The organism is Achromobacter sp. Marseille-Q4954, assembly GCF_943737025.1.
GTDB lineage: Bacteria > Pseudomonadota > Gammaproteobacteria > Burkholderiales > Burkholderiaceae_B > Achromobacter > Achromobacter bronchisepticus_A.
The window spans coordinates 56,504-281,652 of record NZ_CALSFQ010000004.1 but is presented as its reverse complement, the minus strand read 5'-3'; the positions used below and the strand labels follow the sequence as shown (position 1 = coordinate 281,652).

207 protein-coding genes, 1 tRNA gene and 1 pseudogene (1 of these 209 cut by a window edge) are annotated in these 225,149 nt (G+C 66.6%); 126 read left to right on the top strand and 83 right to left on the bottom strand.

Annotated features, from left to right (window positions below):
- From xseA to pcaF, 5 genes are all read left to right on the top strand, one after another.
- On the top strand, window positions 1-346 hold the final stretch of the coding sequence (gene xseA, locus NGK62_RS29545; protein ID WP_251881666.1) for an exodeoxyribonuclease VII large subunit. The gene continues 1,022 nt to the left of window position 1, outside the view; the window shows 346 of its 1,368 coding nt (coding positions 1,023-1,368); the start codon falls outside the window, past its left edge; it ends in the stop codon at window positions 344-346.
- Window positions 347-512: 166 nt separating this feature from the next.
- Complete coding sequence (sodB, locus tag NGK62_RS29540) at window positions 513-1,091, top strand: superoxide dismutase [Fe] (RefSeq protein WP_013394768.1); 579 nt, start codon at window positions 513-515, stop codon at window positions 1,089-1,091.
- Between the two features lie 283 nt (window positions 1,092-1,374).
- Window positions 1,375-3,066 (top strand): methyl-accepting chemotaxis protein, encoded by a 1,692-nt coding sequence (locus tag NGK62_RS29535; protein WP_059379880.1) that lies wholly within the window; start codon window positions 1,375-1,377, stop codon window positions 3,064-3,066.
- 71 nt (window positions 3,067-3,137) lie between these two features.
- On the top strand, window positions 3,138-4,532 hold the full coding sequence (locus NGK62_RS29530; RefSeq protein ID WP_059379879.1) for a chloride channel protein: 1,395 nt from the start codon (window positions 3,138-3,140) through the stop codon (window positions 4,530-4,532).
- Between the two features lie 174 nt (window positions 4,533-4,706).
- Window positions 4,707-5,912 (top strand): 3-oxoadipyl-CoA thiolase, encoded by a 1,206-nt coding sequence (gene pcaF, locus NGK62_RS29525; RefSeq protein WP_059379878.1) that lies wholly within the window; start codon window positions 4,707-4,709, stop codon window positions 5,910-5,912.
- A gap of 87 nt (window positions 5,913-5,999) precedes the next feature.
- Here the strand turns inward: pcaF and NGK62_RS29520 are convergent, their stop codons facing one another.
- Complete coding sequence (locus NGK62_RS29520; protein ID WP_059379877.1) at window positions 6,000-6,515, bottom strand: DUF192 domain-containing protein; 516 nt, start codon at window positions 6,513-6,515, stop codon at window positions 6,000-6,002.
- A 92-nt stretch (window positions 6,516-6,607) separates the two neighbouring features.
- Window positions 6,608-6,853 (bottom strand): cold-shock protein, encoded by a 246-nt coding sequence (locus tag NGK62_RS29515; protein ID WP_006220277.1) that lies wholly within the window; start codon window positions 6,851-6,853, stop codon window positions 6,608-6,610.
- 225 nt (window positions 6,854-7,078) lie between these two features.
- Here NGK62_RS29515 and clpS point away from each other — a divergent pair, with 225 nt between their 5' ends.
- The 13 genes from clpS to NGK62_RS29450 all read left to right on the top strand — a co-directional run bounded on the left by clpS (window position 7,079) and on the right by NGK62_RS29450 (window position 30,143).
- Window positions 7,079-7,393: an ATP-dependent Clp protease adapter ClpS gene (gene clpS, locus NGK62_RS29510; RefSeq protein WP_006383989.1), complete on the top strand. Its 315-nt coding sequence runs from the start codon at window positions 7,079-7,081 to the stop codon at window positions 7,391-7,393.
- A gap of 164 nt (window positions 7,394-7,557) precedes the next feature.
- Window positions 7,558-12,753 (top strand): alpha-2-macroglobulin family protein, encoded by a 5,196-nt coding sequence (locus NGK62_RS29505; RefSeq protein WP_118932828.1) that lies wholly within the window; start codon window positions 7,558-7,560, stop codon window positions 12,751-12,753.
- Complete coding sequence (gene pbpC, locus NGK62_RS29500) at window positions 12,750-14,972, top strand: penicillin-binding protein 1C (protein ID WP_251881664.1); 2,223 nt, start codon at window positions 12,750-12,752, stop codon at window positions 14,970-14,972. The genes NGK62_RS29505 and pbpC overlap by 4 nt, the downstream gene beginning before the upstream one ends.
- A 55-nt stretch (window positions 14,973-15,027) precedes the next feature.
- Window positions 15,028-17,340, top strand: a complete 2,313-nt coding sequence (gene clpA / locus NGK62_RS29495; protein ID WP_059379976.1) for an ATP-dependent Clp protease ATP-binding subunit ClpA — start codon at window positions 15,028-15,030, stop codon at window positions 17,338-17,340.
- 8 nt (window positions 17,341-17,348) lie between these two features.
- Window positions 17,349-18,665 (top strand): paraquat-inducible protein A, encoded by a 1,317-nt coding sequence (locus NGK62_RS29490; protein WP_059379875.1) that lies wholly within the window; start codon window positions 17,349-17,351, stop codon window positions 18,663-18,665.
- Window positions 18,666-18,704: 39 nt separating this feature from the next.
- On the top strand, window positions 18,705-20,369 hold the full coding sequence (locus tag NGK62_RS29485) for a PqiB family protein (protein ID WP_059379874.1): 1,665 nt from the start codon (window positions 18,705-18,707) through the stop codon (window positions 20,367-20,369).
- A gap of 5 nt (window positions 20,370-20,374) precedes the next feature.
- Complete coding sequence (locus NGK62_RS29480; protein ID WP_251881662.1) at window positions 20,375-21,082, top strand: PqiC family protein; 708 nt, start codon at window positions 20,375-20,377, stop codon at window positions 21,080-21,082.
- Window positions 21,083-21,238: 156 nt separating this feature from the next.
- Window positions 21,239-25,060 carry a trifunctional transcriptional regulator/proline dehydrogenase/L-glutamate gamma-semialdehyde dehydrogenase gene (gene putA, locus NGK62_RS29475; protein WP_059379872.1) on the top strand — a complete coding sequence of 1,274 codons (3,822 nt, stop codon included), beginning with the start codon at window positions 21,239-21,241 and terminating at the stop codon, window positions 25,058-25,060.
- A gap of 237 nt (window positions 25,061-25,297) precedes the next feature.
- Window positions 25,298-26,443, top strand: a complete 1,146-nt coding sequence (locus tag NGK62_RS29470) for a branched-chain amino acid ABC transporter substrate-binding protein (RefSeq protein ID WP_059379871.1) — start codon at window positions 25,298-25,300, stop codon at window positions 26,441-26,443.
- Window positions 26,444-26,600: 157 nt separating this feature from the next.
- Window positions 26,601-27,530, top strand: a complete 930-nt coding sequence (locus NGK62_RS29465) for a branched-chain amino acid ABC transporter permease (protein WP_059379870.1) — start codon at window positions 26,601-26,603, stop codon at window positions 27,528-27,530.
- The gene (locus NGK62_RS29460) at window positions 27,527-28,615 is read left to right on the top strand and encodes an ABC transporter permease subunit (RefSeq protein ID WP_059379869.1); all 1,089 of its coding nucleotides are present in this window, start codon (window positions 27,527-27,529) and stop codon (window positions 28,613-28,615) included. The genes NGK62_RS29465 and NGK62_RS29460 overlap by 4 nt, the downstream gene beginning before the upstream one ends.
- Window positions 28,612-29,412: an ABC transporter ATP-binding protein gene (locus NGK62_RS29455; protein WP_059379868.1), complete on the top strand. Its 801-nt coding sequence runs from the start codon at window positions 28,612-28,614 to the stop codon at window positions 29,410-29,412. The genes NGK62_RS29460 and NGK62_RS29455 overlap by 4 nt, the downstream gene beginning before the upstream one ends.
- A complete protein-coding gene (locus tag NGK62_RS29450; RefSeq protein WP_059379867.1) occupies window positions 29,409-30,143 on the top strand; it encodes an ABC transporter ATP-binding protein in 735 nt (244 codons plus the stop codon). Before NGK62_RS29455 ends, NGK62_RS29450 begins: the two co-directional genes overlap by 4 nt.
- Window positions 30,144-30,742: 599 nt before the next feature.
- Here the strand turns inward: NGK62_RS29450 and NGK62_RS29445 are convergent.
- The 3 genes from NGK62_RS29445 to NGK62_RS29435 are packed head-to-tail and all read right to left on the bottom strand — an operon-like array spanning window position 30,743 to window position 33,861.
- Window positions 30,743-31,993, bottom strand: a complete 1,251-nt coding sequence (locus tag NGK62_RS29445) for a CaiB/BaiF CoA transferase family protein (RefSeq protein ID WP_059380468.1) — start codon at window positions 31,991-31,993, stop codon at window positions 30,743-30,745.
- Window positions 31,994-32,014: 21 nt separating this feature from the next.
- Entirely contained in the window at window positions 32,015-32,815 is an 801-nt protein-coding gene (locus NGK62_RS29440; protein ID WP_251881660.1) for an enoyl-CoA hydratase/isomerase family protein, read from the bottom strand.
- A gap of 50 nt (window positions 32,816-32,865) precedes the next feature.
- Window positions 32,866-33,861, bottom strand: coding sequence for a Bug family tripartite tricarboxylate transporter substrate binding protein (locus NGK62_RS29435; RefSeq protein WP_059380470.1), 996 nt, complete (start codon window positions 33,859-33,861; stop codon window positions 32,866-32,868).
- A gap of 129 nt (window positions 33,862-33,990) precedes the next feature.
- Between NGK62_RS29435 and NGK62_RS29430 the strand changes: the two genes are divergently transcribed.
- A complete protein-coding gene (locus NGK62_RS29430; protein ID WP_251881658.1) occupies window positions 33,991-34,692 on the top strand; it encodes a GntR family transcriptional regulator in 702 nt (233 codons plus the stop codon).
- A 63-nt stretch (window positions 34,693-34,755) separates the two neighbouring features.
- Here the strand turns inward: NGK62_RS29430 and NGK62_RS29425 are convergent, their stop codons facing one another.
- Complete coding sequence (locus NGK62_RS29425) at window positions 34,756-36,039, bottom strand: MFS transporter (protein ID WP_088159629.1); 1,284 nt, start codon at window positions 36,037-36,039, stop codon at window positions 34,756-34,758.
- A gap of 104 nt (window positions 36,040-36,143) precedes the next feature.
- Between NGK62_RS29425 and NGK62_RS29420 the strand changes: the two genes are divergently transcribed.
- Together NGK62_RS29420 and NGK62_RS29415 are read left to right on the top strand one after the other, a co-directional pair.
- Window positions 36,144-36,752 (top strand): TetR/AcrR family transcriptional regulator, encoded by a 609-nt coding sequence (locus NGK62_RS29420; RefSeq protein WP_059380472.1) that lies wholly within the window; start codon window positions 36,144-36,146, stop codon window positions 36,750-36,752.
- 184 nt (window positions 36,753-36,936) lie between these two features.
- Window positions 36,937-37,158 carry a hypothetical protein gene (locus NGK62_RS29415; RefSeq protein WP_054455972.1) on the top strand — a complete coding sequence of 74 codons (222 nt, stop codon included), beginning with the start codon at window positions 36,937-36,939 and terminating at the stop codon, window positions 37,156-37,158.
- Between the two features lie 69 nt (window positions 37,159-37,227).
- Here NGK62_RS29415 and NGK62_RS29410 read toward each other — a convergent pair whose 3' ends face one another.
- Entirely contained in the window at window positions 37,228-38,517 is a 1,290-nt protein-coding gene (locus tag NGK62_RS29410) for an Nramp family divalent metal transporter (protein WP_251881656.1), read from the bottom strand.
- A 138-nt stretch (window positions 38,518-38,655) separates the two neighbouring features.
- Window positions 38,656-39,081 carry an OsmC family protein gene (locus NGK62_RS29405; protein WP_059380474.1) on the bottom strand — a complete coding sequence of 142 codons (426 nt, stop codon included), beginning with the start codon at window positions 39,079-39,081 and terminating at the stop codon, window positions 38,656-38,658.
- A gap of 263 nt (window positions 39,082-39,344) precedes the next feature.
- Between NGK62_RS29405 and NGK62_RS29400 the strand changes: the two genes are divergently transcribed.
- The 6 genes from NGK62_RS29400 (at window position 39,345) to NGK62_RS29375 (ending at window position 44,903) form a co-directional block, all read left to right on the top strand.
- Entirely contained in the window at window positions 39,345-40,499 is a 1,155-nt protein-coding gene (locus NGK62_RS29400; RefSeq protein WP_118932836.1) for an ABC transporter substrate-binding protein, read from the top strand.
- Window positions 40,500-40,675: 176 nt separating this feature from the next.
- Window positions 40,676-41,584 (top strand): ectoine/hydroxyectoine ABC transporter substrate-binding protein EhuB, encoded by a 909-nt coding sequence (gene ehuB / locus NGK62_RS29395; protein WP_251881654.1) that lies wholly within the window; start codon window positions 40,676-40,678, stop codon window positions 41,582-41,584.
- A 10-nt stretch (window positions 41,585-41,594) separates the two neighbouring features.
- Window positions 41,595-42,248 carry an ectoine/hydroxyectoine ABC transporter permease subunit EhuC gene (ehuC, locus tag NGK62_RS29390; protein ID WP_118932838.1) on the top strand — a complete coding sequence of 218 codons (654 nt, stop codon included), beginning with the start codon at window positions 41,595-41,597 and terminating at the stop codon, window positions 42,246-42,248.
- Window positions 42,245-42,916: an ectoine/hydroxyectoine ABC transporter permease subunit EhuD gene (gene ehuD, locus NGK62_RS29385; RefSeq protein ID WP_251881652.1), complete on the top strand. Its 672-nt coding sequence runs from the start codon at window positions 42,245-42,247 to the stop codon at window positions 42,914-42,916. The genes ehuC and ehuD overlap by 4 nt, the downstream gene beginning before the upstream one ends.
- Entirely contained in the window at window positions 42,913-43,683 is a 771-nt protein-coding gene (gene ehuA / locus NGK62_RS29380) for an ectoine/hydroxyectoine ABC transporter ATP-binding protein EhuA (protein ID WP_059380479.1), read from the top strand. The genes ehuD and ehuA overlap by 4 nt, the downstream gene beginning before the upstream one ends.
- Window positions 43,684-43,790: 107 nt before the next feature.
- A complete protein-coding gene (locus NGK62_RS29375) occupies window positions 43,791-44,903 on the top strand; it encodes an NADH:flavin oxidoreductase/NADH oxidase (protein WP_251881650.1) in 1,113 nt (370 codons plus the stop codon).
- A gap of 66 nt (window positions 44,904-44,969) precedes the next feature.
- On the opposite strand, the gene NGK62_RS29370 is transcribed toward NGK62_RS29375, so the two are convergent.
- Both NGK62_RS29370 and NGK62_RS29365 read right to left on the bottom strand, forming a co-directional pair.
- Window positions 44,970-46,064, bottom strand: a complete 1,095-nt coding sequence (locus NGK62_RS29370) for a maleylacetate reductase (RefSeq protein ID WP_251881648.1) — start codon at window positions 46,062-46,064, stop codon at window positions 44,970-44,972.
- Window positions 46,061-47,050, bottom strand: coding sequence for a tripartite tricarboxylate transporter substrate binding protein (locus tag NGK62_RS29365; RefSeq protein ID WP_118932840.1), 990 nt, complete (start codon window positions 47,048-47,050; stop codon window positions 46,061-46,063). Before NGK62_RS29365 ends, NGK62_RS29370 begins: the two co-directional genes overlap by 4 nt.
- 146 nt (window positions 47,051-47,196) lie before the next feature.
- On the opposite strand from NGK62_RS29365, the gene NGK62_RS29360 reads away from it, so the two are divergent.
- On the top strand, window positions 47,197-48,132 hold the full coding sequence (locus tag NGK62_RS29360; RefSeq protein WP_059380482.1) for a LysR family transcriptional regulator: 936 nt from the start codon (window positions 47,197-47,199) through the stop codon (window positions 48,130-48,132).
- A gap of 12 nt (window positions 48,133-48,144) precedes the next feature.
- Here the strand turns inward: NGK62_RS29360 and NGK62_RS29355 are convergent, their stop codons facing one another.
- The 6 genes from NGK62_RS29355 to NGK62_RS29330 all read right to left on the bottom strand — a co-directional run bounded on the left by NGK62_RS29355 (window position 48,145) and on the right by NGK62_RS29330 (window position 52,432).
- The gene (locus tag NGK62_RS29355; protein WP_251881646.1) at window positions 48,145-48,876 is read right to left on the bottom strand and encodes a 2OG-Fe(II) oxygenase; all 732 of its coding nucleotides are present in this window, start codon (window positions 48,874-48,876) and stop codon (window positions 48,145-48,147) included.
- A 14-nt stretch (window positions 48,877-48,890) separates the two neighbouring features.
- Complete coding sequence (locus tag NGK62_RS29350; protein WP_251881645.1) at window positions 48,891-49,595, bottom strand: 2OG-Fe(II) oxygenase; 705 nt, start codon at window positions 49,593-49,595, stop codon at window positions 48,891-48,893.
- Window positions 49,596-49,645: 50 nt separating this feature from the next.
- Window positions 49,646-50,338, bottom strand: a complete 693-nt coding sequence (locus NGK62_RS29345) for a 2OG-Fe(II) oxygenase (RefSeq protein ID WP_251881643.1) — start codon at window positions 50,336-50,338, stop codon at window positions 49,646-49,648.
- A gap of 173 nt (window positions 50,339-50,511) precedes the next feature.
- Window positions 50,512-51,198: a dUTPase gene (locus tag NGK62_RS29340; RefSeq protein ID WP_187523940.1), complete on the bottom strand. Its 687-nt coding sequence runs from the start codon at window positions 51,196-51,198 to the stop codon at window positions 50,512-50,514.
- Window positions 51,199-51,267: 69 nt separating this feature from the next.
- A complete protein-coding gene (locus tag NGK62_RS29335; RefSeq protein WP_059380485.1) occupies window positions 51,268-51,777 on the bottom strand; it encodes a hypothetical protein in 510 nt (169 codons plus the stop codon).
- Window positions 51,778-51,793: 16 nt separating this feature from the next.
- Entirely contained in the window at window positions 51,794-52,432 is a 639-nt protein-coding gene (locus tag NGK62_RS29330) for a DedA family protein (RefSeq protein ID WP_054455998.1), read from the bottom strand.
- A 106-nt stretch (window positions 52,433-52,538) separates the two neighbouring features.
- Between NGK62_RS29330 and NGK62_RS29325 the strand changes: the two genes are divergently transcribed.
- Window positions 52,539-53,579, top strand: coding sequence for a metal-dependent hydrolase (locus NGK62_RS29325; RefSeq protein WP_251881641.1), 1,041 nt, complete (start codon window positions 52,539-52,541; stop codon window positions 53,577-53,579).
- 9 nt (window positions 53,580-53,588) lie between these two features.
- On the opposite strand, the gene NGK62_RS29320 is transcribed toward NGK62_RS29325, so the two are convergent.
- The gene (locus tag NGK62_RS29320) at window positions 53,589-55,016 is read right to left on the bottom strand and encodes an amidase (protein WP_251881639.1); all 1,428 of its coding nucleotides are present in this window, start codon (window positions 55,014-55,016) and stop codon (window positions 53,589-53,591) included.
- 17 nt (window positions 55,017-55,033) lie between these two features.
- Window positions 55,034-56,026, bottom strand: coding sequence for a Bug family tripartite tricarboxylate transporter substrate binding protein (locus tag NGK62_RS29315; protein WP_118932847.1), 993 nt, complete (start codon window positions 56,024-56,026; stop codon window positions 55,034-55,036).
- 137 nt (window positions 56,027-56,163) lie between these two features.
- Here NGK62_RS29315 and NGK62_RS29310 point away from each other — a divergent pair, with 137 nt between their 5' ends.
- The 7 genes from NGK62_RS29310 to NGK62_RS29280 all read left to right on the top strand — a co-directional run bounded on the left by NGK62_RS29310 (window position 56,164) and on the right by NGK62_RS29280 (window position 62,555).
- Window positions 56,164-57,117, top strand: a complete 954-nt coding sequence (locus tag NGK62_RS29310) for a LysR family transcriptional regulator (RefSeq protein WP_118932848.1) — start codon at window positions 56,164-56,166, stop codon at window positions 57,115-57,117.
- Between the two features lie 160 nt (window positions 57,118-57,277).
- Window positions 57,278-58,045 carry an IclR family transcriptional regulator gene (locus NGK62_RS29305; protein ID WP_118932849.1) on the top strand — a complete coding sequence of 256 codons (768 nt, stop codon included), beginning with the start codon at window positions 57,278-57,280 and terminating at the stop codon, window positions 58,043-58,045.
- A gap of 70 nt (window positions 58,046-58,115) precedes the next feature.
- Entirely contained in the window at window positions 58,116-58,820 is a 705-nt protein-coding gene (pepE, locus tag NGK62_RS29300; RefSeq protein WP_251881637.1) for a dipeptidase PepE, read from the top strand.
- Window positions 58,817-59,746, top strand: a complete 930-nt coding sequence (locus NGK62_RS29295; RefSeq protein ID WP_059380492.1) for a DUF1177 domain-containing protein — start codon at window positions 58,817-58,819, stop codon at window positions 59,744-59,746. Before pepE ends, NGK62_RS29295 begins: the two co-directional genes overlap by 4 nt.
- Complete coding sequence (locus NGK62_RS29290; protein ID WP_118932851.1) at window positions 59,743-60,429, top strand: AroM family protein; 687 nt, start codon at window positions 59,743-59,745, stop codon at window positions 60,427-60,429. Before NGK62_RS29295 ends, NGK62_RS29290 begins: the two co-directional genes overlap by 4 nt.
- A gap of 119 nt (window positions 60,430-60,548) precedes the next feature.
- On the top strand, window positions 60,549-61,538 hold the full coding sequence (locus NGK62_RS29285; protein ID WP_059380503.1) for a Bug family tripartite tricarboxylate transporter substrate binding protein: 990 nt from the start codon (window positions 60,549-60,551) through the stop codon (window positions 61,536-61,538).
- A 123-nt stretch (window positions 61,539-61,661) separates the two neighbouring features.
- Window positions 61,662-62,555, top strand: coding sequence for a cation diffusion facilitator family transporter (locus NGK62_RS29280; protein ID WP_251881927.1), 894 nt, complete (start codon window positions 61,662-61,664; stop codon window positions 62,553-62,555).
- Between the two features lie 95 nt (window positions 62,556-62,650).
- Here the strand turns inward: NGK62_RS29280 and coaBC are convergent, their stop codons facing one another.
- The 4 genes from coaBC to NGK62_RS29260 form a co-directional block, all read right to left on the bottom strand.
- A complete protein-coding gene (gene coaBC / locus NGK62_RS29275; protein ID WP_059380495.1) occupies window positions 62,651-63,847 on the bottom strand; it encodes a bifunctional phosphopantothenoylcysteine decarboxylase/phosphopantothenate--cysteine ligase CoaBC in 1,197 nt (398 codons plus the stop codon).
- Between the two features lie 166 nt (window positions 63,848-64,013).
- Complete coding sequence (lspA, locus tag NGK62_RS29270) at window positions 64,014-64,553, bottom strand: signal peptidase II (RefSeq protein ID WP_059380496.1); 540 nt, start codon at window positions 64,551-64,553, stop codon at window positions 64,014-64,016.
- Between the two features lie 2 nt (window positions 64,554-64,555).
- Window positions 64,556-67,417 (bottom strand): isoleucine--tRNA ligase, encoded by a 2,862-nt coding sequence (ileS, locus tag NGK62_RS29265; RefSeq protein WP_251881635.1) that lies wholly within the window; start codon window positions 67,415-67,417, stop codon window positions 64,556-64,558.
- Window positions 67,407-68,372 carry a bifunctional riboflavin kinase/FAD synthetase gene (locus NGK62_RS29260; protein WP_059380498.1) on the bottom strand — a complete coding sequence of 322 codons (966 nt, stop codon included), beginning with the start codon at window positions 68,370-68,372 and terminating at the stop codon, window positions 67,407-67,409. Before NGK62_RS29260 ends, ileS begins: the two co-directional genes overlap by 11 nt.
- A 134-nt stretch (window positions 68,373-68,506) precedes the next feature.
- Here NGK62_RS29260 and purN point away from each other — a divergent pair, with 134 nt between their 5' ends.
- Both purN and NGK62_RS32395 read left to right on the top strand, forming a co-directional pair.
- Entirely contained in the window at window positions 68,507-69,163 is a 657-nt protein-coding gene (purN, locus tag NGK62_RS29255; protein ID WP_118932857.1) for a phosphoribosylglycinamide formyltransferase, read from the top strand.
- Between the two features lie 1,114 nt (window positions 69,164-70,277).
- Entirely contained in the window at window positions 70,278-71,618 is a 1,341-nt protein-coding gene (locus NGK62_RS32395) for an RsmB/NOP family class I SAM-dependent RNA methyltransferase (protein ID WP_118935084.1), read from the top strand.
- A 14-nt stretch (window positions 71,619-71,632) separates the two neighbouring features.
- Here the strand turns inward: NGK62_RS32395 and NGK62_RS29245 are convergent, their stop codons facing one another.
- On the bottom strand, window positions 71,633-72,028 hold the full coding sequence (locus NGK62_RS29245; RefSeq protein WP_059373634.1) for a hypothetical protein: 396 nt from the start codon (window positions 72,026-72,028) through the stop codon (window positions 71,633-71,635).
- 355 nt (window positions 72,029-72,383) lie between these two features.
- Between NGK62_RS29245 and NGK62_RS29240 the strand changes: the two genes are divergently transcribed.
- The 3 genes from NGK62_RS29240 to NGK62_RS29230 are packed head-to-tail and all read left to right on the top strand — an operon-like array spanning window position 72,384 to window position 76,194.
- On the top strand, window positions 72,384-73,592 hold the full coding sequence (locus NGK62_RS29240) for a DesA family fatty acid desaturase (RefSeq protein WP_054456025.1): 1,209 nt from the start codon (window positions 72,384-72,386) through the stop codon (window positions 73,590-73,592).
- Window positions 73,589-75,883, top strand: a complete 2,295-nt coding sequence (locus NGK62_RS29235; RefSeq protein WP_059373632.1) for a UvrD-helicase domain-containing protein — start codon at window positions 73,589-73,591, stop codon at window positions 75,881-75,883. Before NGK62_RS29240 ends, NGK62_RS29235 begins: the two co-directional genes overlap by 4 nt.
- Window positions 75,884-75,888: 5 nt before the next feature.
- Window positions 75,889-76,194 (top strand): chorismate mutase, encoded by a 306-nt coding sequence (locus tag NGK62_RS29230; protein ID WP_118935078.1) that lies wholly within the window; start codon window positions 75,889-75,891, stop codon window positions 76,192-76,194.
- 63 nt (window positions 76,195-76,257) lie between these two features.
- Here NGK62_RS29230 and NGK62_RS29225 read toward each other — a convergent pair whose 3' ends face one another.
- The 9 genes from NGK62_RS29225 to dapC all read right to left on the bottom strand — a co-directional run bounded on the left by NGK62_RS29225 (window position 76,258) and on the right by dapC (window position 87,717).
- Complete coding sequence (locus NGK62_RS29225; RefSeq protein WP_251881632.1) at window positions 76,258-77,439, bottom strand: cytochrome-c peroxidase; 1,182 nt, start codon at window positions 77,437-77,439, stop codon at window positions 76,258-76,260.
- The gene (locus NGK62_RS29220; protein ID WP_251881630.1) at window positions 77,412-80,045 is read right to left on the bottom strand and encodes a TonB-dependent receptor; all 2,634 of its coding nucleotides are present in this window, start codon (window positions 80,043-80,045) and stop codon (window positions 77,412-77,414) included. The genes NGK62_RS29225 and NGK62_RS29220 overlap by 28 nt, the downstream gene beginning before the upstream one ends.
- Window positions 80,046-80,162: 117 nt before the next feature.
- Window positions 80,163-81,080: a FecR family protein gene (locus NGK62_RS29215; RefSeq protein WP_251881629.1), complete on the bottom strand. Its 918-nt coding sequence runs from the start codon at window positions 81,078-81,080 to the stop codon at window positions 80,163-80,165.
- A gap of 2 nt (window positions 81,081-81,082) precedes the next feature.
- The gene (locus NGK62_RS29210) at window positions 81,083-81,571 is read right to left on the bottom strand and encodes an RNA polymerase sigma factor (RefSeq protein ID WP_118932706.1); all 489 of its coding nucleotides are present in this window, start codon (window positions 81,569-81,571) and stop codon (window positions 81,083-81,085) included.
- Window positions 81,572-81,695: 124 nt separating this feature from the next.
- Window positions 81,696-83,630, bottom strand: coding sequence for an ABC-F family ATP-binding cassette domain-containing protein (locus NGK62_RS29205; RefSeq protein ID WP_251881627.1), 1,935 nt, complete (start codon window positions 83,628-83,630; stop codon window positions 81,696-81,698).
- Window positions 83,627-84,523, bottom strand: a complete 897-nt coding sequence (gene prmB, locus NGK62_RS29200) for a 50S ribosomal protein L3 N(5)-glutamine methyltransferase (RefSeq protein ID WP_059373627.1) — start codon at window positions 84,521-84,523, stop codon at window positions 83,627-83,629. The genes NGK62_RS29205 and prmB overlap by 4 nt, the downstream gene beginning before the upstream one ends.
- A 9-nt stretch (window positions 84,524-84,532) precedes the next feature.
- Window positions 84,533-85,675, bottom strand: coding sequence for a succinyl-diaminopimelate desuccinylase (gene dapE, locus NGK62_RS29195; RefSeq protein ID WP_059373625.1), 1,143 nt, complete (start codon window positions 85,673-85,675; stop codon window positions 84,533-84,535).
- Window positions 85,675-86,496 (bottom strand): 2,3,4,5-tetrahydropyridine-2,6-dicarboxylate N-succinyltransferase, encoded by an 822-nt coding sequence (gene dapD, locus NGK62_RS29190; RefSeq protein ID WP_013394697.1) that lies wholly within the window; start codon window positions 86,494-86,496, stop codon window positions 85,675-85,677. The genes dapE and dapD overlap by 1 nt, the downstream gene beginning before the upstream one ends.
- 24 nt (window positions 86,497-86,520) lie before the next feature.
- Window positions 86,521-87,717, bottom strand: coding sequence for a succinyldiaminopimelate transaminase (gene dapC / locus NGK62_RS29185; protein WP_251881625.1), 1,197 nt, complete (start codon window positions 87,715-87,717; stop codon window positions 86,521-86,523).
- Between the two features lie 47 nt (window positions 87,718-87,764).
- Between dapC and NGK62_RS29180 the strand changes: the two genes are divergently transcribed.
- The 9 genes from NGK62_RS29180 (at window position 87,765) to NGK62_RS29140 (ending at window position 93,006) form a co-directional block, all read left to right on the top strand.
- A tRNA-Leu gene (locus tag NGK62_RS29180) sits at window positions 87,765-87,851 on the top strand.
- A gap of 234 nt (window positions 87,852-88,085) precedes the next feature.
- On the top strand, window positions 88,086-88,418 hold the full coding sequence (locus NGK62_RS29175; protein WP_059373620.1) for an AraC family ligand binding domain-containing protein: 333 nt from the start codon (window positions 88,086-88,088) through the stop codon (window positions 88,416-88,418).
- 43 nt (window positions 88,419-88,461) lie between these two features.
- A complete protein-coding gene (locus NGK62_RS29170) occupies window positions 88,462-88,791 on the top strand; it encodes a hypothetical protein (protein WP_124260363.1) in 330 nt (109 codons plus the stop codon).
- Window positions 88,792-88,933: 142 nt separating this feature from the next.
- The gene (locus tag NGK62_RS29165) at window positions 88,934-89,326 is read left to right on the top strand and encodes a VOC family protein (RefSeq protein ID WP_059373611.1); all 393 of its coding nucleotides are present in this window, start codon (window positions 88,934-88,936) and stop codon (window positions 89,324-89,326) included.
- A gap of 258 nt (window positions 89,327-89,584) precedes the next feature.
- Window positions 89,585-90,298: an aquaporin Z gene (gene aqpZ / locus NGK62_RS29160; protein WP_054456051.1), complete on the top strand. Its 714-nt coding sequence runs from the start codon at window positions 89,585-89,587 to the stop codon at window positions 90,296-90,298.
- A gap of 51 nt (window positions 90,299-90,349) precedes the next feature.
- Entirely contained in the window at window positions 90,350-91,039 is a 690-nt protein-coding gene (locus tag NGK62_RS29155; protein WP_059373609.1) for an MgtC/SapB family protein, read from the top strand.
- 77 nt (window positions 91,040-91,116) lie between these two features.
- Window positions 91,117-91,680, top strand: coding sequence for a cytochrome b (locus NGK62_RS29150; RefSeq protein ID WP_251881623.1), 564 nt, complete (start codon window positions 91,117-91,119; stop codon window positions 91,678-91,680).
- A 93-nt stretch (window positions 91,681-91,773) separates the two neighbouring features.
- Complete coding sequence (gene kdsA, locus NGK62_RS29145; RefSeq protein ID WP_251881622.1) at window positions 91,774-92,631, top strand: 3-deoxy-8-phosphooctulonate synthase; 858 nt, start codon at window positions 91,774-91,776, stop codon at window positions 92,629-92,631.
- Between the two features lie 66 nt (window positions 92,632-92,697).
- Window positions 92,698-93,006: a hypothetical protein gene (locus NGK62_RS29140; protein WP_059373603.1), complete on the top strand. Its 309-nt coding sequence runs from the start codon at window positions 92,698-92,700 to the stop codon at window positions 93,004-93,006.
- Between the two features lie 24 nt (window positions 93,007-93,030).
- Here the strand turns inward: NGK62_RS29140 and NGK62_RS29135 are convergent, their stop codons facing one another.
- Window positions 93,031-93,516, bottom strand: coding sequence for a GNAT family N-acetyltransferase (locus NGK62_RS29135; RefSeq protein ID WP_118932699.1), 486 nt, complete (start codon window positions 93,514-93,516; stop codon window positions 93,031-93,033).
- Between the two features lie 176 nt (window positions 93,517-93,692).
- Here NGK62_RS29135 and NGK62_RS29130 point away from each other — a divergent pair.
- A pseudogene (locus NGK62_RS29130) lies at window positions 93,693-95,342 on the top strand (PqiB family protein).
- Between the two features lies 1 nt (window position 95,343).
- Here the strand turns inward: NGK62_RS29130 and NGK62_RS29125 are convergent.
- The 4 genes from NGK62_RS29125 to NGK62_RS29110 all read right to left on the bottom strand — a co-directional run bounded on the left by NGK62_RS29125 (window position 95,344) and on the right by NGK62_RS29110 (window position 98,438).
- A complete protein-coding gene (locus NGK62_RS29125) occupies window positions 95,344-95,763 on the bottom strand; it encodes a shikimate kinase (protein ID WP_251881620.1) in 420 nt (139 codons plus the stop codon).
- Between the two features lie 126 nt (window positions 95,764-95,889).
- Window positions 95,890-96,198 carry a hypothetical protein gene (locus NGK62_RS29120; RefSeq protein ID WP_059373681.1) on the bottom strand — a complete coding sequence of 103 codons (309 nt, stop codon included), beginning with the start codon at window positions 96,196-96,198 and terminating at the stop codon, window positions 95,890-95,892.
- Window positions 96,199-96,292: 94 nt separating this feature from the next.
- Window positions 96,293-97,735, bottom strand: a complete 1,443-nt coding sequence (locus tag NGK62_RS29115; RefSeq protein WP_251881618.1) for an MFS transporter — start codon at window positions 97,733-97,735, stop codon at window positions 96,293-96,295.
- A 118-nt stretch (window positions 97,736-97,853) separates the two neighbouring features.
- Window positions 97,854-98,438, bottom strand: coding sequence for a TetR/AcrR family transcriptional regulator (locus NGK62_RS29110; RefSeq protein ID WP_118932696.1), 585 nt, complete (start codon window positions 98,436-98,438; stop codon window positions 97,854-97,856).
- Window positions 98,439-98,531: 93 nt separating this feature from the next.
- Between NGK62_RS29110 and NGK62_RS29105 the strand changes: the two genes are divergently transcribed.
- Together NGK62_RS29105 and NGK62_RS29100 are read left to right on the top strand one after the other, a co-directional pair.
- Complete coding sequence (locus tag NGK62_RS29105; RefSeq protein ID WP_251881616.1) at window positions 98,532-99,722, top strand: MFS transporter; 1,191 nt, start codon at window positions 98,532-98,534, stop codon at window positions 99,720-99,722.
- 62 nt (window positions 99,723-99,784) lie between these two features.
- Window positions 99,785-100,183 (top strand): RidA family protein, encoded by a 399-nt coding sequence (locus tag NGK62_RS29100; RefSeq protein WP_251881614.1) that lies wholly within the window; start codon window positions 99,785-99,787, stop codon window positions 100,181-100,183.
- Here NGK62_RS29100 and NGK62_RS29095 read toward each other — a convergent pair.
- Window positions 100,180-101,085 carry a LysR family transcriptional regulator gene (locus tag NGK62_RS29095; protein ID WP_059373583.1) on the bottom strand — a complete coding sequence of 302 codons (906 nt, stop codon included), beginning with the start codon at window positions 101,083-101,085 and terminating at the stop codon, window positions 100,180-100,182. The two genes, NGK62_RS29100 and NGK62_RS29095, sit on opposite strands and share 4 nt — an antisense overlap.
- Before the next feature lie 99 nt (window positions 101,086-101,184).
- Here NGK62_RS29095 and NGK62_RS29090 point away from each other — a divergent pair, with 99 nt between their 5' ends.
- The 3 genes from NGK62_RS29090 to NGK62_RS29080 all read left to right on the top strand — a co-directional run bounded on the left by NGK62_RS29090 (window position 101,185) and on the right by NGK62_RS29080 (window position 103,096).
- Window positions 101,185-102,342 carry a DSD1 family PLP-dependent enzyme gene (locus NGK62_RS29090; RefSeq protein WP_118932694.1) on the top strand — a complete coding sequence of 386 codons (1,158 nt, stop codon included), beginning with the start codon at window positions 101,185-101,187 and terminating at the stop codon, window positions 102,340-102,342.
- 24 nt (window positions 102,343-102,366) lie between these two features.
- Window positions 102,367-102,753 carry a RidA family protein gene (locus tag NGK62_RS29085; RefSeq protein WP_059373578.1) on the top strand — a complete coding sequence of 129 codons (387 nt, stop codon included), beginning with the start codon at window positions 102,367-102,369 and terminating at the stop codon, window positions 102,751-102,753.
- A 70-nt stretch (window positions 102,754-102,823) separates the two neighbouring features.
- A complete protein-coding gene (locus NGK62_RS29080) occupies window positions 102,824-103,096 on the top strand; it encodes a hypothetical protein (RefSeq protein WP_059373576.1) in 273 nt (90 codons plus the stop codon).
- 12 nt (window positions 103,097-103,108) lie between these two features.
- Here the strand turns inward: NGK62_RS29080 and NGK62_RS29075 are convergent, their stop codons facing one another.
- On the bottom strand, window positions 103,109-103,405 hold the full coding sequence (locus tag NGK62_RS29075; RefSeq protein ID WP_059373680.1) for a DUF2513 domain-containing protein: 297 nt from the start codon (window positions 103,403-103,405) through the stop codon (window positions 103,109-103,111).
- A gap of 124 nt (window positions 103,406-103,529) precedes the next feature.
- Between NGK62_RS29075 and NGK62_RS29070 the strand changes: the two genes are divergently transcribed.
- The 5 genes from NGK62_RS29070 to NGK62_RS29050 all read left to right on the top strand — a co-directional run bounded on the left by NGK62_RS29070 (window position 103,530) and on the right by NGK62_RS29050 (window position 106,252).
- Entirely contained in the window at window positions 103,530-103,928 is a 399-nt protein-coding gene (locus tag NGK62_RS29070; protein ID WP_251881612.1) for a hypothetical protein, read from the top strand.
- Window positions 103,929-104,021: 93 nt separating this feature from the next.
- The gene (locus NGK62_RS29065) at window positions 104,022-104,342 is read left to right on the top strand and encodes a hypothetical protein (protein WP_059373572.1); all 321 of its coding nucleotides are present in this window, start codon (window positions 104,022-104,024) and stop codon (window positions 104,340-104,342) included.
- A 375-nt stretch (window positions 104,343-104,717) separates the two neighbouring features.
- Window positions 104,718-104,921 (top strand): cold-shock protein, encoded by a 204-nt coding sequence (locus tag NGK62_RS29060; protein ID WP_006220190.1) that lies wholly within the window; start codon window positions 104,718-104,720, stop codon window positions 104,919-104,921.
- 230 nt (window positions 104,922-105,151) lie between these two features.
- Window positions 105,152-105,715, top strand: coding sequence for a DUF924 family protein (locus tag NGK62_RS29055; RefSeq protein WP_118932692.1), 564 nt, complete (start codon window positions 105,152-105,154; stop codon window positions 105,713-105,715).
- A gap of 330 nt (window positions 105,716-106,045) precedes the next feature.
- The gene (locus tag NGK62_RS29050) at window positions 106,046-106,252 is read left to right on the top strand and encodes a cold-shock protein (protein WP_006225311.1); all 207 of its coding nucleotides are present in this window, start codon (window positions 106,046-106,048) and stop codon (window positions 106,250-106,252) included.
- A 120-nt stretch (window positions 106,253-106,372) separates the two neighbouring features.
- On the opposite strand, the gene NGK62_RS29045 is transcribed toward NGK62_RS29050, so the two are convergent.
- Window positions 106,373-106,924: a TIGR00645 family protein gene (locus NGK62_RS29045; RefSeq protein ID WP_059373569.1), complete on the bottom strand. Its 552-nt coding sequence runs from the start codon at window positions 106,922-106,924 to the stop codon at window positions 106,373-106,375.
- 257 nt (window positions 106,925-107,181) lie between these two features.
- On the opposite strand from NGK62_RS29045, the gene loiP reads away from it, so the two are divergent.
- From loiP to lon, 5 genes are all read left to right on the top strand, one after another.
- Complete coding sequence (gene loiP / locus NGK62_RS29040) at window positions 107,182-107,937, top strand: metalloprotease LoiP (RefSeq protein WP_059373567.1); 756 nt, start codon at window positions 107,182-107,184, stop codon at window positions 107,935-107,937.
- Between the two features lie 169 nt (window positions 107,938-108,106).
- Window positions 108,107-109,417 carry a trigger factor gene (tig, locus tag NGK62_RS29035; RefSeq protein WP_251881611.1) on the top strand — a complete coding sequence of 437 codons (1,311 nt, stop codon included), beginning with the start codon at window positions 108,107-108,109 and terminating at the stop codon, window positions 109,415-109,417.
- A gap of 4 nt (window positions 109,418-109,421) precedes the next feature.
- Entirely contained in the window at window positions 109,422-110,075 is a 654-nt protein-coding gene (gene clpP, locus NGK62_RS29030; protein WP_054456095.1) for an ATP-dependent Clp endopeptidase proteolytic subunit ClpP, read from the top strand.
- Between the two features lie 100 nt (window positions 110,076-110,175).
- Complete coding sequence (gene clpX / locus NGK62_RS29025) at window positions 110,176-111,474, top strand: ATP-dependent Clp protease ATP-binding subunit ClpX (protein ID WP_054456097.1); 1,299 nt, start codon at window positions 110,176-110,178, stop codon at window positions 111,472-111,474.
- Between the two features lie 258 nt (window positions 111,475-111,732).
- Complete coding sequence (lon, locus tag NGK62_RS29020) at window positions 111,733-114,183, top strand: endopeptidase La (RefSeq protein WP_251881608.1); 2,451 nt, start codon at window positions 111,733-111,735, stop codon at window positions 114,181-114,183.
- Window positions 114,184-114,307: 124 nt separating this feature from the next.
- On the opposite strand, the gene lexA is transcribed toward lon, so the two are convergent.
- A complete protein-coding gene (gene lexA / locus NGK62_RS29015) occupies window positions 114,308-114,958 on the bottom strand; it encodes a transcriptional repressor LexA (RefSeq protein WP_118932691.1) in 651 nt (216 codons plus the stop codon).
- A gap of 179 nt (window positions 114,959-115,137) precedes the next feature.
- The gene (locus tag NGK62_RS29010; RefSeq protein WP_251881606.1) at window positions 115,138-116,337 is read right to left on the bottom strand and encodes an amino acid aminotransferase; all 1,200 of its coding nucleotides are present in this window, start codon (window positions 116,335-116,337) and stop codon (window positions 115,138-115,140) included.
- A gap of 75 nt (window positions 116,338-116,412) precedes the next feature.
- On the opposite strand from NGK62_RS29010, the gene uvrB reads away from it, so the two are divergent.
- The 12 genes from uvrB (at window position 116,413) to NGK62_RS28950 (ending at window position 127,369) form a co-directional block, all read left to right on the top strand.
- Window positions 116,413-118,533: an excinuclease ABC subunit UvrB gene (uvrB, locus tag NGK62_RS29005; RefSeq protein WP_223283244.1), complete on the top strand. Its 2,121-nt coding sequence runs from the start codon at window positions 116,413-116,415 to the stop codon at window positions 118,531-118,533.
- Between the two features lie 250 nt (window positions 118,534-118,783).
- A complete protein-coding gene (locus NGK62_RS29000; RefSeq protein WP_006386176.1) occupies window positions 118,784-119,275 on the top strand; it encodes a low molecular weight protein-tyrosine-phosphatase in 492 nt (163 codons plus the stop codon).
- Between the two features lie 194 nt (window positions 119,276-119,469).
- On the top strand, window positions 119,470-120,012 hold the full coding sequence (gene iscR, locus NGK62_RS28995; RefSeq protein ID WP_054456107.1) for a Fe-S cluster assembly transcriptional regulator IscR: 543 nt from the start codon (window positions 119,470-119,472) through the stop codon (window positions 120,010-120,012).
- A gap of 21 nt (window positions 120,013-120,033) precedes the next feature.
- The gene (locus NGK62_RS28990; protein WP_054456109.1) at window positions 120,034-121,245 is read left to right on the top strand and encodes an IscS subfamily cysteine desulfurase; all 1,212 of its coding nucleotides are present in this window, start codon (window positions 120,034-120,036) and stop codon (window positions 121,243-121,245) included.
- Window positions 121,246-121,278: 33 nt separating this feature from the next.
- Entirely contained in the window at window positions 121,279-121,686 is a 408-nt protein-coding gene (gene iscU / locus NGK62_RS28985; RefSeq protein WP_054456111.1) for a Fe-S cluster assembly scaffold IscU, read from the top strand.
- Between the two features lie 2 nt (window positions 121,687-121,688).
- Window positions 121,689-122,012, top strand: a complete 324-nt coding sequence (gene iscA / locus NGK62_RS28980) for an iron-sulfur cluster assembly protein IscA (protein WP_013394595.1) — start codon at window positions 121,689-121,691, stop codon at window positions 122,010-122,012.
- Window positions 122,013-122,015: 3 nt separating this feature from the next.
- Entirely contained in the window at window positions 122,016-122,528 is a 513-nt protein-coding gene (gene hscB, locus NGK62_RS28975) for a Fe-S protein assembly co-chaperone HscB (protein WP_059373542.1), read from the top strand.
- A gap of 72 nt (window positions 122,529-122,600) precedes the next feature.
- Window positions 122,601-124,463, top strand: coding sequence for a Fe-S protein assembly chaperone HscA (gene hscA, locus NGK62_RS28970; protein WP_251881604.1), 1,863 nt, complete (start codon window positions 122,601-122,603; stop codon window positions 124,461-124,463).
- 9 nt (window positions 124,464-124,472) lie between these two features.
- The gene (fdx, locus tag NGK62_RS28965) at window positions 124,473-124,814 is read left to right on the top strand and encodes an ISC system 2Fe-2S type ferredoxin (protein ID WP_006395860.1); all 342 of its coding nucleotides are present in this window, start codon (window positions 124,473-124,475) and stop codon (window positions 124,812-124,814) included.
- Window positions 124,814-125,008 (top strand): Fe-S cluster assembly protein IscX, encoded by a 195-nt coding sequence (gene iscX / locus NGK62_RS28960; RefSeq protein ID WP_251881602.1) that lies wholly within the window; start codon window positions 124,814-124,816, stop codon window positions 125,006-125,008. Before fdx ends, iscX begins: the two co-directional genes overlap by 1 nt.
- Before the next feature lie 270 nt (window positions 125,009-125,278).
- Entirely contained in the window at window positions 125,279-126,373 is a 1,095-nt protein-coding gene (locus NGK62_RS28955) for a PDDEXK nuclease domain-containing protein (RefSeq protein WP_251881925.1), read from the top strand.
- A 111-nt stretch (window positions 126,374-126,484) separates the two neighbouring features.
- A complete protein-coding gene (locus NGK62_RS28950) occupies window positions 126,485-127,369 on the top strand; it encodes a methylglyoxal synthase (RefSeq protein ID WP_251881601.1) in 885 nt (294 codons plus the stop codon).
- On the opposite strand, the gene NGK62_RS28945 is transcribed toward NGK62_RS28950, so the two are convergent.
- Window positions 127,362-128,321 (bottom strand): LysR family transcriptional regulator, encoded by a 960-nt coding sequence (locus NGK62_RS28945; protein WP_059373528.1) that lies wholly within the window; start codon window positions 128,319-128,321, stop codon window positions 127,362-127,364. The two genes, NGK62_RS28950 and NGK62_RS28945, sit on opposite strands and share 8 nt — an antisense overlap.
- A gap of 127 nt (window positions 128,322-128,448) precedes the next feature.
- On the opposite strand from NGK62_RS28945, the gene NGK62_RS28940 reads away from it, so the two are divergent.
- From NGK62_RS28940 to NGK62_RS28930, 3 genes are read left to right on the top strand one after another with little or no spacing between them, the layout of a single operon-like run.
- Window positions 128,449-129,423: a Bug family tripartite tricarboxylate transporter substrate binding protein gene (locus NGK62_RS28940; protein ID WP_118932684.1), complete on the top strand. Its 975-nt coding sequence runs from the start codon at window positions 128,449-128,451 to the stop codon at window positions 129,421-129,423.
- 2 nt (window positions 129,424-129,425) lie between these two features.
- Window positions 129,426-130,637: a CaiB/BaiF CoA transferase family protein gene (locus NGK62_RS28935; RefSeq protein WP_251881599.1), complete on the top strand. Its 1,212-nt coding sequence runs from the start codon at window positions 129,426-129,428 to the stop codon at window positions 130,635-130,637.
- A 14-nt stretch (window positions 130,638-130,651) separates the two neighbouring features.
- On the top strand, window positions 130,652-131,437 hold the full coding sequence (locus tag NGK62_RS28930) for an enoyl-CoA hydratase/isomerase family protein (RefSeq protein ID WP_251881597.1): 786 nt from the start codon (window positions 130,652-130,654) through the stop codon (window positions 131,435-131,437).
- A gap of 26 nt (window positions 131,438-131,463) precedes the next feature.
- Here the strand turns inward: NGK62_RS28930 and NGK62_RS28925 are convergent, their stop codons facing one another.
- Window positions 131,464-132,267 (bottom strand): enoyl-CoA hydratase/isomerase family protein, encoded by an 804-nt coding sequence (locus NGK62_RS28925; RefSeq protein WP_251881595.1) that lies wholly within the window; start codon window positions 132,265-132,267, stop codon window positions 131,464-131,466.
- Between the two features lie 231 nt (window positions 132,268-132,498).
- Here NGK62_RS28925 and NGK62_RS28920 point away from each other — a divergent pair, with 231 nt between their 5' ends.
- Genes NGK62_RS28920 through NGK62_RS28885 form a run of 8 tightly spaced genes read left to right on the top strand, consistent with a single transcriptional unit; the run spans window position 132,499 to window position 140,961 of the window.
- Window positions 132,499-133,323, top strand: a complete 825-nt coding sequence (locus NGK62_RS28920; protein WP_165867837.1) for an ABC transporter ATP-binding protein — start codon at window positions 132,499-132,501, stop codon at window positions 133,321-133,323.
- A complete protein-coding gene (locus NGK62_RS28915; protein ID WP_054456130.1) occupies window positions 133,323-134,201 on the top strand; it encodes a branched-chain amino acid ABC transporter permease in 879 nt (292 codons plus the stop codon). Before NGK62_RS28920 ends, NGK62_RS28915 begins: the two co-directional genes overlap by 1 nt.
- A 3-nt stretch (window positions 134,202-134,204) precedes the next feature.
- Window positions 134,205-135,242, top strand: a complete 1,038-nt coding sequence (locus NGK62_RS28910) for a branched-chain amino acid ABC transporter permease (RefSeq protein ID WP_251881587.1) — start codon at window positions 134,205-134,207, stop codon at window positions 135,240-135,242.
- A 41-nt stretch (window positions 135,243-135,283) separates the two neighbouring features.
- On the top strand, window positions 135,284-136,465 hold the full coding sequence (locus NGK62_RS28905; protein ID WP_054456133.1) for an ABC transporter substrate-binding protein: 1,182 nt from the start codon (window positions 135,284-135,286) through the stop codon (window positions 136,463-136,465).
- Between the two features lie 52 nt (window positions 136,466-136,517).
- Entirely contained in the window at window positions 136,518-137,312 is a 795-nt protein-coding gene (locus NGK62_RS28900) for an ABC transporter ATP-binding protein (protein WP_054456135.1), read from the top strand.
- On the top strand, window positions 137,309-139,168 hold the full coding sequence (locus tag NGK62_RS28895) for an AMP-dependent synthetase/ligase (RefSeq protein WP_251881585.1): 1,860 nt from the start codon (window positions 137,309-137,311) through the stop codon (window positions 139,166-139,168). The genes NGK62_RS28900 and NGK62_RS28895 overlap by 4 nt, the downstream gene beginning before the upstream one ends.
- Window positions 139,165-140,319 (top strand): thiolase family protein, encoded by a 1,155-nt coding sequence (locus NGK62_RS28890; RefSeq protein WP_251881583.1) that lies wholly within the window; start codon window positions 139,165-139,167, stop codon window positions 140,317-140,319. The genes NGK62_RS28895 and NGK62_RS28890 overlap by 4 nt, the downstream gene beginning before the upstream one ends.
- 6 nt (window positions 140,320-140,325) lie before the next feature.
- Entirely contained in the window at window positions 140,326-140,961 is a 636-nt protein-coding gene (locus tag NGK62_RS28885) for a TetR/AcrR family transcriptional regulator (protein WP_502803414.1), read from the top strand.
- Between the two features lie 21 nt (window positions 140,962-140,982).
- On the opposite strand, the gene NGK62_RS28880 is transcribed toward NGK62_RS28885, so the two are convergent.
- The 4 genes from NGK62_RS28880 to prfB all read right to left on the bottom strand — a co-directional run bounded on the left by NGK62_RS28880 (window position 140,983) and on the right by prfB (window position 144,753).
- Window positions 140,983-141,303 (bottom strand): preprotein translocase subunit TatB, encoded by a 321-nt coding sequence (locus NGK62_RS28880; RefSeq protein ID WP_251881581.1) that lies wholly within the window; start codon window positions 141,301-141,303, stop codon window positions 140,983-140,985.
- Between the two features lie 15 nt (window positions 141,304-141,318).
- Window positions 141,319-142,842, bottom strand: a complete 1,524-nt coding sequence (gene lysS, locus NGK62_RS28875; RefSeq protein ID WP_251881579.1) for a lysine--tRNA ligase — start codon at window positions 142,840-142,842, stop codon at window positions 141,319-141,321.
- A 10-nt stretch (window positions 142,843-142,852) separates the two neighbouring features.
- Window positions 142,853-143,608, bottom strand: a complete 756-nt coding sequence (locus tag NGK62_RS28870; RefSeq protein ID WP_251881577.1) for an SDR family oxidoreductase — start codon at window positions 143,606-143,608, stop codon at window positions 142,853-142,855.
- 40 nt (window positions 143,609-143,648) lie between these two features.
- Window positions 143,649-144,753, bottom strand: a protein-coding gene (gene prfB / locus NGK62_RS28865) for a peptide chain release factor 2 (protein WP_118932677.1) whose coding sequence is annotated in 2 segments (ribosomal slippage) — window positions 143,649-144,671 and window positions 144,673-144,753 — 1,104 coding nt in all. Because the reading frame shifts where the segments join, the coding sequence is not laid out codon by codon here.
- A 257-nt stretch (window positions 144,754-145,010) separates the two neighbouring features.
- Here prfB and NGK62_RS28860 point away from each other — a divergent pair.
- Window positions 145,011-146,321, top strand: a complete 1,311-nt coding sequence (locus NGK62_RS28860) for an MFS transporter (protein WP_251881575.1) — start codon at window positions 145,011-145,013, stop codon at window positions 146,319-146,321.
- Window positions 146,322-146,416: 95 nt separating this feature from the next.
- On the opposite strand, the gene recJ is transcribed toward NGK62_RS28860, so the two are convergent.
- Together recJ and NGK62_RS28850 are read right to left on the bottom strand one after the other, a co-directional pair.
- A complete protein-coding gene (gene recJ / locus NGK62_RS28855; protein ID WP_059373498.1) occupies window positions 146,417-148,117 on the bottom strand; it encodes a single-stranded-DNA-specific exonuclease RecJ in 1,701 nt (566 codons plus the stop codon).
- Window positions 148,099-149,043 (bottom strand): hypothetical protein, encoded by a 945-nt coding sequence (locus tag NGK62_RS28850; RefSeq protein ID WP_251881573.1) that lies wholly within the window; start codon window positions 149,041-149,043, stop codon window positions 148,099-148,101. Before NGK62_RS28850 ends, recJ begins: the two co-directional genes overlap by 19 nt.
- Window positions 149,044-149,221: 178 nt before the next feature.
- Here NGK62_RS28850 and NGK62_RS28845 point away from each other — a divergent pair, with 178 nt between their 5' ends.
- Genes NGK62_RS28845 through NGK62_RS28835 form a run of 3 tightly spaced genes read left to right on the top strand, consistent with a single transcriptional unit; the run spans window position 149,222 to window position 151,994 of the window.
- A complete protein-coding gene (locus NGK62_RS28845) occupies window positions 149,222-150,454 on the top strand; it encodes a lipoprotein-releasing ABC transporter permease subunit (RefSeq protein ID WP_240633261.1) in 1,233 nt (410 codons plus the stop codon).
- On the top strand, window positions 150,447-151,136 hold the full coding sequence (locus NGK62_RS28840; RefSeq protein WP_059373492.1) for an ABC transporter ATP-binding protein: 690 nt from the start codon (window positions 150,447-150,449) through the stop codon (window positions 151,134-151,136). The genes NGK62_RS28845 and NGK62_RS28840 overlap by 8 nt, the downstream gene beginning before the upstream one ends.
- A 39-nt stretch (window positions 151,137-151,175) precedes the next feature.
- The gene (locus tag NGK62_RS28835; protein ID WP_251881571.1) at window positions 151,176-151,994 is read left to right on the top strand and encodes a TatD family hydrolase; all 819 of its coding nucleotides are present in this window, start codon (window positions 151,176-151,178) and stop codon (window positions 151,992-151,994) included.
- Window positions 151,995-152,001: 7 nt separating this feature from the next.
- Here NGK62_RS28835 and NGK62_RS28830 read toward each other — a convergent pair whose 3' ends face one another.
- Window positions 152,002-153,393, bottom strand: a complete 1,392-nt coding sequence (locus tag NGK62_RS28830) for a sensor histidine kinase (RefSeq protein WP_251881569.1) — start codon at window positions 153,391-153,393, stop codon at window positions 152,002-152,004.
- Window positions 153,393-154,106 carry a response regulator transcription factor gene (locus NGK62_RS28825; RefSeq protein ID WP_059373486.1) on the bottom strand — a complete coding sequence of 238 codons (714 nt, stop codon included), beginning with the start codon at window positions 154,104-154,106 and terminating at the stop codon, window positions 153,393-153,395. Before NGK62_RS28825 ends, NGK62_RS28830 begins: the two co-directional genes overlap by 1 nt.
- A gap of 212 nt (window positions 154,107-154,318) precedes the next feature.
- On the opposite strand from NGK62_RS28825, the gene NGK62_RS28820 reads away from it, so the two are divergent.
- From NGK62_RS28820 to NGK62_RS28800, 5 genes are read left to right on the top strand one after another with little or no spacing between them, the layout of a single operon-like run.
- Complete coding sequence (locus NGK62_RS28820) at window positions 154,319-156,337, top strand: ligand-gated channel protein (RefSeq protein WP_251881567.1); 2,019 nt, start codon at window positions 154,319-154,321, stop codon at window positions 156,335-156,337.
- A gap of 42 nt (window positions 156,338-156,379) precedes the next feature.
- Window positions 156,380-157,330, top strand: coding sequence for a siderophore ABC transporter substrate-binding protein (locus tag NGK62_RS28815; protein ID WP_251881566.1), 951 nt, complete (start codon window positions 156,380-156,382; stop codon window positions 157,328-157,330).
- A 33-nt stretch (window positions 157,331-157,363) separates the two neighbouring features.
- A complete protein-coding gene (locus NGK62_RS28810; protein WP_118932671.1) occupies window positions 157,364-158,356 on the top strand; it encodes an ABC transporter permease in 993 nt (330 codons plus the stop codon).
- Window positions 158,349-159,335, top strand: coding sequence for an iron chelate uptake ABC transporter family permease subunit (locus NGK62_RS28805; protein ID WP_251881564.1), 987 nt, complete (start codon window positions 158,349-158,351; stop codon window positions 159,333-159,335). Before NGK62_RS28810 ends, NGK62_RS28805 begins: the two co-directional genes overlap by 8 nt.
- Window positions 159,332-160,096: an iron ABC transporter ATP-binding protein gene (locus tag NGK62_RS28800; protein WP_251881562.1), complete on the top strand. Its 765-nt coding sequence runs from the start codon at window positions 159,332-159,334 to the stop codon at window positions 160,094-160,096. Before NGK62_RS28805 ends, NGK62_RS28800 begins: the two co-directional genes overlap by 4 nt.
- On the opposite strand, the gene NGK62_RS28795 is transcribed toward NGK62_RS28800, so the two are convergent.
- The 3 genes from NGK62_RS28795 to NGK62_RS28785 all read right to left on the bottom strand — a co-directional run bounded on the left by NGK62_RS28795 (window position 160,093) and on the right by NGK62_RS28785 (window position 163,866).
- A complete protein-coding gene (locus tag NGK62_RS28795; RefSeq protein WP_251881560.1) occupies window positions 160,093-162,204 on the bottom strand; it encodes a 5'-nucleotidase C-terminal domain-containing protein in 2,112 nt (703 codons plus the stop codon). The two genes, NGK62_RS28800 and NGK62_RS28795, sit on opposite strands and share 4 nt — an antisense overlap.
- 97 nt (window positions 162,205-162,301) lie before the next feature.
- Window positions 162,302-163,120: a hydroxyethylthiazole kinase gene (gene thiM / locus NGK62_RS28790; RefSeq protein WP_059373473.1), complete on the bottom strand. Its 819-nt coding sequence runs from the start codon at window positions 163,118-163,120 to the stop codon at window positions 162,302-162,304.
- Between the two features lie 14 nt (window positions 163,121-163,134).
- Window positions 163,135-163,866 (bottom strand): GntR family transcriptional regulator, encoded by a 732-nt coding sequence (locus tag NGK62_RS28785; protein ID WP_054456177.1) that lies wholly within the window; start codon window positions 163,864-163,866, stop codon window positions 163,135-163,137.
- 216 nt (window positions 163,867-164,082) lie between these two features.
- Here NGK62_RS28785 and NGK62_RS28780 point away from each other — a divergent pair, with 216 nt between their 5' ends.
- The 9 genes from NGK62_RS28780 (at window position 164,083) to NGK62_RS28740 (ending at window position 171,980) form a co-directional block, all read left to right on the top strand.
- A complete protein-coding gene (locus NGK62_RS28780) occupies window positions 164,083-164,952 on the top strand; it encodes a fumarylacetoacetate hydrolase family protein (RefSeq protein ID WP_059373471.1) in 870 nt (289 codons plus the stop codon).
- Complete coding sequence (locus tag NGK62_RS28775; RefSeq protein WP_251881558.1) at window positions 164,945-165,943, top strand: ornithine cyclodeaminase family protein; 999 nt, start codon at window positions 164,945-164,947, stop codon at window positions 165,941-165,943. Before NGK62_RS28780 ends, NGK62_RS28775 begins: the two co-directional genes overlap by 8 nt.
- 58 nt (window positions 165,944-166,001) lie before the next feature.
- Complete coding sequence (locus NGK62_RS28770) at window positions 166,002-167,102, top strand: cupin domain-containing protein (protein ID WP_251881556.1); 1,101 nt, start codon at window positions 166,002-166,004, stop codon at window positions 167,100-167,102.
- A 35-nt stretch (window positions 167,103-167,137) separates the two neighbouring features.
- Window positions 167,138-167,629, top strand: coding sequence for an aromatic-ring-hydroxylating dioxygenase subunit beta (locus NGK62_RS28765; RefSeq protein WP_054456184.1), 492 nt, complete (start codon window positions 167,138-167,140; stop codon window positions 167,627-167,629).
- A 22-nt stretch (window positions 167,630-167,651) separates the two neighbouring features.
- Window positions 167,652-168,920, top strand: a complete 1,269-nt coding sequence (locus tag NGK62_RS28760) for an aromatic ring-hydroxylating dioxygenase subunit alpha (protein ID WP_059373465.1) — start codon at window positions 167,652-167,654, stop codon at window positions 168,918-168,920.
- A gap of 2 nt (window positions 168,921-168,922) precedes the next feature.
- Window positions 168,923-169,243, top strand: a complete 321-nt coding sequence (locus tag NGK62_RS28755) for a non-heme iron oxygenase ferredoxin subunit (protein WP_251881554.1) — start codon at window positions 168,923-168,925, stop codon at window positions 169,241-169,243.
- A complete protein-coding gene (locus tag NGK62_RS28750) occupies window positions 169,240-170,463 on the top strand; it encodes an NAD(P)/FAD-dependent oxidoreductase (RefSeq protein WP_251881552.1) in 1,224 nt (407 codons plus the stop codon). Before NGK62_RS28755 ends, NGK62_RS28750 begins: the two co-directional genes overlap by 4 nt.
- Window positions 170,464-170,471: 8 nt before the next feature.
- Window positions 170,472-170,891, top strand: coding sequence for a nuclear transport factor 2 family protein (locus NGK62_RS28745; RefSeq protein ID WP_059373460.1), 420 nt, complete (start codon window positions 170,472-170,474; stop codon window positions 170,889-170,891).
- A gap of 108 nt (window positions 170,892-170,999) precedes the next feature.
- A complete protein-coding gene (locus NGK62_RS28740) occupies window positions 171,000-171,980 on the top strand; it encodes a Bug family tripartite tricarboxylate transporter substrate binding protein (protein ID WP_223283247.1) in 981 nt (326 codons plus the stop codon).
- A gap of 67 nt (window positions 171,981-172,047) precedes the next feature.
- On the opposite strand, the gene NGK62_RS28735 is transcribed toward NGK62_RS28740, so the two are convergent.
- From NGK62_RS28735 to NGK62_RS28715, 5 genes are all read right to left on the bottom strand, one after another.
- A complete protein-coding gene (locus tag NGK62_RS28735) occupies window positions 172,048-172,914 on the bottom strand; it encodes an ABC transporter ATP-binding protein (RefSeq protein WP_059373457.1) in 867 nt (288 codons plus the stop codon).
- A 15-nt stretch (window positions 172,915-172,929) separates the two neighbouring features.
- Window positions 172,930-173,739, bottom strand: coding sequence for an ABC transporter permease (locus NGK62_RS28730; RefSeq protein ID WP_251881550.1), 810 nt, complete (start codon window positions 173,737-173,739; stop codon window positions 172,930-172,932).
- Window positions 173,736-174,599: an ABC transporter permease gene (locus NGK62_RS28725; RefSeq protein WP_059373453.1), complete on the bottom strand. Its 864-nt coding sequence runs from the start codon at window positions 174,597-174,599 to the stop codon at window positions 173,736-173,738. Before NGK62_RS28725 ends, NGK62_RS28730 begins: the two co-directional genes overlap by 4 nt.
- A gap of 9 nt (window positions 174,600-174,608) precedes the next feature.
- Window positions 174,609-175,715, bottom strand: a complete 1,107-nt coding sequence (locus NGK62_RS28720) for an ABC transporter substrate-binding protein (RefSeq protein WP_251881548.1) — start codon at window positions 175,713-175,715, stop codon at window positions 174,609-174,611.
- A 117-nt stretch (window positions 175,716-175,832) separates the two neighbouring features.
- Entirely contained in the window at window positions 175,833-177,356 is a 1,524-nt protein-coding gene (locus NGK62_RS28715) for an amidohydrolase family protein (protein ID WP_118932661.1), read from the bottom strand.
- 364 nt (window positions 177,357-177,720) lie between these two features.
- Between NGK62_RS28715 and NGK62_RS28710 the strand changes: the two genes are divergently transcribed.
- Window positions 177,721-178,581, top strand: coding sequence for a DUF2272 domain-containing protein (locus NGK62_RS28710; protein ID WP_251881546.1), 861 nt, complete (start codon window positions 177,721-177,723; stop codon window positions 178,579-178,581).
- Between the two features lie 25 nt (window positions 178,582-178,606).
- Here the strand turns inward: NGK62_RS28710 and NGK62_RS28705 are convergent, their stop codons facing one another.
- From NGK62_RS28705 to NGK62_RS28690, 4 genes are all read right to left on the bottom strand, one after another.
- Window positions 178,607-179,821, bottom strand: a complete 1,215-nt coding sequence (locus NGK62_RS28705; RefSeq protein ID WP_059373445.1) for a benzoate/H(+) symporter BenE family transporter — start codon at window positions 179,819-179,821, stop codon at window positions 178,607-178,609.
- Between the two features lie 64 nt (window positions 179,822-179,885).
- On the bottom strand, window positions 179,886-180,629 hold the full coding sequence (locus tag NGK62_RS28700; protein WP_251881544.1) for a TetR/AcrR family transcriptional regulator: 744 nt from the start codon (window positions 180,627-180,629) through the stop codon (window positions 179,886-179,888).
- Window positions 180,630-180,684: 55 nt separating this feature from the next.
- Window positions 180,685-181,848 (bottom strand): thiolase C-terminal domain-containing protein, encoded by a 1,164-nt coding sequence (locus tag NGK62_RS28695; RefSeq protein WP_251881542.1) that lies wholly within the window; start codon window positions 181,846-181,848, stop codon window positions 180,685-180,687.
- Window positions 181,849-181,855: 7 nt separating this feature from the next.
- Entirely contained in the window at window positions 181,856-182,242 is a 387-nt protein-coding gene (locus tag NGK62_RS28690) for a Zn-ribbon domain-containing OB-fold protein (RefSeq protein ID WP_251881540.1), read from the bottom strand.
- Window positions 182,243-182,451: 209 nt separating this feature from the next.
- Here NGK62_RS28690 and NGK62_RS28685 point away from each other — a divergent pair, with 209 nt between their 5' ends.
- The 5 genes from NGK62_RS28685 (at window position 182,452) to NGK62_RS28665 (ending at window position 188,570) form a co-directional block, all read left to right on the top strand.
- The gene (locus tag NGK62_RS28685; RefSeq protein WP_251881538.1) at window positions 182,452-182,898 is read left to right on the top strand and encodes a MaoC family dehydratase N-terminal domain-containing protein; all 447 of its coding nucleotides are present in this window, start codon (window positions 182,452-182,454) and stop codon (window positions 182,896-182,898) included.
- An 11-nt stretch (window positions 182,899-182,909) separates the two neighbouring features.
- A complete protein-coding gene (locus NGK62_RS28680; protein WP_251881921.1) occupies window positions 182,910-183,329 on the top strand; it encodes a MaoC/PaaZ C-terminal domain-containing protein in 420 nt (139 codons plus the stop codon).
- A 188-nt stretch (window positions 183,330-183,517) separates the two neighbouring features.
- Window positions 183,518-185,059, top strand: coding sequence for an AMP-binding protein (locus NGK62_RS28675; RefSeq protein ID WP_251881536.1), 1,542 nt, complete (start codon window positions 183,518-183,520; stop codon window positions 185,057-185,059).
- Between the two features lie 2 nt (window positions 185,060-185,061).
- Window positions 185,062-185,994 (top strand): SDR family NAD(P)-dependent oxidoreductase, encoded by a 933-nt coding sequence (locus NGK62_RS28670; protein WP_251881534.1) that lies wholly within the window; start codon window positions 185,062-185,064, stop codon window positions 185,992-185,994.
- A gap of 236 nt (window positions 185,995-186,230) precedes the next feature.
- Window positions 186,231-188,570 (top strand): DNA internalization-related competence protein ComEC/Rec2, encoded by a 2,340-nt coding sequence (locus tag NGK62_RS28665; RefSeq protein ID WP_502803398.1) that lies wholly within the window; start codon window positions 186,231-186,233, stop codon window positions 188,568-188,570.
- 15 nt (window positions 188,571-188,585) lie between these two features.
- On the opposite strand, the gene NGK62_RS28660 is transcribed toward NGK62_RS28665, so the two are convergent.
- The 5 genes from NGK62_RS28660 to NGK62_RS28640 form a co-directional block, all read right to left on the bottom strand.
- Window positions 188,586-189,569, bottom strand: a complete 984-nt coding sequence (locus tag NGK62_RS28660) for a Bug family tripartite tricarboxylate transporter substrate binding protein (protein WP_059373444.1) — start codon at window positions 189,567-189,569, stop codon at window positions 188,586-188,588.
- Window positions 189,570-189,617: 48 nt separating this feature from the next.
- Window positions 189,618-190,706: an isocitrate/isopropylmalate dehydrogenase family protein gene (locus NGK62_RS28655; RefSeq protein WP_118932658.1), complete on the bottom strand. Its 1,089-nt coding sequence runs from the start codon at window positions 190,704-190,706 to the stop codon at window positions 189,618-189,620.
- Between the two features lie 70 nt (window positions 190,707-190,776).
- A complete protein-coding gene (locus NGK62_RS28650) occupies window positions 190,777-192,225 on the bottom strand; it encodes an NAD-dependent succinate-semialdehyde dehydrogenase (RefSeq protein ID WP_251881530.1) in 1,449 nt (482 codons plus the stop codon).
- 34 nt (window positions 192,226-192,259) lie between these two features.
- On the bottom strand, window positions 192,260-193,483 hold the full coding sequence (locus NGK62_RS28645; RefSeq protein ID WP_251881528.1) for an iron-containing alcohol dehydrogenase: 1,224 nt from the start codon (window positions 193,481-193,483) through the stop codon (window positions 192,260-192,262).
- Window positions 193,484-193,514: 31 nt separating this feature from the next.
- A complete protein-coding gene (locus tag NGK62_RS28640; RefSeq protein ID WP_223283248.1) occupies window positions 193,515-194,528 on the bottom strand; it encodes an Ldh family oxidoreductase in 1,014 nt (337 codons plus the stop codon).
- A gap of 111 nt (window positions 194,529-194,639) precedes the next feature.
- Here NGK62_RS28640 and NGK62_RS28635 point away from each other — a divergent pair, with 111 nt between their 5' ends.
- Window positions 194,640-195,362 (top strand): GntR family transcriptional regulator, encoded by a 723-nt coding sequence (locus NGK62_RS28635; protein ID WP_118934867.1) that lies wholly within the window; start codon window positions 194,640-194,642, stop codon window positions 195,360-195,362.
- On the opposite strand, the gene NGK62_RS28630 is transcribed toward NGK62_RS28635, so the two are convergent.
- The 6 genes from NGK62_RS28630 to NGK62_RS28605 form a co-directional block, all read right to left on the bottom strand.
- Window positions 195,359-196,270: an energy transducer TonB family protein gene (locus tag NGK62_RS28630; RefSeq protein WP_251881526.1), complete on the bottom strand. Its 912-nt coding sequence runs from the start codon at window positions 196,268-196,270 to the stop codon at window positions 195,359-195,361. The genes NGK62_RS28635 and NGK62_RS28630 overlap by 4 nt on opposite strands.
- 74 nt (window positions 196,271-196,344) lie before the next feature.
- Entirely contained in the window at window positions 196,345-197,694 is a 1,350-nt protein-coding gene (locus NGK62_RS28625) for a four-carbon acid sugar kinase family protein (protein ID WP_251881524.1), read from the bottom strand.
- Window positions 197,691-198,968, bottom strand: a complete 1,278-nt coding sequence (locus tag NGK62_RS28620) for a ribulose-bisphosphate carboxylase large subunit family protein (RefSeq protein ID WP_251881522.1) — start codon at window positions 198,966-198,968, stop codon at window positions 197,691-197,693. Before NGK62_RS28620 ends, NGK62_RS28625 begins: the two co-directional genes overlap by 4 nt.
- A gap of 23 nt (window positions 198,969-198,991) precedes the next feature.
- Window positions 198,992-199,531, bottom strand: coding sequence for a VOC family protein (locus tag NGK62_RS28615; RefSeq protein WP_059373431.1), 540 nt, complete (start codon window positions 199,529-199,531; stop codon window positions 198,992-198,994).
- Between the two features lie 66 nt (window positions 199,532-199,597).
- Window positions 199,598-201,478, bottom strand: a complete 1,881-nt coding sequence (locus NGK62_RS28610; RefSeq protein WP_251881520.1) for a TRAP transporter large permease — start codon at window positions 201,476-201,478, stop codon at window positions 199,598-199,600.
- A gap of 9 nt (window positions 201,479-201,487) precedes the next feature.
- On the bottom strand, window positions 201,488-202,507 hold the full coding sequence (locus tag NGK62_RS28605; protein ID WP_054456226.1) for a TRAP transporter substrate-binding protein: 1,020 nt from the start codon (window positions 202,505-202,507) through the stop codon (window positions 201,488-201,490).
- 112 nt (window positions 202,508-202,619) lie between these two features.
- Between NGK62_RS28605 and NGK62_RS28600 the strand changes: the two genes are divergently transcribed.
- The 7 genes from NGK62_RS28600 to NGK62_RS28570 all read left to right on the top strand — a co-directional run bounded on the left by NGK62_RS28600 (window position 202,620) and on the right by NGK62_RS28570 (window position 208,864).
- Window positions 202,620-203,681: a LacI family DNA-binding transcriptional regulator gene (locus NGK62_RS28600; protein WP_059373427.1), complete on the top strand. Its 1,062-nt coding sequence runs from the start codon at window positions 202,620-202,622 to the stop codon at window positions 203,679-203,681.
- Between the two features lie 114 nt (window positions 203,682-203,795).
- Window positions 203,796-204,695, top strand: coding sequence for a LysR family transcriptional regulator (locus NGK62_RS28595; protein ID WP_059373425.1), 900 nt, complete (start codon window positions 203,796-203,798; stop codon window positions 204,693-204,695).
- A gap of 101 nt (window positions 204,696-204,796) precedes the next feature.
- Window positions 204,797-205,705, top strand: a complete 909-nt coding sequence (locus NGK62_RS28590; RefSeq protein ID WP_251881518.1) for a transporter substrate-binding domain-containing protein — start codon at window positions 204,797-204,799, stop codon at window positions 205,703-205,705.
- Between the two features lie 81 nt (window positions 205,706-205,786).
- Window positions 205,787-206,542, top strand: coding sequence for an amino acid ABC transporter permease (locus NGK62_RS28585; protein ID WP_059373422.1), 756 nt, complete (start codon window positions 205,787-205,789; stop codon window positions 206,540-206,542).
- On the top strand, window positions 206,539-207,222 hold the full coding sequence (locus NGK62_RS28580; RefSeq protein WP_251881516.1) for an amino acid ABC transporter permease: 684 nt from the start codon (window positions 206,539-206,541) through the stop codon (window positions 207,220-207,222). The genes NGK62_RS28585 and NGK62_RS28580 overlap by 4 nt, the downstream gene beginning before the upstream one ends.
- 27 nt (window positions 207,223-207,249) lie before the next feature.
- Window positions 207,250-207,978, top strand: a complete 729-nt coding sequence (locus NGK62_RS28575; RefSeq protein ID WP_251881515.1) for an amino acid ABC transporter ATP-binding protein — start codon at window positions 207,250-207,252, stop codon at window positions 207,976-207,978.
- 25 nt (window positions 207,979-208,003) lie between these two features.
- Complete coding sequence (locus tag NGK62_RS28570; protein WP_251881513.1) at window positions 208,004-208,864, top strand: D-amino acid aminotransferase; 861 nt, start codon at window positions 208,004-208,006, stop codon at window positions 208,862-208,864.
- A gap of 219 nt (window positions 208,865-209,083) precedes the next feature.
- Here the strand turns inward: NGK62_RS28570 and NGK62_RS28565 are convergent, their stop codons facing one another.
- Entirely contained in the window at window positions 209,084-209,932 is an 849-nt protein-coding gene (locus NGK62_RS28565; protein WP_118934853.1) for a class I SAM-dependent methyltransferase, read from the bottom strand.
- A 125-nt stretch (window positions 209,933-210,057) separates the two neighbouring features.
- Between NGK62_RS28565 and NGK62_RS28560 the strand changes: the two genes are divergently transcribed.
- Window positions 210,058-212,109: a transcriptional regulator gene (locus NGK62_RS28560; protein ID WP_251881511.1), complete on the top strand. Its 2,052-nt coding sequence runs from the start codon at window positions 210,058-210,060 to the stop codon at window positions 212,107-212,109.
- A gap of 18 nt (window positions 212,110-212,127) precedes the next feature.
- Here the strand turns inward: NGK62_RS28560 and nirD are convergent, their stop codons facing one another.
- The 3 genes from nirD to NGK62_RS28545 all read right to left on the bottom strand — a co-directional run bounded on the left by nirD (window position 212,128) and on the right by NGK62_RS28545 (window position 216,222).
- The gene (gene nirD, locus NGK62_RS28555) at window positions 212,128-212,478 is read right to left on the bottom strand and encodes a nitrite reductase small subunit NirD (protein WP_059373409.1); all 351 of its coding nucleotides are present in this window, start codon (window positions 212,476-212,478) and stop codon (window positions 212,128-212,130) included.
- Entirely contained in the window at window positions 212,478-215,027 is a 2,550-nt protein-coding gene (gene nirB / locus NGK62_RS28550; protein ID WP_251881509.1) for a nitrite reductase large subunit NirB, read from the bottom strand. The genes nirD and nirB overlap by 1 nt, the downstream gene beginning before the upstream one ends.
- Window positions 215,028-215,334: 307 nt before the next feature.
- Window positions 215,335-216,222 (bottom strand): LysR family transcriptional regulator, encoded by an 888-nt coding sequence (locus NGK62_RS28545; protein ID WP_059373670.1) that lies wholly within the window; start codon window positions 216,220-216,222, stop codon window positions 215,335-215,337.
- Between the two features lie 206 nt (window positions 216,223-216,428).
- Between NGK62_RS28545 and NGK62_RS28540 the strand changes: the two genes are divergently transcribed.
- Window positions 216,429-218,033: a GMC family oxidoreductase gene (locus tag NGK62_RS28540; RefSeq protein WP_251881507.1), complete on the top strand. Its 1,605-nt coding sequence runs from the start codon at window positions 216,429-216,431 to the stop codon at window positions 218,031-218,033.
- Between the two features lie 71 nt (window positions 218,034-218,104).
- On the opposite strand, the gene cfa is transcribed toward NGK62_RS28540, so the two are convergent.
- Entirely contained in the window at window positions 218,105-219,289 is a 1,185-nt protein-coding gene (gene cfa, locus NGK62_RS28535) for a cyclopropane fatty acyl phospholipid synthase (protein ID WP_118932097.1), read from the bottom strand.
- 281 nt (window positions 219,290-219,570) lie between these two features.
- Between cfa and NGK62_RS28530 the strand changes: the two genes are divergently transcribed.
- The 3 genes from NGK62_RS28530 (at window position 219,571) to greB (ending at window position 222,040) form a co-directional block, all read left to right on the top strand.
- Window positions 219,571-220,506: an alpha/beta fold hydrolase gene (locus tag NGK62_RS28530; RefSeq protein WP_251881919.1), complete on the top strand. Its 936-nt coding sequence runs from the start codon at window positions 219,571-219,573 to the stop codon at window positions 220,504-220,506.
- A 65-nt stretch (window positions 220,507-220,571) separates the two neighbouring features.
- Window positions 220,572-221,417: a 3',5'-nucleoside bisphosphate phosphatase gene (locus tag NGK62_RS28525; protein WP_059373401.1), complete on the top strand. Its 846-nt coding sequence runs from the start codon at window positions 220,572-220,574 to the stop codon at window positions 221,415-221,417.
- A gap of 71 nt (window positions 221,418-221,488) precedes the next feature.
- Window positions 221,489-222,040, top strand: coding sequence for a transcription elongation factor GreB (greB, locus tag NGK62_RS28520; protein WP_251881504.1), 552 nt, complete (start codon window positions 221,489-221,491; stop codon window positions 222,038-222,040).
- 118 nt (window positions 222,041-222,158) lie between these two features.
- Here greB and NGK62_RS28515 read toward each other — a convergent pair whose 3' ends face one another.
- The 3 genes from NGK62_RS28515 to NGK62_RS28505 all read right to left on the bottom strand — a co-directional run bounded on the left by NGK62_RS28515 (window position 222,159) and on the right by NGK62_RS28505 (window position 225,125).
- Window positions 222,159-223,187 (bottom strand): DctP family TRAP transporter solute-binding subunit, encoded by a 1,029-nt coding sequence (locus tag NGK62_RS28515; protein ID WP_251881502.1) that lies wholly within the window; start codon window positions 223,185-223,187, stop codon window positions 222,159-222,161.
- A gap of 94 nt (window positions 223,188-223,281) precedes the next feature.
- Window positions 223,282-224,580: a TRAP transporter large permease gene (locus NGK62_RS28510; RefSeq protein WP_059373396.1), complete on the bottom strand. Its 1,299-nt coding sequence runs from the start codon at window positions 224,578-224,580 to the stop codon at window positions 223,282-223,284.
- Complete coding sequence (locus tag NGK62_RS28505) at window positions 224,577-225,125, bottom strand: TRAP transporter small permease (protein ID WP_251881500.1); 549 nt, start codon at window positions 225,123-225,125, stop codon at window positions 224,577-224,579. The genes NGK62_RS28510 and NGK62_RS28505 overlap by 4 nt, the downstream gene beginning before the upstream one ends.
- Window positions 225,126-225,149: the final 24 nt, after the last annotated feature.

Sequence of the window (225,149 nt, the reverse complement as noted above, 5' to 3'; positions counted from 1 at the left end):
GCGCGCGGCGCGCGTCAACCTGCTGACGCAGCGCCTGGCGCATCGCGTGCCCGATACCGGCCGCGCCGCCGACCGCCTGGCGGGCGCGGCGCGCCAGCTTGGCCAGGCGCATGCGCGGTTGCTGGTGCAGCGGCGCAACCGGCTGGCGTCTGCCACGGCGCAATTGCGCGCGCTGGATCCGGGCAACACGCTGGCCCGCGGCTACGCCATCGCGCGCGACGAACAAGGCCGCATCGTGCGGGACGGGGCCGCGCTGACGGCGGGGCAGGCGCTGGACCTGAGCTTCGCGCAAGGCGGCGCCGAAGTCGCGGTCACGCGCGGCCGCGAGACGCGCGAGGCTTCCTGAAAGAGGGCGGTCGCGCGCCCTTGAGGCCGCTGCCATGAGCACATGCTTCAGGTAATGAGCAGATGCGTCCCTTAACCCCGCGCGGGCGGGGGGTTAACGCGGTATCCTCAGTAGTTGCCGATACAATTGAACGGCTTGATCGTGCACTCAACAGAAGGAACCTCACATGGCACATACTCTTCCCCCCCTGCCTTACGAACTGGACGCACTGGCTCCGCACATCTCCAAGGAAACGCTGGAGTTCCACTACGGCAAGCATCACCAGACCTACGTCACGAACCTGAACAACCTGATCCCGGGTACGGAATTCGAAACGCTGTCGCTGGAAGACATCGTCAAGAAGTCCTCGGGTGGCATTTTCAACAACGCCGCCCAGATCTGGAACCACACGTTCTACTGGAACAGCCTGGCTCCCAAGGCCGGTGGCGCTCCGACCGGCAAGCTGGCTGACGCCATCAACGCCAAGTGGGGCAGCTTCGACGCTTTCAAGGAAGCCTTCAACAAGTCGGCCGCCGGCAACTTCGGTTCGGGCTGGACCTGGCTGGTCAAGAAGGCCGACGGCTCGGTCGACATCGTCAATACCAGCAACGCCGCCACCCCGCTGACCACGGCCGACAAGCCGCTGCTCACCTGTGATGTGTGGGAACACGCCTACTACATCGACTACCGCAACGCCCGTCCCAAGTACCTGGAAAACTTCTGGGCGCTGGTGAACTGGGAATTCGCGGCCAAGAACTTCGCCTGATAGGCAAAGCCAGGCCCGCCGCGGCGTCAGCGTCGCGGCTCCTGCTGAGCAACCCCTCGCGCAAGCGTGGGGTTTTCTTTTTTTGTTCAGGAAAAATTCAGCCTGCGAAATCCCTGTCGATTGTCGAATTCATTGCGGGGAAATAACGAACAAACCGGCTTTTCTTCCGGGTAATCCCTAGGTTTGCCAACCACTATCGTTGGCCCCGGTCGGCGACTGAACCACGGGGTCCACGGCCGCGGCATGCCCGCGATAAACCGTGGTACTTACAGGGAAGGGAAGCATGTTGCGGTTATTTTCGGGTTTGCGCATCGGCGCGCGCCTGTCGGGCGCGTTTTTGCTGGTGGCGGTGATAGGCGGTGCGATAGGAGGCTTTGGGGTCTGGGGCCTGGCGCGCATCAATGAAATGAATGACCGGCTTTACGACACCGAGCTGCGCGGCATCTCGGACATCAAGGAAGCCAACATCAATCTGATCTACGCTGGCCGCGCCCGCACGGGCTACCTGGCCGCGTCCACGGACCAGGAACGCCAGTCGCTGCGCAAGCAGTTCGACGATGCCGTTGCAACCATGGACGACCTGCGCGAAAAGGCCGCCGCCAACTTCTATTCGGAAGAGGGCAAGCGCCTGCTGGCACAGTTCACCGAGACCGAGCAGGTCTGGAAGCGCGAATCCGCCGCTTTCTTCGCCGCCGCCCAGGCCCGGCCGCTGACCCAGGCCGACCCGCAAGTGGCCGCGATCGAGGCGCGCGTGATCGCCTCGTCGCAAAAGCTGGATGATCTGATGACGACCCTGGCGAAGGCCAAGGAAAACGTCGCGGCGCAAAGCGTGCAGGCGGGCACGGACCTGTATGAAACGCTGCGCGCCGTCATGATCGTCCTCGCCGTGGCCGGCGTCGCGATCGGCATGCTGCTGGGCTGGCTGGTGACGCGCGGCATCGTGCGTCCGCTGGAACAGGCCGTGATGGCCGCGCGCCAGGTCGCGGCCGGCGATCTGACGACCGACATCCAGGTTGCCACGCGCGACGAAACCGGCGACCTGATGGGCGCGCTCAAGACCATGAACGCGAGCCTCGCGCGCATCGTCAAGGACGTGCGCGATGGCTGTGAGAGCATCGCCTCGGCGTCTTCGCAGATCGCCCAGGGCAACGCCGATCTGTCGCAACGCACCGAGGAACAGGCCTCGTCGCTGGAGGAGACCGCGGCCTCGATGGAGCAACTGACGAGCACCGTCCAGCAGAACGCCAACAACGCCAGCGAAGCTGACCGCCTGGTCAACCAGGCTTCCAGCGTGGCCGTGCGCGGCGGCGAAGTGGTGGAGGGCGTGGTCCAGACCATGAGCGCGATTTCCGACAGCTCGCGCCGCATCGCCGACATCACGGGCGTGATCGACGGCATCGCCTTCCAGACCAACATCCTGGCGCTCAACGCCGCCGTGGAAGCGGCGCGCGCGGGCGAGCAGGGCCGCGGCTTCGCGGTGGTCGCGGGCGAGGTGCGCACGCTGGCGCAGCGCTCGGCGGTGGCCGCGAAGGAGATCAAGGCCTTGATCGATGAGTCGGTCACGCGCGTCGAGGGCGGCACGCGCCAGGTCGACGAAGCTGGCCGCACCATGCGCGAAGTGGTGGACAGCGTGCGCCAGGTCGCCACGCTGGTGCGCGAAATCGCCAGCGCTTCGGAAGAGCAATCCGCCGGCATCGGCCAGGTCAACCAGGCCGTGGCGCAGATGGACACCGTGACCCAGCAGAACGCGGCATTGGTGGAAGAGGCGGCCGCCGCGGCGGCCAGCATGCAGGAACAGGCCACCCGCCTGGCCCAGGAAGTGCGCCGCTTCAAGGTCGAAGCAGGCGGCGGATCGGCGCGCGAAGCCCAGGTCCGTCTGGTGCAGGCGGTGCCCGCCGCGCCGCGCAAGACGGCCGCACCCGCGGCGCGTCCCGCGCTGGCGCAGGCCTCGGACGACGACTGGTCGACCTTCTGATCCCGCGCTGTGGGCTGCCGGTCAGGTGGGAGTGGTAAGGTTAGCCACTTTCAACCGCGCCGGCTTCGCCCATGAACCTGCCCGACCCCCTACGCCGGCTGCTGGCCGGCCCGCGCCGATGGGCGCATCGCAAGGTGCGCCAGATCAACCGCCTGTCGCGCAAGAGCGTGCAGATGGGGCTGCTGCTGGGGGGCGCCGGCCTGGTGGCGCTGATGTCGCTGGGCTTCGCCTATCTGGCCGACAAGGCGCTGGAATGGAACCGCGAGTGGGTCGCCTACAACGGCTGGCTGGCCTTGTTGGTCCTGCCGCTGAGCCTGGCGGCCTTGCGCTGGCTGACCCTGCGCTTTGCGCCCAATGCGTCCGGCAGCGGCATTCCCCAGGTCATCGGCGCCTTGTCGCTGCCGCCGGGCGCCAGCCAGAACAGCCTGGTGGCGCTGGGGCAGACCCTCTGGAAAATTCCTCTCGCGTTCGGCGGCATGCTGGCCGGCGCCTCGATCGGCCGCGAAGGGCCGTCGGTCCAGGTTGGCGCCGCGCTGATGCTGGCCTGGGGCGACTTCTGGAAACGGCGCGGCGTGCAGCTGCGCGGCTTTCACGCCAATGAACTGATCGCCGCCGGTGCCGCGGGCGGCCTGGCCGCCGCTTTCAACGCGCCGCTGGCCGGCGTCATTTTCGCCATCGAGGAACTCGGGCGCGGCACCGTGCTGCGCTGGCAACGGCTGGTGCTGATCGGCGTGCTGGCCTCGGGCTTCCTGGTCGTGGCCGTGGTGGGCAACAACCCGTACTTCGGTGTGTTCGGCGGCGCGCCGCTGACCCATGGCATGGTGATGTGGGTGGCCATCTGCGCGGCGCTCAATGGCGCGCTGGGCGGCATATTCGCGCGCCTGCTGGGCAAGGGGGCGGCCGGCAGCGCGCCCCAGTCCTGGCGCGCCTGGATCCGCGCCCATCCGATCTGGACGGCCTTCATCATGGGCCTGATCCTGGCCGTGATCGGGCTGGCTACTGCCGGCAGCGTCTATGGCACGGGGTATGGCGTGGCCGCGGATCTGTTGTCGGGCAAGGACACCGCGCCCGCCAGCTTCGGCCTGGCCAAGCTGGCCGCGACGGTCGCCTCCTATTGGGCGGGCATACCGGGCGGCATCTTCACGCCAGCCCTGACCACCGGGGCGGGCATCGGCCATCACATCTGGCAATTGGCGGGAGAGGGCGTGGATCACCGCGTGCTGGTGCTGATTTCGATGGCCGCCTTCCTGGCCGCCGCGACCCAGGCGCCACTGACCGCCAGCGTGGTGGTCATGGAAATGACGGGCAGCCAGCCCATGCTGTTCTGGCTGCTGGTTGGCTCCCTGCTGGCCTCGGGCGTGTCGCGCCAGTTCTGCCCGCAACCGTTCTATCACATGGCCGCCGGGCGTTTCCGCAGGCAGGCCATCGTCGACGCCGGGCGCGCCGCCAGGCCGCCTGCGGCGTGAGTCCGCAGGCCGGGTCCGCGCCTTGCCGCGGTGCACGCGGCGCGCACCGGCGTGGTGAACAGCCGTTGGACACTGTCCGTGCAGCGGACATCCCGCGTGCGCACCAACTTGGCGCGAAAGCGCTGCGTTAAGATCAGCCGATCCGGATTTTTTCTCACTGACTTCGAGCTTCCCATGACCGTGCATGCTTTCATTTGTGATGCGATCCGCACCCCCTTCGGCCGCTACGGCGGCGCGCTGGCTTCCGTGCGCCCCGATGATCTCGCTGCCGTAGCCATCAAGGCGCTGGTGGCGCGCAATCCCGGCGTGCGCTGGGAAGAACTGGACGACGCCATCATGGGTTGCGCCAACCAGGCGGGCGAAGACAACCGCAACGTGGCCCGCATGGCCACGCTGTTGGCCGGCCTGCCGATCGAAGTCCCCGGCGCCACCGTCAACCGCCTGTGCGGTTCGGGCCTGGACGCCATCGGCGGCGCCGCCCGCGCCATCCGCGCCGGCGAAGCCGGCCTGATGCTGGCCGGCGGCGTGGAAAGCATGAGCCGCGCGCCCTTCGTCATGGGCAAGGCCGACAGCGCGTTTTCGCGCAACGCCGCCATCTATGACACCACCATCGGCTGGCGCTTCATCAACAAGCTGATGAAGGCGCAATACGGCGTGGACTCGATGCCCGAAACGGCCGAGAACGTCGCCGACGATTTCAAGATCAACCGCGAAGACCAGGATCTGTTCGCGCTGGCCAGCCAGCAGAAGACCGCGCGCGCACAGAAGGAAGGCTTCTTCGACGCCGAGATCGTGCCGGTGTCGATTGCCCAGAAAAAGGGCGACCCGATCATCGTCAGCAAGGACGAGCACCCGCGTGAAACCACGCTGGAAGCGCTGGCCAAGCTAAAGGGCGTGGTCCGCGAAGGCGGCACCGTCACCGCCGGCAACGCCTCGGGCGTCAACGACGGCGCCGCAGCGCTGCTGCTGGCCGACGAAAAGGGCGCCGCCCGCCATGGCCTGACCCCGCGCGCCCGCGTGGTCGGCATGGCCACGGCCGGCGTCGCGCCGCGCATCATGGGCATCGGCCCGGCGCCCGCCACGCTGAAGGTGCTGGCCCAGACCGGCCTCACGCTTGCGCAAATGGACGTCATCGAACTGAACGAGGCGTTTGCCGCCCAGGGCCTGGCCGTGCTGCGCCAGCTGGGCATCGCCGACAACGACCCGCGCGTGAACCCCAACGGCGGCGCGATCGCCCTGGGCCACCCGCTGGGCGCCAGCGGCGCACGCCTGGCCACCACCGCAATCAATCAGCTGCACCGCACCGGCGGCCGCTACGCGCTGTGCACCATGTGCATCGGCGTGGGCCAGGGCATCGCGCTGATCATCGAACGCGTGTAATCGCCTGGCGCGCAGCGGCTACGCTGCGCGCTGGAACGAAAAGGGAGCCTGCAAGGCTCCCTTTTCATGTCTGCCGGCAGGCTTGCCTCAGGGCAGGCCGTCCAGTTTCTTGCCGGCCTGGATGCCGTGCCGTTCGAACCAGCCCTGAGCCATCTCCAATGCGTAGCGCACGGGCTTCTTGGCGCAGTGCGGGTCTTCGGTCTGTGGCGCCATGTCCTCAATGTTGACGATCGTGCCATCGTCGGCGATAAAGGCAATCGAGAGCGGCAGGATGGTGTTGCGCATCCAGAAGCACTGCACGTCGGGCTGTTCGAAGACGAACAGCATGCCGTCGTTGCCGGGCAGCTCCTTGCGGAACATCAGGCCGTCGCGGCGGGTCGCTTCCGTGTTCGCGACTTCTGCGCGGATAATATGGATGCCGGCCGAAAGCTGGGTGGTGGGCAGCGGGGCTTGCGGGCCTGTCTGCTGCGCGCCGGCCGCTGCGGGCAACGCCATTGCGATGGCTGCCAGGGCGGGAGCCAGGGCTTTCGGCAGGAGGTTTCTGAAGAACGCTGTCTTGAACAACGTGAGGCTGACAGGATTTAAAACGGCGTTCTTGGGCATGACCTGGCGCAATGAATGAAAAATAACAAGGCGGGGCCCGAAAGCCCCGCCTGAATAATGGCGCAACCTTACCGTTGCGCTTTAAGGGTAACTCAGGCAGCCGTGATATTAAGCGCCTGTTTGCCTTTGGGCCCCTGAATAATCTCGAATGCCACTTTCTGGCCTTCTTTCAGGGTTTTAAAACCATTCATCTGGATGGACGAAAAATGGGCGAACAGATCTTCACCGCCGTCGTCGGGCGTAATGAAGCCGAACCCCTTTGCATCGTTGAACCATTTGACGGTGCCCGTCGATTTGGGATTGTCCCCTTGGACGGCGGTTGCGGTCGTATCAGACATGCGGACTGCCTCATTGAATCGTATGTTGACGAAGGGCATCGCGGCCTAGACCCCTGTCCCCCCTCCGGCTTCCTGGCAGATTTTCGGTGCTTTGAAAACCCCAGAATGCGTGGATAATGCGCCGCTTTTCTTTGCGGCGTCAAGTATGGAAACTACGCATTTCTACGTGTAATTTTCCGTAAGTTACACGCTAGCCGTCCCCCGTTTAAATAGAATAGCGGCCCTATGAGTTCTACCTTGGATACCCAGCATGATTTGGCCGTCGAGAAGGCTCCGGCGCGCGCCGCGCCGCCTCCGATGTACCAGGTCCTGCTGCTGAACGACGACTACACCCCAATGGAGTTCGTCGTGAAAGTACTGCAAAAGTTCTTCAATAAGAATCACGAAGAGGCTACGAGGATCATGTTGCAGGTGCATCACGAAGGGCGTGGTGTATGCGGGGTTTATCCCCGGGACCTCGCCGCCACGCGCATTGCGCAAGTGGCCCAATACGCGCGGGCGCGCCAGCACCCCCTGCAATGCGTGATGGAACCCGTCTGAACCCCAGAATCAATGCGCCGCCTGTCATGGCGGCGTTGTGTTGTCCGGTTATTTTGTTTTGATAGGCAGTATCCGCGTACCCGAGAAGCGCGCGGAATGATCAGGTCGGCAGCTCCGCCGCTTAGGAGCGGTGCGTCTGCATTTGAGTAAGCGGGAGATTTACCGTGAGTGGAAAGATAAGCAAGGCCTGGCTGGCGACAGCCGGGGTCGTTGTATTGGCCGGCGCCATCGGCGTGGGCTGGTGGATGGGCAAGGAGCGTCAGCCCGCCAATCCGGCGCCAGCCGTCGTGTCGCAGCCTGCGGCCACGGCGGGTGGCGGCGATGCCAAGCCGGCATTGCCCGCCAGCGCGGTGGTCGGCGCGGCCGACCCGTTTGCCGCGCTTTCCTGCCAGCCGCGCCAGTACAACGATACGCTGGCGCTGGCGGTGACCTTCACGCAGCCGGTGGACGCCAAGTCCGACCTGGACAGCTATCTGCAAGTGACGGACACGGGCTCGGCTTCCGACAAGGACAGCGAATCGGCCGCCAGCAACGGCGACCAGCCCGCCTCGGTCCGGCCGGGCGACTCGGCGCCCAAGGGCAAGATCTTGAAGGGCAACTGGGTGGTGGGCGACAACCCCCGCATGGTCTATTTCCCCTACGTGCAACCGCAGCGTTCCTACGCGATCTCCGTGCGTGCCGGGCTGCCCGGCGCGGGTGGCATCAAGCTGGCGGAAGCGTCGAATTGCGAGGTGAACACGCAGGCCATGCCGCCGTCGTTCTATTTCGCCAGCCGCGGCGTGGTGCTGCCGGCCGGCCAGAATGGCGGCCTGCCCGTGGCCACGGTGAACGTCTCCGAAGTGGACGTGCAGTTCCTGCGCGTATCGCCTGAGCGGGTGCCTGAACTGTTCGACACCGTGCTGGGCATCGGCCGCAGCACCGGCTCCGGAGAAGAGGAAGACAGCGGCGACGAAGAGGACAACTGGCGCTATTCCGACAACCGCAGCCTGAAGGGCTCGGTCAGCAACTGGGACCTGGACCGCCTGAACTCGCTGACGACCAGCGTCTATCAAGGCCGTTTCGTTACCGACGACAAGCCCAACCGTCGCCATGTCACGTTCCTGCCGGTCGAAGGCATCAAGGAACTCCAGGAGCCCGGCATCTACATCGCGGTGATGAGCCAGCCCGGCCGTTTCCGCTACGAGTACCAGGTGACGTATTTCTACGTCAGCGACATCGGCCTGCACGCGCGCCGCTACAGCGACCGCATCGAAGCCTATTCGGTATCCCTGAAGAGCGGCACCGCCATCTCGGGCGCCGTGTTCGAACTGGTGGACGGCGCAGGCAAGTCGCTGGCCAAGGCCGCGGCCGACGGCCAGGGCCATGTCCGCTTTGACGGCAGTTTCGCCAATGCGCGTGTCATCCGCGCCTCGCGCGACAAGGAAATGACGGTGCTGGCCCTGGGCGAACCCGCCCTGGACCTGTCCGAATTCGACACCGGCGGCCATGTTTCCCGCCCCAACAACCTGTTCGTCTACGCCGGCCGCAACCTGTACCGCCCCGGCGAAACCTTCAACGTCTCGGTTCTGCCGCGCGACCTGGACGGCCGCATGTTGGCGCCGTCGCCCCTGACCGCCACCATCAAGCGCCCCGACGGCCGCACGGTGCTGAGCACCTTGTGGCAACCCCAAAAGGATCTGCCCGGCTATCTCGAGCGCAGCATCGATCTGCCGCTGGACGCGCAGACCGGCACGTGGCTGCTGGAATTGCGCGTGGACCCCGCGTCGCGCGCGCCGGACGCGTCCTGGAAGTTCCAGGTCGAGGAATTCCTGCCCGAGCGCATGAAGATGGCGCTGACCTCCGACCAGGAGGTGCTGTCGCCGGAGGAAACGCTGACCGTGGACGTGCAGGGCGATTATCTCTACGGCGCGCCCGCCGCCGGCAACCGCCTGCTGTCCAGCTTCCAGGTCAAGCGCGACCGTTTTGCGCTGCCCCAGCAATGGCCTGGCTTCATCTTCGGCGACGTTGCCGACGATGCCCGCCGCCATTTCGAGGAACTGCCCGAAACGGCCCTGGACGACAAGGGCCGCGGCCAGCTCGAGGTCGATCCGCGCACCGGCGGCACGCGTTCGCCGATGAAGGTGAGGGTGTCGGCCAGCCTGCTGGAATCCGGCGGCCGTCCGGTGGTGCGTTCGATCGAGCGCAGCGTCTGGCCCGCCGACCGCCTGATCGCCGTGCGTCCGCAATTCGACGGCGACGTGGCCCGCGAAGGCGCGCCCGCCGGTTTTGAAGTGCTGCGCGTCGACGCGCAGGGCAAGATTGCGCCGCTGGCGCAGGCGCAGATGCGTCTGTACCGCGAAGATCGCCAGTACTACTGGCGTTTCGACGACCAGCGCGGCTGGAATAGCGGCTACACCGAAACCGAGGAATTGCTGGATTCGCGCGAGATCGCGCTGAACGACCGCTCCCAGCTGACCGTGCCCGTGAAGTGGGGCCGCTATCGCCTGGAAATCGCCGATCCCGAAACCGGCCAGACCCTGCGCTACCGCTTCTATGCGGGCTGGAACGCGCAGGACTCCGACGCCATGGGCAATCGTCCCGACCGCGTGCAGATGAAGCTCGAAGGCGTGCCGGCCAAGCCGGGCGACACGGTCAAGCTGACCCTGACGCCGCCGCATGACGGCCAGGCGCTCATCACCGTGGAAGGCGACCGCATGCTGTGGTCCACCTGGGTGGCCGTGAAAGCGACCGGCACGCAGGTCGAGATTCCGGTCGACAAGAGCTGGAAGCGCCACGACCTGTACATTGCAGCCGCCGTGTTCCGTCCCGGCAGCGAGGGCGACCGCGTGACGCCGGCGCGCGCGCTGGGCCTGACCTTCCTGCCCATCGCCAGCGCCGACCGCAAGCTGGACGTGAAGCTGACGGCGCCGCCCAAGGCGGTGCCCGAGACCAAGGCGACCGTGCGCGTCAAGGTCGACGGCGCTTCGGGCAAGCAGGCCACCGTGACCCTGTCGGCGGTGGACGTGGGCATCCTCAATATCAATCAGTACAAGACGCCCGACCCGCTGGACTACTTCTTCGGCAAGCACCGCTACGCGCCCGAATTGCTGGACATGTACGGCAAGCTGATCGAGAAAATGGACGGCACCAAGGGCAAGCTGAAGTGGGGCGGCGACGCCGCCATGCGCGGCGACAGCAAGAGCCTGCCCAAGAAGGTCAAGCTGGTGGACCTGTTCTCCGGTCCGGTCAAGCTGAACGAGCAGGGCGAGGCGGACATCCCGCTGGACCTGCCCGACTTCAACGGCACGCTGCGCCTGATGGCGGTGGCCTTCACGCCCGACAACTACGGCAGCACCGACACCGAAATGGTGGTGGCGGCGCCTATCGTGGCCGAGCTGAACACGCCGCGCTTCATTACTCCGGGCGACCAGGCAGCGATCGCGCTGGACGTGACCAACCTGAGCGGCGCCGAACAGAAGGTGACGGTCAAGCTGGAAGCGCTGGACCCGCTGGCCATCGTCGACGGCGTCAAGACCGTGACCTTGAAGGACAAGCAGCGCACCACGTTGCGCTTCACCGCCACCACCACCGGTTCGTACGGCCTGGGCCTGATGCGCCTGACCGTCGACGGGCAGGGCGGCGGCAAGCCCGTGCGCATCGTGCGCGAATCCGTGCTGCAGGTGCAACCGGCCTACGCGGCCGAGCGCCAGGTGCGCCGCCTGCGCCTGAATCCGGGCGAAGCCAACGCGCCGCAGGCGTCGTGGATCGCTTCCTACTATCCGGACTCGACCACGGTCAGCATGACGGTTTCGAACCGTCCGCCGATCAACGTCAACCGCCTGGTCGAAGGGCTGCTCAACTATCCCTACGGCTGCACCGAGCAGACCATCAGCGCGACCCTGCCGTGGGTCATGCTGGATGAGGCCGCGGCCAAGCAGTTCGGCCTCAAGCCGCGTACCAAGGCCGAGCGTGACGCCAAGGTGGCCGGCGCGATCGGCCGCCTGGCGGGCATGCGCAATGCCGTCGGTTCGTACAACCTGTGGAGCAGCTCGTCCTCGCGCGACGTATGGCTGACGGCCTACGCCGTCGGCTTCATGCAGGACGCCCGCGACAACGGTTTCGAAGTGCCCGAGGCCTCGCTGGACCGTTCGCGCCAGTGGCTGCTGGAGCAGGTGCAGCAGAGTTCCGGCGCATTCGGCACCTGGTCGGCCAACCTGAAGCGCGGCGTCGAATCCGGACGCTACGATTCCAGCGACGCCAACATCCTGCGTGAGGACCACCGCCGCTTCGCCGGCCTGGCCACTGCCGCGCTGGCGCTGGCGCGCGACAAGAAGGCGCCGCTGTCCACGGTGCGCCAGCTGTACGACAACTACCAGGAGCGCGCGCGTTCGCCGCTGCCGCTGATCCAGCTGGCGGCTGCGTTCAAGCTCATGGGCGACGAAGGGCGCATGAAGAGCGCGCTCGACCAGGCCGTGGCGCGCGAGTACGGTCTCAACAACCGCCGCAACTCCGGCTATTACGACGAATGGCTGGGCGACTACGGCAGCGGCGTGCGCGACTACGCGCTGGCCTTTGCGATCGCCGACAAGTACGAGCTGCGCCACGAGCGCCTGGACAACCTGCTGACGCAGTTGGCCAGCCGCCTGGGCAACCGTTCGTACCTGTCGACGCAGGAACAGATGTCGCTGTTGCTGGCCGCCCGCGCCCTGGGCGGCGACAAGGCCACGCCCTGGTCCGCCACGCTGACCGTCAACGGTTCCACCAAGGCGCTCGCCGGCGGCACCAGCGACCAGACCGTGTCGCTGTCGGCGGCCGACCTGGCCGGCGCGCAGCTGCTGAACACCGGCAACCAGTCCCTGTTCGTCGAATACGACATCCAGGGCAGCCCGACCACCGCGCCCGCGCCGCGCAACGACGTGATCCAGCTCAAGCGCGGCTGGTACCGTCCGGACGGCCGTCCGTGGGATGGCGGCAGCCTGCAGACCGGCGATATGCTGGTGGTGTGGGTGCAGGCCAGCGCCAACCAGAACATTCCGGATGGCTTGCTGGTGGACCGCGTGCCGGCGGGTTTTGAAGTCGAAAACCTGAACCTGTCGCAAAGCCCCGAGATGCAGGAATGGACGATCGGCGGACGCCGCGTGGCCGAAGCCATGTCCGATCCCAACATCAAGCACCGCGAGTTCCGCGACGACCGCTATGTGGCCGCGGTGTCGCTGGGCCGCGGCAAGGTGGACGTGTTCTATCTGGTGCGCGTCGTGACGCCGGGCCGCTACGCGGTGCCGTCGACGGTGGCCGAAGATATGTACCGGCCTGAAATCCGTGGCGTAGGCGAGCAATGGAGCACGGTAGAGATCCGCGACCGCGGCGCCAAGCGTCCTTGACCCCCGCCGCCACCCCCGTGGCGGGCGCCTCGCGCGCCCGCCGCTGGCGGCGGCGCGGAATCTTCGCGGCCAGCGCGTTGTTTGCGCTGGCCGCGTTGTTATTCACGCTGGACCGCCTCTATCCCTTGCCGCCCGTGGATTCGGGCGGCGCCGCCGTGGTCGTGGCCGCGGACGGCACGCCGCTGCGCAACTATCCCAGCCGCGACGGCATCTGGCGCTATCCGGTCAAACCCGACCAGGTGTCCGAACGCTATCTGGAAACGCTGCTGACCTACGAGGACCGCTGGTTCTACTGGCACCCGGGCGTCAACCCGGTGGCGATGGCGCGCGCCGGCTGGCAGTGGGCCACCAACCGCCGTATCGTGTCGGGCGGCTCCACCCTGACCATGCAGGTTGCGCGGTTGATCGATCCGGAACTGGCCGGCAAGCCCTCGCGCTCGATGTCGGCGAAGCTGCGGCAGGCCTGGCGCGCCATCCAGCTGGAAATGCACTACAGCAAGGACGAGATCCTGTCGCTGTACCTGACCCACGCGCCCATGGGCGGCATCGTCGAAGGCGTGGAGATGGGCTCGCGCCTGTGGCTGGGCAAGCCGGCGCGCGACCTGAGCCCGGCGGAGGCGGCGATGCTGACCGCCTTGCCGCAGGCGCCGTCGCGCCTGCGGCCGGACCGTCATCCCGAGGCCGCGCAGGCCGCGCGCGACAAGGTGCTGGACCGCATGGTCGAACTGGGCCGCTGGACCCCGGCCGAGGTGGCCGACGCCAAGATCGAGAACGTGGTTGCGCCGCCGCTGCGGGCGCGCTGGCTGGCGCCCCTGGCCGCGCAGCGCCTGCTGCAGGAAGCGGGCAGCCACCGCAAGGCCGGCCGGCGCCCGGGCGAGCGGCCCGCCGTGGTCACGTCCACCCTGGACGCGGACATGCAGGCGGCGGTGGAGCGCATGCTGCAGGACCGGGTGGACGGCCTGCCGCCCAAGGTATCGATGGCCGTGTTGGTGATGGACAACGATACGCTGGAGGTCAAGGCCTATGCCGGCTCCGCCGACTTCTCCGACGAAAGCCGGGCCGCCCACGTGGATATGGTGCGCGGCGTGCGTTCGCCGGGCTCCACGCTCAAACCCTTTCTGTACGCGCAGGCGCTGGACGAAGGCCTGATCCACTCCGAAAGCCTGCTGATCGACGCGCCGATGTCGTTCGGCGGCTACGCGCCGGGCAATTTCCAGGCCGCGTTCGCCGGCCCGATCAGCGTGGCGCAGGCCCTGCAGCGTTCGCTCAACGTGCCGGCGGTGGACCTGCTGGATCGCGTCGGGCCCAGCAGTTTTGCCTCGGTCATGCTGGCCGGCGGGGTGCGGTTACGTTTGCCCGCGGGCGCGGAACCGAATTTGAGCTTGATTTTGGGCGGGGGCGGCACCACATTGGAAGAACTGGTGGGCGCTTACCGGGCCCTGGCCCGCGGGGGCGTCTCCGGGCGGCCCCGGCTGCGGCCGGAGCAGCCTCGGGTCGAGTCCCGTATGATGAGCCCTGGGGCGGCCTGGATCGTCCGTGACATTCTGGAGAGCGGCGGCCATCCTGACCGGCCGTTCTACCAGTCGGGCAGCCCGGCGCGGCAACTGGCCTGGAAGACCGGGACCAGTTTCGGATTCCGCGACGCCTGGGCCGTTGGAGTGACCGACAGGTGGACGATGGGCGTCTGGGTCGGCCGTCCGGATGGTACGCCCAACCCCGGATTTTTCGGGGCAAACGTGGCGGCGCCGCTACTGCAGGATATCGTGGCGGCCTTGCCGGAAGGCGCTCAGCAGGTCCGCGTCAGGCCCGAAACGGTGCAGGCCGCGGTGACATGCTGGCCCCTGGGTTACAAGCTCGGCAGCGTGCCGTCCGGCGAATGTCCGGAGCAGCGCGCGGCCTGGGTGCTGAATGAAACGGCGCCGCCGTCCTTTGCCGGCTACGCCGATGCCTCGCGCGGACCGCTGCGTCTGGGCGGCGTGGCCAGCGGCTCGGTGCTGCGGCCCGTGCCGGGCGGGCGCGAAGTGGCGCTGGATGTGGATGTGCAGGGAACAGAAGGCGAAGTATGGTGGATGCTGGACGGGCGCGTGGTTGGCCACGGCGCGTCGGGTCATCCGTTTAAATTAGTGTTGGCCATGGACGGCCGGTATACGCTTACCGTCATGGATGCGCAAGGCCGTCACGACAGAGTGGTTTTTGAAATCTCTGGCGTTACGCCATGATCGGCATAGAATATGAATCGTGTATTTGCCCGCTTCGATGCGTTACGGAGGAAGCGTGATTTCTCAAGAGCTTGAAGTCAGCCTGCATATGGCTTTCGTCGAGGCCCGTTCGGCCCGGCATGAATTTATTACCGTCGAGCATCTGCTGCTGGCGTTGCTCGACAACGCTTCGGCCGTTGAAGTGCTGCGCGCCTGCGCCGCGAACCTGGACGACCTGCGCCGCAATCTGCGCCAGTTCGTCTCGGAGAACACCCCGGTGATCCCGAGCGGCGCCGAGGTCGACACGCAGCCCACGCTGGGATTCCAGCGTGTGATCCAGCGCGCCATCATGCATGTATCCGCGGGAGGCACCGGCAAGAAGCCGGTTACCGGCGCCAATGTGCTCGTGGCCATTTTCGGCGAAAAGGATTCGCACGCCGTGTATTACCTGCAGCAGCAGGGCGTGACGCGGCTGGACGTTGTCAATTTTCTGTCGCATGGCATTACCAAACAGCCCCAGGTGGAGTCCGCCGCCGTGCAGAAAGAGCAGCAGACCAATGGTGAAGAGCAGGGCGAATCGCGTCAGTCGCCGCTGGACCAGTACGCCACCGACCTGAATGCCGCCGCGTTGGCGGGCCGCATCGATCCCCTCATCGGACGCGAGCACGAAGTCGAGCGCGTGATCCAGGTGCTGTGCCGCCGCCGCAAGAACAATCCGCTGCTGGTCGGCGAGGCCGGCGTGGGCAAGACCGCGATCGCCGAAGGCCTGGCCTGGCGCATCACGCGCGGCGAAGTGCCCGAAATCCTGCAGGCCGCCCAGGTCTTTTCGCTGGACATGGGCGCCTTGCTGGCGGGCACCAAGTACCGCGGCGATTTCGAGCAGCGCCTGAAGGGCGTGCTCAAGCAGATCCGCGGCAACCCCGACGCCATCCTGTTCATCGACGAGATCCATACGCTGATCGGCGCCGGCTCGGCATCGGGCGGCACGCTGGACGCGTCCAACCTCTTGAAGCCCGCCTTGTCTTCCGGGCAGCTCAAGTGCATCGGCGCGACCACCTACACCGAATACCGCGGCGTCTTTGAAAAAGACCACGCGCTGTCGCGCCGTTTCCAGAAGATCGACGTGGCCGAACCCAGCGTCGAACAGACCGTGCAGATCCTGCGCGGCCTGAAGAGCCGCTTCGAAGAGCACCACAGCGTGCGCTACTCGTCCGCCGCCCTGTCGGCCGCGGCCGAACTGTCGGCGCGCTTCATCAATGACCGCCATCTGCCGGACAAGGCCATCGACGTGATCGACGAGGCCGGCGCCGCGCAGCGCCTGCTGCCGCGCTCGCGCCAAAAGAAGGTAATCGGCAAGGTGGACATCGAGAACATCGTGTCCAAGATCGCGCGCATTCCGCCGCAGTCCGTCTCCAACGACGACCGCAGCAAGCTCGCGACGCTGGACCGCGACCTGAAGACCGTGGTCTTCGGCCAGGACAACGCCATCGAAGCCCTGTCCGCCGCCATCAAGATGGCGCGCTCGGGCCTGGGCAAGCCGGAAAAGCCGATCGGCGCCTTCCTGTTCTCCGGTCCCACCGGCGTGGGCAAGACCGAAGTCGCGCGCCAGCTGGCTTTCACGCTGGGCGTGGAGCTGCTGCGTTTCGACATGTCGGAATACATGGAGCGGCACGCGGTGTCGCGCCTGATCGGCGCGCCTCCGGGCTACGTCGGTTTCGACCAGGGCGGCCTGCTGACCGAGGCCATCACCAAGCAGCCGCACTGCGTGCTGCTGCTCGATGAAATCGAAAAGGCGCACCCGGATGTGTTCAACATCCTGCTGCAGGTCATGGACCACGGCACGCTGACCGACAACAACGGCCGCAAGGCGGACTTCCGCAACGTCATTCTCATCATGACGACCAACGCGGGCGCCGAAACCTTGAACCGTCCGTCGATCGGCTTCGCGAATTCGCGCGTGGTGGGTGACGAAATGGCGGAAATCCGCCGCATGTTCACCCCCGAGTTCCGCAACCGCCTGGACGCGATCATCCCGTTCGCGCCGCTGGACCGCGAAATCATCCTGCGCGTGGTGGACAAGTTCCTCATGCAGCTGGAAGACCAACTGCACGAGCGTCGCGTGGAAGCCATCTTCACCACGAGTCTGCGCGAGCATCTCGCCAAGGAAGGGTTCGATCCGCTCATGGGCGCACGTCCCATGCAGCGCCTCATCCAGGACACCATCCGGCGTGCGCTGGCCGACGAGCTGCTGTTCGGCAAGCTGGTCGATGGCGGCACGGTCACGGTCGACCTGGACGAGGAAGGCAAGGTCAAGCTGGACTTCGACGAGAACGGCAAGCCGCCCTCGTCGGATGCGCCTGACAAACAGGAAGTCGAACTGGTCGACTAGGCGACTCAATGACCGCGGACCGCCAGCCGCTGATCGAGTGCGAGCACTGCGCAAGCATCTATCGCCGGCATCAGCTTGAACCTGGCGAGACCGCCAATTGCGCCCGCTGCGGCGCCACCTTGTGGCGTTACAGCGGGCTTACTTTGTCCAATTGGCTGGCCCTCGCCATTGCCGCCCTCATCGTGTTCGGGGTGGCCAACGCCTATCCCGTCGCTTCGATGTCCGTGCAGGGCATGGTGCAGCAGGCGTCCTTGCTGGACGCCATTTTCATCACCTGGCGGCAGGACCACTGGGTTGTCGCCATCATGACCGGCATGGCGGGCTTCGCGTTGCCGATGCTGCAGCTTTCCGTGTTGCTGTGGGTGTTGGGGCCGCTTTCGCGCGGCCGCGAGCCCCTGGGCTTCCGTACCGCGATGCGCCTGTTGGGCTTTCTGCGGCCCTGGTGCATGGTCCCGGTGTTCCTCCTGGGCGTGCTGGTGGCTGTGGTGAAGCTGGCGGGCATGGCCGCCGTGACTCCAGGCATCGGGCTGGTCGCGTTCGGCATCCTGACCATCTTGTTGACGATGCTGGGGCGGCTGTCGCCGCATGTGCTGTGGCGCTACGCCGAGAGTGTGGGCGTGGTGCCGGTGCATATACCCCAGACTGCGCCGGACACGGTACTGACCGGATGTCATGTCTGTGGTCAGGTGCAGGCGCTGCCCCGCGCGGCCGACCCGGAAGAACACCACCACTGCGTGCGTTGCGACGCCCTGGTGCATTTCCGCAAGCCCGACCATCTGGCACGCACCTGGGCGCTGTTGCTGGCAGCCGTGGTGTTCTATATCCCCGCCAACGTGCTGCCGGTGATGCAGGTCAGGTCGGTGCTAGGCGACAGCGCCCATACCATCCTGGGCGGCGTGGTTGAACTGTGGGATATGGGCTCCTGGGATATTGCGCTGATCGTCTTCATCGCCAGCGTGGCGGTGCCGCTGACCAAGCTGCTGGCGCTCATGCTGTTGCTGTTGACGGAACAGTGGCGCAGCACCACCAACTTGCGCCCGCGCACGCGCCTGTATCAAATGGTCGAGTTCATCGGCCAATGGTCGATGCTGGATGTTTTTGTCGTTATATTGCTGGCGGCGTTGGCGGATTTCCAGGGCTTGATGGAAATCAGCGCCGGCGCGGGTGCGGCGGCGTTCGGGCTGACAGTGATCCTGACCATGTTGTCTGCCATGAGTTTCGACCTGCGCCGCAGTTGGGATCTGGAAGGACAAAGTGAAATAGAATCGCCGCCAGTGGAAGGCGGGCGCCAGCCGGCGTCTCTTGCCGGCAAGGAAATGGGCTAGGAAGCGCCGCGGCTTCCGTCCACGAACAAGGAAGAGTAGATGTCCGAGCAAGCACCCGGATCCGGTGAAGAGAAGTTCGCGTCACCCGCGATCTCGCGCAAGAAGAAGAGCCGGATTTCATGGATCTGGCTGGTGCCCATCGTGGCGGCCCTGATGGGCCTGTCGCTGGTCGTGCGGACCTGGATGCAGGCGGGGCCCGACATCTCGATTTCGTTCAATACTGCAGAAGGGCTGGAAGTCGGCAAGACCCAGCTGCGCTACAAGGACGTGAACATCGGCGCCGTGAAGTCCATCGGCTTCAACGAAGACCGCACCAAGGTGGTGGTGCGGGCCGAGCTGTCCAAGGATGTTTCCGATCTGGCCCGCGAAGGCACCAACTTCTGGGTGGTGCGCCCGCGTCTGGACGTGAGCGGCGTGTCCGGCCTGGGCACGCTGCTGTCCGGCGCCTATATCGGCGTGGACGCGGCCGAAGGCAAGGACAGTTCCAAGAAGGCTACCAAGCTGCATTTCGAGGGCCTGGAGGTTCCGCCGGCGGTTACGCATGACCGCGCCGGCAAGCGTTTCAAGCTCAGGGCCTCTGATCTGGGCTCGCTCGATATCGGCTCGCCCGTGTACTTCCGCCGCATCAACGTGGGCCGCGTAATCGGCTACGCGCTGGATGAAACCGGCAAGGCCGTGAACGTCGAGGTGTTCGTGGACGCGCCCAACGACAAGTTCGTGACCCAAGGCTCGCGCTTCTGGAACGCCAGCGGCGTCGACTTCAGCGTCAACGCCGACGGACTCAAGGTACGCACGCAATCGCTGGTGTCGATGGCGGTGGGGGGCGTCGCTTTCGAACCGGTCCTGACCACGCGCGATTCGGGCAAGCAGGCGCAGGCCGACGCCCAGTTCGACCTGTACGCGACCGAGGCGGCCGCCAAGGCCAATCCGGACGGCGAGGCCTTCCCGATCCGCATGCGTTTTGACCAGTCGATCCGCGGCCTGACGGTGGGCGCGCCCATCGATTTCAGCGGCATCACGCTGGGCAACGTCACGCAGATCAACATGGATTTCGATCCGATCGCCAAGCGCTTCTACTCGCTGGTGGACGCCACCCTGTATCCGGAACGCCTGGGGCGCGTGTTCGAAGAAGTGCGCGATCGCGCAGCCAAGGATGGCGACCTTGCCGGCAACCGCCTGCTGGGCGGCATGATCAAGCACGGCCTGCGCGCGCAGCTGCGCACCGCCAACCTGCTGACCGGCCAGCTGTACGTGGCGCTGGACGACTTCCCGAACGCCAAGCCGGTTGAGTTCAAGGTCTCGGATCCGGCCATGATTCCGACGGTGCCCGGCAACCTGGACCAATTGCAGCAGCAGATCAGCAACATCGTCGCCAAGATCGAGAAGATTCCGTTCGACAAGATCGGCGAGGACCTGCGCACCACGCTGGCCAGCACCTCCAAGCTGATGAACCGCCTGGACAAGCAGGTCGCGCCTGAAGCGCAGAACATGCTCAAGCAGGCCAAGGAATCCATGGCGCAGGTCAACGCGCTGTTGGCCTCCGATGCGTCCTTGCCGGTCAACACGGAGAAGGCGATGCAGGAACTGGGCCGCGCGGCCCGTTCGCTGCGCGCCCTGGCCGACTTCCTGCAAGCCAACCCCGAGGCCCTGTTGCGCGGCCGCGGCCCAGACCCGATCCCCGGCGCCGGTCCTGTCAGGAACTGAACCCCATGAATAGACGCCCATTCCCCCGCGCCCGCCAGGCGACTCCGAGTTCCGAGCAGCCGCGATCCGCGGCCCCCCGTTTGCGTCCGCTCCTGTCCTTGCTGGCTTTGTCGGCGGCGCTGGCTGGCTGCGGAGCGTCTGCGCCCGTGCACTATCACACCTTGCAGGCGCCAGCGGCCCAGGCGCCGGCCGCCGGCGTGGCGCCCGCCAGCTTCCTGATCGAGGTGCAACCGGTCAACATTTCGACGCAGGCGGACCAGCCGCAGCTGATGGTGCGCAGCGGCGAGGGCAGCTTGGCCGCGCTGTACTCCGAGCGCTGGAGTTCGCCGCTGGGCGACGAGCTGCGCGGCGCACTGTCGGACGCGCTGAAGCGCGAGCTGGGCGCCCTGGACGTGCAACTGGTCAAGCCCGGGCCGGGCGCCGCGGTCTGGCGCGTGCAGACCGACGTGCAGCGGTTCGAGCTGGAGCCAGGCCGCATGGCCCAGCTCGATGCGACCTGGCGCGTGCGGCCGGTCAACATGAAGGGTTCCGGCCTGCTTTGCCGCAGCGTGGTGACGGAACCGGTGACGGAAGAGGGCGTGCCGGCCATGATCGCCGCGCAGCAGCGCGCCGTGGTCAGCCTGGCCGGCGCCATGGCCTCGGCCATACGGGGGCAGACCCCGGCGGGATCGGGCTCGGTGCAGATGCTGGGCTGCGCGGCGCTCAAGGATTGATCGTTCAGCCAAAAATCCCGCCTGATCTCAAATGGTTAACCTAGGGTTAACCATAGTGCAAAGCAAGTTGCAACCTGTCTAGCATACGGTCCTACCCATGCCGGGTCCCGCAAGGACCCGGTACTACCTTTGCCATGCGACAGGAAGCAATCTCTTATGGCCAGCACGACCCTAGGCGTTAAAGTCGACGACGCGCTCCGCGACCGGCTGAAGGCCGCCGCGCAAAAGCTCAACTGCACGCCGCACTGGCTGCACAAGCAGGCGATCCTTTCCTACCTGGACAAGATCGAGCGCGGCCACCTGCCCGCCGAGATGTCGCACCTGGGCATGGACGCGGGCGGCGAGGACGAGGCGGGCGAGGGCCATTCCGCGCCCACGCCGCCGTTCTATGAATTCGGCCAGGACGTGCAGCCGCAGTCGGTGCTGCGCGCGGCCATCACCGCCGCCTACCGGCGTCCCGAGCCCGAGTGCGTGCCGCTGCTGCTGGGCCAGGCCCGCATGCCCAATCTGGAAAAGATCCACGCCATGGCCGCCGATCTGGTCCGGAAGCTGCGCGGCAAGCGCAGCGGCGGCGGGGTGGAAGGGCTGATCCAGGAGTTCTCGCTGTCCAGCCAGGAAGGCGTGGCGCTGATGTGCCTGGCCGAAGCGCTGCTGCGCATTCCCGACCGTGCCACGCGCGATGCGCTGATCCGCGACAAGGTGGCTCGCGGCGACTGGAAGTCGCACATGGGCGGCTCGCAATCCCTGTTCGTCAACGCCGCCACCTGGGGCCTGATGATCACGGGCAAGCTGGTGGCCGTGAGCAGCGAACAGTCGCTGTCCAAGGCGTTGACCCGGCTGATCGGCAAGGGCGGCGAGCCCTTGGTGCGCAAGGGCGTGAACATGGCCATGCGCATGATGGGCGAACAGTTCGTGTCGGGCCAGACCATTTCCGAAGCCCTGGCCAACAACCGCAAGATGGAAGCCCGCGGCTTTCGCTATTCCTACGACATGCTGGGCGAGGCCGCGACCACGGCCGAGGACGCCGACCGCTATTACGCCTCGTACGAGCAAGCCATCCATGCCATCGGCAAGGCCGCGGCCGGCCGCGGCATCTATGAAGGCCCGGGCATCTCGATCAAGCTGTCGGCGCTGCATCCGCGGTATTCGCGCGCCCAGCGCGAACGCGTCATGGCCGAGCTGCTGCCGCGCGTGAAGGCACTGACCGTGTTGGCGCGCAGCTACGACATCGGCCTGAACATCGACGCCGAGGAAGCCGATCGCCTGGAGATCTCGCTGGACCTGCTGGAGGCGCTCTGTTTCGAGCCCGAGCTGGACGGCTGGAACGGCATCGGCTTCGTCATCCAGGCCTACCAGAAGCGCGCGCCCTTCGTGATCGACTACGTGATCGACCTGGCCCGCCGCAGCCGCCATCGCGTGATGGTGCGCCTGGTCAAGGGCGCGTACTGGGACAGCGAGATCAAGCGCGCCCAGGTCGACGGCCTGGAAGGCTATCCGGTCTATACCCGCAAGGTCTACACGGACGTGGCCTACCTGGCCTGCGCCCGCAAGCTGCTGGGCGCGCCGGAAGCGGTGTTCCCGCAGTTCGCCACGCACAATGCCTACACCCTGTCCGCGATCTACCAATTGGCGGGGCAGAACTATTACCCGGGCCAATACGAGTTCCAATGCCTGCACGGCATGGGCGAGCCGCTGTACGACGAAGTCGTGGGCGCGCTGTCGCAGGGCAAGCTCAACCGTCCGTGCCGCATCTACGCGCCGGTCGGCACGCATGAAACGCTGCTGGCCTACCTGGTGCGCCGCCTGCTGGAAAACGGCGCCAACACCTCGTTCGTGAACCTGATCGGCGACGACAGCATTCCGGTCGAGCAACTGGTGGCTGACCCGGTGGAAGCCGCCGCGCGCATCGCGCCGCTGGGCGCGCCGCACGAGAAGATTCCGCTGCCGCGCGAACTCTATGGCGACCCGCAGGAGGGCGCCCGCGCCAACTCGGCGGGCCTGGACCTGAGCAACGAGCATCGGCTGGGTTCGCTGTCCGCGGCCCTGCTGGCCAGCGCCGCCATGCCGTGGCGCGCCGGCCCCATGCTGGGCGAGGGCGAAGGGGCCTGGGATGCCTCGCGCGCCATGGAAGTCCGCAACCCCGCCAATCTGCGCGACGTGGTGGGCCACGTGGTCGAAGCGCAGGCAGACGAGGCCGAGATCGCGCTGCGCGCCGCTGCCAATGCCGCTCCCATCTGGCAATCCACGCCGGTGGCCGAACGCGCCCAGTGCCTGCGCCGCGCCGCGCAATTGCTGGAAGAGCAGATGCAGACCCTGCTGGGCCTGATCGTGCGCGAAGCCGGCAAGTCATTGCCCAACGCCATCGCCGAGGTGCGCGAGGCCGTGGACTTCCTGCGCTATTACGCGGACCAGGCCGAAACGGAATTCAGCAACGACACGCACCGGCCGCTGGGCACGGTGCTGTGCATCAGCCCCTGGAACTTCCCGCTGGCCATCTTCACCGGCCAGGTCGCGGCCGCCCTGGCCGCCGGCAACACGGTGGTGGCCAAGCCCGCCGAACAGACGCCGCTGATCGCCGCGCAAGCCGTGGCCATCCTGCGCGCGGCAGGCGTGCCTGCCGGCGCCGTGCAGCTGCTGCCGGGCCGCGGCGAAACCGTGGGCGCGCAGCTGGTCGCAAGCCCCGGCGTGCGCGGCGTGATGTTCACCGGCTCCACCGATGTGGCGCGCATCATCGCGCGCACGCTGGCGGACCGCCTGGACGATGCCGGCCACACCATTCCGCTGATCGCCGAAACGGGCGGCCAGAACGCCATGGTGGTGGATTCCTCGGCCCTGTCCGAACAGGTCGTGTTCGACGTGTTGACCTCCGCGTTTGATTCGGCGGGGCAGCGCTGTTCGGCGCTGCGCGTGCTGTGCGTGCAGGAAGACAATGCCGACCACGTGCTGACCATGCTGCGCGGCGCGATGCGCGAACTGAGCGTGGGCAACCCCGACCGCCTGTCGGTGGACGTGGGGCCGGTGATCGATACGGAAGCGCGCAACGGCATTCAGCGGCACATCGAAACGATGCGCACCGCGGGCCATCGCGTGGACCAGGTGGAACTCAACGGCGAATGCCGCCACGGCACTTTCGTGCCGCCGACCATCATCGAAATCGACCACGTCAGCGAATTGACGCGCGAAGTGTTCGGGCCCGTGCTACACGTGGTGCGCTACCAGCGCGATGAGCTCGACGCCTTGCTGGATGCCATCAACGGCACCGGCTACGGCCTGACCTTCGGCGTGCACACCCGCATCGACGAGACCATCGCACACGTGACCGGCCAGGTTCATGCGGGCAATGTCTACGTCAACCGCAATATCGTGGGCGCGGTGGTGGGCGTGCAGCCCTTCGGCGGCGAAGGCTTGTCCGGCACCGGCCCCAAGGCCGGCGGTCCGCTCTATATGTACCGTCTGCTGGGTACGCGTCCGGCCGGTCTGCCGCCGGCGCTGGACGCGGCGGCGGCGCTGCCGCAGCGCATTGCGCTGCCGGGGCCGACCGGCGAGACCAATACCTATGTGGTGGAGCCGCGCGGCGCCGTGTATTGCGTGGCCGCCACCGAAGCGGGCGCGCGGGCGCAGTGGTCCGTCGCCAGGTTGACCGGCAACCATGCCTGGTTCGCGGACACGCCCGCGGCGCAGGCGCTGCTGGCGTCGCTGGACGCCGGCCAGCAGGAGCAGGCGGGCATCCTGGCCGACGATGAGGTCGACCAGGCGGATTATCAGGCCGTGCTGTTCGAAGGCGATGGCGACGCGCTGCAGGCGCTGAACCAGCGCATCGCGCAGCGCCCGGGCGCCATCCTGTCGGTCCATGGCCTGACCCCCGACGCGATCGCGGCGGGCGCCGGCTACGTGCCGGAACGCCTGCTGGCGGAGCGCTCCGTCAGCGTCAATACGGCAGCGGCGGGCGGCAACGCCAGCCTCATGACCATAGGTTGAGTCTGATATAGGACAACCCTCAGGCATCCAAGGGTTATCTCCAATATCGGGCGGGGTTGCACTGGAACGAAAATCCGGTCGCACCTTAAATCCGGAAGTCGCAACCCGGCTTCCGGATTTTGCAGAATATGCGTGCGCAAGCTCCCGCTACATCGGGCTTGCCGTAGTGAAAAACCAAAAGCCTGGCTAAAAGCTCAGGTATAACAAGGTCTTAAGTCCGACACTCGGAGGATACCCATGAAGTTCCGCACCACTTTGAAGCTTCTCGCCGCCAGCATCGCCGCCGCCGGCATGGCCGCCTCCGCGCAGGCTGCCGACGTCAAGTTCGGTTTTGCCGCACCGCTCACCGGCCCGCAATCGCACTATGGCGAGGACATGCAGAACGGCCTGAACCTGGCCCTGGAAGAAGCCAACAAGAAGGGCATCAAGGTCGACGGCGAAACCGCCAAGTTCGTGCTGGTGTCGCGCGACGACCAGGCCGATCCGCGCGTGGGCGTGCAGGTTGCCCAGCAGCTGGTCGACCAGGACGTGGTCGGCATCCTGGGCCACTTCAACTCGGGCACCACCATCCCCGCCTCGCGCGTCTACCATGAAGCCGGTCTGCCCCAGATCGCCATGGCGACCTCGCCGGAGTACACCAAGCAAGGCTACGAAACCACCTTCCGCATGATGACCAGCGACACCCAGCAGGGCGCCGCGGTCGGCAAGTTCATGGTGGAAAGCCTGAAGGCCAAGAAGGTCGCCATCATCGACGACCGCACCGCCTACGGCCAGGGCCTGGCCGACGAGGTCGAGAAGGCGGTCAAGGCCGCAGGCGGCCAGGTCGTGCGCCGCGAGTACACCACCGACAAGGCCAACGACTTCACCGCCATCCTGACCAACATCAAGGGCTCGGCGCCCGACGCCATCTTCTACGGCGGCCTGGACGCGCAATCCGGTCCGATGAAGCGCCAGCTGGCCACCCTGGGCCTGAAGGCGCCGCTGGTTTCGGGCGAAATGACCCGCAGCGACACCTTCATCAAGCTGGCCGGCGACGCCGCCGACGGCACCTACGCCTCGCTGGCCGGCGTGCCGCTGGACAAGATGGCCGCCGGCAAGGACTTCGAGCAGCGCTATCAGGCCCGCTTCAAGAAGGCCCCCGGCGTCTATGCTCCCTACGCCTATGACGGCGCCTGGAACATGATCACCGCCATCGAGCAGGCCGGCTCCGCCAAGCCCGAGAAGTACCTGCCGGCGCTGGCCAAGCTGAACCGCAAGGGCGCCACCAGCGAGCACATTTCCTACGACGCCAAGGGCGACCTGAAGGAAATCTCGGTCACCATCTACGAAGTCAAGAACGGCAAGTGGGAGATGGTTGAGACGATGGTCAGCCAGGCCAACTAAGGCGGCTGGACCGGGGCGGGAAGGCGGCTGCGCGCCGCGTCCCGCCCGTATTGCAGCGTGCGCGCCGTCAGGCGCGCGCCACGCGCGGCGCCGTGGCAGGCCTAGGGCCGTCACCGCAAGATACGCGCGATTTTTCCAGGCTTATTCAGCGGCCCCTATGGATATCTTCATTCAACAACTGATTAACGGCGTCACGCTAGGCAGCGTGTACGCCCTGGTCGCCCTGGGCTACACCATGGTGTACGGCATCATCGGGCTGATCAACTTCGCCCATGGCGACGTCGTCATGATAGGCGCGATGGCGGCGACCACCATCGCCATCTCGCTGGTGGGCGGCGATCCTTCCACGTCCGCCTTCGTGGTGCTGGGCGTCGGCCTGCTGGTGTCCGTGCCGCTGTGCATGGCCGTGGGCTGGACCGCCGAGCGCGTGGCCTACCGGCCGCTGCGCCGCGCGCCGCGCCTGGCAGCGCTGATCACCGCCATCGGCGTGTCCATCATCCTGCAGAACGTGGCCATGATGGGCTGGGGCCGCAACTACCTGAACTTCCCGCAGGTGCTGTCGCCGCAGGTGTTCGAGATTGCCGGCGCGCGCATCAGCTCGCTGCAGATCGCCATCGTGGTGATCGCGGCGCTGATCATGGGCGGGCTGCTGGCCGTGGTGCACAAGACCCGCCTGGGCACGGCGATGCGCGCCACCGCGCAGAATCGCGAAGTGGCCGGGCTGATGGGCGTGAACATCAACACCGTGATTTCGGCGGCCTTCCTGATCGGCTCGGCGCTGGCCGCGGTGGCCGGCATGATGGTCGCCACCTATTACGGCGTGTCGCAGTACACCATGGGCTTCATGCTGGGCCTGAAGGCCTTCACGGCCGCGGTGCTGGGCGGTATCGGCAACCTGGTCGGCGCCATGGCGGGCGGCCTGTTGCTGGGCATCATCGAGTCGTTGGGCGCCGGGTACATCGGCGACCTGACCGGGGGCTTCCTCGGCAGTCACTATCAGGACGTGTTCGCGTTCTTCGTGCTGGTGCTGGTGCTGATCTTCCGTCCGTCCGGCCTGCTGGGCGAACGCGTGGGAGACCGGGCATGAACGCAACCCTGAAAAGCAGCGGGTTTTCGACCCGCAACCTGATCGGCATCGCGCTGATCGGCGTGGTGCTGGCGGTGCTGCCCTTCGTGATCGGCATGGCCGGCCAAAGCTGGGTGCGCATCCTGAACTTCGCCCTGCTGTACGTGATGCTGTCGCTGGGCCTGAACATCGTGGTGGGCTTCGCGGGCCTGCTGGACCTGGGCTATATCGCGTTCTACGCGGTGGGCGCCTACACCTGGGCGCTGCTGGCTTCGCCGCATTTCGGCCTGCATCTGCCGTTCTGGGCGATCCTGCCGATCGCGCTGGCGGTGGCTTGCCTGTTCGGCGTGCTGCTGGGCGCGCCCACGCTCAAGCTTCGAGGCGATTACCTGGCCATCGTGACATTGGGCTTCGGCGAGATCATCCGCATCTTCCTGAACAACCTGAATGCGCCGGTCAACATCACCAACGGACCGCAGGGCATCAACCGCATCGACACGTTCAAGGTGGGCGAGTTCGCCTTCGGCCGCACGGAAAGCCTGCTCGGCATCCGCGTGACCGGACCGGAGAAGTACTACTACCTGCTGCTGGCGCTGACGCTGATCATCGTGGTGGTCTGCGTGCGGCTGCAGAATTCGCGCATCGGCCGCGCCTGGGAAGCGATCCGCGAAGACGAGATCGCGGCCAAGGCCATGGGCATCAACACGCGCAACATCAAGCTGCTGGCGTTCGCGATGGGCGCGTCCTTCGGCGGCGTGGCGGGCGCCTTGTTCGCTTCGATGCAGGGCTTCGTCAGCCCCGAGAGCTTCTCGCTGATGGAATCCATCTCCATCCTGTGCATGGTGGTGCTGGGCGGCATGGGCCACATCCCGGGCGTCATCCTGGGCGCCTTGATCCTGGCCGCGCTGCCCGAATTCCTGCGCGCGGTGGTCGAACCGGTGCAACACATGCTGTTCGGCGCCGTGGTGCTGGACCCCGAGGGCATACGCATGCTGCTGTTCGGCCTGGCCATGGTCTGCGTGATGCTGTTCCGTCCGGCCGGCCTGTGGCCGTCGGCGGTGCGCAAGCGTGAACTCGCAACCAAGACCCAGGGAGGCGGAGCATGAGCAAACTGCTGCAAGCCCAGGGACTGGGCAAGCGTTTCGGCGGCCTGCAGGCGCTGTCCGACGTCAGCTTCGACATCGAGCAGGGCGAGATCTACGGCCTGATCGGCCCGAACGGCGCGGGCAAGACCACGCTGTTCAACGTGCTCACCGGCCTGTACATCCCGGAAGAGGGCAGCTGCACCTTCAATGGCGAATCCATGTCCGGCAAGAAGCCGCATGAAGTCGCCTACGCGGGCCTGGCGCGCACCTTCCAGAACATCCGCCTGTTCGCCAACCTGAGCGCGATCGAGAACGTGATGATCGGCCGCCACATGCGCACCAAGTCGGGCGTGTTCGGCGCCGTGCTGCGCACGCGCGGCACGCGGGCCGAAGAGGCCGCCACCGAAGCGCGGGCGCAAGAGCTGCTGGACTATGTCGGCATCGGCCATCGCGCCAACGACGTGGCGCGTTCGTTGCCCTACGGCGACCAGCGGCGCCTGGAGATCGCGCGGGCCTTGGCCACCGATCCCAAGCTGCTGGCGCTGGACGAACCGGCGGCCGGCATGAACGCATCGGAAACCGTGGTGCTGCGCAAGCTGGTCGAGAAGATCCGCGCCGACGGCATCACCGTGCTGCTGATCGAGCACGACATGAAGCTCGTCATGGGCCTGTGCGACCGCGTGCTGGTGCTTGAATACGGCAAGGTGCTGTCCATGGGCAAACCCGCCCAGGTGCAGCGCGATCCCAAGGTCATCGAAGCGTATCTGGGCGCCGGCGCCGCGCAGGATCCGCAGATTCATCAGGAGCGCCCGGCATGACGGCAGCAGCATCCCAACCCCTGCTGGAATTGCGGGGCCTGCAGGTTTCATACGGCGGCATCCGCGCGGTGCGCGGCATCGACCTGCGCGTGGACGAAGGCGAGCTGGTTTGCCTGATCGGCGCCAACGGCGCCGGTAAGAGCACCACGCTGCGCGCCATCTGCGGACTGGTGCCGCTGGCGGGCGGCGAAGTGGTCTACGGCGGCCAGTCCGTCGGCGGCCAGAAGTCGCATGAGCTGGTGCGCCGCGGCCTGGTCATGGTGCCGGAAGGGCGCGGCATCTTCGGCCAGCTCACCATCGAGGAAAACCTGGCGATGGGGGCCTACATCCGTCGCGACGCGGCCCAGATCCGGCAGGACACCGACCGCGTCTTCACGCTGTTCCCGCGCCTGGCCGAGCGCCGCAAGCAGGCGGCCGGCACGCTGTCCGGAGGCGAACAGCAGATGGTGGCGATGGGCCGCGCGATGATTGCGCGCCCCAAGCTGCTGTTGCTGGACGAGCCCTCGATGGGGCTGGCGCCGCTGATGGTGGAGAAGGTCTTCGAGGTGGTGCGCACCATCGCCAGCGAGGGCGTGACCATCCTGCTGATCGAGCAGAACGCGCGCCTGGCGCTGGAAAACAGCCATCGCGGCTACGTGATGGAATCGGGCGAGATCATCCTGTCCGGTCCTGCTGGCGACATGCTGCATGATCCCAAGGTGCGTGCGGCCTATCTGGGCGAGTCCGAGTAGGGCGCGGCCAGGATCCCCGGGGACAGGGCTTCGAGTTTGCGGATGTCAGGGTTCTTTAGCCGCCAAGGCAGCCCTGCGCCATTCCGATGCTCGCCCCAATGGGGCTGCGCTTCGGATGGCTCCGGGCCACCTCGGCTGACAGTCGCCTAGTGCATTGGTTTCAGCCCCGTTCACGGGCAGATGCCGTGAGCCGGTGGCCGGGCGGAGGGATCCGAAGCGCAGCCCCACCGGGGCGAGCATCGGAATCCCGCAGTCCGGACGCCGGCGACTCAAGAACCCCGTCTCACAAAACCGAAGTGACAGGGCATCGAGCTTGTGGATGTCAGGGTTCTCTAACCGCCAAGGCAGCCCTGCGCCATTCCGATGCTCGCCCCAATGGGGCTGCGCTTCGGATGGCTCCGGGCCGCCTCGGCTGACAGTCGCCTAATGCATTGGTTTCAGCCCCCGTTCATGGGCAGATGCCGTAAGCCGGTGGCTGGACGGAGGGATCCGAAGCGCAGCCCCACCGGGGCGAGCATCGGAATCCCGCAGTCCGGATGCCGGCGACTCAAGAACCCCACCTCACAAAACCAAACGCCAGCAATCCAGCCCAAAATGTTCTAAACCGGCGCGCGTTCCCGGTCCACGGCCGTGACCACGCCGGCTTCGATCAAGGCGTCGATTTCTTGCTGGCCATAGCCGAACTCTCCCAGAATCGCGATGGTGTCCTCGCCCAGCCGCGGCGCCGCGCGGTGGTATTGAGCGGGAGTGGCCGACAGCTTCACGGGCATGCCTACGGTGCGCACCTTGCCGGCCACCGGGTGATCCTGTTCCACCACCATGCCGCGCGCCAGCGTCTGCGGATGCGACAGCGCCTGCGCGATCGAATGCACCGGCCCGGCGGGCACGCCGGCCTCGTCGAACACGTCCAGCCATTCCTGCGCGCTGCGAGTCTCCAGGATGGCCGACATGTCCGCCACCAGCTCTTCGCGGTTATTCATGCGGTCGCGGTTGCGGGCGTAGCGCGGATCGTCCGCCCACTCCGGCTTGCCCAGCGCCTGCGCGATGCGCTGCCAGTTCTTCTCGTTGGCGCCGCCGATGATGATCCAGTCGGTGGCGGTGGGAAAAGCCTGGTAGGGCGCGCTCAGCACGTGCGCCGATCCCGTGGGGCCGGGCGACACGCCGCTGCCGAAATAGATGGCGGCATGCCAGTACAGCTGCTGCAGGCTGGCTTCCAGCAATGACGTTTCGACGATCTGGCCTTCGCCGGTGCGCTGCTTGTGCTGATAGGCCGCCAGCACGCCGAAGGCCGCCAGCAGGCCGGCATTGATGTCCGCGACGGAGTTGCCGGTGCGTAGCGGCGGCCCGCCAGGTTCGCCGGTGATCGCCATCAGGCCGGAGAAGCCCTGCGCCACCAGGTCGAAGCCGCCCTTGTCGGCATAGGGGCCGGTGGTGCCGTAGCCCGACACCGCGCAGTAGATCAGGCCCGGGTTCTCCTGGCGCAGCCGGTCGTAGCCCAGGCCCAGTTTTTCCATGGTGCCCTTGCGGAAGTTCTCGGTCACCACGTCGGCGTCGCGGATCATGCGCAGCAGCACCTTTTTGCCCTCGGGGTGCTTCAAGTCCAGCGCGATGGCGCGCTTGTTGCGGTTGAGCATGAGATAGGGCGCCGAGATGCCGTTGATCTGCGGGTCGCGGTACTGGCGCGAGTCGTCGCCGCCGTCGATCTTTTCGACCTTGATGACGTCGGCGCCCATGTCGGCCAGCATCATGCCGCAGGTCGGGCCGGCCATGATCTGCGACAGCTCGATCACGCGCATGCCGGCGAGCGCGCCGGCGGGGCGCGGGGTATCGCCCTGGGTATCGTTATGCATGAGTCCTCCTTGCAATGGGGTTCAGCGGGCGTTGAATTGCGGCTTGGCCTTGGCCAGGAAGGCCTGGTAGCCCGTGCGGAAATCCTCGGTGTCGAAACAGTCGAAGGCCTCGTCGCGATCGGCGTCGGTCAAGGCCTTGCCGTTCACCAGGTTGCGGATGAACTTCTTGTGCCAGCGCGCCACCAGCGGCGCGCCGTCGGCGATGCGGCGGGCGGCGGCCTGGGCTTCGGAGGCGACCTGGCTGTCGGGCGCCACGCGCGTGACCACGCCCAGGCGCAGCGCTTCCTGCGCGTCGAAGATGGTGCCTTCCAGCAGCACCTGCAGCGCGGCGGTCGGACCCACCAGGCGCACCAGCGGCGCCAGTTCCGAGTACGACATCACCAGCCCCAGGTTCTTGATGGGCACGCCGAAGCGCGAGCTCTCGCCGCAGATGCGGATATCGGCCAGGCTGGCGATCTCCAGTCCGCCGCCCACGCAGATGCCGTGTATCTGCGCCACCACCGGATGGCGGCAATTGCCGATGGCTTCTATGGTCCGGCGCATCACGGCGCCGTATTCGATGGCCTGGCGCTTGTTGCTGCGCGCGGTCTGGAATTCGCTGATGTCGTTGCCCGGAGAGAAGGCCTTCTCGCCCGCGCCGCGCAGCAGCACGCAGCGCACGCTGTCGTCGGCGTCCAGCTCCAGGAAGGCGTCGCCCAGCAGCCGCCAGCTGTCTATGGTGAAGGCGTTGAGCTTTTCAGGGCGGTTCAGCACCACGGTCGCGATGTCGCCGTCGCGCTGGCACAGGATGGGGGATGCGTCGGAAGTGGGGGTAGCGCTCATGGTGTTCCTTTGCGTGGGCGGGGGCGCACCCCCGCCGGGTTGCTGCGGGCTTACTGCTTGGTCAGGCCAAGGCTGGCGGTGAGCTTGCCGTACTTGCTCCATTCGTCCTGCACATAGCTGGCAAAGGCCGCGGGGGTGGCCGGGCCGCCGCCCAGTTCCATGCCCTGGTCGGCCAGCTTGGCCTTGATCTCGGGATCGGCCAGCGTCTGGCTTAGCGCCTGGTCGAGCTTGTCCAGCACCGGCTTGGGCAGCTTGGCCGGCGCCAGTACCGCGTACCACTGCACGATGTCCAGGCCCTTGATGCCAGACTCGGCCAGCGTCGGCACGTCGGGCAGGCGCTTGCTGCGTTCGGTGCTGGTCACGGCCAGCGGGCGCAGCTTGCCGGCCTGGATCTGGTTGATGGCGCCGGGCAGGGTATCGAAGTTCATGTCCACGCTGCCGCCCAGCAGATCGGTCATGGCCTGGCCGCTGCCCTTGTACGGCACATGCTCCATGCTGACGCCCGCGATCTGCGAGAAGCGCGCGGCGCTCAGGTGCTGCGGGCTGCCCATGCCGGAAGACGCGTAGGTCAGCTGCTTGGGTTTGGCGCGGGCGTCGTCCACCAGGTTCTGCACGCTGGCGTAGCTGTGCTTGGCCGGATTCACCACCAGCACGTTGGGTACCGATCCGATGTAGCGCACCGGCGTGAAGTCCTTGATCGGGTCGACGTTGGACTGCACCACATAGGGCGCGGCGACGGTCGACTGCATGTTGGCGAGCAGCAGGGTGTAGCCGTCCGGATCGGCCTTGGCCACGAAGTCGGCCGCGATCAGTCCCGAAGCGCCGGGTTTGTTCTCGACCACGACCTGCTGGCCCAGCAACGCCGAAAGGCGGGCGGACAGGATGCGTGCAGACACGTCGGTGCCGCCGCCGGGCACGAAGCCGACGATCAGGCGTACCGGCCGTTCCGGCCATTTGGATGCGTCCTGCGCCAGGGCGGGACTGGCGGCGGCCAGGCCGGCGGTCAGCGCCAGGGCGCCGGCGCAGGCGCGAGCGTGCTTGTGCATGTGGGTCTCCTTTGGTGGTTGTCAGCCTGCCCGCGTGTTGCTTGCTCTATGATGGGGTCAGGTTGGTATGCCTTTGGTGTTTGGTATACCAGATACAAAAATAGTCGAATTAGCGAGTGGCAACAACTCATGGCTAACCCTGAAGTTATGGACCAGTCCGTCCCCGATTTGGCCATCCATCACCCGACGCTGCCGGCCGTGGTGGCGGAAAAACTGCGGCAGCTGATCATTGACGGCACCTTCAAGCCGGGCACCTGGCTGAACGAGCGGGACCTGTGCGATCAGCTCAAGATTTCACGCACGCCGCTGCGCGAGGCCTACCACATGCTGGCTTCCGACGGCCTGGTGACCCTGCAGCCCAAGCGCGGCGCGATGGTGATCGAGCTGTCGACGGACGACGTCGAGAACATCTTCGACGTGCTGTCGGTGCTGGAGGGGCTGGCGGTGCGCAGCGCCGCCGAGCGCGCGACGGACGCGGAACTGGCGCATATCGCGCAACTGCACGCGCAGATGCTGCAAGGGTATGAACAGCGCGACATCCGCGCGTATTTCGCGGCCAGCATGGGCACGCATATCGCCATCAACCGGGCGGCGCACAACCCGGCGCTGACGCATTCCTACGATCGCTTGAACCTGCAGGTGCAGGCGCTGCGCTACAAGTCGAATTTCGATATCGACGAATGGACGGCGGCGGTGGCCGACCACGAGGCCTTTGTGCAGGCGCTGATGCAGCGCGACGGCGAGCTTGCGGAGTCGCTCATCCGCAAGCATGTGGGCAGCAAGAAGACCTACAACTTGCGCGGACGCGCGGGCGGGGCATCCAAGGCTTGAAGAGTTCTGTCATCTGCGCGGACAGCGCGGGCCCAGGGCTCGGCTGTCCGACTGCGGGCGCACTCAGGCTGGCTGCGCCACCACGCGCTTCCTGCCTATCATCAGTGCGATGACGGCGGCGATCAGGCCCGTCATGCCGGAGATGACGAAGGCCATCAGGTAGCTGCCCTGCGCTTCGCGCACGGCGCCCGCCATCCAGGCGGCGCTGGCCGCACCCAACTGGTGGCCGGCGACGATCCAGCCGAACACGATGGAAGCGTCGCGCTCGCCGAAGGCTTCGGTCGTCAGGCGCAGCGTGGGCGGCACCGTGGCGATCCAGTCCAGCCCAAAGAAGATGGCGAAGATCGACAGGCTGTAGAACGAGAAGTCGGAATAGGGCAGGTAGATCAGCGACAGTCCGCGCAGGCCGTAGTAGACGAACAGCAGCTTGCGGGGATCGTAGCGGTCGGTGAGCCAGCCGGACGCCGTGGTGCCGATCAGGTCGAAGATGCCCATCAGCGCCAGAAGACCCGCGGCCTGCACCTCGGGCATGCCGTGGTCGCCGCAAAGCGCGATCAGGTGCGTACCCACCAGGCCGTTGGTGGTGAAACCGCAAACGAAAAAGGTGGCGAACAGGAACCAGAAGGTGCGGGTGCGCGAGGCCCGCGCCAGCGCGCCGAAGGTGGCCGCCAGCATGCCGGTGCGCGGCGCGGCAGGCGCGGGCGGCGCATGCGGATCGCTGCCGAAGGGGACCAGCCCGACGCTGGATGGTCGGTCCGGCACCAGCCACCAGGCCAGCGGCACCAGCGCCGCCGCCGCGGCCGCGACCGTCCACACCACGCGCGTCCAGTCGCCCGACGAGGCCAGCGCCGCCAGCACCGGCAGGAACACCAGCGTGCCGGTGGCGGAACTGGCGGTCAACAGGCCCATCATTACGCCGCGGTGCTTGGTGAACCAGCGGTTGACGACGGTGGCGCCCAGCACCACGGCGACCGCGCCGGACCCCAGGCCCGAGAACACGCCCCAGGTCAGCAGCAGATGCCAGGACTGGGTCATGAAGGCGCTGGCCGCGCTGGATGCGGCCATCAGCATCAGCGCGCCGATCAGCACGCGCCGCAAGCCGAAACGCTCCATCGCGGCGGCCGCGAACGGCCCGACCATGCCATACAGGAAGATGCCGACCGCGGCGGCCAGCGAGATGGTGCTGCGGCTCCAGCCGAAGGTCTCCTCCAGAGGCACCAGCAACACGCTGGGCGAGGAACGCAGGCCGGCTGAAACCAGCAAGGACAGGAAAATGACCGCGACGACGACGAAAGCGTACTTCTGGCCGGCGCGCCGGAAAGGGACGGGAGGGTGGGCTATACTCATGTTACTGACCGGTACGTAATGGAGTTTGCGAATAGTACGTACCGGTCAGTAACATAGTCAAGCAGTTTTTCGCCGTATCCGCCAATCGGAAAAGGAGCCCATTCATGGCCAGCAAAACCTCTGCCGCAGACCGGCCCGCATCCAAGCCGCCGCTGGCGGCCGAGCGCATCCGCAAGACTGCGCGGGAAATGTTCTACCGGGACGGGATACGGGCAGTGGGCGTGGACGCCATCGTCAATGAGGCGGGCGTGACCAAACCCAGCCTGTACCGCAGCTTTTCGTCCAAGGACGAGCTGGCGGCGGCCTATCTGCGCGACTACGACGCGGAGTTCTGGGCGCGTTTCGACGCGGCCTGCGCGGCGCATCCGGGCGACCCGCGGGCCCAGATCCTGGCCTACCTGACCGGTCTGGGCGTGCGCGCGGTGCAGAACGGCTACCGCGGCTGCGGCCTGACGAACGCGGCGGTGGAATACCCCGAAGCCGGCCATCCCGCCCGCGCCGTGGCGGTGGAGCACAAGGCCGAACTGCGGCGGCGCCTGGCCGCCATGGCGGCGGAAATGGGGGCGGCCGATCCCGACGCGCTGGGCGATGGCCTGTTGCTGTTGTTCGAGGGGGCCTTTGTTTCCAGCCAGCTATTTGGCGAAGGCGGGCCTGCCGGCCGGGTCGCGCAGATGGCGGACATGCTGATCCAGGCGCATCTTGCGCAGCGCTGATCGGGTGCCCGGGAAAGGGCGGCACAAGAAAGGTGCGGGCAGCAGTGCACATGTGCACCATTTTTGGTGTTTGTCCCCATTGCGCAACGCACAAAAAAATGCTTAAGAAATTTATTGCGGCGCAGCAAGCACAGGTCTAAGATGGACTCGTGTTGTTCCACATCGCTTTCTCAAGGAGAGAACCATGAGCGATACCGCGCTGAAGAATGCCCGCATGTCGGATGAGCTGGAACGTACCCTGATCCATGACGCGATCATCGCGGAAAGCCTGTCCGGCCACGCTTCCGGTTCGCGCTGGCTGCGCCTGAAAGTGCGCCTGGCCGCCTTCGGCGGCGCCGTCGGCGAGGTGTTGCACGACATGGACGCCGGCCGTCGCCAGCACCCCGTGGTCTCCGCCTACCACTGAGCCCGATAGCGGGTACGAGAAAAACGCCAGCATTGCTGGCGTTTTTTTATGCTTGGCTATCCCTGGGGATCAGACCAGCATGTCAGCCACCAGATAGCCATCCAGCAGCAGGATGCCGACCGTGGCCGCAACCGCCGCCCAGGCCCAGGCGCCGCGCAGCACGTACCTGCCCATCAGGCTCTTGCGGCAGGCCAGCAGCACCAGCGGCCCCAGCGCGAAGGGCAGGGCCAGGCTCAGGATGACCTGGCTCAGCACCAGCAGGCCGTCCGGATCCTGGCCGCCGGTGAACGCCAGCAGGCCAACGGCGGCCGCGCCGGCCACCAGCCGCGTCGCCAGGGCGCGGCGGCGGTCCGACCAGCCGCTACGCACCTGGAAGCCGCGGGACAGGATGCGTCCGGCCAGCACGCCGGTAATGGTGGAGCTTTGTCCCGCGGCATACAGCGCCACGGCGAACACGATGGCCGCGCCGATGCCCAGGGTCTGGGCGATCACGGCATGCGCGTCGTCCAGGCTGGAAACGATGATGCCCGAGCCCGACAGCGAGGCGGCGGCGACGATCATGATGGCGGCGTTGATCAGCATGGCCAGGCCCAGCGACACGATGGTGTCGTTGCGCGCCACGCGCATGGCCAGGTCGCGGGCGGCCGGCGGCAATTGCTGCGCCCGTTGCGCGAGCGAGCCGGAATGCAGGTACAGGTTATGCGGCATCAGGGTCGCGCCCAGGATCCCCAGCGCGATCAGGAAGCCCTGCGGGTCGCGCAGCGCGCGGCCGGTCTGCGTGACCCCGTGCGCCACCTCCGTCCAGGCCGGGTTGGCCTTGAACAGCAGGAACACGAAGGACATCGCCACCACCGACAGCAGCAGCGCGATGAAGCGTTCATGCTTGTCGGCGTTGCCACGTGTCAGCGCCAGCGCGGCGAAAGTACCGACGCCGGTCACCGCGACGCCCGCGATCAGCGGCAGCCCGAAGAGCAGGCGCAGCGCGATCGCGCCGCCGATGAGTTCTGCCAGGGCGGTCGCCAGGATCGCCGCCTCGCCGGCCAGCCAGGCGGCCTTGGCCACCCGCGGCGACAGGTGGCGGGCCGTCAGCGTGGCCAGGTCCTGTCCGGTGGCCAGCGCCAGGCGCGACACCAGGATCTGGAAGCCCAGCGCCAGCAGGGCCGAGCTGACGACGACCAGCAGCAACCCGTAGCCGAAGCCGCTGCCGCCCGCGATGTCGGTGGCCCAGTTGCCCGGATCGATATAGCCCACGGCCACCAGGATGCCGGGGCCGGCGATGCGGCGCAGGCCCGCCGATACCTGGACGTCCTGTGCCAGCGCGGTCCTGCCGCCGGAAATCGCGTAGATGAATTGGCCCATGCTCACTCCTGAGAATGATTCTCATCATCCTCTTGGGGAAAGCGGTCGTCAAATTGATTTTGGGCAAGCAGGGGATAGGGCGGCCCAATGGATCCCGTGGCGCCGCCCTTGGTGAACGGGCCACGGGTCGGGAGGGGATCAGGACTTGAGCTTGGCGTCCATGGAGATCTTGGCGTTCAGCACCTTGGACACGGGGCATCCTTTTTCCGCCTTGCGGGCCGCGTCCTCGAAGGCCTGGGCGCTGGCGCCGGGGATGACGGCTTCCACGGTCAGGTGCACGGCGGTGATGGCAAAGCCGCCGTCCACCTTGTCCAGCGTGACCTCGGCCTTGGTGTCCAGGCTTTGCGCCACCATGCCTGCTTCGGACAGGATGTTGGACAGGGCCATGGTGAAGCAGCCGGCATGCGCCGCGCCCAGCAGTTCCTCGGGATTGGTGCCCGGGGTGTCGCCGAAACGGGTGTTAAAGCCGTAGGCTTGTTCCTTGAGCGCGCCGCTTTGCGTGGAGATCGTGCCCTTGCCGGTCTTCAGATCGCCCGACCAGTGGGCGCTTGCGGTTTTCTTCATGCGTGACTCCTGTAGAAGGGCCGCGCCCGTCGCGTGCGCGGCCGGTGTGGGAGGGCGCGGGCCGCCGGCTGGGGCGGGGCGCTTTGCCTGAGATGGCATGGACGATGATACGGCGGACGCATGCGTCCGGCGCGGAAAGCGTCTGCGCGCAACGGCAAGCCGATGTAACCGCAGGCCCGCTTTATTGATCCGGGTCGCAAGGCGGCGCTCACCCATCAGGCAAAATACAGGCATCTGCTCAAACCTCGCCGAGAACTGCTGTCATGTCTTACAAGCTCGTCCGCTACGCCTGCGCCATCGCGCTGGCCGTCCCCGCCTTGTCCGCCCAGGCTGAAATCGTCATCGGCGTGGACGTGTCCACCACCGGTCCGGCCGCCGCCATCGGCATCCAGACCAATAACGCGATCCGCTTGTGGCCGGCCACGCTGGGCGGCGAGCCGGCCCGCTACGTGGTGTTGGACGACGGCACCGACGTCAGCCGCGCGGTGAAGAACATGCGCAAGCTGACCTCGGAAGACAAGGTCGACGCCATCGTCGGCCCCAACACCACGGCCGCCGCGCTGGCTGGCCTGGACGTGTTGGCCGAAACCGGCACGCCCATGATCGCGCTGGCCGCCTCCAGCGTCATCGTCGAACCGCTGTCGGATCCGAAACGCGCCTGGGCCTTCAAGATGCCGCAGAACGATTCGCTGATGGCTACCGCCCTGGTGGCGGACATGAAGAAGAAGGGCCTGAAGAACGTGGCCTTCATCGGCTTCGCGGATTCCTACGGCGACAGCTGGTGGAAGGAGTTCACGGCGGCTGCCGGGACCGACCTGAAGATCGTGGCGCAGGAACGCTTCCAGCGCACCGACGCCTCCGTGGTCGGCCAGGTGCTGAAGGTCATCGCCGCCAAGCCGGACGCCGTGCTGATCGCCGGCGCCGGCACGCCGTCGGCCCTGCCGCAGAAGACGCTGCTGGAACGCGGCTACACCGGCGCCATCTACCAGACGCACGGCATCGGCACGCTGGAATTCCTGCAGGTCGGCGGCGCGGATGTGGAGGGCACCTTGTTCCCCACCGGCCCCGGCGTGGTGGCGCGCGAACTGCCCGACGACAACCCGGTCAAGAAGGTGGCGGTGGCCTTCGCCGACAAGTACGAAGCGCGCTACGGCGCCAACACGCTGACCCAGTTCGCGGGCGACGCCTATGGCGCCTGGATGCTGCTGGACTCGGCGGTGGCGCGCGCGCTGAAATCCGGCGCCAAGCCCGGCACCCCGGAGTTCCGCGCGGCCTTGCGCGACGCGCTGGAAAACACGCGCGACCTGGTCGTGCCCAATGGTGTGCTCAACATCACCAAGGACAATCACCAGGGCTTCGACGAGCGCGCCCGCGTCATGGGCATCGTCAGGAACGGCCGTTTTTCCTACGCGGAATAAGTAGGGACATATATCTCTGCCATTCGTAACTTGTCCTGACCTCCCATAGGGAGATGGCGCAAAAAGCAGGCTGCGGCCTGCTTTTTTTCGGACACATCATTCGTGTAGAAATCATTTAATAGCGTATCATTTTTAGTGAATCCATATACCTCGAAATAAATACAGGAGAAACTGCCATGAGCCTTATCCGATCCAGACGCATGCTGGCCGCCTTGAGCCTGGGAGTACTGGCGGCATGTTCCGACTCGGGATCCGACAAGGCTGCGCCGGCAGCGAGCGCGCCCGCCGCCGCGTCCACTCTGGAAGCCGCCAAGGCCGCCGGCAAGATACGCATCGGCTACGCCAACGAAGCGCCGTTCGCGTTCATGGACAGCAAGGAGGGCAAGGTCACCGGCGAATCGGTGGAGATCGCGCGGGTGGTGCTCAAGCGCATGGGCATCAACGAAGTGGAGGGCGTGCTGACCGAGTTCGGCTCGCTCATTCCGGGCCTGCAGGCCAAGCGTTTCGACATCATCGCCGCGGGCATGTACGTCACGCCCGAACGTTGCCAGCAGGTGGCGTTCTCGGACCCCACTTATGGCGTGGGCCAGTCCTTCCTGGTCAAGCAGGGCAATCCCAAGAACCTGCACAGCTACGAAGACGTGATGAAGAATCCCGACGCCAAGCTGGGCGTGGTGGTGGGCGCGATCGAAGCGGAATACGCCTCCAAGATCAAGGTGCCGCCCGCCCAGGTGGTGGTGTTCCCGGACGCGGTCAGCGCGCTGTCCGGCGTGCAGGCGGGGCGCGCCGACGCCTATGCGGCCACGGCGCTCACGGTCAACGACCTGATGGGCAAGACCAGCGCGGCCAGCGGCCTGGAGAAGGCCGATCCGTTCAAGGACCCGGTCATCGACGGCAAGGACGTGCGCGGCTACGGCGCCTACGCGTTCCGCAGCGACGACAAGGCGTTTGCCGACGCCTTCAACGCCGAACTGGCCAAGTTCATCGGCACCGAAGAACACCAGAAACTCGTGACGCCTTTCGGCTTCACCGCGCAGGAACTGCCCAAGGGGGGCACGGCCGCCAAGCTGTGCGCCGGCCAGTAAGGGGGCGCGCATGCGGTTGATATCCGAGCATTTCGCCGAACTGGCGCCGCCGCTCCTGCAGGGGCTGGCGGTGACCCTGGAGATCATGGCCGGCGCCGTGGTGCTGGCCGTTCCGCTGGCGCTGGCCGCGGGCATCGGGCGCCTGTCGTCCCTGCGCCCGCTGCGCTGGATCGCGGCGGTCTACGTCGAGGTATTTCGCGGCACCTCGGCCCTGGTGCAGCTGTTCTGGTTCTACTTCGTGCTGCCGCTGTTCGGCGTGCAGCTGCCGGCCATGCTGGTGGGCATCGTGGTGCTGGCCTTGAACGCCGGCGCCTATGGCGCGGAAGTGGTGCGCGGCGCGATCCGAGCGGTGCCGCCAGGGCAGCGCGAAGCCGGCATCGCGCTGAACCTGACGCGCGGCCAGATCATGCGCCGCATCGTGGTGCCGCAGGCCGTGCCGGCCATGCTGCCGCCGGCCGGCAACCTGCTGATCGAGCTACTGAAGAATACCGCGCTGGTGTCCCTCATCACCATCACCGACCTGACCTTCCGCGGCCAGCTGCTGCGCAGCGAGACCCTGCGCACCACCGAGATCTTCACCTTGATGTTGCTGATGTACTTCGCGGTGGCCCTGTTGATCACGGGCGGCGTGCGTCTGCTGGAACGCAAGGTGCGCGTGCGATGAAGCCGGTATTCGATTGGTCCTTCGCTCTGGAGATCCTGCCCACGCTGGGCTCCGCGCTGCTCATCACGATCCAGGCCACGGTGCTGGGCATGCTGGTGGCCGTCATGCTGGGCCTGGCGCTGGCCCTGCTGCGGCGTTCGCGCTTGCGCATCGTGTCCCTGCCCACGGCCTTCGTGATCGAGTTCGTGCGCAGCACGCCCTTGCTGGTGCAGATGTACTTCCTGTTCTACGTGCTGCCGCTGACCGGCGTGCGGATGTCGCCGCTGGCCACCGGCATCACCGCGTTGGGCCTGCACTACGCGACCTATTGCGCCGAGGTCTACCGCGCCGGCATCGAAGCCGTGCCGCGCGGCCAATGGGAGGCCGCCACCGCGCTGAACATGTCGCGCTGGCGCACGGCGGTGGGCGTGGTGCTGCCGCAGGCGATTCCGCCGGTGGTGCCGGCGCTGGGCAATTACCTGGTGGCCATGTTCAAGGACACGCCGCTCTTGTCGGCGATCACCGTGGTGGAACTGCTGCAGCAGAGCAAGATGATCGGCTCTGCCACCTTCCGCTACACCGAGCCCCTGACCCTGGTGGGCCTGCTGTTCCTGGCGCTGAGTCTGGCGGCGGCCTGGGGCGTGCGCGGCCTGGAGGCCCGCCTGCAACGATATGGAGGAAAAAGATGAGCGCCAGCATAAGCATCAAGAACCTGCGCAAGCAGTACGGCGAACTGGAGGTGCTGCGCGGCATCAACCTGGAGATACCGTCGGGCCAGACCGTGGCCGTGATCGGCCCCTCGGGTTCGGGCAAGTCGACGCTGCTGCGCGTGCTGATGACGCTGGACCGGCCCACCAGCGGCGATATCGAGATCGACGGCGTGCCCATGTGGACCGACGCTCAGGGCCGTTCTGTCGGCCCCAACTCGGAGCACCTGCGCAAGGTGCGCGGCAAGATCGGCATGGTGTTCCAGCACTTCAACCTGTTCCCGCACATGACGGCGTTGGCCAATGCCATGGAAGCGCCGCTGCATGTGCGGGGCATGCCTCGCGCCCAGGCGCGCGAACAGGCCGTGGAGTACCTGGAAATGGTCGGCCTGGGCGACAAGCTGGATGTCTATCCGGCGCAGTTGTCGGGCGGGCAGAAGCAGCGCGTGGGCATCGCCCGCGCGCTGGCCATGTGCCCCCACATCATGCTGTTCGACGAGGTGACGTCGGCGCTGGACCCGGAACTGGTCGGCGGCATCCTGCAGATCCTGCGCGACCTGTCGGCCCGGCGCAGCATGACGATGATCATCGTCACCCACCAGATGAAGTTCGCCGAACGCAGCTCGGACCGGACCCTGTTCTTCGACCAGGGCAACATCGTCGAGGACGCCGAATCGTCGGTGCTGTTCAGCCAGCCCAAGGAGCCGCGCACGCGCCAGTTCCTGGACTCGGTGATCGAAGGGCAGTAGCGCATCGCTTGCGGACGCGCCTTGACCCCGCCCGGGGCTGCGGTATTCAGGTTCCCGGACGGGCCGGGGCGCTATGCTGTCGCATCCCACGCCCCGGAGGCTCCAGCATGTCCCTGCTTTTCAGTCCCACGTCCATCGGCCAGCTGGAACTGGCCAACCGCATCGTCATTGCGCCCATGTGCGAGTACTCGGCTGAAGACGGCCTGGCGACCGACTGGCACATGATCCACCTGGGGCACCTGGCCTTGTCCGGCGCCGCGCTGCTGTTCGTGGAGGCCACCGCCGTGGAGCCAGACGGCCGCATCACCCCGGGAGACCTGGGCCTGTGGTCCGACGAAACCGAGGCGGCCATCGGCCGCGTCGTCGCCGCCATCCGCCGCTATGCGCCCATCAAGCTGGGCATACAGCTGGGCCACGCGGGCCGCAAGGCGTCCAGCGAAGCGCCCTGGAACGGCGGCCAACTGGTGCCGCCCGAGTCCGGCGGCTGGCAAGGCTGGGCGCCTTCGGCCGTGCCGCACAACGCGTCGGAACCGCCGCCCCACGCGCTGGACGCGGCGGGCCTGGCGCGCGTGCGCGACGCCTTCGTGGCCAGCGCCCGGCGCGCCGTGCGGCTGGGCTTCGACGCGATCGAGCTGCATGCCGCGCACGGTTATCTGCTGCACCAGTTCCTGTCGCCGCTGTCCAACCGGCGCGACGACGCCTATGGCGGTTCGCTCGAGAACCGCATGCGCTTTCCGCTGGAAGTCTTCCAGGCGCTGCGCGAGGCCATTCCGCCGTCGGTGACGCTGGGTGTGCGCGTGTCGGCCACCGACTGGGTCGAAGGCGGCTGGGACCTGGAACAGACGCTGGTCCTGGCGCAAGCCCTGAAGGAGCGCGGCTGTGAATTCATCGACGTCTCCAGCGGCGGCGTCTCGTCCCAGCAGAAGATACCCGTGGGTCCGAATTACCAGGTGCCGTTCGCAGACGAAATCAAGCGCAAGGTGGGCATGCCGACCATCACGGTAGGCCTGATCACCGAGGCGCAGCAGGCCGAAGACATTCTCCAGGGCGGCCAGGCCGACATGGTCGCGCTGGCGCGCGGCATGCTGTACGACCCGCGCTGGCCCTGGCACGCCGCCGCGCAGCTGGGCGGCCAGGTCTGCGCGCCGCGCCAGTACTGGCGCTCGCAGCCGCGCGAGCAGAAGGCGCTGTTTGGCGAGACGCGCTTCGGACAACGGTGAGCGGGATGGGCGCAGCGCGCCGTCAGCGCCGAAAAGAGGCTGTCATAGGCCGCCGCGCTTGACCCATCACGGCCGTTTTCCTTCGTAGGCGTTTTGCAGCAGCGCCCGCAAGGCCTCGCGTTCCAGCGGGCGCGGATTGGGGTAGGGTGTCTGCATGGCGATGTCGCAGGCGCGGTCCAGGTCTTCCTGGCGCATGCCGATGTCGCGCAATGCCGTGGGCGCGCCCAGCGTGCTGGCCAGATCGAATACGCCCGCCGCGGCAGCCGGCGCGCCCAGCGCCGCCGCGATGCGCTCCATGGCCCGGGGCGCGGCCGCGGTGTTGTAGGCCAGGGCTTGCGGCAGCACCACGGTGTGGACTTCCGCGTGCGGCAGGTTGAAGCTGCCGCCCAGCGTATGGCAGAGCTTGTGATGCAGCGCCATGCCCACGCTGCCCAGCACCGTGCCGCACAGCCAGGCGCCGTAGAGCGCGTCGCTGCGCGCCTGCAGCAGTTCCGCGCCTTGGGAGCCTGCGTGGATGGCGGGCAGCGCCTGCGCCAGCGCGCGTATGCCTTCCTGCGCCATCAGGTCCATGATCGGATTGCCGTCTTGCGCGTAGAGGCCCTCTGCCGCATGGGCGATGGCATTGATGCCGCTGGTCACGCTCATCGATACCGGCAGCGACAGGCTGAGCTCGGGGTCGTACACCACGCTGCGCGGCAGCACCCGGTCATCCTTGCCGGTCTTCTTCAGGCCGCTCTCGGTGAGGCCGTAGATCGGCGTCATCTCCGAGCCCGCATAGGTCGTGGGGACGGCAATGACCGGCAGCCCGGAATCCAGCGCGATGGCCTTGCCCAGGCCGATGGTGGAGCCGCCGCCCACCGCTACCGCGCAATCGGCGCCCAGCTTGCGCGCCGCCTCCCGCGCCTGGCGCGCGATTTCGATCGGCACGTGCATCACGGCCTGGTCGAAGATGCCGGCCACCCGCGCCTCGCCCAGCAGCGCCGCGACCCGTTCGGCCTGCGCGCGTTGCGGCGGCGTGCAGAGTACCAGCGCGCGCCGCAGTCCCAGCGCATCGAGTTCGGCCGCCAGGCCGCCCAGGCTGCCCGGTCCGAATACCACGCGCTGGGCGTGGCTGGCGTAGATGAAGGAGTGCATGGCGTTCCCCGTCTGCATGTCGGTCATTGTGCAACGATTCCGCGGCGCTTGATGAGCTCGCCCCAGCGCTGGGACTCGGCCTGCACCAGCCGGTTCATGTCGTCGCGGCCGCCGGCCACCACTTCGAATCCCGATTCGGTGATGCGTCCTGCCACGGCAGGATCGCGCAGCGCGGCGATGGTGGCGTCGGCCAGCTTGTCCAGCGTCGCCGCCGGCGTCTGCGCGGGCGCCACCATGCCCACCCAGGAATAGATCTCGAAGCCCGGATAGCTTTCGGCGATGGCGGGCACGTCCGGCAGGGCCGCGACGCGCTTGGGCGCGGTCACGGCCAGCGCGCGCAGCTTGCCGCTCTGGATGTGGGGCAGCACCAGCGGCAGGCTGGCGATGATGGACTCCACATGTCCGCCCATCAGGTCCGACACGGCCGGGCCGCCGCCACGGTAGGGCGTATGGATGCCGCTGGTGCCGGCAGCCTGGTGGAACATTTCGGCCGCCAGATGGTTGGAGCTGCCCGCGCCGACCGAGGCGTAGGACACGCTGCCCTTCTTGCCGGCCGCGACATAGTCGGCGAGTGTCTGGTAGGGGCCATTGCCCGTCACGGCCAGCACCATGGGCGAGCGCACCATGTAAGACACGCCGGTCAGGTCGCGCGCCGTGTCGTAGGATAGTTTGGGGTAGATGTGCTGCTCGGTGGCGTAGGAATCGAACACCATTTCCACCGTATAGCCGTCAGGCGCGGACTTGGCCACCAGCGCCGTGCCTATGGTGCCACCGGCGCCGCCGCGGTTGTCGATGACCACCGTCTGGCCCAGTTTGTCCTGCAGCGCCTGCTGCACCTGGCGCGCCACCCGGTCCACGGTACCGCCTGCGGCGAAGGGGACCACCACCGTCACCGGCTTGCTCGGATAGGAATCCGCCAGCGCGGGCAGGGCGGCGGCCCAGGCGCCTGCGGCAAGGGCGGCGCTGGCCAGCAGGGCGCGGTGCGAACGGCGGGGGGCGGTAGTCGGGGGCATGCGTGTCTCCAGGGCTTGTCGTCGTTGTAGTCGGCCGTTTATCTTTGTCAAAATTGCCAAAATGCGGCCATGCACGCTATCGTAATTGCCAAACCTCCCAGGAAAGCTGGCGTCCCACGCCAAAGCCTTTTGCGCTGCACGCACAAATGAAAACCGTCAAATTCGCCGAGAGCCTGTCCATCTTTGTCGACGTCGCCCGCGCCCAGAGCTTTTCCGAGGTGGCCCGCCGCCGCGGCATGGTGGCCTCGTCCGTGGCGCGGCAGATCGGCGCGCTGGAATCCGAGCTCAAGGTGCCGCTGTTCGTGCGCTCGACCCGCGCGCTGATGCCCACCGAGGCCGGCGAGGTGCTGTACGAGCGCGCCGTGAAGATCCTGCACGACATGACCGAGGCGCGCTCCGAAGTCATTTCGCTGGAGCAGACCGTGCAGGGCTTGTTGCGGGTCAGCTGCCTGCCGGCGTTCGCGCGGCGCTACGTGGTGCCCATGCTGCAGCAGCTGGGTGAGCGCCATCCGCAATTGCAGGTGGAGCTGGAACTGACCGAGCGCGTGGTGGATCCGGTGGTCGAACGCATGGACGTGGTGGTGCGGGTGGGGCAGCAGCCCGACAGCAGCCTGATCGGGCAGCGCATCGGCAGCCACCGTTATCTGATCTGCGCCGCGCCCTCATACCTGGAACGCCACGGCGTGCCGCGCACGCTGGCGGACCTGTCGCGCCATCGCCTTATCGACCGGCGCCATAGCACCAGCGTGCGCGGCTGGCGCGAGCTGGGGGATGGCCAATGGGCGCGGGACGCCAGGTTCGTCCTGGAATGCGACGACTGCGACGCGCGCCGGTTCGCGGCGCTGGAAGGGCTGGGCATCGCGCTCATGCCCAACTGGTCCGCGGGGGTGGACCTGGGCGCGGGCCGGCTGGTGCAACTGACGTTGCAGGACGCCAGCCCGCCACCCGAAAGCGGTATCTACCTGTTGCGCGCCATGCCGCGCGCCAACGCGCGCATCCGCGCCTTCACCGAGCAGTTGCGGCGGCAGATCGGCTCGCCTTCCGTCTGGGATGCCGCCATCGAGGCTGCGCGCGCGGCCTAACGATCACGCAGCCTACCTGGCATCGTGGAAGATGATGCCCAGCGTGTGCCGCTCGCCCTTGCGCAGCCGGCTGACTCCGTGCCGCAGATTCGCGCGGTAATAGCCGCGCGCCGACCGCACAGGCCTGTGGTTGACGGCAAGCACCACGGCATCGCCTTGCCGCAAGGGCACCACGTCGGCCCGGCCGGGCTGCTTGGGATTGCTCTCGGCCAGCAGCAGCTCGCCGCCTTCGAAATCGCGTCCCGGCTCGTTGAGCAGGAAGATGGCCTGGAATGGAAAGACGTGGTCGCCGTACAGGTCCTGGTGCAGGCAGCAGTAGTCGCCCGCCTGGTAGCGCAGCAGCAGCGGCGTGGGCCGGCGCTGTCCGGCGGCGTGGCAGATCTCCCGGAATTCGTCATGCGTCGCCGGAAAGCGCGCTTCGAGGCGCATGGCGGCATGCCAGCGGTTGGCGATGGGGGCCAGACGCGGGTAGAGCGACTGCCGCAAGCCCGCGACGATATCGGGCAGCGGATAGCTGAAGTACTTGTACTCGCCGCGGCCGAACGCATGGCGTTCCATCACGATGCGGCTGCGAAAGCGCGCTTGCTCGCCGTAGCCGGCCGCAAGCGCCTCGCACTGGGCCTGCGTCAGCAGCCCCGGCAGCACGGCGTAGCCATCGCGGCCGAGATCGTCTTCGACAGCCTGCCAGTCCGCATCCGCAATCCGGGTTTCAGGCAGGTCGTGCAGCATGGTCGATGTGGGCATGGCTTGGGCTGGCATCAGGGCGAATCGTGGAAAAACAGTTCAAGGCCGATGCGGACTCCTTTGCGCACGCGGCTGACGGCATGCTTGAAGTTGACGCGGTAGTAACCCTTGGAACCGTGAAAGGGGCGTTCCCCCGTGGCGATGATGGCGACATCGCCGCAAGCTAGCGGCGCCACCAGCGGACGCGATTGCATGCGCGGGCGCTGCTCCGTCATCACGAACTCGCCGCCCTGGAATCCGTCTCCCGGTTCGGACAGGAGCGCGACCACCTGCATGGGGAAGACCTGCAAGCCTTCAGTGCGCTGGTGCAGTGCCATGTAGTCTTCGACGCCGAGCCGGTTCAGGTGCGATTGCGCCCGGGCCTGGCCGGCGTCGCGGTTGCGCTGAAGAAAATCGTCCAGCTCATCGGGATAGCGCGATGAAACGTTCAGGAGCTCGTTCCAGCGATTGGCGTGAACGACCAGCCGACGGTACAGCGCCGCGCGCCATTGCTCCAGCGGCGGCGGCATGCCGGCGTCGAAGTAGTAAAGGTCGCCGCGGCCCAGGTCGGCAGATGCCAGGCTCACCCGCCGGGCAGGCGGCGCGTCGGCCTGCCGTGCCAGACTGCGCGCCAGTTCCGCGCCCAGCAATCCTGGCAGCACGGCATAGCCTTCGGCGTCGAGCTGCGATCCGATGTCCGTCCAGTCCAGGCGGTCCAGGCTGGTTTCGGGGGCGTTCATGCCGCTGTCATGCATAGGGTCCTCATCGATGGTCGCAAGCGAACGGGGCATCATGCCGCGTCATGAAAAATAAGGCCCACGGTATGGCGCCGGCCGCTGCGCACGCGGCTCACGCCATGCCGCATGGCGACCTTGCGCGGCCCGCGCGCGCCCGCCGCTGGCCGTTGATTGACGGTGAACACCACCGCGTCGCCCTGGTCCAGCGGCACGACGTCGGCGCGCTGGCTCCGGGCCGCAAGCTCGGTCATGACGAATTCGCCGCCGGTGAAATCCTTGCCCGGCTGCGACAGCAGGATGGCGACCTGCAGCGGAAACACATGCTCGCCATAGAGATCCTGATGCAGGCAGTTGTAGTCGCCCGCGCCGTACTGGAGCATCAATGGCGTGGGACGCGTCTGGCCCGCCCGGTGGCAGCGTTGCAGGTAGGCGTCCAGTTCGGGCGGGTACTGCGTGTCCGCACGCAGCCGCTGATTCCAGCGGTTGGCGATCGGCGCCAGCCGGGCATAGAGCGCGTGGCGCAGCTGATCGAGCAGCGGCGGCAGGGGGTAGGCGAAGTACTTGTATTCGCCGCGGCCGAAGCCATGCCGCGCCATGACGATGCGCGAACGAAAGCGCGCTTCATCCGGATAGAGGGCGGCGAGGGCGCGGCATTGCGCGGGTGTCAGCAGTCCGGGCAGCACGGCGTTGCCGTGGGCATCAAGCGCGTGCTCCACGTTCTGCCAGTCATAGGCTGTTGCTGTCATGTCTTCGTTCCCGCTTGCCGCGGCGCGCATGCCCGGTCCTCCCTGTGATTACAGGCGAGGTCAGTGTAGAAATCCACCGCCCATTTGAAACTCCGTTTGTTGCGCTGGCATCCCCCCAAAACAAAAAACGCCGCGGATGCGGCGTTCTTCGGGCGGGCAGGAACCGTCGCGGCTCAGAGGCGCGAATAAGCCTGCTCCAGTTCGCGATGCAGCTGGTCGGCGAAATCCTCGCGCGCGGGATCCAGCTGCGACAGCAGGCGGGCCAGCACGACGTTGTCTTCCTCGCCGTTCCAGATCTTGATGTAGGTGCCTTCCTTGTAGCCATGTTGCTGGCGGAAGATGTTCAGCACGTTCTTGGACACGTATTGCGTGTAGGCGTCGTTCCAGCTCATCTCGCAGGACGTCATGGTCTGTTCCAGCACCTTGAAGCTGGCGCGTCCGCATACGGCCAGGCCGCCGATCAGTTCCAGCAGCTCGGGCACGTTCAGCTGGTCCAGCGTGTGGGTCTTGCCGTCCAGCGCGACCGAAGCCGGGCCGGACAGGTCGGCGACCAGCGCGCCGGCGGCGGCGGCGATGTCGCCGCGGGACTGGACGATGGTGTGCGACAGATAGAAGTGCAGGATGTCCACCAGCTCCATCTGCACTTGCGGCAGGTCGATGGTCTGCTTCTTCCACCACTTCCAGCCGTAGTGTTCCAGCGCTTCGGCGGATTCGACGAAGGCGGCGCGCAGGAAGCGGGCTCCGCCGTTGACCCAATCCGGATTGATCATGCTGTTCAAGTGGCCCTGCAGCTTCAGCATCGTGGCCGCCTGGGCCTGGTTCAATCCGACTACGTTATTCACTTTCACTCCGTGGTTCATGGGTCTTTCGACAGCGGCGGAAATGTTAGCACCATTGCCCGTCCGCGCCGCGCCGCCGCGACGGCGGAATCAGGCGCCGCCGTCCTTGCGGTACGAGGAGCGCTTGAGCGGCGGCAGCGGCGTCTTGTTGCGCGGATTGCGCGCGTTGCGGGCCGCCTTGAACAGCATCATGGCGAAGAAAAACAGGAAGACGGCGGGCATGGCCTCGTCCAGGTCGAAGCCGGGGCCGCGCAGGGCTTCGAAGATGATGCGCGCGCCTGCCCAGCCGGCCAGGATGCCGCCCACCGTCAGGATGACGCCGATCTTGCGCTGGGTGGCTTGGCGGGCCATCGATACCTCGGCGGCATCCGTCTGGCCCGGGGCTGCGGGCGCTTGCCGCGATTGCAGCGGCGGCGGGGCCGGTTTGCCCCAGGGCGCGCCGGACAGCGTTTCGGATGGCGAGGCAGGAGGCGGGGGCGCTGCCGGGCGGGAGTCCGTCCGCTTGTCGGGAACCTGTCCCGGCGATGCCCCGCCGGCGCGCGTCAGGTTTTCGACGTAGCGCGCGAAATCGCCATTCCTGGGTTCCCCGTCTATGGCCATTGCCCCTCTCTCCGGTTCAGTTGCCGCGGCGTTGGCGCGCCGGGACCCGGCGCTTGCGCAGCATGGCTATCAACAGCCCGCATCCTAGCAGTACCGAGAGTCCCGCGCCGATCATCATGGCAATCTGTTGCGCGTTGTCCGCCGTGCCCAGGCTGCGCGCGGTGATGTAGCCCGGGGCCAGCATCAGCGGCATCCAGAGGATGGCGGAGGCGACGTTGGCCATCTGGAAGCGGCTGTGCCCCATGCCCATGACGCCGGCGACGGTGGGAATGGTGGAGCGGATGGGGCCGAGGAAGCGGCCGATCAGCACGGAGGCGAAGCCGTAGCGGTAGAAGAACAGGCGCGCGCGCGCCACGCCGCTGCGCTGCTGCTTCAGCGGCCAGCGGCGCAGGATGCCGGGGCCGGCCCAGCGGCCCAGCCAGTAGGACAGCGCGTCGCCCACGATGGCGCCGGCGATGCCCCAGGCGATGATGGCCCAGGGATTCAGGGTGCCGGCGCCGATCAGGCCGCCGGTCAGCAGCATCAAGGCCGTGGCCGGGATGAACAGGCCCAGCAGCACCATGGATTCACCCAGCGTGAGCAGAAAGGTGATCGGTCCCGCCCAGGCCTGGTTGGCCTCGATGAACATCGCGATCTGGTCGATGTATTGGTCCATATTTACGAAGTTGAAAATTAGCTGAATGCAATCAGGTATGTTAACGCCTGCGGAACTGTCGGTGCGCCGTATAGTCCGTCTGGATGAAGCTAATTGTTGGAGAGTTATGGATTCGGTTACGCAGGCGGTGCTGGGCGCGGGCATACAGGGCGCCCTGCTGGGGCGGGTGCAGGGACGCCGGGCGCTGATCTATGGCGCGGCGCTGGCCACGGTGCCGGATCTGGACGTCCTGATGCGCTATCCGGACCCGGTGTCGCTCATGACCTACCACCGCGGCTTCTCGCACTCGGTGTTCGTGCTGACCGGGCTGGCTGTTTTCCTGACCTGGCTGATCCGCAAATACTGGCCGCAGGCGCCATACAGCGGACGCCGGCTGTTCCTGACCTTATGGCTGGTGCTGGTGACCCATCCGGTGCTGGACGCCTTCACGGTCTACGGGACGCAGCTGTTCTGGCCGCTGGCGCTCATCCCCGAAAGCTGGGCCGCCGTGTTCATCATTGACCCGGTCTATACCGTGCCGTTGCTGCTGGCGGTGTTGTTCGCCGTCGGCTTCGGCATGACGCTGACGGCGCGCCGGCTGCTGGCCGCGGCGCTGGTGTTCAGCACGGCCTATCTGGGATTCGGGCTGGCCGGACGCATCGCCGCCGAGGACCGCGTGCGCGAGGCGATGCAGGGGCAGGGCATTGCGCTGAGCGAACTGCGCGCGGTGCCCATGCCTTTCAACACGCTGGTGTGGCGCGTCATCGCCAAGACGCCAGATGGCCACTATTACGAATCGGTCAGCAGCCTGTTCGACAGCGATCCGCCGGAATGGCTGCGCCAGCCGCTCAACCTGCATGTGGCGCAGGCGCTGGCGGACGTGCCGCTGCACCAGCGCCTGAGCTGGTTCACCGACGACTGGCTGCGCTACGACGTCATCGGCAATGCGTTGGTGGTCACGGACCTGCGCATGGGCATGGCGGGACATTACACCTTCCGCTTCAAGATGGCCGAACGCGCGGCGGGCGGCAACTGGCAGGCGGTGACGCCGTCCAGCTGGCCCACCGAGCGCGGCGGCTGGGCCGAACTGAAGCTGGTGCTGGGCCGCATCCTGCATGCGCAGCCGCCCTTGCCGCTGGCGCAGTGGTCGGAGCTGTCGACCAGGTAGGGACGCGATCTACGCGATGGCGGGCGGCCGCGGCAGCGGCGCGCGGGCCTGCTCGTAGGCTTCGGCCGCCTGCAGCAGCGGCAGGTCGGCGTGGCAAGGGGCTACCAGCTGCAAGCCTATCGGCATGCCATCCTGGCCCAGGCCGCAAGGCACGCTGATGGCTGGGTGGCCGGTCAGGTTGAACAGCATGGTCCACGGATACCAATGGGCGCGGATGTCGCCGTACGGGCGGCCGTCGATGTCCATGGTGTCGAATATGTCCGTGCCCAGCGGCAACGCGGTGCGCGACATGGTCGGCATGGCCAGCAGGTCGGCCTGGCCGAACAGGGCCTGCACCTTGCGGTAGAGCGCGGTGCGGGCAAACATGGCTTCCTGGTATTGCTGGGCGCTGAACGCCGCGGCGGTGGCGATCTGCCGCCGGAAGGTGGGACTGTAGGCGTCGGGTTCGCGTTCTATCAGCGGCAGAAAGCGGGTGCGCCAGACCGTGTGGTTGATGACGCGCCAGATCGGCTCGACATCGAAGCCCGCGCCGTCGAACGGTTCGACTTCCGCGCCCAGATCGGCCAGGCGCGCCAGCGCGGCCTCGAACGCGCCGCGCACGTCGGCGGCCACGGGGCGGCCGGGCGGGGCGAGGCAATAGCGGACGCGCTTGCCGCGCAGCGTTTCGGGACTGGTCGCGGCGCCGGCGTAGTCGGCCCTGGGTATGCCCAGCGACCATGGATCGCAGTCATGCGGACCGGCCATGGCCGCCATCATCAAGCGGGTATCGGCCACGGTGCGGGTGGTCGGCGTCACGTAGGTCTGGTTGCCGATGGCGTCCTGCGCCTGGCTGTGCGGTATCGCGCCCAGGCTTTGCTTGAATCCCACCACGCCGTTGCACGCGGCGGGGATGCGGGTGGAGCCGCCGCCGTCGCTGGCCACGGCCAGCGCCGTGATGCCGGCCGCCGTCGCCGCCGCTGCGCCGCCGCTGGAACCGCCGCAGGTGCGTTCCAGGTTCCAGGCGTTGCGGGTATGGCCGAACAGCGGCGAATCCGTCATGGACTTGGAGCCGAACTCCGGCGTCGTGGTCTTGCCGATCAGGACGGCGCCTTGCTGGCGCAGCCGCGCGACAGCCACGGCGTCTTCGGCCGGCACGTTCGCGCTGAACGGCAACGCGCCGAAGGTGGTCCGCACGCCCGCGGTATTGACCAGGTCCTTCACCGTGTAGGGCAGGCCATGCAAGAGGCCGGCAGCATCGCCGCGCATCAGCGCGGTTTCGGCAAGCCGGGCTTCGGCCATGGCCTCTTCCGCGCACAGCGTGATGAAACAGTTCAGGACGGGCTGCAGCCGCTCGGCCCGTTCCAGGGAGGCGCGCACCAGCTCGACCGGAGACACCGCCTTGGTTCGGACCAGGCGCGCGGCCTCGACCGCGCTCAAGTCGCAAAGAGAGTCGTTCATCGAAACCACGTTCCGCCTTATTCGTCGAAGGAAATGCCGGCGGCCTTGACGATGGGGGCCCAGTGCGCGCGTTCGACGCCGATGCGGCGCTTGGCGGCCTGCGCGTCCTGGGGTTCGACCAGGAAGCCCGCGGTCTGCAGTTTTTCCACCAGCGCTGGCCGCTTGCCGGCCGCGACAAAAGCCTGTTCCAGCTGGGCGATCGTGGCGTCCGGCGTGGCCGCGGGGGCGTACACGCCATACCAGCTGGCGGCATGCTGGTACTGCGGGTAGCCCTGTTCCAGCAGCGTCGGCACATTGGGTAGCGTGGGTAGGCGGCGGCTGCCTGCCACGCCCAGGAATTTCACCTTGCCGGCGTTGTACAGCGGCAGCATGCTGGCGACGGCATCCCAGCCCATCGACACTTCGCCGCCCGCCACGTCCACCAGCATCGGCGCCGCGCCGCGGTAGAGCACGGGCACGACCTCCAGGCCGTTCTGGCCGCCCATTTCTATCGTTCCCAACTGGCCGGGGCTGCCTTGCGTCGCCAGGCCCAGGGTCGCCTTGGCGCGCGCCTGTTTGGCCCATTGCACGTATTCGGCCATGTTGCCGTAGGGTTGGGCGGCGCCCGTGACGGCGCCGGTGGGCACGTCGGCCACCAGGGCGACGGGGCGCAGGTCATGGTCCGGGTCGTATCCCAGCTTCTTGTAGGTCAGCGGAAAGATCACGAACATCGGCGACGAACCCAGGTACAGGGTGAGCCCGTCCGCCTTGGCGCGTTTCACCACGTCGAAACCCAGGCGTCCCGATGCGCCGGGGCGGTTTTCGACGATGACGTTGGCGTAGCCCGCCGCCTGCAATTGTTCGGCATAGGCGCGAGCCACCGCGTCGGCGGCGCCGCCCGCGGCGTAGCCGACCACCAGGCGCACGAGCTTGTCGCCGCTGGCTGGCTCCTGGGCCATCGCGCTGGGTTGCAGGCCCGCCGCGGTCGCGGCGGCAAGGATAAAGGCAAGAAGGCGGGGTCGGGCTGGCAAGGCGGTCTCCTGTTTGCGCTCTATTGCTCCTGAGGCCTGGCCGGCCGCGGATCGGCTCATGGCCACGCGCTATGCCGCTATCATCGGTCCGCAAGGGTTTACCGTATAGTGAATTATTCGACTAAGGGGTTGAGAAAATGGTCAAGCCGCAGCCTATCGAGTCGCTGGCCTCGCGCCTGAAGCTGCGGCATTTGCAGATTGCGCTGGCGCTGCGCGATGCGCCGTCGGCCAAGGAGGTGGCCGCCGCCGCGAACGTGAGCGAGTCCGCGGTCTCCAAGACCTTGGCCGAGCTGGAATCGCAGCTGGGTTTCAAGTTGTTCGAGCGCATCGGCAATGCCAAGCGTCCGACGAAAATGGGCCGCCAGATTCTGCCCATGATGGAGGCCGTGGTGGCGCAATCCCGCGGACTGGCCCAGGCCGTTACGGATGTGCGCAGCGGCCGTCTGGGCGACTTGCGCATCGGCGTGGCGACCGACATGGGCAAACTGACTCTTGCGCCCTTGATCCATGCCTTCAACCAGGCGCAGCCCGGCGTCGCGCTCGATGTGCAGGCCGGCGGATACCGCGCCATGGCGGACCTGCTGCTGGACGACAAGCTGGACGCGCTGGTGTGTTACGACACGCCCGAGCTGATAGCGCCTGGCCTGGGACGCTTGCGGCTGGTGCCGCCGCAGCCGCTGGTGGTCGTCGCCAACGCCCGGCTGTCGCCGCTGGCCGCCCGCCGCCGCCTTACGCTGCGCGAGTTGCACGCAGAACCCTGGTGCAAGCCGCGTCCGGGCACGATGATGCACGACAAGCTGACCGCGCTGTTCCTGGGATGCGACCTGGAACTGCCGCCGCGCGGCATCCAGGTGAGCGATCTGCTGCTCACCGATGAATTCGTGCGCACCACGGATTACCTGGTCATGCTGCCGCTGGCGGCGGCACTACGTCTGACCGTCGGGGCCGAGGCGGTCATCCTGCCGGTCGAGCTGGGTGTACAGAACCCGCCTACGGTCCTCGCGTGGCAGCGTGCCGCCGAACGGCAGACGCCGCTGCATCGCTTCCTGCAATTCTGCGAGGCGCCGCAGGACGGGCGGCCGATGGTCTGAAGCATTGCGTTGGTCAACGCGGGCGCTCGCAGCTCCCGCGACCAGGCCCCGGGGGCGACCGCCGGGGCTTTTTCATGGTCCTTCCGTATTGACCGCCGACGAGCCCCGCATTATTCTTGTTCAAATTACAGGAACATAAGTTCCGTTTTATGGAACAAGCATGAGTATTCTCGATGGCGTCCAGCGCGTGCTGGGGCTGTATGCGGAAGGCGCGTCGGAGCTGAGCTTCACGGAAGTGGCGGCGCGCCTGTCCATGCCCAAGAGTAGCGCGTCGCGCCTGCTCAACCAGATGCAGCACTACGGCTTGCTCGACCAGGACGCCGCCACGCGCCGTTACCGCGCGGGGACCATGCTGGCCCAGGCGGTGCGCGCGGGCATGGCGGCCACGCCGCTGGACGACGCCTGCCGCGCGGTGCTGGCCCGGCTGTCCGACGACAGCGGCCTGACCGCCTATCTCTCCACCCTGAACCAGCGCGAAACCGTGGTGCTGCAGCGCCTGAACGGTTCGCACCCGGTGCAGGTGCTGTCGCCGCCCGGTTCGCGCCGCGCCGCCTCGGGCACGGCCATGGGCCGGGCGCTGCTGTCGCGCCTGAGCGAAACCGAGTTCCAGGCGCTCTACGGCGCCGACGCCGACCAGCCGCTGCCCACCGAAGGCCGCGACTGTCCCGCCACGGTCGGCGAACTGGCCCGCCTGGTCGCGCAGACCCGCGCCGACCATTGCGGCGTGGCCATCGACCAGGCCATGCCGGGCATAGGCGCGGTGGCAGCCGCCGTGCGCGATCCCGCCACCGGCGAACTGCGCGGCCTGTGCCTGTCCTTCGTTTCCTTCCAGGCCGATGCCGCCCGCGTCGCGCGCTTGCGCGAGTCGGTGCTGCGGCAGGTGGGGGCGCTGGGCCGCGAACTGAACGATCCCTATTGGCTGGCCTGAACGCTTTCAGGCCCACAGATGCGTCCGCGCCGCCGGACACCCAGAAAATCCCCTTACGGAAATCCTCCACATGAACCTACTGCTCCTCAGCAATTCCAGCAGCGACGCCGGCTATCTGGTCCACGCGCTGCCCGACATCCGCGAACTGATCGCGTCGCTGCCGCAAGGCGCGCCGGCCGTCTTCGTGCCGTACGCCGGCGTCACGCGCGACTGGGACGACTACACCGCGCTGGTGGCATCGGCGCTGGCGGATACCGGCCTGGCCATCCAGGGGCTGCATCGCGCCGAGGATCCGGTGGCCGCGCTGGAAGGCGCCGCCATCATCATCGTGGGCGGCGGCAACACCTTCAATCTGCTGGGCCAGCTACGCCGACTAGGCCTGCTGGACGTCGTGGCGCGCCGCGTGCGCGAGGGCGCGGCCTACCTGGGCTGGAGCGCCGGCTCCAACCTGAGCTGCCCCAGCATCTGCACCACCAACGACATGCCCATCACGGACCCGCAAGGCTTCGACGCCCTGGACCTGCTGTCGTTCCAGATCAATCCGCACTACACCAATGCCCATCCTCCCGGACATCGCGGCGAAACCCGCGCCCAGCGCCTGGCCGAGTTCTGCACGCTGAATCCGCAGATGCCCGTGCTGGGCCTGCCGGAAGGCTCCGCGCTGCGCGTGCGCGGCAACCGGATCGACCTGGTCGGCCCGCACGATGCGCCGCTGTTCCTCGGCAACGAAGAGCCGCGCGTGTTCCGTCCGGGCCCCGTGGAGATCCCGGCATGAAGCATGTGATCGACGCCATCGAACTGCTGTCCTCCGCCCACATCACGGGCGAGGCCGTGGCCGAGCAACTGCGCGCGGCGGGCAACTGCGAAGTCGAAGTGACCCGGCTGGAGCGCGACGGCGCGGCCACCGAATTCCTGTCCATCGTCATTCCGGGCCTCGACGAAACCGCGCCGCAACTCGGCATCGTCGGCCGCCTTGGCGGCATCGGCGCGCGTCCGGCGGTCACCGGCCTGGTGTCCGACAGCGATGGCGCGGTGGTCGCGATTGCCGCGGCGTTCAAGCTGATGGCCATGGCGCGCCAAGGCGACGTCATGCCGGGCACGGTGCGCATCCGCACCCACATCTGTCCGCGCGCCGGCACGCGGCCGCATCATCCGGTGCCGATGATGCGTTCGCCGTTCCCGATGCGCGAGATGATGTCGCATGAGGTCGACCCGCGCATGGACGCGATCCTGTCCGTCGACACCACGCGCGGCAACCGCCTGGTCAACAAGCGCGGCGTGGCGCTGACGCCGGTCGCGCGCCAGGGCTATCTGCTGCGCATCCCCGAGACCATGCTGGACGTCATGGGCTGGGTCAGCGGCGAGCTGCCGCTGACCTTGCCGCTGACCACGCAGGACATCACGCCCTACGAAAACGGCCTGCAGCACGTGAACTCGCTGATGCAGCCCACGATCGTCACCGGCGCGCCGGTGGTGGGCGTGGCGCTGACCGCGCAAACCACCGTGCCGGGCTGCGCCACGGGCGTGACCAACGCCGTGGACGCCGACGTCGCCATGCGTTTCTGCATCGAGATCGCCAAGCTCTACGGGCAAGGCGCGATGAGCTTCGTCGACGACAAGGAATGGGCCGCCTTGCAGAGCCGCTACGGTTCGATGGCGCATCTGCAGACCGTGGGCCGCGAAAGCGCGGGCGAGGCATGAGCGCGCAGCCGCGCCGCGTGGCGTTCTTCACCATCGGCCAGTCGCCGCGCAGCGATGTGGTGCCCGAGATGGCGCCGCTCTTGGGCGCGCAGGTGCGCATCGACGAATTCGGCGCGCTCGACGGACTGGATGCCGCCGGCCTGGCCGCGCTCGCGCCCAAGCCGGGCGAATACCGCTTTGCCACCCGCCTGCGAGACGGCTCGCAGATCGAACTGGACGCGGCCGCCGCCGAGGCGCGGCTGGCCGAAGTCATGCGCCAGGCCGACGCCGCGGGCTACGACGTGCTGGTGCCGCTGTGCACCGGCACCGCGATCGCGCCGATGCGCACGCTGGTGGTGGAGCCGCAACAGGTGGTGGACCACCTGGTCGCAGGCCTGGCCGAGCATTGCCGCAAGGTGGGCCTGGTGGTGCCGCTGGAGGCGCAGGTCGACGCCTTCCACATGGTCGTGCCGCTGTCCTGCGAGACCGTGGTCGTGCATGCCTCCCCCTACGAAGCCGACGCGGCCCAAGCCGCGCTCAACTTCGAGCGGGCGGGCCGCGAACTCGCGTCCTGCGACCTGATCGTCATGCATTGCATGGGCTACGCCGAGCGCATGCGCCAGGCCGTGGCGCAGGCCTCCGGCCGGCCGGTGCTGCTGTCCAACCGCATGGTGGCGCAGACGCTGGCGCAAGTATTGGAATAACGCCGCCGAACCCGTCCCGCAACCTTGCCGCGCACACCGATGCGCGGCGCGGCGGGGACAGGCGAGCGGCGAGAGGAGACGAAGCGGGCTTCGTCAATCAATCGTTGGGAGTGTTTTTCATGTTCAGCCGTAATCTGCATCGCGCCGCTGGCGCACTGTTCGCCGTCACAGCCCTGACGGCCGCGCCGGCCTTCGCCGCCGACGCCTGGAAGCCCGTCAAGCCGGTGCGCCTGCTGGTGGGCTTCGCGCCCGGCGGTTCCGCCGACACCTTGGCGCGGCTGTTGGCCGAGCCCCTGTCGCAGCGCCTGGGCCAACCCGTCGTGGTCGAAAACCTGGCCGGCGCCGGCGGCAACATCATGGCCTACCGCCTGGCCCAGTCGCCGGCCGACGGCTACACCATCGGCATCGCCGCCGCCGGGTCCATGGCCATCACCCATGTCCTGAACCCCAAGGGCACGAACTACAAGCCGTCGGACTTCACGCCCATCACGCTGGCCGCGGTGCAGCCCAACGTGGTCATCGTCAACAAGGATGTGCCGGCCAACAACCTGGCCGAACTCAAGGAATACTTCCAGAAGACGCCGACCGCCACCTACGGCACCGCCGGCGTGGGCATTTCCAACCACCTGATCGCCGAGACCATGCTGTACAAGCTGGGCGTGAAGGTGCCGCATGCCGCCTACCGCGGCGCCGCGCCCGTCATCACCGACCTGCTGGGCGGCCACATCGCCATGACGATGGACAACATCTCCACCGCCGCGCCGCTGGCTTCGCAGGGCAAGGTCAAGGCGATCGCGGTGGCCTCGATCAAGCGCGCGCCGCAACTGCCCAACGTGCCGACGCTGGACGAGCAGGGCCTGAAGGGCTTCGACATGCCGACCTGGCAAGGCGTGTTCGCGCCCGCCGGCCTGCCGGCCGACGTGCTGGCCGCCTACTACGCGGCCATGCAGGACGTGCTGAAGCAGCCCGCGCTGGTCGAGAAGATGGCCGGCCTGGGTTCGGAGCCGGTCACCGGCATGACGCCCGAGCAGTTCAGCCAGTTCCTGGAGAAGGACCGCCAGCAATGGGCCGACATCGTCAAGGCGGCCAACATCAGCCTGGAGCAGTAAGCCGGGTTGCCCAACAAAAACCCTCCGGTAACACGGAAGGTTTTTTCATGGCGCGCGCCGCCGTGCTTGACTCTGAAGCCGCTACAGGCTTTGTCATGGAGCCTTTCCATGATCAGGACAGTCATGAGCGACAGCCATCAGCACGGCGACGTCCGCGCCTTGCCCGAATCCCGCCTCTGGATCGCCTTTGGCCTGACCGGCACCTTCATGCTGGTGGAGATCGCGGGCGGCATGATCACGGGCAGCCTGGCATTGATTTCCGATGCCATGCACATGATGACCGACGCCATGGCCTTGCTGCTGGCGCTGGTGGCGATACGCGCGGGCCGCAAGGCGGCTGACTTGATGCGTACGTACGGCTACGCGCGCTTCGAGATCCTGGCCGCGGCGGTCAACGCGCTGGTGCTGCTGGGCGTGGCGTTCTACATCCTGTACGAGGCCTACCAGCGCCTGTCGGCGCCGGCGGACATCCAGTCCCTGGGGATGCTGGCGGTCGCCGTGGTCGGGCTGATCGTCAACCTGATCTCGATGCGCATGCTGGCTGGCGCCAAGGACGAAAGCCTGAACGTGAAGGGCGCCTACCTGGAGGTCTGGGCCGACATGCTGGGTTCGATCGGCTTGATCCTCGGCGCCGTGCTCATCTGGTTCACGGGCTGGCGCTGGGTGGATTCGGCGCTGGCGGTCGGCATAGGCTTCATGGTGTTCCCGCGCACCTGGATGCTGCTGCGCGAATGCGTGAACATCCTGCTGGAGGGCGTGCCGCCGGGCATGAGCCTGCAGGCCGTGCGCGACGCCATCGCCGATACGGCCGGCGTGGTCTCGATTCACGACATACACCTGTGGGCAGTGACGCAGAGCAATCCGATGCTGACGGGCCACGTGGTGCTGGCGGCCGGGGCCGACGGCGAACAGGTGCGCCGCGCCATCGAGGAACGTCTGCAGGCGGATTTCCATCTGCACCATACGACGCTGCAGATGGAGCGCGAGGATCGTTCCTCGCAGGAGCATATCCACTGACGACGGCCGCATGAGCGGCAAGCCCGCGGCAAAGAAAAACCCCTGTCCGGAAACAGGGGTTGGTCAGCAGCCAGGCCGGAACCGCGGCCTGGCTTTTACTTCGGGAAGCGGGCGGCGATCTCGGCGATCAGGCGCCGCGCCGCGTCCAGCTTGTCGGCGGCGGGCAGGGGATGGGTGCCTTGCTCGTCGAACAGCACCAGTTCGGTGGTGTCCGCGTCCATGACCTTGTGCGCCAGGTTGCCCACCAGCAGCGGTATGCCCTTGCGCGTGCGCTTGGCTTCGGCATGCTCGGCCAGCTTCTCGGTTTCGGCCGCGAAGCCTACGCACCAGGGGCCGTTGGGCAGCTTGGCCACTTCGGCCAGGATGTCCGGATTGGGTTCGAATTCCATCACGGGCGCGCCGCCGCCTTCGCTGGTTTTCTTCAGCTTCTGGTTGCTGACGTTCTTCACGCGCCAGTCGGCCACGGCGGCCACGGCGATGAAAATGTCCGCGTCGGCCGCGCTGGCCATCACGGCGTCGTGCATCTGGCGCGCGGTGGTGACTGACAGCGCGGTGACGCCGCGCGGCACCTGCAGGAAGGTGGCGCCGGTGATCAACGTGACGCGGGCGCCGGCTTCGCGGGCGGCGCGCGCCAGCGCGTAGCCGGTCTTGCCCGACGAACGGTTGCTCAGCACGCGCACCGGATCCACGGGTTCGGACGTGGGGCCGGCGGTCAGCAGCACGTGGCGGCCGGCCAGCAGCTTGGGCTGGAAGAAGGCGATCAGGTCGGTCAGCAGTTCATGCGCTTCCAGCATGCGGCCGTCGCCCGTTTCGCCGCAGGCTTGTTCGCCGGCGGACGGACCCAGCACGCTGATGCCGTCGGCGCGCAACTGCGCCACATTGCGCTGCGTGGCCGGGTTGGCCCACATCTCGCGGTTCATGGCGGGCGCGACCAGCAGGGGACAGGCGCGCGCAAGCGCCAGCGTGGACAGCAGGTCGTCGGCCATGCCGTGCGCCAGCTTGGCCATGAAGTCGGCGCTGGCCGGCGCGATCAGCACCGCGTCCGCGCCGCGCGTCAGGTCGATGTGCGCCATGTTGTTGGGCACGCGGGCATCCCAGGCATCCACGAACACAGGACGGCCCGACAGGGCCTGCATCGTGACCGGCGTGATGAAGTGCGTAGCCGCCTCGGTCATCACCACGTCGACGGTGGCGCCTTGTTCGGTCATGCGCCGCACCAGTTCGGCGATTTTGTAGCAGGCGATGCCGCCGGTCAGGCCGAGGACGATGCGTTTGCGGGCGAGGTCGAGCATGAGGGAGGCGGCGGGTTCAGCGCCGTGTAAACGAGGAACGGACAGTGATTTTATTCTGCATTGCGGCATTGCGCCGTTCGCGATGCGTTCAGGGGGCATCAAACAGGACAAAAACCGTGGGAAATGCGGGAGCAAGCCGGGGCATCGCGCCCCGGCCGGGCCGTCTTCAGGCCTGGGTCTTGGCCTTGCGGCCGCGCAGGAGTTCGTCCAGCACCAGCAGCACGGCGCCGCAGGTGATGCCCACGTCCGCCAGATTGAAGGCGGGGAAGTAGGAGTTGTTCCAGTAGAACAGCAGGAAGTCCACCACGTGGCCATAGACCACGCGGTCGATGACGTTGCCGATGGCGCCGCCCAGGATCAGGGTCAGCGCCAGGCTGAAGCGCGGCTGGCCATGGGTGCGGCGCAGGATGATGGTGATGACCACCGCCGCCACGCAGCCCAGGCCGGTGAACAGCCAGCGCTGCCAGCCTTCCTCGGACGCCAGGAAACTGAAGGCGGCGCCGCGGTTGTACATCAGCGTGAAGTCGAAGACCGGCAGCACGTTGACGCGCTCGCCATACTGGAACGAGGTGTTGAAGTAGACCTTGGTCAGCTGGTCCAGCACGATGATGAGCAGTGCCAGCGCCAGCCAGCCGCCCACGCGCGCAGGCGCGGCGCGGGCGGGGGCGGCGGCGCCCGTCACTCCGGGTTCGGAGGGGCGGGCCATGCTCAAGCCTTGTCGCGGGCTTCGCCCGAGCCGAACAGGTTGGACACGCAGCGGCCGCAGATCTCGGGATGGTCCGCGTCCTGGCCCACGTCCAGGCGCCAGTGCCAGCAGCGCTCGCACTTCTTGTGCGTGGACGGCGTGACCTCGATGCGGGTCTCGCCTTGGCCCGCGTGCACCGTGGCGCGCGAGACGATCAGCACGAAGCGCAGGTCGTCGCCCAGGCTGGCCAGCAGTTCCTGGTCGGCGCCGTTGGCGTACAGGTCCACTTCGGCCTGCAGCGAGGAGCCGATGTCGCCGGCCGTGCGCACTTCTTCCAGCTTGCGCTGGACTTCGGCGCGGATGGCGCGCAGGCGCGTCCACTTGGCCGACAGGGCGTCGGCGTCGGCGAACGGCGGCAGGGCGTGGTAGACCTCGGTGAAGATCGTGGTGCGGGCGGCGTCCGCCTGGTTCTTCAAGGCCGAGTTGACCAGTTCCTTCCAGGCTTCTTCGGCAGTGAAGGACAGGATCGGGGCCATCAGCTTGAGCAGCGTTTGCGTGATGTCCAGCAGGGCCGTCTGGGCCGAGCGGCGCGCGCGGCTGTCCACGGCCGAGGTGTACAGGCGGTCCTTCAGGATGTCCAGGTAGAACGCGCCCAGGTCTTCCGAGCAGAACGTCTGCAGGCGCGAGACGGCCGGGTGAAAGTCGTAGCGTTCGTAGTTGGCCTGGACTTCCGCCTGCATCTGCGCGGTCATGGCCAGCGCGTAGCGGTCGATCTCGAAGAGCTCGCCATAGGGCACGGACTGCGTCACGGCGTCGAAATCGGCCAGGTTGGCCAGCAGGAAGCGCAGCGTGTTGCGGATGCGGCGGTAGCCTTCGACCACGCGCTTCAGGATCTCGTCGGAGATGGACAGCTCGCCGGAGTAATCGGTGGAAGCCACCCACAGGCGCAGGATTTCCGCGCCCAGCGAGTCGGACACCTTTTGCGGGGCGATCACGTTGCCCACCGACTTGCTCATCTTGCGGCCCTGGCCGTCCACCACGAAGCCGTGCGTGAGCAGGGCCTTGTAGGGCGGTTGGCCGTAAAGCATGCAGCCGGTCAACAGCGACGAATGGAACCAGCCGCGGTGCTGGTCCGAGCCTTCCAGGTACAGGTCGGCGGGCCAGGCGAGCTCAGCGCCGTGCGAGCCGGCGAAGTCGCCGTCCTTGCCGCCCAGCACCGTGGCGTGCGTGCTGCCAGAGTCGAACCACACGTCCAGCGTGTCGCGGTTCTTTTCGTACTGGTCGGCTTCGTCGCCCAGCAGCTCGCGCGGGTCCAGCGTCTGCCAGGCTTCGATGCCGCCTTGCTCGACGCGCTGCGCCACCTGTTCCAGCAATTCGGCGGTGCGCGGGTGCAGCGCGCCGGTTTCCTTGTGCACGAAGAAGGCCATCGGCGTGCCCCATTGCCGCTGGCGCGACAAGGTCCAGTCGGGGCGGTTGGCGATCATGGCGTGCAGGCGGGCGCGGCCCCAGGCCGGGTAGAAGGCGGTGGCGTCGATGCCGGCCAGCGCCGATTCGCGCAGGGTCGGGCCGCCGTCCTTGGGGGCCACGTCCATGCCGGCGAACCACTGGCTGGTGGCGCGGTAGATGATGGGGGTCTTGTGGCGCCAGCAGTGCATGTAGCTGTGCTTGTGCTTTTCCACGTGCATCAGCGCGCCGGCTTCCGTCAGCGCCTCGACGATCTTGGGGTTGGCGTCCCAGATGGACAGGCCGCCGAACAGCGCCAGGCTGTCCACGTACTTGCCGTCGCCCATGACCGGGCTGATGAAATCGGTGTCCTTCATGCCGTGCTCCTTGCACGAGATGAAGTCTTCGATACCGTAGGCCGGCGCCGAGTGCACCACGCCAGTGCCGGAGTCGGCCGTGACGTAGTCGCCCAGGTAGGCGGGCGACTTGCGGTCGTAGGCGGCATTGAACTGCGCCAGCGGGTGGCGGAATTCGATGCCCGACAGCGCCGCGCCCGGGGCCGTGGCGATCACTTCGCCTTCCAGGTTCCAGGCCTTCAGGCAGGCTTCGACGCGTTCCTTGGCGATCAGCAGGAGCGGACCGAACTTGGGAACCGGCGTCACGCGCACCAGCGCGTATTCGATTTCGGGATGCAGGTTCAGCGCCTGGTTGGACGGGATGGTCCAGGGCGTGGTGGTCCAGATGACGATGGCGCCGTCTTCCACCGAGTCCAGGCCGAAGGCGCTGGCCAGCTTGGCGTGCTCGGCGAACGGGAAGGCCACGTCCACCGCCGGGTCGACGCGGTCGGCGTACTCGACCTCGGCTTCGGCCAGGGCCGAGCCGCAGTCGAAACACCAGTTCACGGGCTTCAGGCCGCGGAACACGTAGCCCTTGTCCAGGATGCGGCCCAGCGCGCGGATTTCGTCGGCTTCATTGCTGAAGTTCATCGTCATGTAGGGACGATCCCACTCGCCCAGCACGCCCAGGCGCTTGAAGTCCTTGCGCTGGCGGTCGATCTGCTCGAGCGCGTAGGCGCGGGCCTTGGACTGCACTTCCGCCACGGGCAGGTGCTTGCCGTACTTCTTTTCGATCTGGATTTCGATCGGCATGCCGTGACAGTCCCAGCCCGGCACGTAATGCGCGTCATAGCCGGCCATGTTGCGGCTCTTGACGATGATGTCCTTCAGGATCTTGTTGACCGCGTGGCCGATGTGGATGTCGCCGTTGGCGTAGGGCGGGCCGTCGTGCAGCACGAAGCGCGGCCGGCCGCGGCTGGCGGCGCGGATCGCCTGGTAGACGTGGTTTTCCTCCCACTGCGAAATCCAGGCGGGCTCGCGCTTGGCAAGGTCGCCCCGCATGGGGAAGGAGGTATCGGGCAGGTTGAGGGTCTTTTTATAGTCCATGAACGGCAAAATAGGCGCGCGCGTTTCGCGCGTCTTCGGCGATGGCGGCAGTCAGGGAAGGGAGGTCAGGAAATTTTTCTTCGTCCCGCAGCTTTTGCAGGAATTCGACGCGTACGAGTTTACCGTAAGCGTCGACAGTCTCGTCGAGCAGGTGCGACTCCAGCAGCACGCGGCCGCGGTCTTCGACCGTGGGGCGCACGCCCAGGCTGGCGACCGCCGGCAGCGGCCGCTCGGCCAGGCCGTAGACCTGCACCACGTAAATGCCCGAGCGCGCGGCGCAGCGCTCCGCCACCCGCAGGTTCATGGTGGGAAAGCCCAGCGTGCGGCCCAGCTTCTGGCCGTGGATCACGTGGCCGCTGATGTGGTACGGGTGGCCCAGCAGGTGGCGGGCGCGTTCCAGGTCGCCCACCGCCAGCGCGGTGCGCACCTCGGAACTGGATATCCGGTGCCCTTGCTGGTCGGTCACGTCCGCCAGCGTCTGCACCTCGAAGCCATGGCGCAGGCCGGCCTCGCGCAGCAGGTCGATGTCGCCGCTGCGCTTGTGGCCGAAGCGGAAGTCTTCGCCCACCAGCAGCCATTTGGCGTGCAGGCCCTGGACCAGCAATTGTTCGATGAAGGCGTTGGCCGACATTTCAGCCAGGCGCGCGTTGAAACGCTCCACCACGACCTGGCTGATGCCGTAACGCGCCAGCGCCGCCAGCTTGTCGCGCAAACCCGAAATCCGGGTGGGCGCGAGCTCAGGGCGTTGGTTGAGGGTGGCGAAATACTCCCGCGGATGCGGCTCGAAGGTCATCACGGCGGGCGTCAGGTTGCGGTCGCGCGCGACTTGGCAGACGCGCGCCAGCATGGCCTGGTGTCCGCGGTGGACGCCGTCGAAATTGCCGATCGTCAGCGCGCAAGGGGCGCGCCGGTCGGGCGGGGGCAGGGATCGGTAGATGCGCAGCGATGGTTTCACGAGCGAGAGTTTACAATTTTGGATTCCGGGTTTGTTCCTGTCCTTACTTGCCGCGCGTCCAGGCTGTCGCCGCGCGCGGGATTGCGTAGGGCGGACGGGCCCGATTTCCCTTGGAATTCCTTATCTTGCCGGAAATATCTACCACCAAGCGCCGCATCGTCATCCTGATCTCGGGACGCGGCAGCAATATGCAGGCGCTGTCCGAGGCCTGCCGCAATGAAGGCTGGCCGGCCGAAGTCGCCGCCGTCATCGCCAGCAAGCCCGACGCCGCCGGCCTGGAGTGGGCGGCCCAGCAGGGCATCCCCACCGGCGCGCTGTACCACAAGGACTACGCCAGCCGCGAAGCCTTCGACGCCGCGCTGGCCGCCGAAATCGACCGCTACGAACCCGATTACGTCATCCTGGCGGGCTTCATGCGCGTGCTGACCCCGGGCTTCGTCAATCACTACGCCGGCCGGCTGGTGAACATCCACCCGTCGCTGCTGCCGGCGTTTCCCGGGCTGCACACGCACGCCCAGGCCCTGGCGACCGGGGTGCGCGTGCACGGTTGCACCGTGCACTTCGTCACGCCGGTGCTGGACCACGGCCCCATCATCGCCCAGGGCTGCGTGCCGGTCCTGGCGGGCGATACGCCCGAATCCCTGGCCGAGCGCGTGCTGGCGGTCGAACACCGGGCTTTTCCGGCGGCGGTGCGCTGGCTTGCCGAAGGCCGGGTTACCCTGACCAGCGACCATCGCGTCAACGTGCAGGGCGATCCCGATCGCCTTTTCGCCTGGTCGCCGGCCGCCTGAGCGGCCCCGAATCGAATTTTTCGGGCGGAAGCCCTCCGCCCCACTGGAATACACCATGACCAAACCCCAATCTCCGCGTTCCCGTCCGGCAGGCGCCGCCAGGGCCGCGTCCGAAGGCCGCGACGGTCGGTCCTTCTTCTCGCGCCCCAAGGGCGACGCGCGCGCGCCGATCGCACGCGACAGCGCCCGTGACGACCGTTCCGGCGGCAGCCGCGACGAGCGCTCGGGCGGTCGCCCGACGCCGCGCCCGTCCTACGACGCGCCGCGCGGCGAAGGCCGTGGCGGCGAACGCGGCTCCTACGGTTCGGACCGCCGCGAAGGCCGTCCGAGCCCGCGTCCGTCCTTCGACCCGGCGCGCGGCGAAGGCCGTGGCGGCGAACGCGCTTCCTATGGTTCGGAACGCCGTGAAGGCCGTCCGGGTCAGCGTCCCTCCTACGACGCCCCGCGCGGCGAAGGCCGTGGCGGCGAGCGCGCGTCCTATGGTTCGGAACGTCGTGAAGGCCGTCCGGGTCAGCGTCCGTCCTACGACGCCCCGCGCGGCGAAGGCCGTGGCGGCGAGCGCGCTTCCTATGGTTCGGAACGTCGTGAAGGCCGTCCGGGTCAGCGTCCGTCGTACGACGCCCCGCGCGGCGAAGGCCGTGGCGGCGAACGCGCTTCCTATGGTTCGGAACGCCGTGAAGGCCGTCCCGGCCCGCGTCCGTCCTATGACGCTCCGCGCGGCGAAGGCCGTGGCGGCGAACGCGCTTCCTATGGTTCGGAACGCCGCGAAGGCCGCCCGGGCCAACGTCCGTCCTACGACGCCCCGCGCGGCGAAGGCCGTGGCGGCGAGCGCGCCTCCTATGGTTCGGAACGCCGTGAAGGCCGCCCGGACTCGCGTCCGTCCTATGACGCTCCGCGCGGCGAAGGCCGTGGCGGCGAGCGCGCCTCCTATGGTTCGGATCGTCGTGATGGCCGCTCGGACTCGCGTCCGTCTTATGGCTCGCCGCGAGGCGATGATCGCGGCGGCGAGCGCGGCCAGTATGGCGGCCCGCGCGGCGGCGGCAGCGACGGCGGCCAGGACCGTCCGCCCAAACCTCAATTCAACCGCCCGCGCCAATCGCACGCGGCGATCCGCATCGACCAGGTCCAGCGCGTCCTGGGCGAAATCCTGCAATGGACCTATCCGGCCGACGCGGCCCTGTCGCACTGGCTGCGCAACCATCCGAATCTGGGCGCGCGCGATCGCTCCGAGGTCGCCGAGGCCGTCTACGACGTGCTGCGCCATCTGCGCCGCTACCGCCAGTTCGGCGAAAGCGGCGTCGGTCCCGCTTCGCGCCGCCTGGCCATCCTGGGACTGGCCGCGACGCTGGGCGCCGAGGCGCTGGCCGAAGGCATGGACGCCGGCGAAGCCGAATGGCTGCAGCGCGTGTCGCAGATCGACCTGGCGACCCTGCCGCGCGCCGTGCGCGGCAGCATCCCTGACTGGCTGGACGAACGCCTGGGCGCCATGGACAGCCCGGAAACGCTGATCGAGGCGTTGAACCGCCAGGCCAGCCTGGACCTGCGCGTCAACCCGCTGAAGGTCGAGCGCGACGCCATGCTGGCCGAATTGCAGCAGGGCGCCGGCCGCTACGAACCTGTCGCCATGCCTTATTCGCCCTGGGGCATCCGCATGGAAGGCCGTCCGGCCATCAACCGCTGGCCGCAGTTCGAGAACGGCAGCATCGAAGTCCAGGACGAGGGCAGCCAGTTGCTGGCGCTGCTGGTGGCGCCGCGCCGCGGCGAAATGATCATCGATTTCTGCGCCGGCGCGGGCGGCAAGACGCTGCTGCTGGGCGCGCTGATGCGCTCCACCGGCCGCCTGTACGCGTTCGACGTGTCCGCGGCCCGCCTGCAGCGCGCCAAGCCGCGCTTTGCGCGCAGCGGCCTGTCCAACGTGGTGCCGGTGGTCATCGACAGCGAAAACGACGCCCGCGTCAAGCGTCTGGCCGGCAAGGCCCAGCGCGTGCTGGTCGACGCCCCTTGCAGCGGCATCGGTACCCTGCGCCGCAATCCGGACCTGAAATGGCGCCAGCACCCCGAGGCGCTGGCCGAACTGGGCCAGCTGCAGGAACGCATTCTCAACAGCGCGGCGCGTTGCGTTGCTCCGGGCGGCCGCCTGGTGTACGCCACCTGCAGCCTGCTGGCCGAGGAAAACGAGGTCCAGGCCGAGCGTTTCCTCGCCAGCCATCCCGATTTCGAGCGCCTGGACGCCGCCGAGATCCTGGCCGCGCGCTGTGAAAACCTGAAGCTGGACGGCCCCTACGTGCAGCTGCGCCCCGACGTGCACGGCACCGACGGTTTTTTCGCCGCGGTATTCGAGCGCAAGAAGAAGGGCGCGGCGACCGCGGCCGAAGTAGCCTCGGAAGCGGATGAGGCTGCGGCTGAAGCAACGTCCGAGGACGACGCGGCCGGTCCGCAGGACCAGCCGGCCTGATCGGGGGCGCCGGGTCAGGGACCCGGCGTCACCACCACCGTGGCGCTGTAGCGCCGCGTGCCCAGGGTCTTGTTCTGGTACTTCACTTCCCAGGCCAGGCTGTCATTGCCCGCCTGGTCAGCCTGGTAGACCACCTGGGACACCGGCACGGTCTGGTAGGCGCAACGCCCGGAATCGCTGGACTGGCCCCGCGTCTGCATGATGTTGGCCTTGCCCAGGCGCGGCGTCATGGTGAGCGACACGCGCGGCGCGCGCAGCGCCAGGCAGTCCGATCCGCGGATCTCGTAGTACGAGGCCAGCACGGCGACGTCGCCCGATTTCAGCGTTTGCGCGGAAACGGCGGCGGGCAGGGCGGTTCCCAGCGCGGCCAGGGCGTAAAAAAATTGGGGACGGATTTTTTTCAGCAACATCAGTGGGACAAAAGAGACAGTTTGGTCGGTAAAGCACCCGCAGTGTGCGCCAGCCGCAAGTCCGCTTCAAGACCGGACGCCAAGCTGACAGGAACTTTAACGGTGAAATCGAGCCCAAACCTTGCGCCTTCGCGTATGCCCCCCACCTACCCTGGGGAGGACGGCCCTAGCGCCGCGTGCCGCAAGGCTCGGCCTCGCAACCTGCGTTTTTGGTTGCGAGAGTGGCTTTTTGCCCTGAAAAACCGGGGCTTAGTCCTTGATTTCGCTCAAAAACTATTTTGAAACTACCTTGTCATAAGTCAGCCAAGGTAAGCTAAACTCCAGGCACTTCTCTAGCGAGGCTCCTTACAGCTTTATGGATTACATCCTTTCCTTCATTGCCGGCGGTCTGACCCAAGCCACTTGGTGGCAGGTTGTCGTGTTCACTCTGGTTGTGACGCACATCACGATTGTGTCGGTCACGGTCTTTCTCCATCGCAGCCAAGCGCACCGTGGTCTGGATCTGCATCCGGCCGTCATGCACTTCTTCCGTTTCTGGCTCTGGATGACGACCGGCATGGTCACCAAGGAATGGGTGGCCATTCACCGCAAGCACCACGCCAAGTGCGAAAAGGAAGGCGATCCCCATTCGCCCATCCTGTTCGGCATCTGGAAGGTGCTGTTCCGCGGCGCGGAACTGTACCGCGAAGAATCGAACAACAAGGAAACCATGGCCAAGTTCGGCCACGGCACGCCTGACGACTGGCTCGAGCGCAACGTCTACAGCAAGCACAGCCTGTGGGGCGTGCTGACCATGCTCGCCATCGACATCGCCCTGTTCGGCGCCATCGGCGTCACCGTGTGGGCCGTGCAGATGGCCTGGATCCCCTTCTGGGCCGCCGGCGTCGTCAACGGCATCGGCCACTACTGGGGCTACCGCAACTACAACAGCCCGGACACCAGCACCAACGTGTTCCCCTGGGGCATCGTGATCGGCGGCGAAGAGCTGCACAACAACCATCACGCCCACGGCACGTCGGCCAAGTTCTCGGCCAAGTGGTACGAGTTCGACATCGGCTGGTGCTACATCAACATCCTGAAGTTCTTCGGCCTGGCCAAGATCAAGAAGGTTGCGCCCAAGCTGAAGCTGGACGACAGCAAGACCGGCATCGACCTGCGCACCCTGCAGGGCGTGATCACGCACCGCTACGAAGTCATGGCCCGCTATGCGGACGTGATCAAGAGCGCCGCCCGTGAAGAGCTGGCCAAGCTGAAGGATTCGCGCAACAAGGACAGCGCCGAGTGCGACTGGACCAAGCTGCACAGCGTGCGCCGCGCCATCCACCGCAACGAGGACATCCTCCAGCCCGAACAGGTTGCCGCCGTGGATCAAGCCATTGCCCGCAACAAGTCGCTGGCCACGCTGGTGCAGATGCGCCGCGAACTCGGCCGCATCTGGGAAAGCTCCAGCGCCAGCAGCGAACAGCTTCTTCATGACCTGCAGGCCTGGTGCCAGCGCGCCCAGCAAAGCGGCATCGCCGGGCTCGAGCAATTCGCTCAACGTCTGCGCCGCTACGCGGCATGATGCTAGAGAAGCTCAATCCTGAACAACGCGCCGCAGTAACGTTAGAACCGCAGCACGCCCTGGTCCTGGCCGGGGCGGGCAGCGGCAAGACCCGGGTGCTCACCACCCGCATGGCCTGGCTGATTCAAACCGGCCAGGCCTCGCCTTTTGGGCTGCTGGCGGTCACGTTCACCAACAAGGCGGCGCGCGAAATGCTTGCGCGCATGTCGGCCATCCTGCCGATCGATACGCGCGGCCTGTGGATCGGCACCTTCCACGGTCTGTGCAATCGCATGCTGCGCGCGCATCACCGCGATGCCGGCCTGCCGCAAAGCTTCCAGATCCTGGACGTCACCGACCAGCTCGCGGCGATCAAGCGCCTGATGAAGGCCAACGGCGTCGACGACGAAAAGTATCCTCCCCGCGATGTGCAGCGCTTCATCAACGGCGCCAAGGAAGAGGGCCTGCGTCCCGCCGACGTGGAAGCCTATGACGCCCATCGCCGCCGCCTGATCGAGATCTACCAGCTCTACGAGGCCCAGTGCCTGCGCGAGGGCGTGGTGGACTTCGCCGAGCTGCTGCTGCGCGCCTACGAACTGCTGTCGCGCAATGCGCCGGTGCGCGAGCACTATCAGCGCCGTTTCCGCCATATCCTGGTCGACGAGTTCCAGGACACCAACACGCTGCAGTACAAGTGGCTGCGCCTGTTGGCTGGCGGCGGCGCCGCGATCTTCGCGGTGGGCGACGACGACCAGTCGATTTATGCCTTCCGCGGCGCCAACGTCGGCAACATGGCCGACTTCGAGCGCGACTATGCGCGCGGCACCGTGATCCGCCTGGAGCAGAACTACCGTTCCTTCGGCCACATCCTGGATTCGGCCAACGCGCTGATCGGCCACAACACCGGCCGCCTGGGCAAGAATCTCTGGACCGAGCAAGGCGACGGCGAGCCGGTGCGCGTCATCGAGCAGCCGTCCGACGGCATGGAAGCGCAGTGGATCGTGGACGAAATCCGTTCGCTGATCCGCGAAGGCAGCCTGCGCCGCGAGATCGCCGTGCTCTACCGCAGCAACGCGCAGTCGCGCGTGCTGGAACACGCCATCTTTTCCGCCGGCATTCCCTATAAGGTGTACGGCGGTTTGCGCTTTTTCGAGCGCCAGGAAATCAAGCACGCGCTGGCCTACCTGCGCCTGATGGCCAACCCGCACGACGACACCTCGTGGATGCGGGTCGTCAACTTTCCCACGCGCGGCATCGGCGCGCGCACGCTGGAGCAATTGGGCGACGCCGCGCGCGCGCACGACACCAGCCTGTACGCGGCCGTGGCCCTGGTGCCCGGCAAGGGCGGCTCCAACCTGGCGCAGTTCGCGCAACTCATCCATCGCCTGATCGAAGAGACCCGCGACCTGCCGTTGCCGGAAATGGTCGAGCACATGCTCGAGGCCAGCGGGCTGAACGCGCATTACAAGGCCGAACGCGAAGGCGCGGAGCGCCTGGAAAACCTGAGCGAACTGGTCACTGCCGCGGCGGTGTTCGCGTCCGAGGAAAACTACGACGGCATGCCTGCCGGCGTGGTGCCCGAACAGGACACGGCCTCCACGCTGAACGCGGGCGTGGTCGACGCGCCGGTCGTGGCGTCCGACGGTCTGACCCCGCTGGCGGCATTCTTGTCGCACGCAGCGCTGGAAGCGGGCGACAACCAGGCCCAGCAAGGCCAGGACGCCGTCCAGCTCATGACCGTGCACGCCGCCAAGGGCCTGGAGTTCGACGCGGTTTTCATCACCGGCCTGGAAGAGGGGCTGTTCCCGCACGAGAACAGCGTCCTGGAAGCTTCCGGACTGGAAGAAGAGCGCCGCCTCATGTACGTGGCCATCACGCGCGCGCGCCAGCGTCTGTACATCAGCCTGGCGCAAAGCCGGATGCTGCACGGCCAGACGCGCTACGCGATGCGTTCGCGCTTCCTGGAAGAAATCCCCGAACAGCACCTGAAGTGGCTGTCGCCCAAGGCCGGCCTGGCCCAGGTCGGCGGCACGGGCGCTGGCTGGGGCGGCGGCAATCGCGGCGACGCTTTCGGCCGCAAGCCCACCAATACCATTGCGCCGCGTCAAGCGCGCAGCGTCACCACCGGCGTCACGGTGGGCGACAAGCAGTATCGTGTAGGTCAGGGCGTGCACCACGCGCGGTTCGGCGAGGGCACGATCATCGGCTTGAGCGGAGCAGGGCAGGACGCCCAGGCTGAAATCCAGTTCCGCGACGTGGGCGCCAAGACCTTGGCGCTGGGCATCGCCAAACTCGACATTGTTCAGGGTTGATACTCATGGCCGACAACGATACTTCCAAAGCCGAGTTGGCGTCGCTGCGCGCCGAGGTCGATGAAATCGACCAGCAGATCATGCTGCTGCTGGGCGTGCGGTTCCGCTGCACGGACATGATCGGCGAGCTCAAGCGCGAGTTGGGCATGGACCTGGTGGATCCCAAGCGCGAGGAGCAGCAGGTCGCGCGCATCCGCCGCCTGGCGCAAGAGGCGGGCGTGCCGCCCGCGCTTGCCGAAACCATCCTGCGCGAAGTGATCGACACCGTGGTCGACCACCACACCCGCCTGCGCGAGCGCCCCTACTCGTAATGCCAGGCCGGCGGCGCGCGGCAGCTTGCATCAGCGAGCCGCCGCGCGCCGCCTCTTCCTTTCCTACAAGACCCGCATGAACGCCAGCAAGGCGTCGATCTCGTCCGCGCTCAACGCAAGCGGCCGGATGTGTTCGGACTTGCGCGGCGCATAGGGGTCGGGCGGATCGCTGGGCTCGGGGTCGCGGCCCATGCCGGCGTTGTACATCCGCAGCAGGCCCTTCAGGTCGGGAAACAGGCCGTTGTGCATCCACGGTCCGGCGCGCGACACATTGCGCAGGCTGGGCGTGCGGAACTTGCCCAGATCGGCGGGATCGCGCGTCGCTTCGTAGCGTCCCAGATCCTGGTTGCGGCGGCCATAGAAGGACAGGCCGATGTTGTGGAACTGGTGGTCGGTCAGCATCGCGCCGCTGTGGCAGTTCATGCAGCGCGCCTGGGTGCGGAACAGGTGCATGCCGATCAGCTCGGCATCGTCCAGCGCGTCGGATTGCCCATCCAGGAATGTGTCGAAGCGCGTGGGCTCGGGCCGCAGCGTCGCGACATAGGCGGCCAGCGCGCGTGCCAGGCGGTCGGCATCCACTGGCGGCCGAGCGGCCGGCGCCGCGCCGAACGCCTGCAGGAACTGCGCCGGGTACGGGGCGGCCGCCAGCAGCCGCGCCACGGCGCCGTCGGCATCATGGTTCATTTCGCGGGGATCGTGGATGGGGCCCAGCACCTGCTCCTTCAGGCTGGCGGCGCGTCCGTCCCAGAACAACCGGGGCGCGAACGGCGCCGCATACAGCGGCGTGGAGCGCCGCCTGCCCATCAGCTTGTCTTCGCCCACGGCCAGCGCCAGGCCGTCGGTGAAGGCGCGCTGCGGCAGATGACAGGAGGCGCAGGACACCTGCCCCTTGCGCGACAGCCGGGTATCGAAGAACAGCATCTGCCCCAGCGTCACCACCGCCGGACGCGCAACGTCTGCGGCAAGTTCTGCCTGGCCGGCATTGGCCGCGGTCCAGGCCAGGGGCGGACTGGAGGCCGGCGGCGCTGGCCCCCATTCGCGCCAGTCCATGCCAGGATCGATCGTGGGCGCAGGCCAGGTCGAGGGCGGCCCAGCGTAGTGCGGGCGCAGGCAGGCGGCGTTCCAGCCCGTGGATGTGCGGCAGGCGGTCTGATCGTCCCGGGCGTCTGCATCGGCGTGGGACGCGGACGCCGCCAGCGCCAGCGCCGCGCCCAGGATCAGAAGCGGTAACCGACTTGCAGCCATAGCTCCCGTCCCGTCTGATAGGTACTGCGGTTGGTCTTGACGTTCGGATTGCTGGCCGTCACGGCGGGCCTGCGGTCCAGCACGTTCAGGACTTCGACCGTGAATTCCAGGCTGCGCGCGAACGTGGGATTCCAGGAAAGCTTGGTGTCCCAGGTCCAATAGGACGGGATCTCGCCGGATTCGAAACGCTCCAGATAATCGGGCCGCGGACCCAGTCCCACGTAGATGGTGGCGTCGCGCTTGCTGCGCCAGTTCACCATGTTGCTCCAGGTCAGGCCTGTGCGCGGCCACGCGCCGGTCAGGCTGAGCGTGGCGATCTGCGGCTGGTAGAAGGAGCTTGGCGGCAGGTCGATGGCGCGCAGGCGCGAGCCGTTGTAGATCACGTATTCGTCGGGGTCGCGCGCGTCGCCGTTGTAGCCTTCGACCAGGTCCGCGTTGGTCTTGCGCTTCTGCCAGCTCCAGCTTGCCTGCATGTTCCAGCGCGTTTCGCCCAGGCGCCAGGGCTCCAGTGTGCGTAGCGACAGGCTGACGCCGTCGGTGGTGGACAGGCCTTCGTTGGTGTAGCGGTAGCCGTCCTTTTCGGTGCCGGTCTTGGTCCACTGGTCGCGGCCGTTGCGGCGCACGTAGCTCAGCACGCCTTCCATGCCCGCCATGCGCTGGCGCAGCGAGATCGCCCATTCGTCGTCATAGGGCATGCGCAGCCCCTTGTACTCCACGTAGTACTCCTTGCCGCCGTCCGCCACGGGGTTGCCGTTCTTGTCCAGCACCTGGCGCCGCAGGCGGCTTCTTTCCGCTTCAAGCGCGGTTTCCAGCACGCTGGAGCCGTAATAGCGCGACCATCCGGCGCTGAGCAGGGTGTCGCCCGATCCGAACATGTCCCAGTCCAGCCGCGTGCGCGGCGACACGTTGTTGCTGCCCAGGAAAGTTTCGCGGTCGTAACGCAGGCCAGCGTCCAAGGCCAGCCGTTCCCATTCGATGCGGTCCGATAGGTACAGGCTGGCCATGTCGTAGTTCACGTCCACGGTGCCGGGCAGGTAACGGACTTTGCTGTAGTCGCGATAGCTGCCATCGCGGTTATAAGCCCGCTGGTAGGAATGGCTTTCCTGGAAACGCTCGAAGTTCGCCTGGACCCGGTTCAGTTCGGCCCCCGCGTACGGAATGTGCGTGAACACGCCCGTCCGCACCGGATCCAGGTCGACGCGGCCCTTCAGCGTCCAGGTGTCCTGCCGCGTCTGTTCCTTGCCGAAGCCGCCGGCCGTGTACTGCGGCAGCCGGTAGGGGCGGAAGGTCACGAGTTCGTCGCCGATGGATTCGCGGTTGCTCAGCGACCGGTCCCAGCCCGCCTGCAATGCCAGGCGTCCCCCCTTGAAATAGTGATCCACGTTGGCGCCGATACCGCGCGCCCCATGGTTGTTGTCCCAGCGCGTGTGCCGGAACAGGTCGCTGGCCAGGGTTTCGCTGCGGTCGCTGTACTTCAGCGTCAGGTCGGCCGTGGTATCGGCGCTGGCGCGCACGCTGAACTTGCCCAGGAAGTTGTCAATGCGGTCGCGGTAGGCATCCTGGCCCGGGGTCGGCTGCCCCTTGTCATCCACGCCCATGTTCCAGCGTGTGATGTCCGATTCGCGCCGCGACATGGCCAGCACCGCGCCCGATTTTTCATTGAAGGCCAGATCACCCACGGCCGAATAGAAACGCTTCTTCCATTCGGGTGAGTAACCCGGTTTCCCTTTGGCCCAATTGTTCTCTTCGCCCTCGGCGACTTGCTGTCGCGTCATCTTGGAGGTGTTCCAGCGGTAGTCGAGGTTAATGCGGTTTTCGCCCGAGAACCGGCGCAATCTCGCGTCCACCACGCCACCGGTGAAGCCACCGTACTCCACCGGCACGAAGCTGTCGTGCACGCGGACTTCCTCCAGCAGGCTCGTGTCCACGAAGTACGACTGTGGGTTGCTGGGCACGTTGCCGACCTGCAGGTTCAGATTCTTGCTGGCCGGATTCACGCGGTTGGTCGCGTCCATGCCGTCGAGCTGGAACAGGTTCTGGTAGGGGCTGGAGCCGTGGAAGGAAATGTCTTCCACGTTGAGTGAGCCGCGGTTCTGCGAGCCGGCCGCGCCCGGATTGGTGCGCACCGCCGGATGCGTCGCCACCAGCGTGCTGAGGTCGCGGTTGGAACTGGGCGTCTCGGCGATGTCCTCGCGGGTATAGATGCGCTCGCGGACCTGTTCGCCGTAGACCCGCACGGCGTCCAGACGCAGGGCGGAAAATTGGTTGGTCTTGTCCACGTAGACGATGTAGCGTCCGGGGCCGTCCGCGCGTAGCGCCAGCCCGGACCCCGCCAGCAGGTGGTTCAGCGCGAGCAGCGGCGAATACTCTCCGTGCAGCGGCGGGGAAGTCTTGCCCGCTACCGCCGCCGGCGGAAACGAGATCTCCAGGCCGGCTTGCCGGCCCAACGCGAGCAAGGCGTCGCCCAGGGGTTGGGCCGGCAGGTCATAGGCAACGGGCGCGGCGGGCTGAGCAGGGGCCGGCGAGGCCGTGAGCAACGCGGCGGCGAGCAGCGCCGCCGTAGCGCCAGACCGGCGCGCGCGTCGGTTGAAGTGGAGAAACAGCATGAATGCGTCCAAGCGGGTGTTGATGTCAGCCGTAGGACGTGTGCAGGTACGGATTACCTCAGTGGATTGCCGATGAATAATTTATATCGATTCTCATTTACTGATTAGCAAACGGCTCTAACGCAAGATCAACAGGCCGGGCAGTTCGGTAATGCCGACCTTGGTCTGCGCCAGCAGCAGTTCCAGCGCACGCTTGGGATCGCCGATGCCGGCTGTGCCCGACACGTGCAAACGCCTGGCGGTGTCGCCCAGCACCAGGATGTGCTTGCCGCCATAGCGGGAGAGCCGCGCCGCAGCCTGGGGCAATGCGACATTGTTGAAAGCCAGCAGGCCCTGGCTCCAGTCCGGCGCCGGTTCCTGCGCGGTGGCGAGGCGGGCGATGCCCGTCGCCGACACGGCGGCTTCCTGGCCCGCGTCCAACACCAAGGCGGCGTCACCCTGGCAGACCAGGCAATGGACTGCGACGCGATGTTCGTACACTGCCACGCGCGTGCCGTCGGCCTCGCGCGCCACGACATAGCGGGTGCCGAGCGCGGCTGCGGACGCGTCCGGCGTCACTACCGTGAAGTCCGGACCGCCGGGCGCGCGCGGCGCGGCCGCGAACAGCGCACGTCCGGCCAGGAGCCGTACTTCGCGCTTGCCTGGCGCGAAATCGATGGCGATGGCCGAGTCCGCGTCCAAGGTGGCGCTGGAGCCGTCGGGCAGGGCCACGCGGCGCACTTCGGTGCCGGTCGTGTAGTCCGCGCCGGGATGGGTGGCGCGCAGCAGTTGCCAGGCCGGCCAGGCCGCCAGCACGGCCAGCGCCGCCGCCGCGCCGCGCTTGCGCGTGCGCCGCGGCGCCAGCTTGCCGCGATCGATTTCGCCCATGCGCCGCCACAGACGCGCCAGCCGTTCATAGGCGTCGGCGTGGCTGGCGTCGGCGCGGTACCAGGCTTCGAACTCCGCCTGAGCTTGCGCATCCATGCCCTGGCCGCTGTGGCGCACGACCCAGCGCGACGCTTCTTCCTCGGCGCTGCCGGTCTTGGGGGCGGCCATGCTCAGGACGCCAGCGCCTGGTCGCAGGCCAGCAGGATACGCATCATGTGCTTTTCCACCGCGCTGACAGAAATCGCAAAACGCTCGGCAATGGCGCGGTAGCTCAGGCCCTCGTGCCGGTGCAGCACGAACACGTCAAGGCTGCGACGCGGCTGGGTCAGCAGCGCGGCTTCCAGCCTGCGCAGCATCTGCCGCGCGGCAGCCACGTCCAGGGTGTCGGGCTCGTGCAGGGTAGGGCGCGAAGCGGCGTAGTCGGCGGTGGCGATCTGTTCGCGGCTGCGGCGCCGGTGCCAGTCGGTAGCGATATTGGCGGCCACGCGGAAGACGTAGGCGCGGTCGTTGTCGGGACGCGTCCTGTCCTTGAATTCCGCCAGTTTGATCCAGGTGTCCTGCGCGCAGTCCTGTGCGACGTCGCGCGAGCCGGTGCGCAGGGAGAGGAAACCCAGCACCTCTCGGTAATGGCGGAGAAATACTTCCGTGAGCGTAGACATGTCGCCGGCGCCGGGCGCCAGATAGAGTCAAATTCGCGGCAAAGTATAAATGATAACGATTTCTATTTCTAGATAAAGAGGGCGTGAAGGAAGCGGCGGCGGGCAGGGCGCCCGCCGCAGGCCGTCAGGCCTCGGACTGTTCGATCTCTTCCAGGGAACCCTGGATTTCCAGCCACTGCTCTTCCAGCTCGTCCATGCGCTTGCCGTGTTCGCCATGCTCGGCCATGACCTTTTGGCGTTCGGCGCGGCGAGCATCCGAGTACAGGTCCGGGTCGGCGATGACGGCGTCCAGCGCATGCAGCTTGGCGCGCAGCTTCTCCATCTCGGTCTCGACCTTGGCGAGCCTGGATTCCAGCGGCTTGCGCAGCGCGGACAGGCGCTGGCGCTGTTCGGCTTCGGCGCGGCGCTGGGCCTTGCGGTCCACCACCGGTTCGTTGCCTGCGGCGTTCTCGCGCGCGGCTTCCGCGCGTTCGCCGGCGTTGCGGGCGGCGAGCCAGTCGCGGTAGTCCTCCAGGTCGCCGTCGAACTCCTGTACCGCGCCGTCGGCCACGATCCAGAAGCTGTCCACGGTGGTGCGCAGCAGATGCCGGTCATGCGACACCAGCAGCATGCTGCCGCCGAAGTCCGCCAGCGCGGCGGCCAGGGCTTCGCGCGTTTCCACGTCCAGGTGGTTGCTGGGTTCGTCCAGCAGAAGCAGGTTGGGCTTTTGCCAGACGATCAGGGACAGCGCCAGGCGCGCCTTTTCGCCGCCGGACATGGGACCGACCTTGCTGGTCACCGTGTCGCCGGAAAAACCGAAGCCGCCCAGATAGTTGCGCAGCTCCTGTTCGCGGGTCTCGGGAGCCAGGCGCGCCAGATGGGCGATGGGCGTGCTGTCCACGTCCAGCATGTCCAGCTGGTGCTGATGGAAATAGCCGATGGCCAACCCGCGCGAGGCGCGGCGCGTGCCGGCCTGCACCGGCAGCTCTTCGGCCAGGGTCTTGATCAGCGTGCTCTTGCCGGCGCCGTTGGCGCCCAGCACGCCGACGCGGCTGCCGGCGCGCACCATCAGCGTCACGTCGCGCAGGATGGGCACCGCGTTGCCGTCGGCGTCCGTGTAGCCGGCCGACAAATGTTCCAGGGTCAGCAGCGGATCCGGTACCTGGTCGGGCGAGGGGATGCGGATGTCGATGCCTGCTTCGGCATGCAAGGGCGCCAGCACCTGCATGCGCGCCAGCGCCTTGACGCGGCTCTGCGCCTGCTTGGCCTTGGACGCCTTGGCCTTGAAGCGGTCGATGAAGCCTTGCAGCCGGGCCGCTTCGCGGGTCTGGCGTTCGTAGGCGATATTGGTCTGGCGCAGGCGCTCGGCGCGCTGCGTCAGGAAGTCGCCATAGCCGCCGCGGTAGCGCACCAGCTTGGCGTGGTCGAAATGCAGGATGGACTTGGCGACCGCGTCCAGGAACTCGGTGTCGTGGGAAATCAGCATGACGGTGCCGGGATAGGCCGCCAGCCATTTCTCCAGCCACAGCATGGCGTCCAGGTCCAAGTGGTTGGTGGGCTCGTCCAGCAGCAGCAATTCGGACGGCGCCATCAGCGCGCGGGCCAGGGCCAGGCGCATGCGCCAGCCGCCGGAAAAGCTCGCCACCGGCTGCATCCATTCGGCGGGCTTGAAGCCCAGGCCGGCCAGCAGCTGCTCGGCGCGCGAGGCCGCGCTCCAGGCGCCGGCTTCCACCAGCGCCGCTTCCACCTCGGCGATCTGCGTGCCTTGCTCGTCCGTCAGCTCGGCGCGGCGCGCCTGCAGCTCGCGCAGATGCGTGTCGCCGTCGATGACGAATTCGCGCGCCGGGCGCTCGTCGGCTTCGATTTCCTGCTTGACGCTGGCTATGCGCCAGCCGGCGGGCATGGCCAGGTTGCCCGCGTCCAGGTCCAGCGTGCCGGTCAAGAGCGCGAACAGCGAGGACTTGCCCGCGCCGTTCTTGCCGACGATACCCACGCGCTCGCCCGGATGCACGACGAATTCAGCGCCGTCCAGCAGCACCTTGGTGCCGCGGCGCAGGGTCAATCCAGTAGCGCGTATCACAGGCTGAGTTGCTCGCGGGTAAGCAGCAGAAGCTGGTCGGAGGCTTCTTCCGTGTCCAGCCAGACGGGCGAGAGTTGCGGGAAGGCGGCTTCGAAGAAGTCGCGTTCGTGGCCGATCTCCAGCACCAGCACGCCTTCCGGCGTGAGAAAGCGCGGCGCCGCTTCCAGGATGCGGCGCACCAGGTCCATGCCGTCGTCGCCGCCGGCCAACGCCAGCTGCGGTTCGTGGCGGTACTCCTGGGGCAGGACGTCCATGGAGCCGCTGTTCACGTAGGGGGGATTGCAGATGATCACGTCGTACAGACGCGGCGGCAGGCTGTCGAACAGATTGCTTTCGTGCAGGTCCAGCCGGTCCGTCAGACCGTAGTCGTCCACGTTGCGGCGCGCCACTTCCAGCGCATCCGGCGACACGTCGACCGCGTCCACGTGGGCATAGGGGAAGGCCAGCGCGGACAGGATCGCCAGGCAGCCGGATCCCGTGCACATGTCCAGCACGTTCTCAACCGCCAGCGCATCCTGCACCCAGGGCGCGAGGCCCTGGTCCAGCAATTCGGCGATGGGCGAGCGCGGCACGATGACGCGCTGGTCCACGTAGAAGCGGTGGCCGCGCAGCCAGGCCTCGTTGGTGAGGTAGGCGGCGGGCAGGCGCTCGGTCACGCGGCGGTCGATCAGGTCGAGCACGCGGTTGCGTTCTTCGCTGAGCACGCGGGCGTCCAGAAAGGGCTCCAGCGTATCCAGCGGCAGATGCAAGGCGTGCAGCGTCAGGTAGACCGCCTCGTCCCAGGCATTGTCGCTGCCATGTCCCAGCGCCACCTGGGCGGCGTTCAGGCGTGACACGCCGTAGCGGATCAGGTCGCGCAGGGTCAGCAGTTCTTGGCGGGCGGATTGATACATGTGAGGCTTTTACTTGGGCGGCAGCAGGAGGTTTTCCAGCGTGCGCCGATAAATGTTCTTCAACGGATCCAGCGAGGCCACTTCGATGCGTTCGTTGACCTTGTGGATCGTGGCGTTGCAGGGACCGAATTCGATGACCTGCGGGCAGATCTTGGCGATGAAACGGCCGTCGGACGTGCCACCGGTGGTGGAGAGCTCTGCCGTCACGCCGGTTTCATCGCGGATGGCCGAGACCAGCGCATCCGTCAACGAACCGCGCGGCGTCAGGAAGGGCTCGCCGCCCAGTTCCCAGTCCAGCGTGTACTCCAGGCCATGGCGGTCCAGCACTTCATGCACCCGCGCCCGCAGGCTTTCCGGCGTGCTGGCGGTGGAGAAGCGGAAGTTGAACAGCGCCACCGCCTCGCCCGGCACCACGTTGGTGGCGCCGGTGCCCGAGTTCAGGTTCGACACCTGGAACGTGGTGGGCGGGAAGTACTCGTTGCCCTGGTCCCATTCGATGCTGACGATGTCGGCCAGGGCCGGCGCCAGCTGGTGCACGGGGTTGCGCGCCAGGTGGGGGTAGGCCACGTGGCCCTGGATGCCCTTGACCGTGAGCTTGCCCGACAGCGAACCGCGGCGGCCGTTCTTGCAGGTGTCGCCCAGCACGTCGCCCGAGGTGGGTTCGCCGACGATGCAATAGTCCATCTGTTCGCCGCGCGCCTTCAGCGCGTCGCAAACGATGGCGGTGCCGTCGATGGACGGGCCTTCTTCGTCGGAGGTGATCAGCAGGGCGATCGAGCCGCCATGCTGCGGGTGGGCCGCCACGAATTCCTCGGCCGCCACCACGAAGGCGGCGATCGAGCTCTTCATGTCGGCCGCCCCGCGACCGTACAGGTAGCCATCGCGCTCGGTGGGAACGAAAGGATCGCTTTCCCACTTTTCGCGCGGACCCGGAGGCACCACGTCCGTGTGACCGGCGAACACGGTCAGCGGCGCCGCGCTGCCGCGGCGCGCCCACAGGTTGGTGACACCGCCCTGGGCGATGGTCTCGCAGGTGAAGCCGATGCGTTCCAGGCGCGCGGCCAGCGTCGCCTGGCAGTCTTCATCGGCCGGCGTGACCGAAGGGCGGGCGATCAGGTCCTTGACCAGATCCAGTACGGCTGAATTGCTCATCAGGCCCTCAGCAGATCGTTGATGCTGGTCTTGGCGCGGGTCTGCGCGTCGACGCGCTTGACGATGACCGCGCAAGCCAGGCTGTGCGAGCCGTCGGCCGACGGCAGCGAACCCGGGACCACGACCGAACCCGACGGCACGCGGCCGTAGGTGATCTTGCCGGTGGCGCGGTCATAGATCTTGGTGCTTTGCGACAGGAACACGCCCATGGCCAGCACCGAGTTCTCTTCGACGATCACGCCTTCCACGACTTCCGAGCGGGCGCCGATGAAGCAGTTGTCTTCGATGATGGTGGGGTTGGCTTGCAGCGGTTCCAGCACGCCGCCGATGCCCACGCCGCCCGACAGGTGCACGTTCTTGCCGATCTGGGCGCAGGAGCCGACGGTGGCCCAGGTGTCGACCATGGTGCCTTCGTCGACGTAGGCGCCGATGTTCACGTAGGAGGGCATCAGCACCACGTTGCGGGCGAGGTAGGCGCCGCGGCGGGCCACGGCCGGCGGCACCACGCGGTAGCCGCCTTGCTTGAAGGCGTTGTCGCCGTATTCCGAGAACTTGAGCGGCACCTTGTCGTAGAACTGCAGGGGGGCCTGGCCCATGATGGCGTTGTCGTTCAGGCGGAACGACAGCAGCACGGCCTTCTTGATCCACTGGTGCACAACCCAGTCGTCGTTGATTTTCTCGGCCACGCGCAGGCGGCCCAGGTCCAGGCCGTCGATGGTGCGCTCGACCGCTTCGCGCACTTCGGCGCTGGCGTCGGTGGGCGACAGGTTGGCCCGGTCGTCCCAGGCTTTTTCGATGGTGGTCTGCAGGTCGAGAGTCATAGCGGCTCAGCTTTTAAAGGTTGATCAAACGGAAGTATGCACAAAATGGGCGATGCGTTCGGCTGCCTGCACGCAGTCAGCCAAGGGCGCCACCAGAGCAATGCGGATGCGGCCCTGGCCGGGATTCACGCCGTGAGCCTCGCGTGCCAGGAAACTGCCCGGCAGCACGGTAACACCGGTACGGCCAAAAAGGTCGCGCACGAACGCGGTATCGGAACCCGGCGTGGCCGCCCACAGATAAAACGAGGCCTGCGGGCGGGACACGTCCAGCACCTTCTGCAGGATGGGCACGACGGCGTCGAATTTCTCGCGGTACAGGCGCCGGTTGTCCTTCACGTGCGCCTCGTCCGTCCAGGCGGCGATGCTGCCTGCGGACACGATGGGGCTCATGGCGCTGCCATGATACGTGCGATACAGCAGGAAGCGGCCGATCAGCGCGGCGTCGCCCGCCACGAAGCCCGAACGCAGGCCCGGCACGTTGGAACGCTTGGACAGGCTGGAGAACGCCACCAGGTTGCGGTAGGTATCGCGGCCCAGGCGGCGCGCGGCCTGCAGGCCGCCCAGCGGCGGGTTGCCTTCGTCCAGATAGATTTCCGAATAGCACTCGTCCGAGACGATCACGAAACCATGGCGGTCGGATAGTTCGAACAGCGTTTCCCATTCGTCCAGCGACATGACGTTGCCTGCCGGGTTGCCCGGCGAGCAGACGAACACCATGCGCGTCTTCTTCCAGATTTCGTCGGGCACCTGGCTCCAGTCGCTGGCGAAATTGCGCACCGGGTCGGCGTTGACGAAGTAGGGCGTGGCGCCAGCCAGGAGCGCCGCGCCTTCGTAGATCTGATAGAAGGGATTGGGGCAGATCACCACCGAGCCTGCGGACGGGTCGATGACGGTCTGCGTGAACGCGAACAGCGCCTCGCGCGAGCCCAGCGCCGGCAGCACCTGCGTTTCCGGATCCGGGGCAGGGATGCTGTAGCGCCGCGCCAGCCACTCCGAGATCGCCCGGCGCAGCGCCGGATCGCCCTTGGTGGACGGGTACACGGACAGGCCCGCGAGGCTGTCGCGGATGGCCTGTTCGACGCGCGCGGGCGCGGCGTGTTTGGGCTCGCCGATCGACAGATTGATGGGCGTCAGACCGTCCGGCTGCTGGCTGGCCGAAGCCAGCAAAGCGCGCAGTTTTTCGAACGGATAGGGGTGTAGGGCATCGAGGCGCGGATTCATGACGCAAGATTTTAACAAGCAAGCTACAATAGCGGGCTTGGCCTATAGCGAAGGTGGCGAAATTGGTAGACGCACCAGGTTTAGGTCCTGACGCCGTAACAGGTGTAGGGGTTCGAGTCCCCTCCTTCGCACCAACCTTATTTAGGCACTGATCGGGCTTCATGGCTACAGTGTCCTGCAAGCCCCAAGGCATTGAATGCCTTGGGGCTTTTCTTTTTTCGGCGCCGGCCCGCGCTTAGGGATAACCTCCCGTGCCTAAAGCGCATTTTTGATATATCTTCGCGCTCTTCGGTGGAGGCTTGCCGCTGTCCGGCATCGCAACAGCCTCTCAAACAGCCCCGTACACAGCACGATAAGGAGAGCCTTCCATGGCGCTCAAGCACGCTGCATTTCTGGATGTCATCGATATACGCACCCCGCATCGCGAACACGGGGAGGCCGTCAGCGTCAGCCTGATGAAGACGGCGCACATGCAACTGCTGCAATTGGCGCTGCCCGCCGGCAAGGGCCTGCCGCAACATGCCGTGGCGGGCGAAATCACCATTCACTGCATCGCCGGAGAGGTCAGCGTGGCATTGCGCGATGGCGTGCGCCAACTGCGCGAGAACCAGCTCGTCGCGCTGCCCGCGCACGAACCGCACGCGCTGCAGGCCGTGCACGACGCGACCGTGCTGGTGACGGTGCTGCACGCCCCCGCCTAGTACTCCTTTTCCTGACGCAGACGTGTTCCCTGAGAGGTGAGCCGTGCATGAGCTATTGGCCGACTGGTGCGAAATCCTGAACCGCTTGCTGCGGGACGTGGCCGATGCCCACGCCACGGCGCAGGCGCGCGACAGCGCGCTGCGCCATGCCCACCGGCATTCCTGCCAGGCGCCGATCTGCTTCCGGATGTCCGGGACCACGGTCGGCCATCTGGCGGAAACGCTGGATTGCGCCATCCGTGCGTCCTGCGCCCGCCACGACAACTCCGCCTGGGTGCAGGCGCTGGATGTGGCTTACACCAAGTTCCTGCTGTATCTGATCCGCGACGTGGACCGGTGGTCCAGCGGCGGGCTGCACCAAGAGGCGGCCTAGGCAGGGATCAGGCTGTCGGCTGGCAAGACTACTAAATACTGGATAAATGAACAGTAATCTGGTTCAATCTCGTCATGCGCCTCCGGCGCGCATATCGGCCACAGCGCGGCCACAGCGCCATTTCCCACGATCAGGACGAACCATGAAATTCGGATACACCATCATCTACGTACCGGACGTCGCCGCATCGCTGTCCTTCTTTGAACAGGCATTCGGTTTCGCCAGGCGTTTTCTGCACGAGTCCCAGACCTACGGCGAACTGGACACCGGCGAAACCACGCTGTCGTTCGCGGCGCATGAACTGGCCGGCTCCAATTTCGGCGGCGGCCATGTAGCGGCTTCGGCGTCGGCCGAGCCGCTGGGCATGGAAGTGGCTTTCGTGACGGACGATGTGGCCGCGGCGCATGCCCGCGCGCTTGCGGCGGGCGCCACGGAAATGAGCGCGCCTGTCTCCAAGCCCTGGGGGCAGGTCGTGTCCTATGTTCGCTGTCCGGACGGAACGTTGGTGGAGCTCTGCACTCCCGTGCACGGCTAGGCGCGCTCGTTCCGGGGCGCGGGCCAAGGCGCCGGATGCGCGGCCCGGCACGGCCTGCATCGTCCGTGCCCGTGCGGCGTGCGCCTTTCCGTCTAGCCGGTCCGGACGATCCCCGAGTCCATCGGACGCCGTTACCGTGGTTGCGGCAGGGGGGGGGCGCGTCTGGCTGCGTTCAAGAATTGTCAAGATTTGCATTGCTTTAAAGTCGTCGTTGCCGCCCCGCGATACCGTGGCATTTTCGTTTTTCGGGGAGTCGACATGTATCCGCTTTCTAAGCGTTGCGGCGCTGAGTTCTTTGGCACGTTCTGGCTGGTTTTGGGGGGCTGCGGCGCCGCGGTGCTGGCCGCCGGTTTCCCGGAACTAGGCATCGGTTTTGCTGGCGTGGCGCTGGCCTTCGGCCTGACCGTGCTGACAATGGCGTTCGCGGTCGGCCATATTTCCGGCGGGCATTTCAACCCGGCCGTCACGGTGGGCCTGGTGGCGGGCGGCCGTTTTCCGGCCAAGGAAATCCTGCCTTACGTCATTGCCCAGGTCCTGGGCGCGATCGTGGCTGCGGCGGTGCTGGCCTGCATCGCCAGCGGCAAGCTGGGTTTCGACCTGAAGGGCAGCCATTTCGCGGCCAACGGCTACGGCGCCTATTCGCCGGGCAAGTACTCGATGGTGTCGGCCCTGGTGACGGAAGTCGTGCTGACGGCGGGCTTCATCTTCGTGATCCTGGGGGCGACCAGCAAGCGCGCGCCAGCCGGCTTCGCGGCGATTCCCATCGGACTGGCGTTGACGCTCATCCACCTGATCAGCATTCCGGTGACGAACACCTCGGTCAATCCGGCCCGTTCCACCGGCCCCGCGCTGTTCGTGGGCGGCTGGGCGTTGGAGCAGCTGTGGCTGTTCTGGGTCGCGCCCATCGTCGGGGCGATCGTCGGCGCCATCGCCTACCGGCTGGTCAGCGATCCCGCCCAGGAGCGTAGCTAGGCCAGGCGTTGCGCCGGGCGATAATGGGGCCAAGTCTCTGATCCTGGTCCCATGAACGAATTTTCAATCGCCATCAATCTTGTGCTGGCCATGCTGCTCGGCGCCGCCATCGGCGCCGAGCGCCAATGGCGGCAGAACTATGCCGGCGTGGTCACGCATGCTCTGGTTTCGCTGGGCGCGGCCGCCTATACCGCCTTGCCCGCGCTGCTGGACGCCGGCAACGACATGCGCCTGGGCAGCCAGGTCGTGACCGGCATCGGCTTCCTGGGCGCGGGCCTGATCATGCGCGACGGCCTGACCATACGCGGCCTGAGCGCGGCCGCCACCATCTGGGCTACCGGCGCCGTAGGGGTGCTTGCCGGCTATGGCTTCCTGGCCGAAGCCAGCGCGGTCACGGCGCTGATCCTGGTCACCAATGTGCTGCTGCGGCGCGGCGCCAGGCTGATGGACCGCTACGTACCCGACGCGGAAACCGAAGAGCGCTACTACAACATCGCCTTGACCTGCGCCTCCACGGACGAAGCCATGGTGCGGGCGGAATTGCTGAATGCCTTGGGCAAGCACAGCCTGCGCCTGCGCGGCGTGGAAAGCCAGCAGCGCGACGGCGGCCGCTCCGAGGTGACGGCGGTGGTCTATTCCATGCGCCAGGAAGACGAGCGGGTGGAACAACTGGTGGGCAGCCTCAGCCTGTTGCCGCAGACCTACTCGGCCAGATGGACCTCCGACACCGGCAACGCCTGAGGCCGGCCGGAATCAGGACGCCGTAAGTCCGATCTCAATACGCTTGCACTCCCATTCCAGGAAGATGAGCGTATTCCGTGACCACAACGATTACCCCCGCCGCGTCCACCGGCCTTGCGCACTATGACCGCGTCACCATCGCGTTCCATTGGCTGACGGCGGCGCTGGTGGTGGGCCTGTTCGCGCTGGCCGAGATCTGGGACTTCCTGCCGCGCGGCACGCCCACGCGGCGTTTGCTGCAGCACCTGCATATATCGTTCGGCCTGGTGTTTGCCGCCGTGTTCGTGCTGCGCGCCATCTGGCGCCTCACGGCGGGCAGGCGCCTGCCGCCGGCCGCCACGGGCTGGCTGCGCGTGGCTAGTACGAGCGTACACGGATTGCTGTACCTGTTGATGGCGACGCAGATCGTGCTGGGCTTTCTTTTCCGCTGGGCGCAGGGCGAGCCGTTCGCTTTCTTTGGCCTGTTCGACGTGCCCACGTTGATCGCCATCGACCACGAGCAGCGCCGCTTCATTGGCGGACTGCACGATACCGTGGCCTGGTGCATCATCGCGCTGGCGCTGCTGCATGCCTTGGCCGGGCTGTTCCACCACTATGTCCTGCGCGATGGCGTGCTGCGCCGCATGCTCTCCAGCCGCTGAGGAGCGCGCGGCAAGGGCGGGTAGTGAAAGCCGGGCCGGGCAGGTTGTACATTACGCACTATCACTGCCTTACTTCCACAGGATGTACCCACCATGACCGCCCCTGAAGTGTTTATCTCCTCCTCGATCAGCTGCGCGAACGATCGCCCCTTCGTGCTGTTCGGCGGCATCAACGTGCTGGAATCGAAGGAACTGGCGCTGCGCGCCTGCGAGGAATACCAGCGCGTCACCCGCAAGCTGGGCATCCCGTACGTCTTCAAGGCCTCCTTCGACAAGGCCAACCGCTCGTCCATCCATTCCTATCGCGGCCCGGGCCTGGAAGAGGGCATGAAGATCTTCGAGGCGGTCAAGAAGGAATTCGGCGTGCCCGTCATCACCGACGTGCATGAGCCCTGGCAGGCCGCGGCCGTGGCCGAGGTCGTCGACATCCTGCAGCTGCCGGCCTTCCTGGCGCGGCAAACGGACCTGGTGGTGGCGCTGGCCAAGACGCAGCGCATCATCAACATCAAGAAGCCGCAGTTCCTCAGCCCGACGCAGATGCTGAACATCGTCGAGAAGTTCACCGAGGCCGGCAACGACAAGCTCATCCTATGCGACCGCGGCACCTGCTTCGGCTATGACAATCTCGTTGTAGACATGCTAGGGTTTGGCGTGATGAAGAAAGTGTCCGGCAACAGGCCGCTCATTTTCGACGTCACGCATGCCTTGCAGCAGCGCTCGGCGCTGGATGCGGCATCAGGCGGCCGCCGCGAGCAGGTGGCCGAACTGGCGCGCGCGGGCATGGCCGTGGGGTTGGCCGGCCTGTTCCTGGAAGCCCACCCCGATCCCAACAACGCGAAGTGCGACGGTCCCAGCGCCTTGCCGCTGGACAAGCTGGAGCCCTTCCTGACCCAGTTGAAGATGCTGGACGACCTGGTGAAGTCCTTTGCCCCTATCGACATCGAACCCTGAATCCCGCGGTCATAACGGCTGCGCAAAGTTGTTATACGATCCGGGCCAACTATTGGGGAGGCCTGGATGTCTTTGTATGTGATCGTCGCCGTCCGAAAGGAACCCGTCAGCGGGCACGTGGCCTATGTGCGTTGGGGCCAGGCCGAACGCGGCATCCCCGGCTGGGTCACCGAGCCGGTGACGGCGGCGGCATCCGAGGTCATCGAGGCCATCAAGGACGGCGTGGAAGTCGAAACCGCCATCAGCCAGGATGGCATGAGCGTGGCGCTGCGGCCGGTGCGCGTGCTGGTGGATGACGACGGACGCGAACATCTCGCGTCCGCGCCGGTTCCCAGCTCGACCCTTTACACGCTTTTCGATCTGCCGGAATTCTGATCCGGCCAGGCCGGCTGGCGGCGCCTAGCGCCGGCCCTGCGCGAAATTGAGCAGGGCGTCTCCGGCCATCCGGTAACGCACCCATTCATCCTGCGGCAACGCGCCGATCGACTTGTAGAAATCGATGGCGGGCGTGTTCCAGTCCAGCACGCTCCATTCCAGCCGGCCGCAGCCGTTGGCCACCGCCTCTTGCGCCAGATGGCGCAACAGGTCGCGGCCCGCGCCGATGCCGCGCTGCTCCGGCGTGACGTACAGGTCTTCCAGATAGATCCCGTTCTTGCCCAGCCAGGTCGAGTAGCTGTAGAAGTAGACGGCGTAGCCGATGGGCTTGCCGTCCAGCAGGCACATCAGGGCCTTGGCCGGCGCGTTCTCGGCGAACAGGGTGCGCTCGACATCCTGGGGGCTGGCGATCACTTCATGGGCGGCGCGTTCGTACACGGCCAGCTCGGTGATGAAGGCATGGATCTGGGCCGCGTCCGAGGCGACGGCGGGACGGATTTCGATGGTCACGGGTACTTCCTGTTGCTGCTTTTGGGGGCCTTATCCTACTCGTGAATCGGGCGGCGCGCATTTCTGCCCGGCGCGTCCATTTCGGGAATACCCTTACTTGCGCGCTGGTCGTGCGGGCGCGATTCTTGAAAGCGTTCTGCCCTCGAGTCCAATGCGTACAACAGGGGACATCTCCCATGCCTGAACCTGGGTCCGCCGTTGCCAGCACGCCTGCCGCAAGCCGTAAAAGGCGTCGCCTGTCCTGGATCTGGCTGGTGCCTCTCATCGCAGCCGTGGGCGGACTGGCGCTGGTAGTGCGCGTCTGGATGCAGGCCGGCCCCACCGCCACCATCAGCTTCCAGACCGCCGAAGGGCTGGAGGCCGGCAAGACCCAGGTCCGCTACAAGGACGTCGTGGTCGGCGTGGTCGAGCGCGTGGCCCTGAACTCGGACCGGTCGGGCATTGTTGCGACCGTGCGCATCAACAAGGACGCCGGCAGCCTGCTGCAGGAAGGGACGATGTTCTGGGTGGTGCGGCCCAGGCTGACCCTGAGCGGCGTGTCCGGCCTGAGCACCCTGTTCTCCGGCGCCTACATCGGCGTGGACCCCTCCGACCGGTTCCGCCAGGAAGGAGAAAGCCGCGCCACCAAGTACAGCTTCGTCGGCCTGGAAACGCCGCCCGAGGTGCAGCAGGACCGGGCCGGCAAGCGCTACACCCTCAAGGCCCGCGACCTGGGCTCGCTGGACATAGGCTCACCCGTCTACTTCCGGCGCATTGCCGTGGGGCAGGTGGTGGCCTATCACCTGGACAGCAGCGGCGAGGGCGTCAACGTGCAGGTGTTCATCGATGCGCCCAATGACGAATACGTCAATAGCGCCACGCGCTTCTGGAACGCCAGCGGCGTGGATTTCAGCGTCGACGCGCGCGGCCTGCAGGTGCGTTCGCAGTCGCTGCTGTCCGTGATCGTGGGGGGCGTCGCATTCGACACCATCGAGCAGCACGCGCACGTGGTGGCCAAGGCCGATGCCGAGTTCACCATCTTCCCGTCGGAAGGGGCGGCCCGCGCGCAACCGGATGGCATGCCGCTGCACATCCGCATGCGTTTTGACCAGTCGGTCCGGGGGCTGGTGGTCGGCGCGCCCATCGACGCGTATGGCGCGGCCATCGGCCAGGTGGACTCGATCCGCCTGGAGTTCGACCCGGCGATCAAGTAGTTCTACGCGCTGGTCGGAGCCACCGTCTATCCCGAGCGCCTGGGCGCGCAGACGGTCGAGGAAATCAAGGAATACTCGGGTTCGACGCTGCAGCATCCCAACGGCAAGCTGCTGGCCGCGTTGATCCAGCACGGCTTGCGCGCGCAGCTGCGCATCGGCAACCTGCTGACGGGCCAGCTGTACGTCGCCTTGGCGGTGTTCCCGGACGCCAAGCCGGTGGCGTTCACGATGGAGGAAGAACCGTTCATTCCCACCGTGCCGAACAACCTGGACCAGTTGCAGCAGCAGATCAACAGCATCCTTACCAAGCTCGACAGGGTGCCGTTCGAAGGCTTGGGCGCCGATCTGGGCCAATTGCTGCGCGCCACTTCCAGCCTGATGAAGCGGCTGGATACGCGCCTGGCGCCCGAGGCGCAAGCCATGCTGCGCCAGGCCAGCAAGTCCTTGGCCGCTGTAGGCGGGGTGCTGAGCCCCGACGCCGGCCTGCCGGTCAATGCCAACGCGGTCTTGCAGGAATTGTCGCGGGCGGCCCGCTCGCTGCGGGAACTGTCGGACTATCTGCAAGCGCATCCGGAGTCGTTGCTGCGTGGCCGCGCGCCGGATGCCCAATACCAGCGCCAGCCGGCGCGCTAGGCTAGCGCGCGAGCCATTGCGCAATCAGGCAGGCGCTGGCTTGCGCGTCCGTGGCCGAGGTGTCCAGCACCAGGTCGCTGAAGGGACGCGCGGCATAGCCTTCGAGGTACATCTGCGCGATGCGCTGCCGCTCCCAATCCGTCAAGACGCGGCCGCCCCTGTCCGATTGGGCGGCCGCGAGCGTGGGGGCCAGGGTCACTACGCGCAAGCGCGCGCCGCGTTGTCGGCACGCCGCCAGGATTTGCTCGTAGCTATCCTGCTCCAAGGGGTAGGCGATGACCAGATAGCGCTCCTGCGCCTGGGCGATCAGCCTGGTGAGGCGGGCCAGCGCCAGCGCCCACTGCTCGGTGTATGGCAGATGGCTGGGGGCGTCGTGATCATCGCCGTCGATGAAGCGCGCAGCGGGCAACAGGGCGGCCAAGGCCGCTCCGACCGTGGACTTGCCGCTGTTGATCGGGCCGTTGATATGGATGACGGTGGTGTCAGGCGTTGATATGGCTGTTCCTTTCAGGGCAGGCCGGTGCGCAAGGCGTCCGCGCCGGCCGAATCAGAACAGGCATTGTCGCAAAGCGAACTTGCGGCCGAAAGCCCTCACTTCGTCGCCGTCCACGGACGCCGCCAGGTCCCAGCGGTCGCCGCGCGTCACCAGGAAGGACCGGCCGGTTGCGGCATGGCGCAAGGCGAATTGCCAGAAGGCTGCCTCGGATCCCACCGGTTCGAGGTCGTGCGGCCCGATCAGCAACCGGCTCGGGCGGGGCGTTGCGCCCAGTGTCCAGCGCAGGGCGATGCCCAGGAACGCGAAACGCGCCGAGAACGACGACGGCTGGACGGTCAGCACGCGGATTCTGTTGATCATTGCCAGGACCCCTTGCAGATAGAGTCCAGCGTAGCAAAAGCGGCCCGGGCCATCCATACCGCCTTTGGTGGGTACGGACCGGCCCGGCTGGCTGCTATTTCTGGATGGCGTCCTGCGCGTGGCCGCGGGTGATCCGCCCGAGCAGCAGCAGGGCGCCGGCTGGCGCCAGCGCGAATGCGGCGAACAGCCATTGCGCGGCATGCTGCGCGCCCGCGACGCCGCCGGGGTCCGCCAGGCCCGCGCTGTTGGTGATGACGCCAGCCAGCGCCGCCGTCAAGGCCGTTGCATAGAGCTGCACCGTGGTGATGGACGAGGAGGTCAAGGTTTCTTCGCCGGCAGGCGCCGCGGTGAAGATGCGTGTCAGCAGGTGCGGCCAGCTCAGGCCGATGCCGAAGCCCACGCCGGCCAATGCCAGCACATAGAGCGCCAACCCCGGATAGGACTGCAGTTGCGCCGTGCGCGGCGTCATATAGGCCAGGGCGGCCAGCGCGGCCAGGATCACGATGGGGCTCAGGCGCACCAGGAAATTCGCGGCCGGGCCGCTGCGGGTGGCGCTGGGCATGGCGGCCAGGGTCCAGCCCGCCGCCATGGCCGCGGTCATGTAGCCGGCCGCCAGCGGCGTCATGCCATGGATGACCTGCAGGAAATACGGCACGAAGATTTCGGTGGTGATGGCGGCCACCACCAGGCACATCACCGCGTACAGCGCGCCCAGCGGCGTGGCGATCGAGTAGGCGCCGGTGGGCAGCAGCCGCTTCGCGGCGCGCCGGTCCACCGCCGCGATCAGCGCGGCGATGGCCAGTCCGGCGGCAATGCCCGCCAGATTCCAGCGCAGGTCGGTCGACAGGCTGGCCAGCGTGATTGCCAGCACGCTGGCCACCAGCAGGCCCAGCGTGGTCACGGGCAGCGGACTCGGGCGGGAGGGCGGAACCGATTCCTTGCCGCCGACCTTGAGGGCCACGATCGCCGCCAGGGCGGCGGCCACGGGCAGCAAGGCCCAGAACGCCAGCCGCCAGTGCCCGGTCTGGGCGAAGACCCCGCCAATGGCGGGGCCGCACAAGGTGGCGACGCCCCACATGCCGGACACCAGGGCCATTGCGCGCGACCAGAGCGGCGCCTCGAAGACCAGGCGGATCAGGGCATAGCTGAGCGCAAACAGGATGCCGCCGCCCAGGCCCTGGATGCTGCGTCCGGCCAGCAGCGCAGGCATGCTCGGCGCCAGCGCGCACACCACGGAACCGGCGGTGAACACCGCGACGGCAAGCAGGTAGGCCGCGCGCGGCCCCAGCGTTTCGATCAGCCTGGCCGACAGCGCCGACCCGACGATGGAGGTCACGACGAACAGCGTGGTGTTCCAGGCGTAGTACTCCAGTCCGCCGATGTCCTTGATGACGCTGGGCAGAATGGTGGTGACGATGTAGACGTTGATGGCGTGCAGCGCCACCCCGCCTGCCAGCGCGATGGAGCGCAGGGCATTGGTCCCGTGCAGCAGATCTGCCCAGGACGCGCTTGAAACATGGGTTGTACCGGTGCTCACGCGGTCTTCCGCCTTCGAGAGAAATTATTTAAACAAGATTTGTATTGGATAATACGCATGCCGGCGCGCAACCGCAAACGCTGTGTGCGAGCGCCGCGGCCCCTTGCCGCGGCGGCAATCAGTGCTTGAGCAATCCGCGCAGCAGCAGGTCCAGCGCCTGCAAGGCCTGCGCCAGGCGCGGGCCGTCCCCGGCGTCCTGCGCGATCCAGAAGGCGCTTTCGACCAGGCTGCCGTTGATCAGCCGCGCCAGCGCCTGCGGCGCGGCGGCTTCGATGAGATCCTGATCCATCATCGTCTGCAATAGCGCGGCGAGCGAAGCAATGCAGTGTTGCTGCGAACCGTCCGTCACCGCGCCCAGCACGGCCCGTGCATCTTGCAGCACGATGCGCCGGATCTCGGGTTCGGCCGCCATCTCCAGATAGGCGCGGCAGCGCCCATGCAAGGCGGCCCAGGCATCGGGCGCCTGCGCGGCGATCGCGGCCAGGCGTTGGTCCATTTCGCCGTCAATCTGTTCGACCACTGCGGCGAGCAGGCCTTTCTTGTCGCCGAAGTGGTGGTACAGGGCGCCCCGCGTCAGTCCTGCCGCCGCGGTGAAATCGTCCATGGACGTGGCCGCATAGCCGGCTTCACGGAAGGCTTGCCGGGCCGTGGCCAGCAGTTTCGCGCGGGTGGCTTCGATCATCTCGGCGCGGGAACGCGTCATGCTCCTCTCCAAAGACATACGACGTGTATGTAAATTGACATACGCATCGTATGTGAATACGATGCCGCTGTCCACAGCAATCAAAGGCTTCCGGTGTCGAATCCGTATCGCGAGTTGTTCCAGGCGCCCGGCGCATTGGGTTTTGTCCTGGCGGGCGCCATCGCCCGCCTGCCATTGCCGATGATCGGCATCGGCATCATCACCATGTTGTCCGAGGTGCGTGGGTCCTATGCACTGGCAGGCGCCGTCGCGGCCACGTTTGCGCTGGCCACGGCCTTGCTGGCGCCGCGGATTTCCCGCCTGGTGGACCGCCATGGCCAGGGCAGGGTGTTGCCCGTGGCCGCGGGCTTGTGCGTCGCGGGGCTGGTCGGCCTGGCAGTCTGCGTGCAATGGAGTGCGCCCGAGTGGACCCTGTTTCTCTTCGCCGCGCTGGCGGGCGCCTTGCCCAGCATGCCGGCGATGATACGCGCGCGCTGGACCGAGATCTTCAGGGACCAGCCGCAGTTGCGCACCGCCTACGCGCTGGAGTCCGTAGCCGACGAGCTGAGCTTCATCGTAGGTCCGCCGCTGGCCGTGGGACTGAGCGCGCTGTTCTTTCCGCAGGCCGGTCCGCTGTTCGCGGCGCTGCTGCTCGCGGTGGGCGTCACCGCCTTCGTGCTGCAGCGGGCCACGGCGCCCGCCGTGCGGTTCAAGCAGGAAGGGCGTCAGGCCTCGGTGTTGCGCATGCCGCCGATGCCCTCCCTGCTGGCGATGATGGCCGCCATGGGCGTCATCGTCGGCACCATCGACGTCCTGAGCGTCGCCTTTGCCCGGCAGCAAGGCATGCCGGCCGGAGCCAGCCTGGTGTTGTCCGCCTATGCCCTGGGCTCCTGCGTGGCCGGTCTGGTGTTTGGCGTACTGAAGTTCCAGATGCCGCTGGCCCGCCTGCTGGTGGTCGCGGCGGCGGTCACGGCGTTCACCACGGTTCCGCTGCTGCTGGTGAACGATCTGCTTACCCTGGTGCTGGGCGTGCTGCTGGCCGGCCTGTCGTTCGCTCCGACCATGATCATCGCGATGGCGCTGGTGGAAAGCAGCGTGCCTGGCCATCGCCTGACGGAAGGGCTGACCTGGCTGGTGACCGGCCTGGGGGCTGGCGTCGCGGCGGGCGCGGCGCTGGCGGGCTGGGTGGTCGACCACCACGGCGTGGGTGCGGGATTCTGGACGGCGGTGGGGGCGGGCGCGATCGTGTTGCTGGCCGCCATACCGGTGGGACGCAGTGCCGCGGCCGGTCGCGCCGACGCCTGACCCGGCCGGCCGATAGAATGGGGAGTCCGGCGCCTGCTCAGGCGCGCCGCAAGGAGAACCGCATGTCCAGAACCGTCGTCAATCCCGACACCGTGTTCAATACCGTCCAATACGGATTCAGCCAGGCCGTCATCGTCACCGGGCAGCGCCGCATGCTGCTGTCCGGCCAGGTCGGGGTCGACATCAACGAGCGTACGGCGGGACCGGGCCTGCGGGAGCAGACCGAAGCCGCGTTGGACAATGTCGAGCGCGTGCTGGCTGCGGCCGGCGGCACCTTGGAGCAGGTGATCATGCTGCGCATCTACATCTGCGAAACGGCCAGGGAGGACCAGGAAGTGATCGCGCAGGCGCTGCGCGACCGTTTCAAGAAGGATCCCCCGCCCTCGTCGTGGATCATCGTCAGCGGCCTGTCATTGCCGGAATGGCTGATCGAGATCGAGGCCGAGGCCATGCTGGACTAGCCGCGCCAGGGCGCCGTTGCAAAGGCGGTGCGCAAATGCGCCAGGAAGCCCGCCGTCCGCGCGGGCAGCTCCTGGCGCGATTTGACCAGGGCCACCACGTCGGCCGACGGCAGGGTCCAGCCGGGCAGCAGCGGCACCAGCGCACGCGCCTGCAGATGCGCCGCGACATCCCACTCCGAGCGCACGATGATGCCGTGCCCGGCCAGGGCCCACTCCACGGCAGTTTCCCCCGCATTGCTGGACAGCACCGGCGCCACGCGCACCCCAACGGCCGGGCCGCGCCCATGCTTGAAGCGCCACAAGGTTACGTCTTCATCGTTCTCGCGCAGCGCGATGCAGTCGTGTCCGCGCAGATCCTCGGGCTTGACAGGGGCGCCGCGGCGCGCCAGGTAGGAGGGCGCCGCGCACAGGATCCGGCGGTTGGGCGCCAGCGGGTAGGCGACCAGCGTCGAATCGCGCAGTTCGCCGATATGCACCATTACATCCCAGTCGTCGGAAGCCAGCCGCGGCGGCCCGTCGGACAGCGTCAGGCTGGCGGTCACGTCCGCGCTCTGGCCGCGGAACTCCGCGACCAGCCCGGCGATGTAGCGCTGCCCGAATCCCAGCGGCGCGACCACGCGCAGATGACCTGCCACCACGCCCCGGCGGCCCGCCAGTTCGTCGGCCAGGTCGCCCAGTTCGCCGCAGATCTGTTCCGCCCGCAACGCCAGCAGCCTGCCTTCGTCGGTCAGCGCGGTGCCGCGTCCGGAGCGGTTGACCAGCCTGACGCCCAGCCGTTTTTCCAGCGTGTGCAGCCTTTGAGTGACGGCGGGCGGCGTGACATCCAGCGCGCGCGCCGCTTCGGCCAGCGAGCGGGTGACTGCCAGGGTCAGGAAAAAACGCAGGTCTTCGGTCGTAATCATGCAGGCACGGATTAATGGATGATTAAGTCCAGATTAAACACGCGGAACCGCCGCCGCGCCATACTTTCAGTCATTCCGATACGCCCTGCCGAGAGCGCCATGAACCAGAACGCCACGCCTTCTTCCCTCGAAACCCTGGATACCCCATGCCTGCTGCTCGATGAGACGCGCATGATGCGCAACATCGAGCGTCTGAACGCGCTGATGGCCGGGCACGGGGTGCAGTTGCGTCCGCACCTGAAGACGCCCAAGTCGATCGACGTGGCGCGCCGGCTCATGTCCACACCCCAGGGCCCGGCCGCCGTGTCCACGCTGCAGGAGGCCGAACAGTTCGCCGCCGCCGGCGTCACCGACCTGCTGTACGCCGTGGGCGTGTCGCCGGCAAAGCTGGACCGCGTGCTGGCGCTGCGCCGCCGCGGCGTGGACCTCACCGTGGTGGTGGACAGCCTGGAAGCGGCGCGCGCCGTCGCCCAGCGGGCGCGGGAGGCGGGCGACGCCATCCCGGCGCTGATCGAGATCGACTGCGACGGCCATCGTGCCGGGGTGCAGCCGGGCAACACGGCCCAGTTGCTGGCGATTGCGCGCGTCCTGCATGAGGACGGCGCATGCCTGCGCGGCGTCATGACGCACGCCGGCGAGTCGTACGGCTGCGATAGCGTCGACGCCATTGCCGACATGGCGGAGCAGGAGCGCGTGGCGGCCGTGAGTTGCGCCGAGGCGATCCGCCAGGCAGGGCTGCCATGTCCGGTGGTCAGCGTGGGATCCACCCCCACCGCGCATTTCGCCCGCAAGCTCGACGGCGTGACCGAAGTCCGCGCGGGCGTTTACGTGTTCTTCGATCTGGTGATGGCCGGGCTGGGCGTGTGTTCGGTCGATGACATCGCCGCCACCGTGTTGACGACCGTGATCGGCCATCAGCCCGACAAGGGCTGGATCCTGGTGGATGCCGGATGGATGGCCATGTCGCGCGACCGGGGTACCGCCAAACAGCGGGTTGATCAACTGTACGGCCTGGTGTGCGATGCGAACGGCACGGTCTATCCCGACCTGCTGCTGGCCGAGACCAACCAGGAGCAGGGCATCATCAAGGTGCGTCCAGGCAGCGGCGCGGCCCTGCCCGATCTGCCGCTGGGAGCGAAGCTGCGCATCGTGCCCAATCACGCCTGCGCCACCTGCGCCCAGCACGATGCCTACGAGGTCGTGCGTCCGGATTCGTCCGGCGTAGTGGCGCATTGGGAACGCTTTCGCGGCTGGTAAGCCGCCTTTCACGAGGAGGCATGCATGGATCTCATCCATACGCATCAGGCCACGCCGCCCGCCGGCCACTATTCGCAGGCGGTCCGCGCCAACGGTTTCATCTTCGTCTCTGGGCAGTTGGGCTTTCTGCCGCCTGCTGCGCCCGGCGCGCGGCCGGCGCTGGCCGACGGCGCCGCGGCCCAGACCCGGGAAGCGCTGCGCAGTGTTCGCGCCATCCTGGAAGCGGCCGGCGCCTCGCTTGCCGCGGTCGCCAGCGTGACGGTGTACATCCCGGACGTGGCGCTCTGGGACGAGGTCAACCGGGTCTACGAGGAGGGCTTCGGCGATCATCGGCCCGCGCGGGCCATCGTGCCCACCCGCGAGCTGCACTACGGCGCCCTGGTGGAGATCAGCGTGGTCGCCGTCGCCTAGCGCGCGGCGGATCGTGCAGGCGGACGCCTATAATGCCTGCGCCTCAATACCTTCGGGGGAGACCGTCCGCATGCAGTACGAATACCTGTTCTGGTCCATGGCCGCGATGGTGGCGGCGGCGCTGGCAGGCGGGTCGCTGTGCGGCCGCCTGGGTTCCGTCAAGCGGGTCCTGCTGGGGGTTGCCGCGCTGGCCGTTGCGGTGGGCGTGGCGGTGTTCCTGCTTTCCCGCCACGGCGGCTTCAGCGAGCTGTCGGCGATGCTGTCGATCGCCGCCTTCATGTTCAGCCTGGTGATCGGCGCCGCCGCGTCGCTGCTTACGCGGCGCATACTCTTGCGCCGCTGAGCGCTGCGCGCCTTATTCTTCGGCGTCGAAATCCTCGTCTTCGTCGTCTTCATCCTGTTCCAGGGCGTCGTAGCCCTTCCAGGTGATGCGCCAGCGCGTCGCGCCCGCGGTGGCAGCCGTTTCGCTGATCTGCTTGACCAGGCCCGCGTCTTCCAGCAGGTCGAGGTGATGCGCAATCAGCTGCAGCCCTTGCTCTTCGGGATGCGGCGCCAGGGCCACGTTCTTGATGTCGTGCGTGCTCAGGTTGGGGCCGGGGGCGTCGCGCAGGGCGCCCAGGATAGTGACGACCAAGTCGAAATCGCGTTGCATGTTGTCCACCATTCGTTGGGGTAAAAGACAAGCCGACGATAGCAGAGATCGATTGCCGCGAAGCGACAGGCGCTGCAGCCGGGTTACAGTCCAGAGTTCTCGATAACCGATACATGCAGATTCCATGAAGAAACCCGCAGAGCGCGATTGCCTCGCGCTGATCCCAGGCTACACGGGCCAGGCCGCCAAGCTCTTTCTCACGCGCAGCGAGGACGGCCGCATCGAAGGCGTGACCGTGTTCGATCTGCTTGGCCATATCAAGCTGCAGGGCGATGCGGATGCGGCGGCGGCGTGGGTCGGCGACTGGCTCGCCCAGGAGGCCGGCAACCGCAAGGCCCGCCGCACGCAGCTGCTGGCCCAGATGTTCGTCTGCAAGCTCGCCGGCGAGGAGAAGGACCGCTTCCTGACGGCGCAGAAGCCGCTGGTCCGGGTCCTGGCCGACGCCGGGGTGCGGACCCGTTCCGTCGCCGCCACTTCCGGCGCCGCGCGGCAGTCGCTTGGTCCTACTGTCAAGAAGCATTAGCCCAAGGCTGTTATAGTCGCGCCTGGGCGTGCGAGTGCACCTGCAAGGTGCGTGCCCAGGCGGGCAACGCCCGCAAGTCAAGGAAGAGTGATCATGGAAATAGTAAGTCGGCAAGTCGCCGACGTAGCGGGCGGCGTCGAGCTGCACACCACGCTGGATGGCGAGAGCATCAGCGTCTACGTCCTGGAAGGCGTGACGGATCTCAATGCGATCGCAGACATCGTGCCGCGTGAAAAAGTCGAAGCAGGGGCTGACATACACGCCTCTAGTGTCGACAATGTTGATAATGCGCAAGAACAGATCGACCAAGTCCTGGAGAATATGAATCCCGGCGACGTGGCGGTTTTCCTTTGCTCGGGCCCCGATGCTTTCGGCGCGGCGCTCGATCTGCTGGGTTTACCTATCGACGAGTAAGCCTGGCGGCAAACCAAAGTGCTAGCCCGAACGGCGTATGAAGAAATCCTCGTACGCGGGCAGGCGGCATTTATATAAGCCTAGATTGTTTTTTTATGATGCGTGGGTGTAAACACCTATGCAGGACTTCTTATTGCCTATGAAAATGTGTGGAATCCGCGTGCAGTTTCTCTTTGTTGCATTATTGGCACGCATTTTTTAGGATTATGTTGACTTGTGAGGGGAACCTAACGATAGTGTCGGCACACGATCACAAGCGTTGCGATTTTCGTTCAGTGCCGTGCCTTTTCCGGCTCAGCGTTATTGTTCTACTGTCCCCTCCTTGATTGATTCGTGACCTCCGGGCATTTGCCCATTATCTCTAGGAAATACAGTATGGAAACCGGCGTCGTTAAGTGGTTCAACTCGGAAAAGGGCTATGGCTTCATCACTCCGGAAGCGGGTGGTAAGGATCTGTTCGCTCACTTCTCCGAAATTCAGGGCTCGGGCTTCAAGTCTCTGGAAGAGAACCAGCGCGTCAGCTTTGTGACGGCCAACGGCCCCAAGGGCCCGCAAGCTACGAAGATCCAGGTCCTGTAAGGGTCTGAGTTTTCGATAGAAGCCCCCTCGTGGGGCTTTTTTGTTTTCTGCCGCAGCATTCCTAAATATGGAAAGTATCGCTGCGCTTGTGTTATCTCAGGGTAATCCCTAGATCGCTTTATTCAGGTTTCCGAATCGCACTCGATTCATCCATTCGGTGTATGGATCCTAATACGGTGCGCGTCTCTGTTATTGTCGGCCTTGCTTTCGACTTCAGGATACGCGCGCTCATGACTTCTTCCCCCGCCTCCCAGATCGTTCCGCAGCCCCACGAGGTGGTCGCGTTCTGGCGCAATGCCGGTCCGCAGCAATGGTTCAGCAAGAGCGCGGACTTCGACGCAGCCTTCCGCACCCGTTTTGAGGCCGCCCACATGGCTGCGGCGGCCCGGCAGCTGGATGCATGGCTGGACGACGCCACCGGCGCCTTGGCGCTGATGGTTCTGTTGGACCAGTTCCCGCGCAACGCCTACCGGGATACCGCGCACATGTTCGCCACCGACCCATTGGCCCAGTACTTCGCCGACCGGGCCATTGCGGCCGGCCATGATCTGGGAGTGGATCCGCAACTGCGCCAGTTTTTCTACCTGCCCTTCGAGCACGCGGAGAACCTTGCCGCGCAAAACCGCGCGGTGGCTTTGATGGAGACATTGGACGCCGACTCGCTGCGCTGGGCGGTCCTGCATCGCGACATCGTCAAGCGCTTTGGGCGCTTTCCCCATCGCAACGCCGCGCTGGGGCGGCAAACCACCCAGGCAGAGCAGGAATTTCTGGATTCCGGCGGGTTCGCAGGGTAGGTGGCTGCCGTGCGGCAGGTGGTTTCGGGCGCCTGCCGGGCGGCAGGTATCCGCATGTGTCCGCACGTTCCAAGTTGAAAATTCCAGGCCCGTCTGGCGGTCCCAACCCCTCGCCAGGCTTGCTTCCGCGGCGCTTTGGAGGCGCTCTCGAATTTGCGGATGTTTGACGTTTTTCGGGGTTCGCCAATACACTGGGTTTAGCGAGATTTTCAAGCGACGCGGTCTGCGTTTCACTTGTCGCCGTCAGTGGTACTGCGGTTGCTTCCTCTCCCATCCTTGATGATCTGGCGCCCCGCGAGCAATCGCTTTTTCTAGGTTCAAGGACACTCCATGGCAACCGGCATCGTTAAGTGGTTCAACGCCGAAAAGGGTTATGGTTTCATCATGCCCGATGATGGCAGCAAGGATCTTTTCGCTCACTACTCGGAAATCCGCAGCGAAGGCTACAAGTCGCTGCAGGAGAACCAGCGCGTCACCTTCGAGGTCGGTACCGGCCCCAAGGGACCCAGCGCAAAGAACATCAAGGTAGCGGCCTGACCTTCGCAGGGCAGCGCCCCGGGCCGGCCCGGCGTTCCGCCCAGAAAAAAGCCCCCGCACGCAATGTGCGGGGGCTTTTTTTGTTGCCGGGCTGGCGCGCCTCGGGGGCGCTTCCCGGCGTCAGTGCTTCGCGTGGTTGGCCGGCGGCGTGGCCAGCTTGTCCACCAGCGCAATTCCCAGCGCCGACAGGATGAACAGGGCGTGGATGATGGTCTGCCACATCACGCCGGCCTCGGAGAAGCGCGCGTTGGGCGTGCCCAACGTGCCGGCCTCGATGAACGTGCGCAGCAGGTGGATCGAGGAGATGCCGATGATGGCCATGGCCAGCTTGACCTTGAGCACGCTGGCGTTCACGTGGCTGAGCCATTCCGGCTGGTCCGGGTGGCCTTGCAGTCGCAGGCGCGACACAAAGGTTTCGTAGCCGCCCACGATCACCATGACCAGCAGGTTCGAGATCATTACCACGTCGATCAGGCCCAGCACCAGCAGCATGATCTCCATTTCGCCGAAGCTGCTGGCGTGCGTCACCAGGTGCCACAGCTCCTTCAGGAACAGCATGACGTAGACGCCTTGCGCGACGATCAGGCCCAGGTACAAGGGCAGTTGCAGCCAGCGCGAGCTGAAGATCAGGCTGGGCAGCAAGCCCAGGCGGGGAGGGGTGTTGGAGATCATTTGGGTGCGAGCCCTATGGTGTGTGCGAAAAATGGCGGGCGCAATTCTATCAACGCCGCGTTGCCGCAGATATCAGTTTCTTTGAGGGGCCTCGTCCGAGGGAATACCCGCTAGCACGATTGCGCAAATTCTGTTCGGGTTTTATGTAAGGAAAACTGGCATTTGCGAAACTGTGTGGCGAAACGCTTGGTGCGCATTGGTCGTATATAGAATTGCGGCCTCGTTCGCATAGAGCCAGTAAAGAGGAGTTTGTTCCCATGAAGATCCGCTACACCGTCGCTGCCCTGAGCGTTGCGCTCGCCCCTTTCTCTGCCTCCCAGGCTTTGGACATCGGCGGCCTGGTCGGCGCCGGCAGCAAGGTCGTTCAGGCCGCCACGCTGAGCGATGCCGAGATCAAGACCCTGTCGGACAAGGCTTGCGCGCAGAGCGATTCCCAGGAAAAGATCGCCGCTCCCGGCAGCAAGTACGACGCCCGTCTGCAGAAGATCGCCAAGCAACTGGGCGGCACGGTCAACGGCCAGAAGGCCAGCTACAAGGTCTACGTCACCAAGGACGTCAACGCCTGGGCCATGGCCAACGGCTGCATCCGCGTCTACAGCGGCCTGATGGACATGATGACCGATGACGAAGTGCTGGGCGTGGTGGGCCACGAAATCGGCCACGTCGCGCTGGGCCACAGCAAGAAGGCGATGCAGACCGCCTACACCGTTTCCGCCGCGCGCGACGCCGCCAATGCCGCGGGCGGCGCCACCGTGGCCGCGTTGAACTCCTCGCAGTTGGGCGACCTGACCGAGAAGTTCATCAACGCGCAGTTCTCGCAGTCGCAGGAAAGCGCCGCCGACGATTACTCGTTCGACCAGCTGCAGGCCAAGGGCCTGAACACCCGCGGCCTGGTGACCGCGTTCCAGAAACTGGCCGAACTGGACGGCGGCAAGAGCGACATGATGAGCTCGCACCCGTCCTCGGCCAAGCGCGCGCAGCACATCGAAGAGCGCATCGCCAAGGCCAAGTAAGGCATACTGGCTGGCGTAAATTCTCCCGTCCCGGGTGGAAAACGGGGCGCGAGTATCCGGACTTATCCGGGTGCTCGCGCCCCTTTGCGTCAGGGCGCCGGAAGTTTCCGGTAAAATGCGCCGTTTATCCGCCCGTCATCTCTTTATCTCTCGGAAAATAGGTCTTTTAATGCAGCCTGTGGTTGAAACCCTCTCCGGCCTGGAGCGCCGTGTTGATCTGGCCGTCTCGGTGGCCGACGTCGAAAAGGAAGTCCAGGCGCAATTGAAGCGCGTGGCCCGGACCGCCAAGGTCCCCGGCTTCCGTCCGGGCAAGGCGCCGCTCGCCATGCTCGAGCGCAGCCATGGCCCCGGCATTCGCTACGACGTGATCAATAGCCAAGTTGGCCGTGCCTTTGAACAAGCTGTCGATGGCGCCAAGCTGCGCGTCGCCGGCGCCCCGAACCTCGAGCCCAAGACTGAAGGCGTTGCCGACGACACGCTGGCGTTCACCGCCACGTTCGAGGTCTATCCCGAAGTCGCCGTGCCGGACCTGTCGGCCCTGGCCGTCACCCGCTACGAAACGGCCGTCACCGACGCCGAAGTGCAGCAGACCCTGGACGTCCTGCGCAAGCAGCGCGCCACGTTCGAAGCCCGTGAAGGCCGCGCCTCGCAAGACGGCGACCGCGTCACGCTGGACTTCGCCGGCACCATCGACGGCGTGCCGTTCGAAGGCGGCAAGGCCGAAGCCTTCCCGTTCGTGCTCGGCCAAGGCCGCATGCTGCCCGAATTCGAAGAAGCCGCCCGCGGCCTGAAGGCTGGCGAAAGCAAGGTCTTCCCGCTCAAGTTCCCCGACGACTATCAGGGCAAGGAAGTTGCCGGCAAGACCGCCGAATTCACCATCACCGTCAAGGAAGTGGCTGAAGGCGTGCTGCCCGAGCTGAACGGCGAATTCGCCAAGTCCCTCGGCCAGGCCGAAGGCGACGTCGAAAAGCTGAAGGCCGACATCCGCAGCAACATCGACCGCGAAGTCAAGGTCCGTTCGGCTGGCCGCACCAAGTCCAGCGTCATGGACGCCCTGGTCGAAGCCGGCAAGTTCGACGTGCCGAAGGCCCTGGTCGACAACGACGTGCAAGGCCGTGTCGCCGCCGCCCGCGAAGAGCTGAAGCAGCGTGGCATCCCCAACGCCGAATCCGTGCCGATCCCGGCCGAAGCCTTCGCCACCGAGTCCGAACGCCGCGTGCGCCTGGGCCTGCTGGTGTCGGAACTGGTCAAGCAAGCCCAGCTGCAAGCCAAGCCCGAACAAGTCCGTGCGCGTATCGAAGAGTTCGCCGAGAACTACGAACAACCCGCACAGGTTGTCAGCTATTACCTGGCCGACCGCCAGCGTCGTGCTGAAATCGAGGCTATCGTGCTGGAAGACAATGTCGTCGCGCACGTGCTTGAAAAGGCCAAGGTCACCGAAGAGAAGGTGCCTTTCGATCAGTTGATGGGGATGGCGTAACACTATGCAGAGATTCACCGATTTCTATGCGGCAATGAATGGCGGGTCTTCGGTGACCCCCACCGGCCTGGGCTACATTCCCATGGTGATCGAGCAGTCGGGGCGCGGCGAACGCGCCTACGACATCTATTCGCGTCTGCTCCGCGAGCGGCTCATTTTCCTGGTGGGTCCGGTCAACGACGCAACGGCCAACCTGGTCGTGGCGCAGTTGCTGTTCCTGGAATCGGAGAATCCTGACAAGGACATTTCCCTGTACATCAACTCGCCCGGCGGGTCGGTGTATGCGGGAATGGCCATCTTTGACACCATGCAATTCGTCAAGCCGGACGTGTCCACCCTTTGCACCGGCCTGGCGGCCAGCATGGGCGCGTTCCTGCTGGCGGCAGGCAAGAAGGGCAAGCGCTTCACGCTGCCCAACTCGCGCATCATGATCCACCAGCCCTCGGGCGGCGCCCAGGGGCAGGCCTCGGACATCCAGATCCAGGCCCGCGAGATCCTGGACCTGCGTGAACGCCTGAACCGCATCCTGGCCGACAATACCGGCCAGACCATGGAACGCATCGGCATAGACACGGAGCGTGACAACTTCATGTCGGCCGAAGATGCGGTATCGTATGGACTGGTGGACAAGGTTATGACCTCCCGCTCGGAAGGCTGACTTCCCGGTTGACCCGAACCCGCTGCCACCACGTTTGAGTAAGCGCATGCGCTAGGCCTTTAGCCGGCCTGGCGCATCTTTACCTGAGATACGAACATATATGCCTGAAAAAAAGGGATCGGCAGACGCAAAAGTGCTGCATTGCTCGTTTTGCAATAAAAGCCAGCATGAAGTCCGCAAGCTGATCGCGGGTCCGTCGGTATTCATCTGCGATGAATGCATAGATCTGTGCAACGACATCATCCGCGAGGAGGCGCAAGCCACCGCGCGCGCGGCGATTCGTTCCGAACTGCCCACTCCGGCTGAAATCAAGACCTTCCTCGACCAGTACGTCATTGGGCAAAACTCGCCCAAGCGCATGCTGGCCGTGGCCGTCTACAACCATTACAAGCGCATCCGTCACGGCGAGATCAAGGGCGACGAGGTCGAGCTCTCCAAGAGCAACATCATGCTGATCGGCCCCACCGGGTCGGGCAAGACGCTGCTGGCCCAGACGCTGGCGCGCATGCTGAACGTGCCCTTCGTCATGGCCGACGCCACCACGCTGACCGAAGCCGGTTACGTGGGTGAAGACGTCGAGAACATCATTCAGAAGTTGCTGCAGAACTGCAACTACGAAGTAGAGAAGGCGCAGCGCGCCATCATCTACATCGACGAAATCGACAAGATCTCCCGCAAGTCCGACAACCCGTCCATCACCCGCGACGTGTCGGGCGAGGGCGTGCAGCAGGCCTTGCTGAAGCTGATCGAAGGCACTGTCGCCTCGGTGCCCCCGCAGGGCGGCCGCAAGCACCCGAACCAGGACTTCGTCCAGGTCGACACGACCAACATCCTGTTCATCGTGGGCGGCGCCTTCGACGGACTGGAAAAGGTCATCCGCGACCGCACCGAGAAATCGGGCATCGGCTTTTCGGCCTCGGTGCGCGCCAAGTCGGAACGCGGCGTGGGCGAGCTGTTCTCGGAAGTCGAACCCGAAGACCTGATCAAGTTCGGCCTGATCCCCGAGCTGGTCGGCCGTCTGCCGGTGGTCGCCACCCTGGATGAACTGGACGAAGCGGCCCTGGTGCAGATCCTGACCGAGCCCAAGAACGCCTTGCTCAAGCAGTTCCAGAAGCTGTTCGCCATGGAAGGCGCCGAGCTCGACGTGCGTCCCGCCGCCCTGAAGGCGATCGCCCGCAAGGCGCTGCGCCGCAAGACGGGCGCGCGCGGCCTGCGCTCCATCATCGAGCAGGCCCTGCTGGATACCATGTATGACCTGCCCTCCCAGGGCAACGTCAAGCGCGTGGTGCTGGACGAGAACGCGATCGAAGGCGAGGGCAAGCCATTGCTCATCTACGCCGACGAGGACGCGGCTTCAGACAAGCCAGAGCGCGGAGAAGTCCGCGACGCCGCAGCCTGATATTTCAGAAAAGCCCGTTCCTGTAACGGGTTTTTTTGCCTAAGGCGCATTCCCGGGTGCAAACACGCTTTTCCTGCAGGCGCGACGCTTGCATACTGAGGGTGCCGCCCGCGGTTTTTTTAAGCCGTTGGGGGATCCAGGCGCCGAGATCTTGAATTTTCGGCTATTGTTCCCATAACAGACGTAACCGACGTGGATTGTCCGGGTATACCCAGGCCTCCCGTCCCCGATACGCCGAGTCATACCGAGGAACCTCCTATGTCTGCCAGCCAGACCCTGCCTTCCGACCCGATCGACCTGCCCCTGCTCCCACTGCGCGATGTCGTGGTGTTTCCGCACATGGTCATCCCGCTGTTCGTCGGCCGCCCGCGCTCTATCCGCGCGCTCGAGGTTGCGATGGAAGCGGGCAAGAGCATCATGCTGGTGGCCCAGAAATCCGCCGGCAAGGATGACCCCACCCCCGAAGACGTCTACGAGATCGGCTGCGTAGCCGGCATCCTGCAGATGCTCAAGCTGCCCGACGGCACCGTCAAGGTGCTGGTCGAGGGCACCCAGCGCGCCCGCATCAACAGCATCGAAGATGCCGATTCGCATTTCACCTGCCAGGTGTCACCGATCGAACCGGACGCCGTGCAAGGCTCCGAAACCGAAGCCCTGCGCCGCGCCATCGTTGCGCAGTTCGAGCAGTACGTAAAACTGAACAAGAAGATCCCCCCGGAGATCCTGACCTCGCTGGCTGGCATCGATGATGCCGGACGCCTGGCCGACACGATCGCCGCGCATCTTCCCTTGAAGCTCGAGCAGAAGCAGAAGATGCTCGAGATCGTCGGCACCTCCGAGCGCCTCGAAGGCCTGCTCACGCAACTCGAAACCGAAATCGACATCCTCCAGGTCGAAAAGCGGATTCGCGGCCGCGTGAAGAAGCAGATGGAAAAGAGCCAGCGCGACTACTACCTGAATGAGCAGGTCAAGGCCATTCAGAAGGAGTTGGGCGAGGGCGAGGAAGGCGCGGACATCGAAGAGCTCGAAAAGAAGATCATCGCTGCCCACATGCCCAAAGAGGCGCGCAAGAAGGCCGATGCCGAGCTCAAGAAGCTCAAGCTCATGTCGCCCATGTCGGCAGAAGCCACCGTGGTGCGCAACTACATCGATACGCTCATCAACCTCCCCTGGAGGAAGAAGAGCAAGATCAACAATTCCATCAGCAACGCGGAAACGGTGCTGGACAACGACCACTACGGTCTGGAAAAGGTCAAGGAACGGATCCTGGAATACCTTGCCGTGCAACAGCGCGTGGACAAGGTGAAGGCGCCGATCCTGTGCCTGGTCGGCCCTCCGGGCGTCGGCAAGACCTCGCTCGGCCAATCCATCGCCAAGGCGACGAACCGCAAGTTCGTGCGCATGGCGCTGGGCGGCGTGCGCGACGAAGCCGAGATCCGCGGCCATCGCCGCACGTACATCGGCTCCATGCCTGGCAAGATCGTCCAGAACATGTCGAAGGTCGGCGTGCGCAATCCCTTGTTCCTGCTCGATGAAATCGACAAGCTGGGCATGGATTTCCGCGGCGATCCCTCGTCGGCGTTGCTCGAAGTACTGGATCCCGAACAGAACCACACGTTCCAGGACCACTACATCGAAGTCGACTTCGACCTGTCCGACGTCATGTTCGTGGCCACCAGCAACACGCTGAATATTCCGCCGGCGCTGCTGGACCGCATGGAAGTGATCCGTCTGTCGGGTTACACCGAGGAAGAGAAGATCCACATCGCCCGCGACCATCTGCTGCCCAAGCTGATGAAGAACAACGGCGTGAAGGATAGCGAACTCACGGTCGACGACAGCGCGCTGCGCGACATCGTGCGCTACTACACCCGCGAAGCCGGTGTGCGTGCGCTCGAACGCGAAGTGGGCAAGATCTGCCGCAAGGTCATCAAGCAGTTGCTGACCCAGAGCGACCGCGCCAAGGCTGAAGGCAAGGCCGCCGAGGTCAAGCCGGTCAACGTCACGGGCGACAACCTGAGTGAATTCCTGGGCGTGCGCCGTTATGCCTTCGGCATGGCCGAAAAGGAAAACCAGATCGGTCAGGTGACGGGTCTGGCCTGGACGGAAGTCGGCGGCGACCTGCTGACGATCGAAGTCGCGGACATGCCCGGCAAGGGCGTCATCCAACGCACCGGCTCGCTGGGCGACGTGATGAAGGAGTCGGTCGAGGCGGCCCGCACGGTAGTGCGTTCCCGCGCCCGCCGCCTGGGCTTTGCCGACAGCGTGTTCGAGAAGCACGACATGCACGTGCACGTGCCGGAAGGCGCGACACCCAAGGACGGTCCGTCCGCGGGTATCGCGATCACCACGGCCATGGTGTCGGCCTTGTCGCGCATTCCGGTGCGCGCCGACGTTGCCATGACCGGCGAGATCACGCTGCGCGGTGAAGTCCTGCCCATCGGCGGCCTGAAGGAAAAGCTGCTGGCAGCTCACCGTGGCGGCATCAAGACGGTCTTGATTCCGGAAGAAAACGTCAAGGATTTGGCGGAGATCCCGGACAACGTCAAGAACCATCTCGAGATCGTGCCGGTGCGCTGGATCGACAAGGTGCTGGAACTGGCGCTGGAGCGCCTGCCGGAGCCCCTGGCCGAGGAAGAAGCGGTCAAGGAACCCCTGGTGGCCAAGCCTGCCGAACCGGGTTCGACCGACCCGGTGCTCAAGCACTGATGGAACCGGGAGCGACGCCGCCAGTAAGCGGCGCTCCTCCTGGATGCGGCTTCCAACAAAAAACCCCCGCCAAGAAATTGGCGGGGGTTTTTTTATGCTGCGCAGGTGCAGGAGCTGTTGGTTCCTAGTGCAGCGCGTGCGTGCGGATCAGGCCCACCGCGATGCCTTCAAGCGCGAAATCCTGGCCAGCTTCGACCACGATGGGTTCGAAATCGGGGTTTTCGGGCAGGAGTTCTATGTGGCCGTTCTGGCGTTGCAGGCGCTTGACGGTGACGTCGTCGCCCAGGCGGGCGACCACGATCTGACCATTGCGGGCTTCCGAGGCTTTCTTTACGGCGAGCAGGTCGCCTTCCAGGATGCCAGCGTCGCGCATGCTCATGCCGCGCACCTTGAGCAGGTAGTCGGGCGTCTGGGCGAACAGGTTGGGATCGACGCCGACTTCGCGTTCCACGTGTTCGGCGGCCAGGATGGGGCTGCCCGCAGCGACGCGGCCGACCAGCGGCAGCAGCAATTGGGCCAGGCCCGGCATGGGCAGCGAGCTTTGCGTGGGGGCAGGGGAGGCGTCCTTCAGGCGGATGCCGCGCGACGCGCCGGCGGTCAGCTCGATGGCGCCCTTGCGGGCAAGCGCCTTGAGGTGATCTTCCGCCGCGTTTGGGGATCGGAAACCCAGGGCCAGGGCAATTTCGGCGCGGGTCGGCGGGAAGCCCGTGCGCGTGACGGTCTGCCTGATGAGATCCAGGATTTGTTGTTGGCGATCAGTGAGTTTGCTGGCCATGGCGATGATCCGGTGCTAGCGGACTGTACATATATACAGCGCCATTCTGGGGGACGCAGCGCAAAAAAGCAAGCTCGGGGCGGACCATAAGAAGAAGCCGGCCCGAGCCAAAAGAAAACGGGACCCGAAGGTCCCGTTCCTGGCGGCAGGCCGCATGGGCCTGTGCGCGGTAAACGGCTTTACAGCACGGCTGCGATGCCCTTGGCGACCTGGTCGATGTTGCCGCTGTTCAGCGCGGCGACGCAGATGCGGCCGCTGGACACGGCGTAGACGCCATGTTCTTCGCGCAGGCGGTCCACTTGCGCGGCGGTCAGGCCCGAGTACGAGAACATGCCGCGCTGCTTCAGCACGAAGCTGAAGTCCTGCTTGCCGCCGTGTTCCTTGATCTTGTCGACCAGTTGCTTGCGCATCAGGCGGATGCGGTCGCGCATGCCGGCGAGTTCCTCTTCCCACATGGCGAAGAGTTCAGGCGTGTTCAGGACCGTCGACACCACCGTGCCGCCGTGGGTGGGCGGGTTGGAGTAGTTGGTGCGGATCACGCGCTTGAGCTGGCTCAGCACGCGGGTGGCTTCGTCCTTGCTGCCGGCGACGACCGTCAGCGCGCCGACTCGCTCGCCGTACAGCGAGAACGACTTCGAGAACGAGGAGCTGATGAACATGGTCAGGTCCAGGTCGGCGAACATGCGCACGACCGAGGCGTCCTCGGTCAGGCCGTCGCCGAAGCCCTGGTAGGCGATGTCCAGGAACGGGACCAGCTTGTTTTCCTTGACGACGGCGGCGATCTGCTTCCACTGGTCGGCGGTGGGGTCCACGCCGGTGGGGTTGTGGCAGCAGGCATGCAGCACGACGACGGTCTTGGCCGGCGCGGCCTTCAGGTCGGCCAGCATGGCGTCGAAGTTCAGGCCGCGGGTAGCGGCGTCGTAGTACGAATAGGTGCCGACTTCGAAACCGGCGCGCTCGAACAGGGCGCGGTGGTTTTCCCAGCTGGGGTCGCTGATCAGGACCTTGGAGGTCGGCAGCAGTTGGCGCAGGAAGTCGGCGCCGATCTTCAGCGCGCCGGTGCCGCCCAGGGCCTGGGTGGTCAGCACGCGGCCGGCGGCGGCCAGTGCGGAATCCTTGCCCAGCAGCAGGGCTTGCGCGCCGTTGTTGTAACCGGCGATGCCTTCGATGGGCAGGTAGCCGCGGGCGGCGGCGGCTTCGATGCGGGCGGCTTCGGCCTTGCGAACCGCGCCCAGCAGGGGGATGCGACCCTGATCGTCGTAGTACACGCCCACGCCCAGATTGACTTTACCGGGACGCGTATCAGCGTTGAATTGTTCGTTCAGGCCAAGAATGGGGTCGCGCGGGGCGAGTTCGACGGAATCGAAAAGGGTGCTCATGGGAGTCTGATGAGGTGGGTGGACGCAGTACGGGCTGCTGTGGATAATGAGGGGTTTACCCTGGAAGAGTCTAGCATGCCTAAGAGCGCAATAGACCCGATTACGGCGGGGGCCGCAGCGAACCTGGCGGCCGATCCCGCGGCGGCATTGGCCGTGGCGGATCCGTCCGCGCCAGGCCCCGGATTCATCGATTTCCCGGGCAGCCCGTTTCACCTGTACCAACCCTATCCGCCGGCCGGCGATCAGCCCACCGCCATCGAGGGGTTGACCCAGGGGGTCGAAGACGGCCTGATGTTTCAGACGCTGCTGGGCGTGACGGGTTCCGGCAAGACCTACACCATGGCCAACGTCATCGCCCGCATGGGGCGCCCGGCGCTGGTTCTGGCCCCCAATAAGACGCTGGCCGCCCAGCTGTACGCCGAAATGCGGGAGTTCTTCCCGAAGAACGCCGTCGAGTACTTCGTTTCGTACTACGACTACTACCAGCCCGAAGCGTACGTGCCGACGCGCGACCTGTTCATTGAAAAGGATTCGTCCATCAATGAGCACATCGAACAGATGCGGCTGTCGGCGACCAAGAGCCTGCTGGAGCGCCGCGACACCATCATCGTGGGCACCGTGTCGTGCATCTACGGTATCGGCAACCCGGGCGACTACCACGCCATGGTGCTGATCCTGCGCGCCGGCGACCAGATCTCGCGCCGCGAGATCCTGGCCCGCCTGGTCGCCATGCAGTACACCCGCAACGACGCCGAGTTCACCCGCGGCGTCTTCCGGGTGCGTGGCGAGACCATCGACATCTTCCCGGCGGAAAGCCCGGAACTGGCGCTGCGCCTGACGCTGTTCGACGACGAGATCGAAAGCCTGGAGCTGTTCGATCCGCTGACCGGCCGCATCCGCCAGAAGCTGCCGCGCTTTACCGTCTATCCCGGTTCGCACTACGTCACGCCGCGCGACACCGTGCTGCGCGCCATTGAAACCATCAAGGAAGAGCTGCGCGAACGGGTCAAGCGCTTCGTCGATGACGGCCATCTGGTCGAGGCGCAGCGGCTGGAGCAGCGCACCCGTTTCGACCTGGAAATGCTGCAGGAGCTGGGCTTCTGCAAAGGCATCGAAAACTACTCTCGCCACCTGTCCGGCGCGGCGCCAGGCGAACCGCCGCCCACCCTCATCGACTACCTGCCGTCCGATGCGCTCATGTTCATTGACGAAAGCCATGTCACCATCGGCCAGTTGGGCGGCATGTACCGGGGCGACCGCGCGCGCAAGGAAACGCTGGTGCAGTACGGTTTTCGCCTGCCGTCGGCGTTGGACAACCGGCCGCTGAAACTCGAGGAATTCGAGGCTCGGATGCGCCAGTGCGTGTTCGTGTCGGCCACGCCGGCCGCCTACGAGAAAGAGCACACCGACAACGTCGTGGAACAAGTGGTGCGGCCTACCGGGCTGGTCGATCCGCTGGTCGAGGTCCTGCCGGCCCGGACCCAGGTCGATGACCTCCTCGGGCAGATCAAGGCGCGCGTGGCGCAAGCGGAGCGCGTGCTGGTCACCACGCTGACCAAGCGCATGGCGGAGGACTTGACGGACTTCCTCAGCGAGCACGGCGTGCGCGTGCGTTATCTGCATTCGGATATCGACACCGTCGAGCGCGTCGAAATCATCCGCGACCTGCGCCTGGGCACCTTTGACGTGCTGGTGGGGATCAACCTGCTGCGCGAAGGGCTGGATATTCCCGAAGTGTCGCTGGTCGCGATCCTGGATGCCGACAAGGAAGGCTTCCTGCGTTCGGAACGCAGCCTGATCCAGACCATCGGGCGTGCGGCGCGCAACCTCAACGGCCACGCCATCCTTTATGCGGACCGCATCACCGATTCGATGCAGCGCGCCATGGAGGAAACCGAAAGGCGGCGGGCCAAGCAGCTGAAGTTCAACGCCGACCACGGCATTACCGCCCGGGGCGTGCAGAAGGCCGTGCGCGAACTGATTGATGGCGTGGTCGCGCCGACGCAGCACGACGCGCTCGAGGCCGCAGTTCCGGCGGAGTTCCTGAAGGACGAAAAGGCCCTGGCCCGCGAGATCAAGCGCCTCGAAAAGCTGATGATGGATCATGCCCGGAACCTCGAGTTCGAACAGGCGGCTGCGGCGCGCGACGCGCTGACCGCGCTGAAGCAGCGCGTGCTGCTGGACGGGGCGGTGTAGCAGCGGATCACGTGTCTAAATGTTTCTTTTCGCTGACTGGCGGCTGAATATTGCCAAAACCTGTTGCGTTGCAATCAGGCTGCCACGATTCGCCCGGATATCTGCATTCAGTGTTCATGAGAGGGATCAGAATTTCTTTATAAGTTATTGATTTTATTGAAAAAATATTGATACCGTATTTGCTGGGCCAGAATCCCGCAGACGCAAAAAAAGCTTGCCTTATCTCGGGTTTTCCCGCACACTTACTCCCATGATGACCAAGGTACTTTTCGTTTGCATGGGCAATATCTGTCGCTCGCCGAGCGCAGAGGGCGTGTTTCGCCATTTGGTGAACGACGCGGGTTTGGGCGATGTGGTTCGCATCGACTCCGCGGGCACGCACGCGTTTCACATCGGCGAGGCGCCTGATGCCCGGGCGCAGGCCGCAGCGCGCAAGCGCGGCTACGAGATCACGCACTGCGAAGCGCGTCAGGTCACCGCGGAAGATTTCCGCGATTTCGACTTGATCCTCGCCATGGATTGGGACAATCTGTCCGCCATGCAGCAGCAGTGCCCCAAGGCCTACCAGCACAAGCTGATGCTGCTGATGCGCTTTGCCAATGAGTTCGAAGAGGCCACCGTGCCCGATCCGTACTATGGCGGCGCCGACGGTTTCGGCAAGGTCCTGGACTACCTGGAAGACGCCTGTCAGGGTGTGCTTGAGCTGGTGCGCAAGCGCGCGACCCAGTACCAGGCGGCGTGATCCGCTTGTTCCGCAGGGCTGCCCGCCGGGCGGTTCTCGGAGGTGCTTGGCAGTGAAAAACCGCGCGAATGCGCGGTTTTTTCTAGCCGGGAGCCATACCAAATTAGTCGGGAATAGGCTATACTTGAGGCAATTACTCGGGTATTGACCGCTGGATTCGCCTGCGGCCATTGCCGAATCACTGGGAACCTACCATGCGGCTAACTACCAAGGGGCGTTTCGCCGTGACTGCCATGATCGATCTGGCTATGCGGCAGCATAGCGGTCCGGTCACTCTTGCGGCCATCAGCCAGCGTCAGAACATCTCGCTGTCCTACCTGGAACAGCTGTTCGGGAAACTGCGTCGCCACGAACTCGTGGACAGCGTGCGCGGCCCTGGGGGCGGCTACTCGCTCGCGCGCCTCGCCCGCAACGTTACCGTTGCCGACATCATTTTCGCCGTCGATGAACCCCTGGACGCCACCAGCTGCGGCGGCAAGCGGGACTGTACGAGCGGCAACGACGGCAAGCCGGGCAAGTGCATGACGCACGAACTCTGGGCTACGTTGAATCGCAAGATGGTGGATTACCTGGATTCGGTGTCCCTGCAGGATCTCGTCGATCAGCAGCGCGTGCGCCAACTGCAGGAAGCCAACAATCAAGCGCAGGCTTGCGCGGTGCGCGTGAACCGGGTGGGGGGCGCCAACAACGCCGCCAACGCCCCGGCCGCGACCGTCGCCGCCAATGCCACCGTATAAGCAGTATCAGGAGTTGTAGAAATGACCACCCGCCCGATCTATCTGGATTATTCCGCCACGACGCCCGTCGACCCCCGCGTCGTGGACAAGATGGTGCCCTGGCTGTACGACAATTTCGGCAACCCGGCATCCCGCAGCCATGCGTTTGGCTGGGAATCCGAAGAAGCCGTCGAGCGCGCCCGTGAAGAAGTCGCCAAGCTGGTGAACGCCGATCCGCGCGAAATCGTCTGGACCTCCGGCGCCACCGAATCCAACAACCTGGCGATCAAAGGCGCCGCCAACTTCTACCAGGAACGCGGCAAGCACATCGTCACCGTCAAGACCGAGCACAAGGCCGTGCTGGACACCTGTCGCGAACTCGAGCGCCAGGGCTTCGAAGTGACCTATCTGGACGTCAAGGACAACGGCCTGATCGATCTGGACACCTTCAAGGCCGCGCTGCGCCCCGATACCGTGCTGGTATCCGTGATGATGGTGAACAACGAAATCGGCGTGATCCAGGACGTTGCAACGCTGGGCGAGATCTGCCGCGAAAAGGGCATCATTTTCCACGTGGACGCCGCCCAGGCGACCGGCAAGGTGGAAATCGACCTGCAAAAGCTCAAGGTCGACCTGATGTCGTTCTCGGCTCACAAGACCTACGGCCCCAAGGGCATCGGCGCCCTGTACGTGCGCCGCAAGCCGCGTATCCGCATCGAAGCGCAGATGCACGGCGGCGGCCACGAGCGCGGTTTCCGCTCGGGCACGCTGGCCACGCACCAGATCGTCGGCATGGGTGAAGCTTTCCGCCTGGCCCGCGAAGAGATGGGCACCGAGAACGAGCGCATCCGCATGCTGCGCGACCGCCTGTGGGCTGGCCTGTCGCAGATCGAAGAGGTCTACCTCAACGGCGACATGGACCAACGCGTCCCGCACAACCTGAATGTCAGCTTCAACTATGTCGAAGGCGAGTCCCTGATCATGGCGATCAAGGAACTGGCCGTCTCCAGCGGCTCGGCCTGCACCTCGGCCAGCCTGGAACCGTCCTACGTGTTGCGCGCCCTGGGCCGCAACGACGAACTGGCGCACAGCTCGATCCGCTTCACGCTGGGCCGTTTCACGACCGAAAAGGAAGTGGACTACGCCATCGAGTTGCTCAAGAGCCGCGTCGGCAAGCTGCGCGACATGTCGCCGCTGTGGGAAATGGCCAAGGAAGGCATCGACTTGAACACCGTGCAGTGGGCTGCGCACTAAGCGCCCGCGCCTAGAAATTCGTGGAGAATTAACATGTCTTACAGCACCAAAGTCCTGGATCACTACGAAAACCCGCGCAACGTCGGTTCGTTCGACAAGTCGGACGAGTCGGTCGGCACCGGCATGGTCGGCGCGCCCGCCTGTGGCGACGTGATGAAGCTGCAGATCAAGGTGAACGAAGCCGGCGTGATCGAAGACGCGCGCTTCAAGACCTACGGCTGCGGTTCGGCCATCGCTTCCAGCTCGCTCGTGACCGAATGGGTCAAGGGCAAGACGCTCGACGAAGCCATGAACATCCGCAACACGCAGATCGCCGAAGAACTGGCCCTGCCGCCCGTGAAGGTGCACTGTTCCATCCTGGCCGAAGACGCGATCAAGGCCGCGGTGCAGAACTACAAAGAAAAGCATTCGGCCCCGGCTGAAGCTGCTGTGGCGGGCTGAACATGTCCGTTACCCTGACCCAACAGGCTGCCACCCATATCGGCCGCTACTTGCAAAAGCGCGGAAAGGGTATCGGCTTGCGGCTCGGCGTTAGGACCACGGGCTGCTCCGGCATGGCCTACAAGCTCGAGTACGTGGACGACGTGGCGCCGGAAGACGTGGTGTTCGAAAGTTTCGGCGTGAAGGTCTTCATCGACCCGAAAAGCCTGTCCTACCTGGACGGCACCGAACTCGATTACGCCCGTGAAGGCCTGAACGAAGGCTTCAAGTTCCGCAACCCCAACGAAAAGGCGACCTGCGGCTGCGGCGAGTCGTTCACGGTGTAAGTCTTGGCTGGTGACGATCACTTCGGCCTGTTCGGCTTGCCGGCGCGTTTCGATCTGGACGCCCAGGCGCTTGAGACTGCGTGGCGTACCGTCGCGGCGCAGGTGCATCCCGACCGCTACGCCACTGCCAGCCCCGCGGAACGCCGCGTGGCCATGCAGTGGGCGGCTCGCGCCAACGAGGCTTACCGCCTGTTGCGCGATCCCTTGCTGCGGGCGCGCTACCTGTGCGAGCAGGCCGGCGTGGACCTGCAGACCGAGAGCAACACGGCCATGGACCCCGAGTTCCTGATGCAGCAGATGACCTGGCGCGAGATGCTGGACGACGCGCGCGACGACGCCGACGCCCTGGCGGCCTTGCAGGCGGAATTGCAGCAGGCGCGCGCCGCCATGCGCGCCACGCTGGCCCGTCTGATCGACCAGGACCGCGACTACGCGGCGGCGGGGCTCAAGGTGCGGGAGTGGATGTTCGTGGAGAAGTTGGCGGAAGAACTGGCGCACGCCCAGCCCGCCGCATAGCCCAGGCCGCGCCGGGGCGTCCGCGACACGGGCGCCGGCACAGCGCCGCCTACTGACCATAAAAACAGAATCATGGCCTTATTGCAGATATCAGAGCCTGGCGAATCGCCCGCGCCTCACCAGCGCAAGCTGGCGGTCGGGATCGACCTGGGCACCACCAATTCCCTGGTCGCGGCCGTGCGCAGCAGCGTCGCCGAAGTGCTGAGGGACGAGCAAGGCCACGCCTTGCTGCCTTCCGCCGTGCGCTATTTCGCCGGCGGCAAGGTCACCACGGGGCGCGAACCGCTCGCGCAGCAGGCCGAGGATCCGCTGAATACCGTTGTGTCGGTCAAGCGTTTCATGGGCCGTTCGCTGGAAGAGGCGCGCGCCAGCCGTGCGCCGTACGAATTCGTGGACGCGCCCGGCATGGTGCGCATCCGCACCGTCCAGGGCGACCTGAGCCCGGTTGAAGTGTCGGCGCAGATCCTGGCCGTTCTGCGCCAACGCGCCGAAGACGTGCTGGGCGATGACCTGGTCGGCGCGGTCATCACGGTGCCCGCCTATTTCGATGACGCCCAGCGCCAGGCGACGCGCGACGCCGCCCGTCTGGCCGGCCTGAACGTGCTGCGCCTGCTGAATGAACCGACCGCAGCGGCCATTGCCTACGGCCTGGATAACGCGGCTGAAGGCGTGTACGCCGTGTACGACCTGGGCGGCGGCACGTTCGATATTTCCATCCTGCGCCTGACCCAGGGCGTGTTCGAGGTCATTGCCACCGGCGGCGATACCGCGCTGGGCGGTGACGACTTCGATGCCTTGATCGTCGATCATGTGGTGGCCGGGCTTGCCGCGGGCGAGTTTTCGCCGGCGGACCGCCGCCGCTTGCTGATGGCGGCGCGCGCCGCGCGCGAGGCCTTGTCGGACGCCGATGCGGCCGGCCTGAAGCTGGAATTGTCCGACGGCAGAACCGTGGATACGAGCCTGACGCGGGCCGCATTCGAAGAACTGGCTCAGCCCCTGATCGTGCGCACGCTGGACTGCGCGCGCCGCGCCTTGCGCGACGCATCGCTGACGCAGGCCGACGTGCGCGGCGTGGTGATGGTCGGCGGCGCCACGCGCATGCCGGTCGTGCGCGCTGCCGTGGGCAAGCTGTTCGGCACGCAACCGCTGACGGACCTGGATCCCGATCAAGTGGTGGCGCTGGGCGCCGCCTTACAGGCCAATCTGCTGGCGGGCAACCGCGCTCCCGGCGAAGACTGGCTGCTGCTGGACGTGATCCCGCTGTCCTTGGGGCTGGAAACCATGGGCGGCCTGGTGGAGCGCATCATCCCGCGCAACAGCACGATTCCGGTGGCGCGCGCCCAGGAATTCACGACCTTCAAGGATGGCCAGACGGCCATGAGCATCCATGTGGTGCAGGGCGAACGCGACCTGGTCTCCGATTCGCGCTCGCTGGCCCGCTTCGAGCTGCGCGGCATTCCGCCCATGGTGGCGGGCGCAGCCCGCATCCGCGTGACCTTCCAGGTGGACGCCGACGGCCTGCTGAGCGTGACCGCGCGCGAGCAGAGCAAGGGCGTCGAGGCCATGGTGTCGGTCAAGCCGTCCTATGGCCTGACCGACGACGAAATCGCGCAGATGTTGGCCGACAGCGTGGCGCAAGCCGACACCGACGCTCGCGCCCGCATGCTGCGCGAGCAACAGGTGGACGCGCGCCAACTGGTCGAGTCGGTGCAGGCCGCGCTGGCCGTCGATGGCGACCTGCTGGATGCCGAAGAACGCAAGCGTGTGGACGCATGCCTGCAGGCTGCCATCGCCGCTCAGGACGCGCAGGACGTGGACACGGTGAAGGACGCGGTCCAGGCCCTGTCGGCCGCGACCGACGATTTCGCTGCGCGCCGGATGGACCGCAGCATCCGCGCCGCGCTGGCGGGCCGCAAACTTGATGAGATTGCCTGATAACACGCTATGCCGAAACTGACCGTATTGCCTCATCCCGACTACTGCCCGGAAGGCGCCGTGATCGAAGACGCGCCCAAGGGCGTGTCGATCTGCCGCGTGCTGCTGGACAACCATATCGACATCGAACACGCGTGTGAACTGTCGTGCGCCTGCACGACCTGTCACGTGGTGGTCAAGCAGGGCTATGCTTCGCTGGAAGACGCCACCGATGACGAAGAGGATCTGCTGGACAAGGCCTGGGGCCTGACCCCGACCTCGCGCCTGTCCTGCCAGGCGCTGGTGACGGACGCCGACCTGACGGTCGAGATCCCCAAGTACACCATCAACCACGCCAAAGAGGGCCATTGATGAAGTGGACCGATACCTACCAGATCGCCGAGGCGCTGCTCGACGCGCATCCCGACGTGGATCCCAAGACGCTGCGCTTCGTGCAGCTGCGCGAGTGGGTCCTGGCCTTGCCGGATTTCAACGACGACCCCGCACATAGCGGCGAGAAGATCCTGGAGGCCATCCAGATGGCCTGGATCGACGAGGCGGACTGATCGCCGTGCCAAAGCGCTCCCTGCAGGGAGCGTTTTTTATTGCGGTTCGGCCATTCAGTTGGCACGACGCCGCTTTGATGCGGGGCATAAAGCTCACAGTGCGGTAGGCGGGACGATATTCAGGCGCTATCTTCCTGTCAAAGATGACACTGTGCGCAACGGCAGCCGACGCGATCGCGAGACGGCGCAAGGCGATTGCAGCTGTGCATCACTGTTCGCAGTGGAGGCAGCGTGGCCAGAAAGAAGCAAGGGGCAGGGCGGCAGACGCCAATTTTGCACGGCGCTTATACGGGCGTTCATGAGGGCATTGTCGAGCTGCTGCGTTCCGCGCGGCTGAATGCGGCGCGCAGCGTCAACGCGTTGATGACTGCCAGTTATTGGGAGATCGGACGCCGGATTGTCAACGCCGAGCAACGCGGCAAACGGCGGGCGGGCTATGGCGAGCAGTTGATCGAGCGACTCGCCAACGATCTCACGCAACAATTCGGCCGTGGGTTCAGTCGCCAGAATTTGCAGCAGATGCGATCGTTCTTTTTGGCCTGGCCGATTCGCCAGACACTGTCTAGCGAATCGGCCACTGAGGCACTACAGACGCGATCATTCCGTTTGGAACAACTGTCCCAAGTTTTCATATTGCCCTGGTCTGGTTACGTCCGGCTGCTTTCGGTCAAGGATCCTCAAGCTCGCCGATTCTACGAGGCTGAGGCGCTGCGAGGCGGTTGGAGCGTACGCCAGCTTGATCGGCAGATCGGTAGTCAATTCTACGAACGCACGGTGCTTTCGAGGAACAGAGCGGCCATGCTGGAGAAAGAAGCCGAGACCAAGCCAGAGGCCGCCGCCTTGCTGGACGACGCGATCAAGGACCCCTATGTGTTGGAGTTCCTGGACCTCAAGGACGAGTATTCGGAGTCAGATCTGGAACAGGGCTTGATCCGGCGGCTGGAGGATTTTCTGCTCGAACTTGGTGACGGTTTTGCTTTCATCGGGCGGCAGCGCCGCTTGCGCATCGACCAGACATGGTACCGGGTCGACCTGTTGTTTCATCGGCGGTTGCGCTGCCTGGTTATCGTCGATCTGAAGCTCGGCTCTCTGACACATGCCGATGTGGGGCAGATGCATATGTACTGCAATTACGCCAAGGAGCATTGGACACTGCCCGACGAAAACCCGCCAGTGGGTTTGATCCTGTGCGCTGACAAGGGCCACGCCCTCGCGAGGTATGCGCTTGAGGGTTTGCCCAGCAAGGTCATGGCCGCGAATTATCGAATGTTGTTGCCGGACGCCGAACTGCTGCAAAGGGAGTTGGCGAACACGCAGCGCATGCTCGAATTTCGCAAAACCATACGTTCGGGGCTCCGCGAATAGTCACGGTTGTCCCAGCCTGCCGTGGGTCCAGGATTGCTTGCGCTTGCGCGCCGTCTCCACCACGGTATCATCGAGGATTCCATGGTCGTCCCTACCTCCCTGAGTCTACCGATGTCCGCTGCCCAATTGCGCTTTGGCCTGGCCGCCAACCGGCTGCACCACGAAACTCCCGATGCCGCGCTGTTTACCTGGCTGCGCGCGTGTTCCGGCACGATGCGCGAGCTGGGCGTGCAGTTGCACACCGTCGGCCGCACCCATGACGCGATCGTGCGCGAGGGCATGCTGCAGGGCTACGGCGGGCTGATCCGCTATCCCTACGGCCGCGAAGGCGGCCTGATGAAGCTGGTGGCCCGGGTGACGGAAGGGCGTGACGGGCAGGCGCCGTTCGACGGCGCGATCTACCTGATCGATCCCGTCGACCCGTCATCGATTTTTCCGGAAGCGCTGGCGCTCAAGCGCCAATGCATCACGCACGGCCGTCCGTTCATCTCGACGCTTGCGGGCGCCATCGAATGGATGGAAGTCGAACGCGTCCATGCCGGCTTGCCGCCGGACGTCTCGGCTTCGCGCCATTTCAACTTCACCGGCCAGACGGTGGCGCTGATCGCCCACGATGCGCTCAAGGACGAAATGGTGGCGTTCGCCAGCGAGCATTTCGACGTGCTGTCGCGATTTGCGCGGCGCGTGGCCACGGGTACCACCGGCGGCCGCTTGAACGAGCTGGCCTGGTCGCGCGGCTGGCCCAAGGATACGCCCTGGGTGCACCGTTATCTCAGCGGGCCGCTGGGCGGCGATGCCCAGATTGCGGAGCTGGTGCTGGAACACCAATGCCAGCGCGTGATCTTTTTCGAGGATCCGCATGTGGCGCGCCAGCACGAGGCCGACATCCAGCTACTGGAACGCGCGGTGCGCGTAGTGACCGAGTCCGCCACCTGCTCCACCTCGCCGACGGTGGCGCGGCGCTGGGCGCAGGCGGTGGAAAAGCGCGTTATCTGAGCTTTGCCCGGGTGGGCGCGGCGCCGGGCCGGGAGTCCGTGATGATGCGGCCGACCCGGTCGGCCACGGCGGACGCGGCCATGGACAAGGGCAGGACGTCCGACCGACACAGGAACACCGGCCGCGTCAGGCGCGGCTTGACGATGCGGTGCAGGATGACCTCGCCGCGCGCGGCTTCCTGGTGCACCGCCGCGTAGGACAGGATGGTGTGCGCGATGCCCGCCTGCGCCAGTTCGATCAGCTGCGGGATGGCGTTGGCCTCGGCAATGACGCGGAACTCGGCGCGTTCCTGCTGCTGATACTGGTCCAGCAACCGGCGCAGGCTGTGTTGACTGCCGGGCAATACCAGCGGCAGTTCGGCGAGCGCGTGCAGATCCATGACCGGCAGCGCATGCAGCGCGGCTGGGGACGGCTTTTTTCGCGGCTTGGCCGAGGGCGGCGAAACCACGACCAGCTCTTCGTCCATCAGGTGCTGGAAGCGCAGATCGACCGAGGCGTCGTCGCTGAAAGTCAGTCCCAGGTCGGCATGGCCGGAACTGACGAAGCCCGGGATGTATCCCGTACTGGATTCGATGATCTTCAGGTAGACGCCGGGCCAGTGCTCCAACGAGAACCGCAGCAACGGCACGGTCACCAGTTTGGCCATGGACATGGACATAGCCAGCGATACCGTGCCCCGGGGAGCGTTCAGGTCTTCGCGCACGTCGGCACGCGCCGTGTCGATGCGCCCCAGGATCTCGCGCGCGTGCGCCAGCATGCGTGATCCCGCCGCTGTCGGCGTGACGCCGCGTGCGCTGCGATGCAACAGCACCACGCCCAGATCTTCTTCCAGATTGCGTATCAGCAGGCTCAACGCGGGTTGCGCCACATGCAGCGCGGCCGCGGCGCGGCTGATCGACCCGGTGGAAACCACGGCGACAAAGCACTGCATCGCGCGGATGGACATGGACATGCGCAGACCTCAGGCGGGCAGGGGAATAATAAGTTTATTATGGCCTGCATATTTAAACGGTATTTCTAATATATCAAGACGCTTCGCATAATGGGCGCCATCCCACCAAGAACATAACGGAGACATCATGGCGTTCCAGAAAATCCTCGCCGCTGGCATGGCTGCGGCGGCGCTGTCCGGGCCGGCGTTGGCCGATACCTGGCCTTCAAAGCCCATTACGCTGGTCGTGCCTTTCTCGGCCGGCGGTCCGACCGACTTCATCGCGCGTCTGGTGGCGGAGCCTCTGGCGCGCGAGCTGGGGCAGCAGGTCATCGTCCAGAACAAGCCGGGCGCCAGCGGCAACGTCGGCTACCAAAGCGTGCTGAATGGCCCGGCGGATGGCTACACGCTGATGCACAACACGGTGGCCATGCAGGCCATCAACCCGCTGATGTACCCGAGCGCGAAGATGCATCCATTGCAGGACTACGTGCCCGTCGGCACGACGGGCGCCATGCCCAATCTGCTGGTGGTCAATCCCGAACGCACGCCGGTCCAGACCTTGGCCGATCTGGTCCAGCGCGGGCGCGGCATGAAGAACGGGCTTAGCTATGCGACCTTCGGGCCGGGCAGTTCGCCGCACGTCTATGGTGCGTCGCTGCAGAAGCTGGCCGGCTTTCAAGCCGTGGGCGTCGCCTACAAAGGCAGCGCGAACGCCGTGACCGACGTGATCGGCGGGCAGGTCGATTTCCTGTTCGACAGCATGTCGACCAGTCTTGGCCAGGTGCAGGCCGGCAGGTTGAAGGCCCTGGCCATTACCTCCGCCGACCGGTCGCCCCTGTTGCCGGACGTGCCCACGCTGAAGGAAGCGGGCTATCCCAGCCTGGACCTCAAATTCTGGTTCTCCCTGCAAACGCCCGCGGGCACGCCGCCGGAAGTGGTGCAGAAGCTGCGCGAGGCGGTAGCGCGTGTCGTCGCGAGCGATGACTACCGCAAGGCGATGCAGGACCGAGGCGCGGAAGCCTTCCAGGTCGCTCCCGCCGAGTTGGACGCGTTCTTCAAGCGTGAAACCGCGCAGTGGACCCAGGCCGCGCAAACCATCGGCCTGAAGAGCGAGCAGTAATCATGTCGATGGATGCGCGCATGACGCCGCTGAAGAACATTACCGTCCTGGATTTGAGCAAGGTGCTGGCCGGGCCGCTATGCGGCCAGTATCTGGGCGAGCTGGGCGCGCGGGTGATCAAGGTCGAACCGGTGGGTTCGGGCGACGATACGCGTGCCTGGCTGCCGCAGGAGGCGGGCCAGTCGGCGACCTTCCTGGCGGTGAACCACAACAAGCGCAGTCTGGCCGTGGACCTGAAAACCGCGGAAGGGCGCGCCGTGGTGCATCGCCTGGCGGAACAGGCGGACGTGGTGCTGCAAGGTTTCGGCGGCAAGACCGCCGCGCGCCTGGGCGTGGATTACGAGACGCTCAGCGGCCTCAACCCGCGATTGGTGTACTGCGAAATCTCGGGCTATGGCCGCGAGGGTCCGATGGGCGAGGAGCCGGGCTACGACGTCATGCTGCAGGCCTTCAGCGGCATGATCAGCACCATGGGCGAACCGGGTGGGAATTTTGCGCGCGCCAGCTTCTCGCCGGTGGACCTGGGCACGGGTTCCTTTGCGCTGAGCGGAATCCTGGCCGCGTTGCTGGAGCGCAGCCAGAGCGGCAAGGGGCAGTACCTGGACGTTTCCTTGCTGGATACGTCGCTCGGCCTGATGTCGTACATGGCGCAGAACTACTGGCGCACTGGCCAGATTCCGCGCCGCATGGGTACGGGCCATCCCGCCATGTGTCCGTATCAGGCGTTCCACGCGGCTGATGGCGACATCATGCTGGGCGTGGGCAACGATGCGCAATGGCAGCGCTTCTGCGCCGTTGCGGGGCTGCAAGACCAGGTCGATGCGCCGCAGTTCGCCACCAACGCCGACCGGGTACGCAATTTTGCCGAGACGGTCGCGCTGGTCCAGTCGCGCATGGAGACGCGCAGCGTGGCGCAATGGCTGGAAGCGCTCAAGCCAGCGGGCATTGCCTGTTCTGCGATTCATACGCTGGACCAGGCCTTGGCGCATCCGCAGGTCGCTGCGCGCGAACTCGTCGTGAAAAGTGAGCACAAGGTCCTGGGGGAAGTCCGCAACATCGGCTTGCCGATACGCTTCGGACGCCAGCCCCGCCAGGCCGCGCTGCCCGCGCCCGTGCTGGGCGAACACACGCGCGAGATCCTGGCCGAACTGGGCTACGCCCCAGCCGACATCCAAGCATTGCTGGCGTCGGGCAGCGTGCAAGCCCACTCCTGAAAACGAGAGCGACGATGACATTCCTGCGCTATGAAGTCCGCGATCAGATTGCGGAAATCCATCTATGCCATGCGCCCGTCAATGCGCTGGACGAAGACATGCTGGACGCGCTGATCGCCGCGCTGGAACGGGCCAATGCCGACTCCGGCGTGCGCGCCGTGCTGCTGGCCAGCGATCTGCCGGGGCGCTTTTGCGCCGGGCTGGATATGAAGAAGCTGCTGGACAGCACGCTGGCGCGGATCCACGCGCTGTTGTCCAAGCTGTACATCAAGCTCTACGACACGCAGTTCAACCTGACCAAGCCGTCGATTTCGGTGGTGTCGGGTGCGGTCCGGGGCGGCGGGATGACGGTGGCCATATCCAGCGACATGGTGGTGGCGGCGGAGACCGCCACGTTCGGTTATCCCGAAATCGATGTGGGTGTATTGCCGGCGATCCATTACGTGCACTTGCCGGGCATCGTTGGCAAGCACCGCGCGTTCGACCTGCTGTTCACCGGGCGCACCTTCAGTGCGCAAGAGGCCCAGGGATTGGGATTGGTGGCGCGCGTCGCGCCCGAAGCGGAGCTGCTGGAGCAGGCCCGCTCGCTGGCGCGGTCATTGGCGGGCAAGCCGCCGCAAGTCCTGGCGATGGGGCGGCGCGCCTTCGTTTACAGCAACGACAACGAGTACCGGCGCCGGGTGGCGACGGCGGTCGAGGTGTTCTGCAATGCAGCCGCCACGCCCGAGGCGCGCGAAGGACTGAGCGCCTTCGTGCAAAAGCGCGCGCCCGACTGGAGCGGGCTGCGGCAAGGCGGCTAGCGCCGCCGCGAGGCGCACCCTGGAACCTATTCGCCCTTGAACTGCGGCGCGCGCTTCTCGCGGAACGCGCGCACGCCTTCGGCGAAGTCCGCGCGCGAGGCGCTGTCCAGGAAGCGCGCGGTCTCTTCGGCCAGCTGGGTTTCCAGCGCGGCGTGTTCGGCCGAGCGCAGCAGATCCTTGGCCCCCGCGATGCCGTGCGGCGCGTGGCGGGCGACCTCAAGCGCGTAGCCTTGCGCGGCTTGCGCGAGTTCTCCGGCAGGGGCGGTGCGCGTGACGATGCCCCAGGCCAACGCGTCGCCGGCGGAGAAGGCGTCGTGCCGCAGCAGCAGGTCCAGCGCGCGGCGGGCGCCCAGCACCCGCGTGAGGCCATGGGTCATGCCGGCGTCGGGCGTCGCTCCAAGCTTCAGGTAGGCCGTCATGAAGCGGGCGTCGGCGTCGGCGATGGCCAGGTCGCAAGCCAAGACCAGCGACAGGCCCGCACCCGCGGCGATGCCGCGGACCTGCGCAATCCAGATCTTGTCCATGCGGGCAATGCGCGCAATGAAGTCGTTCAATGGCGTGAACAGGTCCAGCAGGGTGGCGCGCACCAGGGCGGGCTCGCCCGTGAACATGCTGATGTCGCCGCCGGCGCAAAAGGTCTTGCCGGTGGCGCGCAGCAACACGGCGCGGATGTCGTCGCGCGCTTCCAGCCATTGCGCTGCGCGTTGCAGGTCCTGCGCCATCGCCACGTCGATGGCGTTCAGCGCGTCGGGGCGGTTCAGCGTCACGGTCGCGATCGCGCCGTCGGTTTCCAGGAACAGGGTCTGGAAGGCGGGGTGTTCTTGGGTCATGGCGAGTCTCCGTTATCGGGTAAGTACCAACTGTCGATCCAAAAACCGCGATGCTATGGTCTGAACCGAGCGCTTGCTTGGTTTTCTTTTAAGCACGCTTAGCGTAACGCATAGAACGATTTTCCGGCGCTGTACTGGCGTAGGTAAAGACAGGTTCGTTGCATCTCCTGCCTCGCGGGTTCGCCAGACCGACGTCGATAAAAAACTTCGCATGTAAAGGCGAGGAGACAAATGGTGGATCAGTCCGACAGCCCTCCCTTGCTGGAGGTGGATGGGGTCACGCTGGCGTTCGGCGGGGTCAAGGCGCTTACCGGGGTGGGCTTTCGCGTGGAGCCCGGCTCCATCACCACGGTCATCGGCCCCAACGGCGCGGGCAAGACCTCGCTGTTCAACACCATTTCCGGCTTCTACCGCCCGGCGTCAGGACACATCCGGTTCCAGGGACGCGACATCACGCGCGTGGCCGCGCCCGAACGCGCCAAGCTGGGCCTGGCGCGCAGCTTCCAGAACATTGCGCTGTTCCGCGGCATGACGGTGCTGGACAACATCAAGCTGGGCCGCCACGCCCACCTGCGCACCAACGTGCTGGACGCCTTGCTGTATTTCGGGCGGGCGCGCCGCGAAGAGATGGCGCTGCGCGCCGACATCGAAGAACGCATCATCGACTTCCTGGAGATCGACCACATCCGCCATGCGCCGGTGGCCGCGCTGTCCTATGGCCTGCAAAAGCGGGTGGAGCTGGCGCGAGCGCTGGCCATGAATCCCAAGGTGCTGATGCTGGACGAGCCGGTGGCGGGCATGAACCGCGAAGAAACCGACGACATGGCGCGCTTCATCCTGGACGCGCGCTCCGAATGGGGCGTAACGGTGCTGATGGTGGAGCATGACATGGGCATGGTGATGGACCTGTCGGACCACGTGGTGGTGCTGAACTTCGGCCAGGTGATTGCCGATGGCACGCCGGCGCAGGTGCAGGCCGATCCCCAGGTCATCCAGGCTTATCTGGGCGCGGGCGACGTGGGCGACCTGCGCCGCCGCCTGCGGGAGGCGGCCTGATGGACATGCTGTTCTTCCTGGAAGTCACGCTGGCCGGGCTGGGCAGCGGCGGGCTTTATGCGCTGGCGGCGCTGGCCTTTGTCATCGTCTACAAGGCGACCCGGGTGGTGAACATCGCCATCGGCGAATTCCTGATGCTGGGCGCCTACGTGTTCTATGCCTTCGCCACCGGCATGGAATGGCCGATCTGGCTGGCCATCGTGGGCGCGGTGGTGGTGTCGGGCGCGCTGGGGGCGCTGGTCGAGCGGCTGACCATCCGTCCGATGTTGGGCGAAGCGCCGATCTCGGTATTCATGATCACGGTGGGGCTGGCGTCGATCCTGGTGGGCGTGGTGGAGCTGATCTGGACGGCGGACCAGCGCCGCCTGCCGGAGTTCATGCCGCGCTCGCCGGTGATGATAGGCGAGGCCTTCGTCGCGCCCAAGGTGTTCTACGGCTTCTGGGTGGCGGTGGTGCTGGCGCTGCTGGTGCTGGTGGTGTTCCGCTACTGGCGCGGCGGGGTGGCGCTGCGCGCCACGGCATCGGATCAGGGGGCGGCCTATGCCATGGGCATCAACGTGCCGCGCGTGTTTTCGCTGGCCTGGGTGGCGGCGGGCGCGCTGGCCGCGGTGTCGGGCGTGATCGTGGGCGCCATCGGCGGCATTTCCTCGTCGATGGGCGTGTTCGGCCTGTCGGTGCTGGTGGTGGTGATCGTGGGCGGCCTGGACAGCGTGGCGGGCGCCCTGGTGGGCGGCGTGTTCATCGGCCTGCTGGAAGCCTGGGCCGGCGCCTACATGGGCGGCGAATACAAATTGCTGGCCACTTTCATCGTGCTGGTGGTGGTGCTGATGGTCAGGCCCTATGGCCTGTTCGGCACCCGTGAAATCGAGAGGCTCTGACCGATGCGCATCGCGACTGCCAAGCAGACTTATCTTGCGGACGAAGCGCTGTTCGACACCCGCACGCAGAAGGCGTGGCTGGCCTTGCTGGCCGCGTCCCTGGCCATGTTTCCCTTCGTGGCCGACGCCTACTGGCTCTATCTGGCCTGCCTGGTGGCCATCAACGTCGCCAGCGCCACGGGGCTGAACATCCTGACGGGCTATACCGGCCTGGTCAGCCTGGGGCAGGCCGCCTTCATGGGATTGGGAGCGTACACGGTCGCGGTGCTGGAGCAGCGGCTGGGCACGCCGGTGCTGCTCAATCTGGTGGCCGGCGGACTGGTGGCGATGCTGGGCGGCCTGCTGGTCGGCATTCCGTCCTTGCGGGTGAAGGGGCTGTACCTGGCCATTGCCACCATTGCCGCGTCGTTCATCGCGCACTTCATCTTCGCCAACTGGCAGTTCACGGGCGGCACGACCGGGCTGCAGGTGCCGCCGGCGCGGGTGCTGGGCGTGGACCTGGACACCTCGTTCAAGATCTACTGGCTGATCGTGCCGGTGACGGCGCTGATGGTGCTGGGCGCGGCCAACCTGTTCCGCACGCGCATCGGCCGCGCTTTCATCGCCATTCGCGACCGCGACATTTCGGCCGAGGTGCTGGGCATACGCCTGCTGCGCTACAAGCTGCTGTCGTTCGGTCTGTCGTCGTTCTATGCGGGCGTGGCGGGCGGCATGTGGGCCTATTTCTTCCGGGTGGTCACGCCCGAGAGCTTCCCGCTGATCATGTCGATCTTCTTCCTGGCGGCCATCATCGTGGGCGGCATGGGCACGATCCTGGGTTCCATCCTGGGCGCCATCTTCATGACCATGGTGCCGGAACTGCTCAAGCTGATCGTGGGTTGGCTGCCGGTGGGCGGCGACGCGCTGCGCCTGATTTCGCCGGTGCGCACCATTGTTTTCGGCCTGCTGATCGTGGGCTTTCTGATCTTCGAGCCGCACGGGCTCGCGGAAATCTGGTGGCGCGTGCGCCGCTACTTCCACCTCTGGCCTTTCCGTACCTAGCCATGGCGGCGGCCATCCATAAGACCCTCAGGAGACTAACCATGAAGCGCATCCGGATCGGCAGCGGTTTATCGAGGTTGTTGGCCCCCCTGGGCCTGGCGGCGGCCCTGTCGGCGGCGCCAGCCGCGCAGGCGGCCGAGGACCTGGTGCTGGGCGGGTCCATCCCGCTGAGCGGGGTGTTCGCCTTCGCCGGGCAGGGCATCCATGCCGGCATCACCGACTACGTGAAGATCGTCAATGATCAGGGTGGCGTGAAGGGCCGCAAGCTGCGCTACGTGCCGGAAGACACCGCCTACAAGGTGGATGCCTCGGTGGCGGCCTTCAAGAAGATCACCAGCCAGAACAAGGTGAACTTCTACTACGGCGACTCCACGGGCTTCTCCAAGACCATCAACGCCGAGCTGAACCGCACGGGCGACATCCTGATGACCGGCGCGTCCTTCGCCACGGAACTGAACGATCCGGCCAAGTATCCCGCCCAGTTCATGCTGGGACCCGACTATACGGAGATGTTCGGCATCCTGCTGCGCTACATCGCCAAGGAACAGCCCGGCGCCAAGGTGGCTTTCGTGTATTCGGACACGGAGTTCGGCCGCGATCCCATCGCCAGCTCGCGCGCGGTGGCGGAAAAGCTGGGCCTGAAGGTCGCGACCGAGATCATGACGCCGCCGGGCAGCGTGGACGTGTCGACCGAGGTCATCAAGCTGCGCCGCGCCGATCCGGACTACACCATCTTCCACGGCTACGTGCTGGCGCCGATTCCCGAATTCGTGGGGCAGGGCAAGCGCATGGGCCTGAAGACGCGCTACATGGGCACGTTCTGGACCATGGACAACTCCACCGTGATGCAGATGGGCGAGGACGCCGAGGGCTTCATGGGCGTGATGCCGTACCGCTACTACTACGATACGGCGGCCGACGCGCCGATGCTGAAGAAGATCCGCGAGATGCGTCCGCAATACCAGAGCACCGGCTACATGCAGGGCTTCCTGGCCGCCATGCTGTTCACCGAAGTCGCCAAGCGCACGCTGGACGCCGGCAAGGAGCTGACCAGCGCCAACATGAAGGCGGCGCTGGACGGCATCAAGGACTTCGATACGGGCGGCCTGATCGGCGTGCCGATTTCCATCAAGGGCAATTCGATCCCGGTGGGGCGGATCTATCGCGCTGACGTGAAGCAGAAGCAGATGGTGCCGGCATCCGACTGGATCGTGCTGAAGTGAGGCGGCCGTGAACCCTGGACATGGCGCGCATGCCGCGCCGCCCGCAGCGGCGGTGCTCGATATCAACAATATCGAAGTCGTCTACAACAAGGCGGTGCAGGTGCTGCGCGGCTTGTCGCTGTCGGTGCCCGCCGGCAGCATCGTGGCCCTCCTGGGCAGCAACGGCGCCGGCAAGTCCACCACGCTGAAGGCCGTGTCCGGCCTGCTGGACCTGGAGGATGGCGCGCTGGTGCGCGGGCAGATCGTCTTCAACGGCGGCGACACCGCGGGCGCCAGGCCGCAGAACCTGGTGCGCGCGGGGCTGGCGCACGTGATGGAGGGACGCCGCGTATTCGAGGACCTGACGGTGGAGGAAAACCTGGTGGCCGCGACCTATGCCCTGACGGGCAGGCCGGGGGCGAAGGTCGACTTCGATCTGGTCTATGGCTACTTTCCGCGCCTGTTCGAGCGGCGCCGCGGCCTGGCAGGCTACCTGTCGGGCGGCGAACAGCAGATGCTGGCCATCGGCCGCGCGTTGATCGCGCAGCCCAGGCTGATGCTGCTGGACGAGCCCTCGCTGGGACTGTCGCCGATGCTGGTGGAGAACATCTTCTCCATCATCGCCCGCATCAACCATGAACAGGGGGTGTCGATGCTGCTGGTGGAGCAGAATGCCTCGGTGGCGTTGGCGGTGGCGCATTATGGCTACATCATGGAGACCGGCAAGGTGGTGATCGACGGCAGCGCCGAGAAACTGGCGGCGGACCCGGACGTGCGCGAGTTTTACCTGGGCGTGGGCGGTACGGGCGAGGCCCGCGGCTTTCGCGACATCAAGCACTACAAGCGCCGCAAGCGCTGGCTGTCATGATGGACAAGCACATGGATATTCCTGGAGCTTCGGCGCAGGCGTGGCCGGCCCTGACGCTGCCGCAGATGCTGCGTGAACAGGCCCGGCGCCAGCCCGCGGCCATCGCCATCCGGCAAAAGGACTTCGGCATCTGGAAGCCCATGACCTGGGCGAAATACTGGAGCCGGGCCTGCCGCGTGGGACTGGGCCTGCGCGCCCTGGGACTGAGCGCGGGCGGGCGGGTCGCCATCGTCTCGGAAAACCGCGTGGAATGGCTGCTGACGCAGATGGGCGCGGGCGCGGTTGGCGCGGTGGCGGTGGGCGTGTATTCCACCAGCCCGGCCGAGGAAATGGGCTACGTGCTGGAGCACGCGGACGTGGAACTGGTGGTGTGCGAGGACCAGGAGCAGACCGACAAGGTGCTGCAGGTGGCGGACCGGCTGCCGCTGTTGCGCCGCATCGTCATGATGGAGACCAAGGGCCTGCGCTCCTATGCACCCGCCGAGCGCGAGCGCATCGTGACCTACGCCGAGATCGAGGCCGAGGGGGCGCGGCGCGAGGCGGCCGAACTCGCCGCGCTGAACGCGGCGCTGGACGGCCAGCGGCTGGATGACACCGGCCTCATGATCTACACGTCCGGTTCCACCGGCAAGCCCAAGGGCGCGATGCTGAGCTACGGCAATATGCGCGGCGTGGCGCCGGGTATTGCCGACCGCCTGGCGATGGATGGCAACAGCGTGCACCTGTCCTACCTGCCGCTGTGCCACGTGGCCGAACAGATGCTGTCCACCTTCGTGCCCATCTACCTGGGCGCGCAGGTGAATTTCGGCGAATCGATACGCACGGTGCAGGAAGACCTGCGCGAAGTCGCGCCGACGATCTTCCTGGGCGTGCCGCGCATCTGGGAAAAACTGCACGCCGCCATTTCGATCAAGATGCAGGAAGCCGGGCGCCTGCAGCAATGGCTTTACGGACGCGCGTTGGCCGCCTGCACGCCGTTCCTGGAAAAGTCCCCCGCGCAGTACAGCCTGCGCGAGCGCTGGACCCGTTGGCTGTGGTACTGGCTGGTGCTGCGCGCCTTGCAGAATTTCATCGGGCTGCGGCGGGTGCGCGTGGCCATGACGGGCGCGGCGCCGATCTCGCCGGACGTGGTGCGCTACTTCCGCACGCTGGGCGTGCCGCTGATCGAGGTCTACGGGCTGACGGAGTCCGCCGGCATGATCTTCGGCCAGCATCCTGACCGTGTGAAGGTGGGCACCGTGGGCGAACCGATCCTGGGCGTGGAGTGGCGCATGGGCGATGCCGGCGAGTTGCTGGTGCGCGGCGATATGGTGTTCCAGGGCTATTACAAGAACCCGGAAGCCACCGCCAGCACCGTACGCGACGGCTGGCTGTACACCGGCGACGTGGTGGCCGAAGACGCAGGGCGCGTGCGCATCGTGGACCGCCTGAAGGACATCATGATCACGGCGGGCGGCAAGAACCTGACGCCTTCCGAGATCGAGAACGCGGTCAAGGGCAGCCCCTACGTCAAGGAATGCATCGTGATCGCGGACGGCAGGAAGTACGTGTCGGCGCTGATCCAGCTGGAGTTCGACACGGTGGGCAAGTGGGCCGAGTCGCGCCGCATCGCCTTCACGCATTTCCGCTCGCTGGCCGAATGCGCGCAGGTGCGCGAGCTGGTGCAGCAGGAAGTCGCGCGCGCCAACGCCGGCCTGGCGCCGGTGGCGCAGATCAAGCGCTTCCATCTGCTGACCAAGGAACTGGACCATGATGACGGCGAAGTGACCGCCACCATGAAAGTCAGGCGCGCCAGCATCTACCGCAGCTATGCGGACGAGATCGAAGCGCTCTATGTTGAGGAGACGACGGCATGAATGAAGCCGTGATCGTGGAAGCCGTGCGCACCCCCTTCGGGCGGCGCGGCGGATGGTGGGCGGACACGCGGCCGGACACGCTGCTGGCAGAAACCGTGAGGGGCCTGTTGGCGCGGGCCGGACTGCCGGGAGCCCAGGTCGAGGACCTGATCGCGGGCTGCGTCAGCCAGGCGGGCGAGCAGGGCGCCAATATCGGCAGGCTGGCCGCCATGCTGGCGGGCTTGCCCGAGAGCGTGCCGGGCGTGGCGCTGAACCGCATGTGCGGATCCAGCCAGCAGGCGGTGCATTTCGGCGCGCAAGCCATTGCCGCGGGCGACATGCGCTACGTGGTCGCGGGCGGCGTGGAAAGCATGAGCCGGGTGCCGATGTTCCTGGACGTGACGCTGGGCCAGGGCGAGTTCCGCGGCTTCGAAGGCTTGAACCCGGCCCTGCTGGAACGTTATCCCTTGATCCACCAGATCGAGAGCGCGGAACGGATCGCGGAGCGCTGGCAACTGTCCCAGGCCGAGATGGATGAATGGGCAAGGGAAAGCCATGCGCGCGCCTGGAGCGCCGCGCAGGCCGGCCGTCATGCCGAGCTGCTGCCGGGGCCGCGTGCCGATGCCGGGCGTGACGAAGGCATACGCGAGAAAACCGACCCCGACCGCATGGCCGCCATGGCGCCGGCGCTGCGGCCGCCGGGACAGGGTGGCGTCACCGCCGCCAACGCCAGCCAGCTCGCGGACGGCGCGTCCGCGGTGCTGCTGGCGGATCGCGACACCGCGCTGTCCGACGGCTTGCGGCCCCGCGCGCGTTTCCTGGCCCGCGTGGCGGTGGGATCGGACCCGGTGCTGCAGCTGACGGGCGTGATCCCGGCGGCGCGGCTGGCGCTGGCGCGCGCCGGCCTGAGCCTGGAAGACATGGACTGGATCGAGATCAACGAAGCCTTCGCCAGCGTGGTACTGGCCTGGCAGCGGGAACTGGGCGCCAATCTGTCGCGCGTCAATCCCTGGGGCGGGGCGATCGCGCATGGGCATCCTCTGGGCGCGACGGGAGCCGGCCTGATGGCCAAGATGCTGGCCGGGCTGGAAGCCACCGAAGGCGAGCTGGGCTTGCAGCTGATGTGCATCGGCCACGGCATGGCCACGGCGACCATCATCCAGAGGCTGTGACCGGATATGGAGAAACTGCGGGAGGCCGCGCAAGGGCGGGACGAGGGTTCGGAGTCCGAACGCCGGCGCGAGGTGATCCTGACGGCCGGGCAGCTATTCTGCAAGCACGGCTATGAACGCACCACCGTGCGCGAGCTGGCGCGGGCGGTGGGCCTGCAGTCCGGCAGCCTGTTTCATCATTTCCGCAGCAAGGAGGAGATCCTGGTGGCGGTGATGAACAACGGCATTCAGGAAGTGATAGACGACGGCGAACGGGCGCTGGCGCGCTACCAGGCGCCGGCGGACCGGCTGGCGGCGCTGTTCCGCGTACACATGTGGAGCATGCTGCACGGCGCGGGCGGCGATGCGATGAACGCGCTGGTCTACGAATGGCGCAGCCTGTCCGCGCCCAGCCGCGCGGCCGTGAAATCGTTGAGCGACCGCTACGAAGAAATGTGGCAGGACGCGGTGGCGGCAGCGGTCGCGACGGGGCTGCTGCAAGGCGACGCGCGCGTCATCAAGCGCTGCGTGCTGGGCGCGATGAACCTGACAGTGCAGTGGTACAAGCCGGACGGCCGCTTGCGGCCCGCCGAATTCATCGATGCGATGCTGCAGGCTTCGCTGCCGTCGCTGCCGGCGGGAGCCGGCAAGTGGCCCGAATAGTCGGGCCGCAGGGCCGGGAGTTCAGCACCGGCGCTTGAGGAACGCGCCCACGGCGCAGATGACGGCCAGTGCCAGCAGGCTGCCCGCCACGGGCAGCAGGAAATCCACCTGGCCATGATAGCCGCCGCCGGTGACGCCGCCGGCCACGCCGCCCGCCCACAGCAGGAAGGTCATGAGCGAAGCTGCCACCGAGAGCGCCGCGGCGATGCACAGCGCGATGAACACCGGCCGGCGCGGCCGCGCCGCCGGATAGGAGGAATAGGGCTGGCCGCCGCGGGGCTGTTTGATCCAGTAGATCAGCCCCGCCACGACCAGCAGCAGCATCAGGATCTTGAAGATCATGATGCCAGCGCCTCTTTAGTCTTCACGGCGCAGGTGCGGGAAGAGGATGACGTCGCGGATGCTGGGGCTGTCGGTCAGCAGCATGACCAGGCGGTCGATGCCGATGCCGCAGCCGCCCGTCGGAGGCATGCCGTATTCCAGGGCGCGGATGTAGTCCGCGTCGTAATACATGGCTTCCTCGTCGCCGGCGTCCTTGGCTTCGACTTGCGAGCGGAAGCGTTCGGCCTGGTCTTCGGGATCGTTCAGCTCGGAGAAGCCGTTGGCGATCTCGCGGCCCGTCATGAAGAGCTCGAAGCGCTCGGTGATGCCCTCGCGGGTATCGGAGGCGCGCGCCAGCGGCGAGACTTCCACCGGGTAGTCGATGATGTAGGTGGGGTTCCAGAGCTTGGCTTCGGCGGTCTCTTCGAACAGCGCCAGTTGCAGCGCGCCCAGGCCGGCGCGCGACAGCACCGGGCCGTCGGCATCGGCGCCCAGCTTCTTGAGTTCCGCGCGCACGAAGGTCGGATCGTCCAGTTGCGCCTGGGTGTAGCCCGGCGCGTACTTGAGGATGGCTTCGCAGATGGTCAGGCGGTCGAAGGGCTTGCCCAGGTCCAGCTCGCGTTCCTGGTAGGTCAGCACGGCGCTGCCGGTGGCCGAGATGGCGGCCTGGCGGATCAGCTCTTCGGTGAAGTCCATGAGCCAGCGGTAGTCCGCAAAGGCCGCATAGAACTCCATCATGGTGAATTCAGGATTGTGGCGCGGGCTCACGCCCTCGTTGCGGAAGTTGCGGTTGACTTCGAAGACGCGTTCGAAGCCGCCGACGATCAGGCGCTTGAGGTAGAGCTCGGGCGCGATGCGCAGGAACATTTCCATGTCCAGCGCGTTGTGGTGCGTGACGAAAGGCTTGGCCGCCGCGCCGCCCGGGATCGGGTGCAGCATGGGGGTTTCCACTTCGAGGAAGCCCGCGTTCAGCATGAACTGGCGGATGCTGCCCACGGCCTTGCTGCGCGCCTCGAAGGTGCGGCGCGTGGCGTCCGTCATGATGAGGTCGACGTAGCGCTGGCGGTAGCGCAGTTCCTGGTCGGCCACGCCGTGGAACTTGTCGGGCAGCGGGCGCAGCGACTTCGACATCAGGCGCGCGCTGGCGGCGTGCACCGACAGTTCGCCCTTGTTGGTCTTGAAGACCGACCCTTCGATCGCGATGATGTCGCCGATGTCCCATTGCTTGAACGCGGCGTAGCTGTCTTCGCCCAGGGTGCCGCGGTCCAGGTAGATCTGGATGCGGCCGGTGCTGTCCTGCAGCGTGGCGAAGCTGGCCTTGCCCATGACGCGCTTGAGCATCATGCGGCCGGCAACCTTGACGGTGACAGGGTTGGCGGCAAGGGCTTCCTGCTCCTGGCCGTCGTACTGGTCGTGCAAGGCGGCGGCGCGGGCGTCGGGTACGAAGTCGTTGGGGTACGCGACCCCGGTTTCGCGCAGTTTGGCCAGCTTGGCGCGCCGTTCGGCGATCAAGCGGTTTTCATCCTGGGCGGGCGCCGGAGTGGTCGAGTGGTCGGTCATGGTCGGGGAATCAGTCGTAATTGCGGATGTCGTCGATCTCGGTAGTGCCGAAATCTTCGCGATCCAGGTAGGCGAGGATGCGGGAGGCCACGTTGGCGGGCGAGGACAGCTTGCCGGTCGCGTGGAACTCCTGGAACTTGGCCAGCGCCGGGAAGCTTTCCGGATCGCTGGAACGGATGGCGACTTGCATGTCGGTGTCGACGATGCCGGGGGCCAGCGCGACGATGCGCGCGCCGTCGGCGCCTTGCTCGGCCTTGACCACGCGCGAGTACATGTCGAGCGCAGCCTTGGTGGCGCAGTAGACGCCCCAGCCGGCGTTCGGGTTGCGGCCCGCGCCGGAGGAGATGTTGAGCACGCGGCGGTCGGCCTTGAGGTCTTCGACCGCGGCCAGGAAGCGCGCCGTGAGCAGCATGACGGCGCTGACGTTCAGGTTGAAGGCGGCGGTGATGGCCGCGCCGTCGACCAGCGCGTCGGTGCCGGCGATGGGGTGCACCGTGCCCGCGTTGTTGATCAGCAGATAGCGGCTGGCATCGCGCGGCAGCGACGCGCAGATGCGCTGCGCCACCGATTCAACGGTGTTCAGGTCCGACAGGTCCACGGACAGCTGTTCCAGCTGGACGTCCTGCGCACGCGCATAGGCGGCCAGTTCGGGATCTTCGCGGCGCGCCAGCGTGATCAGGCGCGTGCCCGGTTTGGCCAGGCCGCGCGCCATGGCGGCGCCGATGCCGCGCGAAGCGCCGGTAAGAATTGCGATGGTGTCGGACATTCGTGAACCTCTGGATGCGTTGAGGGGAGTATCGCGAAACTTAGATGCCTTGCTTCAGGCTGGCCTGGATGAAAGGATCCAGGTCGCCGTCCAGCACTTTCTGCGTGTTGGAAATTTCAACGTTGGTGCGCAGGTCCTTGATGCGGCTCTGGTCCAGCACGTAGGAGCGGATCTGATGGCCCCAGCCCACGTCGGTCTTGGAGTCTTCCAGCTTCTGCTGCTCGGCCATGCGGTTGCGCATTTCCAGTTCGTAGAGCTTGGACTTCAGCATCTGCATCGCTTCGGCGCGGTTGCGGTGCTGCGAGCGGTCGTTCTGGCACTGCACCACGATGCCGGTGGGCATGTGGGTCAGGCGCACGGCCGAGTCGGTCTTGTTGATGTGCTGGCCGCCCGCGCCCGAAGCGCGGTAGGTGTCCACGCGCAGGTCGGCGGGGTTCACTTCGACTTCGAAGGACTCGTCGACTTCCGGGTAGACGAAGACGCTGGCGAACGAGGTGTGGCGGCCGCCCGAGGAGTCGAACGGGCTCTTGCGCACCAGGCGGTGCACGCCGGTTTCGGTGCGCAGGTAGCCGAAAGCGTACTCGCCTTCGATCTTGATGGTGGCGGACTTCAGGCCCGCGACGTCGCCTTCGGATTCTTCCAGCACTTCGGCCTTGAAGCCCTTGCGCTCGGCGTACTTCAGGTACTGGCGCAGCAGCATGGAGGCCCAGTCCTGCGCTTCCGTGCCGCCGGCGCCTGCCTGGATGTCCAGGAAGCAGTTCAGGGGATCGGCCGGATTGGAGAACATGCGGCGGAATTCCAGCGCTTCCAGCTTTTCCTGGAAGGCGTCGGCGTCCTGCTCGATGGCTTCGAGGGTGGCGTCGTCGTCGTCGGAGGCCGCCATTTCGAACAGTTCGTTCGAATCGGACAGGCCCGTACCCAACGCCGTGAGCGTTTCCACCACGTCTTCGAGGGCTTTCTTTTCACGGCCCAGGTCCTGGGCGTGCTTGGGGTCGTTCCAGACCGCCGGGTCTTCGAGCTCGGCGTTTACGACTTGCAGGCGTTCAGCTTTGGCATCGTAGTCAAAGATACCTCCGTAGAGCCTGTTCGCGCTCCGCGTAATCGGCGAGGCGGGCTGCGAGCTGGTTCTGACGTTCGGCTTCCATGATGATCCTGTCCTGATGACTTTTGTGCGAAACCAAACATTTTACCGTGCTTGGGCCAAGTGCGCGGCCGCGTTGGCGGGAAGGGGGACGGATCGCGAGCGGGCGGTTTCCTGGCGTGGATCCAAGTTGTTCAGTTTTTTGTCAAGCCGGGGGTTCTAGGCTGCGTATAAGCGGTCCAGCCGTTCCTGATCGGGAGGGCAGGGGCCGCAAATGCGCCGGCCCAGCCGGCCTATCCCGACAGAGGAATGGAGACATAGATGGACAATACGATGGCCCCCGGGGTTTCGCCGGCGATCCCGGCGTCTGAGGAAGACCGGATCTACCGCAAGGTAGGGTGGCGGCTGGTGCCGCTGCTGGTGGTTTGCTACGTCGTGGCCTACCTGGACCGCGTGAACGTGGGTTTCGCCAAGCTGCAGATGCTGCAGGAGCTTCAGTTCAGCGAAACCGTGTACGGGCTGGGCGCGGGTATTTTCTTCATCGGCTACTTCATTTTCGAGATTCCCAGCAACATCATCCTGCACAAGGTGGGGGCGCGGATCTGGATCGCGCGCATCATGATCACCTGGGGGATCATCTCCGCGTGCATGATGTTCGTGACCAGCGTGCACATGTTCTACATCCTGCGCTTCCTGCTGGGCGCCGCGGAAGCCGGGTTTTTCCCGGGCATCATCCTGTACCTGACCTACTGGTATCCGGCGGCACGGCGCGGCCGCATCACGACCTTCTTCATGACCGCGGTGCCCATGTCCGGGCTGATCGGCGGGCCGATCTCCGGCTGGATCATGAGCACGTTCCATGGCGACCATGGCCTGTCGGGCTGGCAATGGCTGTTCCTGCTGGAAGGCATACCTTCGGTGTTGATCGGGGTGCTGGTGCTGATCTATCTGGATGACCGCATCAACAAGGCCAAATGGCTGACCGCTACGGAAAAGGCGGTGCTGATCCGCAACATCGCGGCCGAGGAACAGCAGAAGGAAGACCCGCCGATCCGCGCCGCGCTGGCCAAGCCGCGCGTCTGGGCCATGTCGCTGATCTACTTCTCGTTCGTGATGGGGCTTTACGGCGTGGGCTTCTGGATGCCGACCCTGATCAAGGGCACGGGGGTGCAGAGCCCGCTGGCCATCGGTCTGCTGACGGCGGTTCCCAACCTGTTCGCCGTGATCGGCATGATCCTGATCTCGCGCAACTCGGACCGTCTCCGCGAACGCCGCTGGCACGTGGCGCTGCCCGCGCTGTTCGGCGCGCTGGGGCTGCTGTTCTCGGCGATCTGGAGCGGCAACACCGTGCTGGCGATCGTGGCGCTGACGGTGGCGAACATCGGCATCTGCACGGTGCTGCCGCTGTTCTGGAGCCTGCCCACCGCCTTGCTCGGCGGCACGGCGGCCGCGGCCGGCATCGCGCTCATCAACTCGGTGGGTAACCTGGCGGGCTTCGTCAGCCCGTACCTGGTGGGCTGGTTGAAGGACATGACCGGCACCACCAACACCGGCCTCTACATGCTGTCGGGCTGCCTGGTGGTGGGGGCGCTGGTGGTCCTGGCGCAGCCGGCGAAGCTGGTGAACAAGTAGGATGGGTGGAGCGCGCGCAGCCTGAGGCAAAGACTCAGGCGCGCGCCGCGCGCAAGCCATCGCGGGTCACGGCGGGCTGGCTCCGATGGCGGGCCTTACCCCGCGTGTTCGATCACCAGCTGCACCGACACCATCCCGTTCCAAACGTTCTGCTCCAGCCGGTACGCCGCCTGAATATGTTCGGGCAGCGACTGGTCGTGGCCGAACCAGATGGCGTCAAAGCGCTGGTGGCCGCGTTCCAGCGACAGCTTCAGGTGCTTTTCCCCGACCAGGCGCTGGTTGCGCACCACGAACTCGTCCAGGAACAGCGGCGCGGCGAAGCCGGCGCCCCAGACCTGCTGCTGCAGCATGCCGGCCACGTCGGCGTTGGCGTAGCCGGTTTCCAGCGAGCCGTCGGTTTCGATCACCGGCTCGAAGGTGTCGCGGCCCGTGAGCTCGCGCACCGCGGCGTCGAACGCGGGGGCGAAGGCGGCGAAGTCGTTGCGGCCCAGCGTCAGGCCCGCAGCCATGGCGTGGCCGCCGAACTTGCGGATCAGGTTGGGATGGCGCTTGGACACCAGGTCCAGCGCGTCGCGCAGATGCACGTCGGGAATCGAGCGGCCGGAACCGCGGATTTCGTCGTCGCCGGCGGGCGCGAAAGCCAGCGTGGGACGCCAGAACTTTTCCTTCAGGCGCGAGGCCACCAGGCCCACCACGCCCTGGTGCCAGCCCGGGTCGAACACGCAGACCGTGGCGCCGGCGGCCGCGTTCGGCTCTTCCATGGCGGCCAGCGCCTGTTCGCGCATTTCGGCTTCGATGGTGCGGCGTTCGCGGTTGATGTTGTCGAGCTCGCGCGCCATTTCCAGCGCCTGCGCCTCGTCGTCCGTGGTCAGGCAGGCGATGCCCAGGCTCATGTCGGCCAGGCGGCCGGCGGCATTGATACGGGGGCCGAGCGCAAAGCCCAGGTCAAAGCCGTTGGCCGCGCGCGGCTCGCGTCCGGCCACGGCGAACAGCGCGCGCAGCCCGGGCTGCAGGCGGCCGGCGCGCATGCGCTGCAGGCCTTGCGTGACCAGCAGGCGGTTGTTCGCGTCCAGCTTGACCACGTCGGCCACGGTGCCCAGGGCCACCAGGTCGGACAGCGCGTCAAGCCGCGGGCCGCCGTCGGCCGCATAGACGCCGCGGCGGCGCAGTTCGGCGCGCAGCGCCAGCATCATGTAGAAGATGACGCCCACGCCTGCCAGGTTCTTGGACGGAAAGCCGCAGCCCGGCTGGTTGGGGTTGACGATGGCCAGGGCCGCCGGCAGCGTGTCGCCCGGCAAGTGGTGGTCGGTGATGACCACGCCGATGCCGGCCTCATTGGCCGCGGCCACGCCGTCCACGCTGGCGATGCCGTTGTCGACCGTGATGATGATGTCGGGCTTGCCGGCGCGGTGCCGCACCGCCAGTTCGACCACGGCGGGCGACAGGCCGTAGCCGGTCTCGAAGCGGTTGGGCACCAGGAAGTCCACGTCGGCGCCCATGGCGGACAGGGCGCGCAAACCGACCGCGCAGGCGGTGGCGCCGTCGCAGTCGTAGTCGGCCACGATCAGCAGCTTCTTGCCCGCCTGGATGGCGTCGGCCAGCACGCCGGCGGCGTGGTCCGAATGCGTCAGGCCGTTGGGCGGCAGCAGCGATTTCCAGGCGAGTTGGGTTTGATCGGGATGGGTGACGCCGCGGGCTGCCCACAGGCGGGCCAGCAGCGGGTGGATGCCCGAGGCTTCAAGAATGCGGCAGGCTTGCGGGTCGGGGGTGCGGACGGTTAAGCGGGGTGAGACCACCAGGCGCTCCAGTTTTTCTTGGGCGCGGGCAGCAAGCCAAGCAGGCCCCCGCGCGGTTTCAGGGTTAGGGCGACCTTGCGGTCGTCGCCCAGCAGCAGCAGTTCGGCGGGAGTGGCCGGCAGGCCGTGCTTGCCGGCCAGCGGGCGCAGATGCTGCGCGTCCAGCGCGGCCAGGGCGTCCAGCCAGGCGGCCCAGTCGCCGGCCCGCTGGGGGGCGTCCAGGTTGCTGTAGACCTGCGCGGGGACCGGCCGGGACTGCGTCCAGGGCCTGCCGCCGCCATACAGCCACAGCGCATTGACCGGAGGCAGGCCGCGCGCCGCGCGGGCGTCATTGACCGGGTGTTCGTGCCAGGCCATCTGTATTTCATTGAGCAGCCGGCGCCACGGGCGCGTTTCCGCATCCTGACGCCACCAGTCGTTCAGGCGTTGTCCGGCCACGGCCAGCGGGCTGGTGGTCTGCGGCCGCAGGCCTTGCGGCAGGCGCAGGCGCCAGCGTTCGGGCGAGAGCGTCTCGACCTCGAAGCCCGTGCCTTCGAACAGCGGGCGGGCGGTGTCCAGCAGGGCGGCCGCTTCCTCGGCGCGCAGTTCCATCAGGCCGGGATCGAGCAAGGCGGCCTGGTCCGTGCCCAGCGCCAGATGGACCAGCTCGGCCAGCCAGACGGGTTCATCGCCGTCGGTTTGGGCGCCGGCCAGCAGCGGACCCAGTCCGGCGCCGGGCGGCAGGCCCGCTTCGGGGACGTAGCCGGCGCGGGCCAACTGCCAGGCTTCATAGGGCGTACAGCCTTGGGCGCGCACGTCGTGAGCCTGGGGGCGGGCGGCGCCGGCCTGGAGCCAGCCGTGCAGCGTGGGCGCGCGTTCGGGCAGGAGCTTGGCCAGTTCGGCGGCGACGGGTAGGGCGGGCAAAGCGCCCGGAATGACGATCAGCATGGGCGCGATTGTAGTCCGCACGGGCTGCGGGAACTAAGCGGCGCCTGGCACTGCCATAGCTTGAAACGCCTGGTCTTGGACGCGCACATCCGCGGCGCGGAATCCAGGCGGTTAATGCCATAATGCGCTCGTGCTGAAAATACCCTACGAACTCTGGATAGGCGCCCGCTATGCCGGGTTGGCCCGAATCCGCCAGCGACGCGGCCGCCGCGATCGCTTCATCTCCTTCATCGCCGCCAGTTCCATGGCGGGCATCGCGCTGGGCGTCGCCGCCCTGATCGTGGTGCTGTCCGTGATGAACGGCTTCCAGAAGGAAGTGCGCGACCGCATGCTGTCGGTGCTGCCGCATATTGAACTCTATATCCCGGGGGCTGCCCCCGAGCGGGTGCTGGAGAAATGGCAGGAGTTCGCTTCCGCCGCCGAGAAAAATTCCTCGGTCAAGGCCGGCGCCCCGTTCGTGGCGGCGCAGGGCATGCTGGTGCGCGGGCAGGCCTTGCGCGGCGTGCAGGTGCGCGGCATCGATCCGCAGACCGAAGGCAATGTGTCGGACCTGCCGCGCCAGATGGTATCGGGCAAGCTGACCGACCTGAAGCCCGGCAGTTTCGGCGTGGTGCTGGGCAATGAACTGGCCGACGGCATGGGCGTGAAGCTGGGCGATACGCTCTTGATGATGGCGCCGCAGGGCTCGATCAGCCCGGCGGGTTTCACCCCGCGCATGCGCCAGTTCACCGTGGTGGGCGTGTTCTCGTCCGGCCACTATGAATACGATTCCTCGCTGGCCTTCGTCGACGACGAGGATGCCGCCCGCGTGTTCCGTGACAGCGGCACTGCCGGCGTGCGCCTGCGCGTGGCCGACATGCAGCGCGCCCCGGAAGTGGCGGCGGAATTGCAGAAGGTGCTGCCGCCCTACGTGATGGCGAGCGACTGGTCGCGCAACAACCGCACCTGGTTCGCGGCCGTGAAGACCGAAAAGCGCATGATGTTCCTGATCCTGGCGTTGATCGTGGCCGTGGCCGCGTTCAACCTGCTGTCCTCCCTGGTCATGGCCGTGAAGGACAAGCAGTCCGACATCGCCATCCTGCGCACGCTGGGCGCGGGTCCGCGCGAGATCGCCCGCATCTTCCTGGTGCAGGGGGCGCTGATCGGCGTGATCGGCACGCTGCTGGGCGTGGCGGGCGGCATCCTCATCGCCTATAACGTGGACGTGATCGTGCCCTTCATCGAAGGCTTGCTGGGCGTGCATTTCCTGCCGCGTGAAATCTATTTCATCAGCGCCTTGCCGTCCGATCCGCAAGTGGGCGACATCGTCACCATCGGCGTGACTTCCCTGGTGCTGTCGCTGCTGGCGACCCTGTATCCCAGCTGGCGCGCCTCGCGCCTGCAACCCGCACAGGTGCTGCGCCATGACTGACATGCTGACTCCCGCGCTGCAGGCCGACAACATCGTCAAGGTCTACGACGAAGGCCCTGCGCGCATTGAAGTGCTGAGCAACGTCAGCCTGTCGGTGGCGCGTGGCGAGATGGTCGCCATCGTCGGCGCCTCCGGTTCCGGCAAGAGCACGCTGCTGCATATCCTGGGCCTGCTGGACGTGCCCACCAGCGGCTCCGTGTCGGTGGACGGCCAGCTTGCCGTCGGGCTGTCCGAGGCCCGCAAGAGCGCCGTGCGCAACCGCAGCCTGGGCTTTGTCTACCAGTTCCACCACCTGTTGCCGGAATTCTCCGCGCTGGACAACGTGGCGATGCCGCTGATCGTGCGCCGCGAGAATCGCGACAAGGCGCGCGCCGCCGCGCACGAGGTTCTGGGTCTGGTGGGCCTGGCTGCGCGCGAAGGTCACTTCCCGGGCCAGCTGTCCGGCGGCGAGCGGCAGCGCGTGGCGCTGGCGCGCGCGCTGGTCACGCGCCCGGTCTGCGTGCTGGCCGACGAGCCCACCGGCAACCTGGACCGCCACACCGCGCACAATATGTTCGAACTGCTGACGCGGGTGAATCAGGAGTCCGGCACGGCGTTCGCCATCGTCACGCACGACCCGGAACTGGCCGCCCGCGCCGACCGCCAGTTGCTCATGGAAAACGGCCGCCTGGTTTCGGGTTAAGGCGCGTCGGGGGATAATCCGGGCAAGGAGGTCGCGCCCATGCTGATCGATACCCATTGCCACCTGGATGCCGCCGAGTTCGACGCCGACCGCGAGCAGGTCGCCGACCGTGCCTGTGAGGCAGGCGTCCAATCCATCGTGATTCCCGCCGTCGAGCGCGCCAATTTTTCCGTGGTGCGCGAACTGGCCGGCAAGACGGCCGGCGGCGCCTATGCACTGGGCATCCATCCGCTGTATGTTCAGCGCGCCGGCGACGGCGACCTGGAGGCGTTGCGCGCGGCCGTCAAGGAATCGCTGGGCGACCCCCGCTTCGTCGCCATCGGCGAGATCGGCCTGGACTTCTTCGTGCCTGAAATAGCCTCCGGCGAACCGCGCGAGCGCCAGGAACACTTCTATGCCGCGCAACTGGCGCTGGCCGCCGAGTTCGGCCTGCCGGTGCTGCTGCACGTGCGCAAGTCGCAGGACATCCTCTTGAAATACCTGCGCCGCCATCCTCGCATCGGCGGCATCGCGCATGCCTTCAACGGCAGCGCGCAGCAGGCGCAGGCATTCATAGACCAGGGCTTCGCGCTGGGCCTGGGCGGCGCGATGACCTACGAGCGCGCCTTGCAGATCCGCCGCCATGCGGTGGACGTGGATCTGGCGCACCTGGTGCTGGAAACCGACGCGCCCGACATTCCGCCGGCCTGGCTGCATCCGCCGCAGCGGCGCAATGCGCCGGCCGAACTGGTCCGCATCGCCGCCACGCTGGCCGAGCTGCGCGGCATCACGCCGCCGCAAGTGGCGCATGCCACCACGGCCAACGCCATGCGGGTATTGCCGCGGCTGCCGGCCGCGATCCTGGCCGACGCCGACTGACCGGGCCTCAGCCGTTCAGGCGCGGCAGTTCCAGCCGCACGCTCAGCCCCTGCGGCGACATGTTGCGGGCCGACATCCTGCCCTTGTGCGCGGCCACGGCGGCCTGGGCAATCGACAGGCCCAGTCCGGCGCCGCTGCCCGGTTTGCGCGCGCCGGAGGCCGTCCGATAGAAAGGTTCGAACAGCGATTGCAGTTCTTCCGCGGCCACGCCGGGCCCGCGGTCCTCGATCTCCAGGCAGGCTTCGTGCGCGGTCGACAGCAGGCGCACGCGGATCGCGCTGTGCGCGGGCGCAAAGCGCAAGGCGTTGCGCAGTACGTTCTCGATGGCGCTGGCCAGGCTGCAGCGGTCGCCGACCAGGGGCACGGGCGCATGCTGGTGCCACTCTATGCGGATCTGCCGGCCGCCGGCCTCAAAGCGTGCGTCTTCGACGACGTCGGACACGAGTTCGGCCAGGTCCAGGGTGTCGGTAGGCACGGGCAGGGCGCCCAGGCGCGCCAGCCGCAAGGTGTTGCCGACCAGCGCGTCCAGGCGTTCGCATTCGAGTTCGATGCGGTCCAGCTGCAGATCCTGGCGCTCGTCCCTGCGCCGCGCCAGCTCCGCCGCCAGCCGCAGCCGCGCTAGCGGCGAGCGCAGTTCGTGCGCGATGTTGTGCAGCAGCTGCTCGCGCGTGTCGACCAGCGCCTTCAGGCGGTCGGCCATCGCGTCGAAATCGCGCGCCAGGAGGCCTAGTTCGTCCTTGCGGCGCGCCAGCTTGGCGGGCGTGTGCGCATCCAGCCGCCCGGCGGACAAGGCATGCGTGGTCTGGCGCAACTGTGCCAAGGGCGCCGTCACGTGGCGGCTCAAGGCCCAGCAGAACGGCGCGGTCACGGCCAGCGCGAACAGCACCAGGGCCAGCGCCACGGGCGACAGGGCCAGCACTTCCCAATGCGATGAATCGAACGGCAGGAACAGCAGCAGCAGCTGCGAACCATCGGGCAAGACCAGCTTTTGCGGTTCCCACCAGGAAACGCGCTCGCCGGTGGGGTCGGCGGGAAGGTAGTCGGCTTTCGGCGAACGGTCTGGCCCGGCGCGGAAATCGCTCAGCCAGTCTTCCATGCGGGCGGGCAGCCGCCGGCCCAGGATGTCCTTGTCCTGGGCGTCCATGACGTAGATCTTCAGCGCCGAGTAGCGCCGGTCCATGGCTTCGACCCAGCGTTCCAGGCCATCCACGCCCTCGCTGCGGGCGATCTGCGCAGCATCGCGCGTGAGATTGCCGGGATTCAGGCCATCCAGGGAATTGAAGCGGTACCAGGCGACCGCGGCCGTCAGCACCATGCCGCAGACCAGGATGACCGCCATCGCGCCCCAGAAGGTCAGGAAAGCGCGTCCGAAGAGCGAGCGGGTGGGCAGCCAGGCCATCAGTCAGCGCCCGCCAGTACGTAACCCAGGCCGCGCAGGTTGCGGATCGCCAATGTCTCGGCGCCGCTGTCGCTGCGCAGCTTCTTGCGCAGCGAGCTGATGTGGGTGTCGATGCTGCGGTCGTAGCGGTCGGGCTTGCGGCCCAGCGCGTACAGACCGATCTGGTCGCGCGCGACCACCTGCCCGGGCGTGCGCATGAGGATTTCCAGGATGCGCTGTTCGGCGCCGGTCAATGGAATTTCACTGTCGCCCATTCGCAGCACGCCGGTGGCGGCGTCCAGCGACACTGCGCCCAGCGCCAGGGCGGGGCGGGCCGTGTCGGGCACCTCTTCGAAGCGGCGCAGGACCGCCGTGATGCGGGCCTTGAGTTCGCGCGGACTGAAGGGTTTGGCCAGGTAGTCGTCGGCGCCGAACTCCAAGCCCAGCACGCGGTCCGTCTCGCCGCCGTGGGCGGTGAACATGATGACCGGCCGGCGCGAGCGCAGGCGGTATTGCTTCAGCAGATCCAGCCCATTGCCGTCGGGCAGCATCAGGTCCAGCAGCACCAGGTCGTAGTCGTCCTGAGCCAACAGGGCCAGGCCCTGCGTGCCGCTATGCGCCAGGGTGAGCCGGCAATGACCGGGTTCCAGGTACTCGCGCAGCATCTGCGCAAGCTCGACATCGTCATCGATCAGCAGGATGCGGCGAGTCGCCGGTGCGTGGGAAAAAGGCATGCGTGTCGTCGGTTCTGCATCCGGCAGTTTGGCTTATGGCCGCGGGCCGGAGTGTCAAGAAGTGCAAAGAAGATAAAAGTTGCGGAAAGCGTGTTGCTGGCTCCCGGCAGGTCCAATTCTAATATGAGAATAGTTTTCATTAATAAATACGAGGCAGGACGGACGCCGCACGCGGGGTGGGGCGCGGGCCTGGGACGGGAGAAACTGGAATCATGAGCAGCAAAGAATTGGTCGCCGGCCGGCGCGGTCCGGGTTCGCGCACGCAGTTGGCGGCGGCCCTGTGCGCAGCGGGTTTCGGCGTGGCGCAGCCCGCCTGGGCGCAGAGCGCCGACACTGCCAAGACCCTGGACACCGTGGTGGTGACGGCCTCGGGCTATGAACAGCAGATCCAGGACGCGCCGGCATCGATCAGCGTGATCACCCGCGAGGACCTGGACAAGAAGTTCTACCGCGACATCAACGACGCGCTGGTGGACGTGCCGGGCGTGATCGTGACGGGCGGCGGCGACCGCCAGGACATCAGCCTGCGCGGCATGGGCCCTAAGTACACGCTGATCCTGATCGACGGCAAGCGCCAGAATTCGCGCGAAACCCGCACCAACTCGGATTCCACGGGCGTCGAAGGCGGCTGGACGCCGCCGCTTTCCGCCATCGAGCGCATCGAGGTGGTGCGCGGCCCCATGTCGTCGCTGTACGGCTCGGACGCCATGGGCGGGGTGATCAACATCATCACGCGCAAGGTGCCCTCGGAGTGGGGCGGCGAGATCCGCCTGGACAGCACCATCCAGGAAAGCAACAAGTCGGGCGACATCTACCAGGGCAACTTCTACCTGTCCGGCCCGATCAAGACGGACCTGCTGGGTCTGCAGATCTACGGCCAGGCCACGCAGCGCGACGAAGATGACATCGTCGACGGCTTCCGCAAGCGCAACTCGGAAAGCGTCACGGCCAAGCTGGCGCTGACGCCCAACCGCGACCACGACATCGTGCTGGCAGCGACCACCATGCGCCAGAAGCTGCACGAAACGCTGGGCAAGACGGTCGAGCCGCTGCCGCCCGGCCAGGCTTGCGGACGCAATGGCTGCCCGGCTTCGTCCGATACCGACTACCGCAGCAACAAGTGGGCGCTGTCGCATACCGGACGCTGGGGCTGGGGCGTGTCGGACAGCTACGTGCAGCAGGAAGAGTTCGACAACCGCTCGCGCCAGATGAAGATCAAGAACCTGGACATCCAGACGAGCTGGACGCTGCCGCTGGGTTCGCACATGCTGACCCTGGGCGGCAGCTACCTCAGCCAGCGCCTGAACGACCAGACCGGCAACCAGCTGGCCAACGGCCCCAGCAAGGTGGACCGCTACCAGTGGGCCTTGTTCGCCGAAGACGAATGGCGCCTGACCGAGACCTTCGCCGTCACCACCGGCCTGCGCATGGACGAAGACGAGAACTTCGGCACGCATTTCAGCCCGCGCCTGTACGGCGTCTGGCACATGGCCGACCGCTGGACCCTGAAGGGCGGCGTGTCCACGGGCTTTCGCGCGCCCGACCTGCGCCAGACGGTGGCGGGCTGGGGCCAGGTCAGCCGCGGCGGCAATATGTACGGCAATCCGGACCTGACGCCCGAGAAGTCGGTAACCGAGGAAATCGGCATCCTGTATGACGACGGCGAAGGCTTCAACGCCGGCCTGACCGTCTTCAACAACGACTTCAAGGACAAGATCACCCGCGTCGCCTGCCCCGCGACCCAGTGCACGGACGGCCCGAACCAGTTCGGCTCGGATCCGACCACCTACATGAACGTGGACAAGGCCAATTCCCGCGGCGTGGAAGCCAACCTGAAGCTGCCGCTGTCGCGCGACTGGTCCCTGACCAGCAGCTACACGTTCACCAAGTCGGAGCAGAAGTCCGGCCAGTACAAGGGCCAGCCGCTCAATCAGCTGCCCAAGCACCTGTTCACCACCACGGTGAACTGGCAGGCCTCGGATGCGCTGCAGGCCTGGGCGCGGCTGAACTACCGCGGCAAGGAAAGCCAGCCCATCACCGGTCCGTCGTCCTCGTCGGTGGTCGCGCCTTCCTACACCTTCGTGGACCTGGGCGGTTCGTACCAGGTGAACAAGACGGTGGCGGTGTACGCCGGCATCTACAACCTGTTCGACAAGCAGGTCACGTACGACGACTACGGCTACGTCGAGGACGGCCGCCGCTACTGGCTGGGCGTGGGCGTCAAGTTCTGAGTTTGAAAGGGCGCCTGGCGCCCGCAACATGAAGAGGTACGCATGAAGAAGCAAACGCAAGCAGGCCGCGTCCGGCGTTGGGCGGTTCAGGCCGGGGCCGCGCTGGTCCTGGGCGCCGCCACGGCGGTATGCGTGGCGCAGGCGACGCTGCCGGTAAAGCATGCGCGCGGCGAAACCGCCGTGCCGGCCAATCCGGCGAAGACGGTGGTGATGGACCTGGCCGTGCTGGACACGCTGCATGCGCTGGGCGTGGACGCGACGGGCGTACCGACGGTCGCCAAGTGGCCGCCGCAGCTAAGCCAGTATGCCGATGAGCGCTACCTGAAGGTGGGTTCGATGTTCGAGCCCAACTACGAGGTGATCCACGCCGCCGCGCCGCAACTCATTTTCGTGGCGGGCCGCTCGGCGCCCAAGTACGACGAGCTCGCCAAGCTGGCGCCCACCGTGGACCTGACGGTCAATGCCCGGGACCTGGTGGGCAGCGTCGCGCGCAACACCGAAACGCTGGCCGCCATCTACGGCAAGCAGGATGTCGCCAAGACCAAGCTCGACGCCCTGCGCGCCTCGATCGCGGACCTGAATGGCAAGGCGGCCCACGCCGGCACCGCGCTGATCGTGCTGACCACCGGCGGCAAGATGAGCGCCTACGGTCCGGGTTCGCGCTTCGGCGTGATCCACGACGCCTTCGGCATCAAGCCGGCGACGACGGGGCTGAGCGTGTCGAACCACGGCCAGGCGATCTCGTTCGAGTTCATCGCCCAGACCGATCCCGACTGGCTGTTCGTGATCGACCGCGATGCCGCCATCGGCCGTGAGGGCGTGTCGGCCCAGCGCATGCTGGACAACGAGCTGGTGCGCCCGACCAAGGCCTGGAAGAACAAGCGCGTGGTCTACCTGAACGGCTACAACTGGTATCTGCTGGGCAGCGCGGGCCTGACCGCGATGCAGCAGAACGTGGACGAGATCGCGGCCGCGCTGGCCGCGGGCAAGTAAAGCCTGATGCATGAGCGGCGGGAGTAATCGCGGGTGAGTTGGCGGCAGTCGATAGGCGGTTGGGGCGGGCTGGCGGTGGCGGTAGGCTTGCTGCTGGCCCTGTGCGCGGCCAGCGTCAGCCTGGGGGCGGGCCAGCTCAGCCTGGCCGCGCTGTGGGGCACTGGTGACGAGGCCGAGCGTGCCTGGCGCCTGCTGATGGTCAGCCGCATCCCCCGCACGCTGGCCTTGCTGCTGGCCGGCATGTCGCTGGCGGTGGCCGGACTCATCATGCAGATGCTGGTGCGCAACCGCTACGTCGAACCCACCACGGCCGGCACCGTGGAGTCCGCCACCCTGGGCATACTCGTGGTCACGCTGCTGGCGCCGGACACGCCCGTGATCGGCAAGATGTTGACGGCCACGGGCTTCGCGCTGGCGGGCACCTTGCTGTTTCTGGCGCTGCTCAAGCGCGTGCCGCTGCGCACGCCCTTCATCGTGCCGCTGATCGGCCTGATCCTGGGCGGCGTGATCCACGCGGCCACCACCTTCGTCGCCTATCGCTACGACCTGCTGCAGTCGCTGCACGCCTGGACCACGGGCGATTTTTCCGGCGTGCTGCGGGGGCGCTATGAATTGCTCTGGATCGGCTTCGGCCTGGCCTGCGCGGCTTACGCGGCGGCCGATCGTTACACCGTGGCCGGCATGGGCCGCGAGTTCGCCGCCAACCTGGGCTTGAACCATGCGCGGCTGACGCTGGCCGGACTGCTGATCGTGTCGGCGATTTCGGCCGTGGTGGTGGTGACGGCCGGCGGCATTCCCTTTCTGGGCCTGATCGTGCCCAATGCCGTCAGCCTGGTGCTGGGCGACAACATGCGCCGCGCCATCCCCTGGGTGGCGGTGCTGGGCGGTGTGTTCGTGCTGGCCTGCGACGTCATCGGCAGGCTGGTGATCCACCCCTACGAGATTCCCATCGGCACGGTGGTCGGCGTGCTGGGCAGCATCCTGTTCCTGTGGCTGTTGCGCGCGCGGAGGAACCGGCTTGGCTGAACCTGCAGTCTCCGTCCCGGCGCCGGCCCGGGCGCCGCAGGCCTGGCGCCTGTGGCTGCTGGGCGCCATTGCGCTGGCCTGCGCCATCGCCTTCATGACGCTGGGCGCCAACGGTCAGTGGTCCTTCGTGATTCCGTTCCGCGGCGCCAAGCTGGCTGCGATGCTGCTGGTGGCCTATGCGGTGGCGGTGTCGTCGGTGCTGTTCCAGACGATCACCCACAATCGCATCCTGACGCCCGCCATCATGGGCTTTGACGCCCTGTACCTGCTGATCCAGGCCGTGGTGGTGTTCGGCTTCGGCCAGGCGGCCGCGGCCGCCAGCCATCCGGTGGCCGCCTTCCTGCTGGAGGTGGGCGCCATGACCGCGTTCGCCTGCCTGCTGTTCCGTTGGCTGTTCTCGGACGCGGTGCGCAGCCTGCACCTGATGATGCTGGTGGGCATCATTTTCGGCCTGTTGTTTCGCAGCCTGTCCAACTTCGTGGTGCGGCTGATCGACCCCAATGAATTCCTGGTGTTGCAGGACCGCATGTTCGCCAGCTTCAACACCGTGCGCGTGGGTCTGCTGCCGATCGCGCTGGCCGCGGTGTGCGCCGCGTCGCTGCTGGTGTGGCGCATGCGGCGGCGCTACGACGTGCTGGCGCTGGGCCGCGACATCGCGGTGAACCTGGGCGTGGACTATCGCCGCACGCTGATGCTCACGCTGGCCGCCATCGCCGTGCTGGTGTCGGTATCCACCGCGCTGGTGGGGCCGGTGACGTTCTTCGGCCTGCTGGTCAGCAACCTGGCCTATCAGGCCATGGGGTCCGACCGGCATCGCCACACCGTCCCGGCGGCCGTGCTGCTGAGCGTGATCTTCCTGGTAGGCGGCCAGACGCTGCTGGAACGCGTGCTGGGCCTGAATACCACCGTCAGCGTGGTGATCGAATTCCTGGGCGGGTTGATGTTCCTTGCCCTGATCCTGCGCAGGGGGCGCCGATGATAGAGATCCAGCAAGTCAGCAAGCAATACGGCGACAGCGTGGTGGTCGACGACGTCAGCCTGTCGCTGCCGGCGGGCGGCGTCACGGCGATCATCGGCCCCAATGGCGCAGGCAAGTCCACGCTGCTGTCCATGGTCAGCCGTCTGCTTCCCATGTCCGCTGGCCGGGTGCTGGTCGAGGGGCTGGACGTGACCCGGGCCGACAGCCGCGAACTGGCGCGCCGCCTGGCCATCCTGCGGCAGGACAATCACCTGCCGCTGCGGTTGACGGCCAGGGATCTGGTCGCGTTCGGCCGTTATCCGCACACGGGCGGCCGCCTGACGCTGGAAGACAAGGTCCACATCGACCGCGCCATCGCCTACCTGAACCTGGAGCCGCTGGCCGACCGCTACCTGGACGAGATGTCGGGCGGGCAGCGCCAGCGCGCCTTCGTGGCGATGGTGCTGTGCCAGGACACGCGCTACGTCTTGCTGGACGAACCGCTGAACAGCCTGGACATGAAGCATGCCGTCGCCATGATGGGCACGCTGCGGCGCGCGGCGGACGAGCTGGGCAAGACGGTGGTGCTGGTGCTGCACGACATCAATTTCGCGTCCACCTACGCGGACCGCATCGTGGCGATGCGGGCAGGGCGCATCGCGCATCAGGGGACTCCGGCCGAACTGGTCCGGCCGGAGGTCCTGAGCGAACTGTACGAGCTGCCGATCGAGGTGCACGAGATCGGCGGCCGGCGCATCTGCGTGTACTACCGCCAGCCTTAGCGGCTGAGATCCACCGCGTAACGCGACAGCTGGGTCACCGGGTCAGGCGTGGCGTCATGCACCGTGACGTTGTCCACGCCATGCGCGGCGGCCATGGCCAGGGTGCCTGGCACCGACGAAAACACCACCGGGCCGGCCAGGACACCCACTCGCGCGAAGCGCCAGCTGCGGTCCAGGCCATAGGTGGCCAGATCCAGGTCCGGGTGCTTGCGGATGTAGCTGATCAGCACGTCGCGGCTGGCGTCCGGGGCTTGCAGCACGATGTCGCCCTTGCCGCCGGCCAGGCCGGGGAAGTCGCCGCCGCCGCTGGCGCGGTAGTTGTTCGTGACCACCAGGAATTGCGCAGCGGGATCGAGCGGCGCGCCCTGGTACGTCAGCTGCGTGATGCGTGTACCCTTGGGCCGGGTGACGTCGATTTCGTACCGCAGGGCATTGCCCGCGGCATACAGCACGTCGAAGTTGAAGATCGGAAAACCCGTGTCGACCAGATCCTGCGGCGCGACCTGGCCCGGGTCGATCTGCTTGAACTGCTCGGCGGTCTTCTCCAGCCATTGGCGCACGATGTCGCCGCTGACCCGCACCACTTGCAAGGTGTTGGGGTACAGGTAAATATCGGCGGCGTTGTTGATGGCGATGTTGCCCTGCTTCACGTAGGTGAAGTCGCCCGGACCGTTGCGTCCGCCCTTGAAGGGCGCGGCCGCCGACAGGATGGGCAGGGCGGCATACGAGGGTTTGTTCTTGGCGATGTAGTCCGTCAGATAGTCGATCTGCGCCATGTTGACGATCTGCAGCGCCGACACGTCGCCCGCCAGCGCGTAATAGGTCGCCATGTCGAAGCGGCTCTGGCCGATGGGCGTTTTGACATAGGCGATGGTGGCGGCGTGTTCAGCCTGCACCAGCTGCTGCGCGGCGGCGTCGGGTTCGACGTAGGTCGCGGGCGTGGCGCCGTTCTGCGCGGTCAGGCGCGTGGAGATGCGCTGCACGCGCGTGGCGTCCTTCTGCACCTGCCAGCCTTTGTCATAGGCAAGCTTGAGCGTGATCTGGCCGAGGTTGTTGCCCCACTGGCCGGCCTGTACCGCCGGTACGCCGTTGATCAGGCCTTTCTCCAGATCTATCCCGGGTTGCCCCGCGAATTGCGACTTGGCATTGGTGTCGGGGAACAGCAGGTGCTGGTGACCGGTGATCAGCGCGTCGATGCCAGGCACCTGGCTCAGGTAGCCCGCGCCGTTTTCCATGGCCGGGCTGTAGGCGCTGAGCATGTCGATGCCGCCGTGCGCCAGCGCCACCACCAGATCGGCGCCCGCCGCGCGCATTTCGGGTATATAGCGTTGCGCCGATTCCTTCCAGCCCGCGACTTCCACGTGGCCTTCCAGATTGGCTTTGTCCCATTGCAGGATGGGCGGGGGCGCAAAGCCGATCACGCCGACCTTCAGCGCGACCTCGATCTGCTTGCCGTTGGGATCGGTGGCCTTGAAGGTCTTGTTCAGCAGGACCCAGGGCTTGAAGATGGGCTGCTTGCTGGCGGCCGACACCACATTGGCGGACACGAAGGGAAAGCCCGGCGCCGTGCAGTCCTTGGCCCCGGCGGGGTTGGTCTGCGCCGTGCCCTTGCCGATGCCGGCCAGCCCGAAATTCGTGTCGGTGATCTGCGACAGGAACGGCAGGCCGTAGTTGAACTCATGGTTGCCCAGCGTGGCCGCGTCATAGGCCAGCAGTTTCATCTGCTTGTAGATCGCCAGCATGTCGCTGCATTGCACCGGCTTGACCAGCGCCTGGTAGTCGGACAAGGCGGTGCCCTGGATGGTGTCGCCGTTGTCGAACAGCAGCGTGTTGGCATTCTGCTTGCGCGCATTGGCGATCAACGTGGCCGCGCGGTCCACGCCGTAGCTCTTGTCCTCGGCCAGCTTGTAGTAGTCGTAGCCCAGCACGTTGGCATGCAGGTCGGTGGTGCCCAGGATGGCCACGTCCAGGGTGGAGCCTGCGGGCACGCCGGCCTGCGGCGGGGTGTCGGGCGTGTCGTCGTCATTGTCGCCGCCGCAAGCGGCCAGGCTTGCCAGCAACGCGGCGCTGGCGGACAGCGCAAAGAGCTTTCCTAGGTTCGGCTTCACCGTCTTTCCTCCGGGTTTGAAGGAAAGGAATTCTGCGCATAGCGTGTGACCCGGCCGTGACACGGTCGCGCCACGGGGCGGGGCAGTCGTGCCGCGTCTAGCGCAGCGGAGATTCTTCGATGAGGTCGCCCGTTTCCAACGCCGCAAGCGCATCCAGGAAGCGCCACGCAAACGATCCGGGGCCTTGCGCCAGCTCGCCGGCGCGCTGGCCCGCGATGGCGAAACACGACAGGGCGGCGACCGCCGCGGAAAACGGATCGTTGCGCGACACCGCGGCGCAGGCGCCAACCAGCGCCGTCAGCGCGCAGCCCGTGGCGGTGACGCGCGGCATCAGGGGCGAACCGCCCGTTATGCGGACGGCGCGCGCGCCGTCCGTGACGTAGTCGGTTTCGCCGGTCACCGCCACCACCGTCGCGCGGCTGGCGGCGATGGCATGCGCGGAATGCTCCGCCTGCGAGACCGCGTCGCGCGCGTCCACGCCCTTGCTCGCGCTTTGGCCGCCGGCCAGCGCGATGATCTCCGAGGCATTGCCGCGGATGATGGCGGGCCGCAGGTCCAACAGGCGGCGCACCGCGTCGCGGCGAAAAGCGGTGGCGTGGTGCGCCACCGGATCGAGCACCCAGGGTATGCCGGCTTCGTTGGCCGACGCGGCGGTCAGCAGCATGCTGTCCAGCCAGGGCGAGGACAGGGTGCCGATGTTGATCACGACCGCGCCGCAGACGCGCGCGAACTCGGGCGCTTCTTCCTGCGCATGCACCATGGCGGGCGAAGCGCCCATGGCCAGCAGCACGTTGGCGGCGGTGTTCATGGATACGAAATTGGTCAGGCACTGCACCAGCGGCGCATCGCGGCGCAGGGCGGCCACCAGGTCGCGCGAGATCAGCGCCTGGGCGGAAAGGTCGGGAATGGATTGCATGCCGTGGATCCTGTTTATGCGCTGACGTCCGACAGCCCGGGCTGCGCGGGCAGGGCGCCGCGCAGCGATTCCAGCAGTACGCGCTTGTTTTCGCGGCTGCGATAGGCGTGCTCGCGCATCAGGTTCTCGGCGCGCACGGCCTCGCGCCGCGTAATGGCGCGCAGCAGGTCTTCGTGGTCCGCCTGCGCGCGCAGCACGAACGGCGTTTCCAGCAGCGAGGGCGTGGATGGCAGGGTCAGCGCGGCCGGGCCGGCCAGCGGCGTCTTGTTGTTGTGTTCCAGCGCCGACAAGAGCGCGCGGTTGCCCGCGGCTTCGCACAGGATCTCGTGAAAGCGCCGGTTGATCTGCCCCCAGGCGCGCGCATCCACGGTGGTGTTGGGATCGCGGCGGGCCGGGGCCAGCAGGGCGCGTCCTTCGTCCACCGCCTGCGACAAGCGGTCCAACACGTCCTGCGAGGCGCCGCGCTCGGCCAGCAGGCGGGCCGCCATGCCTTCGAGCACGCCGCGCACGTCCACCGCGTCGCCGATTTCGTCCACCGTAAAGGCCCGTACCCGGAAGCCGCGTGAAGGCAGCCGTTCCAGCAGGCCCTCTTTTTCAAGCTCGGTCAGCGCAATGCGCAACGGGGTACGCGATACGCCCAGGCGCGCCGAAAACTGCAACTCGACCACGCGTTCCCCCGGTTGCAGAACGCCAGAAAGCACCATGTCCCGGAGTTCGGAAATGACTTTATCGATTTGTGCGGCCATAGGGAGGGGGAGGCTGGTTCCGGTCTGTGAGGGCTTTCAGTGTACCGTCAAAATTGCATGCAATAGTCAATAAAAAAACCGATCTTTCCTTGCGATTTATCAAAATTGCATGCAATAATTCGGAAAAACAGCGATTCAAGTGCGGTTGAAGCGATAAATGCATGCAAAGAAATCCGTCGATGCATGCCATAAGCCGCCGCAAGCACAGGAGACAACATGAAGCTCGTCAGCTTCGTTCAGGCAGGCCGCAGCGCCTGGGGCGTGGTGCGCGGCGCCGAGGTCGTGGCGCTGACCCAGGTCTGGCCCGACATGGTCGCGGCGCTGGAGGCAGGGGTGGAACAGATCGCGCGCGCCGCGGAGACGGCTGGCCAGGCCTGTATGCCCTTGGCCGGGCTGCGCCTGCTGCCGCCGGTCGTGGCGCCGCGCAAGATTCTCTGCGTGGGCCTGAACTACGGCCGCCATGTGGCCGAGGCCGGGCGCGAACTGCCCGCGCATCCCTCGCTGTTCGCGCGCTTTGCGGACAGCTTCGTCGGCCACGGCGAGGCGGTGTGGAAGCCGCAAGCCTCCGACCGTTTCGATTACGAGGCCGAACTGGCCGTGGTGATCGGCCGGGGTGGCCGCCATATCGCCGCCAAGGACGCCCTGGCGCACGTGGCCGGCTACACCTGCATGGCCGAGAACTCCGTGCGCGATTTCCAGAAGCACAACGCGCAGGTGACGCCGGGCAAGAACTTCGAGCGCAGCGGCGCGCTGGGTCCCTGGCTGGTCACGGCCGACGAGATCGGCGACCCGGCTGGCCTGGAAGTCATTTCCCGCCTCAACGGCGAGGTCATGCAGCACGGCCAGGTGTCCGACCTGATCTTCCCCATCCCTGAGCTGATCGCCTACATCAGCAGCTTCACCCGCCTGTCGCCGGGCGACGTGATCGCCACCGGCACGCCCGAAGGCGTGGGCTCCAGCCGCAAGCCTCCGCGCTTCATGAGCGCCGGCGACACGCTGGAAGTCGAGATTCCCGGCCTCGGAACACTGATCAACACGGTGGCGGACGAGCCCGCCGCCGACGAACAAGGAGACGCGCATGTCTGATGCGCTGCGGTACCTGACGGAACGGGACGTGGTCTCGGTTCTGGATATCCCCAAGGCGATCGAAGCCCTGCACTCCATGCTGGTCGCGCAAGGGCGTGAGCAGGCCCGCAACCTGCCCAAGGCGCTGGCGACCTGGGGCGACGGCAGCTCGATGCATGCCTTGGGCTCCGTGCAGACCGGCGCGGGCGGCTATGCGGGTTTCAAGACCTGGGTCCATACCAAGAGCGGCGGAGGCTCGCTGTTCAGCCTGTTCGACGCCGAGTCGGGATTTCTGCGCGCCGTGATCGAGGCGCGCGCGCTGGGCATGCTGCGCACCGCCGCGATCAGCGGGGTCGCCACGCGCGCGCTGGCGCCGGCTGACGCCGCCTGCGCCGCGATGATCGGCACCGGCCCGCAGGCCGTCACCCAATTGGCCGCGCTGGCCGCCGTGCGCGACTTGCGCCGCGTGCGCGTCTACAGCCCCACGCCGGAAAAGCGCCGCGCCTTTGTCGCCAGCGTGCAAGGCAAGTATCGATTCGAGGTCGAGGAAGCGGCCAGCCTGGAACAGGCGCTGGCCGGCGCCGAGATCGTCACCCTGATCACTCGCGCCGTCGAGCCTTTCGTGGACGCGGCCATGCTGGCCGACTGCAGGCACCTGAACGCCGTGGGCGCGATCCTGCCGGCCAAGGCCGAGTTCGCGCAGGACGTGTTCGAACGCGCCGACCGCGTGGTGGTGGACGACCTGGAAAACGCCCGCCGCGGTTCGCGTGAACTGCGCGAGCGCTTTGGCGCAGACGGTGCGCCATGGCAGGGCGTGACCGTGCTGAGCGACCTGCTCGCCGCGGGAGAGGGCCGTCCGCAAGGCGCACGGTTGACGATCTTCAAGGGCATGGGCATGGGCCTGTCCGACCTGGCGATGGCGCGCGTGGTGTACGAGCATGCCCGCGACCATGGCCTGGGCGTGGCGCTGCCGCCCCAGACCCGCGAGAACCTGCTGCTGGCGCAGCCCTGAACCGAATTCGCATAACCGCACAGCCGGCGCGGGGCGCCGGCGGCAAGAGGAGACATACATGTTCGTCGATATCAGCGGCGCCAGTCCGCGGGAACAAAACAAATGGCAGTCCATCGTCATCCCCAAAGAGGACATCGATCTTGAGATCGCGCGCCTGACCGACGCGCCCCGGCCGGACAACGGCCGCCGCGCCTCCCTCATCGTGCATCCGGAAGCCACGGCGCCGGGCCTGGGCCTGGCCCCGGGAACGGACGTCACCATCAACGTGGTCAATCCGGGTGAAAGCACCTTCAACCTGCGCAAGAACTCCAACATGCTGGAGATCTGTATCAGCGGCGAGGGCGTGGCCACGGTGGCCGGGCGCGACATCCGCGTGGGGCACTGGGACGTCTGGAACACGCCCGCCATGCAGGTGCATTCCTACCGTAACGAAGGCAAGACGCCGTGGGTGCGCCTGTCGTACTCCAACGCGCCGCTCCTGGAAAAGCTGGAGATCCACTACGTCGAGGAGTTCGAGGGCAGCGTGCCGCCGGCCGACGCCAATACCAAGCCGGTGCCGCCGCGCGCGCCCGACGCGGCCCGTTCGCGCGACCTGGCGCTGCGCGAGCAGATCACGCCCGAGGGCGCATGGCTGCTGGGCTACGAGTGGCTGATCGACATCGAGGTGCTGGAATCCAAGGCCTTGCACTGGCCCTGGTCGGCGGTGTCGCGCCAGCTGCCCAACGTCGAGGACATGGCGCGCGGCTACAACGGCCGCCGCCTGTTCGTGCTGTACAACCCGGCGACCGAACGCCGCATCGGCACCACGCACAGCTTCTTCGCCACCATTTCCTCGTCGCCGCCCGACAACCACCACGTGCCGCACCGCCACAGCTCGTCGGCCATCAACTATTACCTGCGCGGCAACGGCTACAGCAAGGTCAACGGCACGCGGCTGGACTGGAAGGCGGGCGACCTGATCCTGTCGGCGCCAGGCTGGGCCATGCACTCGCATCACTCGGGTACGGAAACCACCTCCGCGCTGACGGTGCAGGACCATCCGCTGCAGATCGCCATGGAGTCGCTGATCTGGCAGGAGCGCATGCAGGAACCCATCCTGGCGCTGGGCAGCCAGAGCGGCTTCGAGAGCAACCGCGCGCAACTGGCCGCGGCCCGATAGGACGCGATTTCCTAGAACCGATACCTGGATCCGCAATGACCATGACCGAGCTTTCCGATACCCCGTCGCTGCGCGCGCGCCTGCGGGACTTCTATGACGATTACGCCTACTGCCTGGACGAAGACCGGCTGGAGGACTGGCCCGCCTTCTTCACCGAGGACTGCCATTACCGGGTGCTGTCGCGCGAGAACCATGACGCCGGCCTGCCCCTGGGCCTGATCTATTGCATGAACAAGAACATGGTGCGCGACCGCGTCACGGCCTTGCGCGAAACCACCATGTTCGAGCCGCGTTCGCTGCGCCACTTCATCAGCGGCGTGCGCGTGCTGGAAGTGCAGGGCGACCACATCGTGGCGCAGGCCAACTTTGCGGTGATGGAGTCGCTGTCCGACCGCGAGCCCACCTTGAACATGGTGGGCCGCTATCTGGACGTGGTGCGCGTGACGCCCGAGGGCCTGGCGTTCAGCCGCCGCGACTGCGTGTACGACAACTACCGCGTGCGCACTTCGCTCATCGTTCCCATCTGAATCCGCCCCGAGGATACCCATCATGACCTGTACCCACTCGACCGCGCCAGAGGCTCCGGCGGCGGCTCCCATCCACATCGAGCGCCGTTGGCCCAAGGAAGGCTATACGCGCATCCCCAACTGGGTCTACACCGATCCCGCCATCTTCAAGAAGGAGATGGACGTGTTCTTCGGCGGCAAGACCTGGAACTACGTGGGCCTGGAATGCGAAGTGCCTGAAGTTGGCTGCTACAAGCGCAACTGGATCGGCGACCGCCCCGTGGTCATGGTCCGCAACGCGGAAGGCGAGATCAACGTTCTGGAGAACCGCTGCGCGCACCGCGGCGCGCAGATCTGCTGGCACAACACCGGCAAAGTGGAGGACTTCACCTGCCCCTACCACCAGTGGAACTATGACCTGAACGGTAATCTGCAAGGTGTGCCGTTTCGCCGCGGCGCCATGGGCAAGGGTGGCATGCCGCGCGACTTCGATCCCAAGCAGAACGGCATCCGCAAGCTGCGCAGCGTGAACCGCGGCGGCTCGATCTGGGCCACCTTCGCCGAGGACGCGCCCAGCTTCGAGGACTACTGCGGTCCTGAAGTGCTGGCGGAAATCGACCACATGCTGCCGGGCAAGCCGCTCAAGCTGCTGGGTTACAGCCGCCAGCTGATCCCCAGCAACTGGAAGATGTACCTGGAAAACCTGAAGGATCCGTACCACGCCACGCTGCTGCACACCTTCTACATCACCTTCGGCCTGTGGCGCGCGGACTCCAAGTCCGAGTGCATCCCCACGGGCGGCGGCGCGCACAGCGTGATGGTGTCGCACAACGAGGGCAAGAAGAAGACCGAGGCCACCACGGAAATGAGCCGTTTCCGTGACGACCTGGAGCTGCTGGACCTGGAAACCGTGACGCCGCGCGCCGAGTTCAACCGCGGCCGCGTCGGTGGCGCGTGGGTGTTCCCGGCCGCGCAGTTCGGCATCCAGGCCAACTCGCTCAAGACCCGCCACGTCATTCCGCGCAGCCCGACCGAGCACGAACTGGTGTTCACCTATTACGGCTATGAGGACGACGACGAGGAAATGACCCGCCTGCGCCTGAAGCACGCCAACCTGCTGGGCCCGGCCGGCTTCGTGTCGATGGACGACAGCGAAATGCTGAACCAGGTGCAGATCGGCGTCACCGGCTATCCGGAAGAGCGCGGCATCATCGAGATGGGCGGCCGCGACACCGAGCCCGCCGACTACATGGTGACCGAGGTGCTGATCCGCTCCTTCTACGACTACTACCGCAAGGCGATGGGGCTGTGAGCATGGATACCTGGAAACCTGTGGCGATGGTGTCGGACATTTCGCCCGACACCGGCACCCTGCGCGTGATGCATGAAGGCGAAGGCGTCTGCCTCTACAACCTGCAAGGCGACATCTGCGCCACGCAGGACCGCTGTCCGCATGGCAACGCCAGCCTGGCCGACGGCTATCTGGAAGACGGCACCATCGAGTGTCCGCTGCATCAGGGCGTCTTCGACATCCGTACCGGCAAGCCGCAATGCCCGCCGGTCACGACGGACCTGCGCCGCTACGAGGTGCGGGTGGAGTCGGGCACCGTCTACCTGAAGGCGGAAGGCGCATGAACTCGGGCGCCATCGTGGTGGTCGGCGCCGGCCAGGCGGGCGGATGGGCCGCGGCGACCTTGCGCGAACGCGGCTACGAAGGCCGCATCGTGCTGCTGGGCGATGAGCCCCACGCGCCTTATGAACGCCCGCCCTTGAGCAAGGCGGTGCTGGGCGGCCAGGCCGTGCCCGAAAGCACCGAGCTGTTTTCGGCCGAGCGGCTGGCGGCGTTGCGCATCGAGTTTCGGCCGGGCGTGGCGGCGGCGCGGCTGCGCGTGGCCGATAGGCAGGTGGATACCTCGGACGGCGGCAGCATCGCCTATGACAAGCTGATCCTGTGCATGGGCGGCAGGCCGGTCGTGCCTGCGCTGCCCGGCGTGGATGGCCCCGGCGTGCACGTGCTGCGCACCCGCGGCGACGCGCTGCGCCTGCGCGCCAGCCTCGGCCCGGGCCGCCGCCTGGTGGTGGTCGGGGGCGGCTGGATCGGGCTGGAGGTAGCGGCGACGGCGCGTCAGTCCGGCAGCGCCGTGACCGTGCTGGAGCAGGGACCGCGACTGTGCGCCCGCAGCGTGCAGCCTGCGGTGTCGGCGCACCTGGCCGCGCTGCATGCCGCCCATGGCGTGGACCTGCGCCTGGACACTTGCCTGCGCGCGGTGCTGGCGCAGACGGACGGCCGCCCGGTGGCGGAACTGGCCGACGGCACGCGTCTGGACGCGGACGCCATCGTGCTGGGCGTGGGCCTGCGGGCCAATGACGAACTGGCGCGTGAAGCCGGCCTGGCCTGCGAGCGTGGCGTGTTGGTCGACGCGTACTGCAGGACCTCGGCGGCGGACGTCTATGCGGCGGGCGACGTCGCGGTGCTGACGGCCGAGGACGGCCATGCGCGCATGGAGTCGTGGCAGAACGCGCAGGACCAAGGCACGGCCGCCGCGCTGTCGGCCCTGGGCCTGGGCGAACCTTATGCGCCGACCGGCGCCGTCTGGTCGGAACAATACGACGCCATGGTGCAGATCGTCGGATTCCCGGGCCTGGCCTGCAGCGAAGTGCTGCGGCCGCAGGTTGGGGAGCGCGCCTTGCTGTCGGTGGCGCTGGACGCCAGCGGCCGCGCCGTAGCCGGCGTATCGGTGGATGCAGCCCGCGATTTCCGCCAGCTGCGCAAATGGATCGCGCAGCGCGCGACCCTGGACCCGGCGTTGCTCGGGCGGCCCGACGTGCCGCTGGCCAGCGCCCAGATCGGATGAGGATCGCAATGGAAAACCCGATTTTGCCCATGCTGGCCAAGACGGCCTGCGAATCCGTGGTGCTGGAATTCTTCCATGCCCTGGACACGCGGCGGCACGAGGCCGCCGCCGCGCTCATGGCCGAGGACGGCGTCTGGCAACGGCAGGGACGCCGGCTTGCCGGCCGCCAGGAAATCCTGCAAGCCCTGAATGCCCGCGCGCCCGAGCGCAGCACCTGCCACGTCATTACCAATCTGCGACTGGTCGAGCTGGCTGGCGCGCGCGCCACCGTCGGCTACTTCCTGACCGCCTACGAAAGCGTGCCGCACGAGCAGGGCGGCGCGCCGCGCCTGGTCGCCATCCGCGAGTGCCAGGACGTGCTGGTGGAGACGGACGGCGGCTGGCGGCTGGCGGACAAGAGCAGCCGCCGCCATCTTCCGCCGGAATGACGGACTGACATCACGGAGATCCCGCACATTCCGAATTCTTGTTCCTCACGCGTCCGGACCATTCAAAAAGCAATGGGCGCGTACCGTAAATACCCCAGGAGACAAACCATGAAACCCTCAAGAATCTTGCATTGCATGTTGGCGGCCGCCTGTGCGGCCGTCGTGTCCGGCGCCCAGGCGCAACAGGCCGACTGGCCGACCCATCCGATCACGCTGGTGGTGCCGTTCGCGGCCGGCGGCGGCGGCGACACCCTGGCGCGCCTGGTTGCGGAGCCGCTGTCGCGCGAGCTCGGGCAGTCCATCATCGTCGAGAACCGCCCCGGCGCGGGCGGCAATATCGGCACTTCGATCGCCGCGCGCGCCAAGCCCGACGGCTATACGCTGTCCTACGGCACCAATGGCACGCAGGCCACCAATCACTGGCTGTACAAGTCGCCGGGCTATGCGCCGTCGGATTTCGAACCGATCTCGCGTTTCACGGTCATTGCGGCGGCGCTGGTGGTCAATGCCACCGACGAGCGCTTCAAGACCCTGGCGCAGCTGCTGGCCTACGCCCGGGCCAATCCGGGTGAGCTGACCTGCGGTTCCGCCGGCAACGGCACCTCCTCGCATCTGGCCTGTGAGCTGCTGAACCAGATGGCCGGCACCAAGGTCATGCACATTCCCTACAAGGGCGGCGGCGCGGCCATGACCGATCTGCTGGGCGGGCGCATTTCGTTCATGATCGACGTCATGCCCAATGTGTCGGGGCAGATTGCGGCGGGCAAGCTGCGGGCGCTGGGCGTGACGACGCCGGACCGCGTGGCTTCCAATCCGGACATTCCCACGATCAGCGAAGCGGGCGTCAAGGGCTATGAGTTCTTCGCCTGGGACGGCCTGTACGCGCCCAAGGGCACGCCGGCGGCCGTGCTGGACAAGCTGAACGCGGCGGTCAACCGCGCGCTGCAGCAGCCCGAAGTGCGCAAGATGCTGGAGTCGCGTGGTGCGATTCCTTCGCCCACGTCGCGCCAGGCGCTGGCGGAATTCGGTGCGGAAGAGTATGCGCGGCTGGGGAAGGTCGTGAAGGTGGCGGGCGCGTCGATCGATTGAGCGGCTGACGCCTGAACCAACCAAGCCGGCGGCGCGTGCCGCCGGCTTGCCTTTGTGCGCAAGGAAACTACCAAGCCATGCGCAAGCGCCCCAACGCGGGCAGTGCGCCCACCGTGGCCGCCAGGCCGCCAGGCGGCTGTTCTTCATGGCGGGCCACGCGCCCATCTGGATCGAGAAAATCGCTCAGCACATCGTCGCGCAATCGGATGAAGCGCGGATCGCTGCGGTTGCGCGGATGCGGCAGATCCACGTCGACGATGCGGCGGATGCGTCCCGGGCGCGGCTGCATCACCACCACGCGGTCGCCCAGGAACACGGCTTCCTCCACGTCGTGCGTGACCAGCACCATGGTGATCTGCTCCTGCTGCCAGATGCGCTGCAACTCGTTCTGCAGCCGCGACCGCGTCAACGCGTCCAGCGCGCCCAGCGGCTCGTCCAATAGCAGCACGCGCGGGCGGTTGACCAGGCCGCGCGCGATCGCCACGCGCTGCGCCATGCCGCCCGAGATCTGGTGCGGGTAGGATTTCTCGAACCCCTGCAGGCCGACCAGCGCAATGTGCTCGGCCACCAGCTCGCGCTTTTCTGCCTTCGACAGCGGTGCGTTGCGCAGCGCCGCCGCGATGTTGCGTTCCACGTTCAGCCACGGAAACAGCCGGTGGTCCTGGAATACGATGCCGCGGTCCAGGCCCGCGCCGCGCACTGGGTTGCCGTCCAGCAGGATCTGGCCGGCGTAGTCGCCATCCAGTCCCAGGATCAGGCGCAGCAGCGTGGACTTGCCGCAGCCGCTGGCGCCCACGATGCTGACGAAATGCCCGGCGGGCACGTCCAGGTTGATGTCCTGCAGGACTTGCAGCGCCTCTGCGCCGTCGCCCGGGCCGGCATAGCGCTTGCCCACGCCGCGGATGTTCAATTCCTTGCCGAAGATGCTCGTCATTCCTTTCCTACTCCATCAGGCGGCGCCGTAGCGGTGCCGCGCCAGCCTGCGCTCCAGCGCGCGGGCCAAGGCATTCATGGACCAGCCCACCAGGCCGATCACGAACATGCCGAAGATCACCAGGTCCATCTGGAAGTGTTCGCTGCCTTCGATCAAGGTGTTGCCGATGCCGTGGCCGGCCACCAGCAGGTACTCCGCGCCTATCGTCGCCAGCCAGGAGTAGATCAGCGCCAGGTACACGCCGGTGAAGATCGAAGGCGCGGCCGCTGGCAGGACCACGTGCAGCAGCGTCTGCCAGCGGGAATAGCCGTACACGCGGGCCACTTCCAGCAACGCCGTGGGGGTGCTGCGTATGCCATCGCAGGTATTGACGACCACGGGCACCAGGGCGGCCAGCGACAGGAACGTCACCTTGGCCACGTCGCCCAGGCCGAACCAGACCGAGATCAGGGGGATCCAGGCAAACAGCGAGATCTGCTTGAAAGTGTTGAAGCTGGGACCCACGATGCGGTTGAACAACGGCAGCAGTCCCAGCAGCGCGCCCAGTATCAGGCCGAGCGCGGTGCCTATTGCGAATCCGGTGAATTCGCGCGCCAGGCTCGCGCTCAGCGCGCGCCACAGCCGTCCCGAGGATATCTGGCTGGCCGCCGTCTCCAGCACCTTGCCCGGCGACACCAGCAGCGGAGTGGATACCCAGTCCAGCCGCGCCAGCGCCCACCAGGCCAGGATGGCGGCGGCGGGCAGCACCAGGCCGCGCCAGCGCGCGCGCAACCAGGCGCTGCCGCGTCGGACCACGGGAAGCGTGGAGATGAACGCCGCGGTCATGTTCGGGCTCCGGTGGCCGCCGCGCCCAGGCGCGTAGCGGCCTGGCCGCCGCCCGCGCGGGTTTCGGCCAGGTCCAGCAGCTTGTCGATGGCGTAGCCGATGGCGCCCACCACTATCACCGCCGCCATCACCAGATCCAGCTGGAACAGTTGACGGCCGTAGACGATGAGGTAGCCGAGTCCTTCGCTGGACGCGACCAGCTCCACCACCACCAGCGACAGCCAGGCCTTGGTGAAGCCCAGCCGCAAGCCGGTGAAGAGCGTCGGCAGGGCGTGGGGCAACACGACTTCCAGCACCTGCTGGCGGCGCGTGTAGCCATAGACGCGGGCCACTTCCAGCAGGCTGGTCGGGGTCTGCCGGAATCCCTGCAAGGTGTTCAGCGTCACCGGCACCAGCGCGGCCTTGGCGATCAGGATGTACTTCAGTGGTTCGCCTATGCCCACCAGCAGCAGCACGAAGGGCAGCCAGGCCAGGACCGGGATCTGCACCAGCGCATTGAAGGTGGGCAGGATGTAGGCTTCCAGCGGACGCCACAATCCCATCGCGGCGCCCAGCGCCAGGCCCAGCGCGCTGCCGGCCGCGAAGCCCACCAGCACGCGCTGCATGCTGGCTTGCACGTTCAGCCAGAGGTCGCCGCTGCTGTAGAGATCCTGCAAGGTCAGCCAGACGAAGCTGGGCGAGGGCAGCACCTGCGGCGAGATCCAGCCCTGCGATGCGCCCAGCTGCCAAAGCGCGAGCAGGGCCAGCGGCAGCAGCCAGGGCAGCAGGCGGCCGCCGGCGTTGCGCAGCAGGGCGGCAGGCGCCAGGCGCGGGCCGCGCCGCGCGGACGCAAATGGGGCGTTAAGCGTGTTTCCAGACATGGCGGCTCCTTATCGTGCGGCGGCGCTGGCCTGGCGCTCGCCCGCGGCCGGCTGGCCTTGCGCATTGAACGCGGTCCAGCGGGCGGCAAGATTGGCCTTCTGCAAGGCGGCGTCGAGGTAGCGCGGCTCGAACCAGCCGTCCACGCTCACGGGACGGCGGATCAGCTTCAATTTCAGCGCGTCGTCCGCCACGGCCTGGTAGCGCGCGGCGAGGAACTCGTCCAGCAGCGGCGAATTGCGCACGGCCAGCACTTCGCCGTCGAACTCTGCCTGCCAGGACGCGTAAGGCGTGCCGCTGCGCGCCCAGATATTGAAGAGCGCATCGCGGTTCTGCTCGTCCGAGGACCATTGCGCCGCACGCACGAACACGTCGACCACGCGCTGCACGGCTTCGGGATTCTCCTTTTCGAAATCCTCGCGCACCAGCAGCGACGCCTGGCGCGTGAACGAGGGATCCTGGCCCTTGGTCGAATAGATGATGCGCGCCAGGCCTTGGTCGCGCAGCTTGAAGTATTCATAGCCGCCGAAGGCCGCATCTACGCCGTTGGAGACCAGCGCCGCTTGCGCGCTGCCGGTGTCGAGGTTCACGCCCTTGATGTCGCGTTCGGTCAGCTGGCGCGAGGCCAGCACGTTGATGGCGACCAGATGGCCGTTGGTGCCGCGGAAGATCGACACCTTGCGGTCCTTCAGGTCGTCCAGCGATTGCAGCGGGGAGTCCTTGGGCGTGGAGACGTACAGGTTGTTGCGCACGCCGCTGCCCAACAGGATGCGGGTCTTCAACCCGTTGGAGCGGCCCACCACCGACGGCAGGTCGCCCTGGTAGGCGAAATCGATCTGCTTGTTCGAGAGCGCTTCGTTGACCGCGGGGCCTGCGCCCTTGAAGAACAGCCACTGTACTTCGGTGCCGGTGCCCTGGAAGGCTTCCTCCAGCCAGTTGTTGGCGCGCGCCACGCCGCCCGGCGAGCCGCCCCAGGTGATGGGGTCGCCGCCGCCGGCGGTCGCCACGCCGATGCGGACCACGTCGGGCGCGGCCAGGGAGGCGAGGCTGACGGCGCACAAGGCTGCGCCCAGCATCAGGCGTGAAATCAGGCTGCGGGGAGAGAGCAGGGTGCGCATGGTCGTTCCGTATATCGATGATGAAAGACAGGTCCGGGCTGGCAGGCGCCGGCCGCGGGCAGGACTAGGCGCCCGCCGGCATGTGCCGGCGGGCGGGATTGCGGGTACGCGATAAGGTCAGGCCGCGCGCTTTTCGGCGCGCGCCTGCAGCTTCTGTTCGATGCGCGTGCCCTTGAAAAAGTCGGGATGCGCCTGGGTGTAGAAGCGGTATGGGTTGTCGAACACCAGGGCCTTGAAATCCGCCGCGGAGATCACGCCGTCTTCCACCAGGTCCCAGCTTTCGGCCAGCGGCTCGGTCAGGTCCGGCACGTCCCAATGGCCGACGTCGGAGGACCAGATCGCGTTGAGCTTGGTGTTCAGAGGATTGGCGCGGTCGTTGAAGGCCGCGCCTATGGTCCGGTCGTCGGCCTCCGAGCCGAAGTAGAAGCTGTCGACCCAGCGCTTGCGGATGTCCTCTACGTTTTCGATGCCGGCCGCGGCGAAGTCGTCGAGCTCATCGCCCTGGGGGTCGCGGCTGTGGTGCAGCGCCGACAGGCCCAGGCTGTCTCGCAACAGGGTGTCCTTGTTGAGCTCGCGCCCATTGAGCAGGTCCGCGCCGTAGCGTTCGAACAGGTCCGCCAGCAGCTCCACGTCCGCGTTGGCCGGGTTGTATTGCTGCACGGCGTTGCGGTTGCGCTTTTCCCAGCGGTCCACCAGGTGCGCATACACGTGCGCGCCCCAGTCGGCGCCGCCTTCCAGCAAGGCCACGCGCAGGTTCGGAAAGCGCCGCGTCACGCCGCCAAAGAAGAGCGCCTTGGCAAAGGCCTGGGAACCGTCGGCGAAGTGGCCGATATGGTTGAACATGTAATTGCTGATGGAGTGGCGCCCGGTCCAGCCCTGGCTGCCGTAGTGGGTGGCCAGCGGCACGCCCAGCTCCACCGCCTTGGCCCAGAACGGGTCGTAGTCGTACTCGCTGTCCAGGCCGAAGAAATCCACATAGGACGCATGCCGCGCGATCTCCGGGAATTCGGCGGGCGGGTACTTGTCGGCGATGGCCTTGATCGGCCGGCGCACGCCGCCCGGGATGTTGGCCACCTTCAGCCCCAGCGTCTTGACCGCGAATTCGAGTTCCTCGATGGCTTCCTGCGGCGTGTTCAGCGGAATGCCTGCCACGGGCGTCAGGCGGTCGCTGTACTTGCGGTACTGGTCGGCATGGAAGTGGTTGATGGCGCGGTGCAGGGGCTGGCGATACTCGTCGCCCGCGCCCAGCGGCGCCAGCACGTCGTTGGGAAACAGAATGGAGTAGTCCGAGCCCTGTTCTTCCAGGCGCTCGTACAGCAGCTCCGGCAGCGTGACGGTCGCCAGGTCCAGGGTGTTGCGCGTGACGCGCGCCCACCAGGGCGAGCGCAGCGTGCGGTTGCGCTGCCGTTCCTCCGGGGTCTGCTGGTACCAGTCCTTGCCCTGGGACTTGGTGGCGAAGCGCGAGCCCTGCGTCTTGCGCAGCACGTCCACCAGCTTGGAACCGCCATAGTGCTGGATGTAGTCCTCCAGCACGGGCGCGTAGTCGTTGACGTGTACGTCGGTATCGATCACGGGATAGTCCAGCTTCGCCTTGATCGCGGCGGATCGGGAAGCCTGGGTACGGTGCAGCCGGTCGTTCATGCGGGTCTCCGAGAGTGAAACGGACGCGGCGCCTTGCGGATTCGGCAAGGCCGGCGCGGACAGGTCACATTACGGGAGTTGGCCGCCTGGCCAAACGACCGATTCGCAATTTCCAACTAAGTGATGTGCTTATGGCATTGGGGGAGATTGTCGGAATTCCGGCATTCCCATATTTGGTGCGGATGGTATCCGCGGCTGCGCCTCTCATGCGACCGGAGGAGGGCTAGTCGGGACGTTTTCGCGTACCGTCGGTCCACGCGGCATTCTGGAATCTGCGTCTCTTTTGGCATTTGGATAGACAGACAACATCTGCTCGGCCTGGCGTGCGCGGCTGCCCATGTCCGAGGAGCTCCGGGAGCGTTTCATGAAGCGTTTCGTCAATGTCGAGGCAGTCAACCTGCGGTCCATTCCCAGCACCGAGAACAACACGCCCGTCGGTAGCCTGACGTTGGGCCAGGAGGTTGACGATCTAGGGGATGCACCCGCGGGCTGGCACCATGTTCGGACGCAAATGGGCGGCTTGACCGTCGAAGGCTATGCAGTCGATGGCCTGGCGGATTCGAAATTCAAGTGGGCCCCCACAGCCAGGCAGCCAACCCTGCGGCCACCCGATAACCGGGCTCGCGAGACGCTCGTGGCAGCGGCGGTGGAACAGTGGCTACGATTCGACAAAGGGCGGGGAAAGGAGACCGTCGAACCCTATAGCAGCTACATCCACGAGATGTGGAAGGCGCTGGGCAAGAATCTGAGCGGAAAGGACACCGGCTATCCCTGGTCCGCCGTCGCCATTTCTCTCATGGTGAGCAATGCGGCCAAGGTCATCCCGGAATTCAAGGCGTTCAAGCGTTCCATCGGTCACGCGGCGTACATGTGGGATGCCATCAAGAAGCGAGCGAGCCAGGACAAGTCCGCGCCGTTTTGGGGAGTACGCATAGCGGAAGCAAAGCCGCAGGTCGGCGACATCATCGGCAGTTGGCGGGACAAGCCCTACACGTTCGATCAATATCTCGCAGCCTCAAAGAATCCGGAAGCTCCCAGCCATTCCGACATCATTGTGGCGGTAGGCACCGAAGTCGCGTTGGCCATAGGCGGCAACGTCAGCCAGTCGGTCTTCGTTACCGGGTATCAGCTGACGGCGGACGGCAATATCGCGAAGAACCAGCGTTTCTTCAAGGAAAAGCTGGTTGGAGAAGCCATCGTCCTGATGAAGAACCGAATCGATTGAGGGGAGCGGTGTTGCGCAAGCAATCTCAAGCCGCGGGCTGCTTCGCAAAGTCGCCGCGCTCCAGGACGAAGCTGGTCGCCACGCCGAACACCACGCCCCAGAACGGCGCGCCGATGCCCAGCAGCGGCAGGCCGCCCAGCGTCACCAGGAAGGCAACCAGGGCGCCCAGCGTGAAGTGCTGGCGGAACGCGGTGTGGAATGCGCCTTGCAGGATGCGTAGAAGCGCCAGGCCCGCCAGCGTGGCGACAAAGGCCGCGGGCGTGGCCAGCAGTGCCTGCGTGACCAGGGGAGAGAACAGGCCGAACACGATCACCATGACCCCGAGGAAGATCGCGGCCAGCCAATGCCGTGACGCGTTGGCGCCAGAGGCAATGATGGCGTTCGACGGCCCGGCCAGACAGGTGGAGACGCAGCCCAGGCAGGCGGTCAGCGCCGAGAACACGCCGCAGGCATTGGTGATGGCGTTGACCGGCGGGCGGTGCAGCGAGTTGCGCAGCACGGCAATGCCTTGCGCGTTCTGCACGGCGATCACGGTCACGGCAAGCGGCAGCACCAGCTCGAACGCGGCGGCCCACGAGAACACCGGCGCGTAGAACTGCGGGCTTGCCAACGAGGTCGCCAACGTCACATGTTCCAGCGCGGGCGTCCTGCCGGTGAACGCCAGCGTGCACACGCCGGCGATGAGCGCGCCGATGATGGGAGAGAGCCGCTTTTGCACCGCGGGAAACAACGAGACCGCGAAGAAGGTCGCGGTCATGGCGCCTGCCAGCCAGGGATCGGAGGCGAACGATCGGATCCAGTCCAGCGCGAAGCTGAGAAAGACGCCCGCGACCATGCCCATGACGATGGGCATGGGGATGCGGTCCATGATGGCGCCGACCCAGCCCGTCAGCCCCAGCACCAGCATCAGCGCGGCGGTCAGCAGGTAGGCGCCGATGACCTCGGCGAAGGGCAGATGCTGCAGGGCGCTTGCGACCAGCACCGCGCCCGGGATGGTCCAGAGAAAGGCCAATGGTTGCCGGTAAATGGCCGACATCACGATGGTTAGGATGCCGTTGAGCACAAAGGCCGCGAAGATCCAGGAGGCGAGGGTGGCCTGGCTGAGACCCCCTTTCACGCCGGCGCTCAGGATGATGGCTACCGGCGCCGAGGCGGAAAACAGGAAAGCGACGAAAGCGTTCGTCAGCTCAGTCGCCGGGAACGAGGACGGGGCGGCTGGGATCGTTTCTGGGTGGGCCATGGACTTATCTCATTAATGAGTGAAGCATTTTGCCGAGCACCGAAACAATACAGGAAATATCGCGCTATGAAGCTCGGGGCCGCCGGGCCGGGGCGCCCTGCGCCTTGCCGTCGGGCGCGGGATGCCGGTAGTCCACGCCGCGCAGAACGAAGTCGACGACCGTTTCGGCGTAGCTTGCGCAGTTTTTCTGCAGCAATTCCATTTTGTCGTTCGGGGTGTACAGGAAATGGTTCAGCAGCGCGCCGGCGACCAGGTCGAGTATCAGGGCCGGAGACACGTCTTTGGGAATTTCCCGCCGTTCCATCGCTTGCAGGATCATCTTCCGCCCGTGGTCGCGGCTGCTCCGTTCCCAGTCTGCCAGCGATTTTCCCAACACTTCAGGAAAGAGCTTTGCCTCGATGCGCAAGCGGGTGACGATGAGTCCGTAACCCTGGGCGTAGAACCGCAAGATTCCGACCGCCAGGGCGACCAGGTCGCCACGCAGGGATCCGGTATTGCCGAAATCCGGAAGCGGGGGGGATAGGTCTTTCAAGGTGTCCGCGATCAAGGCTTCCTTGCTCGGCCAGCGCTTGTATATGGCGGCCTTGCCGACCTTCGCCGCGCGTGCAACGCCATCGATGGTCAGCCCGGCCCAGCCCAGCTCTTTATATAGAACACGCGTAGCGGCAAAGACCCGGGGTTCGAGTGTCGGATCTACGGGGCGGCCGCGGATGGGTGTAGGCGAATTCAGGATGCTGTCCTCGGATGCGGAGCGGATGGCGAGCACGGCTCCCCATAAAGCAAAACGGAGCATGCCGTCAAAGCGCATGCTCCTTCGTGGGGACTCACGGCGTGGATGCCAGACATACCTCCGCGAGCAGGAATCAGTGACGGCTGGCAGACAGTACCAGGCTGGTCGATGCCGCAAAAAACAGCCCCACGCCTTGCACGAAGCTGAGCTGCGCATTTTCAACTTGAGCGTCGGCGCAGCCCCGCAGTTGCCGTACTGCTTCTTGAATGGCGAACATGCCGTACATGCCCGTGTGAGTGTAGCAGAGGCCTCCTCCATTGGTATTCATGGGCAATTGGCCGGACGGCAGCGTATTGCCATCGGCAATGAACGCGCCGGACTCGCCCTTGCCCACGAATCCCAAGTCTTCGAGCATGTATAGCGGCAGGTGCGCAAATGCGTCATAGCACATCAGGTGATCCACGTCGCCATGGCTGATTCCGCTGGTTTCGAAAGCTTCCTTGGCCGACCGGCGGAAAGACTGGAATGAACTTACGTCTTCCATTTGCGAAACCAGCCGCGATTCGGCCGATTCGCCCGAACCCAGCAGATAGACTGCGCGGCTTGCCGAAGGCAGGTCCGCGGCGCGCTCGGCGCTGGTCAGGACCAGGGCGCCGCCGCCATCGGTGACGACGCAGCACATGTCGCGCGTGAACGGGTAGGCGATGGCGGGCGCGGCGAGCACCTCATCGGCCGTGACGATGTCCCGGCGCATGGCGCGGGCGTTGCGGCTTGCCCATTTCCGTTGCGCAACCACGACTTCCGCCAGATCCCGCGTTCCCATGCCCCGGTCATGCAGGAAGCGCAACGCGGGTACGGTAAAGGTGGAGTAAGGCGCCACGGCGCCGTAGGGCGCTTCGAATTGCCCATCCGCAGCCGCTGCGTTGATGTTCCAGGCGGGAGCTCCGACCCTGGAGCGGCCGGACTCGCCATGCGTGATGAGGACGACGTTCGCCGCTCCCGACGCAATGGCTGCGGCTGCATGCCGCACGTGGGAAAGGAAACTGCATCCGCCGACCATGGTGCCGTCGATCCATCTGGGGGTGATCCCCAGATAGTGCGAGACCTCCATGGGCAGCAGGCCCGCAGTTGCGATGCCGTCGACATCCGAGGGGGACAGGCCCGCGTCGCGGAGCGCATTTCTTGCCGCTTCGGCATGGAGCGCGATCACCGATTTGGAGGGCAGGACGCCGATCTCATCGGTTTCGGCCGCGCCCACAATGGCTACGTTTCCGCCATGCATGTTCATGTTGCTCATTGGCTGGTTACCTCGGGCTGAAAACAGGAAGCGAAATGTCATCGCGCTGGACGAAGTCCACGACCAGATCCATGTCCAATGCCAGATTTTCCGGCTGGGGCGCGACGCCCACGATATTGGTCATCATGCGCGGACCTTCGGCCAGTTCGACCAGCGCGATGATGGGCGAAGCGCCTTCATTGCCCGGGATGGGGCGGTGATTGATGACATAGGAGAGCAGTTTTGCCTTGCCGGAAACCTGCTTCCAGCGGACCTGCCCGGAAAGGCAATGCCGGCAAAAGATTCCGGGATAGAAAAAGAACTTGCCGCAGTCGTCGCAATGCTGGATTTCGAGGCGGCCTTGTTTCGCGGCGTTCCAGTATGGAAGGGTTTCGGGTGTGGGTATGGGCTTCATGTGTGTCGCTTCGGTGTGATTGACGATGGTGTTGCTTCGACTTGCTGTTTGGCTCCGCAATTTCTGTGCTACGATGAATTTCAGACGAAAACAGTCTGAAAATAATAGTGCTGGTGCGTGAGCAAGTCAACGGTTCTGCCGGCGAGCGGCTGGTGGCCTGGGCAGGCGGTATGCGCCAGAACGGAATTTCTTTTCCACGGAGATGCGCAATGGCTGAGCCAGCTGACATCGGGACGATCCTGTCCCGCGGAACCGCGACGGTAGAAAGGGGGCGGTTGAAGTTCTTTTCTAAGGCGATCGGGGAGCACGATCCGATCTACTCCGATGAGTCCGCGGCGCTTGCCGCCGGGTACCGCGGCATTCCAGTGCCGCCGACTTTCCTGTTCTGCCTCAACAGCGAAGTCGCGAGCGCCAGCAACACCCTGGCGGTCCTGAAGCTGGACCTGGCGCGCATTCTGCACGCCGAGCAAGCGTTCACCTATCAAAAAATGGTCTATGCGGGCGATGTCCTGCAGTTTGAAACCAAGGTGGCCGATGTGTACGACAAGAAGGACGGCCTGCTGCATTTCGTCGTCATGGAAACCGCCGTAAGCGACGCCGACGGAGCAGCGGTGGCCCAACTTCGCAGCACGCTCGTCGAGCGCAGAAACGGATAAGGAGCATGCACGTGCAAAGACTTGAATTTTCGGCCGTCTCCATTGGCGATGAGATTGCGCTGACCGATATTCCGGCCATCACCCGAACCACCTTGGCGCTGTACTGCGGCGCGTCCGGCGACCACAACCCGATCCATGTGGACATCGATTTCGCCAGGAAAGCAAAAATGCAGGACGTATTTGCGCACGGCATGCTTTCGGCGGCATATCTGGGAAGACTGCTGACAAAGCTGGCGCCGCAGGAAGACATACGCAGCATGTCGGTGAGATTCACCGGCATTACCAACGTCGGCGACCAGCCAAAATGTATAGGTCGGGTGATCGAAAAGTCCGAGGACAATGGAGAGAAACTGGTCAGGCTAAGCCTGGGCTGCCAGGATCAAAATGGCGCGCAGAAGCTGATAGGCGAGGCCGTAGTCGCCGCCCTCTGATCCGGGCGCGGGCTGGCGATGGTCTGCGCGCTTGCGGCAGGCCGACCTGTCCCACGCCCACGAAAAAAGCGATGGATTTTGCCGCTTGACAGCTGATGATCGCGTCAATAGTATTTACAGACAAAAATCGTCCGTAAAGCCAGGCGGCGGTTTCCAAATAAGAACGAATACCCCACGGAGGAAGACTCATGCATGGCCAAGGACCCGAATCGAAAGGTTTCTACAGCTTCGCTTGCCGGCACCCCGAACGTATTGCGTACATAGATCCCGAAGGCGCGTCGACGACCTTTGGCCAGTTGCTCGACAGGGTCAACGGACTCTCGAATGGACTACGCGCGCGGGGCTTGCGCACCGGCGATGCCGTCGCCGTGCTGCTGAAGAACTGTCAGGCCTATTTCGAGCTGGCTTTGGCTACGGGCCAGCTCGGGCTGTACCTGGTACCGGTCAACTGGCACCTTACCGCCGACGAGGTCGCCTACATCGTGCGCGACAGCGATTCCAAGATACTGATCGCATCGCATGAATTCGCGCAAAACCTGGTGTCGGCCGAATTGCCAGACTTGCGCTTTGTCGTTGGTGCGGTAGCGGCTGGCTGGCAGGAGTACGACGAACTGCTGGGGGATAGCCGCAGCCCCGCAGAGCGCAGCGCAGGCTCATTGATGGGCTATACCTCCGGCACTACCGGCATGCCCAAGGGGGTGAAGCGCAAACTTGCGGGCAAGAGCCCCGAGGAAGTCCTTGCGAATCAACCCGACATGCTGGCGCTGTTTGGCGCCGCTCACGACGCCGGTTGTCATCTGGTGTTTTCGCCCCTGTATCACTCCGCGCCAGCGGCGTGGGCGATCTCGTCCCTGCATCGCGGCCACACGATCGTCTGCCGCAACAAATTCGACGCTGAGCTGGTGTTGCGGGATATCGAGCAGTATCAGGTATCGACCATACATATGGTGCCGACGCATTTTGTCAGATTGTTGCGGCTCGAGGGCCGTGAACAGTACGACATTTCAAGTTTGAAATGCGTAGTGCACGCCGGGGCGCCTTGCCCGATCGACGTCAAGTACAAGATGCTGGATTGGTTCGGGCCAAGAATCTGGGAATACCTTGGTTCGACCGAGGCTGGCATGTATTCGATGGTGGGACCGGAGGACTGGCGCCGAAAGCCGGGAACCGTGGGGAAGTCCGTGCCCGGGACGGCACTCAAGATCGTGGATGAGCACGGCCAGGAGCTGCCGGCAGGCGAAGTCGGCGTGATCTATTCGCGCAATGGCTTGACCGACTTTGCCTATCACAAGGACGAAGCAAAGACCCGGGCGACTCATCTCGTCGATGGCTACGCGACTTCCGGCGACATCGGCACCATCGACGAGGATGGCTTCCTGTTCATTCTTGACCGCCGCAATGATCTGATCCTGTCAGGCGGTGTGAACATCTATCCCGCCGAAATCGAAGGCCGCCTGATCAGCCATCAATCGGTAAAGGATGTTGCGGTCATCGGCGTGGACGATCCTGAATGGGGGCAGAGCGTGCTGGCGGTCATACAGCCCGTGGACGCAGGCGGCGACCGCGCGGCCTTGATGCAAGAGCTCGGTGCCCATGCGGCCGCGACCCTGGCTGGCTACAAGTGCCCGCGACGGTATGAATTTCTTGAAGAGCTGCCCCGCACGGAGGCGGGCAAGCTGCAAAGAAATGTTCTTAGAGATCGTTACAACACATCCACAACGGAGAATTGAGCATGGGTATCCTGAAAGGCCGTACCGCGATCATCACGGGAGCAGGGCAGGGAATCGGCGCGGCCATTGCCCTCGCCTTTGCGCGAGAGGGCGCGAATCTGGTCATCAACGATCTGGGAACCGGACCGGACGGCACTGGCGGCGACAATGGCCCGGTGCATCGCGTCGCCGAACAGATCAACGATCTCAAGGGCAGCGCGGTGGCTGACGCGGGCGACATCGCCGACGTTGCGACGGGGCGGCGGCTGGTCGAGATGGCAGTGGCGAAATTCGGGAAACTCGATATCGTCGTCAATGTCGCGGGCATACTTCGCGACCGGATGATCTTCAATATGAGCGAGGCCGATTGGGACGCTGTCATCCGCGTGCATTTGAAGGGGCATTTCAGCACCGTTCAACCCGCGGCGGCCTATTTCCGCCAGCAGCGCAACCCGGAAGGGAACTACCGCATCATCAACTTCACTTCGGCTTCGGGCCTGCAGGGGTCGCCCGGGCAGGCCAACTATGCCGCGGCCAAGATGGGGGTGGTGGGGCTGACGTATTCGTTGGCGCAAGGACTTGCGCGCTACGGCGTTACGGCCAACGCCATCGCTCCGCTGGCGGCAACGCGACTGACCGGCACGATTCCCAGCGACAAGAAGGGGGGCGATATGGACAGTGCCAGAAAGGTAGCGCTCATGCCGGAGAACATTGCGCCGATCGCGTTGTATCTCGCCAGCGAACGTTCGGGTTGGCTCAACGGGCGCACACTGTCCGCCGGCGGTTTCGATGTCGGGCTGTACAGCAATCCCGAAGAGATACGTCAGATCAGCTCTGCCGCTCCGTGGCAGTTTGATCAATTGTCTTCCATGCTGGAGAAGACGTTCAAGCAGGTCGCCGACGGTCTGCCGCCGAGCGTGTTCGCGATGCCGCCTGCCAACGCGGCGGCCAGCTAGATGAGCTAAGGCGGGCTTCGGCCGGAGCGGTTTGCAACGGACGCGGTTTCTTCGAAACTGCGTTCGACCGTAAGGGCTGAAACCGTGCACGCAACCTGCTACGGCGCCGCCCCTGGGCCTACGCTATCCCATTTCGGGAGGCGGAAATCACGGGCCGAATTTTCTGCATGGCGTTTGTGGCGGGCGCGGGGCTGGTTCAGATATCTGCTCAAGTCCCCGCCGCCGGCGTCCAGTGGGTGCTGGCAGGAATCTGCCTGTTTGCGTTCGTTCTTCGCCCGCGCATGCGCCGCGGCGTTGCGCGCCAGCTTGCGGCGCTGGCATTGGGGGCGTGCGCGGGCCTCCTCAATGCCGCCCTGCAGGCGCAACTCCGGCTGGACGACGCGCTGTCGGACGAGCACCAGGACGCCGTGTCGCGCCTGGCGCTGCGCGTGGCCAGCCTGCCCGCTGGCGACGAGCGCAGCCAGCGCTTTCTGGCCGAACTCGACGAACCTGCGCCGCCCGGCATTCCCTCGCGCATCCAGGTCGCCTGGCAGGCGCCGCCCGGCCCGCAGGCGCTGCTTCCCGAAATCAAGCCCGGCCAGGTTTGGCGCATGGCGCTGGTGTTGCGGCGTCCGCACGGCTTGTTGAATCCAGCCGGACCGGATGTGGAAGGGCGCCTGTTCGCGCAAGGGATACGGGCGGTAGCTACGGTCCGCGGGCAGCCCAGGCTGCTGGCGGACCGGCCCTGGGCGACGCCAGGCATCGCCATTGAGCGGGCGCGCCACAGCGTGCGGGAGGGCTTGCGCGCGGCCTTGGGTGAGCATCGCTATGCGCCGGTGATGATCGCCTTGGCCATTGGCGACCAGGCCGGCGTGGCGCGCGAGGACTGGCTGCTGTTCAACCGCAGCGGCATTACCCATCTGGTGTCGATCAGCGGCATGCATGTGACGTCGATCGCGGGCATCGCCGGGTTGCTGGTGGCGGCGCTGTGGCGGCGAGGGCGGTGGCGCGGCGCGGGGCTGGCCGAGCATGTGCCTGCGCGGGTGGCGGGCGGGGCCGCGGCCGCGCTGGTCGCGTTGCTGTATTGCCTGCTGGCCGGCTGGGGCGTGCCGGCGCGCCGCACGTTCTTCATGCTGTCGGTGGTGCTGGCGGCCGCGGTGTCGCGTTTGCCGCTGTCGGGTGGCCGGGTGCTGGCGTGCGCGGCTGCGGCGGTCGTGGCGCTGGATCCGTGGGCGCCGGTGTCGGCGGGATTCTGGTTGTCGTTCGGCGCGGTGGCGGTGCTACTGCGCATCGCAGACGCGCCGATTGACCGCGAAGCCGGCTGGCGCCGGCGCTGCACGGCCAGGCTGGCGCAGGCGGCGCGCCTGCAGCTGATGGTGACCGTGGGCCTGACCCCCTTGCTGGCTTACCTGGTGCACCAGGTATCGCTGGGATCGCCGCTGGCCAATGCGGTGGCGATCCCCGTCGTGACCTTCATCGTGACGCCGCTGGCCTTGCTGTGCGCGGCCTTATCGGTCTTGCCGGGCGCGCAGGGGCTGGCCGAGTTGGCCGGGCGATGGGGTCTGCAGGCGTTTGACCTGACCATGGCGCCGGTGTCCTGGGTGGGCAACGCGTCCTGGGCCAGCATGCCGGTTGCGGCTGCGCCATGGCCATGGCTGCTGTTGGCCGTGGCGGGCATGGCGTGGGCGCTACAGGTGCGCGGATGGCCGGGCAGGCATCTGGGGTGGTTCTGCATGCTGCCGTTGCTGTTTTGGCGGCCCGACCGGCCCGAGCCGGGATATTGGCGCATGAGCGCGATGGATGTGGGGCAGGGCAGCGCCATCCTGGTTGAGACGGCCAGCCAGGCCTTGCTGTTCGACGCGGGGCCGCGCCATTACGGCGGCAGCGACGCGGGCGAGCGCGTCGTCGCGCCGTTCCTGTTGGCGCGGGGCATCCGGCAGCTGGACGTGCTGGTCCTGTCGCATGCCGATCTGGACCACGTGGGCGGATTGCGCGCGGTGCTGGCGGCGGTTCCGGCTGGGCGCAGCTACGCATCGTTCGATCTGGCTGCGTTCCTGCGACGCGATATCCGGATGTGGCCGCAAGCCGGCAGCGCCGCGCCGCCATCGCCCGCCGACATGGGGCGTTGCCAGCGCGGCATGAGTTGGGAGGCGGACGGCGTGGCGTTCACCTTCCTGAATCCCGCCGATGGCGGTGGCAAGAAGGGAGAGGGCCGCAATGCCGATAGCTGCGTGCTGCTGGTGCAAGGTACATCGCATGCGCTGCTGCTGACAGGCGATGTGGGCGTGGCTCAGGAGAATGCGCTGGCCCAGGCATTGCCCCAGGTCGACGTGGTGATGGCGCCGCATCACGGTTCGGCATCATCCTCGGGCCGGGATCTGGTGGCCGCGTCCGCCGCCGGCCATGCGATCGCGCAGGCGGGGCATCTGAACCGCTTCCGCCATCCGGCCCGCGCGGTGGAGCTGCGGTGGACGCGCGCCGGCGCGGCGTTCTGGCGCAGCGACCGCGACGGCGCGGTGATGGCGACTTCAGGCACCGGGGGGCTGGATGTGACGGCTGAGCGTGAGCGCGGGCGGCGGTACTGGCATGGGCGCTGAGGCCGCCCGCGGCGTTCAATTGGCGCCGAGCAGGTTCGCGCTCTTGACCAGCGACGATACGCGTTGGGAGTCGCGCTTGAGCAGATCGGAGAATGCGATGGGGCCGCGTTCCTGCGTGGTAGGCGCTTGCGCCGCCAATTGTTCCAGACGAGTCTTGAACTCGGGGGTGTCTATCGCTTGCGACAGGGCGGCGGCCAGTTTTTCGACCACAGGCTGCGGCGTGCCAGCCGGCGCCACCAGGCCATTCCAGATAGCGAGATCGAACTCAGGCAGCCCGCCCTCGGCAAAGGTGGGGATGTCCGGACTTTGCGTCAGGCGCGCAGTTCCGGTCACTGCAATGGCTTTGACGCGCTTGTCCTGATGCAGCGGCAGCATGGTCACGGTCTGGTCGATGACCCCGTCGATCATGCCGCTCATCAAGTCGGTCAGCGCGGGACCCGTGCCGCGATAGGGAATGAGTTCGCCGCGTGCGTCGGCGAAGTGCAGAAACATGGCCTCGGCCAGGTGCGCCGTGCTGCCCGGCCCGCTTGAGCCCAGGTTGAGCTTGACGGCGTTCGCGTCGCGGATGCGCTTGAGCATGGCGGGCAGATCCTGGATGCCGCTCTTGTTGCTGACCGACAGCACCATGGGCACGGTCGCGACGATGCCGATGGGCGCCAATTCCTTTTGCGGATCGTAGTTGGCCTTGGGATGCAGATGCGGCAGGATCGCCAGCGACATGTTGTTGAAGGCCAGGGTGTAGCCGTCCGGTGCGCTCTTCTGCAGCTTCTGCATGCCGATGAGGCCGCCGGCCCCGCCGGAGTTTTCGACGACTACCGTCTGGCCCAGTTGCTTGGACAGCGACGTGGCCACCAGGCGGCCCAGCGTGTCGCTGGTGCCGCCGGGCGCGAAGGGCACGATGACCGTGATGGCGCGGCTGGGATAGTCCTGGGCGGCGGCGGGAGCGGCAAAGGCTGCCGCGGTCAGGGCGGCGCACAGGAAGGGGGTGATGCGTAGCATGGGGTGTCTCCTCGTATTCTCTTTTCTAGGTGGGGATCGGCCTGGCCGTCAGCGCGACAACGCGCGGCAGACGGCGTCGGTCATGTCGGTGCAGCTTGCCGTGCCGCCCAGGTCGCGTGGCACGTGGTCGCCTTTGGCGAGCACCTGTTCGACCGCGCGCTCGATGCGTTGCGCGGATTCGGAGAGCGCGGCATCGGCATGCTTGTCGCCCAGCCAGCGCAGCATGAGCGCGCCCGACAGGATGGTGGCCAGTGGGCTGGCGGCGTTTTGGCCGGCAATGTCGGGCGCGGATCCGTGCGCGCCCTGGAAGAGCCCATGGGTGTCGCCCAGTTCTGCGGAGGCCGACAGGCCCATGCCGCCTATCGTGGCGGCGCCCAGGTCGGAGATGATGTCGCCGAACATGTTTTCCGCCACGATCACGTCATAGAAATCCGGCCGCTTGAGCATGTGCACCGTGATGGCGTCGGCATAGGCGTAATCGATTTCGACGTCGGGATAGCTGGCGGCCACGTCGTCGCAGACCGCGCGAAAGAAGGCGTAGGTGCGCAGGATGTTGGCCTTGTCGCACACCGTGACGCGGCGCTTGCCGTCACGCGGCGCGCCGTTGCGCTGGCGTGCCAGCTCAAAGGAAAAGCGGGCGACGCGTTCGATGCCCTTGCGGGTGACGACGATGGTGTCGGTCGCCACTTCGTCGCGCAGCACGATGCCGCCGCCGCGGCTGGCGTACAGGCCTTCGGTGTTTTCGCGCACGATGACGTAGTCGATCTGTCCGGGCTTGAAATGCTTGAGCGGCGAATCGACGCCCTGGTATAGGCGGATCGGGCGCACGTTGGCGTACAGGTCCAGCCGGAAGCGCAGGCGCAGATGCAGGTCGTTTCCGACTTCGGTGCCGTCGGGATAGGTCACGCCCGGCATGCCCGCCGCGCCGTGCAGGATGGCGTCGGCCGCCTTGCAGGCTGCGTAGGTGTCGTCGGGCAAAACCTGGCCCGACCTGACGTAGTGATCGGCGCCGCCGTCGTAGCTGCTGAATGAGAGCAGGTCGGCGCCGCAGGCTTCCTTCAGTACGGTGATTGCCGATTGGCAGACCTCCGGACCGATGCCATCGCCGTCGATGGTCGCAATTTCATACTTAGCCATGTGTGGCTGTCTCCTCGTGAGGGTTTTGCAATCAGAGGGACGGCCGCGTCCGGGACGCGGCCGTCAGGGCTTACCAATTGGTCGATATGTACTTGGCTTCCATGAACTCCAGCAGCCCATGGTGCGCGCCTTCGCGGCCCAGGCCGCTTTGCTTGACGCCGCCGAACGGCGCCGCGGGATCCGATACCAGGCCGCGGTTCAGGGCGATCATGCCGCTTTCGATGCGTTCCGATACGCGCAGTCCACGCGCCAGGTCGCGCGTATAGACGTATGCCACCAGCCCATACTCGGTGGCATTGGCCAAGGCCACGGCTTCGTCCTCGGTATCGAACGTCACGATGGGCGCCACGGGACCGAAGATTTCTTCAGCAAGCAGGTCGGCATCGGCGGGCACATCCACCAGCACGGTGGGCTCGTAGAAGTGACCGGCGCGGTCCAGCCGCTTGCCGCCGGCCTTGATCCGCGCACCCTTGGCGACGGCGTCGGCCACCAGCGATGCCACCTTGTCCACCGCGCCCGCATTGACCAATGGGCCGCATTGCGTGCCGGGATCGACGCCGTCGCCGGTTTTCAGCGCGGCCATGCGTACGGCGAAGCGGGCGCTGAATTCCTCGACCGCGCCGCGCTGCACGTAGAAGCGATTGGCCGCCGTGCAGGCTTCGCCGCCGTTGCGCATCTTGGCGATCATGGCGCCTTCCACGGCGGCATCGATATCCGCGTCGTCGAAGACCAGGAACGGCGCGTTGCCGCCCAGTTCCATCGAGCAGCTGATGACGGAATCCGCCGCCTTGCGCAGCAGCACGCGGCCCACTTCCGTCGAGCCGGTGAAGGAGAGCTTGCGCACGCGCGGATCGTCCAGCACCGCGTCGGCGAACTTGCCCGCCGAGGAGGTCGTCAGTACGTTGACCACGCCCGCGGGCACGCCGGCTTCTTCCAGCAGGCGCATGACGGCGTAGGCGGTCAAGGGGGTCTCGGTGGCGGGTTTGAGGATGCAGGTGCAGCCGGCGGCCAGCGCGGGCGCGATCTTGCGGGTGGCCATGGCTGCGGGGAAGTTCCACGGCGTGACCAGCAGTGCGATGCCTATGGGCTGGTATTGCACGATGATGCGGCTGGCGCCGCTGGGCGACACGCTGATATCGCCATTGATGCGCACCGCCTCCTCGGAAAACCAGCGGAAGAACTCGGCGGCGTAGGCGACCTCGCCGCGCGCGTCGGTCAGCGCCTTGCCGTTTTCCTGGGAAATCAGACGTGCCAGATGGTCGGCGTCGCGGATCATCAGTTCATAGCACTTGCGCAGGATTTCGCCGCGCTGGCGCGCGGGCGTGGCTGCCCAGCCGGCGGCGGCGCGCGCCGCTGCGTCCACGGCCGCGGCGGCGTCTTCGAGCGTCGCGTCCGCCACGCTGGCGATCACCTGTTCGGTGGACGGGTCGTACACGTCGATGCGACGGCCCGAGGTGGAGGCGCGCCAGGCGCCGTCGATGTAAAGGTCTGTGGACAGCTTGTTGGCCTCGATGGTCATGCGTCAGCTCCGGATGTGGGTGGAAGGCGGGTTATCAAGATGCGCGAAACGAGCCGTGTCCCGCGTAGGCGGCGGCCACGATGGCGGCGATGCCGTCCTGGTCCAGCGGGCGCGGGTTGTTCGTGACCAGGCGCGCGGCCAGCATGGACTGCGCGGCGATCCATTCGAGCTGGTCGGCGCGCACGCCCAGTCCGGCCAGCGTCGCAGGGATGCCGATGCGCGAGAACAGGTCATACACATGGCGCGGCGCGCGGGCGGCGAGGCGCGCGGGATCGGTTTCCGTGTCCCCCATCGCCGTAGCGATGGCCGCATAGTCGGCACTGCAGGCCGTTGCGTTGAAATCCATGACATAGGGCATCAGGGTTGCCACGCCCGCGCCGTGCGCCGTGTGCGTCAGCGCGCCGATCGGGTACTGGATGGCGTGCGCCGCCGCGGTGCCCGCCACGCCGAAGGCCAGGCCAGCGGCCAGCGCCGCGGCCATGACCTGGCCCCTGGCATGAAGGTCGGCGCCGTCGTCGACGGCGCGGGGCAGATAGGACGCGAGCGCGCGGATGGCAATCAGCGCCTGCTGGTCGCTGAAGGCGTTCTTGCCGACGAATACGCGGGTCTGCGCAATGTCGGCATCCGGACTGCGGCGGACCGCGGTCAGGGCCTCGATGGCATGGGTCAAGGCGTCGGCGCCGGCGATGGCGGTCAGTCCCTTGGGGCAGGTCAGCGTCAGTTCAGGATCGCAGATGGCGGTGTGGGGAATCAGGTGCGGACTGGAGACGCCCACCTTCAGATCGCGGGCGCTATCGGCCAGCACGGCGACTGGCGTGACCTCGGAGCCCGTGCCCGATGTGGTGGGCAGCGCGATCACGGGTAACACCGGGCCAGGCACCTTGTATTCACCGTAGTAATCGGAGGCCTTCCCGCCATGCGTCAGCAACAGGCTGACCAGCTTGGCCATGTCCAGGCAACTGCCGCCACCCAGTCCGACGATTACCTGTGGTTGGAACGCGCCGTGCGCTGCCACGCATTCGTAGACGCCCTCGACGGGCAGGTCCGGCTGGGTGCGGTCGTACACCTGGACGCGCACGCCGGCGCTTTCCAGCGTGGCCAGCAGTTCGGACATTTCCGCCGTGGCGGCGAAGCGCTCGTCGGTGCAGATCAGCGCGCGCTGGCCCAGGGCGGCCGCGACGCGGCCCAGCGCAAGACGCTGGCCGTTGCCAAACAGCACGGCGCGCGGTGCGCGCATGATTCCAAACAATTCACTCATTGTGGATCCTTGAAGGTGAGTCTTGGGAAATTCAGGCGGTGCGTTGCGCGAGATCGAGGATGCGGCGCCAGACCTCGTCGGCCAGTTCCATGCCGCTATCCAGCCGCAGGCGGCGTTCGGTGCGCGCCCGATCGCCTGGCACCGCGACGGGCCGCCCGGGCAGCAGGGCAGGGCAGGCGCGGATGTCATCCAGGTATCTGGTGACGCGGCTGGCAATCCCGCCCGACCCAGCCTCGATCGCGATGAAGACGTCGCCCTTGTTGCATATTTCGCTGGAATCCAGCGTGCCCTTGACGGCATTGCCCAGCGCGGATGCCGTCAGGCTGGCGACCAGGACCTCGAACGCCAGGCCCAGCGCGTAACCCTTGGCTTCACCGAAGGGGGCCAGTGCGCCCGCCTTGGCAGCTTCGGCATCCGTGGTGGGGTTGCCGGCGCCGTCGAGCGCCCAGCCCGGATCGAGCGGCCGGCCATGGTTGGCGTAGTCGTGGATCTTGCCCATGGCGACCTGGCTGGTGGCCATGTCCAGCACGAACGGTTCGTCCGCGGTGGGCACGCCGATGGCGATAGGATTGGTGCCGATCAGGGCGTGGCGGCCGCCCCAGGGATGGACCAGGGCCTCGCTGGTCGACAGGGCCAAAAGGATCTGGCCTTCGCGCGCCGCTCTTTCCGCGTAGAGCGCCAGCATGCCGATATGGTTGTTGTTGCTGACCGCGGCGATGGCGATTCCCGTCTCGCGGGCGCGTTCGCGGATCTGCTCCAGGGCTGCCAGCGCGATCACCGGACCCAGGCCGCGCTCGCCATCCATGTCCAGGAAGGCTGGGGAGCGCCAGACGGCCGTGCCGCGGGTCTTCGGGTCGGCCACGCCGTTGTGGATGCGTTCGATGATGCGCGGCAGGCGCAACAGGCCGTGGGACGCGCGGCCGCGCAATTCGGCTTCAAGCAGCAGGTCGGTCTGCGTCGCGGCGTGGTCGGCCGGGGTTCCGGCCAGTTCCAGTGCGCGGATGCAGACCTGCCGTGCCTCCCCCATTTTTATCGTTGTCGTCATAGTGTCGTTAAGTTGTTAAATCCGATCGGATCTGAAATACGATCTGATTTATGCTAACCTCGTAACAAATTGGACGTCAACACATAGTTGGCAAATCAGGGTGAAACAACCATGACGACACTCTCTCGCGGTTCCGCAGCCGTACTCTCGACCCTGCCCGCGGCCGGCCAGCGCCTGGGCGAGCGCGTGCGGTCGTTGGGCGATGAGGTCTATGAAACGCTGCTGTCGCAGCTCATTTCCCTGAAGATCGCGCCCGGCATGCGTATCGCGGTCGATGCGCTGGTGCGTGAGCTAGGCGTCTCGCAAACGCCGATACGCGCCGCGCTGATCCGGCTTGAAACCGAAGGGCTGGTGGTCAAGACGCATCACGTGGGATACAGCGCGGCGCCCATGCCTACGCGCAGGCGTTTCGAGCAGATGTACGAATTGCGTTTGCAGCTGGAACCATTCGGGGCAGGGCTGGCGGCGCAACGCATGACGGACGCGTCACTGCAGGAACTGGCGGCGCTGTCTGCGGCGATGAGCGCCCCGAGCGCCGATGACGCGCGCGTGGCCTATGGCAAATTCGCCGTGCTGGACGCGCAGTTCCACTCCTGGATCGCGGAACAGAGCGGCAATGAGCTGCTTGCCGAAGCGCTGGCCCGGTTGTATGCGCATACCCATCTGTTCCGGCTGCGTTTCCACTCGCGGGTTACGGAAGAAGCCGTGACCGAGCACGCGCGCATCGTGCGGGCGCTGAACGAGCGTGACGCTGAAGGCGCGCAGGATGCCATGCGCGACCACATCCTCAGGTCGCGCGAGCGCATGGCGCCGTACTTCGAAATGCTGGATTAGCGCGCGGCGGGTCCGGGCGCTTGTCCGCCCAGGCTGATGCCGTCCCGGATCTTGCGGAACGCGGACAGGGCTGCCGGCATGTCTTCGCTTGCCACTGTGCAGCGCATGGCCACGCGCAGCGTCGCCGTATCCACCAGCGCGTTGTACTCCCGCAGGCGGGTGCCATCCGGCCGGGCGCCTGCGGGCGCGACATAGTCGATGCCCTTGGCGCCTTGCAACTCAAAGCCGCTGCGCTGCTCGGGCGATTCGCCCTGCGCGGCCAGGATCGCCTCGGCCGCGGCCATGCGCTCGGCGGCAGAGAGCGGCGCTTCGGCGCCGGGATGCGTCTTCAGCGATTTGCGCGGCGTGCTGAAGCCGATGCCGCACAGGTAGCCGGCCGCATCCGGGACTTGCGGCGCGCCGTTGGCGCGGACGATCTCGACCAGCACGTCGAATTCGTCGGACTTGCCGTGCTTCACGATCCGATATGCCTCGGGCACGGCTACGCCGAATCCGCGCGTCCGGTCGGCATAGCGGCGCTCGGCGTCGCTGGCGGGCTCGTCGATCATCTGGAACCGCACCGGCAGCATCAGGATTTGCCTGTCGGCGTGCATGTCGCTGGTGAAGGCGGGCAGCGGGCTGGCGCGGCGGACCATGCGGACCGCGGCCTTGTCGACGGCGACATAGCCCGAGGAACTGGCCAGGTCCACCGCGTCGATCTTGCCGTCCCGCAGGACGGTGAGGCGCAGGCGCAGGCTTAGTGGACCGTCAAGTTCGTACGCTTCCTTGGGCATTTCCAGATGGCTCTGCAGCTTGCGCATTGCGCCGGTGGTCCACTCGGCCTGATTGACGGGGGCGGCGGCTGAAACCGCCGTGGACGCGCACAAGGCGATCGCGGCCATGGCGCAGGCGCGTATCGGCCAGTTCATGTGGGCAAGTCTCCTGGGGATGCGGCGCCCGCCGGCTGGGCGCACCGGCGCAGCATAACCCGGACGCACACGCTTCAGCGCTGCCCCGACGCCAACTCATCGAACAGCAGATCGCCGCCCATCTGCCCGCCCTTGAGCATCAGCTCGATGCCGTCGGTCACGGGATCGTCGCTGCGGGTCAGGCTGACCGTCACGCCCGGCGCCAGCACGCAGCGGAACGCCAGGCCCCAGACGCCCAGGGCCAGGGTGGCCTGGCTGGAGGTATCGCCGCCGGCGATGCCGATGCGCGACAGGCGCGCGCCGGCTTGCGCGCTGGCGCGCACGATGTCCGCCACCAGTTGGCCGGTGGCGCGGGCGGTTGCAGCGGTCTGATGCGGGGCGAGGGGCTGGGCGGGCCGGTCGGTGTGCGCCAGTACGTTGCGGCCCTGTGCCAGCGTGGCGGCGGCCAGCTGCGCCTGTTGCGCGGCATAGGCAGGGTCCCGCAAGAGCCGTTCCGCCTGCAGCGGCTGGCGCTGGTATTGCCGGCACGCGGCGATCTGCCTGGCCGTGACCGGAGACAGGCTGCCGGCGACCGCCAGCACCGGACCCGAGGCCGCTTGCAGCGGCGCGGCCGCGGCGCTTGTGCCGCCGGTTGGCATGGCGCGGGCCAGCGCCTGCTGCACGCTGCTGGGGCCGACCGCCAGCAGCGGCAGGCAGGACGCCGCGCGCCAGATGAGGCGGCCGATGATGGCCAGCTGTTCTTCGTCGACCAGATCCAGCAGCAGCGGCCCGTCGGTACTGTCGATGACCTGGTTCATCCAGTCGTCCAGCAGCGGCGCATCCGCCGCCCGCCGCAGGCGCGGGTAGGCCGTGTGCGGCAAGGAGCGGATGTCCGCCAAGCCCTGCGCCGCCAGGTGCAGGCGCAGGTCGGCCTCGTGCATGGGGGTGACGGGATGCGCGCTCATGACCGGATGGCGGTCGATGCGGTGGATCTCGGGCGCGGACCCCGCGCGCGCGAACAGCTGGGCGAAGCTGCAATAGCGGCCGATGCTGGGCTGCCCGCCCACGATAGGCACCAGCGGGTTGGGCATGTGGCGGCGCAGCTCGCGCACGGCTGCGCCGATGCTGCCCACATGCGGCGCGCTGTCGAAGGTGGAGCAGCACTTGTAGTGCAGCACGCGCACGCCCGCACCCGCCATGTAGCGGCCCACGGCGCGCAGTTCGGCCTGCATGTCGGCCGGCGCCATGCCGCGCGCCGCGCCCGCGATGCCGATGGCGTCCAGCGGCCCGGCGCGCTCCAGTTGTTCCTGCGTGGGCACGCCCAGGAACAGCAGGCTGCGCAGGCCGGCGCGGGCGGTTTCGGCCAGCGTGTCGGTGGCGCCGGTGAAGTCGTCGCCGTACCAGCCCAGCCGCGGCCGCGTTTCTTCTTGCGCCGCTGAATTCATGCGCGGCCGCCGAAGCGTTCGATGGCGCGGCGCAGTTCCGGCGCGTTGCGCGCGTAGTCTTCCAGGCGCTCGCCGTCGCGCATGGCCTGCCAGGCCTGGCGGATGCTGAGCACGCCCGCGGCGGGGCCGTCCGGGTGGGCGAGGATGCCGCCGCCGGACATGAACAGCAGATCGTCGCTGCGCACGGCGGCCCAGGTGGCGGGCACGGTGCCGGCCCATTGTCCGGACGAGAATGCCGGCATGACGGGGTCGTCGATCCCGGGAGTCAGCGAGGCCAGGCAGTCGCGCGCCGACTCGACGACTTCCGCGTCTTCCTGGGCGAACTTGCCCTGCAGGCCGTGCACGTGCATATGGTCCACGCCGGCCAGTCGCCATAGCGTCTGGTAGGCCTGGAAGCCCACGCCCAGCAAGGGGGCACGAGACAGCGCGCCGTAGCCGTTGCGATGCCCATGCAGCGCCAGCGGCGTGCCGCGGCGCAGGGTCTGGATGGCCGAGTAGCCGCAATGGTTCAGGCTGGCCATGACGCAGGTGCCGCCTTCGCGTTCAATCAGGTCTGCGTGGCGGCGCATGGCGTCGGTTTCGTCGCTGATGTTGAACGCCACCATGACCTGGCGCCCGGTGCGTTCGCGGTGCGCGCGCACCACCGCCATGACGGCGGCGACGCGCTGGGCCAGCGGCGCGTGGGCGGGGTTGGCGCAGACCTCGTCGTCCTTGATGAAGTCCACGCCCGCGGCGCATAGCTGGGCCGCCAGGTGCGCGGTCTGTTCGGGCGACAGGCCGACGTTGGGCTTGATGATGGTGCCTATCAGCGGACCGTGGGCCACGCCGGTCAGTTGGCGCGTGCCGGCGATGCCCGCGCGCGGCATGTCGAACTGGGCGCGGTAGTTGGCCGGCAGCTCCATGCTTTCCAGGCGCAGCCCGGTGACTTCGCCCAGGTCGTACAGGTTGCCGCCTACCGTGGCAGCCAGCGTCGGCAGGTTGGCGCCGACGTTGGCGACGGGAAAGGCGATGCGCACGCGGGCGCGCTGGTAGCGGCCGGGCATGCCGCCCGGCTGGCGAGCCAGCCAGGCGTTGGGCAGGCTGGGCGCGGACACGGATTCCAGGGGCTCGATGGACTCGATGCGCGCGCGGGCACGGGCGCGCAGCTCGTCGGTTTCGCCCTGCACCCGGGTAAAGGTGCCGCAGGATTGCTCGCCGGCCATGATCTCCGCGACCTTTGCGGGGTCCAGCGGGGTTTCGATCAGGTAGGTGGCGCTAAACGATTGGGAATTCATGGCGGCGGTGGCGGGTAAGGGAATCAGATCCGGTTGAGGTCGGGAAAGGGGCGCACGGGGTCCTTGCCGTCCCAATCGCGGGCGCTGTCGCGGATCAGGTCGAACAGGCGACCCTTGGGACCGGCGACTTCGGATAGTTCGATCACGGTGCCCGGGTGGTATTCGGTGTCGAAGTAGATGAAGCGGCCTTTCTCGCCCACTTCGCCGCTCATCTTGGGCTTGAAGCCTTGCGCCAGCAGGCGTTCCAGGTCGGCGTCATAGCTTTCGGTCCAGTAGGCCACGTGCTGCAGCCCGGTGCGGCCGGCCTGCAGGAAGTCGCGGTACATGGAGGGCACGTCGTTGCGGGTCTGGATCAGTTCGACCTGCACGAAGCCGGAGTTGGCCAGCGCTACCGAGTTGTGCGGTTCGTGGCGCGCGCCGTCGTACTGGTAGTTGACGATGGGCACGCGCGGGTTGTAGTACCAGGGGCCCACGCCCAGCGTGCTGCTCCAGTAGTCCATGGCGGCTTCGATGTCGTGCACCACATAACCGAGTTGGCGGATTTCGCCCAGGAAACGACTCATGATGGATTCTTTGCGGGAGAGGTTTGAGGATGTCGGGAGGATGCGGCCCGCTGCGGGCCGCTGACCTCACAGGAAACCGATGGAGAACCAGGGGAAGGCGGCGACGATCACCAGGCCCACCAGCAGCGCGGCGACGTAGCCCCAGATCGGGCCGATGCCTTCGTTGGGATCGACGCGGCTGATGGCGCAGGCGCCGTAGTAGCCCACGCCGAAGGGCGGCGCGAACAGGCCTATGCCCATGGCGAAGATCACGACCATGGCGTAGTGCACCTCATGCACGCCGGCCTGCGCCGCGATCGGGAACAGCAGCGGGCCGAACAGCACGATGGCGGGTATGCCTTCCAGCACGCTGCCGAGGATGATGAAGGCCACGATGGACACGGCCAGGAAGCCGTAGCTGCCGCCGGGCATGCCGGCCATCAGCTTTGCCAGGTCGCCGGAGAAGCCGGACTGCGTCAGCGCCCAGGCCATGGCCGTGGCGCAGCCCACGATCAGCATGATGGCGCCCGACAACGAGGCGGTCTCGATCAGCATGGGCTTCAAGCGGGCCCAGTCGAAGCGCCGGTAGATCAGCAGGCCGACCACGGCCGAGTACACGATGCCTATGGTCGAGACCTCGGTGGCGGTGGCCACGCCTTCGACCACGGCGGCGCGGATCACGAAGGGCAGGGCCACGGCGGGCAGGGCAATGACGAAGAAGCGTCCGATCTCGCGGGCGCTGAAGCGCTGCGCCAGGCTCAGGTCTTCCTTGCGGTAACGCCACCACACCACCGAGCACAGGGCCAGGCCCAGCACCACGGCCGGCAGCAGCCCGCCGGTGAAGAGCGCGGCGATGGACACGCCCGTCACCGAGCCGATGGTGATGAGCACGATGGACGGCGGAATGGTCTCGGTCTGCGCGCCGGTGGCGGACAGCAGCGCCACCAGGTCGCCGGGCTTGGCGCCGCGCTTCTGCATTTCCGGGAACAGCACGGGCGCGATGGCCGCCATGTCGGCGATCTTGGAACCCGAGATGCCGGACACCAGGTACATCGCGCCGATCAGCACGTAGGACAGCCCGCCGCGCACGTGGCCCAGCAGGCTGGCCAGGAACTGGATCATGGCGCGCGCCATGCCGGTCATCTCGATCAGCGAACCCAGGAAGATGAAGAGCGGCACCGCCAGCAGCATCAGGTGCGACATGCCCTCGTCCAGCCGGCCCACCATCACCACCATGGGCGTGTTGGTGGTCAGGGCCAGGTAGGAGAACGTGGCCAGCGCAAACGAGAACGCGATGGGCACGCCCGAGAACACCGTGGCGGCGACGATGCCCACGAAGAAGATCAGCAGGTTCAGCTTGCCCAGCGTGGCGAAGAGGGGCTGCGCCACCCAGAACAGCGCGACCACGGCCGCGGCTCCCGCCAGCGCCGCCAGCATCTGCGACGCGGTCTGGGTGCGCAGGAGGCGCAGCAGCGCCACCACCGCCATCAGCCCCATGCCCACCGGAATCGCGGCGGCGCGCCAGGCGTTGCTCAGCTCCAGCGCGGGCGTGATGATGAAGTGTTCTTCATGCGCGTATTCCACGGCGGGCGCCAGGATCAGCGCCAGGAAGGCCAGCGACGCGGCCAGCGCCAGCGTTTCCAGCTGGGCGCGGCGCGCCGGACTGACATTGTTGACCAGCGCCGTCATCCGCATGTGTTCGCCGCGCCGCAGGGCGACCACCGCGCCCAGCATCGACAGCCACAGGAACAGGATGGATGCCAGTTCGTCGGACCAGACCAGCGGGCTGTGCAAGGCGTAGCGCGCCACCACGCCGGCGAACAGCACCGCGATCTCGACCAGCACGATGGCCGCGGCCACGTGTTCGACCACGCTGCCCAGCAGCGCGTCGAGCGCGCCGGCGGCGCGGCGCAAGGGGTGGGCCGGCAGCGCCTGCGGCGCGGCGTGGGGAGCGGACAGGGAGGACATGGCGCGTCCTCAGGCCAGCTTGCCGACGGCCTGCTCCAGCAGGGTCCAGGCCTCGTTGCCGAAGCGGCCCTGCCATTCCTTGTAGAAGCCTGCCGCGCGCAATTGCTCGCGGAAGCTGTCTGCCGACGGCTGGTTGAACAGCAGTCCCTTGCCCTCCAGGTCCGACTGCACCGAGGCGTTGAGCTTCTTGATATCTTCGCGCTGGGCCAGGCCGGCCTCGTTGATGCCGCGCGCCACGACGGTCTTCAGGTCTTGCGGCAGGCCTTCCCACATGCGGCCGTTGGCGATGAACCAATAGCCGTCCCAGATGTGGTTGGTGAGCGAGCAGTACTTCTGCACTTCGTACAGCTTGGCTACCTGGATGATGGGCAGCGGGTTCTCCTGCGCATCCACCACCTTGGTCTGCAACGACGAATAGACCTCGCTGAACTGCAGGCTGGCAGGGGCGGCGCCCAGGCCCTTGAACATGGAGATCGGCAGCGAGCTGACCGGCACGCGGATCTTCAGCCCTTCCATGTCGGCGGCGGACTTGACCGGCGCCTTGCTGCTGGTGGTCTGGCGAAAGCCGTTGTCCCACATTTTTTCGAAGGCGTAGAGGCGGCGCTGCGCGATGGCGGCGCGCACGTGGGCGCCAAGCGCGCCGTCCATGGCGCTCCAGACCTGGTTGTAGTCCTTGAAGGCGAAGCCTACGGCGTTGATCGCCGCGACCGGCACCAGGGTCGCGATGACCAGCGCGGACGGGGTGAAGAAGTCGATGCCGCCCGAGCGCACCTGGGCCAGCATGTCGGTGTCCCCGCCCAATTGGTTGTTCGGGAAGATCTTGATGTCCACGCGGCCGTTGCTTTCCTTGAGGATGCGTTCGGCGGCCTCCTGGGCGCGGATGTTCAGCGGGTGCGTGACCGGCAGGTTGTTGCCGTACTTGAGCGTGTAGTCGGCGGCGCGGGCGATCAGCGGAAAGCCCGAGGTCAGGGCGACGGCGGGAACCGCGCAAAGGCGGCGCAGGGCGCTACGGCGTGTCAGCAGCTTCATGCTTGTCTCCATAATCTTGGTTATGATGTTTTTTGATGTGCCACAACAGCGCCAGTACCATGCGGCAGACTGGACAATAGTGAATCGTTGCCAACATCGTCAAACCTGATTAATGATGGATTTTGATGTGAATCGAACGCCTCCCGAACGCAAGCTGGCACGCCTGGCCGATGTGGCGGAGCGCGCTGGAGTGTCGACCGCGACCGCCGACCGGGTCCTGAATCGCAGGCCGGGCGTGCGCGCCAGCACCGCCCAGAAAGTCTTCAAGGCGGCCATCGAGCTGGATTACCTGCCGGAGCAGGAGGTCCGCGCGGCCGCGGCGCCCGAACCCTTGCGGCTGGTGTTCCTGCTGCCGCGAGGCAGCAACCGCTACTTGCGCATGCTGGGCGACACCGTCAGCTATGCGCAGGAGCACTTCGCGCCGCTCAACGCCAGGTGCCAGGTCGAGTACGTGGAGAGCTTCAATCCGGACGCGCTGGCGCAGGCGCTGGCCAAGCATGGCAAGCGCGCCGACGGCATTGCGTTCATGGCGCTGGAGCACCCCGCGGTGCGCGAGGCGGTCAACCTGCTGGCGCAGCAGGGCGTGCCGGCGGTGACGCTGATCTCCGACCTGGCCAACAGCGCCCGCGTGGCCTATGTGGGCCTGGACAACCGCGCCGCCGGGCGCACCGCGGGCTACCTGATCGCGCGCTTCATCGGGTCGCGCGCGGCGCACGTGGCGCTGATCGCCGGGTCGCGCCACTACCGCGCCCACGAAGAGCGCGAAGGCGGCTTCCTGCAGCTGTACGCCGAACAGTTCCAGGCCATGCAGGTGGTGGACCTGCGCGAAGGCTACGACGACGCGCAGCGCAACTACGAACAGACCCGCCAACTGCTGGAGCAATATCCGCAGTTGGCCGGCATCTACAACATCGGCGGCGCGTCCGACGGCGTGGCGCGCGCGCTGAAGGAAGCCGGGCAGCAGCACCGGGTGGTCTTCATCGGCCACGGCCTCACGCCCGACACCCGCGCGCTGCTGATCGACGGCACCATGGACGCGGTCATCACGCAAAGCCCGATGGAGGCGCTGATGAGCTGCGTGCGCATCTTCTGCAACCTGCGCGACAAGCGCAGCCCGATGAACGGGGTGGAACTGGCGCGCAGCCAGGTGATCTTCCGGGAAAACCTGCCCTAGGCGGAGGAGTCGGGAGTAACCCTGACTGCGGGCGCGTTATGCAAACTATGCATAAGCCCGCCGGGCGCGGTCCCTATACTGCCTCGCATTCACTCTGACGGCGCGGCGGTTGCAATGGATCTACGTTGGTTCCAGGATTTCCTGACCTTGGCGGAATGCGGGCAGTTCACCACGGCGGCCGAGCTGCGGCATGTGTCGCAGTCGGCGTTCAGCCGCCGCATCCAGTCCCTGGAAACCTGGGCAGGCGCGGCGCTGATCGATCGGGGCTGCTTTCCCTTGCGGCTGACGGTGGCGGGCGAGCAATTCCGTTCCAATGCCGCCGAGATCGTGCGCAAGGTGGTGGATGCGCGCGGCGAGGCCAGCGTCACCGGCCATGACGGCGCGGTCCTCAGGGTGGCGATGCCGCATTGCCTGGCGACCTCGCACTTCCCGGGTTGGTGCGTCCGCTGGAAGGAAGAGAGCGGGGTCGAGTCGCTGCGCCTGCATGTGGGCAATGTGCACGATTCGGTCGAGTGGCTGGCGGCCGGCGTGGTGGACTTGCTGGTGTGCTTTCGCCACGCCGCGGAAGACATACAGCTGGATCCGCAAGCCTATATGCGGACCGGCATGGAACCCGACTTCCTGCGCCTGTTCCGCCCCGCCGCGATGCCGGTGGACGAAACCGCGCTGTACGACGCCGATTCCCAGGCGCGTTACCCCTATGTGTCGCATGCCCAGGGCGCCTATTTCCGGCGGCTGGTAGACCTGTCTTGCGGCGACCTGTTGCAACGTCCCGTCCTGCAGCGCGTCTGCGAAACCGATTTCGTGGACGGCGCGCGCACGCTGGTCAGCGCCGGCGTCGGGCTGGCGTGGCTGCCCGAGTCCAGCGCCCGGGCGTCGGTGGACGCGGGAGAGATCGTAGCGATCAAGGACCGGCGCTGCGCCGTCCCGATGCAGATCTGCATGTATGCGCGCCGCCAGGGGCCGGCCCAGGAGCCGGTGCAGCGCGTGTTCAACCTGTATACCCAACGTTGACTGGCCGCGCCCGCCACTCCCGCCACGGGCGGGAGACGGGCGCGCTCGGCGGCGAGTCCTGCGCAGCACCCCACAAGTACATGAATCCCAAGGAGAAAAGCATGGCACTTTCCATCAAGGCATTGATCGCGGCATTGACGGTTGCAATGGCGGGCCCCGTCGCGGCCCAGCAGCTCGACGGCACGCTGAAGAAGGTCGCGGACACAGGCGCGATCACCATCGGCCATCGCGAGACCTCGATTCCGTTTTCCTATTACGACGGCAACCAGAAACCCGTCGGCTACTCCATCGACATCTGCAATCGCATCGTCAGCGCGGTGCAGGCCCGTCTGAAGCGCAGCGACATCCAGGTCAAATACCTGCCCGTCACCTCCGCCACGCGCATTCCGCTGATGGGCAACGGCACCATAGACCTGGAGTGCGCCTCGACCTCCAACACGCTGGACCGCCAGCAGCAGGTGGCGTTCTCGGTCACGACCTTCGTCACCGGCAACCGGTTCCTCAGCCAGAAGTCGTCCAAGTTGCGTTCCATCGACGACCTGAAGGGCAAGGTGGTGGCGTCGACCTCCGGGACCGCGAACATCCGTCAGATCAACGAGCTGAATGAAACGCGGGGCTTGGGCATGCGCATCGTGCCCGTGAAGGAGCACGCGGAAGGCTTTCTGATGGTGGAGACCGGCCGCGCCGCCGCCTTCGTGATGGATGACATCCTGCTGTACGGCCTGATCGCCAACGCCAAGCAGCCCGACCGTTACGAGGTGTCCGACGAGTCCCTGTCGATCGAGCCCTACGCCATCATGCTGCGCCGCGACGATCCGCAGTTCAAGGCGCTGGTGGACGACACCATCAAGGCGCTCTATGCCAGCGGCGAGTTCCAGGCCCTGTACGACCGTTGGTACCGCAGCCCGCTGCCGCCCAAGGGCATCAACCTGAACGTGGCGATGAGCGAGGCGCTCAAGCGCGTGGTCGCCACTCCCACCGACTCGGGCGATCCGGCCGCCTACCGCTAGGCCCGGAACCTGCCGCAATACGCCGATGCGCGGCCCCGCCCCGGGGCCGGGACCGCGCGCGGCCTGATCATCGAGAAAAGCATGGCATATCAATGGAACTGGGGCGTGCTGCTGGCCCCGTCGCCCGATGGCGGGCAAACCTATCTGCAAACCCTGCTGGATGGATTGAGCGTGACGGTCAAGACGGCGGCGCTGGCGTGGCTGATCGCGCTGGCGCTGGGCCTGGCGGTCGGCGTGGCGCGCACGCTGCCGTATCGCGGGGTGCGCGCGGCGGCGGCCGTCTACGTGGAAGTGTTCCGGAACATCCCGCTGATCGTGCAGATGTTCCTGTGGTACTTCGTCTTGCCGGAACTGCTGCCGACGGCGGCGGGAGACTGGATCAAGCAACTGCCCGACGCGTCCTTCTACACGGCGGCGCTGGCCATCGGCATGTATATGTCGGCGCGCATCGGCGAACAGCTGCGCGCCGGGATTGAAGCGCTGCCGAAGGGGCAGCGCAACGCGGGCCTGGCGCTGGGGCTGACCCTGCCCCAGTTGTACTGGCACGTGCTGTTGCCGAACGCGCTGCGCACGGTCCTGCCCACCATGACGTCGGACTGCCTGAACACCATCAAGAACACCTCGGTGGCGCTGACCATCGGGCTGGCGGAACTGACCGCCCAGGCCCATGCGATGCAGGAGTTTTCGTTCCAGGTGTTCGAGGCGTTCCTGACCGCGACCATGGCCTATCTGGCGCTCAACCTGATTGTGATCGTGGTGATGCGGGCGCTCGAATACAAGTTGCGCATTCCGGGGCGCGCGGTCGGCGGGCGCGCGGCGAAAGGGGGCAGGGCATGACGGATTTCGACCTGCAAGCCATCGTTGACGCGTTGCCGTACCTGATCCTGTCGGGCCTGCGTTTTACCCTGCTGCTGACCTTCACGTCGACCGTGGGCGGCGTGCTGCTGGGCACCTTGCTGGCGATTGCGCGGCTGTATGGCGGCCGCCTGCTGGCGTGGCCTGCCACGGTGTACGTGAACCTGTTCCGCTCGCTGCCACTGGTGCTGGTGATCTTCCTGATCTATTTCATCCTGCCGTATGCGCTGCAGGCGGTCACGGGGGCTGAGCGGCCCATCGTGCTGGGGGCCATGGGGTCGGCGTTCATCACCTTCATCCTGTTCGAAGCCGCGTATTTTTCCGAAATCATCCGGGCCGGAGTCGGGAGCGTGGGGCCAGGCCAGTATGCCGCCGGCAGCGCCCTGGGCCTCACGCATGGGCAAGTGCTGCGCAAGGTGATCCTGCCGCAGGCGTTTCGCAACATGCTGCCGGTGCTGCTGACCCAGGTGATCGTCATCTTCCAGGAAACGGCGCTGGTCTACGTCCTGTCGCTCACGGATTTTCTGGGGGCCGCGACCAAGATCGCGCAGCGCGACAACCGCCTGGTGGAAATGTACATGCTGGTGGCGCTGGTGTTTTTCGTGATCTCGTTCACCGCCTCGCGCGGCGTGCGGGCGCTGCGCGCCCGGATCGGGGCCTGAAGCTGTTTCCATGAGGAGTCTACATACATGATCGAGATCGAACGGGTCGGCAAGCGCTACGGCGATCTGCCGGTGCTCAAGCAATGCTCGCTGCGCGTGCAGCGCGGCGAGGTCGTGGTGGTCTGCGGGCCGTCCGGGTCGGGCAAGTCCACGCTGATCAAGTGCGTGAACCGTCTGGAACCTTTCGATGCGGGCCGCATCGTGGTCGACGGCACCGACGTCGGCGCGCCCGGCACGGATCTGCCCAAGCTGCGCGCCCGCGTCGGCATGGTGTTCCAGCATTTCGAGCTGTTCCCCCATCTGACGGTGCTGGAGAACGTCTGCCTGGGGCAGGTCAGCGTGCTGGGCCGCAGCCGCGCGCAAGCGCTGGAGAAGGCGGCCGCGCTGCTGGAACGCGTCGGCGTGGCGGCGCATGGCGGCAAGCACCCGGGACAGCTATCGGGCGGGCAGCAGCAGCGGGTCGCGATTGCGCGGGCGCTGGCCATGGACCCGGTGGTGATGCTGTTCGACGAGCCGACCTCGGCGCTGGACCCGGAAATGATCGGTGAAGTGCTGGACGTGATGACGGGGCTGGCGCGCGACGGCATGACCATGATGGTCGTCACGCATGAAATGGGATTCGCGCGCCGCGTCGCCGACCGCGTCGTGTTCATGGAGTCCGGCGAGATCGTCGACGATGCCAGCGCCGAGGCGTTCTTCGGCAACGCCGCGTCGGCGCGTTCGCGAGCTTTCCTGTCCCGCATCATCAGCCACTGATTTCCTTCACTCCCCCTAGGCATCCATGTCTTCCATTTTCCATATCAACGGCAATCTTGTTCCGGCCGAGCAGGCCGTCATCCCGGCGCTGGACCGGGGCTTTCTTTTCGGCGACGGCGTCTATGAGGTGATCGCGGTGATCGACGGCCTGCTGCTGGAGTTCGAGCGGCACGCCGCCCGCCTGGCGCGCAGCCTGGCCGAAGTCGGCATCCGCAATCCGCTGCCGCGCGACACGCTGCTGGCGCGTTGCCGCGAACTGGTGCTGCGCAACGGCCTGCGCGAAGGGTCCGTCTATGTGCAGGTGACGCGCGGCACGGACAGCAAGCGCGATTTCGCCTTTCCCGCCGACGTCGAGCCCACCGTGATGATGTACGTCAGCGAGAAGTCCTTGCGCGTCAATCCGCTGGCGGAATCTGGCGTGCGGGTGGCCAGCGTGCCGGACATGCGCTGGCAGCGGCGCGACATCAAGAGCGTGTCGCTGATCGCCCAGGTGCTGGCCAAGCAGGCCGCGCAGGCCTCGGGCGCGTTCGAGGCGTTGATGGTCGATGCCGACGGCGTGGTGACGGAAGGCGCCTCGTCGAGCGCGCTGCTGGTCGACGCGCAAGGACGGATCGTGGTGCGGCCCTTGTCGCGCGAGATACTGCCGGGCTGCACGCGCGCGGCGGTGCTGGCGCTGGCCGCCAAGCGCGGGGTGGCGGTGGAGGAGCGCAAGTTCACGCTGGACGAATGCCGGCGGGCGACGGAGCTGGTGTTGACGTCGGCGCTGCATTTCGTGCTGCCGGTCATCGAGCTGGACGGCCAGCGCGTCGGCACGGGTCAGCCCGGACCGGTGTGCCGCGAGCTGCGGCAGCTCTATATGGAGTACGCGCTGGCTTCCGCGCTGTAGCGGCGCGCGAGCCAGGGCGGGCGTATGATTCCGCATAAGGGCTCGCACCCCGTCCGGCAATGGCCGGCACGCCATTGCCTATCTCATCGTATGGTTGGTCTACATCGGCCGCCCGGGCCATTCCGCGGGCGGCCGTGAAGGCGTTGCGCCATGGATCGCTTCCCGTCCGCTGTCCGCGTGGATGGCCCGGACCGGCCCAAGCCAGGCATCAAGGTCCGGTCACCGGCGCGTCACCACGATCTCCAGGTATTCGCTGGGTACGACCATCGCGCTGTCGCCGGAGCGGTTATACCGGTCTATCTGCACCATGAGATCGCTGGTCAGCGCGGCTTGGGCGGCCGGATCCAATGCGCCAAACGCCTTGAGCAGGGGGCCGTAGTAGGTCTTGAAGACCTGCAGCCAGTGTTCCGGGGAGCGGTAACGGAACACGAAGTGGCGGGGCTGGGTCTGGATCGACGAGGCGTGCGGACCGAACATTTCCTCGATGCGCGCGCGGGTGCCCCACAGCGCCGGCGACTTGACGCCGGCGGGCGGCGGCAGATGCTTGCCTATGGTCTTGAAGACCTGGCCGATGAAGCCCTCGGGGGTCCAATTGGCCAGGCCGATCTTGCCGCCGGAGCGGCAGACGCGGACCAGTTCGGCCGCCGCCTGGTCCTGGTCGGGCGTGAACATCACGCCGAAGGTCGAGACGACCGCGTCGAATCCGCCATCCGGGAACGGCAGGGCCTCGGCGTCGGCTTCCTGGAACTCCATTTTCAAGTGCTCGGCGGCGGCGCGTTCGCGGCCGCGGCCCAGCAGCGCCGGCACGTAGTCGGTCGAAACGACATCGCACCAGCGGCGGGCGGCGGCCAGCGAGGCATTGCCGTTGCCAGCGGCGACATCAAGCACCTTCTGTCCGGCGCGGACATCCAGCGATTCGCACAGCTGTTCTCCTACGATCTGCAGCGTGGTGCCGACTACGGCATAGTCCCCGGAAGCCCAGGTGCCTTGCTGGCGTGTCTTCAAGGCGGCCAGGTCGGGCTGCGCGGAATCGCGCACGGGGCTGGTGGCGAGGGAGGAAATGGACATGGTCTGTCTCCGTTAAGGCTCTGTGTATGCGGCAGCGCGCGATACCGGCCTGCCGGGGAATCGCAACCGGCGCCGCGCAGGCTTGCGCGCACCGTGCATCCCGAGATCCAAGTTAAGAGCGGGCCATGGAGGCGGGCGTGGTAGCCGGCGTGGAATCGGCCGCGGGTTCGGCCGGCCCCGCGCAGCCGGCCGGTTCCGTCCCCGGCGGCGAGGTCCGGCTGCGCCTGCTCGGACCCATGGCGATCAGCCGGGCGGGCGCGGCCTTGTCGCTGCCGCCGTCGCGCAAGCTGCGCGCGCTTGTCGCCTATCTGGCGCTTGCCCCGCAGCCCGTGCAGCGCGCGCATCTGTGCGAACTGCTGTGGGACGTTCCGAACGATCCGCGCGGCGAACTGCGCTGGTGCCTCAGCAAGGCCCGCGCGCTGCTGGACGAGCCCGGCCGGCGCAGGGTCGAGACGGCGCAGGACACGGTGAGGCTGGATCTGGCCGACTGCCATGTGGATGCCATCGAAATCGGCAGTGCGATGCAGCAGGGTATCGCCCAACTGGACTGCGGGCGGTTGCAAGCGCTGGCCGGGCAGTTCGCGGGTGATTTCCTCGAGGGGCTGGAGATCGACCGCAATCCCTTCTTCAACAACTGGCTGACCGCGCAGCGCCGGCGGCTGAGAGCCTGCCATGCCGCCGTCCTGGAGCATTTGGCGGCCAGGCTCCCGGCAGGGTCAGGCGATACCTTCGCCTGCCTGGACAAGTGGCTGCAGCTTGCGCCCTTCGACCGGCGTGCGCACGAGCTGTTGCTGGGCCTGCTGGCGCAGCGCGGCCAGTGGCGCGAAGGCGAGGAGCATCTGGCCGCCGCGGTGCGGGCCTTCGAGGCGGACGGGCTGGACTGGCGGCCGTTGCGCGACGCGTGGCGGGCGTTGAGGGGGCGGACCGGCCAGGCGCCGCAGCCGGAGGCCGCGCCAGGAGAGCCGCCCGAGGAGCCGCCCGCGCAGCGCGGGGGCCGCGCCTCGATCGCGGTGATGCCGTTCGTGGACCGCTCGGCGCTGGCCGGCGTGCGCGGCGGGCTGGCCGATGGCCTGGCCTATGACATCATCGCCCGGCTGGCCAAGCTGCGCAGCCTGTTCGTCATAGCGCAAGGCACGGTGTTCGCGCTGGACCAGCGCAACGTGGGGCCGGACGAGGCCGGCCGCACGCTCAATGTGGACTACGTGGTGAGCGGGTGGCTGCAGCGCCGGCAAGACCGCATCGCCGTGGCCGTTGAACTCATAGAAGCCCGGACCGCGCGCATCGTATGGGCGGACGTCTACGACCGGCAGCTGGACGACGCCTTGCTGGCCCTGGACGAAATCGGCAACCGGATCGTGGCCGCCATCGACATCGAAATCGAGGCCGCCGAGCGCAACCGGGCCATTCTGAAGCCGCCGAACTCCCTGGACGCCTGGCAGGCCCATCACCGCGGCCTGTGGCACATGTACCGCTTCAACCGGGCCGACAACGAGCAGGCGCGGCACTTTTTCGAAATGGCCTTGCGGCTGGACCCGACGTTCTCGCGGGCCTACGCGGGCCTGTCGTTCACCCATTGGCAGGACGCTTTCCAGCGCTGGGGCGAGCAGGCGCCGGCCATCGACCTGGCGTTCGAAGCCGCCGGCCAGGGCCTGATCGCCGACGACCGCGACCCGGCGGCGCATTGGGCCATGGGCCGGGCGCTATGGCTGCGCGGCAGCCAGGATCAGTCGCTGGCCGAGTTGACGCGCGCCGTGGACCTGAGCCCGAACTTCGCGCTGGCGCACTACACCCTGGGCTTCGTCCACTGCCAGTCGGGCGACGCCGAGGCCGCGATAGGCTCGTCCGACCATTCACGCGAACTGAGTCCCTACGACCCGCTGCTGTTCGGCATGCTGGCCGTGCGCGCCCTGGCGCTGGTGCGCCTGGGCCGGTTCGAGGAAGCCGCCGGCTGGGCGCTGAAGGCGGCGGCCCGCCCCAACGCCCACGTGCACATCCTGGCGATCGCGGCCTGCTGCCTGGCGATAGCCGGCAAGGACGATGAAACCTCCGGCCTGCTGGCCGCGATACGCAAGACGCATCCCGCATATCGCGTGGACGACTTCCTGGCGGCCTTCCGCCTGGCCGGCGATGCCGAAGCGCTGTTCAGGGCGGGCGCCCGGCGCATCGGACTGGGCTGAGCCGGGGGGCGGCGCGTTTCAGGCGATCTCCACCGCATCGCCGTTCAAGCGCGCCAGCCAGGTCCGCAGCCGCTGCTCCGGGTATTGCACGCATACCCCGTCGGCAAGCCGGAAGTGCTGCTTGTACAGCGGCGAGGCCACGATGAGTTCGCCGCCCACGTGGCCGACGATGCCGCGGCCGATGACGTTGGCGCCGGACTTGGGGTCGCGGTTATCGATGGCATAGACGCCGTCGCCGGCGGCTTGCGGCACGTAGAACAAGGCGACCTGCGCGCCATCCACCAGCGCCACCACGCCGGAATTGGGCACCAGATCCTGGCGCCGGCATACCGGCCGCCAGTCTTGGGGTTCGCGGATCAGGGCGTCCATCAGGCAATCTCCTCGGTGATGGCGATGACGCGCGCGGGAGCGGGCCGGGGCTGGCCGCGTTCCTGCACGAACTGGATGCCGGGGTCGGCGCTGGCGTCGTTGACGAAGGTGCGGAAGCGCTTGAGCTTTTCCGGGTCGTTCAGCGCGTTGGCCCATTCGCATTCGTAGCGATCGACCACCAGCTGCATCTGCGCTTCCAGCTCGGCGCACAGGCCCAGACTGTCCTCCAGCACCACTTGCTTCAGATAGTCCAGGCCGCCCTCGAGCGATTCGCGCCACACCGAAGTGCGCTGCAGTTTGTCGGCGGTGCGGATGTAGAACATCAAGAGGCGGTCTATGGTGTGGATGAGGGCGGCGTCGTCCAGGTCGGTGGCGAACAGTTCGGCGTGGCGCGGGCGCATGCCGCCGTTGCCGCAGACGTAGAGGTTCCAGCCGTTTTCGGTGGCGATGACGCCGATGTCCTTGCTTTGCGCCTCGGCGCATTCGCGGGTGCAGCCGGACACGGCGAACTTCAGCTTGTGCGGCGAGCGCAGGCCCTTGTAGCGGTGCTCGATGTCCAGCGCCATCTTGACGCTGTCCTGCACGCCGTAGCGGCACCAGGTGCTGCCGACGCAGGACTTCACGGTGCGAGTGGATTTGCCGTAGGCATGGCCGGTCTCGAACCCGGCGGCGATCAATTCCGCCCAGATGTCCGGCAGTTCATGCAGCTGCGCGCCGAACAGGTCGATGCGCTGGCCGCCGGTGATCTTGGTGTACAGCTGGTACTTCTTGGCGACCGCGCCGATGGCGATCAGGCCGTCGGGCGTGATCTCGCCCGCGGGGATGCGCGGCACGACCGAGTAGGTGCCGTTCTTCTGCATGTTGGCCATGAAAGTGTCGTTGGTGTCCTGCAGCGGCACCAGGTGGGGATCCTGGATCGGGCGGTTCCAGCAGGAGGCCAGGATGGAGCCCACCGCGGGTTTGCAGATGTCGCAGCCCTGCTGGCCGCGCCCGTGGCTGGCCAGGAGCTCGTCGAAGGATTCGATGCCGTTGACGCGCACGATGGCGTACAGCTCCTGGCGGGTGTGAGGGAAGTGTTCGCAAAGGCTCTTGTCCACGGCCACGCCGCGGCTGGCCAGTTCGTGCTCGACCACCTGCTTGAGCAGGCTGGCGCAGCCGCCGCAGCCGGACGCGGCCTTGGTGCAGCTCTTGACCGCGGCCAGGTCCGCGCAGCCGCCGTCGATCGCGGCGCAGACCGCGCCCTTGCTCACGTTATGGCAGGAACAGATGGTGGCGGCGGCGGGCAGCGCATCCACGCCCAGGAGCGGCGCACCCTGGCCCTGCGGCAGGATCAGGCTGGCCGGGTCGGCGGGCGGCGCGATGCCGTTCTGCACGTATTGCAGCAGCGTGTCGTAGTAGCTGTTGTCGCCCACCAGCACCGCGCCCAGCACGCGCTTGCCGTCGGCCGACACCACCAGGCGGCGGTAGCCGGCGCCGGCCTCGTCGATGTAGCGGTAGCTGCGCGCGCCGGGCGTGGCGCCGTGGGCGTCGCCGATCGAACCCACGTCCACGCCCAGCAGCTTGAGCTTGGTGGACATGTCGGCGCCGCTGAAGGCCTGATCGGCGTTGCCGCAAAGCGCCGCCGCCACCGTGCGCGCCATCTGATAACCAGGCGCCACCAGCCCGAACACGCTGCCGTTCCAGGCCGCGCATTCGCCGATGGCGTAGATGTGTTCATCGCTGCTGCGGCATTGGTCGTCGATGGCCACGCCGCCGCGCTCGGCCAGCGTCAGCCCGGCCTTGCGCGCCAGCGCCACCTGCGGCCGGATGCCGGCCGAAAACACGATCAGGTCGGTTTCCAGCGGGGCGCCTTCGGCAAAGCGCATGCGGTAGCGGTACTGCGTGCCGGGCTTGATGTCCTGGGTGGCGCGCGACAGGTGCACGCCCACGCCCAGCGCCTCGATCCGCGCCTTGAGCGCCGCGCCGCCTTGCTCGTCCAGCTGCACCGGCATCAGGCGCGGCGCGAACTCGACCACGTGGGCCTCCAGGTTCAGCGACTTCAGCGCATGGGCGGCTTCCAGCCCCAGCAGGCCGCCGCCCACCACCACGCCGCGGCGCGCGCCGCGGGCGGCCTCGCGGATCAGGTCCAGGTCGTCGAGCGTGCGGTACACCAGGCGCGATGTGCCTTCCGCGCCCGAGATCGGCGGCACGAAGGGGTAGGAGCCCGTGGCAAGTATCAGCTTGTCGTAGGCGCTGCGGCCGCGCGCGGTCACGACCTCGCGCTGGCGGCGGTCGATCTCCAGCACGGGCGTGCCCAGGTGCAGGGTCACGCCTTCCTGTTCATACAGCGCCGCAGCGCCTAGCGCCATCGATTCCGCGTCGCGCCCGTTCAGGTATTCGGACAGGTGCACGCGGTCGTAGGCGCGGCGGCTTTCCTCGCCGTAGACGTGGATGCGGTAGCGCGCAAGCGCGCCGCCGGCAATGAGTTGCTCGACGCAATGGTGACCCACCATGCCGTTGCCGATGACGACGAGGGTCTGCAGAGAATCGGATGCGGCCGCTACTTTCATGGGATGTCCCCGGGCTTGGGTATTCGGGTTTCAGAAAACGCAAAGGCGCCCTGGACCTTGCGGTCGGGGCGCCATTGCCGTTGCTGCTCAAGTTGTCTCGCCAGCCTTGCGGCCCGCGCATGAACCATCAAGCAAAGTCTGTGCCAGGGATGCCGATGGCCATCGGCGCGCGCGGATCTTCATAGGGGAAGCGGACCCAGGATGGCTTTTGGCGCGCGCGTCGCGTGCCACGCAGCTGCAGGCGGCGTGCGTCAAGGCGGTGCATATTGCCGTGCGTCGCTGCACCCGTTTGGCGCAGCGGATGGACCTAGGCAAACGCCGCCTGGACGGCGGCGAAGGCCGCGGCGACCAGGGGATCGTCGCGGCGGGAGGCCTGGGTGATGAAGGCGAGTTCGGCCTGGATCGCCAGCCCCTTGACCAGCACCAGCCCGCTGGCCTGGGACTCGCGCAGCGCGATCGAGTCGCGCGCCAGCGACAGGCCCACGCCCGAACGCACCAGGTCCAGCATCGAGGCTTCCTGGTCCACTTCGGCCACGGCGTTGGGCGCGACGCCCAGCGCGTCGAACTTATCCGACAGCAGCCTGTGGTGCACCGAATCCGGCGGCGTCCAGATCCAGGGCAGGGCGGCGATCGCGGCCCAGTCACGGCCGGCCACCTGCGCGCCCCAGCCCTTGGGGGCGACGACGAAATAGGCGAAGGAGGCGAGCGGCAGCGCCTCGAGCCCGGCGGGAGCCGCGTCGCGCCCTTGCGGCCCGAGGGAAAAGCCCACGTCCAGCTCGCCCGCCCGCACCTGTTTCGCCACCGATCCGGACATGCCGTGGCGCAGGGTGGGGCGGATCTTGGGGTAGTGCTCCACCAGGTATTGCAGCGTGGCGCCCAGGCGCAGGAATTCGGGATCGAGGATGGTGCCGATGCGCAGATCGCCCTGGACGGTGTCGCGCAAGGCGCCCAGGGCGCGCTGGAAGTCGTCGAGGGCATCCAGGATGCGCTGCGCCGAGGGCAGCAGCGCGCGGCCGTCGGCATTGGGCGCCAGGCCCTGTGCCGTGCGCGAGAACAGGGTCAGGTCCAGCGCTTCCTGGAAATTCTTCAGCTGCAGGCTGAGCGCGGGCTGGGTCAGGTGCAGATGTTCGGCCGCGCGCGTCAGGTTGCCCTCGCGGGCCACGGCGGCAAAAGTGCGGATGTGCTTCAGGTCCATGGGGCGGTTCCCGGAGTAGGCGGCCAGCAAAAGGGGCTGAGCATTATTTAAGTTGCTTATAAACCGTTTTTCAACAATTCATTGGACAGTTCCGCCCGGCTGCGCGAGAGTCACGGTAGATGCCCGGCGCGTGCAAGCTCACCAGAGCCGGGTCGGCTCACCCAGTCCGCAGGCGTACCGCCCCGGCAAGAAGATAAGAAGAGCTTATGGAGACATACGACTACATCATCGTCGGTGCGGGCTCGGCCGGCTGCGTGCTGGCCAACCGCCTGAGCCGCGACCCCGCCGTGCAGGTGCTGCTGCTGGAGGCGGGCGGGAACGACAACTACCACTGGATCCATATCCCGGTCGGCTACCTGCATTGCATCGGCAACCCCAGGACGGACTGGATGTACCGCACCGAGGCGGAAGCCGGTCTGGGCGGCCGTTCCCTGATCTATCCGCGCGGCCGCGTGCTGGGCGGCAGTTCATCGATCAACGGCATGATCTACATGCGCGGCCAGCGCCAGGACTACGACGACTGGGCCGAACTGTCCGGCGATCCCGCCTGGGGCTGGGACCAGGTGCTGCCGGTGTTCAAGCGCAGCGAGGACTATCACCGCGGCGCGGACGAGTTCCATGGCGCAGGCGGCGAATGGCGCGTGGAATCGCAGCGCCTGCGCTGGGACATCCTGGAAGCTTTCGCCGGCGCGGCCGAGCAGGAGGGCATTCCGCGCGTGCAGGACTTCAACCGCGGCGACAATTTCGGCTGCGGCTATTTCGAAGTGAACCAGCGCGGCGGCTGGCGCTGGAATACCTCCAAGGCATTCCTGCGGCCGGTGCAAAAGCGCCCGAACCTGCGCGTGATGACCGGCGCCCATGCCGAGCAAGTGGTATTCGAGGGCAAGCGCTGCGTCGGCGTGCAACTGCGCCGCAACGGCCAGAGCGCGACCTTGCGCGCGCGCCGCGAAGTGGTGCTGGCGGCAGGCGCGGTCAATACGCCGCATCTGCTGGAACTCTCCGGCGTGGGCGAGCCCGCGCGCCTGCGCGAAAGCGGCATCGCCTTGCATCATGCCCTGCCGGGCGTGGGCGAGAACCTGCAGGACCACCTGCAACTGCGCGTCATCATCCAGGTGCAGGGCGTGAAAACGCTGAACCGCATCGCCTCCACCTGGTTGGGCAAGGCGGGCATCGGCCTGGAGTACCTGCTCAAACGCAGCGGCCCGATGAGCATGGCGCCGTCGCAGCTGGGCGCGTTCGCCAAGTCGGATCCGGGCCAGGCGCGCGCCAACGTCGAATTCCACGTGCAGCCGCTGTCGCTGGGCGCTTTTGGCGAGCCGCTGCATGGTTTTGACGCCTTCACCGCCAGCGTGTGCAATCTGCGGCCGACCTCGCGCGGCAGCGTGCATGCGCAGGGGCCCCAGGGCGCGCCCGCCATCACGCCCAGGTATCTGAGCACCGACGAAGACCTGCGCGTGGCGGCGGACTCGATCCGCCTGGTGCGGCGGATCGCGGCGGCGCCGGCCTTGCAGCGCTACCAGCCGCAGGAATGGCTGCCGGGACCCGCGTTCCAGACGGACGCCGAGCTGCGGGAAGCGGCCGGCAAGATCGGCACCACCATCTTCCATCCAGTGGGGACCTGCGCCATGGGACGCGACGCGGACGGCGGGGCGGTGGTGGACGCGCGGCTGCGCGTCCACGGCCTGGAAGGCCTGCGCGTCGCGGATGCCTCGGTGATGCCTTTGATCACGTCGGGCAACACCAATTCGCCGACCATCATGATCGCGGAGCGGGCTGCCGACATGATCCGCGAGGATGCCGCGGCCCGCTGAAACGACGCCGGGCGCCGCAGAAAAGAAAGCCGCCCTCTTGGGGCGGCTTGCTGGCGATGGCGTCACTGCCTTCAGCGCAGCGAGCGGTACATCTCCTGGCGTTGCGGGTGGGTCAGCATCACTTGCCAGAGCTGGCCCTCGCGCGAGCGGAAGAAGCCCGCGCAGCACATCAGGTAGTACTTCCACATGCGGTAGAAGCGGTTGCCATAACGCGATTCCAGGCCGGGCCAGGCGCGCTCGAAGTTGTCCCACCAGGCCATCAGGGTGCGGTCGTAATCCGCGCCGAAGTTATGCCAGTCTTCAATGATGAAGCGGCTTTCCACGGCGGTGGCGATCTCCCGGGCCGATGGCAGCTTGCCGTTGGGAAACACGTAGCGGTCGATCCAGGGATCGGTGCTCTGGCTGGTGGCGGCGATGCCGATGGTGTGCAGCAGGAACACGCCGTCCGGCGCCATCAGGCGCTGCACGTTGCTGAAGTAGGTGTCGTAGTTCTTGGGGCCGACGTGCTCGAACATGCCCACCGACACCACCTTGTCGAAGCTGCCCTGCAGGTCGCGGTAGTCCTGCAGCAGCAGTTGCACCGGCAGGCCCTTGACCCGTTCCTGCGCCAGCGCCAACTGCTCCTTGGACACGGTCACGCCCGTGACCTTGACGCCGTAGCGTTCGGCGGCGAAGCGCGCCAGCCCGCCCCAGCCGCAGCCGATATCCAGCAGCGTTTCGCCTTCGCGCAGCTGCAGCTTGCGGCAGATCATCTCCAGCTTGGCCAGCTGCGCCTCTTCCAGCGTCTGGGCGTTTTCCCAGTAGGCGCAGGAATAGATCATGCGGCTGTCCAGCATGGCCTCGAACACATCGTTGCCCGCATCGTAGTGCTGTTCGCCGACCTCGAACGCGCGGTGCTTGGACTGCAGGTTGAACAGCTTGTGGCGCAGATGTTCGGCGATCAGCTTGACGCGCGCCAGGCCCAGCGCCGCCGACCCCATGTCCGCGCGCAGCAGGCGGGTGAACAGTTCGTCGAGCTGGTCGCAGTCCCATTCGCCGTCCATGTAGGATTCGCCCAGGCCCAGCGACCAGCTGGCGAAGACGCGGTCGTACATATGCTTGTCATGAACCTGGATGTCCCAGGGGCGGTTGCCGTTGATGCGGACGTCGGCCCGGGCCAGGATGTCCTGGAGCACTTTGGGAGGTTCGGGGGGAGGGGAACTGGCGGATTGATGGCCGGTGGCGGCCAGCGGCGAGGAAGGACTGCTCTGCTGCATACGGACTCCATATCAATTTTGGGATGACTGATCTGGCAATGCTTGAAACTTCCGACTCTGATCCTAACAGGTCCGCAACTCCAATTTAATGATTGGATCGCCTCGATAGGCAATGGCAATTCCGCGGCGGCGGCGATCCGGATGCCAGGATCGTAGCGACGACCGGGCCGATAGTCCAGAACCCCACGGCCGGGGTGTTGCGGCGGCGCAGCCCGCCGTCCTATAAGATACCGGCCTGGCGCGCCTTCGCCATGGCGCGCAACGACTTGTGGAGTGTATCGATGGTGGACGCCAGCCTGGAACCCCGTTTGGATTTCGTCACATGCGCCAGCCCGGCGGGCCTGCACCGCATGGCCTACTGGGAATGGGGCGACCCGGCCAACGACCAGGTGCTGGTCTGCGTGCACGGACTGACCCGCAGCGGGCGGGACTTCGATACGCTGGCGCGGAGGCTGGCGGGGCGTTATCGCGTGGTCTGCCCGGACGTGGTGGGACGCGGTCGCTCCGACTGGCTGGCCAATCCCGCGTTTTACACGGTGCCGCAATACGTCTCGGACATGGTGACCCTGCTTGCGCGCCTGAAGCCGGCGCGGCTGGCCTGGGTGGGGACGTCGATGGGCGGCCTGATCGGCCTGGCGCTGTCGGGCGCGGCCGTGTTCGCGCGCGCCATGCTGGCCATGCGTCCGCACGCGGGCATGCTGCCGCCCGAGCAAGGCTTCCATCTCGACAAGCTGGTGCTCAATGACGTCGGGCCGCGCCTGGAGACGGGCGCCCTGGCGCGCATCGGCCAGTACGTGGGCGAACCCGGCGAGTTCGCAAGCTTCGAAGAGGCCGTGGCCACCATGCGCGCCAACTCCACCACGTTCGGCCCGCATACCGACGCGCAGTGGGCGGACTTGGCGCGCTATCTGTATCCCCGGCAGGGCGATAAGTGGGTCAAGCATTACGACCTGGCGCTGTCGCAGGCCCTGGCCGCGCAGACCCCAGAGGAACTGGCGGCCGGCGAACAGATCCTGTGGCGTTCGTATGATTCCCTGCCGTGCCCCGTGCTGATCGTGCGCGGCGCGGAATCCGACTTGCTGACGCGCGCCACCGTCGAGGAAATGCTCAAGCGCAATCCGCGCGCACAGGCCCATGAAGTGGCCGGCGTGGGCCATGCGCCCACCTTGATCGCGGACGAGCAGGTGGATCCGGTCGCGTCCTTTCTGCTGTCCTGACCGCGCCGTAAACAGGGGACGGCTCGGCGCTATCCACGCTGCCGGGCCTTCTCTACAATAGCTGGATGAACGCGCGCACACTGAACATCGATCTGCATTGCCATTCCACCGTCTCGGACGGCTCGCTCGCGCCGCGCGACGTGGCGCAGCGCGCGCATGCCAACGGCGTGGACGTATGGGCCTTGACCGACCACGACGAAATCGGCGGCGTGGCCGAAGCGGCCCGCGCGGCGCGCGAGCTGGACATGGACTTCGCCACCGGCGTCGAGATCTCCGTGACCTGGGCGGGCGTGACCGTGCATATCGTGGGCCTGCGCTTCGACCCCGAGAACGCTGCCCTGATCGAAGGCCTGCGCAAGACCCGCTCCGGCCGCGCCGAACGCGCCAAGCGCATCGGCGAACGCCTGGCGGAAATGGGCATGCCCGGCGCCTATGAAGGCGCGCTGCCGTTCGCAGGCAACCCCGAACTCATCAGCCGCACGCACTTTGCACGCTATCTGGTCGAAGCCGGTTATTGCCCCGACGTGCAGACCGTGTTCACCAAGCATTTGGGCGATGACCGCCCGGGCCACGTGCCCATGCAGTGGGCCACGCTGGCGGAAGCCGTGGGCTGGATCCGCGGCGCGGGCGGCATCGCCGTCATCGCGCATCCCGGCCGCTACAAGTACACGCCGCTGCAGTTTGCCGCGCTGTTCGACGAATTCCTGCAGCTGGGCGGCCTGGGCATCGAGGTCAACACCGGCAGCCATACCCCGGAAGAGGCCCGCTATTATGCGGATGTGGCGCGCCGCTATGGATTCCTGGCGTCGCGCGGTTCGGACTTCCATAGTCCGAAGGAAAGCCGGGTGGACCTGGGCCGCTTGCCGGCCTTGCCGCCCGACCTTAAACCGGTCTGGCACGACTGGTTCTGACGCGGGCGGCGGCCGGGCCGCCTTGCCCTTCAAGCTATCGACTGTGACCGCGCCGAGACGGCGCAACCGCCATGAACAAAGCCTTTGTCAAAGAGTCGGACAACGAGGACGACGACGATCTGCCGCAAGCCCAGGCCCTGCCTGCCGGCACCAAGAACTACATGACGCCCGGCGGCTATGAGCGCCTGCGCGGCGAACTCACGCACCTGATGAACGTGGAGCGTCCTTCCGTGGTGCAGGTGGTGTCGTGGGCCGCGTCCAACGGCGACCGTTCCGAGAACGGCGACTATCTGTACGGCAAGAAGCGCCTGCGCGAAATCGACCGCCGCATGCGCTTCTTGACCAAGCGGCTGGATATCGCCGAAGTGGTCGATCCGGCCGCGCAGTCCAACCGCGACCAGGTCTTCTTCGGCGCCACGGTGCTGTATTCCGACAAGGCCGGCGAGGAACACAACGTGACCATTGTCGGCGTCGACGAGGCCGAGCCGCTGGCGGGTAAGATCAGCTGGATTTCGCCGGTGGCGCGCGCGCTGATCAAGGCCAAGGAAGGCGACACCGTGGTGCTGCGCACGCCCGGCGGGATCGAAGAGCTGGACATCCTGGAAGTCAGCTATCCCGCATAAAAGAAAACGGGCGCCAGCTTGTGGCCGGCGCCCGTTGGTGGGCGGGATCTGACGTCCCTGCCTCGGTTGGCGGCTTGCGCCGCCGTTCCCCTGGGGCTTGCTGCTTGTTCTTTGCGGCCTACTTCTTGCGATTGGCGATCGACTTTTCAGCCAGGTTCACCAGGTCTTCGCCGATCTGCTTCTTCCACTTGTCATAGACGGGCTTGGTCACCTTGACGAAGGCCTCGTGGTCCGCCTGCGACAGCGAGGTCACGGTCACGCCGTGGCCCGCGATCTCCTTCAGCAGCGACGGGTCTTCAGGCGTCACGCCCTTGCGCGCGATCACGATCTGCTGCTTGCCGGCGTCCAGCGCGGCCTGGCGCACGATGTCGCGGTCCTTTTCGGACCAGGAATTCCAGACCTCGCGGTTGACCACGAAGATCAGCGGATCGGCCACGTAGTTCCACAGCGTCAGGTATTTCTGGCCCACGGTGTAGAGCTTGGAGCCGGTGTAGATCGACAGGGGATTTTCCTGGCCGTCCACCGCGCCGCTGGCCAGCGCCGGCTGGGCATCGGCCCAGCTCATCTGCGTGGGGTTGGCGCCCAGCGCGGTGAAGGTGTCGATGTACAGCGGCGAGCCCACCACGCGCAGCTTCAGGCCCTTCATGTCCTCGGGCTTCTTGATCTCGTGCTTGGAATTGCTCAGCTGGCGATAGCCGTTTTCACCCCAGGCCAGCGGCACCACGCCGGCCTTCTCGATGAGCTTGAACATTTCCTTGCCCACGTCGCCCTGCACCAGCGCATCGATGGCGGCGTAGTCGGGCATCAGGAAGGGCAGGGAGAACAGGTTCAGCTGCTTGACCTGCGGCGACCAGTTGATGGTGGAGCCCACGGCCATGTCGATCACGCCCTGGCGGATGGCGGTGAATTCGCGCGTCTGGTCGCCCTGGACCAGCGAGGTGCCGGGATAGACCTTGATGTTGATGCGGCCCTGCGTGCGCTCGCGCACCAGGGTCGACCAGATTTCAGCGCCCTGGCCCCACGGGAAGGTGGTGCCGACCACGATGGAGAGCTTGTATTCGGGCTTGTAGTTCTGCGCATGCGCAGGCGCCATGCCGACGACGGCCGCCGCGCACAGGGCCGCTCCGATCAGGTTGCGGAATTTCATGTTGCGTCTCCTCTCTTTGCGTGTCTGTTGTTGTAGTGAATACCGGTACCGCCGGCCTTGGGGTCGCCCCTTGGGGGCGTCCCGTTTGGCCCTTTCAATAACCCAGCTTCTTGGGCAGCCACAGCGCCAGCTGCGGGAACACCAGCACCGCGACCAGCACCAGGAACATCGCGCCCAGCAGCCACACCACCCAGCGCACCGTCGACTCCATCGGCACGCGCGCGATGCGGCACGACACCATCAGGTTCACGGCCAGCGGCGGGGTGAACTGGCCCAGGGCGACCTTCAAGGTCAGGATCACGCCGAACCACACCGGATCCCAGCCATAGGCGTTGGCGATGGGCATGAGCAGCGGCACGAAGATCAGGAAGATGGAGATGCCGTCCAGGAACATGCCTACCGTCATCAGCAGCAGGATCAGCAGCGCCAGCACACCCCATTCGCCCAATCCGGAGTTGACGATGGCGTGGGTGATGGGATCGATCACGCTCAGGGTGGAAAGCGCCCAGGCGAAGATGCCGGCCAGCGTGACCACCAGCATGATGACGGCGGACAGCTCGGCGGCTTCGCGCAGGATGGTGTACAGGTCGCGCAGCTTGATGGTGCGGTGGATGAACATGCCCACGAACAGGCCGTAGAACACCGCGACCACGGCCGCTTCGGTAGGCGTGAACCAGCCCATGCGCATGCCGCCCAGGATCAGCACCGGCGCGGCCAGGCCCCATGAGGCTTCGCGCAGGCTGGCCCAGAAAGGCGGGCGGGGCAGGTGGGCTTCCAGCGCGCCCATCTTGTACTTGCGCGAAAGCCAGACCGCCGGAATGATGAGCGCGAAGCCGGCCAGGATGCCGGGGATCATGCCGGCGGCGAACAGCGCCGGCACCGATGCGCCAGGCACCAGCACCGAGTAGATGATGAAGGCCACCGAGGGCGGGATCAGGATGTCCGTGGCGGCGCCGGCCGCGACCACGGCAGCGGAGAACGAGCCCGGATAACCGGCGCGCGACATGGCGGTGATCATCACCGCGCCCACCGCGGCGGCGCAGGCCGGGCCGGAGCCGGAGATGCCGCCCAGGAACATGGCCACGGCGATCGATACCAGCGGCAGCATGCCCGGGCCGCGGCCGACGATGGCGATGGCGAAATCCACCAGCCGCTTGGCCACGCCGGAACGGTCGAAGATCGAGCCCACCAGCACGAACATGGGGATGGCCAGCAGCGGATACTTGGCCAGGCCGGCGTAGAAGTTCTGCGGCACGGTCAGCAGGCCATACCAGGGCGTGTCCAGGTTGGACAGCACGATGGCCACGGTTCCGCCCAGGCCCAGGGCCACGCCGACCGGCACGCCGATCAGCATCAGGACGATGAAGACGGTGAAGAGGATGGCGGCGATCATTGCTGATCCTGCCCGGCGGCGCGCCCGCTCTTGGCGATGCGGCGCAGCGTGCCGATGGTGCGCAGCGAGATCGCCGCGGCCATCACGGGCAGCCAGATCGAATACCACCAGGTCGGCACGCCGATGGCGGGGGAGGTCTCTTCGTAGATGTACTCGTCGGAAACCAGCTTCACCGACAGCACGGTCAGCAGCAGGAAGAAGGCCAGCACGCAGCTGTTGGAGATCAGCGCCATGATGCGCTGGCGGCGCGGCGAACCCGAGTCCGCCAGGATCTCGATGCGGATGTGGTGGTTGCGCACGAAAGCCACGCTGCCGCCGGCCATGGTCAGCACGATCAGCAGGAACACCGAGATCTCTTCCGTCCAGGCAAAGGACTGGTCGGTGAAGTAGCGCACCAGCACATTCAGGAAGGTAATGATGGCCAGGGTCGCCAGCAGGATCACGGCCAGCCAGTCTTCGATGGCCAGCGGCACTTTGACTGCGGGATCTGATTCGGTGGGAATGATCGGTTCGACAGACTCGGCGGGGGCTTCGGGGCGGGACATGTGAGGCAGCGGCCAGCGCGCGGG

Bases quoted from the DNA above. Each gene is read 5' to 3' on its own strand.
- sodB (WP_013394768.1), top strand. From the start codon at position 513: ATGGCACATACTCTTCCCCCCCTGCCTTACGAACTGGACGCACTGGCT.
- NGK62_RS29535 (WP_059379880.1), top strand. From the start codon at position 1,375: ATGTTGCGGTTATTTTCGGGTTTGCGCATCGGCGCGCGCCTGTCGGGC.
- NGK62_RS29530 (WP_059379879.1), top strand. From the start codon at position 3,138: ATGAACCTGCCCGACCCCCTACGCCGGCTGCTGGCCGGCCCGCGCCGA.
- pcaF (WP_059379878.1), top strand. From the start codon at position 4,707: ATGACCGTGCATGCTTTCATTTGTGATGCGATCCGCACCCCCTTCGGC.
- NGK62_RS29520 (WP_059379877.1), bottom strand. From the start codon at position 6,515: ATGCCCAAGAACGCCGTTTTAAATCCTGTCAGCCTCACGTTGTTCAAG.
- NGK62_RS29515 (WP_006220277.1), bottom strand. From the start codon at position 6,853: ATGTCTGATACGACCGCAACCGCCGTCCAAGGGGACAATCCCAAATCG.
- clpS (WP_006383989.1), top strand. From the start codon at position 7,079: ATGAGTTCTACCTTGGATACCCAGCATGATTTGGCCGTCGAGAAGGCT.
- NGK62_RS29490 (WP_059379875.1), top strand. From the start codon at position 17,349: ATGACCGCGGACCGCCAGCCGCTGATCGAGTGCGAGCACTGCGCAAGC.
- NGK62_RS29485 (WP_059379874.1), top strand. From the start codon at position 18,705: ATGTCCGAGCAAGCACCCGGATCCGGTGAAGAGAAGTTCGCGTCACCC.
- NGK62_RS29480 (WP_251881662.1), top strand. From the start codon at position 20,375: ATGAATAGACGCCCATTCCCCCGCGCCCGCCAGGCGACTCCGAGTTCC.
- putA (WP_059379872.1), top strand. From the start codon at position 21,239: ATGGCCAGCACGACCCTAGGCGTTAAAGTCGACGACGCGCTCCGCGAC.
- NGK62_RS29470 (WP_059379871.1), top strand. From the start codon at position 25,298: ATGAAGTTCCGCACCACTTTGAAGCTTCTCGCCGCCAGCATCGCCGCC.
- NGK62_RS29465 (WP_059379870.1), top strand. From the start codon at position 26,601: ATGGATATCTTCATTCAACAACTGATTAACGGCGTCACGCTAGGCAGC.
- NGK62_RS29460 (WP_059379869.1), top strand. From the start codon at position 27,527: ATGAACGCAACCCTGAAAAGCAGCGGGTTTTCGACCCGCAACCTGATC.
- NGK62_RS29455 (WP_059379868.1), top strand. From the start codon at position 28,612: ATGAGCAAACTGCTGCAAGCCCAGGGACTGGGCAAGCGTTTCGGCGGC.
- NGK62_RS29450 (WP_059379867.1), top strand. From the start codon at position 29,409: ATGACGGCAGCAGCATCCCAACCCCTGCTGGAATTGCGGGGCCTGCAG.
- NGK62_RS29445 (WP_059380468.1), bottom strand. From the start codon at position 31,993: ATGCATAACGATACCCAGGGCGATACCCCGCGCCCCGCCGGCGCGCTC.
- NGK62_RS29440 (WP_251881660.1), bottom strand. From the start codon at position 32,815: ATGAGCGCTACCCCCACTTCCGACGCATCCCCCATCCTGTGCCAGCGC.
- NGK62_RS29435 (WP_059380470.1), bottom strand. From the start codon at position 33,861: ATGCACAAGCACGCTCGCGCCTGCGCCGGCGCCCTGGCGCTGACCGCC.
- NGK62_RS29430 (WP_251881658.1), top strand. From the start codon at position 33,991: ATGGCTAACCCTGAAGTTATGGACCAGTCCGTCCCCGATTTGGCCATC.
- NGK62_RS29425 (WP_088159629.1), bottom strand. From the start codon at position 36,039: ATGAGTATAGCCCACCCTCCCGTCCCTTTCCGGCGCGCCGGCCAGAAG.
- NGK62_RS29420 (WP_059380472.1), top strand. From the start codon at position 36,144: ATGGCCAGCAAAACCTCTGCCGCAGACCGGCCCGCATCCAAGCCGCCG.
- NGK62_RS29415 (WP_054455972.1), top strand. From the start codon at position 36,937: ATGAGCGATACCGCGCTGAAGAATGCCCGCATGTCGGATGAGCTGGAA.
- NGK62_RS29410 (WP_251881656.1), bottom strand. From the start codon at position 38,517: ATGGGCCAATTCATCTACGCGATTTCCGGCGGCAGGACCGCGCTGGCA.
- NGK62_RS29405 (WP_059380474.1), bottom strand. From the start codon at position 39,081: ATGAAGAAAACCGCAAGCGCCCACTGGTCGGGCGATCTGAAGACCGGC.
- NGK62_RS29400 (WP_118932836.1), top strand. From the start codon at position 39,345: ATGTCTTACAAGCTCGTCCGCTACGCCTGCGCCATCGCGCTGGCCGTC.
- ehuB (WP_251881654.1), top strand. From the start codon at position 40,676: ATGAGCCTTATCCGATCCAGACGCATGCTGGCCGCCTTGAGCCTGGGA.
- ehuC (WP_118932838.1), top strand. From the start codon at position 41,595: ATGCGGTTGATATCCGAGCATTTCGCCGAACTGGCGCCGCCGCTCCTG.
- ehuD (WP_251881652.1), top strand. From the start codon at position 42,245: ATGAAGCCGGTATTCGATTGGTCCTTCGCTCTGGAGATCCTGCCCACG.
- ehuA (WP_059380479.1), top strand. From the start codon at position 42,913: ATGAGCGCCAGCATAAGCATCAAGAACCTGCGCAAGCAGTACGGCGAA.
- NGK62_RS29375 (WP_251881650.1), top strand. From the start codon at position 43,791: ATGTCCCTGCTTTTCAGTCCCACGTCCATCGGCCAGCTGGAACTGGCC.
- NGK62_RS29370 (WP_251881648.1), bottom strand. From the start codon at position 46,064: ATGACCGACATGCAGACGGGGAACGCCATGCACTCCTTCATCTACGCC.
- NGK62_RS29365 (WP_118932840.1), bottom strand. From the start codon at position 47,050: ATGCCCCCGACTACCGCCCCCCGCCGTTCGCACCGCGCCCTGCTGGCC.
- NGK62_RS29360 (WP_059380482.1), top strand. From the start codon at position 47,197: ATGAAAACCGTCAAATTCGCCGAGAGCCTGTCCATCTTTGTCGACGTC.
- NGK62_RS29355 (WP_251881646.1), bottom strand. From the start codon at position 48,876: ATGCCCACATCGACCATGCTGCACGACCTGCCTGAAACCCGGATTGCG.
- NGK62_RS29350 (WP_251881645.1), bottom strand. From the start codon at position 49,595: ATGAACGCCCCCGAAACCAGCCTGGACCGCCTGGACTGGACGGACATC.
- NGK62_RS29345 (WP_251881643.1), bottom strand. From the start codon at position 50,338: ATGACAGCAACAGCCTATGACTGGCAGAACGTGGAGCACGCGCTTGAT.
- NGK62_RS29340 (WP_187523940.1), bottom strand. From the start codon at position 51,198: ATGAACCACGGAGTGAAAGTGAATAACGTAGTCGGATTGAACCAGGCC.
- NGK62_RS29335 (WP_059380485.1), bottom strand. From the start codon at position 51,777: ATGGCCATAGACGGGGAACCCAGGAATGGCGATTTCGCGCGCTACGTC.
- NGK62_RS29330 (WP_054455998.1), bottom strand. From the start codon at position 52,432: ATGGACCAATACATCGACCAGATCGCGATGTTCATCGAGGCCAACCAG.
- NGK62_RS29325 (WP_251881641.1), top strand. From the start codon at position 52,539: ATGGATTCGGTTACGCAGGCGGTGCTGGGCGCGGGCATACAGGGCGCC.
- NGK62_RS29320 (WP_251881639.1), bottom strand. From the start codon at position 55,016: ATGAACGACTCTCTTTGCGACTTGAGCGCGGTCGAGGCCGCGCGCCTG.
- NGK62_RS29310 (WP_118932848.1), top strand. From the start codon at position 56,164: ATGGTCAAGCCGCAGCCTATCGAGTCGCTGGCCTCGCGCCTGAAGCTG.
- NGK62_RS29305 (WP_118932849.1), top strand. From the start codon at position 57,278: ATGAGTATTCTCGATGGCGTCCAGCGCGTGCTGGGGCTGTATGCGGAA.
- pepE (WP_251881637.1), top strand. From the start codon at position 58,116: ATGAACCTACTGCTCCTCAGCAATTCCAGCAGCGACGCCGGCTATCTG.
- NGK62_RS29295 (WP_059380492.1), top strand. From the start codon at position 58,817: ATGAAGCATGTGATCGACGCCATCGAACTGCTGTCCTCCGCCCACATC.
- NGK62_RS29290 (WP_118932851.1), top strand. From the start codon at position 59,743: ATGAGCGCGCAGCCGCGCCGCGTGGCGTTCTTCACCATCGGCCAGTCG.
- NGK62_RS29285 (WP_059380503.1), top strand. From the start codon at position 60,549: ATGTTCAGCCGTAATCTGCATCGCGCCGCTGGCGCACTGTTCGCCGTC.
- NGK62_RS29280 (WP_251881927.1), top strand. From the start codon at position 61,662: ATGAGCGACAGCCATCAGCACGGCGACGTCCGCGCCTTGCCCGAATCC.
- coaBC (WP_059380495.1), bottom strand. From the start codon at position 63,847: ATGCTCGACCTCGCCCGCAAACGCATCGTCCTCGGCCTGACCGGCGGC.
- lspA (WP_059380496.1), bottom strand. From the start codon at position 64,553: ATGGCCCGCCCCTCCGAACCCGGAGTGACGGGCGCCGCCGCCCCCGCC.
- ileS (WP_251881635.1), bottom strand. From the start codon at position 67,417: ATGGACTATAAAAAGACCCTCAACCTGCCCGATACCTCCTTCCCCATG.
- NGK62_RS29245 (WP_059373634.1), bottom strand. From the start codon at position 72,028: ATGTTGCTGAAAAAAATCCGTCCCCAATTTTTTTACGCCCTGGCCGCG.
- NGK62_RS29240 (WP_054456025.1), top strand. From the start codon at position 72,384: ATGGATTACATCCTTTCCTTCATTGCCGGCGGTCTGACCCAAGCCACT.
- NGK62_RS29235 (WP_059373632.1), top strand. From the start codon at position 73,589: ATGATGCTAGAGAAGCTCAATCCTGAACAACGCGCCGCAGTAACGTTA.
- NGK62_RS29230 (WP_118935078.1), top strand. From the start codon at position 75,889: ATGGCCGACAACGATACTTCCAAAGCCGAGTTGGCGTCGCTGCGCGCC.
- NGK62_RS29225 (WP_251881632.1), bottom strand. From the start codon at position 77,439: ATGGCTGCAAGTCGGTTACCGCTTCTGATCCTGGGCGCGGCGCTGGCG.
- NGK62_RS29220 (WP_251881630.1), bottom strand. From the start codon at position 80,045: ATGCTGTTTCTCCACTTCAACCGACGCGCGCGCCGGTCTGGCGCTACG.
- NGK62_RS29215 (WP_251881629.1), bottom strand. From the start codon at position 81,080: ATGGCCGCCCCCAAGACCGGCAGCGCCGAGGAAGAAGCGTCGCGCTGG.
- NGK62_RS29210 (WP_118932706.1), bottom strand. From the start codon at position 81,571: ATGTCTACGCTCACGGAAGTATTTCTCCGCCATTACCGAGAGGTGCTG.
- prmB (WP_059373627.1), bottom strand. From the start codon at position 84,523: ATGTATCAATCCGCCCGCCAAGAACTGCTGACCCTGCGCGACCTGATC.
- dapE (WP_059373625.1), bottom strand. From the start codon at position 85,675: ATGAGCAATTCAGCCGTACTGGATCTGGTCAAGGACCTGATCGCCCGC.
- dapD (WP_013394697.1), bottom strand. From the start codon at position 86,496: ATGACTCTCGACCTGCAGACCACCATCGAAAAAGCCTGGGACGACCGG.
- dapC (WP_251881625.1), bottom strand. From the start codon at position 87,717: ATGAATCCGCGCCTCGATGCCCTACACCCCTATCCGTTCGAAAAACTG.
- NGK62_RS29175 (WP_059373620.1), top strand. From the start codon at position 88,086: ATGGCGCTCAAGCACGCTGCATTTCTGGATGTCATCGATATACGCACC.
- NGK62_RS29165 (WP_059373611.1), top strand. From the start codon at position 88,934: ATGAAATTCGGATACACCATCATCTACGTACCGGACGTCGCCGCATCG.
- aqpZ (WP_054456051.1), top strand. From the start codon at position 89,585: ATGTATCCGCTTTCTAAGCGTTGCGGCGCTGAGTTCTTTGGCACGTTC.
- NGK62_RS29155 (WP_059373609.1), top strand. From the start codon at position 90,350: ATGAACGAATTTTCAATCGCCATCAATCTTGTGCTGGCCATGCTGCTC.
- kdsA (WP_251881622.1), top strand. From the start codon at position 91,774: ATGACCGCCCCTGAAGTGTTTATCTCCTCCTCGATCAGCTGCGCGAAC.
- NGK62_RS29140 (WP_059373603.1), top strand. From the start codon at position 92,698: ATGTCTTTGTATGTGATCGTCGCCGTCCGAAAGGAACCCGTCAGCGGG.
- NGK62_RS29120 (WP_059373681.1), bottom strand. From the start codon at position 96,198: ATGATCAACAGAATCCGCGTGCTGACCGTCCAGCCGTCGTCGTTCTCG.
- NGK62_RS29110 (WP_118932696.1), bottom strand. From the start codon at position 98,438: ATGACGCGTTCCCGCGCCGAGATGATCGAAGCCACCCGCGCGAAACTG.
- NGK62_RS29100 (WP_251881614.1), top strand. From the start codon at position 99,785: ATGTCCAGAACCGTCGTCAATCCCGACACCGTGTTCAATACCGTCCAA.
- NGK62_RS29095 (WP_059373583.1), bottom strand. From the start codon at position 101,085: ATGATTACGACCGAAGACCTGCGTTTTTTCCTGACCCTGGCAGTCACC.
- NGK62_RS29090 (WP_118932694.1), top strand. From the start codon at position 101,185: ATGAACCAGAACGCCACGCCTTCTTCCCTCGAAACCCTGGATACCCCA.
- NGK62_RS29085 (WP_059373578.1), top strand. From the start codon at position 102,367: ATGGATCTCATCCATACGCATCAGGCCACGCCGCCCGCCGGCCACTAT.
- NGK62_RS29080 (WP_059373576.1), top strand. From the start codon at position 102,824: ATGCAGTACGAATACCTGTTCTGGTCCATGGCCGCGATGGTGGCGGCG.
- NGK62_RS29075 (WP_059373680.1), bottom strand. From the start codon at position 103,405: ATGCAACGCGATTTCGACTTGGTCGTCACTATCCTGGGCGCCCTGCGC.
- NGK62_RS29070 (WP_251881612.1), top strand. From the start codon at position 103,530: ATGAAGAAACCCGCAGAGCGCGATTGCCTCGCGCTGATCCCAGGCTAC.
- NGK62_RS29065 (WP_059373572.1), top strand. From the start codon at position 104,022: ATGGAAATAGTAAGTCGGCAAGTCGCCGACGTAGCGGGCGGCGTCGAG.
- NGK62_RS29060 (WP_006220190.1), top strand. From the start codon at position 104,718: ATGGAAACCGGCGTCGTTAAGTGGTTCAACTCGGAAAAGGGCTATGGC.
- NGK62_RS29055 (WP_118932692.1), top strand. From the start codon at position 105,152: ATGACTTCTTCCCCCGCCTCCCAGATCGTTCCGCAGCCCCACGAGGTG.
- NGK62_RS29050 (WP_006225311.1), top strand. From the start codon at position 106,046: ATGGCAACCGGCATCGTTAAGTGGTTCAACGCCGAAAAGGGTTATGGT.
- NGK62_RS29045 (WP_059373569.1), bottom strand. From the start codon at position 106,924: ATGATCTCCAACACCCCTCCCCGCCTGGGCTTGCTGCCCAGCCTGATC.
- loiP (WP_059373567.1), top strand. From the start codon at position 107,182: ATGAAGATCCGCTACACCGTCGCTGCCCTGAGCGTTGCGCTCGCCCCT.
- tig (WP_251881611.1), top strand. From the start codon at position 108,107: ATGCAGCCTGTGGTTGAAACCCTCTCCGGCCTGGAGCGCCGTGTTGAT.
- clpP (WP_054456095.1), top strand. From the start codon at position 109,422: ATGCAGAGATTCACCGATTTCTATGCGGCAATGAATGGCGGGTCTTCG.
- clpX (WP_054456097.1), top strand. From the start codon at position 110,176: ATGCCTGAAAAAAAGGGATCGGCAGACGCAAAAGTGCTGCATTGCTCG.
- lon (WP_251881608.1), top strand. From the start codon at position 111,733: ATGTCTGCCAGCCAGACCCTGCCTTCCGACCCGATCGACCTGCCCCTG.
- lexA (WP_118932691.1), bottom strand. From the start codon at position 114,958: ATGGCCAGCAAACTCACTGATCGCCAACAACAAATCCTGGATCTCATC.
- NGK62_RS29010 (WP_251881606.1), bottom strand. From the start codon at position 116,337: ATGAGCACCCTTTTCGATTCCGTCGAACTCGCCCCGCGCGACCCCATT.
- uvrB (WP_223283244.1), top strand. From the start codon at position 116,413: ATGCCTAAGAGCGCAATAGACCCGATTACGGCGGGGGCCGCAGCGAAC.
- NGK62_RS29000 (WP_006386176.1), top strand. From the start codon at position 118,784: ATGATGACCAAGGTACTTTTCGTTTGCATGGGCAATATCTGTCGCTCG.
- iscR (WP_054456107.1), top strand. From the start codon at position 119,470: ATGCGGCTAACTACCAAGGGGCGTTTCGCCGTGACTGCCATGATCGAT.
- NGK62_RS28990 (WP_054456109.1), top strand. From the start codon at position 120,034: ATGACCACCCGCCCGATCTATCTGGATTATTCCGCCACGACGCCCGTC.
- iscU (WP_054456111.1), top strand. From the start codon at position 121,279: ATGTCTTACAGCACCAAAGTCCTGGATCACTACGAAAACCCGCGCAAC.
- iscA (WP_013394595.1), top strand. From the start codon at position 121,689: ATGTCCGTTACCCTGACCCAACAGGCTGCCACCCATATCGGCCGCTAC.
- hscA (WP_251881604.1), top strand. From the start codon at position 122,601: ATGGCCTTATTGCAGATATCAGAGCCTGGCGAATCGCCCGCGCCTCAC.
- fdx (WP_006395860.1), top strand. From the start codon at position 124,473: ATGCCGAAACTGACCGTATTGCCTCATCCCGACTACTGCCCGGAAGGC.
- iscX (WP_251881602.1), top strand. From the start codon at position 124,814: ATGAAGTGGACCGATACCTACCAGATCGCCGAGGCGCTGCTCGACGCG.
- NGK62_RS28950 (WP_251881601.1), top strand. From the start codon at position 126,485: ATGTCCGCTGCCCAATTGCGCTTTGGCCTGGCCGCCAACCGGCTGCAC.
- NGK62_RS28945 (WP_059373528.1), bottom strand. From the start codon at position 128,321: ATGTCCATGTCCATCCGCGCGATGCAGTGCTTTGTCGCCGTGGTTTCC.
- NGK62_RS28940 (WP_118932684.1), top strand. From the start codon at position 128,449: ATGGCGTTCCAGAAAATCCTCGCCGCTGGCATGGCTGCGGCGGCGCTG.
- NGK62_RS28935 (WP_251881599.1), top strand. From the start codon at position 129,426: ATGTCGATGGATGCGCGCATGACGCCGCTGAAGAACATTACCGTCCTG.
- NGK62_RS28930 (WP_251881597.1), top strand. From the start codon at position 130,652: ATGACATTCCTGCGCTATGAAGTCCGCGATCAGATTGCGGAAATCCAT.
- NGK62_RS28925 (WP_251881595.1), bottom strand. From the start codon at position 132,267: ATGACCCAAGAACACCCCGCCTTCCAGACCCTGTTCCTGGAAACCGAC.
- NGK62_RS28920 (WP_165867837.1), top strand. From the start codon at position 132,499: ATGGTGGATCAGTCCGACAGCCCTCCCTTGCTGGAGGTGGATGGGGTC.
- NGK62_RS28915 (WP_054456130.1), top strand. From the start codon at position 133,323: ATGGACATGCTGTTCTTCCTGGAAGTCACGCTGGCCGGGCTGGGCAGC.
- NGK62_RS28910 (WP_251881587.1), top strand. From the start codon at position 134,205: ATGCGCATCGCGACTGCCAAGCAGACTTATCTTGCGGACGAAGCGCTG.
- NGK62_RS28905 (WP_054456133.1), top strand. From the start codon at position 135,284: ATGAAGCGCATCCGGATCGGCAGCGGTTTATCGAGGTTGTTGGCCCCC.
- NGK62_RS28895 (WP_251881585.1), top strand. From the start codon at position 137,309: ATGATGGACAAGCACATGGATATTCCTGGAGCTTCGGCGCAGGCGTGG.
- NGK62_RS28890 (WP_251881583.1), top strand. From the start codon at position 139,165: ATGAATGAAGCCGTGATCGTGGAAGCCGTGCGCACCCCCTTCGGGCGG.
- NGK62_RS28885 (WP_502803414.1), top strand. From the start codon at position 140,326: ATGGAGAAACTGCGGGAGGCCGCGCAAGGGCGGGACGAGGGTTCGGAG.
- NGK62_RS28880 (WP_251881581.1), bottom strand. From the start codon at position 141,303: ATGATCTTCAAGATCCTGATGCTGCTGCTGGTCGTGGCGGGGCTGATC.
- lysS (WP_251881579.1), bottom strand. From the start codon at position 142,842: ATGACCGACCACTCGACCACTCCGGCGCCCGCCCAGGATGAAAACCGC.
- NGK62_RS28870 (WP_251881577.1), bottom strand. From the start codon at position 143,608: ATGTCCGACACCATCGCAATTCTTACCGGCGCTTCGCGCGGCATCGGC.
- NGK62_RS28860 (WP_251881575.1), top strand. From the start codon at position 145,011: ATGGACAATACGATGGCCCCCGGGGTTTCGCCGGCGATCCCGGCGTCT.
- NGK62_RS28850 (WP_251881573.1), bottom strand. From the start codon at position 149,043: ATGCTGATCGTCATTCCGGGCGCTTTGCCCGCCCTACCCGTCGCCGCC.
- NGK62_RS28840 (WP_059373492.1), top strand. From the start codon at position 150,447: ATGACTGACATGCTGACTCCCGCGCTGCAGGCCGACAACATCGTCAAG.
- NGK62_RS28835 (WP_251881571.1), top strand. From the start codon at position 151,176: ATGCTGATCGATACCCATTGCCACCTGGATGCCGCCGAGTTCGACGCC.
- NGK62_RS28830 (WP_251881569.1), bottom strand. From the start codon at position 153,393: ATGGCCTGGCTGCCCACCCGCTCGCTCTTCGGACGCGCTTTCCTGACC.
- NGK62_RS28825 (WP_059373486.1), bottom strand. From the start codon at position 154,106: ATGCCTTTTTCCCACGCACCGGCGACTCGCCGCATCCTGCTGATCGAT.
- NGK62_RS28820 (WP_251881567.1), top strand. From the start codon at position 154,319: ATGAGCAGCAAAGAATTGGTCGCCGGCCGGCGCGGTCCGGGTTCGCGC.
- NGK62_RS28815 (WP_251881566.1), top strand. From the start codon at position 156,380: ATGAAGAAGCAAACGCAAGCAGGCCGCGTCCGGCGTTGGGCGGTTCAG.
- NGK62_RS28800 (WP_251881562.1), top strand. From the start codon at position 159,332: ATGATAGAGATCCAGCAAGTCAGCAAGCAATACGGCGACAGCGTGGTG.
- thiM (WP_059373473.1), bottom strand. From the start codon at position 163,120: ATGCAATCCATTCCCGACCTTTCCGCCCAGGCGCTGATCTCGCGCGAC.
- NGK62_RS28785 (WP_054456177.1), bottom strand. From the start codon at position 163,866: ATGGCCGCACAAATCGATAAAGTCATTTCCGAACTCCGGGACATGGTG.
- NGK62_RS28780 (WP_059373471.1), top strand. From the start codon at position 164,083: ATGAAGCTCGTCAGCTTCGTTCAGGCAGGCCGCAGCGCCTGGGGCGTG.
- NGK62_RS28775 (WP_251881558.1), top strand. From the start codon at position 164,945: ATGTCTGATGCGCTGCGGTACCTGACGGAACGGGACGTGGTCTCGGTT.
- NGK62_RS28770 (WP_251881556.1), top strand. From the start codon at position 166,002: ATGTTCGTCGATATCAGCGGCGCCAGTCCGCGGGAACAAAACAAATGG.
- NGK62_RS28765 (WP_054456184.1), top strand. From the start codon at position 167,138: ATGACCATGACCGAGCTTTCCGATACCCCGTCGCTGCGCGCGCGCCTG.
- NGK62_RS28760 (WP_059373465.1), top strand. From the start codon at position 167,652: ATGACCTGTACCCACTCGACCGCGCCAGAGGCTCCGGCGGCGGCTCCC.
- NGK62_RS28755 (WP_251881554.1), top strand. From the start codon at position 168,923: ATGGATACCTGGAAACCTGTGGCGATGGTGTCGGACATTTCGCCCGAC.
- NGK62_RS28750 (WP_251881552.1), top strand. From the start codon at position 169,240: ATGAACTCGGGCGCCATCGTGGTGGTCGGCGCCGGCCAGGCGGGCGGA.
- NGK62_RS28745 (WP_059373460.1), top strand. From the start codon at position 170,472: ATGGAAAACCCGATTTTGCCCATGCTGGCCAAGACGGCCTGCGAATCC.
- NGK62_RS28740 (WP_223283247.1), top strand. From the start codon at position 171,000: ATGAAACCCTCAAGAATCTTGCATTGCATGTTGGCGGCCGCCTGTGCG.
- NGK62_RS28735 (WP_059373457.1), bottom strand. From the start codon at position 172,914: ATGACGAGCATCTTCGGCAAGGAATTGAACATCCGCGGCGTGGGCAAG.
- NGK62_RS28730 (WP_251881550.1), bottom strand. From the start codon at position 173,739: ATGACCGCGGCGTTCATCTCCACGCTTCCCGTGGTCCGACGCGGCAGC.
- NGK62_RS28725 (WP_059373453.1), bottom strand. From the start codon at position 174,599: ATGTCTGGAAACACGCTTAACGCCCCATTTGCGTCCGCGCGGCGCGGC.
- NGK62_RS28720 (WP_251881548.1), bottom strand. From the start codon at position 175,715: ATGCGCACCCTGCTCTCTCCCCGCAGCCTGATTTCACGCCTGATGCTG.
- NGK62_RS28715 (WP_118932661.1), bottom strand. From the start codon at position 177,356: ATGAACGACCGGCTGCACCGTACCCAGGCTTCCCGATCCGCCGCGATC.
- NGK62_RS28710 (WP_251881546.1), top strand. From the start codon at position 177,721: ATGAAGCGTTTCGTCAATGTCGAGGCAGTCAACCTGCGGTCCATTCCC.
- NGK62_RS28705 (WP_059373445.1), bottom strand. From the start codon at position 179,821: ATGGCCCACCCAGAAACGATCCCAGCCGCCCCGTCCTCGTTCCCGGCG.
- NGK62_RS28700 (WP_251881544.1), bottom strand. From the start codon at position 180,629: ATGCGCTTTGACGGCATGCTCCGTTTTGCTTTATGGGGAGCCGTGCTC.
- NGK62_RS28695 (WP_251881542.1), bottom strand. From the start codon at position 181,848: ATGAGCAACATGAACATGCATGGCGGAAACGTAGCCATTGTGGGCGCG.
- NGK62_RS28690 (WP_251881540.1), bottom strand. From the start codon at position 182,242: ATGAAGCCCATACCCACACCCGAAACCCTTCCATACTGGAACGCCGCG.
- NGK62_RS28685 (WP_251881538.1), top strand. From the start codon at position 182,452: ATGGCTGAGCCAGCTGACATCGGGACGATCCTGTCCCGCGGAACCGCG.
- NGK62_RS28675 (WP_251881536.1), top strand. From the start codon at position 183,518: ATGCATGGCCAAGGACCCGAATCGAAAGGTTTCTACAGCTTCGCTTGC.
- NGK62_RS28670 (WP_251881534.1), top strand. From the start codon at position 185,062: ATGGGTATCCTGAAAGGCCGTACCGCGATCATCACGGGAGCAGGGCAG.
- NGK62_RS28660 (WP_059373444.1), bottom strand. From the start codon at position 189,569: ATGCTACGCATCACCCCCTTCCTGTGCGCCGCCCTGACCGCGGCAGCC.
- NGK62_RS28655 (WP_118932658.1), bottom strand. From the start codon at position 190,706: ATGGCTAAGTATGAAATTGCGACCATCGACGGCGATGGCATCGGTCCG.
- NGK62_RS28650 (WP_251881530.1), bottom strand. From the start codon at position 192,225: ATGACCATCGAGGCCAACAAGCTGTCCACAGACCTTTACATCGACGGC.
- NGK62_RS28645 (WP_251881528.1), bottom strand. From the start codon at position 193,483: ATGAGTGAATTGTTTGGAATCATGCGCGCACCGCGCGCCGTGCTGTTT.
- NGK62_RS28640 (WP_223283248.1), bottom strand. From the start codon at position 194,528: ATGACGACAACGATAAAAATGGGGGAGGCACGGCAGGTCTGCATCCGC.
- NGK62_RS28635 (WP_118934867.1), top strand. From the start codon at position 194,640: ATGACGACACTCTCTCGCGGTTCCGCAGCCGTACTCTCGACCCTGCCC.
- NGK62_RS28630 (WP_251881526.1), bottom strand. From the start codon at position 196,270: ATGAACTGGCCGATACGCGCCTGCGCCATGGCCGCGATCGCCTTGTGC.
- NGK62_RS28625 (WP_251881524.1), bottom strand. From the start codon at position 197,694: ATGAATTCAGCGGCGCAAGAAGAAACGCGGCCGCGGCTGGGCTGGTAC.
- NGK62_RS28620 (WP_251881522.1), bottom strand. From the start codon at position 198,968: ATGAATTCCCAATCGTTTAGCGCCACCTACCTGATCGAAACCCCGCTG.
- NGK62_RS28615 (WP_059373431.1), bottom strand. From the start codon at position 199,531: ATGAGTCGTTTCCTGGGCGAAATCCGCCAACTCGGTTATGTGGTGCAC.
- NGK62_RS28610 (WP_251881520.1), bottom strand. From the start codon at position 201,478: ATGTCCTCCCTGTCCGCTCCCCACGCCGCGCCGCAGGCGCTGCCGGCC.
- NGK62_RS28605 (WP_054456226.1), bottom strand. From the start codon at position 202,507: ATGAAGCTGCTGACACGCCGTAGCGCCCTGCGCCGCCTTTGCGCGGTT.
- NGK62_RS28600 (WP_059373427.1), top strand. From the start codon at position 202,620: ATGATGGATTTTGATGTGAATCGAACGCCTCCCGAACGCAAGCTGGCA.
- NGK62_RS28595 (WP_059373425.1), top strand. From the start codon at position 203,796: ATGGATCTACGTTGGTTCCAGGATTTCCTGACCTTGGCGGAATGCGGG.
- NGK62_RS28590 (WP_251881518.1), top strand. From the start codon at position 204,797: ATGGCACTTTCCATCAAGGCATTGATCGCGGCATTGACGGTTGCAATG.
- NGK62_RS28585 (WP_059373422.1), top strand. From the start codon at position 205,787: ATGGCATATCAATGGAACTGGGGCGTGCTGCTGGCCCCGTCGCCCGAT.
- NGK62_RS28580 (WP_251881516.1), top strand. From the start codon at position 206,539: ATGACGGATTTCGACCTGCAAGCCATCGTTGACGCGTTGCCGTACCTG.
- NGK62_RS28575 (WP_251881515.1), top strand. From the start codon at position 207,250: ATGATCGAGATCGAACGGGTCGGCAAGCGCTACGGCGATCTGCCGGTG.
- NGK62_RS28570 (WP_251881513.1), top strand. From the start codon at position 208,004: ATGTCTTCCATTTTCCATATCAACGGCAATCTTGTTCCGGCCGAGCAG.
- NGK62_RS28565 (WP_118934853.1), bottom strand. From the start codon at position 209,932: ATGTCCATTTCCTCCCTCGCCACCAGCCCCGTGCGCGATTCCGCGCAG.
- NGK62_RS28560 (WP_251881511.1), top strand. From the start codon at position 210,058: ATGGAGGCGGGCGTGGTAGCCGGCGTGGAATCGGCCGCGGGTTCGGCC.
- nirD (WP_059373409.1), bottom strand. From the start codon at position 212,478: ATGGACGCCCTGATCCGCGAACCCCAAGACTGGCGGCCGGTATGCCGG.
- nirB (WP_251881509.1), bottom strand. From the start codon at position 215,027: ATGAAAGTAGCGGCCGCATCCGATTCTCTGCAGACCCTCGTCGTCATC.
- NGK62_RS28545 (WP_059373670.1), bottom strand. From the start codon at position 216,222: ATGGACCTGAAGCACATCCGCACTTTTGCCGCCGTGGCCCGCGAGGGC.
- NGK62_RS28540 (WP_251881507.1), top strand. From the start codon at position 216,429: ATGGAGACATACGACTACATCATCGTCGGTGCGGGCTCGGCCGGCTGC.
- cfa (WP_118932097.1), bottom strand. From the start codon at position 219,289: ATGCAGCAGAGCAGTCCTTCCTCGCCGCTGGCCGCCACCGGCCATCAA.
- NGK62_RS28530 (WP_251881919.1), top strand. From the start codon at position 219,571: ATGGTGGACGCCAGCCTGGAACCCCGTTTGGATTTCGTCACATGCGCC.
- NGK62_RS28525 (WP_059373401.1), top strand. From the start codon at position 220,572: ATGAACGCGCGCACACTGAACATCGATCTGCATTGCCATTCCACCGTC.
- greB (WP_251881504.1), top strand. From the start codon at position 221,489: ATGAACAAAGCCTTTGTCAAAGAGTCGGACAACGAGGACGACGACGAT.
- NGK62_RS28515 (WP_251881502.1), bottom strand. From the start codon at position 223,187: ATGAAATTCCGCAACCTGATCGGAGCGGCCCTGTGCGCGGCGGCCGTC.
- NGK62_RS28510 (WP_059373396.1), bottom strand. From the start codon at position 224,580: ATGATCGCCGCCATCCTCTTCACCGTCTTCATCGTCCTGATGCTGATC.
- NGK62_RS28505 (WP_251881500.1), bottom strand. From the start codon at position 225,125: ATGTCCCGCCCCGAAGCCCCCGCCGAGTCTGTCGAACCGATCATTCCC.